216 protein-coding genes, 1 tRNA gene, 4 pseudogenes and 1 riboswitch (2 of these 222 only partly in view) are annotated in these 222,788 nt (G+C 71.2%); of the genes and pseudogenes, 102 read left to right on the top strand and 119 right to left on the bottom strand.

All coding sequences use genetic code 11. From position 1 onward, the window contains the following. The 3 genes from RKD20_RS25100 to RKD20_RS25090 form a co-directional block, all read right to left on the bottom strand. Positions 1–499 carry the 5' portion of a hypothetical protein gene (locus RKD20_RS25100; protein ID WP_424879684.1) on the bottom strand. 62 nt of this gene lie to the left of the window's left edge, so the window shows 499 of its 561 coding nt (coding positions 1–499); its start codon is at positions 497–499; its stop codon lies off the left edge, out of view. Positions 500–590: 91 nt separating this feature from the next. After that, a complete protein-coding gene (locus RKD20_RS25095) occupies positions 591–3,203 on the bottom strand; it encodes a bifunctional FO biosynthesis protein CofGH (RefSeq protein ID WP_424879683.1) in 2,613 nt (870 codons plus the stop codon). Positions 3,204–3,261: 58 nt separating this feature from the next. Then, positions 3,262–4,101, bottom strand: coding sequence for an LLM class F420-dependent oxidoreductase (locus tag RKD20_RS25090; RefSeq protein ID WP_424879682.1), 840 nt, complete (start codon positions 4,099–4,101; stop codon positions 3,262–3,264). 289 nt (positions 4,102–4,390) lie between these two features. Between RKD20_RS25090 and RKD20_RS25085 the strand changes: the two genes are divergently transcribed. Continuing rightward, on the top strand, positions 4,391–5,527 hold the full coding sequence (locus RKD20_RS25085; protein ID WP_424879681.1) for an FAD-dependent oxidoreductase: 1,137 nt from the start codon (positions 4,391–4,393) through the stop codon (positions 5,525–5,527). Positions 5,528–5,559: 32 nt separating this feature from the next. Here RKD20_RS25085 and RKD20_RS25080 read toward each other — a convergent pair whose 3' ends face one another. From RKD20_RS25080 to RKD20_RS25070, 3 genes are all read right to left on the bottom strand, one after another. Continuing rightward, positions 5,560–5,619: an excalibur calcium-binding domain-containing protein gene (locus RKD20_RS25080; protein WP_424883312.1), complete on the bottom strand. Its 60-nt coding sequence runs from the start codon at positions 5,617–5,619 to the stop codon at positions 5,560–5,562. Between the two features lie 34 nt (positions 5,620–5,653). Further along, positions 5,654–6,424: a DUF2637 domain-containing protein gene (locus RKD20_RS25075; protein ID WP_424879680.1), complete on the bottom strand. Its 771-nt coding sequence runs from the start codon at positions 6,422–6,424 to the stop codon at positions 5,654–5,656. 503 nt (positions 6,425–6,927) lie between these two features. After that, positions 6,928–7,365, bottom strand: a complete 438-nt coding sequence (locus tag RKD20_RS25070; protein WP_424879679.1) for an ATP-binding protein — start codon at positions 7,363–7,365, stop codon at positions 6,928–6,930. Between the two features lie 204 nt (positions 7,366–7,569). Here RKD20_RS25070 and RKD20_RS25065 point away from each other — a divergent pair, with 204 nt between their 5' ends. Then, the gene (locus RKD20_RS25065) at positions 7,570–8,421 is read left to right on the top strand and encodes a helix-turn-helix domain-containing protein (RefSeq protein ID WP_424879678.1); all 852 of its coding nucleotides are present in this window, start codon (positions 7,570–7,572) and stop codon (positions 8,419–8,421) included. A gap of 10 nt (positions 8,422–8,431) precedes the next feature. After that, the gene (locus tag RKD20_RS25060; RefSeq protein ID WP_424879677.1) at positions 8,432–8,596 is read left to right on the top strand and encodes a DUF397 domain-containing protein; all 165 of its coding nucleotides are present in this window, start codon (positions 8,432–8,434) and stop codon (positions 8,594–8,596) included. Here the strand turns inward: RKD20_RS25060 and RKD20_RS25055 are convergent. Then, positions 8,588–9,406 carry an endonuclease/exonuclease/phosphatase family protein gene (locus RKD20_RS25055; RefSeq protein WP_424879676.1) on the bottom strand — a complete coding sequence of 273 codons (819 nt, stop codon included), beginning with the start codon at positions 9,404–9,406 and terminating at the stop codon, positions 8,588–8,590. The two genes, RKD20_RS25060 and RKD20_RS25055, sit on opposite strands and share 9 nt — an antisense overlap. Positions 9,407–9,500: 94 nt before the next feature. On the opposite strand from RKD20_RS25055, the gene RKD20_RS25050 reads away from it, so the two are divergent. Next, a complete protein-coding gene (locus RKD20_RS25050; protein ID WP_424879675.1) occupies positions 9,501–9,893 on the top strand; it encodes a nitroreductase/quinone reductase family protein in 393 nt (130 codons plus the stop codon). A 74-nt stretch (positions 9,894–9,967) separates the two neighbouring features. Here the strand turns inward: RKD20_RS25050 and RKD20_RS25045 are convergent, their stop codons facing one another. Beyond that, positions 9,968–10,504 (bottom strand): DUF3455 domain-containing protein, encoded by a 537-nt coding sequence (locus RKD20_RS25045; protein WP_424879674.1) that lies wholly within the window; start codon positions 10,502–10,504, stop codon positions 9,968–9,970. 285 nt (positions 10,505–10,789) lie between these two features. Between RKD20_RS25045 and RKD20_RS25040 the strand changes: the two genes are divergently transcribed. Both RKD20_RS25040 and RKD20_RS25035 read left to right on the top strand, forming a co-directional pair. Then, a complete protein-coding gene (locus RKD20_RS25040; RefSeq protein WP_424879673.1) occupies positions 10,790–11,533 on the top strand; it encodes a DUF6313 family protein in 744 nt (247 codons plus the stop codon). Between the two features lie 27 nt (positions 11,534–11,560). After that, positions 11,561–11,863, top strand: coding sequence for a hypothetical protein (locus tag RKD20_RS25035; RefSeq protein WP_424879672.1), 303 nt, complete (start codon positions 11,561–11,563; stop codon positions 11,861–11,863). 22 nt (positions 11,864–11,885) lie between these two features. Here the strand turns inward: RKD20_RS25035 and RKD20_RS25030 are convergent, their stop codons facing one another. The 6 genes from RKD20_RS25030 to RKD20_RS25005 all read right to left on the bottom strand — a co-directional run bounded on the left by RKD20_RS25030 (position 11,886) and on the right by RKD20_RS25005 (position 19,444). Beyond that, positions 11,886–13,319, bottom strand: a complete 1,434-nt coding sequence (locus tag RKD20_RS25030) for an aldehyde dehydrogenase family protein (protein WP_424883311.1) — start codon at positions 13,317–13,319, stop codon at positions 11,886–11,888. A 194-nt stretch (positions 13,320–13,513) separates the two neighbouring features. Continuing rightward, on the bottom strand, positions 13,514–15,256 hold the full coding sequence (locus RKD20_RS25025) for an N-acyl-D-amino-acid deacylase family protein (protein ID WP_424879671.1): 1,743 nt from the start codon (positions 15,254–15,256) through the stop codon (positions 13,514–13,516). Between the two features lie 14 nt (positions 15,257–15,270). Next, positions 15,271–16,389, bottom strand: coding sequence for an LLM class flavin-dependent oxidoreductase (locus tag RKD20_RS25020; RefSeq protein WP_424879670.1), 1,119 nt, complete (start codon positions 16,387–16,389; stop codon positions 15,271–15,273). Positions 16,390–16,506: 117 nt separating this feature from the next. Then, positions 16,507–17,277, bottom strand: coding sequence for an SDR family NAD(P)-dependent oxidoreductase (locus RKD20_RS25015; protein ID WP_424879669.1), 771 nt, complete (start codon positions 17,275–17,277; stop codon positions 16,507–16,509). Between the two features lie 11 nt (positions 17,278–17,288). Continuing rightward, positions 17,289–18,203, bottom strand: coding sequence for an LLM class F420-dependent oxidoreductase (locus tag RKD20_RS25010; protein WP_424879668.1), 915 nt, complete (start codon positions 18,201–18,203; stop codon positions 17,289–17,291). Then, positions 18,203–19,444, bottom strand: a complete 1,242-nt coding sequence (locus RKD20_RS25005; RefSeq protein ID WP_424879667.1) for an amidohydrolase family protein — start codon at positions 19,442–19,444, stop codon at positions 18,203–18,205. Before RKD20_RS25005 ends, RKD20_RS25010 begins: the two co-directional genes overlap by 1 nt. A gap of 199 nt (positions 19,445–19,643) precedes the next feature. Here RKD20_RS25005 and RKD20_RS25000 point away from each other — a divergent pair, with 199 nt between their 5' ends. Next, a complete protein-coding gene (locus tag RKD20_RS25000) occupies positions 19,644–23,114 on the top strand; it encodes a BTAD domain-containing putative transcriptional regulator (RefSeq protein ID WP_424879666.1) in 3,471 nt (1,156 codons plus the stop codon). A gap of 199 nt (positions 23,115–23,313) precedes the next feature. Next, positions 23,314–23,502 (top strand): hypothetical protein, encoded by a 189-nt coding sequence (locus RKD20_RS24995; protein WP_007382754.1) that lies wholly within the window; start codon positions 23,314–23,316, stop codon positions 23,500–23,502. A gap of 339 nt (positions 23,503–23,841) precedes the next feature. Here RKD20_RS24995 and RKD20_RS24990 read toward each other — a convergent pair whose 3' ends face one another. Then, positions 23,842–25,392, bottom strand: coding sequence for a FadD3 family acyl-CoA ligase (locus tag RKD20_RS24990; protein WP_424879665.1), 1,551 nt, complete (start codon positions 25,390–25,392; stop codon positions 23,842–23,844). Positions 25,393–25,497: 105 nt separating this feature from the next. Here RKD20_RS24990 and RKD20_RS24985 point away from each other — a divergent pair, with 105 nt between their 5' ends. The 4 genes from RKD20_RS24985 to RKD20_RS24970 are packed head-to-tail and all read left to right on the top strand — an operon-like array spanning position 25,498 to position 28,833. Then, positions 25,498–26,649: a lipid-transfer protein gene (locus tag RKD20_RS24985; RefSeq protein ID WP_424879664.1), complete on the top strand. Its 1,152-nt coding sequence runs from the start codon at positions 25,498–25,500 to the stop codon at positions 26,647–26,649. A 1-nt stretch (position 26,650) separates the two neighbouring features. After that, positions 26,651–27,058: a Zn-ribbon domain-containing OB-fold protein gene (locus RKD20_RS24980; RefSeq protein WP_424879663.1), complete on the top strand. Its 408-nt coding sequence runs from the start codon at positions 26,651–26,653 to the stop codon at positions 27,056–27,058. Further along, positions 27,043–27,828: an enoyl-CoA hydratase/isomerase family protein gene (locus tag RKD20_RS24975; RefSeq protein WP_424879662.1), complete on the top strand. Its 786-nt coding sequence runs from the start codon at positions 27,043–27,045 to the stop codon at positions 27,826–27,828. The genes RKD20_RS24980 and RKD20_RS24975 overlap by 16 nt, the downstream gene beginning before the upstream one ends. 36 nt (positions 27,829–27,864) lie before the next feature. Beyond that, a complete protein-coding gene (locus tag RKD20_RS24970) occupies positions 27,865–28,833 on the top strand; it encodes an alpha/beta fold hydrolase (RefSeq protein WP_424879661.1) in 969 nt (322 codons plus the stop codon). Between the two features lie 3 nt (positions 28,834–28,836). On the opposite strand, the gene RKD20_RS24965 is transcribed toward RKD20_RS24970, so the two are convergent. From RKD20_RS24965 to RKD20_RS24955, 3 genes are all read right to left on the bottom strand, one after another. Next, a complete protein-coding gene (locus tag RKD20_RS24965; RefSeq protein WP_424879660.1) occupies positions 28,837–29,331 on the bottom strand; it encodes a hypothetical protein in 495 nt (164 codons plus the stop codon). 23 nt (positions 29,332–29,354) lie between these two features. After that, positions 29,355–31,694: a PQQ-binding-like beta-propeller repeat protein gene (locus tag RKD20_RS24960; protein WP_424879659.1), complete on the bottom strand. Its 2,340-nt coding sequence runs from the start codon at positions 31,692–31,694 to the stop codon at positions 29,355–29,357. A gap of 168 nt (positions 31,695–31,862) precedes the next feature. Continuing rightward, complete coding sequence (locus RKD20_RS24955) at positions 31,863–32,615, bottom strand: VOC family protein (protein WP_424879658.1); 753 nt, start codon at positions 32,613–32,615, stop codon at positions 31,863–31,865. Positions 32,616–32,738: 123 nt separating this feature from the next. Here RKD20_RS24955 and RKD20_RS24950 point away from each other — a divergent pair, with 123 nt between their 5' ends. Next, positions 32,739–33,386, top strand: coding sequence for a TetR family transcriptional regulator (locus tag RKD20_RS24950; protein WP_424879657.1), 648 nt, complete (start codon positions 32,739–32,741; stop codon positions 33,384–33,386). 73 nt (positions 33,387–33,459) lie between these two features. Here RKD20_RS24950 and RKD20_RS24945 read toward each other — a convergent pair whose 3' ends face one another. Both RKD20_RS24945 and RKD20_RS24940 read right to left on the bottom strand, forming a co-directional pair. Next, positions 33,460–33,930 (bottom strand): nitroreductase/quinone reductase family protein, encoded by a 471-nt coding sequence (locus tag RKD20_RS24945; RefSeq protein WP_424879656.1) that lies wholly within the window; start codon positions 33,928–33,930, stop codon positions 33,460–33,462. After that, positions 33,927–35,108: an acyl-CoA dehydrogenase family protein gene (locus tag RKD20_RS24940; RefSeq protein WP_424879655.1), complete on the bottom strand. Its 1,182-nt coding sequence runs from the start codon at positions 35,106–35,108 to the stop codon at positions 33,927–33,929. The genes RKD20_RS24945 and RKD20_RS24940 overlap by 4 nt, the downstream gene beginning before the upstream one ends. 81 nt (positions 35,109–35,189) lie before the next feature. Here RKD20_RS24940 and RKD20_RS24935 point away from each other — a divergent pair, with 81 nt between their 5' ends. Genes RKD20_RS24935 through RKD20_RS24925 form a run of 3 tightly spaced genes read left to right on the top strand, consistent with a single transcriptional unit; the run spans position 35,190 to position 37,497 of the window. Then, the gene (locus RKD20_RS24935) at positions 35,190–36,359 is read left to right on the top strand and encodes a thiolase C-terminal domain-containing protein (protein ID WP_424879654.1); all 1,170 of its coding nucleotides are present in this window, start codon (positions 35,190–35,192) and stop codon (positions 36,357–36,359) included. A 43-nt stretch (positions 36,360–36,402) separates the two neighbouring features. Continuing rightward, the gene (locus tag RKD20_RS24930; RefSeq protein ID WP_424879653.1) at positions 36,403–36,828 is read left to right on the top strand and encodes a pyridoxamine 5'-phosphate oxidase family protein; all 426 of its coding nucleotides are present in this window, start codon (positions 36,403–36,405) and stop codon (positions 36,826–36,828) included. Positions 36,829–36,831: 3 nt separating this feature from the next. Next, a complete protein-coding gene (locus RKD20_RS24925) occupies positions 36,832–37,497 on the top strand; it encodes a pyridoxine/pyridoxamine 5'-phosphate oxidase (protein ID WP_424879652.1) in 666 nt (221 codons plus the stop codon). On the opposite strand, the gene RKD20_RS24920 is transcribed toward RKD20_RS24925, so the two are convergent. The 4 genes from RKD20_RS24920 to RKD20_RS24905 all read right to left on the bottom strand — a co-directional run bounded on the left by RKD20_RS24920 (position 37,449) and on the right by RKD20_RS24905 (position 39,964). Further along, positions 37,449–38,372, bottom strand: coding sequence for a GNAT family N-acetyltransferase (locus RKD20_RS24920; protein ID WP_424879651.1), 924 nt, complete (start codon positions 38,370–38,372; stop codon positions 37,449–37,451). The genes RKD20_RS24925 and RKD20_RS24920 overlap by 49 nt on opposite strands. Positions 38,373–38,411: 39 nt before the next feature. Continuing rightward, the gene (locus RKD20_RS24915) at positions 38,412–39,002 is read right to left on the bottom strand and encodes a GNAT family N-acetyltransferase (RefSeq protein ID WP_424879650.1); all 591 of its coding nucleotides are present in this window, start codon (positions 39,000–39,002) and stop codon (positions 38,412–38,414) included. A 123-nt stretch (positions 39,003–39,125) separates the two neighbouring features. Continuing rightward, positions 39,126–39,518: a Zn-ribbon domain-containing OB-fold protein gene (locus tag RKD20_RS24910; protein ID WP_424879649.1), complete on the bottom strand. Its 393-nt coding sequence runs from the start codon at positions 39,516–39,518 to the stop codon at positions 39,126–39,128. Next, the gene (locus RKD20_RS24905) at positions 39,518–39,964 is read right to left on the bottom strand and encodes a DoxX family membrane protein (RefSeq protein WP_424879648.1); all 447 of its coding nucleotides are present in this window, start codon (positions 39,962–39,964) and stop codon (positions 39,518–39,520) included. Before RKD20_RS24905 ends, RKD20_RS24910 begins: the two co-directional genes overlap by 1 nt. Before the next feature lie 192 nt (positions 39,965–40,156). Between RKD20_RS24905 and RKD20_RS24900 the strand changes: the two genes are divergently transcribed. From RKD20_RS24900 to RKD20_RS24875, 6 genes are all read left to right on the top strand, one after another. After that, positions 40,157–41,749 carry a subtype B tannase gene (locus RKD20_RS24900; protein WP_424883310.1) on the top strand — a complete coding sequence of 531 codons (1,593 nt, stop codon included), beginning with the start codon at positions 40,157–40,159 and terminating at the stop codon, positions 41,747–41,749. Between the two features lie 239 nt (positions 41,750–41,988). Continuing rightward, positions 41,989–43,194, top strand: a complete 1,206-nt coding sequence (locus RKD20_RS24895; RefSeq protein WP_424879647.1) for a flavin-containing monooxygenase — start codon at positions 41,989–41,991, stop codon at positions 43,192–43,194. 148 nt (positions 43,195–43,342) lie between these two features. Then, positions 43,343–44,857 (top strand): flavin monoamine oxidase family protein, encoded by a 1,515-nt coding sequence (locus RKD20_RS24890; RefSeq protein WP_424879646.1) that lies wholly within the window; start codon positions 43,343–43,345, stop codon positions 44,855–44,857. 105 nt (positions 44,858–44,962) lie between these two features. After that, positions 44,963–47,188 carry an acetate--CoA ligase family protein gene (locus tag RKD20_RS24885; RefSeq protein ID WP_424879645.1) on the top strand — a complete coding sequence of 742 codons (2,226 nt, stop codon included), beginning with the start codon at positions 44,963–44,965 and terminating at the stop codon, positions 47,186–47,188. Beyond that, positions 47,179–47,964, top strand: coding sequence for an enoyl-CoA hydratase/isomerase family protein (locus RKD20_RS24880; RefSeq protein ID WP_424879644.1), 786 nt, complete (start codon positions 47,179–47,181; stop codon positions 47,962–47,964). The genes RKD20_RS24885 and RKD20_RS24880 overlap by 10 nt, the downstream gene beginning before the upstream one ends. 264 nt (positions 47,965–48,228) lie before the next feature. Next, positions 48,229–48,816 (top strand): flavin reductase family protein, encoded by a 588-nt coding sequence (locus RKD20_RS24875; RefSeq protein WP_424879643.1) that lies wholly within the window; start codon positions 48,229–48,231, stop codon positions 48,814–48,816. Positions 48,817–48,861: 45 nt separating this feature from the next. Here RKD20_RS24875 and RKD20_RS24870 read toward each other — a convergent pair whose 3' ends face one another. Then, a complete protein-coding gene (locus tag RKD20_RS24870; protein WP_424879642.1) occupies positions 48,862–50,166 on the bottom strand; it encodes an MFS transporter in 1,305 nt (434 codons plus the stop codon). 71 nt (positions 50,167–50,237) lie between these two features. Between RKD20_RS24870 and RKD20_RS24865 the strand changes: the two genes are divergently transcribed. Next, positions 50,238–51,230, top strand: coding sequence for a GlxA family transcriptional regulator (locus RKD20_RS24865; protein WP_424879641.1), 993 nt, complete (start codon positions 50,238–50,240; stop codon positions 51,228–51,230). On the opposite strand, the gene RKD20_RS24860 is transcribed toward RKD20_RS24865, so the two are convergent. From RKD20_RS24860 to RKD20_RS24850, 3 genes are all read right to left on the bottom strand, one after another. After that, positions 51,227–52,276 carry a Zn-dependent alcohol dehydrogenase gene (locus tag RKD20_RS24860; protein WP_424879640.1) on the bottom strand — a complete coding sequence of 350 codons (1,050 nt, stop codon included), beginning with the start codon at positions 52,274–52,276 and terminating at the stop codon, positions 51,227–51,229. The two genes, RKD20_RS24865 and RKD20_RS24860, sit on opposite strands and share 4 nt — an antisense overlap. Further along, positions 52,276–53,427 carry an acyl-CoA dehydrogenase family protein gene (locus RKD20_RS24855; RefSeq protein ID WP_424879639.1) on the bottom strand — a complete coding sequence of 384 codons (1,152 nt, stop codon included), beginning with the start codon at positions 53,425–53,427 and terminating at the stop codon, positions 52,276–52,278. The genes RKD20_RS24860 and RKD20_RS24855 overlap by 1 nt, the downstream gene beginning before the upstream one ends. Before the next feature lie 135 nt (positions 53,428–53,562). Beyond that, on the bottom strand, positions 53,563–54,429 hold the full coding sequence (locus tag RKD20_RS24850; RefSeq protein WP_424879638.1) for an SDR family oxidoreductase: 867 nt from the start codon (positions 54,427–54,429) through the stop codon (positions 53,563–53,565). Between the two features lie 85 nt (positions 54,430–54,514). Between RKD20_RS24850 and RKD20_RS24845 the strand changes: the two genes are divergently transcribed. Beyond that, positions 54,515–55,441 carry a cyclase family protein gene (locus RKD20_RS24845; RefSeq protein ID WP_424879637.1) on the top strand — a complete coding sequence of 309 codons (927 nt, stop codon included), beginning with the start codon at positions 54,515–54,517 and terminating at the stop codon, positions 55,439–55,441. 318 nt (positions 55,442–55,759) lie between these two features. Here the strand turns inward: RKD20_RS24845 and RKD20_RS24840 are convergent, their stop codons facing one another. The 3 genes from RKD20_RS24840 to RKD20_RS24830 form a co-directional block, all read right to left on the bottom strand. Next, positions 55,760–56,221 (bottom strand): ATP-binding protein, encoded by a 462-nt coding sequence (locus RKD20_RS24840; RefSeq protein WP_424883309.1) that lies wholly within the window; start codon positions 56,219–56,221, stop codon positions 55,760–55,762. A 509-nt stretch (positions 56,222–56,730) separates the two neighbouring features. Further along, positions 56,731–57,603: an acyl-CoA dehydrogenase family protein gene (locus RKD20_RS24835; protein WP_424879636.1), complete on the bottom strand. Its 873-nt coding sequence runs from the start codon at positions 57,601–57,603 to the stop codon at positions 56,731–56,733. Between the two features lie 135 nt (positions 57,604–57,738). Then, positions 57,739–58,872, bottom strand: coding sequence for an acyl-CoA dehydrogenase family protein (locus RKD20_RS24830; protein WP_424879635.1), 1,134 nt, complete (start codon positions 58,870–58,872; stop codon positions 57,739–57,741). A 149-nt stretch (positions 58,873–59,021) separates the two neighbouring features. On the opposite strand from RKD20_RS24830, the gene RKD20_RS24825 reads away from it, so the two are divergent. Then, positions 59,022–60,530, top strand: coding sequence for a class I adenylate-forming enzyme family protein (locus RKD20_RS24825; RefSeq protein ID WP_424879634.1), 1,509 nt, complete (start codon positions 59,022–59,024; stop codon positions 60,528–60,530). Here the strand turns inward: RKD20_RS24825 and RKD20_RS24820 are convergent. Both RKD20_RS24820 and RKD20_RS24815 read right to left on the bottom strand, forming a co-directional pair. Then, entirely contained in the window at positions 60,509–61,021 is a 513-nt protein-coding gene (locus tag RKD20_RS24820; protein WP_424879633.1) for an EF-hand domain-containing protein, read from the bottom strand. The genes RKD20_RS24825 and RKD20_RS24820 overlap by 22 nt on opposite strands. Before the next feature lie 138 nt (positions 61,022–61,159). Further along, positions 61,160–61,540 (bottom strand): STAS domain-containing protein, encoded by a 381-nt coding sequence (locus tag RKD20_RS24815; RefSeq protein ID WP_424883308.1) that lies wholly within the window; start codon positions 61,538–61,540, stop codon positions 61,160–61,162. A gap of 315 nt (positions 61,541–61,855) precedes the next feature. Between RKD20_RS24815 and RKD20_RS24810 the strand changes: the two genes are divergently transcribed. Then, a complete protein-coding gene (locus tag RKD20_RS24810) occupies positions 61,856–62,437 on the top strand; it encodes a sigma-70 family RNA polymerase sigma factor (RefSeq protein ID WP_020121755.1) in 582 nt (193 codons plus the stop codon). Next, positions 62,434–63,780, top strand: coding sequence for a zf-HC2 domain-containing protein (locus RKD20_RS24805; protein WP_424879632.1), 1,347 nt, complete (start codon positions 62,434–62,436; stop codon positions 63,778–63,780). The genes RKD20_RS24810 and RKD20_RS24805 overlap by 4 nt, the downstream gene beginning before the upstream one ends. 169 nt (positions 63,781–63,949) lie before the next feature. On the opposite strand, the gene purU is transcribed toward RKD20_RS24805, so the two are convergent. Both purU and RKD20_RS24795 read right to left on the bottom strand, forming a co-directional pair. Next, complete coding sequence (gene purU / locus RKD20_RS24800; RefSeq protein ID WP_424879631.1) at positions 63,950–64,819, bottom strand: formyltetrahydrofolate deformylase; 870 nt, start codon at positions 64,817–64,819, stop codon at positions 63,950–63,952. 46 nt (positions 64,820–64,865) lie between these two features. Further along, positions 64,866–65,366 (bottom strand): SCO4402 family protein, encoded by a 501-nt coding sequence (locus RKD20_RS24795; protein WP_007382799.1) that lies wholly within the window; start codon positions 65,364–65,366, stop codon positions 64,866–64,868. A 118-nt stretch (positions 65,367–65,484) separates the two neighbouring features. On the opposite strand from RKD20_RS24795, the gene RKD20_RS24790 reads away from it, so the two are divergent. Further along, a complete protein-coding gene (locus tag RKD20_RS24790) occupies positions 65,485–66,822 on the top strand; it encodes an ABC transporter substrate-binding protein (RefSeq protein ID WP_424879630.1) in 1,338 nt (445 codons plus the stop codon). 53 nt (positions 66,823–66,875) lie between these two features. Here the strand turns inward: RKD20_RS24790 and RKD20_RS24785 are convergent, their stop codons facing one another. Both RKD20_RS24785 and RKD20_RS24780 read right to left on the bottom strand, forming a co-directional pair. Beyond that, entirely contained in the window at positions 66,876–68,669 is a 1,794-nt protein-coding gene (locus RKD20_RS24785) for a hypothetical protein (RefSeq protein ID WP_424879629.1), read from the bottom strand. A gap of 170 nt (positions 68,670–68,839) precedes the next feature. Further along, complete coding sequence (locus RKD20_RS24780; protein ID WP_424879628.1) at positions 68,840–70,225, bottom strand: transcriptional regulator; 1,386 nt, start codon at positions 70,223–70,225, stop codon at positions 68,840–68,842. A gap of 293 nt (positions 70,226–70,518) precedes the next feature. On the opposite strand from RKD20_RS24780, the gene RKD20_RS24775 reads away from it, so the two are divergent. The 3 genes from RKD20_RS24775 to RKD20_RS24765 are packed head-to-tail and all read left to right on the top strand — an operon-like array spanning position 70,519 to position 73,574. Then, positions 70,519–71,181 (top strand): bifunctional DNA primase/polymerase, encoded by a 663-nt coding sequence (locus tag RKD20_RS24775; RefSeq protein ID WP_424879627.1) that lies wholly within the window; start codon positions 70,519–70,521, stop codon positions 71,179–71,181. Between the two features lie 36 nt (positions 71,182–71,217). Further along, on the top strand, positions 71,218–71,988 hold the full coding sequence (locus RKD20_RS24770) for an ABC transporter ATP-binding protein (RefSeq protein WP_028808354.1): 771 nt from the start codon (positions 71,218–71,220) through the stop codon (positions 71,986–71,988). Further along, positions 71,985–73,574 (top strand): transporter, encoded by a 1,590-nt coding sequence (locus RKD20_RS24765; RefSeq protein WP_424879626.1) that lies wholly within the window; start codon positions 71,985–71,987, stop codon positions 73,572–73,574. The genes RKD20_RS24770 and RKD20_RS24765 overlap by 4 nt, the downstream gene beginning before the upstream one ends. A gap of 17 nt (positions 73,575–73,591) precedes the next feature. Here RKD20_RS24765 and RKD20_RS24760 read toward each other — a convergent pair whose 3' ends face one another. Together RKD20_RS24760 and RKD20_RS24755 are read right to left on the bottom strand one after the other, a co-directional pair. Continuing rightward, complete coding sequence (locus RKD20_RS24760) at positions 73,592–74,512, bottom strand: alpha/beta fold hydrolase (RefSeq protein ID WP_424879625.1); 921 nt, start codon at positions 74,510–74,512, stop codon at positions 73,592–73,594. A gap of 513 nt (positions 74,513–75,025) precedes the next feature. After that, the gene (locus tag RKD20_RS24755; protein ID WP_007382808.1) at positions 75,026–75,718 is read right to left on the bottom strand and encodes a metal-dependent transcriptional regulator; all 693 of its coding nucleotides are present in this window, start codon (positions 75,716–75,718) and stop codon (positions 75,026–75,028) included. Positions 75,719–75,924: 206 nt separating this feature from the next. Between RKD20_RS24755 and RKD20_RS24750 the strand changes: the two genes are divergently transcribed. The 3 genes from RKD20_RS24750 to RKD20_RS24740 all read left to right on the top strand — a co-directional run bounded on the left by RKD20_RS24750 (position 75,925) and on the right by RKD20_RS24740 (position 79,077). Then, entirely contained in the window at positions 75,925–76,701 is a 777-nt protein-coding gene (locus RKD20_RS24750; RefSeq protein ID WP_424879624.1) for an SIS domain-containing protein, read from the top strand. Between the two features lie 313 nt (positions 76,702–77,014). After that, a complete protein-coding gene (locus tag RKD20_RS24745; protein WP_424879623.1) occupies positions 77,015–77,518 on the top strand; it encodes a GNAT family N-acetyltransferase in 504 nt (167 codons plus the stop codon). Between the two features lie 146 nt (positions 77,519–77,664). Further along, positions 77,665–79,077, top strand: a complete 1,413-nt coding sequence (locus RKD20_RS24740; RefSeq protein WP_424883307.1) for a PAS domain-containing protein — start codon at positions 77,665–77,667, stop codon at positions 79,075–79,077. Positions 79,078–79,129: 52 nt separating this feature from the next. On the opposite strand, the gene pdxH is transcribed toward RKD20_RS24740, so the two are convergent. Continuing rightward, positions 79,130–79,759 carry a pyridoxamine 5'-phosphate oxidase gene (gene pdxH / locus RKD20_RS24735; protein ID WP_424883306.1) on the bottom strand — a complete coding sequence of 210 codons (630 nt, stop codon included), beginning with the start codon at positions 79,757–79,759 and terminating at the stop codon, positions 79,130–79,132. A 169-nt stretch (positions 79,760–79,928) separates the two neighbouring features. Here pdxH and RKD20_RS24730 point away from each other — a divergent pair, with 169 nt between their 5' ends. Next, positions 79,929–81,053: a citrate synthase 2 gene (locus RKD20_RS24730; protein ID WP_424879622.1), complete on the top strand. Its 1,125-nt coding sequence runs from the start codon at positions 79,929–79,931 to the stop codon at positions 81,051–81,053. Between the two features lie 74 nt (positions 81,054–81,127). On the opposite strand, the gene RKD20_RS24725 is transcribed toward RKD20_RS24730, so the two are convergent. The 8 genes from RKD20_RS24725 to RKD20_RS24690 all read right to left on the bottom strand — a co-directional run bounded on the left by RKD20_RS24725 (position 81,128) and on the right by RKD20_RS24690 (position 91,231). Then, complete coding sequence (locus RKD20_RS24725; protein WP_424879621.1) at positions 81,128–81,742, bottom strand: TetR/AcrR family transcriptional regulator; 615 nt, start codon at positions 81,740–81,742, stop codon at positions 81,128–81,130. Continuing rightward, on the bottom strand, positions 81,730–82,464 hold the full coding sequence (locus tag RKD20_RS24720; RefSeq protein ID WP_424879620.1) for an enoyl-CoA hydratase family protein: 735 nt from the start codon (positions 82,462–82,464) through the stop codon (positions 81,730–81,732). Before RKD20_RS24720 ends, RKD20_RS24725 begins: the two co-directional genes overlap by 13 nt. Then, entirely contained in the window at positions 82,461–84,029 is a 1,569-nt protein-coding gene (locus RKD20_RS24715; protein WP_424879619.1) for a 4-coumarate--CoA ligase family protein, read from the bottom strand. The genes RKD20_RS24720 and RKD20_RS24715 overlap by 4 nt, the downstream gene beginning before the upstream one ends. Before the next feature lie 33 nt (positions 84,030–84,062). Then, positions 84,063–85,193: an acyl-CoA dehydrogenase family protein gene (locus RKD20_RS24710; protein WP_424879618.1), complete on the bottom strand. Its 1,131-nt coding sequence runs from the start codon at positions 85,191–85,193 to the stop codon at positions 84,063–84,065. 68 nt (positions 85,194–85,261) lie between these two features. Further along, positions 85,262–87,103, bottom strand: a complete 1,842-nt coding sequence (locus tag RKD20_RS24705) for a biotin carboxylase N-terminal domain-containing protein (protein WP_424879617.1) — start codon at positions 87,101–87,103, stop codon at positions 85,262–85,264. Between the two features lie 11 nt (positions 87,104–87,114). Next, positions 87,115–88,755 (bottom strand): acyl-CoA carboxylase subunit beta, encoded by a 1,641-nt coding sequence (locus RKD20_RS24700; protein WP_424879616.1) that lies wholly within the window; start codon positions 88,753–88,755, stop codon positions 87,115–87,117. Next, positions 88,710–90,440, bottom strand: a complete 1,731-nt coding sequence (locus RKD20_RS24695) for an acyclic terpene utilization AtuA family protein (protein WP_424879615.1) — start codon at positions 90,438–90,440, stop codon at positions 88,710–88,712. The genes RKD20_RS24700 and RKD20_RS24695 overlap by 46 nt, the downstream gene beginning before the upstream one ends. After that, a complete protein-coding gene (locus RKD20_RS24690) occupies positions 90,437–91,231 on the bottom strand; it encodes a TIGR03084 family metal-binding protein (protein WP_424879614.1) in 795 nt (264 codons plus the stop codon). The genes RKD20_RS24695 and RKD20_RS24690 overlap by 4 nt, the downstream gene beginning before the upstream one ends. A gap of 138 nt (positions 91,232–91,369) precedes the next feature. On the opposite strand from RKD20_RS24690, the gene RKD20_RS24685 reads away from it, so the two are divergent. Next, the gene (locus tag RKD20_RS24685; RefSeq protein ID WP_424879613.1) at positions 91,370–92,113 is read left to right on the top strand and encodes a class I SAM-dependent DNA methyltransferase; all 744 of its coding nucleotides are present in this window, start codon (positions 91,370–91,372) and stop codon (positions 92,111–92,113) included. A 455-nt stretch (positions 92,114–92,568) separates the two neighbouring features. Here RKD20_RS24685 and RKD20_RS24680 read toward each other — a convergent pair whose 3' ends face one another. The 3 genes from RKD20_RS24680 to RKD20_RS24670 all read right to left on the bottom strand — a co-directional run bounded on the left by RKD20_RS24680 (position 92,569) and on the right by RKD20_RS24670 (position 97,029). Next, a complete protein-coding gene (locus RKD20_RS24680; RefSeq protein ID WP_424879612.1) occupies positions 92,569–93,498 on the bottom strand; it encodes an EamA family transporter in 930 nt (309 codons plus the stop codon). 103 nt (positions 93,499–93,601) lie between these two features. Continuing rightward, a complete protein-coding gene (locus RKD20_RS24675) occupies positions 93,602–94,060 on the bottom strand; it encodes an N-acetyltransferase family protein (protein WP_424879611.1) in 459 nt (152 codons plus the stop codon). Between the two features lie 86 nt (positions 94,061–94,146). Further along, positions 94,147–97,029, bottom strand: coding sequence for an FAD-binding and (Fe-S)-binding domain-containing protein (locus RKD20_RS24670; protein ID WP_424879610.1), 2,883 nt, complete (start codon positions 97,027–97,029; stop codon positions 94,147–94,149). A 90-nt stretch (positions 97,030–97,119) separates the two neighbouring features. Between RKD20_RS24670 and serC the strand changes: the two genes are divergently transcribed. Then, complete coding sequence (serC, locus tag RKD20_RS24665; protein WP_424879609.1) at positions 97,120–98,238, top strand: phosphoserine transaminase; 1,119 nt, start codon at positions 97,120–97,122, stop codon at positions 98,236–98,238. Positions 98,239–98,367: 129 nt separating this feature from the next. Here serC and RKD20_RS24660 read toward each other — a convergent pair whose 3' ends face one another. The 3 genes from RKD20_RS24660 to RKD20_RS24650 all read right to left on the bottom strand — a co-directional run bounded on the left by RKD20_RS24660 (position 98,368) and on the right by RKD20_RS24650 (position 102,856). After that, positions 98,368–99,984 carry an alpha/beta hydrolase gene (locus RKD20_RS24660; protein ID WP_424879608.1) on the bottom strand — a complete coding sequence of 539 codons (1,617 nt, stop codon included), beginning with the start codon at positions 99,982–99,984 and terminating at the stop codon, positions 98,368–98,370. A gap of 199 nt (positions 99,985–100,183) precedes the next feature. Continuing rightward, positions 100,184–101,698 (bottom strand): cellulase family glycosylhydrolase, encoded by a 1,515-nt coding sequence (locus RKD20_RS24655; protein ID WP_424879607.1) that lies wholly within the window; start codon positions 101,696–101,698, stop codon positions 100,184–100,186. A 165-nt stretch (positions 101,699–101,863) separates the two neighbouring features. Next, complete coding sequence (locus tag RKD20_RS24650) at positions 101,864–102,856, bottom strand: WD40 repeat domain-containing protein (protein ID WP_424879606.1); 993 nt, start codon at positions 102,854–102,856, stop codon at positions 101,864–101,866. A 132-nt stretch (positions 102,857–102,988) separates the two neighbouring features. On the opposite strand from RKD20_RS24650, the gene RKD20_RS24645 reads away from it, so the two are divergent. Further along, the gene (locus RKD20_RS24645) at positions 102,989–103,666 is read left to right on the top strand and encodes an SGNH/GDSL hydrolase family protein (RefSeq protein ID WP_424879605.1); all 678 of its coding nucleotides are present in this window, start codon (positions 102,989–102,991) and stop codon (positions 103,664–103,666) included. 57 nt (positions 103,667–103,723) lie between these two features. Here RKD20_RS24645 and RKD20_RS24640 read toward each other — a convergent pair whose 3' ends face one another. Genes RKD20_RS24640 through RKD20_RS24630 form a run of 3 tightly spaced genes read right to left on the bottom strand, consistent with a single transcriptional unit; the run spans position 103,724 to position 106,163 of the window. After that, positions 103,724–104,509, bottom strand: a complete 786-nt coding sequence (locus tag RKD20_RS24640) for an ABC transporter permease (RefSeq protein ID WP_424879604.1) — start codon at positions 104,507–104,509, stop codon at positions 103,724–103,726. Further along, positions 104,506–105,465, bottom strand: a complete 960-nt coding sequence (locus RKD20_RS24635; protein WP_424879603.1) for an ATP-binding cassette domain-containing protein — start codon at positions 105,463–105,465, stop codon at positions 104,506–104,508. Before RKD20_RS24635 ends, RKD20_RS24640 begins: the two co-directional genes overlap by 4 nt. Positions 105,466–105,494: 29 nt before the next feature. Continuing rightward, positions 105,495–106,163: a DUF4097 family beta strand repeat-containing protein gene (locus RKD20_RS24630; protein ID WP_424879602.1), complete on the bottom strand. Its 669-nt coding sequence runs from the start codon at positions 106,161–106,163 to the stop codon at positions 105,495–105,497. 222 nt (positions 106,164–106,385) lie between these two features. Between RKD20_RS24630 and RKD20_RS24625 the strand changes: the two are divergent. After that, positions 106,386–107,121 (top strand): annotated as a pseudogene (locus RKD20_RS24625) (helix-turn-helix domain-containing protein). On the opposite strand, the gene RKD20_RS24620 reads toward RKD20_RS24625, so the two are convergent. Further along, on the bottom strand, positions 107,114–107,872 hold the full coding sequence (locus tag RKD20_RS24620) for an aminoglycoside adenylyltransferase family protein (protein ID WP_424879601.1): 759 nt from the start codon (positions 107,870–107,872) through the stop codon (positions 107,114–107,116). The pseudogene RKD20_RS24625 and the gene RKD20_RS24620 overlap by 8 nt on opposite strands. A gap of 89 nt (positions 107,873–107,961) precedes the next feature. Here RKD20_RS24620 and RKD20_RS24615 point away from each other — a divergent pair, with 89 nt between their 5' ends. Together RKD20_RS24615 and RKD20_RS24610 are read left to right on the top strand one after the other, a co-directional pair. Next, positions 107,962–108,549: a Uma2 family endonuclease gene (locus tag RKD20_RS24615; RefSeq protein WP_424879600.1), complete on the top strand. Its 588-nt coding sequence runs from the start codon at positions 107,962–107,964 to the stop codon at positions 108,547–108,549. A gap of 17 nt (positions 108,550–108,566) precedes the next feature. Then, positions 108,567–109,214 carry a maltokinase N-terminal cap-like domain-containing protein gene (locus tag RKD20_RS24610; protein ID WP_424879599.1) on the top strand — a complete coding sequence of 216 codons (648 nt, stop codon included), beginning with the start codon at positions 108,567–108,569 and terminating at the stop codon, positions 109,212–109,214. A gap of 123 nt (positions 109,215–109,337) precedes the next feature. Here RKD20_RS24610 and RKD20_RS24605 read toward each other — a convergent pair whose 3' ends face one another. Then, on the bottom strand, positions 109,338–109,532 hold the full coding sequence (locus tag RKD20_RS24605; protein ID WP_424879598.1) for a hypothetical protein: 195 nt from the start codon (positions 109,530–109,532) through the stop codon (positions 109,338–109,340). Between the two features lie 124 nt (positions 109,533–109,656). On the opposite strand from RKD20_RS24605, the gene RKD20_RS24600 reads away from it, so the two are divergent. Next, positions 109,657–110,649, top strand: a complete 993-nt coding sequence (locus RKD20_RS24600) for an aldo/keto reductase (protein ID WP_424883305.1) — start codon at positions 109,657–109,659, stop codon at positions 110,647–110,649. A 205-nt stretch (positions 110,650–110,854) separates the two neighbouring features. On the opposite strand, the gene thpR is transcribed toward RKD20_RS24600, so the two are convergent. Further along, positions 110,855–111,427 (bottom strand): RNA 2',3'-cyclic phosphodiesterase, encoded by a 573-nt coding sequence (gene thpR / locus RKD20_RS24595; RefSeq protein ID WP_424879597.1) that lies wholly within the window; start codon positions 111,425–111,427, stop codon positions 110,855–110,857. A 26-nt stretch (positions 111,428–111,453) separates the two neighbouring features. Here thpR and RKD20_RS24590 point away from each other — a divergent pair, with 26 nt between their 5' ends. Beyond that, positions 111,454–111,984 carry a GNAT family N-acetyltransferase gene (locus tag RKD20_RS24590; RefSeq protein WP_424879596.1) on the top strand — a complete coding sequence of 177 codons (531 nt, stop codon included), beginning with the start codon at positions 111,454–111,456 and terminating at the stop codon, positions 111,982–111,984. 3 nt (positions 111,985–111,987) lie between these two features. Here RKD20_RS24590 and RKD20_RS24585 read toward each other — a convergent pair whose 3' ends face one another. After that, positions 111,988–113,262, bottom strand: coding sequence for an MFS transporter (locus RKD20_RS24585; RefSeq protein ID WP_424883304.1), 1,275 nt, complete (start codon positions 113,260–113,262; stop codon positions 111,988–111,990). A gap of 91 nt (positions 113,263–113,353) precedes the next feature. Beyond that, positions 113,354–113,791: a MarR family winged helix-turn-helix transcriptional regulator gene (locus RKD20_RS24580; RefSeq protein ID WP_007382847.1), complete on the bottom strand. Its 438-nt coding sequence runs from the start codon at positions 113,789–113,791 to the stop codon at positions 113,354–113,356. Between the two features lie 145 nt (positions 113,792–113,936). On the opposite strand from RKD20_RS24580, the gene RKD20_RS24575 reads away from it, so the two are divergent. Next, positions 113,937–114,125, top strand: coding sequence for a hypothetical protein (locus RKD20_RS24575; protein WP_028808515.1), 189 nt, complete (start codon positions 113,937–113,939; stop codon positions 114,123–114,125). Positions 114,126–114,147: 22 nt separating this feature from the next. Here the strand turns inward: RKD20_RS24575 and RKD20_RS24570 are convergent, their stop codons facing one another. Beyond that, positions 114,148–115,542, bottom strand: a complete 1,395-nt coding sequence (locus RKD20_RS24570) for an NCS2 family permease (protein ID WP_424879595.1) — start codon at positions 115,540–115,542, stop codon at positions 114,148–114,150. Between the two features lie 111 nt (positions 115,543–115,653). On the opposite strand from RKD20_RS24570, the gene RKD20_RS24565 reads away from it, so the two are divergent. Next, positions 115,654–115,938, top strand: a complete 285-nt coding sequence (locus RKD20_RS24565; RefSeq protein ID WP_391185642.1) for a DUF2530 domain-containing protein — start codon at positions 115,654–115,656, stop codon at positions 115,936–115,938. Between the two features lie 112 nt (positions 115,939–116,050). After that, a complete protein-coding gene (locus RKD20_RS24560) occupies positions 116,051–118,447 on the top strand; it encodes a cation-translocating P-type ATPase (protein WP_424879594.1) in 2,397 nt (798 codons plus the stop codon). A gap of 9 nt (positions 118,448–118,456) precedes the next feature. Here the strand turns inward: RKD20_RS24560 and RKD20_RS24555 are convergent, their stop codons facing one another. Both RKD20_RS24555 and RKD20_RS24550 read right to left on the bottom strand, forming a co-directional pair. Continuing rightward, positions 118,457–119,257, bottom strand: a complete 801-nt coding sequence (locus RKD20_RS24555; RefSeq protein ID WP_424879593.1) for a hypothetical protein — start codon at positions 119,255–119,257, stop codon at positions 118,457–118,459. Positions 119,258–119,389: 132 nt separating this feature from the next. Continuing rightward, positions 119,390–120,241, bottom strand: coding sequence for a calcium-binding protein (locus RKD20_RS24550; protein WP_424879592.1), 852 nt, complete (start codon positions 120,239–120,241; stop codon positions 119,390–119,392). 93 nt (positions 120,242–120,334) lie between these two features. Here RKD20_RS24550 and RKD20_RS24545 point away from each other — a divergent pair, with 93 nt between their 5' ends. Continuing rightward, complete coding sequence (locus tag RKD20_RS24545; protein ID WP_424879591.1) at positions 120,335–120,571, top strand: DUF7683 domain-containing protein; 237 nt, start codon at positions 120,335–120,337, stop codon at positions 120,569–120,571. Positions 120,572–120,613: 42 nt separating this feature from the next. Here RKD20_RS24545 and RKD20_RS24540 read toward each other — a convergent pair whose 3' ends face one another. Further along, the gene (locus tag RKD20_RS24540) at positions 120,614–123,754 is read right to left on the bottom strand and encodes a sacsin N-terminal ATP-binding-like domain-containing protein (protein ID WP_424879590.1); all 3,141 of its coding nucleotides are present in this window, start codon (positions 123,752–123,754) and stop codon (positions 120,614–120,616) included. 169 nt (positions 123,755–123,923) lie between these two features. Here RKD20_RS24540 and RKD20_RS24535 point away from each other — a divergent pair, with 169 nt between their 5' ends. Together RKD20_RS24535 and RKD20_RS24530 are read left to right on the top strand one after the other, a co-directional pair. Further along, complete coding sequence (locus tag RKD20_RS24535; RefSeq protein ID WP_007382855.1) at positions 123,924–124,541, top strand: RNA polymerase sigma factor; 618 nt, start codon at positions 123,924–123,926, stop codon at positions 124,539–124,541. Beyond that, positions 124,534–125,490 (top strand): CU044_5270 family protein, encoded by a 957-nt coding sequence (locus tag RKD20_RS24530; protein ID WP_424879589.1) that lies wholly within the window; start codon positions 124,534–124,536, stop codon positions 125,488–125,490. Before RKD20_RS24535 ends, RKD20_RS24530 begins: the two co-directional genes overlap by 8 nt. 30 nt (positions 125,491–125,520) lie before the next feature. On the opposite strand, the gene RKD20_RS24525 is transcribed toward RKD20_RS24530, so the two are convergent. Beyond that, positions 125,521–126,447, bottom strand: a complete 927-nt coding sequence (locus RKD20_RS24525; RefSeq protein ID WP_424879588.1) for a DUF3027 domain-containing protein — start codon at positions 126,445–126,447, stop codon at positions 125,521–125,523. A 324-nt stretch (positions 126,448–126,771) separates the two neighbouring features. Between RKD20_RS24525 and RKD20_RS24520 the strand changes: the two genes are divergently transcribed. The 4 genes from RKD20_RS24520 (at position 126,772) to RKD20_RS24505 (ending at position 130,264) form a co-directional block, all read left to right on the top strand. After that, the gene (locus tag RKD20_RS24520) at positions 126,772–128,181 is read left to right on the top strand and encodes an MFS transporter (RefSeq protein ID WP_424879587.1); all 1,410 of its coding nucleotides are present in this window, start codon (positions 126,772–126,774) and stop codon (positions 128,179–128,181) included. 62 nt (positions 128,182–128,243) lie between these two features. Continuing rightward, positions 128,244–128,747 (top strand): hypothetical protein, encoded by a 504-nt coding sequence (locus tag RKD20_RS24515; RefSeq protein WP_424879586.1) that lies wholly within the window; start codon positions 128,244–128,246, stop codon positions 128,745–128,747. Positions 128,748–128,760: 13 nt separating this feature from the next. Further along, positions 128,761–129,426 carry a futalosine hydrolase gene (locus RKD20_RS24510; RefSeq protein WP_424879585.1) on the top strand — a complete coding sequence of 222 codons (666 nt, stop codon included), beginning with the start codon at positions 128,761–128,763 and terminating at the stop codon, positions 129,424–129,426. Continuing rightward, the gene (locus tag RKD20_RS24505) at positions 129,416–130,264 is read left to right on the top strand and encodes a 1,4-dihydroxy-6-naphthoate synthase (protein WP_351988662.1); all 849 of its coding nucleotides are present in this window, start codon (positions 129,416–129,418) and stop codon (positions 130,262–130,264) included. The genes RKD20_RS24510 and RKD20_RS24505 overlap by 11 nt, the downstream gene beginning before the upstream one ends. On the opposite strand, the gene RKD20_RS24500 is transcribed toward RKD20_RS24505, so the two are convergent. Both RKD20_RS24500 and RKD20_RS24495 read right to left on the bottom strand, forming a co-directional pair. After that, complete coding sequence (locus RKD20_RS24500; protein ID WP_424879584.1) at positions 130,257–130,715, bottom strand: hypothetical protein; 459 nt, start codon at positions 130,713–130,715, stop codon at positions 130,257–130,259. The two genes, RKD20_RS24505 and RKD20_RS24500, sit on opposite strands and share 8 nt — an antisense overlap. After that, positions 130,715–131,098: a cold-shock protein gene (locus RKD20_RS24495; protein WP_020122829.1), complete on the bottom strand. Its 384-nt coding sequence runs from the start codon at positions 131,096–131,098 to the stop codon at positions 130,715–130,717. The genes RKD20_RS24500 and RKD20_RS24495 overlap by 1 nt, the downstream gene beginning before the upstream one ends. 164 nt (positions 131,099–131,262) lie before the next feature. Here RKD20_RS24495 and RKD20_RS24490 point away from each other — a divergent pair, with 164 nt between their 5' ends. Then, the gene (locus tag RKD20_RS24490; RefSeq protein WP_007382864.1) at positions 131,263–131,523 is read left to right on the top strand and encodes a hypothetical protein; all 261 of its coding nucleotides are present in this window, start codon (positions 131,263–131,265) and stop codon (positions 131,521–131,523) included. Here RKD20_RS24490 and RKD20_RS24485 read toward each other — a convergent pair. Together RKD20_RS24485 and RKD20_RS24480 are read right to left on the bottom strand one after the other, a co-directional pair. Next, on the bottom strand, positions 131,490–132,140 hold the full coding sequence (locus RKD20_RS24485; protein WP_424879583.1) for an HAD family hydrolase: 651 nt from the start codon (positions 132,138–132,140) through the stop codon (positions 131,490–131,492). The two genes, RKD20_RS24490 and RKD20_RS24485, sit on opposite strands and share 34 nt — an antisense overlap. A gap of 80 nt (positions 132,141–132,220) precedes the next feature. Beyond that, positions 132,221–133,261 carry a hypothetical protein gene (locus RKD20_RS24480; RefSeq protein WP_424879582.1) on the bottom strand — a complete coding sequence of 347 codons (1,041 nt, stop codon included), beginning with the start codon at positions 133,259–133,261 and terminating at the stop codon, positions 132,221–132,223. Positions 133,262–133,417: 156 nt separating this feature from the next. On the opposite strand from RKD20_RS24480, the gene RKD20_RS24475 reads away from it, so the two are divergent. Continuing rightward, on the top strand, positions 133,418–135,937 hold the full coding sequence (locus RKD20_RS24475) for a helicase-associated domain-containing protein (protein ID WP_424879581.1): 2,520 nt from the start codon (positions 133,418–133,420) through the stop codon (positions 135,935–135,937). 7 nt (positions 135,938–135,944) lie between these two features. Here the strand turns inward: RKD20_RS24475 and RKD20_RS24470 are convergent, their stop codons facing one another. Beyond that, positions 135,945–136,484, bottom strand: a complete 540-nt coding sequence (locus RKD20_RS24470; protein ID WP_424879580.1) for a hypothetical protein — start codon at positions 136,482–136,484, stop codon at positions 135,945–135,947. Between the two features lie 146 nt (positions 136,485–136,630). Here RKD20_RS24470 and RKD20_RS24465 point away from each other — a divergent pair, with 146 nt between their 5' ends. After that, the gene (locus tag RKD20_RS24465) at positions 136,631–138,274 is read left to right on the top strand and encodes a DNA repair helicase XPB (RefSeq protein WP_424879579.1); all 1,644 of its coding nucleotides are present in this window, start codon (positions 136,631–136,633) and stop codon (positions 138,272–138,274) included. A gap of 7 nt (positions 138,275–138,281) precedes the next feature. Here RKD20_RS24465 and RKD20_RS24460 read toward each other — a convergent pair whose 3' ends face one another. After that, complete coding sequence (locus RKD20_RS24460; RefSeq protein WP_424879578.1) at positions 138,282–138,464, bottom strand: hypothetical protein; 183 nt, start codon at positions 138,462–138,464, stop codon at positions 138,282–138,284. A gap of 320 nt (positions 138,465–138,784) precedes the next feature. Between RKD20_RS24460 and RKD20_RS24455 the strand changes: the two genes are divergently transcribed. After that, positions 138,785–140,869: a HelD family protein gene (locus tag RKD20_RS24455; protein WP_424879577.1), complete on the top strand. Its 2,085-nt coding sequence runs from the start codon at positions 138,785–138,787 to the stop codon at positions 140,867–140,869. 63 nt (positions 140,870–140,932) lie between these two features. On the opposite strand, the gene RKD20_RS24450 is transcribed toward RKD20_RS24455, so the two are convergent. Both RKD20_RS24450 and RKD20_RS24445 read right to left on the bottom strand, forming a co-directional pair. Then, positions 140,933–141,625: a copper homeostasis protein CutC gene (locus tag RKD20_RS24450; protein WP_424879576.1), complete on the bottom strand. Its 693-nt coding sequence runs from the start codon at positions 141,623–141,625 to the stop codon at positions 140,933–140,935. Positions 141,626–141,713: 88 nt separating this feature from the next. Then, positions 141,714–142,385: a maleylpyruvate isomerase family mycothiol-dependent enzyme gene (locus tag RKD20_RS24445; protein WP_424879575.1), complete on the bottom strand. Its 672-nt coding sequence runs from the start codon at positions 142,383–142,385 to the stop codon at positions 141,714–141,716. A 42-nt stretch (positions 142,386–142,427) separates the two neighbouring features. Between RKD20_RS24445 and RKD20_RS24440 the strand changes: the two genes are divergently transcribed. Together RKD20_RS24440 and RKD20_RS24435 are read left to right on the top strand one after the other, a co-directional pair. Next, the gene (locus RKD20_RS24440; RefSeq protein ID WP_424879574.1) at positions 142,428–143,069 is read left to right on the top strand and encodes a hypothetical protein; all 642 of its coding nucleotides are present in this window, start codon (positions 142,428–142,430) and stop codon (positions 143,067–143,069) included. Positions 143,070–143,104: 35 nt separating this feature from the next. Next, positions 143,105–144,211: a GNAT family N-acetyltransferase gene (locus RKD20_RS24435; protein ID WP_424883303.1), complete on the top strand. Its 1,107-nt coding sequence runs from the start codon at positions 143,105–143,107 to the stop codon at positions 144,209–144,211. Here the strand turns inward: RKD20_RS24435 and RKD20_RS24430 are convergent. Together RKD20_RS24430 and RKD20_RS24425 are read right to left on the bottom strand one after the other, a co-directional pair. After that, positions 144,208–144,468 carry a DUF4031 domain-containing protein gene (locus tag RKD20_RS24430; protein WP_424879573.1) on the bottom strand — a complete coding sequence of 87 codons (261 nt, stop codon included), beginning with the start codon at positions 144,466–144,468 and terminating at the stop codon, positions 144,208–144,210. The genes RKD20_RS24435 and RKD20_RS24430 overlap by 4 nt on opposite strands. After that, positions 144,465–144,848, bottom strand: a complete 384-nt coding sequence (locus tag RKD20_RS24425) for a hypothetical protein (RefSeq protein ID WP_424879572.1) — start codon at positions 144,846–144,848, stop codon at positions 144,465–144,467. Before RKD20_RS24425 ends, RKD20_RS24430 begins: the two co-directional genes overlap by 4 nt. Positions 144,849–144,903: 55 nt before the next feature. Between RKD20_RS24425 and RKD20_RS24420 the strand changes: the two genes are divergently transcribed. Then, on the top strand, positions 144,904–145,791 hold the full coding sequence (locus RKD20_RS24420; RefSeq protein WP_424879571.1) for a MurR/RpiR family transcriptional regulator: 888 nt from the start codon (positions 144,904–144,906) through the stop codon (positions 145,789–145,791). A 49-nt stretch (positions 145,792–145,840) separates the two neighbouring features. Continuing rightward, entirely contained in the window at positions 145,841–146,776 is a 936-nt protein-coding gene (gene murQ / locus RKD20_RS24415) for an N-acetylmuramic acid 6-phosphate etherase (protein ID WP_424879570.1), read from the top strand. 9 nt (positions 146,777–146,785) lie between these two features. Here the strand turns inward: murQ and RKD20_RS24410 are convergent, their stop codons facing one another. Genes RKD20_RS24410 through RKD20_RS24400 form a run of 3 tightly spaced genes read right to left on the bottom strand, consistent with a single transcriptional unit; the run spans position 146,786 to position 148,542 of the window. Continuing rightward, positions 146,786–147,424, bottom strand: coding sequence for a dihydrofolate reductase family protein (locus RKD20_RS24410; RefSeq protein ID WP_424879569.1), 639 nt, complete (start codon positions 147,422–147,424; stop codon positions 146,786–146,788). 30 nt (positions 147,425–147,454) lie between these two features. After that, a complete protein-coding gene (locus tag RKD20_RS24405; protein ID WP_424879568.1) occupies positions 147,455–148,141 on the bottom strand; it encodes a class I SAM-dependent methyltransferase in 687 nt (228 codons plus the stop codon). An 8-nt stretch (positions 148,142–148,149) separates the two neighbouring features. Beyond that, positions 148,150–148,542, bottom strand: coding sequence for a hypothetical protein (locus RKD20_RS24400; RefSeq protein WP_424879567.1), 393 nt, complete (start codon positions 148,540–148,542; stop codon positions 148,150–148,152). Between the two features lie 115 nt (positions 148,543–148,657). Here RKD20_RS24400 and RKD20_RS24395 point away from each other — a divergent pair, with 115 nt between their 5' ends. From RKD20_RS24395 to RKD20_RS24370, 6 genes are all read left to right on the top strand, one after another. Beyond that, positions 148,658–149,497: a helix-turn-helix domain-containing protein gene (locus tag RKD20_RS24395; protein WP_424879566.1), complete on the top strand. Its 840-nt coding sequence runs from the start codon at positions 148,658–148,660 to the stop codon at positions 149,495–149,497. Beyond that, entirely contained in the window at positions 149,481–149,681 is a 201-nt protein-coding gene (locus RKD20_RS24390; protein ID WP_424879565.1) for a DUF397 domain-containing protein, read from the top strand. Before RKD20_RS24395 ends, RKD20_RS24390 begins: the two co-directional genes overlap by 17 nt. Positions 149,682–149,989: 308 nt before the next feature. Beyond that, entirely contained in the window at positions 149,990–150,526 is a 537-nt protein-coding gene (locus tag RKD20_RS24385) for a DinB family protein (RefSeq protein WP_424879564.1), read from the top strand. 258 nt (positions 150,527–150,784) lie between these two features. Then, complete coding sequence (locus RKD20_RS24380) at positions 150,785–151,600, top strand: hypothetical protein (RefSeq protein ID WP_424879563.1); 816 nt, start codon at positions 150,785–150,787, stop codon at positions 151,598–151,600. 59 nt (positions 151,601–151,659) lie between these two features. Further along, entirely contained in the window at positions 151,660–152,337 is a 678-nt protein-coding gene (locus RKD20_RS24375; protein ID WP_424879562.1) for a Uma2 family endonuclease, read from the top strand. Between the two features lie 200 nt (positions 152,338–152,537). Continuing rightward, positions 152,538–153,107 carry a hypothetical protein gene (locus RKD20_RS24370; protein WP_424879561.1) on the top strand — a complete coding sequence of 190 codons (570 nt, stop codon included), beginning with the start codon at positions 152,538–152,540 and terminating at the stop codon, positions 153,105–153,107. Between the two features lie 25 nt (positions 153,108–153,132). On the opposite strand, the gene RKD20_RS24365 is transcribed toward RKD20_RS24370, so the two are convergent. The 7 genes from RKD20_RS24365 to thrC all read right to left on the bottom strand — a co-directional run bounded on the left by RKD20_RS24365 (position 153,133) and on the right by thrC (position 161,481). After that, positions 153,133–154,656 (bottom strand): carboxylesterase/lipase family protein, encoded by a 1,524-nt coding sequence (locus tag RKD20_RS24365; RefSeq protein WP_424879560.1) that lies wholly within the window; start codon positions 154,654–154,656, stop codon positions 153,133–153,135. Positions 154,657–154,731: 75 nt separating this feature from the next. After that, on the bottom strand, positions 154,732–155,607 hold the full coding sequence (locus RKD20_RS24360; RefSeq protein ID WP_424879559.1) for a metallophosphoesterase family protein: 876 nt from the start codon (positions 155,605–155,607) through the stop codon (positions 154,732–154,734). A gap of 28 nt (positions 155,608–155,635) precedes the next feature. After that, complete coding sequence (locus RKD20_RS24355) at positions 155,636–156,769, bottom strand: NADH:flavin oxidoreductase (protein WP_424879558.1); 1,134 nt, start codon at positions 156,767–156,769, stop codon at positions 155,636–155,638. A 364-nt stretch (positions 156,770–157,133) separates the two neighbouring features. After that, on the bottom strand, positions 157,134–158,756 hold the full coding sequence (gene groL / locus RKD20_RS24350; protein ID WP_424879557.1) for a chaperonin GroEL: 1,623 nt from the start codon (positions 158,754–158,756) through the stop codon (positions 157,134–157,136). 522 nt (positions 158,757–159,278) lie between these two features. After that, complete coding sequence (locus tag RKD20_RS24345) at positions 159,279–159,485, bottom strand: cold-shock protein (protein ID WP_007382895.1); 207 nt, start codon at positions 159,483–159,485, stop codon at positions 159,279–159,281. Between the two features lie 443 nt (positions 159,486–159,928). After that, positions 159,929–160,204 (bottom strand): MoaD/ThiS family protein, encoded by a 276-nt coding sequence (locus RKD20_RS24340; protein ID WP_020122860.1) that lies wholly within the window; start codon positions 160,202–160,204, stop codon positions 159,929–159,931. After that, positions 160,201–161,481 carry a threonine synthase gene (gene thrC / locus RKD20_RS24335; RefSeq protein WP_424879556.1) on the bottom strand — a complete coding sequence of 427 codons (1,281 nt, stop codon included), beginning with the start codon at positions 161,479–161,481 and terminating at the stop codon, positions 160,201–160,203. The genes RKD20_RS24340 and thrC overlap by 4 nt, the downstream gene beginning before the upstream one ends. A gap of 17 nt (positions 161,482–161,498) precedes the next feature. Next, a riboswitch (SAM riboswitch) is annotated at positions 161,499–161,657 on the bottom strand. Positions 161,658–161,805: 148 nt separating this feature from the next. Between thrC and RKD20_RS24330 the strand changes: the two genes are divergently transcribed. The 3 genes from RKD20_RS24330 (at position 161,806) to otsB (ending at position 165,088) form a co-directional block, all read left to right on the top strand. Next, positions 161,806–162,750 carry a glucosyl-3-phosphoglycerate synthase gene (locus RKD20_RS24330; RefSeq protein ID WP_424879555.1) on the top strand — a complete coding sequence of 315 codons (945 nt, stop codon included), beginning with the start codon at positions 161,806–161,808 and terminating at the stop codon, positions 162,748–162,750. A gap of 107 nt (positions 162,751–162,857) precedes the next feature. Beyond that, positions 162,858–164,264, top strand: a complete 1,407-nt coding sequence (locus RKD20_RS24325; RefSeq protein WP_424879554.1) for an alpha,alpha-trehalose-phosphate synthase (UDP-forming) — start codon at positions 162,858–162,860, stop codon at positions 164,262–164,264. A 2-nt stretch (positions 164,265–164,266) separates the two neighbouring features. Continuing rightward, the gene (gene otsB / locus RKD20_RS24320; RefSeq protein ID WP_424879553.1) at positions 164,267–165,088 is read left to right on the top strand and encodes a trehalose-phosphatase; all 822 of its coding nucleotides are present in this window, start codon (positions 164,267–164,269) and stop codon (positions 165,086–165,088) included. 3 nt (positions 165,089–165,091) lie between these two features. Here otsB and RKD20_RS24315 read toward each other — a convergent pair whose 3' ends face one another. Both RKD20_RS24315 and RKD20_RS24310 read right to left on the bottom strand, forming a co-directional pair. Next, complete coding sequence (locus RKD20_RS24315; protein WP_037900567.1) at positions 165,092–165,325, bottom strand: DUF3263 domain-containing protein; 234 nt, start codon at positions 165,323–165,325, stop codon at positions 165,092–165,094. 33 nt (positions 165,326–165,358) lie between these two features. After that, entirely contained in the window at positions 165,359–166,567 is a 1,209-nt protein-coding gene (locus tag RKD20_RS24310; RefSeq protein ID WP_424883302.1) for an ABC transporter substrate-binding protein, read from the bottom strand. Between the two features lie 169 nt (positions 166,568–166,736). On the opposite strand from RKD20_RS24310, the gene RKD20_RS24305 reads away from it, so the two are divergent. The 3 genes and pseudogenes from RKD20_RS24305 to RKD20_RS24295 all read left to right on the top strand — a co-directional run bounded on the left by RKD20_RS24305 (position 166,737) and on the right by RKD20_RS24295 (position 169,934). After that, the gene (locus RKD20_RS24305; protein ID WP_424879552.1) at positions 166,737–167,681 is read left to right on the top strand and encodes an ROK family protein; all 945 of its coding nucleotides are present in this window, start codon (positions 166,737–166,739) and stop codon (positions 167,679–167,681) included. Between the two features lie 107 nt (positions 167,682–167,788). Next, complete coding sequence (gene nagA / locus RKD20_RS24300; protein ID WP_424879551.1) at positions 167,789–168,919, top strand: N-acetylglucosamine-6-phosphate deacetylase; 1,131 nt, start codon at positions 167,789–167,791, stop codon at positions 168,917–168,919. A gap of 84 nt (positions 168,920–169,003) precedes the next feature. Then, positions 169,004–169,934, top strand: a pseudogene (locus RKD20_RS24295) (1-phosphofructokinase family hexose kinase). A 3-nt stretch (positions 169,935–169,937) separates the two neighbouring features. Here the strand turns inward: RKD20_RS24295 and RKD20_RS24290 are convergent. Together RKD20_RS24290 and cdgB are read right to left on the bottom strand one after the other, a co-directional pair. Then, complete coding sequence (locus tag RKD20_RS24290) at positions 169,938–170,885, bottom strand: CBM35 domain-containing protein (protein WP_424879550.1); 948 nt, start codon at positions 170,883–170,885, stop codon at positions 169,938–169,940. 123 nt (positions 170,886–171,008) lie between these two features. Next, a complete protein-coding gene (gene cdgB / locus RKD20_RS24285; protein ID WP_424879549.1) occupies positions 171,009–172,664 on the bottom strand; it encodes a diguanylate cyclase CdgB in 1,656 nt (551 codons plus the stop codon). A gap of 323 nt (positions 172,665–172,987) precedes the next feature. On the opposite strand from cdgB, the gene RKD20_RS24280 reads away from it, so the two are divergent. After that, on the top strand, positions 172,988–173,533 hold the full coding sequence (locus RKD20_RS24280) for a flavin reductase family protein (RefSeq protein ID WP_106968494.1): 546 nt from the start codon (positions 172,988–172,990) through the stop codon (positions 173,531–173,533). Between the two features lie 42 nt (positions 173,534–173,575). After that, a complete protein-coding gene (locus tag RKD20_RS24275) occupies positions 173,576–174,058 on the top strand; it encodes a GNAT family N-acetyltransferase (protein ID WP_424879548.1) in 483 nt (160 codons plus the stop codon). Here the strand turns inward: RKD20_RS24275 and RKD20_RS24270 are convergent. Both RKD20_RS24270 and arfB read right to left on the bottom strand, forming a co-directional pair. Continuing rightward, complete coding sequence (locus RKD20_RS24270; protein ID WP_424879547.1) at positions 174,055–174,906, bottom strand: sigma-70 family RNA polymerase sigma factor; 852 nt, start codon at positions 174,904–174,906, stop codon at positions 174,055–174,057. The two genes, RKD20_RS24275 and RKD20_RS24270, sit on opposite strands and share 4 nt — an antisense overlap. 134 nt (positions 174,907–175,040) lie before the next feature. After that, complete coding sequence (gene arfB, locus RKD20_RS24265; RefSeq protein ID WP_037903421.1) at positions 175,041–175,469, bottom strand: alternative ribosome rescue aminoacyl-tRNA hydrolase ArfB; 429 nt, start codon at positions 175,467–175,469, stop codon at positions 175,041–175,043. A gap of 177 nt (positions 175,470–175,646) precedes the next feature. On the opposite strand from arfB, the gene RKD20_RS24260 reads away from it, so the two are divergent. After that, positions 175,647–176,222 (top strand): TerD family protein, encoded by a 576-nt coding sequence (locus RKD20_RS24260; RefSeq protein ID WP_007382914.1) that lies wholly within the window; start codon positions 175,647–175,649, stop codon positions 176,220–176,222. A 64-nt stretch (positions 176,223–176,286) separates the two neighbouring features. Here the strand turns inward: RKD20_RS24260 and RKD20_RS24255 are convergent, their stop codons facing one another. Both RKD20_RS24255 and RKD20_RS24250 read right to left on the bottom strand, forming a co-directional pair. Then, positions 176,287–176,490, bottom strand: a complete 204-nt coding sequence (locus RKD20_RS24255; RefSeq protein ID WP_424879546.1) for a DUF397 domain-containing protein — start codon at positions 176,488–176,490, stop codon at positions 176,287–176,289. After that, positions 176,487–177,311: a helix-turn-helix domain-containing protein gene (locus RKD20_RS24250; RefSeq protein ID WP_424879545.1), complete on the bottom strand. Its 825-nt coding sequence runs from the start codon at positions 177,309–177,311 to the stop codon at positions 176,487–176,489. Before RKD20_RS24250 ends, RKD20_RS24255 begins: the two co-directional genes overlap by 4 nt. 155 nt (positions 177,312–177,466) lie before the next feature. Here RKD20_RS24250 and RKD20_RS24245 point away from each other — a divergent pair, with 155 nt between their 5' ends. The 3 genes and pseudogenes from RKD20_RS24245 to RKD20_RS24235 all read left to right on the top strand — a co-directional run bounded on the left by RKD20_RS24245 (position 177,467) and on the right by RKD20_RS24235 (position 179,103). Further along, a complete protein-coding gene (locus RKD20_RS24245; RefSeq protein WP_424879544.1) occupies positions 177,467–177,928 on the top strand; it encodes an ATP-binding protein in 462 nt (153 codons plus the stop codon). Between the two features lie 256 nt (positions 177,929–178,184). Further along, positions 178,185–178,469 (top strand): annotated as a pseudogene (locus tag RKD20_RS24240) (helix-turn-helix domain-containing protein); the annotation flags it as partial. 103 nt (positions 178,470–178,572) lie between these two features. Beyond that, entirely contained in the window at positions 178,573–179,103 is a 531-nt protein-coding gene (locus RKD20_RS24235) for a GNAT family N-acetyltransferase (RefSeq protein ID WP_424879543.1), read from the top strand. 9 nt (positions 179,104–179,112) lie between these two features. On the opposite strand, the gene RKD20_RS24230 is transcribed toward RKD20_RS24235, so the two are convergent. Then, the gene (locus RKD20_RS24230; RefSeq protein WP_424879542.1) at positions 179,113–180,528 is read right to left on the bottom strand and encodes a M1 family metallopeptidase; all 1,416 of its coding nucleotides are present in this window, start codon (positions 180,526–180,528) and stop codon (positions 179,113–179,115) included. 40 nt (positions 180,529–180,568) lie between these two features. On the opposite strand from RKD20_RS24230, the gene RKD20_RS24225 reads away from it, so the two are divergent. Beyond that, positions 180,569–181,069: a hypothetical protein gene (locus RKD20_RS24225; protein WP_020122878.1), complete on the top strand. Its 501-nt coding sequence runs from the start codon at positions 180,569–180,571 to the stop codon at positions 181,067–181,069. Between the two features lie 20 nt (positions 181,070–181,089). Here the strand turns inward: RKD20_RS24225 and RKD20_RS24220 are convergent, their stop codons facing one another. Continuing rightward, positions 181,090–181,776: a pentapeptide repeat-containing protein gene (locus tag RKD20_RS24220; RefSeq protein ID WP_424879541.1), complete on the bottom strand. Its 687-nt coding sequence runs from the start codon at positions 181,774–181,776 to the stop codon at positions 181,090–181,092. A 129-nt stretch (positions 181,777–181,905) separates the two neighbouring features. Here RKD20_RS24220 and RKD20_RS24215 point away from each other — a divergent pair, with 129 nt between their 5' ends. Both RKD20_RS24215 and RKD20_RS24210 read left to right on the top strand, forming a co-directional pair. After that, complete coding sequence (locus RKD20_RS24215; RefSeq protein WP_424879540.1) at positions 181,906–183,066, top strand: NAD(P)-binding protein; 1,161 nt, start codon at positions 181,906–181,908, stop codon at positions 183,064–183,066. A gap of 65 nt (positions 183,067–183,131) precedes the next feature. Continuing rightward, a complete protein-coding gene (locus tag RKD20_RS24210; protein ID WP_424879539.1) occupies positions 183,132–184,112 on the top strand; it encodes a zinc-binding dehydrogenase in 981 nt (326 codons plus the stop codon). A 14-nt stretch (positions 184,113–184,126) separates the two neighbouring features. Here the strand turns inward: RKD20_RS24210 and RKD20_RS24205 are convergent, their stop codons facing one another. Both RKD20_RS24205 and RKD20_RS24200 read right to left on the bottom strand, forming a co-directional pair. Further along, entirely contained in the window at positions 184,127–185,524 is a 1,398-nt protein-coding gene (locus RKD20_RS24205) for an NAD(P)/FAD-dependent oxidoreductase (RefSeq protein ID WP_424879538.1), read from the bottom strand. A gap of 11 nt (positions 185,525–185,535) precedes the next feature. Then, a complete protein-coding gene (locus RKD20_RS24200; protein WP_424879537.1) occupies positions 185,536–186,189 on the bottom strand; it encodes a rhomboid-like protein in 654 nt (217 codons plus the stop codon). On the opposite strand from RKD20_RS24200, the gene RKD20_RS24195 reads away from it, so the two are divergent. The 4 genes from RKD20_RS24195 (at position 186,188) to RKD20_RS24180 (ending at position 189,849) form a co-directional block, all read left to right on the top strand. Next, positions 186,188–187,138 (top strand): aminoglycoside phosphotransferase family protein, encoded by a 951-nt coding sequence (locus tag RKD20_RS24195; RefSeq protein WP_424879536.1) that lies wholly within the window; start codon positions 186,188–186,190, stop codon positions 187,136–187,138. The genes RKD20_RS24200 and RKD20_RS24195 overlap by 2 nt on opposite strands. Positions 187,139–187,337: 199 nt before the next feature. Continuing rightward, the gene (locus tag RKD20_RS24190) at positions 187,338–187,796 is read left to right on the top strand and encodes a DUF4037 domain-containing protein (RefSeq protein ID WP_424879535.1); all 459 of its coding nucleotides are present in this window, start codon (positions 187,338–187,340) and stop codon (positions 187,794–187,796) included. A 252-nt stretch (positions 187,797–188,048) separates the two neighbouring features. Then, a complete protein-coding gene (locus RKD20_RS24185) occupies positions 188,049–188,744 on the top strand; it encodes a response regulator transcription factor (protein WP_424879534.1) in 696 nt (231 codons plus the stop codon). Further along, positions 188,737–189,849, top strand: a complete 1,113-nt coding sequence (locus RKD20_RS24180) for a sensor histidine kinase (RefSeq protein WP_424879533.1) — start codon at positions 188,737–188,739, stop codon at positions 189,847–189,849. Before RKD20_RS24185 ends, RKD20_RS24180 begins: the two co-directional genes overlap by 8 nt. A 20-nt stretch (positions 189,850–189,869) precedes the next feature. On the opposite strand, the gene RKD20_RS24175 is transcribed toward RKD20_RS24180, so the two are convergent. Then, a tRNA-Thr gene (locus RKD20_RS24175) sits at positions 189,870–189,943 on the bottom strand. A gap of 175 nt (positions 189,944–190,118) precedes the next feature. On the opposite strand from RKD20_RS24175, the gene RKD20_RS24170 reads away from it, so the two are divergent. From RKD20_RS24170 to RKD20_RS24155, 4 genes are all read left to right on the top strand, one after another. Then, positions 190,119–191,408, top strand: a complete 1,290-nt coding sequence (locus RKD20_RS24170) for an RNA-guided endonuclease InsQ/TnpB family protein (RefSeq protein WP_424879532.1) — start codon at positions 190,119–190,121, stop codon at positions 191,406–191,408. A gap of 320 nt (positions 191,409–191,728) precedes the next feature. Beyond that, positions 191,729–192,865 carry an ABC transporter ATP-binding protein gene (locus RKD20_RS24165; RefSeq protein ID WP_424879531.1) on the top strand — a complete coding sequence of 379 codons (1,137 nt, stop codon included), beginning with the start codon at positions 191,729–191,731 and terminating at the stop codon, positions 192,863–192,865. A 216-nt stretch (positions 192,866–193,081) separates the two neighbouring features. Further along, positions 193,082–193,543 (top strand): hypothetical protein, encoded by a 462-nt coding sequence (locus RKD20_RS24160; RefSeq protein ID WP_424879530.1) that lies wholly within the window; start codon positions 193,082–193,084, stop codon positions 193,541–193,543. A gap of 60 nt (positions 193,544–193,603) precedes the next feature. After that, the gene (locus RKD20_RS24155) at positions 193,604–194,335 is read left to right on the top strand and encodes a nucleotidyltransferase family protein (protein ID WP_424879529.1); all 732 of its coding nucleotides are present in this window, start codon (positions 193,604–193,606) and stop codon (positions 194,333–194,335) included. 139 nt (positions 194,336–194,474) lie between these two features. Here the strand turns inward: RKD20_RS24155 and RKD20_RS24150 are convergent, their stop codons facing one another. From RKD20_RS24150 to RKD20_RS24125, 6 genes are all read right to left on the bottom strand, one after another. Then, positions 194,475–196,091: a DoxX family membrane protein gene (locus tag RKD20_RS24150; RefSeq protein ID WP_424879528.1), complete on the bottom strand. Its 1,617-nt coding sequence runs from the start codon at positions 196,089–196,091 to the stop codon at positions 194,475–194,477. A gap of 118 nt (positions 196,092–196,209) precedes the next feature. Continuing rightward, positions 196,210–197,151 carry a 23S rRNA (guanosine(2251)-2'-O)-methyltransferase RlmB gene (gene rlmB, locus RKD20_RS24145; protein WP_424879527.1) on the bottom strand — a complete coding sequence of 314 codons (942 nt, stop codon included), beginning with the start codon at positions 197,149–197,151 and terminating at the stop codon, positions 196,210–196,212. A gap of 102 nt (positions 197,152–197,253) precedes the next feature. Continuing rightward, positions 197,254–198,654, bottom strand: a complete 1,401-nt coding sequence (gene cysS / locus RKD20_RS24140; protein WP_424879526.1) for a cysteine--tRNA ligase — start codon at positions 198,652–198,654, stop codon at positions 197,254–197,256. Positions 198,655–198,707: 53 nt separating this feature from the next. Further along, on the bottom strand, positions 198,708–199,202 hold the full coding sequence (gene ispF / locus RKD20_RS24135; RefSeq protein ID WP_424879525.1) for a 2-C-methyl-D-erythritol 2,4-cyclodiphosphate synthase: 495 nt from the start codon (positions 199,200–199,202) through the stop codon (positions 198,708–198,710). Continuing rightward, complete coding sequence (gene ispD / locus RKD20_RS24130; RefSeq protein ID WP_028808525.1) at positions 199,192–199,956, bottom strand: 2-C-methyl-D-erythritol 4-phosphate cytidylyltransferase; 765 nt, start codon at positions 199,954–199,956, stop codon at positions 199,192–199,194. Before ispD ends, ispF begins: the two co-directional genes overlap by 11 nt. Positions 199,957–200,305: 349 nt before the next feature. Further along, positions 200,306–200,788: a CarD family transcriptional regulator gene (locus RKD20_RS24125; RefSeq protein ID WP_003953493.1), complete on the bottom strand. Its 483-nt coding sequence runs from the start codon at positions 200,786–200,788 to the stop codon at positions 200,306–200,308. A 589-nt stretch (positions 200,789–201,377) separates the two neighbouring features. Here RKD20_RS24125 and RKD20_RS24120 point away from each other — a divergent pair. Then, complete coding sequence (locus RKD20_RS24120; protein WP_424879524.1) at positions 201,378–202,034, top strand: copper chaperone PCu(A)C; 657 nt, start codon at positions 201,378–201,380, stop codon at positions 202,032–202,034. 120 nt (positions 202,035–202,154) lie between these two features. Here the strand turns inward: RKD20_RS24120 and RKD20_RS24115 are convergent, their stop codons facing one another. Together RKD20_RS24115 and RKD20_RS24110 are read right to left on the bottom strand one after the other, a co-directional pair. Then, complete coding sequence (locus RKD20_RS24115) at positions 202,155–202,835, bottom strand: response regulator transcription factor (protein WP_015659563.1); 681 nt, start codon at positions 202,833–202,835, stop codon at positions 202,155–202,157. Continuing rightward, positions 202,832–204,088 carry a sensor histidine kinase gene (locus RKD20_RS24110; protein WP_020122898.1) on the bottom strand — a complete coding sequence of 419 codons (1,257 nt, stop codon included), beginning with the start codon at positions 204,086–204,088 and terminating at the stop codon, positions 202,832–202,834. Before RKD20_RS24110 ends, RKD20_RS24115 begins: the two co-directional genes overlap by 4 nt. 224 nt (positions 204,089–204,312) lie before the next feature. Between RKD20_RS24110 and phoU the strand changes: the two genes are divergently transcribed. From phoU to RKD20_RS24095, 3 genes are all read left to right on the top strand, one after another. Further along, positions 204,313–205,002, top strand: coding sequence for a phosphate signaling complex protein PhoU (phoU, locus tag RKD20_RS24105; protein WP_351988735.1), 690 nt, complete (start codon positions 204,313–204,315; stop codon positions 205,000–205,002). A gap of 257 nt (positions 205,003–205,259) precedes the next feature. Next, the gene (locus RKD20_RS24100; RefSeq protein ID WP_424883506.1) at positions 205,260–205,463 is read left to right on the top strand and encodes a hypothetical protein; all 204 of its coding nucleotides are present in this window, start codon (positions 205,260–205,262) and stop codon (positions 205,461–205,463) included. A 101-nt stretch (positions 205,464–205,564) separates the two neighbouring features. Further along, entirely contained in the window at positions 205,565–206,287 is a 723-nt protein-coding gene (locus tag RKD20_RS24095; RefSeq protein ID WP_424879523.1) for a hypothetical protein, read from the top strand. Positions 206,288–206,551: 264 nt separating this feature from the next. Here the strand turns inward: RKD20_RS24095 and RKD20_RS24090 are convergent, their stop codons facing one another. From RKD20_RS24090 to RKD20_RS24080, 3 genes are all read right to left on the bottom strand, one after another. Further along, a complete protein-coding gene (locus tag RKD20_RS24090) occupies positions 206,552–207,955 on the bottom strand; it encodes a VanZ family protein (protein WP_424879522.1) in 1,404 nt (467 codons plus the stop codon). A 91-nt stretch (positions 207,956–208,046) separates the two neighbouring features. After that, positions 208,047–208,463: a hypothetical protein gene (locus RKD20_RS24085; protein ID WP_424879521.1), complete on the bottom strand. Its 417-nt coding sequence runs from the start codon at positions 208,461–208,463 to the stop codon at positions 208,047–208,049. Between the two features lie 164 nt (positions 208,464–208,627). Then, positions 208,628–208,867 carry a hypothetical protein gene (locus RKD20_RS24080; protein WP_424879520.1) on the bottom strand — a complete coding sequence of 80 codons (240 nt, stop codon included), beginning with the start codon at positions 208,865–208,867 and terminating at the stop codon, positions 208,628–208,630. A gap of 114 nt (positions 208,868–208,981) precedes the next feature. Here RKD20_RS24080 and RKD20_RS24075 point away from each other — a divergent pair. After that, positions 208,982–209,419, top strand: a pseudogene (locus RKD20_RS24075) (hypothetical protein); the annotation flags it as partial. 386 nt (positions 209,420–209,805) lie between these two features. On the opposite strand, the gene RKD20_RS24070 reads toward RKD20_RS24075, so the two are convergent. Beyond that, positions 209,806–210,567, bottom strand: a complete 762-nt coding sequence (locus RKD20_RS24070) for a phosphoglyceromutase (RefSeq protein ID WP_424879519.1) — start codon at positions 210,565–210,567, stop codon at positions 209,806–209,808. Positions 210,568–210,731: 164 nt separating this feature from the next. On the opposite strand from RKD20_RS24070, the gene RKD20_RS24065 reads away from it, so the two are divergent. Then, on the top strand, positions 210,732–211,991 hold the full coding sequence (locus RKD20_RS24065) for an MDR family MFS transporter (RefSeq protein WP_424879518.1): 1,260 nt from the start codon (positions 210,732–210,734) through the stop codon (positions 211,989–211,991). Between the two features lie 110 nt (positions 211,992–212,101). On the opposite strand, the gene RKD20_RS24060 is transcribed toward RKD20_RS24065, so the two are convergent. Beyond that, on the bottom strand, positions 212,102–212,527 hold the full coding sequence (locus RKD20_RS24060) for a DUF2000 domain-containing protein (protein WP_359430764.1): 426 nt from the start codon (positions 212,525–212,527) through the stop codon (positions 212,102–212,104). Between the two features lie 49 nt (positions 212,528–212,576). Here RKD20_RS24060 and RKD20_RS24055 point away from each other — a divergent pair, with 49 nt between their 5' ends. Together RKD20_RS24055 and RKD20_RS24050 are read left to right on the top strand one after the other, a co-directional pair. After that, positions 212,577–213,425 (top strand): AraC family transcriptional regulator, encoded by an 849-nt coding sequence (locus tag RKD20_RS24055; protein ID WP_424879517.1) that lies wholly within the window; start codon positions 212,577–212,579, stop codon positions 213,423–213,425. Between the two features lie 9 nt (positions 213,426–213,434). Next, on the top strand, positions 213,435–213,956 hold the full coding sequence (locus RKD20_RS24050; RefSeq protein WP_424879516.1) for a hypothetical protein: 522 nt from the start codon (positions 213,435–213,437) through the stop codon (positions 213,954–213,956). 22 nt (positions 213,957–213,978) lie between these two features. Here the strand turns inward: RKD20_RS24050 and RKD20_RS24045 are convergent, their stop codons facing one another. Continuing rightward, positions 213,979–214,479 (bottom strand): YbjN domain-containing protein, encoded by a 501-nt coding sequence (locus RKD20_RS24045; protein ID WP_390106245.1) that lies wholly within the window; start codon positions 214,477–214,479, stop codon positions 213,979–213,981. Continuing rightward, positions 214,472–215,809, bottom strand: coding sequence for a D-inositol-3-phosphate glycosyltransferase (gene mshA / locus RKD20_RS24040; protein ID WP_424879515.1), 1,338 nt, complete (start codon positions 215,807–215,809; stop codon positions 214,472–214,474). The genes RKD20_RS24045 and mshA overlap by 8 nt, the downstream gene beginning before the upstream one ends. A 225-nt stretch (positions 215,810–216,034) precedes the next feature. On the opposite strand from mshA, the gene RKD20_RS24035 reads away from it, so the two are divergent. The 3 genes from RKD20_RS24035 to RKD20_RS24025 all read left to right on the top strand — a co-directional run bounded on the left by RKD20_RS24035 (position 216,035) and on the right by RKD20_RS24025 (position 219,901). After that, entirely contained in the window at positions 216,035–216,862 is an 828-nt protein-coding gene (locus RKD20_RS24035; protein ID WP_424879514.1) for a class I SAM-dependent methyltransferase, read from the top strand. 388 nt (positions 216,863–217,250) lie between these two features. Beyond that, the gene (locus tag RKD20_RS24030; RefSeq protein ID WP_424879513.1) at positions 217,251–218,324 is read left to right on the top strand and encodes an NlpC/P60 family protein; all 1,074 of its coding nucleotides are present in this window, start codon (positions 217,251–217,253) and stop codon (positions 218,322–218,324) included. Between the two features lie 275 nt (positions 218,325–218,599). After that, complete coding sequence (locus RKD20_RS24025; RefSeq protein WP_424879512.1) at positions 218,600–219,901, top strand: PP2C family protein-serine/threonine phosphatase; 1,302 nt, start codon at positions 218,600–218,602, stop codon at positions 219,899–219,901. Between the two features lie 87 nt (positions 219,902–219,988). Here RKD20_RS24025 and RKD20_RS24020 read toward each other — a convergent pair whose 3' ends face one another. The 3 genes from RKD20_RS24020 to RKD20_RS24010 all read right to left on the bottom strand — a co-directional run bounded on the left by RKD20_RS24020 (position 219,989) and on the right by RKD20_RS24010 (position 221,828). Continuing rightward, a complete protein-coding gene (locus RKD20_RS24020) occupies positions 219,989–220,327 on the bottom strand; it encodes a DUF2516 family protein (protein ID WP_424879511.1) in 339 nt (112 codons plus the stop codon). 149 nt (positions 220,328–220,476) lie between these two features. After that, on the bottom strand, positions 220,477–221,151 hold the full coding sequence (locus tag RKD20_RS24015) for a hypothetical protein (RefSeq protein ID WP_424879510.1): 675 nt from the start codon (positions 221,149–221,151) through the stop codon (positions 220,477–220,479). An 89-nt stretch (positions 221,152–221,240) separates the two neighbouring features. Then, positions 221,241–221,828, bottom strand: a complete 588-nt coding sequence (locus RKD20_RS24010; RefSeq protein ID WP_424879509.1) for a helix-turn-helix domain-containing protein — start codon at positions 221,826–221,828, stop codon at positions 221,241–221,243. A gap of 93 nt (positions 221,829–221,921) precedes the next feature. Here RKD20_RS24010 and RKD20_RS24005 point away from each other — a divergent pair, with 93 nt between their 5' ends. Next, positions 221,922–222,425, top strand: coding sequence for an NUDIX domain-containing protein (locus RKD20_RS24005; protein ID WP_424879508.1), 504 nt, complete (start codon positions 221,922–221,924; stop codon positions 222,423–222,425). 118 nt (positions 222,426–222,543) lie between these two features. On the opposite strand, the gene RKD20_RS24000 is transcribed toward RKD20_RS24005, so the two are convergent. Then, positions 222,544–222,788, bottom strand: partial view of a PIN domain-containing protein gene (locus tag RKD20_RS24000; RefSeq protein WP_424879507.1) — the 3' portion only. Its footprint extends 175 nt past the window's final position; only the last 245 of its 420 coding nucleotides appear in the window; its start codon lies off the right edge, out of view; it ends in the stop codon at positions 222,544–222,546.

Below are 222,788 nucleotides of genomic sequence, written 5' to 3'. Positions count from 1 at the left end.
CGGTCTTCATGCGGATGCCGCCGGTCCGGGTGCCGTTCGCGGGCGGGGGCGAGGAGCCGTCCACCGCGTTGGAGAAGGCGACGTTCACGCCGTCCACGGCGGTGAAGTACACGATGTGCTCGATCCGCACGCCGTCGGACCCGGTCGTCGGGTCTCCCCGGCGCAGCGAGACGGAGTAGGTGCCGGGGGCGGGGTCGACCGCCCCCGGCCAGACGGCGAAGGTCCGCCGGGCCGCCTCGCTCGCGTCGATGAGCCACACCCGCTTCTCGCCGAGCGAGTAGACGATCCGGCGGCCGGTGCCTGAGCTGTCCGGGACCGCGGTCGCGGACGGCTCGGGCCGCGCGGAGGCGCTCGGGGAGGCCGACACGCTGGGCCGGGCGGTGGCGGCCGCGGTCGGCTTGGTTCCCTTGTCGGCCTGTACGGCCAGGGCGACGACGGCGGCGATCGCCCCCACGGTCAGACCCGTCACCCAGACCTTCGGGGCTGGCACGGCACGCATCTCCTCGGCTAAGGATCCCCGTCGAACGGGGGTCGGATCATCGTACCGGCCCCCGTCTCGACACCTGTCCTCCCAGCCGTCGGCCCGGCTCTCAGTCCAGCACCGGCAGCAGCTCCGGCAGATGCCCGTCGGAGACCCGCGCCGCCTTCTGCCGCTCCTGCGGCACCTCTCCGTACAGCGTGGTGCGCGGGCGGGCGGGACGGCCCGCCGCCTCCGCGACCGCGATCAGGTCCTTCACCGACTTGTAGGAGCCGTACGACGACCCCGCCATCCGCGAGATCGTCTCCTCCATGAGGGTGCCGCCGAGGTCGTTCGCGCCGGAGCGGAGCATCTCGGCCGCGCCCTCGGTGCCGAGCTTCACCCAGCTGGTCTGGATGTTCGGTATCCAGGGGTGGAGGAGCAGCCTGGCCATCGCCGTGACCGCCCGGTTGTCCCGCATGGACGGGCCCGGGCGGGCGATACCGGCCAGGTACACCGGGGCGTTGGTGTGGATGAAGGGGAGCGTCACGAACTCCGTGAAGCCGCCGGTGCGTTGCTGGATGCCCGCCAGGGTGCGCAGGTGGCCCAGCCAGTGGCGGGGCTGGTCGACATGGCCGTACATCATCGTCGAGGAGGACCGGAGGCCGACCTCGTGCGCCGTCTCGATCACCTCGATCCAGGTCGCCGTCGGCAGCTTGCCCTTGGTCAGCACCCAGCGGACCTCGTCGTCGAGGATCTCGGCGGCCGTGCCGGGGATGGAGTCGAGGCCCGCCTCCTTGGCCGTCGTCAGCCACTCGCGGATGGACATGCCGGTGCGGGTGGCGCCGTTGACGACCTCCATCGGCGAGAAGGCGTGCACATGCATGCCGGGCACCCGCTCCTTCACCGCCTTCGCGATGTCGAAGTACGCCGTGCCGGGCAGGTCCGGGTGGATCCCGCCCTGCATGCAGACCTCCACCGCGCCGACCTCCCAGGCCTGTTGGGCGCGGTCGGCCACCTGGTCCAGGGAGAGCGTGTAGGCGTCGGCGTCGGTGCGCCGCTGGGCGAAGGCGCAGAAACGGCAGCCCGTGTAACAGACGTTGGTGAAGTTGATGTTCCGGGTGACGATGTACGTGACGTCGTCACCGGTCACCGACCTGCGGACGTCGTCGGCGATCCGGGTGAGCGCGTCCAGGGCCGGCCCGTCGGCGTGCAGCAGCGCGAGGGCCTCGTCGTCGGTCAGCTTCGTGGGGTCGTCGGCGGCCGTGCGCAGCGCCTCGCGCACGTCCGTGTCGATGCGCTCGGGCACCATGCCGGGGGCGGCCGCCTCGCGCAGGGCGCCCCAGTCGCCGTAGACCTCGTCGAAGTCGTCGCGGCGGTCGGAGGTACGGCCCTCGGTGTCGATGGAGGCGTGCAGATCCGTACGCCCCGAGGCCACGAACACCTCCTCCGGCTCCTGCCACGGCAGCCCCTCCGGGAGGGCGCCGGGGCGCGCGAGGCCCGTCTCCGGGTCGGCCAGCGCCGCCACATGCGGGCGCAGCCTCGGGTCCAGCCAGGGCTCGCCGCGCTGCACGAACTCGGGGTACACGCACAGCCGTTCCCGCAGCTCGAAGCCGGCCGCGGCGGACCGCTCGGTGAGCTCCTCGATCTGGGGCCAGGGGCGCTCGGGGTTGACGTGGTCGACGGTGAGCGGGCTGACCCCGCCCCAGTCGTCGATGCCCGCCCCGATCAGGCGCTCGTACTCGCTGTCGACGAGGTTCGGCGGGGCCTGGATGTTGGCGGCCGGGCCCATGATGAGCCGGGCGACGGCCACCGCGGCGACCAGTTCGTCCAGTTCCGCGTCCGGCATGCCGCGCATCGCGGTGTCCGGCTTGGCGCGGAAGTTCTGGATGATCAGCTCCTGGACGCTGTGGTACGCCCGTGCCGTGCGCCGGAGCGCGAAGAGGGACTCGGCGCGCTCCTCGTAGGTCTCCCCGATCCCGATGAGGATGCCGGAGGTGAAGGGGACGGAGGAACGGCCGGCGTCCTCCAGCACCCGCAGCCGCACGGCGGGCTCCTTGTCCGGGGAGCCGTGGTGCGGCCCGCCGGGCTCGGACCACAGGCGGGTCGCGGTCGTCTCCAGCATCATGCCCATGGACGGCGCGACCGGCTTCAGCCGCTGGAAGTCGGTCCAGGACAGCACGCCCGGGTTGAGGTGCGGGAGGAGTCCCGTCTCCTCCAGGATCCGGATGGAGATGGCCCGGACGTAGGCGATGGTGTCGTCGTAACCATGCGCGTCCAGCCACTCCCTGGCCTCCGGCCAGCGGTCCTCGGGCTTGTCGCCGAGGGTGATCAGGGCTTCCTTGCAGCCCAGCGCGGCACCCTTGCGGGCCACGTCCAGGACCTCGTCGGGGGACATGAACATGCCGTGCCCGGCGCGGCGGAGCTTGCCGGGGACGGTCACGAAGGTGCAGTAGTGGCACTTGTCCCGGCACAGCCGGGTCAGCGGGATGAAGACGCTCTTCGAGTACGTGATGACACCGGGGCGGCCCGCCTGTTCGAGTCCCGCGTCCCTGACCCGGGCGGCGGACGCGGTGAGGTCGTCCAGGGCCGGGCCGCGGGCCTGGAGCAGCACCGCGGCCTCGGAGACGTCGAGCGCGACGCCGTCCCGGGCACGTTTGAGAGCGCGACGCAGGGAGTTCTCGGTGGGGCCGGTACCGCCGGGGCGGTCGGTGGGGCCGGTTCCGGAGGTCGCGGAGGTCGTCATCCTTCGAGCATACGAGCGGTGTGATCAGGGCAGAGGAGCTGCCTGGAGGTGGGTGACATCACACCTCACCGCCGCCCCCGACATAACGGGCATATTCGTCCAGCGCCTTCAGCACCTCGTCCTCCCCCGCCGGAGGCAGCTGCACCACGACCTCCTCGATGCCGAGGTCGGCGTAGTGCGCGAGCTTGCCGGGGTTCGGGAAGACGGCGTACGGCACCACCTGCAGCGCCGCCGGGTCGCGGCCCGCGTCGGCCCAGGCGGTGCGCAGCACGGGCAGGGACTCGCTCAGGCCGCGTCCGCCGATGGGCAGCCAGCCGTCGGCGTACTCGCAGATGTGGGAGAACAGCTTGGGCCCGGCGGCGCCGCCCACCAGGGTCCGCTTCTGGACGGGCTTGGGGAAGGCGTGGCTGGCCCTGACGCTCCCGAACTCCCCTTCGTAGGCGGTCGGTTCGTCCGCCCAGAGGGCCTGCATGAGCGCCATCCGGTCCCGGACGAGCTCGCGCCGGGTCCGCCACTCGACGCCGTGGTCGGCGGCTTCCTCTACGTTCCACCCGAAGCCGAGCCCTAGCGTGAAGCGGCCGCCGGAGAGGTGGTCGAGGGTGGCGATCTGCTTGGCCAGATCGATCGGGTCGTGCTGGGCGACGAGCGTGATGCCGGTGCCGAGACCGAGCCGCTCGGTGACGGCGGCGGCCTGGCCGAGCGCGACGAAGGGGTCGAGGGTACGGCCGTACTCGCGCGGCAGGTCGCCACCCGCGGGGTACGGGGTGACCCGTTCGACGGGGATGTGGGTGTGCTCGGGCAGATACAGCCCGGCGAAGCCCCGCGCCTCCAGCTCACGGGCGAGCCGGGTCGGGGTGATGGTCTCGTCGGTGAGGAAGATCGTCACGGAGATGCGCATGACTGCATCTGTACCTGGCGGGGGCGGGGATGTCCATACCGACTGGTCGGCATTGACGGGGACCGGCGGCGAGTGCGGTGCGCGCCGTCGGTCGTCTGCTGGGGCTGTCGGTCGTCTGTCGGGGCTGTCGGTGCGATGTCGGCTGCTTGTCGGGCGGGACCCGGAGTCTTTCCTCAGACGCCACCGGGGCTCACCCGGCGGCCCCGCGCCCCTCAAGGAGCCACAACTGACAAGCCACCATCAGCCACATCCGGCCCTCCCGGGCCGCCTAACAACTTACGGAGTCACCATGACCACCACCCACGTCACGATCATCGGCGCCGGACTCGGCGGCCTCACGCTCGCCCGCGTCCTGCACGTCCACGGCATCCCTTCCACCGTCTACGAGGCGGAGTCCTCCCCGACGGCCCGTGCGCAGGGCGGGATGCTCGACATCCACGACTACAACGGGCAGTTGGCCCTCCAGGCGGCCGGCCTGATGGAGGAGTTCCCCGGCCTGGTCCTGGAGGGCCGCGAGGCGGCACGGCTCGTCGACCGGGACGGCACGGTCCTCTTCGACCAGCCCGACGACGGCACCGGCGGCCGGCCCGAGGTGCAGCGCGGCGAACTGCGGCAGCTCCTGCTCGACTCACTCCCGGTCGGCACGGTCCGCTGGGGCCACAAGGTCAGCGGCACCCGTGCGCTCGGCGGGGGCCGCCACGAGGTGACCTTCGCCGACGGCACCTCGGTCGTCACCGATCTGCTGGTCGGCGCCGACGGCGCCTGGTCCCGCGTCCGGCCGCTGCTCTCCACCGCGACGCCCGAGTACACCGGCATGTCCTGCGTCGAGGTCTACCTGCACGACGCCGACACCCGGCACCCGGCCAGCGCGAAAGTGGTCGGAGGCGGGGCGCTGTACGTGCTCGCGCCGGGCAAGGGTTTCGTGACGCACCGGGAGAAGGGCAGCAACCTGCACACCTACGTGATGCTCGCCCGGCCTCAGGAGTGGTTCACGGACATCGACTTCACCGACTCCGCGGCGGCCGTCGCACGGATCGCGAAGGAGTTCGACGGCTGGGCACGGGAACTCACCGCACTGATCACCGACGCCGACACCGCCCCGGTACTGCGTCCCCTCGCCGCCCTGCCCGCCGAGCACCGGTGGGAGCGGGTGCCGGGAGTGACCCTGATCGGCGACGCCGCCCACGTCGCCGCCCCGAACGGCGAGGGCGCCAACCTCGCCATGCTCGACGGCGCGGAACTCGCGCAGGCCCTCGCGGCCCACCCCGACGACGTGGAGACGGCACTAGCCGCGTACGAACAGGCCATGTTCCCCCGCAGCGCCGAAACGGCCTCCGAGGGCACGGAGCTCTACGCCCTCATGTTCGGCGACGACACACCCCACGGGCTGATCAGCATGTTCACGGGGGAGGAGGGGACTGACTGAGCGTCTGCGGTGCAACCCGCTCACTGTCGCCGTCAAGGCCCCGCGTATGGCTCGCAGGCCACGCCGTCACCGTCCCTGTCGAGATGCGCCATATCCGGGGTCGTCGCGGGCGGGAGGACCCTGCTGCTACCGGCGGTGGCGCCGCGTGCCCTGTCGCGGTGGCAGAGTCAGCGTGATCTGCCGGACGAGTTGCTGGAAGCAGGCGAGGGAGGCGAGGGCCGGCAGGCATGCTCCGGCGACACCGGTGACGGTTCTGTCCGCCTGAGCCACGCACAGCATTATCGCGACGGAGGAGAAGAGCAGGACGATGAACCACGAGTGCACGGCTCGGCGCTGGTGCAGGGCGGTCCGGAGGATGGAGAGAGAGGCCACCATCCAGGGGCCATACACGAGAAGAGGCCACGACGGGACCATGGCGCCTCCCGTCCCGGAAGTGATGTTCTGCAGAGGCCTGTAAGCCACCATGCCGCCGAAGGCGCTCACCATCGCCACGATGACGGCAACGAGCGCGACGATGAAGAAGCTGCCAGTCTGCAACCACTTGAGCCGGGCCCTGCGGACGTGGAGCTTCCGGTGCCGGGTGGAGGAGCGTCGGATGGGCGGCAGTTGAGCGGTGATCTGCGCCAGGTTCGCCATCGGGTCGGTGAAAACGTCGCCGGTTGAGGGCTCGCTGCGAGGTTGCGGGATCCTGGCCGTCTGCTCCGCCGGAACAGACTCCTGCAGGAGATAGGCAAGTTCCTCGACCGGGTCCCAGCCTCCGTCAGGTGCGGTCAGGGGAACTCCTGAGCGGACGCTGTCGGCATGTCCGCCGTTCCAGCCGGTTCCCGGTCCGTACGAGGACGCGTCGTAGTAGTACTCACCCTGCGCAAGGGCAGGATCGGCATAGTCATGATTCACGAAAATGCGACCCGTCACGCTGTACGCGGCGGCCGGAGTTGTCCTGGCCGTTCCATCGTGAATTGAGTTCCTGTTGGATTCCCTCCAGCAGGACGAGGAACTCTCGAAGCAGTGGCTGGGTGACCTGGTCCGCACCCGGCTGGAAAGCATACTTGCCCACTGTCAGATCGCGAACCGCAGAAATATTATCCGTCCTTGGGTTGCGCCGAGGCAGGTCGTGGGTCCTTGCTGTCGTCATAGCTTGATAACGCGAACACCTTCCTTCAGGGCGTGTGGCAAAAGAGTGAGCTCACGCAGGCAGAAAACCCGAGAGAAGAACTCTTAATCAATTACGCTACACATTTAACCCTGCGCCCTATTGGTCGATAAATTCTTCTTCTCGAATCCACTTTAAGAGCAAGTAGGATTCCCCGTTGGTGTTACTGGATGAATGATCGCGAAGCGGCTGTGCGCGCCGCGCAGGTCGTCCACGGTCCGGATCGGCGACAGCGGCATCACCTCGCTCACCATGCCGTCTGCCCGGTCCCGCACTCCGCCCACAGCAGCTTCCCGCCCTTCGACGCGCCCAGTTCGCGCAGCACGGACACGCCCGTCGCGTCCGCGCAGGCTCGCACCAGGTGCAGGCCTCGGCCGTTCTCGGCGTCCGGTGGTGCGGGGGCCTTGTCGGTCGTGAAGCCGGGTGGGACTCGTGGGTCCGTGTCCCAGACGGCCACCCGGACCCGGCCCGGGGACGGCGAGAGCAGGCGGAAGGCATACGGGCCCTTCGTGTGGCAGTGCGCGTTCGCCAGCAGTTCCGCCGCGAGCAGCTCCGCGGTGGGGGTGAGGTCGGGGAGGTCGTGGGCGGCCAGGATCAGCCGAAGAGCGCCCCGCGCGATACCCGGTGCGCGTGGATCGCGCGGAAGATGCAGGGTGTAGTTCCAGGACGGGGATACGGTGGCCATCGGAAGTCTCCGGTCACTGAGGGGAGTTGGACGAGTGCCTGGTGTCTCCGCCGCGGCGTCCCACGGTGCGCTTCCAGACGGGGCGCCTGAAGACGAAGATAGAGGCTCAGCAAATGTCATTTGCTTGCTTCGGAGATACTTCGGCCCAATTCCCCTCGCGTGGGTGACCCACCTTTGGAACATGCGTCCGGGAGGAGTTCACGCATGCCCGCCAGACCCCCGCTGACGGCCCGCCGCCTCCGGATCGCCGTGGAGCTGCGCAAGATGCGGGAGCGCTCGGGCATGACGGCGACTGAGGCCGCGCGCACGCTCGGTACGAGCCAGGGGCAGCTCAGCAACGTGGAGTCTGGCCGGTTCGGGGTGAGCCCCGAGCGCATCCGGGCGCTGGCCGGCATCTACTCCTGCCCGGACCCGACCTTCGTCGAGGCCCTGGTCGAGATGGCCACCGACAGGACCTTCGGCTGGTGGGAGTCGTACCGCGAGGTCCTGCCGTCCGGACTCCTCGACCTCGCCGAGCTGGAGCATCACGCCACCGCCGTACGCACCGCCTACACCTCCCACATGCCGGGACTGCTCCAGACCGCCGACCACGCGCGCGAGATCTTCCGGCACGTCATCCCCGAGCCCAGCCCGCCCGAGATCGAGCACCGGGTCTCGCACCGGATCAAACGGCAGGGCCTCCTCTACGGCTCGGACCCGACGCCGTATCGGACGACCGTCCACGAAGCCGCCCTGCGCATGCGGGTCGGCGGCCGGGACGTGGCCCGGGCCCAGTTGCGGCATCTGCTCGGCATGAGCGAGCAGCAGCACATCACGATCCGTGTGCTGCCCTTCGACGTCGGCGCCTTCCCCGGCTCGGGACAGTCCATCAACTACCTGTACGGGCCCGTGCCGCAGCTCGACACCGCGCAGCTCGACCAGTTCCACGGGCCGGTCCTCCTGGACGCCGAGGCCCTTCTGACGAAGTACCGGAACCTGCTCGACGTCGTGGAAGCCACCGCCCTCAGTCCCGCCAAGTCCCGGGATCTGATCCAATCCATCGCCCAGAACCTGTGAGGGAGCCAACATGATCACGGACCGTTGGCAGAAGTCGTCCTACTGCCAAGAAGGCGACGCCTGTGTCCACATATCCACCGACCTCGACAAAGTTCACATCACGGACTCCGGCGCCGCCCAAACCATCGTCACCGTCAGCCACGCAGCCTTCGCCGCCCTGCTGAAGTCACTCTGACCCGTCCGCCAGGTCCGCCACCACCGCCAGGTGGTCCGACGGCCACACCCCGTCCACCGGGCCGTCGCCCGCGCGCCGGACGCCCAGGACGTGGCCAAGGCCCGAAGCCTCCGGCGGACCCACGTGGATGTAGTCGATGCGGGCCGGTGGGGACCCGTGGACGTAGGGGTTGGCGGGGTCCCAGGTCGCGGAAGGGGCCGTCGGGTCCGCGTACTCCCAGGCGTCCAGGAAGAGTTGGCCCGGGGCGGCCGGGGCCGTCCTGCAGCCGCCGAAGAGGCGGATCTCGTCGGAGTCGGGCCAGGCGTTGAAGTCGCCGGTGATCACCGGGGGGAAGTCGGTGCCGGAGCGGTGGGCGGCCACGAACTCCGCGAGTGCCGTGACCTGCTGGCAGCGGAGAGCCGAGGCGGTGGGGGCGGAGGTGAGGTGGGTCGTGAAGAAAGGGATCTCGTACGACGGTCCCGCGAGCCGGGCGTGGAAGGCGAGGCGGCCGTCGTCCAGTTCGTCCGGGGCGGGGAGCCGGAGGACCGCCTGGTCGCTCACCGGCCAGCGGCTCAGTACCGCGTTGCCGACCTCCACCCCCGGGTCGCCGATCCGCCGCTGCCAGCGTTCCGAGGCGGGTGAGGGGGCCCACGCCCAGTGCAGGCCCAGTTCACCGGCCAGCCACTCGGCCAGGTTCTCGGAGCCCGCCGACCACACCTCCTGCAGGCCGACCACGTCCGGCCGCAGCTCCCGCAGCACCGCGAGGATCGCCTTCTGCCGTTGCTCCCACGGGCCGAAGCGCCACCACAGATTCCAGGTCACCACGCGCATCGCCGACACCCCTTCGTCCGTCCGGCCCGCACCCTGAGATCATCGAGGCCGCCGATCAGGTTACGGAAGACAAGAGACAGGAGTCTCACCACCCATGTCCCGCGACGTCGAGCGCAAGTACCGTGCCGCCAGAGCCGTTCAGCGCCTCCTCAACCCGGTCATGCGGCGGCTGCCCCTCCAGACCGTCCTGGAGACCACCGGTCGCGTCTCCGGCCTGCCCCGCCTGACCCCGGTGGGCGGCAAGCGGGTCGGCGGCTCCTTCTGGCTGGTCTCGGAGTTCGGCGAACGGTCGCAGTACGTCCGCAACATCAAGGCCGACCCCCGGGTACGGGTGCGCATCCGGGGGCGGTGGCACACCGGGACCGCCCACCTGCTCCCGGACGACGACACCGCCGTACGGCTGCGCTCGCTGCCCGTGCTGAACAGCGTGTCCGTACGGGCCATCGGGGCCGGGCAGTTGACCGTGCGGGTGGATCTGGACCGCTGAGGGGCGGTGCGGCGGTGACCCCGGCCGCCGAGCGGAACAGGGCCACCGCTGCGGCGCTCAGAGACGCAACCGCGTCACTTCGCCGGCTTGTAGAAGGCGTACGTAGCCGTGTACGCCACGCTCACCTGGTCCGTGCCGGTGCAGGCGGTGGTGGGGGCCACCCCGCCGGTGGTGTTGAGGCGCTGTATGTAGGAGACGCCCCCGAAGACGCCCTGGCCCCGGGTCGCGGTGGCCTGGAGCAGGAGTTCGGGGATGGTGCCGGTCTTGGGGGAGTTGGCGATCGCCGTGGCGTTCACCGCGCTGCCGTCCACCGTGGAGACCCAGACAGGGCCGCGGGAGTGCAGGGCGACGGTGCGGCCCCTCTTGTCGGCGAGGGTGGCGGCGGGCTCCAGGAGCTTCCAGGCTCCGTCGGTGCAGGTGTAGGTCTGCACGCCCCGGGCGGGATACACGCCGGTCAGCTTGTTGCCGTCGGGCACCTTGAGTGCGGCGGGGGCCTTCACGGGCCTCGGCGCGGCGTCCGCGGGGGCCGCGTTGCCGGTGGTCGTGCCCAGGAAGGCGGTCGCGGCGGCGAGGGCCGCGGTGGTCAGGGCGAGTCGCTTGGTGAGCTTCAAGTCTGTTCTCCGGAAAGGATTTTGACTGTCGGTCAGGGCGGTGATATCGATGTCGCCGCCCTCCGGTCCGGGACTCTACGGGCCCGCCCGCGGGTTACCGGCCAGTTGGCCGAAGCCTGTCCTGAGAGGCCGACCCAATCCGGCCTGCACCTCGTCCCGTCCCTCATGCCCAGGGCGCAGGCTCCCCCCGCCGGACGATCGACTGCACCTTGCTACAGGCGTGCAGCGCGTACGCGGGACCGCACATCTCATGCCGCGAGATGTACGAGAACACACGATCCACGCATGCCAGGGAAGAGAAGTGGTGATATTCACGGTACGCAGATCACCACGGGGGGTCCGTTGCCGTTCAGCTTCCTTGAGCCGCCGACCGGTCTGGTCCCGCCGCCCGGCGGCAGCGTATGGCGGCTCATACGTCGGGTCTGGCGGTCCAGGAAGGCACTGTCCGGCATCACGCAGTGGTTCATCGACTGGGGCGTGCCCGTCGCCGCACTGCTCGCCCTCGTATGGGTCCTGGCCGCGCGGGCCGAGACACCGCTTGACGTCTACCAGGCGGTGACCCTCATCGAATCACCCGAGCAGCACTGGCTCTGGCTTCTATCACTCGTCGGGTGGCTCCTCGTTCCGGCGATCATCGGTGGTGTGGCCGGTGAGGTGATCGCGACCCGGATCAAGAACGTGAAGTCGCTGCCTACTGCCCAGTTGTACCGACGGCGCACGCTCGGCCGGCGAATTCGCCTCCCGTATGTGATCGCCGACATCACCCGGTACGCGCGCGCGGACCTGACCACCTCCGAAGGGGCGGCTCAGCGGCTCTTCGTCCACGCCTTCGTGTACGTCGCGCACAACAACGACTGGCGACTGGCACTGGACCACTGGGAGATAGCGGTGCGGGACGCCATGTGCACCGAGGAGTACGCGCAGCTGGACCGCCACGAGTGCCTGTTGGCGGCGCAGAGTTTCGCACGTATCCATCTTGGGGTCCCCGCGGTGATGCGGGCCCAGTGCCGCGTGTGCAACGCTCGATGACAACCAGGACACGAGAAGGTGTGAGCCATGCCCGCCGAGAGTGCCGTTGAGCTCGCCCGCGCGTCGCTCGTGCTCGCCTTTCCCGACGCGAGCGACGAGCAACTGACCCGGGCGGCCGAACTGGTCGTGCGATGGGGATCGGAGGGCGTAGGCGAGCGGCTCGACCCCGCTCATGCTGAGCGTCTGCTCATGGACTTGATCACCGTGTTCGGGGAAGTACCGGTGGGCAGGCGCGCCTACAGCCCGCGGGTCAACGCCTCCCCGACCCGTTTCTGGACCCGCCCGGACAGCGCCCCCATCCTGCACCCCGACGAACCCGACGCCGACTGAGCACACACCGGAGACGGGATCCTCACCCCGGCCAGACGATCGACTGCACCTCGCTGTAGGCGTGCAGTGCGTACGACCCGCAGTCCCGGCCGACCCCGCTCCTGCGGAAGCCTCCGAACGGCGCCTCCATGTTGCGGCCGACCGTGTTGACCCCGACTCCCCCGGCCCGCAGCCGCCGTGCCACGCGGAAGGCGCGGGCGACGTCCGCCGACCAGACGTAGTCGATGAGGCCGTAGTCGCTGTCGTTGGCGAGAGCGATGCCCTCCTCCTCGTCGTCGAAGGGCGTCACGGTCACGACCGGGCCGAAGATCTCCTCCCGGGTCACCCGGAAATCGGGCCGGCAGTCGGCGAGGAGGACGGGCGAGACGTAGAACCCCCGCTCCAGAGAGGGCCGTTCACCACCCACGACCACGGACGCGCCCTCCTTGCGGCCGAGTTCGACGTACGACTCCACCCGTTCCCGGTGCGCGGCCGAGATCACCGGGCCGACGACCGTCCCGGACTCCCGGGGGTCGCCGACCCGCAACCGGGACGCGTAGGCCGCCAGTTGTTCCACGAGTCGGTCGTAGATCGCTCGCTGCGCCAGCACCCGTGTCGGTGCCGTACAGATCTGGCCGCTGTAGAAGGAGAAGGTGGTCCCGATGCCGGCCACGGCCGATCCGAGGTCCGCGTCCTCGAAGACGACCGCCGCACCCTTTCCGCCGAGCTCCATCAACTGCCGTTTCATGGACCGCCCGCACACCTCGCCGATACGCTGTCCGACCGCCGTGGAGCCGGTGAAGCTGACCATGTCGACGTCGGGCGAGTCCACGGCGGCCTCGCCGACCTCCACCGCGCGCCCGCTGACCACGTTCACGACCCCGCGCGGCACCCCTGCGGCCTCCAGCGCCTCCGCCATGCGGTACACGGAGAGGGGGTCCTGCGGGGCGGGCTTCACCACGACCGTGTTGCCCATGGCGAGCGCCGGGGCGATCTTCCCGGCGGGGTTGGCCCACGGGTTGTTGTACGAGGTGATGCAGGTGACGACCCCGACGGGCTGCCGGACGGCCAGCGCGCCCATCACCGCGGCCCTCCCCATCGGGCCGGCCTCGTTGACCTGCGGCGGGATCGCCCACTCGGCGGGCTCGACCTGCGCGTACCGCCGGAAGCGGGCGGCGGCGACACCGACCTGCATCGCGCGGGCCGTGGCGGTGGTCGCCCCGGTCTCGGCCTGGGCGAGGTCGGCGTACGGCAGGAGGCGGGAGCGGATGAGGTCGCCGGCGCGGGCGAGGATCGCCGCCCGCTCCCCCGCCGGCGTACGCGACCACGCCCCGAAGGCCTCGCGGGCCGCGGCGCAGGCCGCGTGCACCTGATCCCGCGAGGCCTCCGGAGCCCAGCCGACGGTCTCCTCGGTGGCCGGATCGACCACCGCGTAGTGCCCGCCGTCGGGCGCCACCCACTCGCCCCCGACGAACAGCCGCTGCGCGTCGGGGGACCCGGCTGAGGGGCTGTCGTAGGGGGCGGCCGAGGGTCCCGTCGAGGACCCGGCCTGCGGGCCATCCGGGGACCCGGCCGGCGGACCACCCGTCGACCCGCCCGAGGACCCGCCCCGCACCCCGCCCAACGCCCCCACCCCGGAGCCCACCGCGCCCTTCTCCCCACCCGCCCCGCTCACCTCGTGCCCACCGTCCGTGTGTCCCGCCCCGACCGCAGTACCCGGCCGGGCACCGCTCCGCTCACCGTGTCGTCCCGGATCGCCTCGACGCCGTTGACCCACACGGCCCGTATCCCGATGGCCTTGGAGTCCAGCCGTGGGCTGTCGCCCGGCAGGTCGTGCACCAGGGTGGCCGTGCCCGCGGCGATCCGCTCCGGGTCGAAGAGCACAAGGTCCGCATGGAAGCCCTCCTCGATCCTTCCGCGCTCCCGCAGCCCGAACAACTGGGCCGGGTCGTCGGTGAGCATCTTCACGGCCTGTTCCAGCGACGTGAGCTTCCGGCCGCGCAGACAGTCCCCGAGGAAGCGGGTCGTGTACGGCGCCCCGCACATCCGGTCCAGGTGGGCGCCCGCGTCGGACCCGCCGAGCAGCACGTCCTCGTGCTGCCAGGCCTCGGCGCGCATCGCCCAGGACGCCGGGTCGTTGTCGGTGGGCATGGGCCACAGGACCGTACGCAAGGAGTCGGCCGCGCAGATCTCGACGAGCGCGGCGAACGGCTCCTGCCCGCGCTCGGCCGCGATGTCCTCCACGACCCGCCCGCCGAGCCCGCGGTTGGCGTCGCTGTAGGTGTCCCCGATGACGTACCGCCCGAAGTTGGTCAGCCGCCGGAAGACCCCGGCCTCCTTGGCCTGGGACTGCCGCAGCAGTTCCTTCTGTACGTCCGGGTCGCGCAGTTTCTCGATCCGCTCGGGGACGGGCAGCGCGAGCACCGGCCCCCAGCCGGGGATCAGGTTCAGCGCGCAGAAGGTGCCCAGGGACATGTTCATCGGGGTGAGGATCGGCATGGTCAGGGCGACGACCCGGCCTCCCGCCTTCCTCGCCTGCTCACTCGCGAACAGCTGCCTCGGCACCCGTTCCGGCACGGCCGAGTCTATGGTCAGCACGTTCCAGTTCAGCGGCCGCCCGGCCGCGGCGCTCATCTCCACGAGCAGATCGATCTCGGCGTCGCTGAACTGGTCGAGGCATCCGGCGACGATCGCCTCGATCTGCGTTCCCTCGTGTTCCCCCACGGCCCGTGAGAGCGCGAGGAGTTCGGCGGGCAGCGCGTGCCGGGACGCCACGGGTTTGCCGTCCCCGTCGGAGTGCGTGGACGACTGGGTGGTGGAGAACCCCCAGGCGCCGGCGTCCATGGCCTCGTGGAGCAGCCGAAGCATTGCCGCGAGTTGGTCCTCGGTGGGCTGTCCGCCGACCGCGTCCGGTCCCATCACGTGCCGTCGCAGCGCGCAATGCCCCACCATGAAACCGGCGTTGACCGCGATACGGCCTTCGAGTGCGTCCAGGTACTCCCCGAAGGAACTCCAGTTCCAGGGGGCTCCCTCCTCCAGGGCGACCAGGGACATCCCCTCGACCTTGGACATCATGCGGCGGGTGTAGTCGGCGTCGGCCGGGCGGGCCGGATTCAGGGGCGCCAGCGTGAAGCCGCAGTTGCCGGCGGCGACCGTGGTGACCCCGTGGTTGAGGGAGGGGGTCGCGTAAGGGTCCCAGAACAGCTGGGCGTCGTAGTGGGTGTGGGGGTCGACGAACCCGGGGGCGAGGACAAGCCCGGTGGCGTCCTCGCTGGTCAGGGCCTCCTCGGCGGCACCGCGGGCCCCGCGGCCGATCACGGCGATACGGCCGTCCCGGATGCCGACGTCGGCGGTGAAGGCGGGCGCACCGGTCCCGTCGACGACGGTCGCACCTTTGATGACGTGGTCGAGCATGGAACCGAACCCCCTCAAACGGATTCGCGGAACCGGGTCGTCCGATGCACCGGATCCGTGTCGATCTTCGGAATCACGTGCTCCCCAATGAGCCGGATCGTCTGGAGGGTCTCCTCCTTCGGCACCCCCACCGGCAGCCCGAAGCTCAGCTGGTCCGCCCCGGCCTGCTCCCAGCGCTTGCACTGCCGGGCCACCTCGTCCGGGTCGCCGCAGATCAGCAGCTCCTCCTCGATGAGGAGTTCGACGAACTCGGCGGTGTACTCGGGCAGCGTCTCCGGCCACACGGGGAATCCCTCGGGCCGCGGGAAGGTGTCGTGGTAGCGGAAGACCAGGGACGGCAGATAGTGCAGTTCCCCGCGCACGGCGATCTCGATCGCCTCGGCGTGCGTCGGCGCGCAGATCGCCGTGGTCGTCACCATCACGTTGTCGTTGACGAAGTCCCCGATCGGCTCGGCGTTCACGACGGCCGTCTTGTACTGCTCCAGCACCCACTCCATGTCGGAGACCTTCTGCACGCTGAAGCCGAGCACCCCGAGCCCCTTCTTCGCCGCCATGGCGTACGACGGCGGCGACCCGGCGGCGTACCACATCGCGGGGTGCGACTTCCCGTACGGCTTCGGCAGGATCTTCCGGGGCGGCAGCTGCCAGTGCTTGCCCTGGAAGCCCGCGTACTCGTCCTGGAGCCACATCTTCGGGAACTCCGCGATGGTCTCTTCCCAGATCTCCTTGGTGTAGTTCATGTCGGTCACCCCGGGTATGAACCCGAGGATCTCGTGCGATCCGGCCCCGCGCCCGCTGCCGAACTCGAAGCGGTTCTCGGTGAGATGGTCGAGCATGGCGACCTTCTCGGCGACCTTCACGGGGTGGTTGACCTGGGCGAGCGGGTTGAAGATCCCGGAGCCGAGGTGGATGCGGTCGGTGGCGTGCGCGAGGTAGCCGAGGAAGACGTCGTTGGCGGAGAGGTGCGAGTACTCCTCCAGGAAGTGGTGCTCGGACGCCCAGGCGTACTTGAAGCCGGACCGGTCCGCCTGGATGACGTACTCGGTCTCCTCCATCAGCGCCTTGTGCTCGGCCAGCGGGTCGGTCTCGGCACGCTTGCCCACGTATCCCTGTACAAAGAGCCCGAATTCCAAGGAGGTTCACCGTCCCCAGTCTGTCTCTGACACTCCTGTTTCTGACACTCCGTCAGATTCCTGATCTGCCGCCGACTGTGGCACCGGGCGCACACAGGGTCAATAGCTGATGAGCAGTCAGATGACGGAGACCCCGGCGAGCCAGCCGCCGTCGATCACGAACGGCTGGCCGGTGATGTACGAGGAGTCGGCGGAGGTCAGGAACAGCGCGAGCGCCGCCACCTCCTGAGGCCGTCCGATCCGGCCGAGCGGTACGAGCTTGCGGTAGAACCGGTCGAGCCCCCGGGAGGCCTCCGACGCGTCCGCCGAGGGGTCCAGGACCGCCGGGTTGGACATCGCGGTGTCGACGGCCCCGGGACACATGGCGTTGACCCGGATCCCGCGCGGCGCGAGCTCCAGTGCGGCGACCCGGGTGAGCCCGAGGATCGCGTGCTTGGAGGCCGCGTAGGCGCCCACGCCCGCCATCCCGGTCACCCCGGTGTAGGAGGCGGTGTTCACGATCGTGCCCCCGTCGGTCAGCACCGGCCCGACGGCCTTGATGCCGAGGAAGCAGCCGACCTGGTTGACCTGCAACACCTGCATGAACTCCGTGAGAGGCGTGTCCAGGAGGCTGTTGAAGCGCAGGATGCCGGCGTTGTTGACGAGCCCGTCGACCCGCCCGTACTCCTCGACTACGGCCTCCACCGCCCGCCGCCAGTCCGCCTCCTGACTCACGTCCAGGTGCACGTACAGCGCCCCGATCTCCTCGGCGAGCGCCTCGCCCTGCTCGTCGAGCACATCCCCTACGACGACCTCGGCGCCCTCCGCCCGGAACAGCCGGGCCTCCTGCTCCCCCTGCCCGCGCGCCGCGCCGGTGACGAGGACGACACGTCCGTCCAGCTTGCCCATGCGGTGACTCCTCAGAGGTGGGGGGCGATGTCGGCGCCGAACGCCGAGACCTGGTCGACGAGTTCGGCACGGTCGCGGCTGCGGAACCGCACCTGGATCTGGTCCACGCCCATCGCGCGGTAGGCACGCAGGGACTCGGCGAGTTCGTCGGGCGCGCCGCTGAGCGTCCGGCGGCCGACGTCCCACGTGGGTGTGCCGAGGTGCAGCGGCTCGGCGATGGCCCCGACGGTGAACGGCCCTTCGCGGCCCGCCTCCGCCCGCAGCCGCCGTATCCGCTCGATCTGTGCGGGCAGCCGGTCCCGGGGATCGCCCTGGGGCAGCCAACCGTCGCCCCTGAGGGCGGCCCGGCGCACGGCGGCCGGGGAGGAGCCCCCGACCCACACCGGGACGTGGGACTGGTCGGGCCGTGGGCGCTGGCCGAGGTCCGCGAAGTCGTAGAGCTTGCCGTGGTGTTCGGGGAACTCGTCGGGGCCGAGGGCCTTGCGCAGGGCGTCGATCGACTCGTCGAGGACGGCCCCGCGCCCGGCGAAGTCGACCCCGAGCGCCTCGAACTCCTCCTGGACGTGTCCCGCGCCGACCCCGAGGATCAGCCGACCGCCGCTGAGATGGTCGAGGGTGGCGTACTGCTTGGCGGTGAGCAGGGGGTGCCGCAGTCCGACCACCGCCACGTGGCTGAGCAGCCGCACCCGTTCGGTCACGGCCGCCAGATGGGCGAGGGTGGCGACCGGGTCGTACCAGACCGTGCTCATCGCGGAGGCGAGGCGGCGCGGGATCGCCACGTGGTCGCAGGCGGCGATGTACGCGAACCCGGCGCGGTCGGCGGCCCGGGCCACCTCGACGAGGTCCTCGGGGCCGGCGCCGGCCTCCCAGGGTTCGGCGTAGATCGTGCTCTGGGACTGGATCGGGAGCTGGATGCCGTACTCCATCACCGCGGTCCGCCCCAGAGGCCGTCCGGGGTGAGGCCGAGCAGGTCGATGGCGTTGCCGCGGACGATCCGCTCCACGACGTCGGCGTCCAGGTGTCCCATCTGGGCCTCACCGACCTCCCTCGACTTGGGCCAGGTCGAGTCGGAGTGGGGGTAGTCGGTCTCGTACAGGACGTTGCCGACGCCGATGGAGTCCAGGTTCTTCAGGCCGAAGGCGTCGTCGAAGAAGCAGCCGTAGACGTGCTCGGTGAAGAGTTCGGACGGCGGGCGGTGGACCTTGTCGGCGACGCCGCCCCAGCCGCGGTTCTCCTCCCAGACGACGTCGGCGCGCTCCAGGATGTAGGGGATCCAGCCGATCTGGCCCTCGGCATACATCACCTTGAGGTTCGGGAAGCGCTCGAACTTGCCGCTCATCAGCCAGTCGACCATCGAGAAGCAGCAGTTGGCGAAGGTGATCGTGGAGCCGACGGCGGGCGGGGCGTCGGCGGAGGTGGAGGGCATCCGGCTGCTGGAGCCGATGTGCATCGCGATCACCGTGCCGGTCTCGTCGCAGGCGGCGAGGAAGGGGTCCCAGTCGTCGGAGTGGACGGAGGGCAGGCCCAGGTGCGGGGGTATCTCGGAGAAGGCGACGGCCCGCACCCCGCGGGCGGCGTTGCGGCGGACCTCCGCGGCGGCCAACTCGGCGTCCCAGAGCGGGATCAGGGTGAGCGGTATGAGACGGCCCTGCGCCTGGGGCCCGCACCACTCCTCCACCATCCAGTCGTTGTAGGCCCGGACGCACAGCAGACCCAGCTCGTGGTCCTTGGCCTCGGTGAAGGTCTGGCCGCAGAAGCGCGGGAAGGTCGGGAAGCAGACGGCCGACTGGACGTGGTTGACGTCCATGTCGGCGAGGCGCTGCGGGACGTCGTAGGAGCCGGGGCGCATCTGTTCGTAGGTGATGACCTCCAGCTTGATCTCGTCCCTGCTGTAGCCGACCGCGGTGTCGAGGCGGGTGAGGGGGCGCTGGAGTCCCTCGTAGAGCCACCAGTCGCCGAGGGGCCCGTCGTCGCCCGGGGCGCCCATCACGGGCTTGAAGCGGCCGCCGAGGAAGCTGATCTCCTTGAGCGGGGCGCGGACCGTGCGGGGGCCGGTGTCGAGGTACTTCTTCGGGAGCCGGTTCTGCCAGACGTCGGGAGGCTCCACCGTGTGGTCGTCGACGGAGATGATCTTCGGAAGTGCCGTCGTGGTCTCCATGGCGCTCACGGTAGCGCCGATCTGACGACCCGTCAGCTCCGTGGACGGTGGCCGATGGCGACGGTTCGTGTGCGGACGTGTGCGAAGAGGGAGTGAGGGCCTTGTGATATCCCGCGCGTCCATCTGTGATCAGGCCCTCCACAGCTGACGCATCCGCCATGGACAAGGCAAACTGACGGGGTTGCAGACAGGCCCTAGGGGGACGGCGATGGACGGTGCACCGCGGGTGCCGGAGCAGAGGCGTCCCGGCTCCTCGGCGGGGGCCGGGCAGGACGTGGACTCCGCGACGGGAGCGGGGGCGGGACAGGACGTCGGCGCTGCGACGGGAGCGGGGCAGCACGCGAGCCCCACGGAGGGAGTTGGGCGGCACGCGAGCCCCACGGCCGGAGCAGGGCAGCACCCGAACTCCACGGCCGGATCCGAGCAGCACGCGAGCCCCGCCACCGGAGCCGTGCAGGACACAGGCTCTACGGCGGGAGTTGGACAGCACCTGAGCCCCGCGACGGGGACCGGACAACACACGAACCCCACCGTCGGAACAGGGCAGGACACGCGCACTACGGCGGGAGCCGGGCAACACACGAGCCCCGCATCGGGAGTTGGGCAGCACCCGAGCCCCGCGGCGGGAGTTGGGCAGCACCCGGTCCCGGTGACCGGCGCCGGGCAAGACACAAGTCCCAGAACGGGAGCCGGGCAACACGCGAACCCCACGACCGGGGCGGAGCAGCACGCGAACCCCAGGACCGGGGCCGAGCAGCACACCAACCCCCCGCCCGCACCCCCACCGCTGCGCTTCTCTGTGCTCGGGCCGGTGCGTGCATGGCGTGGTGAGGAGTTGCTGAACACCGGGTCCCCCCAGCAACGCGCCCTGCTCGCCGCCCTGTTGCTGCGTGAGGGCCGTACCGCGACCGCCGCCGAGCTGATCTCCGCCCTGTGGGGCGAGGAGCCCCCGGAGCAGGCCCTGGCCGCGGTGCGCACGTATGCCTCCCGGCTCCGCAAGATCCTCGACCCCGGCATCCTCGTGAGCGAGTCCGGCGGCTACGCGATCCGCGGGCTCGGCGAGGACGCGCTGGACCTCGCCGCCGCACAGGAACTCGCCACCGGGGCGGAGAAGGCCAGGAGCGCCGGGGACCTGTGCCACGCGCGGGACGCCCTGACCCGGGCGCTGGGCCTGTGGGACGGCGAGGTGCTCGCGGGCGTGCCGGGGCCGTACGCCGAGGCACAGCGCGTGCGGCTGGAGGAATGGCGGCTGCAACTCCTCGAATCCCGCCTCGACATGGACCTGGAGCAGGGCTGCCACGCGGAGGCGGTCTCCGAGCTCACCGCCCTCACCGCCGAGCACCCGCTGCGCGAGCGGCTCAGGGAACTCCTCATGCTCGCCCTCTACCGCAGCGGCCGGCAGGCGGAGGCCCTCGCGGTCTACGCCGACACCCGCCGCCTGCTCGCCGACGAACTCGGTGTCGACCCCCGCCCCGGCCTGCGCGAGCTCCAGCAGCGCATCCTCCGGGCCGACCCCGGCCTCGCGGAACCCTCCTCCCCGCAGCCCGAACCGGTCGCCGCCCCCGTGCGTCCCGCCCAGCTCCCGGCCACGGTCCCGGACTTCACCGGCCGCGCCTCCTTCGTCACCGAACTGAGCGGGGTGCTCGCCTCCGGCTCCGAGGGCCGGGTGATGGCGGTCTCCGCACTCGCCGGCATCGGCGGCGTCGGCAAGACCACCCTGGCCGTGCACGTGGCCCACCAGGCCCGCCCCGCCTTCCCCGACGGGCAGCTCTACGTCGACCTCCAGGGCGCCGGCGCCCGGGCCGCCGACCCGGAGACGGTCCTCGGCTCCTTCCTCAGAGCCCTCGGCACCGCCGACTCCGCGATCCCCGACTCCCTGGAGGAACGGGCCGCCCTGTACCGCTCGGTCCTGGACGGCCGCCGGGTCCTCCTCCTGCTCGACAACGCGCGCGACGCGGCCCAGATACGGCCCCTGCTGCCGGGCACGGCGGGCTGCGCTGCCCTCGTGACCTCCCGGGTCCGGATGGTCGACCTCGCCGGCGCCCACCTGGTCGACCTGGACGTCATGTCCCCCGACGAGGCACTCCAGCTGTTCACCCGGATCGTCGGCGAGGAGCGGGTCGCCGCCGAGCGCAAGGCCGCCCTCGACGTGGTCGCCGCCTGCGGCTTCCTCCCGCTCGCCATCCGTATCGCCGCCTCCCGCCTGGCGGCCCGCCGCACCTGGACGGTGTCCGTCCTCGCGGCGAAGCTCGCCGACGAACGCCGTCGCCTCGACGAACTCCAGGCCGGCGACCTCGCCGTGAAGGCCACCTTCGAACTCGGCTACGGCCAGCTGGAGCCCGCCCAGGCCCGCGCCTTCCGGCTGCTGGGCCTCGCCGACGGCCCGGACATCTCGCTGGCCGCCGCCGCGGCCGTACTCGATCTGCCCGTCGAGGACACCGAGGACCTCCTGGAGGCCCTGGTCGACACCTCGCTGCTGGAGTCGGCGGCGCCCGGCCGCTACCGGTTCCACGATCTCGTACGGCTCTACGCGCGTGCGTGCGCCGAACGCGACGAGTGGCCGCCGAGCGAGCGAGAGGCGGCGCTGTCGCGGCTGCTGGACTTCTATCTCGCGACCGCGGCGGCCGTGTACGCCATCGAGCGGCCCGGGGACCGGCTGGTGGAGCACCTGGAGGAGATCCGCTACCCCGGGCTGACCTTCCAGGACCGCCACACCGCCCAGGACTGGCTGTACGCGGAGGCCAACGCGCTGCTCGCCTTCGTCCAGCAGTGCGCCAAGGGGGCCCTGCTGCGGCGCGCGGTGGACCTGCTGTGGGTGGCGAAGGACCTGGCCGAGTCGGGGGCCAACTCCAAGCAGTACGAGGTCGCCGCCGTCGCGCTGCGGGACGCGGCCGACGCGGCGGACGACCCGCGCAGCCGCGCGCGTGCGCTCACCACCCTGACCAACGTCCATCTCGTCGCCGGCCGCTTCGAGCAGGCGGACACGGAGGCCCGCCTTGCCATGGAGCTCGCCCGCGCGGCGGACGACCTGGCTCCCAGCTGCTGGGCCGCCAACGACCGGGGCATCATCGCGCTCTACCAGGGGCGCCACCCGGAGGGCGAGGCGTACCTGAAGGAGGCCATCGAGAGCTTCCGGCGCGACCGGAACCTCGCGGGCGAGGCCAGCGCGCTGTGCAACCTCTCCCGTATCCACCTGGCCATGGGGCGGAGCACCAGCGCGGTGGAGCTCGCCCATCAGGGCATCGTCATCTACGACCGGCTGGGGCACACGCTGCGCGGCGCGAACGGCCGCTACGCGCTGGGCCTGGCGCTCACAGGGCAGGGGCGGCTGGACGCCGCCGTGGACCGGCTGACGGAGGCGCTGGAGGTCTTCCGCGACAGCCGGCAGCGGCTGTGGGAGGGCATGACGCTCTTCCGGCTCGCCGAGGCACACCTCGCCGGCCACCGGCCCGCGCAGACCGCGGCCCTCACCGAGCAGGCCCTCGCCGTGCTGCGGGGCATCGGCGGCGAGTGGCGGCGCGGCAACGTCCTGACGGTCCTCGGCCGCGCCCTCAGCGGGCTCGGGCAGCCCGGCCGGGCTCAGGCGTGCTGGCAGGAGGCGCTCGGTATCTTCGAGCAGCTGGGCTCGCCGGAGGCCGCCGACGTTCGGCTCCTGCTCGCGCCGTCGGCCACCGTGTAGGACGTGCGGCGGAGCGACGTTCATCGTTCGTTTATCGCCGCCCGGCAGACTCGTCCCCGTCGATCCGTCGCGTCGGGGGGCAGACGGGTCAGCGGTGGTCTCCATCGCTAGGGTTACCGACCCTGACACGCCCGCCCGGCGACCCTCGGGGGAGTCGCCGGGCGGCCTGGCCCATCATCGAACGGGAGAGTCACCACCCATGAGTGAAACCGAGAAGCAGGACGGCACCGTCAAGCCGCTCGACAACCACGCCACGGGGACCGAGGACACGGTCAAGCCGCTCGACAACCACGCCACGGGCGCCGAGAAGGTCGTCACCCTGGCCGCCGGCACGACGGACGGCACGGTCAAGCCGCTCGACAACCACGCCACGGACGAGAAGGCCTGACAAGGACTTCTCCTCGCACGGGGATCGGCCGCGGCGGCGCGGAGGGGGAGCCGTCGCGGCCGAGGCGCGTCCGGAGCCGCGCGCCTCGACCAGCGCACCTCGCACCAGATCGCCCAGGCCCCCGCCCGCCGCTCGACACCCCACCGCAGCGCCACCGCGTCCAGGAGGGCGAGCCCGCGGTCGGTCTCGTCGTCACCGGCCGCCCGCACCACGCGGGGTGCATCGAGTCCGGTGAGTCCTTTGCCCCCCCCGGCCCGAGCGGGCACCGGCCGCGCTCCGCATCGCCTTGGCGCAGGTCGCCCCGCATCGGCTCCCACGGCACAGCACGAGCGATCGAGCTCAGAGCCGGCGCAGCTCTCCCTTGACCACCTTCCCGCTCGCGTTCCGGGGCAGCCGCGTCACGAACTCCACCGTCCTCGGCACCTTGTAGTTCGCCATCTCCCGGCGGGCCCAGGCGATCAGGTCGTCGGCGGTCAGGACCGCGTCCGGGCGGCGGACCACGTAGGCCCTGCCGACCTCGCCGAGCCGTGCGTCGGGCACGCCGACGACCGCCACGTCGGCCACCGCCGGGTGCAGGCCGATCAGTTGCTCGATCTCCGCCGGGTACGCGTTGAAGCCGCCGACGATGAACATGTCCTTGAGCCGGTCGGTGATCCGCAGGTTGCCCGCCGCGTCCAGGACACCGATGTCGCCGGTGCGCAGCCAGCCGTCCTCGGTCACGGCCTCCTCGGTGGCCGCCGCGTCCTCGTAGTAGCCGCGCATCACGTTGAAGCCGCGGACCAGGATCTCGCCGGGCTCCCCGGGCGGCGCCTCCACCCGCACCTCCGTCCCGGGGATGGCCCGTCCTGACGTCGACGCGATCACCGGCAGCGGGTCGCCCCGCCTGCACATCGTCACGATGCCGCTCGCCTCCGAGAGGCCGTACGCGGTCAGGACGGTCTCCACGCCGAGTTCGCCGTGCAGTTGCTCGACCAGACGCAACGGCACCACCGCCGCGCCGGTGACCACCAGGCGCAGCGCGGACAGGTCGTGGGCGTCCCGTGCCGGATGGTCGAGGAGCGACTGGTGGAGGGTCGGCGGGCCGGGCAGCACCGAGACCCGTTCCGCCGCGATGTTCGCCAGCACGGTGTCCACGTCGAACACCGGCTGCGGGATCATCGTCGCGCCCCGCATCAGGCAGGCGATCACCCCGGCCTTGTAACCGAAGGTGTGGAAGAAGGGGTTGACGATCAGATACCGGTCGCCGTGCCGCAACCCGGCCAGGTCGCACCAGACTTCGTACGCGCGCAGCGTCTGCTCGTGGGTGATCACCGCGCCCTTGGGGCGGCCCGTGGTCCCGGAGGTGAACACGATGTCCGAGGGCCGGTCCGGGGTCACGGAGTCCGCGCGGGCCCGTACCTCCGCCGCCCCCACCCCGTCCCCGCTCGCCAGGAAGTCCTTCCAGGTGCGGTAGTCGGCGGGGGCGTCGTCCGACAGCACCACCACCTGTTCCAGGTCCGGCAGCCCGGGGCCCTCCGCGACCGCCCTGCGCAGGGACGCCACGTACGAGGTGCCGAGGAAGGTCCCGGTGACGAACAGCAGCCGGGTCCCGCTCCTGCGCAGCACGTCGGCGGCCTCGGTGCCCTTGAAGCGGGTGTTGAGGGGCACCAGGACCGCGCCCACGGACACCGCGCCCAGCGCCGAGACCATCCAGTCGAGGGAGTTGGGGGCCCAGACGGCCACCCGGTCGCCCGGCCGCACGTCGTTCGCGAGGCACGCCGCCGCCGCCCGCTCCACGCGGGCGCCCAACTCGGCGTACATGACCCGGTTGCGGCCGTCCACGACCGCCTCCGTGGCGGCGTACCGCTCCGCCGCCCAGCCGACCAGCTCCGGGATGCTGCGCCACTCCACATCGGCCTCCCCGAAAGCGGAAACACGTTAGCTGACTACCCGTCAGATTAGCTGTAGCCTGACGGGCTGTCAGCAGGCCTCACAGTGTGCGGAGGTGCGTGCAGCGTGACCCTCAAGAACGCCACGGCGATCGTCGGTATCGGACGGACCGCCTTCGCCAGGAACCTCGCCGAGGACGAGAGAACCCTGGCCTGCCGGGCCGTGCTCGCCGCCCTCGACGACGCCGGGATCGCCCCGGGCGAGGTCGACGCCCTGGCCTCGTACACCATGGAGGAGACGGACGAGGTCGAACTGGCGAAGGCCGTCGGCCTCGGCGACCTCACCTTCTTCAGCAAGGTCGGTTACGGCGGCGGCGGTTCGTGCGCGACGGTCGCCCACCTGGCGGCGGCCGTCGCGAGCGGCCAGGCCACGGTCGGGGTCGCCTGGCGCTCCCGCAAACGCGGCTCGGGCCCCCGCCCCTGGACCAACACCACCGTCCAGCTCCCCACCCCCGCCCAGTGGACGAGACCCTTCGGCCTGCTCCGCCCCGCCGACGAGATCGCCATGCTCACCCGCCGCTACATGCACGAGTACGGCGCCACCCGCGACCACCTCTTCAACGTCGCCCTCGCCTGCCGCAACCGCGCCAACCAGAACCCCGCCGCGATCATGTACGACCGCCCCCTGACCCGCGAGATGTACATGACCTCCCGCTGGATCAGCGAGCCCCTGTGCCTCTTCGACAACTGCCTGGAGACCGACGGGGCGTTGGCCTGTGTGCTGGTCAGCAGGGAGCGCGCCCGGGACTGCCCGACCACCCCCGTCTACGTCCACTCCGCCGCCCAGGGCCTGCCCGCTCAGCACCACGGCATGGTCAACTACTGGAACGACGACCCGCTCACCGGACCCGCCTGGACCGCCGCCCGACACCTGTGGAAACACGCCGACTTCACCCCGCAGGACGTCGACGTGGCCCAGATCTACGACGCGTTCACCTCCCTCGTTCCGCTCTCCCTTGAGGGCTACGGCTTCTGCGGCCGCGGAGAGGGCGGCGCCTTCACGGAGGGCGGCGCCCTGGAGATCGGCGGGCGGCTGCCGATCAACACCGGCGGCGGAGGCCTGTCGGAGGCCTACGTGCACGGCTTCAACCTCATCGACGAGGGCGTACGGCAACTGCGCGGGACCAGCACCGCCCAGGTGCCGGACGCCGCGACCTGCCTCGTCACCGCCGGCGAGGGCGTTCCCACCTCCGCCCTGCTGCTGACCAACAGGAGCTGACATGCTCGAACCGGTGAAGGACGCCACGGGCGCCCCTTTCTGGCAGTACGCCGCCCGGGGCGAACTGCGCGTCCAGGCCTGCGCCGACTGCGGCGAACTCCGCTTCCCGCCCCGCCCCTGCTGCCCGCACTGCCAGTCCTTCGAGGACGAGTGGCGTCCGGTCTCCGGGCGCGGCCGCATCTGGTCCTACGTCGTCCCCCACCCGCCCCTGCTCCCCGAATACGCGGCACAGGCGCCGTACAACGTGATCGTGGTCGAACTGGAGGAGGCTCCCCGGATACGCCTGGTCGGCAATCTGGTCGCCGCGGCCGGGGCGGCGCTCAACTCCCTTGATCCGGGCCGGATCCGCATCGGCGCCCGGGTCCACGTGGTGTTCTCCGACGGGCTTCCGCAGTGGGTGCCGGCGTGAGCGGCCTGCGGGTCGCCGCCGACAAGGACACCGGTGTCGCCGTCGTCACCCTCGACCGGCCGCACCGGCTGAACGCCGTCGATCTGGAGATGCGGGACGAACTCGTCGCCGCCTGGCGGGATTTGCGCTTCGACGACTCCGTCCGGGCCGTGGTCCTGACCGGTGCGGGCGAGCGGGCCTTCTGCACCGGCCTCGACCGGGACGCCGAGATTCCGCAGCCCGGCTCCCCCTACATGGCGGACGACCCGCTGCTCCAGGTCGGACCCAAGTCCAACGACCTCTGGAAGCCGGTCCTCGCGGCGGTGAACGGGATGGCCTGCGGGGGCGCCTTCTACCTCCTCGGCGAGTGCGACTTCCTGGTCGCCGACCCCGCCGCCACCTTCTTCGACCCGCACACCACCTACGGCATGGTCAGCGCCTACGAGGCGGTGCTCATGGCGCAGCTCATGCCGCACGGGGAGGCCGCGCGCACGGCACTGATGGGGACGGCGGAACGGCTCTCCGCCGAGCGCGCCCACGCCATCGGGCTCGTCACCGAACTCACCGGCCCTGGCGGGGCGTTGGCGGCCGCGACCGCCGCCGCCGGGATCATCGCCGGGTATCCGACAGAAGGGGTGCAGGGCACGGTCCGCGCGCTCTGGGCCGCCAAGGAGGCCGCCGTGCAGCGGGGGTTCGCGCAGGCGCCGCACCTCGTCGCGCTCGGGAACCTGCAGCCGGACCGGCAGGCCGAACTGTTCCGTTCCCGGCAGCCCGGATTCAGATTGCGTTAGCAATGTAGTTTCCCTATACAGGCGTATGCTCACCCCATGGTGGAACATCGCACGGTCGACGTGAACGGGATACGGCTGCACATCGCGGAGGAGGGCGAGGGGCCGCTCGTCGTGCTGCTGCACGGCTTTCCGGAGTCCTGGCACTCCTGGCGCCACCAGTTCGGCCCGCTGGCCGCCGCCGGGTTCCGGGTGGTCGCGCCCGACCAGCGCGGATACGGCGCCAGCGACCATCCCGAGGACGTGTCGGCGTACAGCATCCTCCACCTGGTCGGCGATGTCGTCGGGCTCGTCCACGCGCTGGGCGAGGAGCGGGCGTTCGTCGTCGGACACGACTGGGGAGCGCCGGTCGCATGGCACACCGCGCTGCTGCGGCCCGACGTGGTGCGCGGGGTGGCGGGGCTCAGCGTGCCGCCGCCGTTCCGGGGTGAACGGCCGCCGCTCCAGACCATGCAGGAGCGGTTCGGCGGCCACTTCTACTGGAACTACTTCAACCTGCCCGGGGTCGCCGACGCCGAGTTCGGCGCGGACCCACGTTCCGCGCTGCGCAGGCTGCTGGTCGGCGCGTCCGGCGACGGCGAGGGCGGCGGACGCTACGAGCAGGCGCTGGTGACCGACCCGGAGCGCGGCTGGCTCGCGGACATGCCCGAGCCGGAGGAGCTTCCCGGCTGGCTCACCGAGCAGGACCTCGACGAGCTCACCGAGAGCTACGCCAAGGGCTTCACCGGCGCCCTCAACTGGTACCGCAACCTGGACCGCAACTGGGAGCTGACCGCGCCCTGGCACGGCGCGAGGGTCACCCCGCCCGCGCTCTACCTGTACGGCGACCGGGACCTGGTCCCCGCGTTCCCGGGCACCCCGGAACTGATCGAGCGCCTGCCGGAGTTGATGCCGAACCTGGTCCGCGACCCGGTCCTGCTGCCGGGCTGCGGCCACTGGACCCAGCAGGAGCGGCCCGACGAGGTGAACGCGGCCCTCGTCGACTTCCTGACCGGGCTGCGGGACTGACGGTCAGCGCACCAGGTCGGCTTCCGGCTCGACCCGGCAGTGGTCGAGCTTCGCGATGACGGCCCGACCCGCCTTCACCTGGACGTTCGAGCTGCCCCTCGCGGGCACCGAGACCTGCTTGACCGCGGAGTCCAGCGCCCGGCCGGTCGCGTCCTGGAAGGCGAACTCGACCTCGAAGGTGGCCCGGCGGCTGTTCGGGTTGGTGACCTCGACCGTCGCGTAGGGGGTCGCCTCGGTCGCGCAGCCCACCACCAGCGCGGTGCCGTCCTGGAGCGCGGAGCCGCCGGTGGAGCTGCTGCGATTGCTGGTGGTGCGGGGCGTGTAACTGTCGTGGTTCTGGCGGGAGCTGCTGCACCCGCCGCCACTGTCGCCGCTGCTCCTGCTCTTGCTCTTGTACCGACCGCCGCTGTGACCGTGGCCGGTGGAGAATCCCGTCAGCGACAGGACCACCAGCACCGACACAGCCGTGAACTTGAGAACGCGCCCCCGTGTATGCATGTGATCACTCTAACGGCGGAACGCTAGGTGGTCCGGGCCGTCCCCGTCCCCTTCTCCGCGTCCAGCGCGTACACGCACCGGTCCTTGCTGCACGCGTACACGACCCCGTCCTTGACCACCGGCGAGCCGGTGATCTCCCCGCCGGTCGCGAGCTTCCAGCGCAGCCGGCCGTCGTCGGCCTTCAGGGTGTAGAGCAGATGGTCCGTGGACCCGAAGTGGATACGGCCCTCGGCGACCGCGGGCGCGCCCACGATGTCCCCGCCGGACTGGAACCGCCACTTCGGCGTGCCCGTGACGGCGTCCAGCGTGTACAGGCCCTTGCCGCTGCCCACATGGACATGGCCGCCGGCCACCAGCACCGGCTCGACCGATGCCCGGGCCTCGGTGGCGATGCGCCAGCGGTCGCGGCCGTCGGTCGCGTCGAGGGCGTACACCGTGCCGAGGTAGTCGGCGAGGTACACCCCGCCGCCCGTCACCGCGGGCCCGGGCACGAAGGTCGGCGGGCACAGGAAGACCGCCGGGGCCTCGAAGTGCCAGCGCACCCGCCCGCTCGCCACGTCCAGGGCCATGACCCGCGTCCCGGCCGAGATGTACACGAACCCGTCGTGGGCCTGGGTCACCCGGACCGGCACCCCGCCGCAGGAGGCCGCGTCACCGATGGGGAACGCCCAGCGCTCCTTGCCGCTGCGGGCGTCCAGGGCCCGCAGACGGCCCTCCTGCCAGACGTAGACCGTGCCCTCGTGGAGCGCGGGTCCGGCCTCGGGGGACTCGAAGTCGGTCTGGCAGCCGGCGACCTCCCACAGCTTCTGCCCGCCCGAGGCGTCCCACGCCTGGACGCCACCGCCGCGCGTGCCGGTGATGACGGTGCCGCGCTCGGCCTTGAGGGAGTACACCCAGGCGTCCGTGCTGATCCGCCACTGGTCGGCGCCCTCACGGGCGTCGAGGGCGAAGAGGGTGGGACCGTCGGAGGCGTGGATACGGCCGTCCGCGACCGCCATCGACCAGGCCACGTCCCGCGTCTTGAAGCGGCGGCGGCCGGTGCCGACGTCCAGGGCGTGCACCTCGAAGGAGGTGACGTAGACGAGGTCCCCGGCGACGGCCGGGGTGCCCCACACGTCGTTGGACATGCGGAACCGCCAGGGCCGCCAGCCGGCCGCGTTCTCCGGCGGCGCGGGCGGGGGTGCCGATACGGCCGGACCCACGGCGGCGTCGGTGCCGTTGACGCCGGGGCGCGGCCGGGACCAGGAGGCGACCAGGCCGGCCTCCGGCGGGGGCGCCTTCACGGCGGCGGCCCGGGCGTCGGCGACACGCGGTCCGGGCCCGATGGGCACCTGGGCGCCGGCGAGGCGGACGGGGCCGGTGTCGGGGGCGCCCACCGGCACGGGGGCGGGCGGTGCCGGGTCGTAGGAGGGCGGCGGCGGTACGGCGGCGGGGCGGCCACCACCGCCGGGCTGCGTGGGCGCCGGGCGTCCGCCGCGCCGCGACTCGATCAGCGCGACGGCCTTCTCGGGCAGCCACGCCGACGCCGTACCGCTGTCGTCGGAGCCGGAGCCGAAGAGGTGGGGGGCCAGCTGGGCCTGGAGGTCGGCGGGGTTGGGACGCCCGGTGGCCTCCATCTGCATACAGGACTCGATGAGCGGACGCAGCTCGTCCGGGAGGCCTTCGAGGTCGGGGCCCTCGCGCAGCAGCATGAAGACCGTCTCGACCGGGTTGGCGCCGTGGAAGGGCGGGTGGCCGGTGGCGGCGAAGACCAGCATGGAGCCGAGCGAGAAGACGTCGCTGGCGCCGGTGACGCTGCGGGAGTCCTTGGCCTGCTCGGGCGACATGTAGGCGGGGGTGCCGACGGCCACGTTCGTCATCGTCAAACGGGTGTTCGAGACACCGGACGCGATACCGAAGTCGATCACCCGGGGACCGTCCTCGACCACCAGGACGTTGGAGGGCTTGAGGTCACGGTGGACAAGGCCGGCGCCGTGGATGGACTGGAGGGCCTCGGCGACGCCCGCCGCGAGCCAGCGCACCGCCTGGGCCGGGAGCGGCCCGCACTCGTTCACTATCTCTTCGAGCGAGGGCGCGGGGACGTACGCGGTGGCCAGCCACGGCACGGCGGCGCGCGGGTCGGCGTCGACCACGGCCGCCGTGTAGAACCCGGAGACCGCCCGGGCCGCCTCCACCTCGCGGGTGAAGCGCACACGGAAGAGCTGGTCCTCGGCGAGCTCCGTCCGGACCGTCTTGATCGCCACGCGCCGGCCCGACGCCGAACGCGCGAGATAGACCAGCCCCATGCCGCCGGCTCCGAGCCGTCCCAGCACCTCGAACGGCCCGATCCTGCGCGGATCGTGCTGCGTCAGCTGATCCACCACTCTGCCTGCCACCTCCCCGTACAAGCCGCGCCACCACATATGTACGCGACCCCGTGCAGCGTCTCACCACCGCACCGCCATGGCGGCACGCGACCCTGATTCTTCCTGGCCGGAGGCCTGGTGGCGAACCCGGGGTCAAATGGGATGTCTCACATCAAAGCGGAACTTCTATCGCTCCGATGGTTCCAGGATGGCGAACGACGCCCCCTGATTGTCGGTGACGACGGCCACTTTTCCGTACGACGTCTCGAATGGCGGCGCCTGGACCCGTCCGCCGAGCCGGGCGACCGTCCCGAGCACGCTCTCGCAGTCCTCGACAGCGAAGTGCACGAGGAAGTGCGGCGGCATCTCCGCGGGGAAGACGTCGAAGACGGCGGCGCGGCCGAAGTCGGGGTGGGCCCCGGCACCGAAGAGGGCGTCATGGAAGAGCCCGCCGTAGAAGGTGTTGGCGGCCTCGATGTCGCGCGCGTACAGCTCGGCCCAGGCGAAGGTGCCGGGCTCGTGCCGGGCGCCGAAGCCGGGGTGGCTGCCCGGCTCCCAGAGGCCGAAGACGGCCCCCTCCGCATCGGTGACCAGGGCGGACGTGCCCAGCTCTCCCACCGGCACCGGCGCGGTGACGACCTGTCCGCCGGCCGCCCAGATCCGGTCGGCGAGGCCCTCGATGTCCGGGGTGGCGAAATAGACCGTCCACACGGTGGGCATGCGGCCGTCCGCCTTGCGGGCGAGGGCGGCGACGGCGCGGCCCTTGTGGTGGGCCCACACCGAACCGTCCTGGGCGTCCGGCCGGTCCTCGAAGGTCCACCCGAAGAGCTCACCGTAGAACCGCTTCCCCGCGGCCACGTCGGGCAGCTGTGCGTCCACCCAGCAGGGGACGCCCTCGCCGTAACCCGTTCCGTCTGCGGATGCCCTGTTTTCGGCCATACCGTCAAAGTAACGGCGACGCACGCACCCCGCAGGACCAGGCACGCCCGTCTCCCGCACCTCGTGCACCCCATTTGCAGTCGGCCGAATCGCGCTCCGATCACCCCTCGGTAAGCTGACGGCATGACAGGACAAGTGCGTACCGTCGACGGCCGCGTGGCCGGCCGGCGTGGGCAGGCGACCCGGCAGAAGCTGCTCGACTGCCTCAGCGAGATGCTCAGCTCCTCCCCTTACCGGGACGTCAAAGTCATCGATGTCGCCCGGAAGGCGGGCACTTCACCCGCGACCTTCTACCAGTACTTCCCGGACGTCGAAGGCGCCGTCCTGGAGGTCGCCGAGCAAATGGCCACGGAAGGCGGCCAGTTGACGCAGTTGCTCGACGGCCGGTCGTGGGTCGGCAAGGCGGGCTGGCAGACCGCGCAGGAACTCGTGGACGGTTTCCTGGAGTTCTGGCGCAAGAACGACGCGATCCTGCGCGTGGTCGACCTCGGGGCCGCCGAGGGCGACAAGCGCTTCTACAAGATCCGTATGAAGATCCTCAACTCGGTGAACAACTCCCTCGCGGACGCGGTCACCGAGCTCCAGTCCAAGGGCAGGGTCGACAAGGACGTCAACCCTGCGGCGATCGCCGGCTCGCTCGTCGCGATGCTCGCGGCGGTCGCCTCGCACCAGAAGGGCTTTCAGAGCTGGGGCGTCAAGCAGGCCGAACTCAAGCCGAATCTGGCGCTGTTGGTGCACCTGGGCGTGACGGGCAAGAAGCCGACGAAGTAGCGTCCCTGTTTCGAGTCCTGTCTGGCGGGCGGCTGTTCACACGGGTGGACGGCCGCCCGTCGTGCGTCCGGGATCATCTGCGGACGATCCTGAAGAGCCGTATCTCCCGCTCGATCCGCGCCTGGTAGGTGGCGTACGGCGGCCAGAACGCCAGCGCGGTCTTCCATACGGCCGCCCGCTCCTGCCCCGTCAGCAAGGTCGCCGTGACCGGGATGTCCGCGCCCTTCCAGCTGACCTCGGCGTCGGGGTGGGCGAGGAGGTTGGCGGTCCAGGCGGGGTGGCCCTCGCGGCCGAAGTTGGAGCCGACGAGGATCCAGGTACGGCCGGGCTCCTCGGGCATGCAGGCGAGCGGGGTCCGCCGGGGCAGCCCACTCCGCGCCCCCGTCGAGGTGAGGACGACCCCGGGCAGCATCTGCGCGCTGAGCAGGACCCTCCCCCGGGTGATCCGGTGCACGGCCCGGTCCAGAGCCGGGATCACATGCGGCGCGACCTTGGCGAAGCCGCGCGTGGACGACACCTTCTGCACCACCCTCGCCCCGATCACACCGACACCTCCGCCCGGTCGAAGAGCCGTGCCGCGTCGGCGGCGTGCGCCCGCAGCCGGTGCGCCGGCCCGAAGAGCAGCTCGTCGGCGGCGGCCCGCTTGAAGTACCGCTGCGGCTCGTGCTCCCAGGTGAACCCGATGCCCCCGTGCAGCTGGATCCCCTCGGCGGCGGCGGTCCGCAGGGCTTCGAGAGCCTGGGCGAGGGCCAGCCCGCCGACCCGCTGCTCGTCGTCAACGGCGGCCCAGGCGGCGAAGTAGGCCGCGGAACGGGCCGCTTGGAGCTGGACGTACGCATCGGCGAGCCGGTGCTTGACCGCCTGGAACGACCCGATCGCCCGCCCGAACTGCTCCCGCTGCCCGACGTACTCGACGGTCGTCTCCAGCACCCGGTCGGCAGCCCCGACGGCCTCGCAGGCGAGGACGGCCGCAGCGGTGTCCCCGGTGCGGGCCAGCGCCCCCAGCACATCGGCCCCGTCCTCGGCACCGAGCAGTTCGGCCTCGACGTCACGGAGTTGGACACGGCCCTGGGGCCGAGTGGCGTCGAGAGCGGTCAGCCGGGTCCGGACGAGCCCCGGAGCGTCACCGGCCACGAGGAAGAGGAGGGTACGGGACCGGGCGAACCCCCCGGCATGGGCGGCCACCAGCAGAAGATCAGCACTGTGCCCGTCGAGAACCTGATCGACCTGCCCGTAGAGCCGCCAGCGACCACCGGCGGGGCGGGCCTGGACCCCGCCCGCTCGTCCGCCGCCGGCCCAGTCGCCGCGGTTGTCGTCGGTCAGGGCGAGGGCCGCGCCGGGTGGTACGGCCAGGGTTGCCGTCACAGTGCCTGACGCGATGCGGGGCAGCAGGTCCGCGCGTTGGGCGTCCGTGCCCAGGGCCAGCACCAGGGGGGCCACGAGGACCGACGTGCCCAGCAGGGGGGTGGCCGCCAGTACCCGGCCCGTCTCCTCGCAGGCCAGCGCCAGTTCGGTGGCCGAGCACCCCACCCCGCCGTACCGCTCGGGAAGCGCCAGCCCGGGCAGTCCCAGCCGCTGCGCGAGGGCCGTCCACAGCTCGGGGTCGTAGCCGGCCGGAGTGTCGGCCGCGCTCCTCGACTCCCCGGGCCCGCACCGCCTCCGCAGCAGTTCCCGCAACGCGAGCCGGATCCCGTCCTGTTCGGCGGTGAAGCGAGCGTCCATGGCTCTTCCTCTTCCCTCCCGATCTGACGGTCCGTCATATTAGGAGCGCCCGCACCAGATGCCCAGAGGCAGGAGGCCCTCATGCCCCCCGGGAGCCGGAAAGTCGCGATCACCGGAGTGGCCCTGGCCGACTGCGGCCGCGTGGACGGCACGACCCCCTACGCCCTGCACGCCCAGGCGGCCCGCCGCGCCCTCGCCGACGCGGGCCTGGACCGCGCACTGGTCGACGGCCTGGCCTCCGCCGGCACCGGCACCCTCGCCCCCGCCGAGATCGCCGAGTACCTGGGCCTGCGCCCCACCTGGGTCGACTCGACCTCGGTCGGCGGCTCCACCTGGGAGGTCATGGCGGCCCACGCGGCCGACGCGATCGCCGCAGGACACGCGAACGCCGTCCTGCTCGTCTACGGCTCCACGGCCCGCGCCGACATCAAGGAGGGCCGCCGCACCGGCACCCTCTCCTTCGGCGCCCGCGGCCCGCTCCAGTTCGAGGTGCCGTACGGGCACACCCTGATCGCCAAGTACGCGATGGCGGCCCGCCGCCACATGATCGAACACGGTACGACCATCGAGCAGTTGGCGCAGGTCGCGGTCCAGGCCCGGGCGAACGCCGCCCTCAACCCGGAGGCGATGTTCCGCGACCCGATCACCGTCGACGACGTCCTGTCGGGACCGATGATCGCGGACCCCTTCACCAAGCTGCACTGCTGCATCCGCTCCGACGGCGGCGCGGCGGTGCTGCTGGTGGCCGAGGAGTACGTACGGGACTGCCGTACCGCGCCCGTCTGGGTGCTCGGCACCGGCGAGTTCGTCTCGCACGTCAGCATGTCCGAGTGGCCCGACTTCACGGTGTCCCCGGCCGCGGTGAGCGGACGGCTGGCCTTCGAGCGGGCGGGCGTACGACCCGAGGAGATCGAACTCGCCGAGATCTACGACGCGTTCACCTACATGACGCTGGTGACGCTGGAGGACCTCGGGTTCTGCGGGAAGGGCGAGGGGGGGTCCTTCGTGGAGAAGGGGCGGCTGACCGTCGAGGGCGGCGACCTGCCGGTGAACACGGACGGCGGCGGCCTGTCCGCCCAGCACCCGGGCATGCGGGGGCTGTTCCTGCTGGTGGAGGCCGTACGGCAGCTGCGCGGTGAGGCGGGCGCACGGCAGGTCGTGCGCCGGGACGGGTCGGCGCCGGGGCTGGCGGTGGCGTCCGGGACGGGGGGCTGGTTCTGCTCGTCGGGGACGGTGGTGCTGGGGCGTTAGGGCTACCGCCCCTCCCGCAGGAGTGCGACGTACCCTGCACCGTATGGCCCTGACTCGTGAGCAACGTGAACAGTTCCTGGCCGAGCCCCATGTCGCCGCGCTGGCGGTCGACGCGGGAGAGGGGCGCGCACCGCTCGTTCTGCCGATCTGGTACCAGTACACGCCCGGGGGTGACCTCTGGGTCATGACCGGGCGGGATTCCCGCAAGCACGAGCTGATCCGGAAGGCCGGCCGCTTCTCCCTGCTGGTCGAGCGCGTCGAGCCCACCATCCGGTACGTGTCCGTGGAGGGGCCGGTCGTCGAGACCCGGCCGGGCACGGTCGAAGACCTCCGGGAGATCTCCGCCCGCTACCTGCCGGCCGAGAAGGTGGACGGGTACGTGGAGTTCGCCTCGAAGAACCACGGCGAGCAGGTGATCCTGCGGATGCGGCCCGAGCGGTGGGTGACGTCCGACCTCGGTACCGTCTGAGGCATGGCAACGGATCTTCACGAGCTGCTCAGATCGCTGCGGGTGTGGGACCCGGAGGTCACCTCGCTGCCCTCCTTCGACCCCTCCGCCGCGCCCTCGACCCCGCTGGAACTGTTCACCGCCTGGTTCGCCCAGGCGGTGGCGGCCGGGCAGGCCGAGCCGCACACCATGTCCCTCGCGACGGCGGACGCGGAGGGCCGGCCGGACGTGCGGACCGTGATGCTGCACGGCGCGGACGAGGACGGCTGGGCCTTCGCGAGCCACGCCCACAGCCGCAAGGGCGCACACCTGGCGCGACGGCCGTACGCCGCCCTCGGCTTCTACTGGCCGGCCCTCGGCCGGCAGGTGCGGGTGAGAGGGCCGGTGAGCGCGGCGCCCTCCGAGGAGGCGGCGGCGGATCTGCATGCCCGCTCCACCGGCGCGCTGGCCGCCGCGCTCACCGGCCGGCAGAGCGAAGTCCTGGGCTCGCTCGACGAGTTGGCTCGGGCGTCCGAGGAGGCGTGGGAGCGGGCGCAGCGGGAGCCCGCGGCACCCGTCCCGTCCTGGACGCTGTACCGGCTCGTGCCCGAGGAGGTGGAGTTCTTCCAGGGCGACGAGCGCAGACGCCACGTGCGTCTCACCTACCGTCGCGCGGACGGCCGCTGGGCCCGGGAACTGCTCTGGCCCTGAAAGTCGTACACCGCGAAGTCCGCCACCGGCCGGTAACCGACGCGCTGGTAGAGGCCGTTGCTGGTCGGGTTGGCCAGGTCGGTGAAGAGCAGCACCTCGTCGGCGCCCCGCTCCCGGGCGAGCCTGCTCACCTCGACCGTGGCGGCACCGGCGTAACCGCGGCCGCGCAGCGGGGCCGGCGTGTAGACGGGCGCCACCCGGATCTGGCCGGCGACCTGCGGGGTGAGGCCGGCCAGGGAGACAGGTGTGCCGTCGGGGCTCTCCCAGAGGACGGCCCCGCCGTGGGCGAGGCGGGCGTCGGCCCAGGACTCGGCGCGCATGCCCTCGCTCTCACCGACGTCCCTGCTGAACTCGGCGAACCAGCGTGCCAGCAGCTCCCGGTCGCCCTCCTGGGCGATCCTCGCCCGCCCCTCGGGCACGGGCCGCGGGACGGTGAGCGTGCCGAGCCGGTACAGCCGCTGCCGCCGGTGCGGCACGGGCGTGGTCCCGGTGCGCCGCCGCCAGGCCTCGGCGAAGGCGGCGGCGGTCCCGGCCTCCGCGCCGACCCCGGGGACGGCCCGGCCCACGGCCTCCAGGTGGGCGGCGAGGGAGTCCGCCCGGGTCACGGTCAGCGGTGTGACACACAGCCGGTGCGGCGGAGTCCGGAAGTACGCCCCCCGGACGCTCCCGCCCTCCTCCAGCAGCCCGAAGACGGGCGCCTCGTCGCCGTAGGCGTCGAGTCCACGGGTGCGCAGGCTCTCGGTCACGGTGAGCAGGACGGTGTGCAGGTCCGGCCGCGAGCGCAGGAAGTCCCCGGCGCGGGAGAGGAACGCGTCGAGGTCGTCGGTGGTGTGCCAGCCGTGGGTGCCGGCCGGGGGCAGGGTGTCGGGACGCATGCTCGATGATCCTGCGCGGGCTCGGCCGACGCACCCGAATTACTCCGGATCCGTCGCCAGCCGCGCGTGCAGGTGCATGTCCCGGAACACGTCCTGCCGGCCCGCCTCGAACATCGCGCCCCGCAGCGTCCCCTCGTAGCGGAAGCCGCACCGCTCGGCCACCCGGCAGGAGGCCTCGTGGCCGAGGGCGTGACCCAGTTCCAGGCGGTGCAGGCCGAGGTCGGTGAAGGCCCAGCGGGCGCCGAGGCGAAGGGCCCGGCCGGCGACGCCGTGGCCGCGGGCCTCGGGGAGCACCCAGTAGCCGACGCGGGCGGTGCGGAAGACGTGGTCGATCATGTTGATGCCGAGGTGCCCGAGGGTCGTACCGCTCGACTCGTCCGTGATCCGGTACGACGCGCTCGTGCCCTGCGCCGCCTGTTCGGCCCTGCGCCGGATGGCGGCACGGGCGCCGTCGAGGTCGTGGATCGGGGTGAGCGGGGTGTTCCAGCGCCCGAACTCGGGGTCCAGCGTGGCCCGCAGCCAGTCCTCGACCTGGTCGTCGGAGTCCGCGTCCCAGGCACACAGGCGCAGACCGTGGCCGTGCAGCGGGTCGAAGGGGAGGATGAGGTGCTGATCGTCGACGTCGGTCATGCCTCCATTCAAACGGCCGCGGCCGTGGCGTGCGGCCTGAATTCCGGTACGCCGCCGGGAAGACGGCCTACGGGCCGAGTCCGGGGCGCAGGGCCTCGTGCACGCAGTCGACGATCTCGGTGATCACCCCACAGGCCTGAACTTCGGCACCCCGTCCGGAAACACCGCCTCCAGACCCATCCCGGCCCGCAGCTCCCCATGCCCGCAGTCGACGATCTCCGACATCATCCGGGGTCCCTCGGCGAGGTCGACGACGGCGGCGACGTACGGGGTGCGGTCCTTGAAGGGCGGCAGGTCGTTGCGGTGGACCACGGACCAGGTGTACAGCGTGGCGCGGCCGCTCGCGGGCTCCCAGGCGACCTCCTCGCTCCAGCAGTGCGGGCAGAACTCGCGCGGGTAGTGGTGGATCCGGGCGCAGGACGCGCAGCGCCTCAGCAGGAGGCGGCCGGCGGCTGCCGCGTCCCAGTAGGTGCGGGTGAAGGCGTCCGTCTCGGGCCGGTCGTACCCCGCGCCCATCAGAACCAGCCCAGCGCGGCGTCCAGCGACCACGTCTGCCAGGACATCGCGAACAGGGCCACGACCGAGATGAGGGCCATCATCGAGTTCTGCCCCTGCTCGGCCCAGTCGTGGATCATCAGGGTGAAGTAGAGGACGTTCAGGAGCAGGCCCCCGATGAGCGCGAGGGGGGTCAGGAAACCGAGGATCAGGCCCGCGCCGAGGGCGAGTTCGGCGTACGCGACGACGTACGCCATGGTCCTGGGGCGGGGCGCGACCATCACGTCGAAGCCGCTGCGGACCGGGGTCCAGCGGTGCTTGGCGGCGATGTCCGCGGCCCAGGTGATGCCGCCGCCCTCGAACCACGTCTTCTTGTCCTTGTGCCGCCAGCTCTCCAGCCACCACAACCCGAGGCCTATGCGCAGGACGGCCAGCCATTGCGCGCCGGTCAGCCAGATCGTGTCCATGGAATCTGACGGTACGTCAGATCGCCGGTTCCGGGAAGCCTGTGCGTCAGCCGTGAAGCTGTGCATCCCCGATGAATGACCCTCGATTGTTGGCAATATTGTCCGCACTCTGGCTAGGTTCGCAGACGTCAGCAGAAACCGCCGAGGGAGCGAACCGTGAAGCACAGGGCAGTCAAGCGCAGGAGTGTCGTCATGGGAATCGGCGCGACGGCGGGTGCCGCGGCGGTCGGAGGCATCGCCCTCACCGCCAACGCGTCCACCGGCAGCACCTCGTCGTCCGCGGACGACGGCCTCGTCTTCGACCCCGACGCCTGCACGAAGCTCACGACCACCGTCACCGACACCGAGGGCACCGAGCACGCGGTCACCTACCACTTCTGGAAGGCGCTCACCTACGTCTCCAAGCCGGTCGACGCCACCTACCAGTCGCTGATCGTCAGCGCTCCCGTCGAGATCGACGGCACCGCGGTCGACGCGAGCAACGCCCCGATCCTGCTCGCCAACTCCGTCGGCGGGTACATGCCCTCCTCCGTGGCGGACGCCACCGGCGTCGGTGCCGGGGGCATGGGCGGGGGCGGCGGCGCCCCCGGCGGTGTCCCCACCGGCAGTGCCGCACCGAGCGCCCCGGCCGCCTCCAACGCCAACGAGAACACCAACGCGACCGGTGCCGCGACCTCCAGCAACCAGCTCCTCGCGCTGGCCGCCGGGTACGTCGTGATCGAGCCCGGCGCCCGTGGCCGTACGCTCAAGAACTCCTCCGGTGAGTACTACGGCACCGCTCCCGCCGCGATCGTCGACCTCAAGGCGGCCGTGCGGTACATCAAGTCCAACAAGGGCCGCATCCCCGGCAACGTCGAGCGGATCGTCTCCGCCGGCACCAGCGCGGGCGGCGCCCTGTCCTCGCTGCTCGGAGCGTCCGGCGACAGCCCGATCTACGACAAGCTCCTCAAGGAGATCGGCGCGGCCGACGCCTCCGACGCGGTCTTCGCGGTCGGCGCCTGGTGCCCGATCACCGACCTGGAGCACGCCGACGGCGCCTACGAGTGGAACTGGGGAACCAACGCCCTCGGCACCGGCAAGCAGGTCGACCAGGCCGTGTCCAAGGAGCTTCGGTCGCAGTTCGCCGAGTACCAGGCGTCCCTGAAGCTGCGCGGCCTGAACGGCTTCGGCGCCCTGACCGCCCGCAACTACGACGCGTACCTGGTCAAGCAGTACCTGGAGCCCTCGGCGACCGCCTACCTGGCCGCCCTGCCGGACTCCGCCCGGGCGGCCTACCTCGCCGAGAACACCTTCATCACCTGGAAGAACGGCAAGGCCGCCTTCACCTGGGACGGCTTCCTCACCCACGTCGGCGCCCGCAAGAAGACCGCCCCGGCCTTCGACGCCTTCGATCTCTCCGCCGGCGAGAACAACCTGTTCGGCGCGGGCACCACCGAGACCCGCCACTTCACGGCGTACAGCGCGAAGAACGACAGCACCGGCCTGTCCACCAAGCGCGTGGCGAGCGACATACCCGCCGGGCTCGACCGGATGAACCCCATGTACCACCTGGTGGAGAAGGTCAACGGGAAACGCTCCAAGCACTGGTGGATCCGTCTCGGCACCAACGACACCGACACCTCGCACGTCATCTCCGCGAACCTCGCCGCCGCCGCGGCGAAGCTCGGCGACGACGTCAACCACCTCTACTACTGGGACCAGGGCCACGGCGCCAACACCGACCCCGGCGACTTCATCACCTGGATCGCCGAGGTCACCGGCCACAAGAAGGCCGGAAAGAAGTAACCGGGGCCACCAAGCCCCCCGTACCGCGGCCCCGGTTTCCCGTCAGTCTCCGGCCGCCGCACGCCACGGCGCCGAGCTCCGCAGCAGCGGATCCGGCGCCGTGGCCTTTTCCGTACCCGCACAACCAGGTGACCTACGCCACAGGCCCCACCCACACCTCCTACAGGCGTGATCGATCCGCAACCAATTCCCCTCTTGACCGAGACCCATCAACGCGCTGTCTGATTACGCTCGCGCTCATGGCCGACTCCGCACCCGATTCCACCCCCGCCGACCGCCCCGACCAGCCCGATCGCCCCGTGTACGTCATCGGGGGCGGTCCGGCCGGGCTCTCCGTCGCGTACGCGCTTCGGGCCCGGGGCGTCCGCTCGGTCGTCCTGGAGAAGTCCGAGCAGGTCGGCGCGTCCTGGCGGCGCCACTACGACCGGCTGCACCTGCACACCACCCGCCGCCTGTCGGCCCTGCCCGGCCTGCCGATGCCCCGCCGCTTCGGCCGCTGGGTCTCCCGCGACGACGTGGTGCGCTATCTGGAGAAGTACGCCGAGTTCCACGAGCTGGAGACCGTCACCGGCGTCGAGGTCTCGCGCGTCGAGCGCACCGGCGACGGCACCGGCTGGCTGCTGCACGCCACTGGCGGCCGCGAGCTGACCGGCGCCGCGGTGGTCGTGGCCACCGGCTACAACCACACCCCGCTGCTGCCCGACTGGCCGGGCCGCGAGGAGTACAAGGGCGAGCTCCTGCACGCCGGCGAGTACCGCAACCCGGCGCCCTACGCCGGCCGTGACGTCCTCGTCGTCGGCGCCGGCAACACCGGCGCCGAGATCGCCGTGGACCTGGTCGAGGGCGGCGCCTCACGGGTACGCCTGTCCGTGCGCACCGCCCCGCACATCGTCCGCCGCTCCACGGCCGGCTGGGCCGCCCAGTACACGGGCGTTCTCGTACGACGTCTCCCGGTCGGCCTCGTGGACCGGCTGGCCCGGCCCATGGCCAGGGTCAGCATCCCCGACCTGTCCGCGCACGGCCTGCCCCGCCCCGACACCGGCCTCTACAGCCGGGCCGAGGAGGGCGCCATCCCGGTCCAGGACGTCGGCCTCATCGACGCGATCCGCACGGGCAAGGTCGAGGTGGTGGCCGCCGTCGAGGGCTTCGAGGACGGCGAGGTCCTGCTCGCCGACGGCACCCGCATCGCCCCGGACGCGGTGATCGCGGCCACGGGGTACGCCCGCTCGCTGGAGGACCTGGTCGGCCACCTCGACGTCCTGGACGCACGCGGCGGCCCGGTCGTCAACGGCGCCCGCTGCCCCGAGAACGCCCCGGGCCTCTTCTTCAGCGGTTATGTCACTCCCATCAGCGGCACCTTCCGCGAGGTCGCGATCGACGCGGAGAAGATCGCGAAGGCCGTGGTGAAGGACGGTGCGGGCAGGCTCTCGCGGCTCCCCGTCTGACGCGGAACTCCCCAACTCGCTTCACCAGCGCTCCTGTTACATCTGCGAGAGATGTGACGGGAGCGTTGTCGTGTGCCCTCGTACGGGGCCAGAATGTGAACAACTCTCATGTTCTAGCTCCACACTCTCTCCACTACGGAGGACGCACGTGGCACGCGAAAGACAGCTCCCCCCGCTTCCCCCTCTCCCCCGGCTCAGTCGGCGCTCCCTGATCGGCGGTGCCGCCGCCGCGGCCGGGGCCGTCACCCTCACCGGCACCGCCGCCTCGCCCGCCTCCGCCGCCACCCGTGACGTGGACGTCGCGATCGTCGGCGGCGGTCTCGCCGGGCTCACCGCGGCCCGCGACCTGGTCGCGGGCGGGAAGACGGTCGCCGTCCTGGAGGCCCGCGACCGTGTCGGGGGCCGGGTCCTCAACCTGAAGCTGGCGAACGGCGGGGTCACCGAGGGCGGCGGCGAGTTCATCGGCCCCACCCAGGACCGCATCAAGGCCCTCGCGGACTCGCTCGGGGTGCAGACCTTCGCCACCTACAACACCGGCAACAACCTGCTCTACAAGGACGGCAAGAAGACCGCCTACGCCACCGACGGCATCCTCGGTTCGGTCCCGCCGATCGACGCGGCCGGCCTCGCGAACGCGGCCATCGTCCAGGCCTCCCTCGACGACATGGCCAAGACGATCCCGCTCGACGCGCCCTGGACCGCCGCCAAGGCCGAGGAGTGGGACCGACAGACCTTCGAGACCTGGCTGCGCGCCAACGCCGTGATCCCGTCGGCCAAGTTCCTCCTGGACGTGGCCTGCACGTCGATCTTCTCGGCCGAACCCCGCGAACTGTCCCTGCTGTTCGTCCTCTTCTACATCGCCGCCGCCGGCAACGAGTCCACCCCCGGCACCCTGGAACGCCTCACCGAGACCGCGGGCGGCGCTCAGGAACTGCGCTTCGTCGGCGGCTCCCAGCTGGTGCCGATCAAGCTCGCCGCCACGCTGGGCGACCGGGTGGTCCTGAACGCCCCGGTGCGCACGATCGCGAAGTCCGGCGCGAAGTACGTCGTCACGGCCGACGGCGTCACCGTCACCGCCAAGCGGGTCGTGGTCGCCGTACCCCCGCCGCTCGCGGCCCGCATCACCTACGACCCGCTGCTGCCCGCCGCCCGCGACCAGCTCACCCAGCGCCTGCCGATGGCCTCGGTCGGCAAGGCGATCGCGATCTACGACACCCCGTTCTGGCGGGCCGACGGCCTCAACGGCCAGGTCGTCAGCGACACCGGCGTGATCAGCTCGACCTTCGACAACTCCCCGCCGGACGCCTCCTACGGCGCTCTGATGGGCTTCATCGAGGCCGACGAGGCCCGCAGGTACGACGCGGCGAGCGAGGCGGAGGTCAAGGCGGCCGTCCTCAAGGACTACGTGACGTACTTCGGCTCGAAAGCGGCCTCCCCCACCTCCTTCGTCCTGCAACGCTGGAACAACGAGGCCTACACCCGCGGCGGCCCCGTCTCCGTCGGTGCGCCCGGGGTGCTCACCCAGTACGGCCCCGCCCTGCGGGCCCCCGTGGGCGGTATCCACTGGGCCGGGACGGAGACGTCGATCCACTGGAACGGCTTCATGGACGGAGCCGTCCGCTCCGGTGAGCGGGTGGCCAAGGAAGTGCTCGCGATGCTGTAGTCCGCACGTCAACTTTGCGTGCACGCCCGTTCCTGACACAGCGTCAGTTCTGTAATCTGACAGAGCGTCAGTTATTCACGCTGTCACACAGGAGCGGGCGGACCGATGCTTGGATCAACCCACGGCACCCTCACCACCGACTCCCGCCGGGCCCGGGTCATCGCGTGCGGCGAGCAACCCGGGCCCGCCGTCCACGGCCGGCCCGCCGAGGCCGACGATCTCGATGTCGGCGGCCGGCCGTTGTATGCAGACGTCCCCGATCTGGACCGCTTCTTCCGGCCGGAGTCGGTCGCGGTGATCGGCGCCTCGGACACCGAGGGCCGCCCGAACACCGGCGTCACCCGGCAGTTGATCGACTGGGCGGACCGGGTCGGGGCCCGGCTGCACCCGGTGCACCCGACCCGCCCTGCCGTCTTCGGCGTCCCCTGCGTGGCGTCCGTGGCCGAGCTGCCCGAGCAGGTCGACCTCGCCGTCCTGCTGGTCGCCGACCCGCTCCCGCTGATCGGGCAACTGGCCGAGGCCAAGGTGAAGTTCGCGGTCGTCTTCGCCTCCGGGTTCGCGGAGACCGGCGAGGAGGGAGCGGCGGCGCAGCAGCGTCTCGCGGCCGCCGTGGCCGAGTCCGGGATGCGGCTGCTGGGGCCCAACACCAACCTGAACGCCTTCTCGTCGTTCCGCGACGACCTCGACGGGCCCGGGATCGCCCTGATCACCCAGTCCGGCCACCAGGGCCGCCCGGTCTTCGCCCTCCAGGAACTCGGCATCCGCCTGACCCACTGGGCCCCCACCGGCAACGAGGCCGATCTGGAGACCGCGGACTTCCTCTCCTGGTTCGCCGAGCGCCCCGAGGTCGGCGCCATCGCCTGCTACCTGGAGGGCCTGAAGGACGGCCGCTCCTTCCTGCTGGCCGCCGACCGGGCCGCCCGCCGCAAGGTGCCGGTCGTCGCGGTCAAGGTCGGCCGCACCGAGACCGGCGCCCGCACGGCCGCCTCCCACACCGGCAAGCTCACCGGCGCGGACACGGTGGTGGACGCGGCGATGCGGCAGTACGGCGTGATCCGCGTCGACGGGCTCGACGAACTCCAGGACACCGCCGCCCTGTTGGCCCGCGCGAGGCCGCCGCGCGCCGAAGGGGTCGTCGTCTACTCGATCTCGGGCGGGACCGGCGCGCACTTCGCCGACCTGGCGACGGAGGCGGGACTGAGTCTGCCCGCCCTCTCGGAGGCCAAGCAGGCCGAACTGCACCAGTGGATACCGGAGTTCCTGAGTGTGGCCAACCCCGTCGACAACGGCGGGCACCCGGTCGGCGACTGGCGCGGCCGGAAGATCATCGACGCGATCCTCGCGGACCCCTCGGTCGGGGTGCTGATCTGCCCGGTCACCGGCCCGTTCCCGCCGCTGAGCGACCGGCTGGTGCGGGACCTGGTGGACGCGGCCGAGCAGAGCGACAAGCTGGTGTGCGTGGTGTGGGGCTCACCGGTCGGCACCGAGCCGGCCTACCGCGAGGTACTGCTGGGCTCCTCGCGGGTGGCGACCTTCCGCACGGTCGGCAACTGCATCACCGCCGTGCGCGCCTACCTCGGCCACCACCGCTTCGTCACCGGCTACCGCTCCCCCTTCGACGAGGCCCCGCGCACCCCCTCGCCCTCCTTCCGCAAGGCCCAGGCACTGATGCGCCCAGGACAGCAGCTGAGCGAGCACGCGGCGAAGCAGCTGCTGCGGGCGTACGGGATCCGGGTGCCGCGCGAGCAGCTGGTGACCAGCGCGGCGGCGGCCGTCCGCGCGGCGGGCCTGGTCGGCTACCCGGTCGTGATGAAGGCGTCCGGCGCGAGGATCGCCCACAAGACCGAGCTGGGCCTGGTGAAGATCGGCCTGACCTCCGCCAGCCAGGTGCGGGACGCCTACCGCGAGCTGACCGACATCGCCCGCTACGAGGACGTCTCGCTGGACGGCGTCCTGGTCTGCCAGATGGTGGAGCGGGGCGTGGAGATGGTCGTGGGGGCCGCGCACGACGAGCTGTTCGGGCCGACGGTGACGGTCGGGCTCGGCGGGGTCCTGGTCGAGGTGCTGCGCGACACGGCCGTCCGCGTGCCGCCCTTCGGGGAGGAGCAGGCCCGGGACATGCTCGGCGACCTGCGCGGGCGGGCCCTGCTGGACGGGGTCAGGGGGCGGCCCCCGGCGGATCTCGACGCGCTCGTGGAAGTGGTCCTGCGGGTGCAGCGCATGGCGATGGAACTCGGGGACGACCTCGCGGAGCTGGACATCAACCCGCTGATGGTGCTGCCCCGGGGGCAGGGGGCGGTGGCGCTGGACGCGTTGGTGGTGTGCCGGTGAGCGAGGTGACGCACACCGTCGACGGCCAGGTCTCGTACCTCACCCTCAACCGACCCGAGGTCCTCAACGCCCTCGCTCCCGGCCAACGGGACCTGCTCATCGAGCTGTTGGACCGGGCGTCCGCCGATCCCGGGGTGCGGGCGGTGGTCCTCACCGGCACCGGCCGCGGCTTCTGCGCGGGCGCGGACCTGCGGGGCGCACCGGGGGCCGCGGCCCCGGGTGACGTCGCTCGTACGATCCGCCTCGGCGCCCAGCGGCTCATCGCCGCCGTCCTCGACTGCGAGAAGCCGGTGATCGCGGCGGTGAACGGCACCGCGGCCGGTCTCGGCGCGCATCTCGCCTTCGCCTGCGACCTGGTCCTGGCCGCGGAGTCGGCGCGGTTCATCGAGGTGTTCGTACGCCGGGGCCTGGTCCCGGACGGTGGCGGCGCGTATCTCCTGCCCCGGCTCATCGGCCCGCAGCGGGCGAAGGAGCTGATGTTCTTCGGCGACGCGCTCGGCGCCGCCGACGCCGAGCGCCTGGGGCTGGTCAACCGGGTCGTCCCGGACGAGGAGTTGGAGAAGACCGCCCGCGAGTGGGCCGCCCGTCTCGCCACGGGTCCGACCCGCGCCCTCGCCCTGACGAAACAGCTCGTGAACGCTTCCCTGGACAGCGACCGTGCCACCGCCTTCGCCGCGGAGGCCGCCGCACAGGAGATCAACATGACGACGGCGGACGCGCGGGAGGGTGTGGCGAGCTTCGTGGAGCGCAGGAGCCCCGAGTACCGGGGCCGTTGAGGGCTCAGTCCCGGGTCAGGACGCGCACCTCGGGCGCGTCCGGGTCCCCGAACGGCACGAACAGCTCGGGCTCGGACTCCGTGCCGCCGATCCTCCAGTACGTCTCCTGCCCGCAGCCACCGGCGGGCCGTACGACGACACCGGGGCGCCCCTCGGAGCCGTCGCCGTAGGGGTCGTGGGCACCCTTGCCGTCGAGCAGCGGCCGTCGTCACCTGCCCGGACCCCTTCCCATCTGACACACCGTCAGCTTCAATGGAGAACGTGATGGGACAAGCGGGGACGGCGGAAGCGGCCGTCCGCTACCTCAGGTCCGGGAAGGCGCTCGCCGTGGAGGCGTTGCCCCGCCCGGAGCTGCGATGTGTGCGCGAGGACGAGCGGGCACCGGTCGACCCGGCCGGGTTCCGGCGCGTGCTCGGGAACTTCGCGACCGGCGTCACCGTGGTGACGGCCCCCGGGGCACCCGGCGAGGAACCGGCCGGCTTCGCCTGCCAGTCCTTCTCCTCCCTCTCCCTCGACCCACCGCTCGTCGCCTTCATGGTGGGCCGTACGTCGACGACCTGGCCGCGCATCGCCCGGGCGGGCGTCTTCTGCGTGAACGTCCTGAGCGCGGCCCAGGGCGAGCTGTGCAGGGCGTTCGCGGTGAGCGGCGCTGACAAGTTCGCGGGCGTCCCCCACGACCCGGCCCCGGCCTCCGGCTCCCCGCGCCTCGCGGGCACGCTCGCGTGGATCGACTGCACGATCCACGCGGTGCACACCGGCGGCGACCACCTGATCGTGGTGGGACGGGTGGACGCGCTGGGGACGGGCGAGGGCGAGGCTCCGCTGCTGTTCCACAGGGGACGGTTCCTCTGAGCCGTCCCGGCCGAGGGCTCTGCCGGGCCACCGGCCGGTGAACCGTCAGGCCGCCGCGAGCACGGAGTTCTCCGGCCTGCGCCGGATCACCAGTGCCATCAGCGCCGCCGCCGCGCACAGCGCGCCCGACGCGTACCAGATCATGTCGTACGTGCCGAACACGTCCCGTGCCACACCGCCGAGGAAGGCGATCAGCGCGGCGCCGACCTGGTGGGAGGCGAGGACCCAGCCGAAGACGATCGCGCTGTCCTCGCCGTACTGCTCACGGCACAGGGCGACGGTGGGCGGGACGGTGGCGACCCAGTCGAGGCCGTAGAAGACGATGAAGAAGAGCATCGGCGGGTGCACCGACGGGGCCAGGAGCATGGGCAGGAACAGCAGCGAGACGCCACGCAGGGCGTAGTAGACGGCGAGCAGGCGGCGGGGTTCGAAGCGGTCGGTGAACCAGCCGGAGGCCACCGTGCCGACGACGTCGAACACTCCGATGACGGCGAGCAGCGAGGCGGCGGCCGTGACGGGCATGCCGTGGTCGTGGGCGGCGGGCACGAAGTGGGTCTGGATCAGGCCGTTGGTGGAGGCGCCGCAGATCGCGAAGGTGCCGGCGAGCAGCCAGAAGGGGCCGGTGCGGGCGGCCTTGAACAGGACCGTCACCGCCCGGCGCGCGGCGCCCTGGACCGGCTCCGGCTTCGGCACGAACTCCGTGGCGCCGTACGGCTTCAGGCCCACGTCGGCCGGGTGGTCGCGCAGCAGCAGCCAGACGAAGGGGACCACCGCGAGGGCGGCGAGGGCGACCGTGACGGCCGCCGGGCGCCAGTCGTGCCTCTCCACCATCCAGGACAGCACCGGCAGGAAGATCAGCTGCCCTGAGGCGGAGGCGGCGGTCAGGATGCCGGTGACCAGGCCGCGCCGCTCGGTGAACCAGCGGTTGGTGACGGTCGCGGCGAAGGCCAGCGCCATCGAGCCGCTGCCGAGGCCGACGAGCAGGCCCCAGTAGAGCATCAGCTGCCAGGCGGCCGTCATCCACACGGTCAGGCCGGAGCCGACCGCGATCACGGTCAGCGCGACCGCGACCACCCGCCGGATGCCGAAGCGGTCCATCAGCGCCGCCGCGAAGGGCGCGGTCAGGCCGTACAGCGCGAGGTTGACGGAGACGGCCGCGCCGATGGTGCCGCGCGACCAGCCGAAGTCCTCGTGCAGGGGGTCGATGAGCAGGCCCGGCAGGGAGCGGAAGGCGGCCGCGCCGATGATCGTCACGAAGGTGACGGCGGCGACGAACCACGCGCGGTGGATGCGGAATCCTCCGGGGGACCGGGTTTCCTCGACGGCTGCGGCTTCGGTTGTCTGGGGCACGACATAGAGCGTGCGGCCCGCGGCCCGGCGAATCCATTGGCCCGAAGGACAGTATTCGTTAGGATCGGGCCATGAAGCCGCACCGCGTCGTCGTCCTCGCCATGGACGGCGTCCTGCCGTTCGAGCTGGGCATCCCGCACCGGATCTTCGGCCGCCCCAAGGACGCCCGGGGTCGCCACCTGTACGAGGTCGTCACCGGCTCGATCCGCCCGCCGGGCCCGGTGCGGACCGACGCCGACTTCGACGTCCAGGTCGAGCACGGCCCTCAGGTCCTGGCCACCGCCGACACCGTGATCGTCCCGGCGTCGTACGAACTGGGCCCGGTCTTCGAGCAGGGGGTGCTGACCGACGAACTGGCCGCCGCCCTCGCCCACATCCGCCCCGGCACCCGGCTCGCCTCCATCTGCACCGGCGTCTACGTCCTGGCCGCCGCCGGTTACCTCGACGGGCGCCCCGCCACCACGCACTGGGCCGACTCCGACCGTCTCCAGCGGCTCTTCCCGCAGATCAGGGTCGACCCGGACGTCCTGTTCATCGACGACGGGGACGTCCTGACCTCCGCGGGCGTCGCCGCCGGCATCGACCTGTGCCTGCACATGGTGCGCCGCGACCACGGCACGGCGGTCGCCACCGAGGTGGCCCGCCGCACCGTCGTACCGCCGCACCGCGACGGCGGTCAGGCGCAGTACATCCACCGGCCGGTGCCCGACCCCCAGCAGTCGACCACGACCTCGGCCCGCGCCTGGGCGCTCGGCCGCCTGCACGAGCCGATCCAGCTGCGGGACATGGCCGAGCAGGAGGCCATGTCGGTGCGCACCTTCACCCGCCGCTTCCGCGAGGAGGTCGGCGTCAGCCCCGGCCAGTGGCTCACCCAGGAACGCGTGGAGCGCGCCCGCCACCTCCTGGAGTCCACCGGCCTCTCCGTCGACCAGGTCGCCCACGACGCGGGCTTCGGCACGGCCCAGTCGATGCGCCAGCACCTGCAGTCGGCCCTCGGCGTCACCCCGACCGCCTATCGCCGCACGTTCCGGGCGGGGGTTCCCGACCACCAGGGCCTGTCCTAGAAGGTCAGCACCCCTCGGGCCACCCGCCCCGCCTCCGCGTCCGCCACCGCCTTCTCGAAGTCCTCCACGGGATAGGTCTCCGTGACGAGTTCGTCGAGGAGAAGCCGGCCCTGGCGGTAGAACTCCGCGTAGAGCGGGATGTCCCGCTGGGGACGGGAGGAGCCGTAGCGGCAGCCCAGGATCGACTTGTCCAGGTAGAGGGCGGAGACGAGGAAGGAGGCCTCCGCGCCCGCCGGGGGTACCCCGAGCAGCACCGCCTGACCGTGCCGGTCGAGCAGATCGATCGCCTGGCGGATCAGCTCCACGCGGCCCACGCACTCGAAGGCGTGGTCGGCCCCTGTGGGCAGCACCTCCCGTACCCCCTCCGCCGAGGTCAGGAAGTCCGTCGCCCCGAACTGCCGGGCCGCCGCCTCCTTCGCCGGGTTGGCGTCCACCGCCACGATCCGCGACGCTCCCGCGATCCGGGCACCCTGGATCACGTTGAGCCCGATCCCCCCGGTCCCGATCACCAGCACGCTCTCCCCCTGGTCCACCCGGGCCCGGTTGAGCACGGCTCCCACCCCGGTCAGCACCCCGCACCCGATGAGCGCGGCGGACGTCAGCGGAATGTCCTTCGGGATCCGGACCGCCTGCACGGCCTTCACCACGGTCCGTTCCGCGAAGGCGGAGTTGCAGGCGAACTGGAACACCCGTTCCCCGCCCCGCGAGAAGGGCTTCCGGGGCCGCCCGATGGCCTTGCGGCACATCGTCGGGCGCCCCCGGTCGCAGTCGGCGCAGGCACCGCAGTTGGCGAGCGTCGACAGCGCCACGTGGTCACCGGGCCCGACATGCGTGACCCCCTCCCCCACCGCCTCGACCACGCCGGCGCCCTCGTGCCCCAGCACCACCGGAACCGGGAACGGAATGGTCCCGTCCACGACGGACAGGTCGCTGTGGCACAGCCCGGCCGCCGCGATCGCGACCCGCACCTCGCCCGGCCCCGGGTCCCGCACCTCCAGATCGTCGACGACCTGGACCTGCCTCCCGTCGAACAGCACGCCGCGCATCAGACGACCCCCTTGGGCTCTCTGGGCAGACCGAGCACCCGCTCGGCGATGATGGTCCGCTGGATCTGGTCCGAGCCGCCGTAGATGGTGTCGGCCCGCGAGAACAGGAACAGGTGCTGCAGCGCGTCGAGTTCGTACGGCGAGGAAGCGTGCCACTCCCGGGGCCCGACGGTGGCCTCCGCCCCGCGCACGAGCATCGCCAGCTCCCCGAGCCGCTGATGCCAGCCCGCCCACAGCAGCTTGGCCACACTGGGGGCCCCGCCGTCCCCCGAACCGCCCAGTGTCCGAAGCGCGTTCCACCGCATGGTCCGCAACTCGGCCCACTGCCGCACGAGCAGATCCCGTACGACCGGATCGGCGACCGCGCCCGTACGTACGGCGGCTTGCACCACCTCGGTCAACTCCTGGGCGAATCCCACCTGTTGGGCCAGCGTGGACACCCCGCGCTCGAAGCCCAGCAGGCTCATCGCCACCTGCCAGCCCTGCCCCGCGCCGCCGACGACATGCTCGGCGCGCGCGTGGGCCCCGTCGAAGAAGACCTCGTTGAACTCACTGGTCCCGGTGAGCTGCCGGATGGGCCGCACCTCGACGCGCCCCGGCTGGTCCATGGGAACCAGGAGGAACGTGAGCCCGTGATGCCGGCGCGACTCCGGGTCGGTCCGGGCGAGGACGAAGCACCAGTCCGCCTCGTGAGCGAGGGACGTCCAGATCTTCTGCCCGCTGATCCGGTACGACCCGTCCTCGACCCGCGTGGCCCTCGTCCGCACACCGGCGAGGTCGGACCCCGCCCCGGGCTCGCTGTACCCCTGGCACCACAGCTCCTCCCCGGCGGCGACGGGAGGCAGAAAACGCGCCTTCTGCTCCTCGCTGCCGTGCGCGAGAAGGGTCGGCGCCAGCAGCTTCTCCCCGATGTGCCCGGACCGCGCGGGCGCCCCGGACCGCGCGTACTCCTCGGCCCAGACGACCTGCTGGGTGAGGGTGGCGGTGCGGTTGCCGTAACCGGCCTCGGACCAACCAAGCCCGATCCAACCGGACTTACCGAGGGTTCGTTCCCAGGTACGGCGGTCCTGGTTCCCATCCGCATGGGCGGCAAGCCATTCCCGCACTTCCCCCCGGAACGCCTCATCCTCAGCGCCAAACCCGAAGTCCACAGGGCTCTCCTCTCAACACCGACCGGGTTGAACTCCCCCAGGGGCGCGGGCTGTATCAATCTGCGGCTACCGCCGCGCGGGCGCGACCAGCCACAGACAACCCGCAGCCGCCGGACACCAACCGCCCCCGACCCACTAGGCACCCGGCCCCGAAAGCAACGGCATCGGATCCACCCCCACACTCCCCGGCAAGAACTCCGCGATCGACTCCGGCGTCCACCCGCCGGAGGCATACGCGGCGCGCAACTCCCGAGGCTGAGCCCACACCGCGATCTTCGGCCCCGCCACGGTGTACACCTGCCCGGTGATCTCCCGGGCCGGCTCCGACAGCAGATAGACCACCATGGCGGCCACATCCTCCGGCTCCCCGATCTCCGTCAGGTCGAAGGGAACGTTCGCCGACATCCGCGTACGGGCGACCGGCGCCACCGCGTTCGCGGTCACCCCGTACTTGTGCATCCCGAGCGCCGCACTGCGCACCAGCGAGATGATCCCGCCCTTCGCCGCGCTGTAATTGGCCTGCGAGAAGGACCCCTGGTGATTCCCGCTGGTGAACCCGATCAACGTCCCCGACCGCTGCTGACGCATCACCGCGGAGGCCGCCCGAAAGACCGTGAAGGTCCCCTTCAGATGGGTCGCGAGGACCGGGTCCCACTCCTCCTCGGACATGTTGAACAGCATCCGCTCCCGCAGAATCCCGGCCACGCAGACGACACCGTCAAGGCGCCCGTAAGCGGACAGCGCGGCATCGACGACCCGCTGCCCTCCCGCCATGGTCGAGATGTCGTCGGCCACGGCAACCGCCTCGCCGCCGGCCGCCTCGATCTCCTTCACCACGCCCGAGGCGATCTCGCTCGCGGGAGAGGCTCCGTCCACGGAGACGCCGTAGTCGTTGACGACGACCCGCGCGCCCTCGGCCGCCGCGCCCAGCGCGACCGCCCGCCCGATCCCCCGTCCCGCGCCCGTCACGGCGACGACCCTGCCTGCCAAGAAGTTCCCCACGCCCGGCCCCTTCCCGCGGTTTCTGACGGACCGTTAGATTTTATGACCCGTCAGATGTGCGGACACAAGCCCTGGGGAGGGCCCGATGTCACTTCCGGCCGCGTTCCACGACATCGCCAAGCGCGTGAACAACTGGGGGCGCTGGGGATCCGACGACGAGATCGGCACCCTGAACCTGATCACCGACGAGGTCGTCCGCGGGGCCGTCGCGACCGTCCGCACCGGCCGCCGCGTCCCCCTCGCCCTCCCGCTCAGGCAGGACGGCGTGCAGACCGGGATGATGCCGGGCCGGGTCAACCCGCTGCACGCGATGGTGCAGATCAACCAGGAGATCTTCGGCCCGGGCACGGTCGCGTGCAGCGACGACGCGGTGACCATGGGCCTTCAGGCGGGCACCCACTGGGACGCGCTCACCCACGTCTCGCACTCCGGCCTGCTCTACAACGGCCGCCCGGCCGGCACCATCACCCCGCACGGCGGAGCCGAGTTCAGCGGAATCGACAAGGCGCGGTACGTCCTCTCGCGCGGGGTGCTGCTGGACGTGGCCCGCGCACGGGGCGTGGAGCGGCTCGACGGAGCGCACGCCGTGACGCCCGAGGACCTGGAGGCCGCCGAGGAACTCGCGGGCACGCGGGTGCGTGCCGGGGACATCGTGCTCGTACGGACCGGGCAGATCCAGGTGTATCTCGCCGGAGACAAGGAGGCGTACGCCTATCCGTCGCCGGGCCTGTCGGTCCGCACCCCGGAGTGGTTCCACGCGCGCGATGTGGCCGCGGTCGCCAACGACACGCTCACCTTCGAGATCTTCCCGCCCGAGATCGAGGACCTGTGGCTGCCGGTGCACGCGCTGGACCTGGTGGAGATGGGGATGCTCCAGGGCCAGAACTGGAACCTCGAAGAGTTGTCCACAGCCTGTGGAGAACTTGGCCGGTACGCGTTTCTGCTGTCCGCGATGCCCGAGCCGTTCGTCGGCGGCACCGGAACACCCGTGGCCCCGGTGGCCGTTCTGTGAGGAGGTCGGTCGGCGGCGCGCGCAGGCCCGCCCCGAGCACGGCATCGCGCGCCGCCGTCATCGATTTCCCTCCGCCCCGCGGAAATCGACACCGCGTCACGATCCGCACTCGTCGGGGGTTCCCGTCGCCGGAACCCTCGGCGTCCCCTCGCGGCGAATCGCTGACCACCAGCGTCATCAATCGAACACGGTGCGTCAACACCCGTACGGGGATTTGTTGCTTACGACCCTTTTGTCACGACCGCGCACGGATGCACGTCCCGGCGCACCGCCTCGCGGCGAGGGAGGGGCGAGGGCGGCCCCTGCCACCGTGCGCCGTCACACCGCCTCGAACGCCAGCCCCTCGTAGGCCGAGGCCTCGACGCCGCAGGTCTCCACGACCTGCCGCGGCCGCTCGCAGCGGTCGAGTTCGCACCAGATGCTCTTGCCCGCACCCTCCGGGCTCCAGCCCCAGCGGTCCGCGAGGCCGTCGACGAGGGCCAGGCCGCGGCCGCCGGTCGCGTCACCGTCCACGCAGCGCGGCACCGGGGCCCGGCCGCTGCGGTCGGCGACCTCCAGGCGGACGGTGGCCGACTCCACCTCGGCGCCCGGCAGGGACAACCGCAGGACGGCCGGACGGCCGGTGTGCACCACGGCGTTGGTGACCAGCTCGGACACGAGCAGGATCAGGGTCTCGGCGAGCGATTCGTCGATCCCTGTCCCGGACCCGGCGAGCCGCGAGCGGGCCCACCTCCGGGCTCGCCCCACCTCTGCGGGGTCGGGCCTGATCTCCAGCTGCACTTGAAGCACCTGCACCGCTCACACCATCCGAACCGGCGGGCACATGGCCTCGCGCCTCACGAGGGCCACGATCGTAGCCATTTTTTGCATGACCAGAACAATGACCAAAGCCGGGGTCACAGAACGTGAATCCCTTACGAGACAGCATGGTTGACGTACAGTCACGCCAACAAGCGCTTCGGGCATATTCCAGCGCGAAGGAGTACCCGTGCGGGATACTGTGCGACGCTCCCCACGGGGAGTCGAACAGGCGGTGGACGCAGGTCCTACCGCCCTGCGAGCAGCGGCGCGCATCGCCCAGTCCGGGGCCGCCTCATCGGCAACACCGGCATGGCTCATGCTCGGAACCACTCGCATCTCACACAAGGTACCGGAGCAGGGCGCCGACTCCAGGACGTGACGAGTCACACCTAGGACACAACCCGATATCAACGCTCCGTGATTCCGGTATGCCACAATCCGCGACATCCGCTGGGGACGCACCGGAAAGCGGGCCGGCCACGACCGCCTCAGGCCAGCAGATCGACGGCGAGCGACTCCTCGCTCTGCGCACCGCCGCCGCCCCGCCGGGCCCGCACCCAGGCCCGCTTCAGGTGCAGCTGCACCTCGCACTCCCAGGTGAAGCCCATCCCGCCGTGCACCTGGACACAGTCCCGGGCGCCCCGTCCGGCCGCCTCGTCGGCCAGCAGCCGGGCCGCGGCGATGTCCACCGGGTCCGCGGTCACGGCGGCCGCGTACACCGCGGCCCGGGCCGTCTCCGCCCGCACCAGCATCCGCGCGCACAGATGCTTGACCGCCTGGAAGGCCCCGATCGGCTGCCCGAACTGCTTCCGCGTCCGCGCGTGTTGCACCGCCAGCTCACACACGCGCGTGGCGGTGCCCAGTTGCTCGGCGGCGGTGAGGAGCACGGCGACGGGATCGGCGGCGCGCGCGTGTGCTCCGGGAACCCGGTGCAGCGGCGTCAGCGGATCCACCGACTTAAGGGCTACGGCCCCGGTGGCGTCCCCTCGCACGACGTCCGCCTCCGCCAGCCACTCCACGAGTCCGCCCGGGTCGACGTCGGCCACGACGACCTCCCCCTCGGAGGCCCCGTCCACGACACCCGCCGCGAGGTGGGTCGCCACCAGGGGCCCGGTCAGCAGCGCCCGCCCGGCCTCCTCGAAGACCAACACGGCCTCCGGCAGCCCGAGTCCGACCCCACCGTCAGCCTCCGGCACCCGAAGCGAGAAGAACCCGGCGGCCCCGAGCTCCCGCCAGAGCGCACGGTCCAGCCCGGGCGAGACCACGGCAGCGCGCAGTGCCTCACCGTCGAACCGCCGCGCGAGCAACCCACGCACACCGTCCCGCAACGCCAGCTGATCACCGGTCAGTTGAAACCGCACGACACGTCCCCCCTTTTGACGAGGGTTGCGGTCACCCACCCAGGGGCGCGGGGCTGTGTTCGATGTGCGGCTACCGCCGCGCGGGCGCGACCAGCCCCCACCGGCTCGCACCCACCAAACCACCGCAAGCCGCACTCACCGTCCCTTCGGCAGCCCAAGAACCCGCTCCGCCACGATGTTCCGCTGAATCTGCGAAGTCCCCGCAGCGATCGTGTACGACAACGAGGACAACCGCTCCAGCACCCAGGACTGTTCGAGATCCAGCGACTCCGCACCCAGAACCTCCGCCGCCGCGTCGTACAACTCCTGCCGCGCATGCGAGTACCGGAGTTTGAAGACGGACCCTCCCACCCCCGGCACCCCGCCACTCGCCTCCGCCGCGCTCACGTTCCACTGCGTGAGCCGCCACAGCGCCCGGAACTCCGCGTTCAGCCGCCCCAGTCGTCGCCTGAGCACGGGATCGTCCCAGCGCCCGTTCTCCACTGCCGCGCGGGCGAGTTCACCCAGGACCCGCCGACAGGCGACCACCTCGCCCACGAACGCCGTCCCGCGCTCGAAGGACAGCGTCACCATGGTCACGCGCCAGCCGTCGTTCTCCTCGCCGACCCGGTTCGCCACCGGCACCCGTACCTCGTCGAGGAACACCTCGGCGAACTCGGCGGACCCCGCTAGGGTCCGCAAGGGCCGCACCACGACACCGGGCGAGGACATGGGCATCGCCAGCCAGCTGATCCCGCGATGCTTCGGAGCCGCCGGATCGGTCCGCACCAACAGCTCGCACCAGTCGGCGACTTCGGCGTGCGAGGTCCAGATCTTGGAGCCGGTCACCACATAGTCGTCGCCGTCCCTGCGCGCCCGCGTGCGCAGCGCCGCGAGGTCGCTCCCGGCGTCCGGTTCGCTGAACCCCTGGCACCAGACCTCCTCGCCCCGCAGGATCGGCGGCAGCCAGCGTTCCCGCTGTTCAGGCGTGCCCTCGGCGGCGATCGTGGGCCCCGCGTGAAGCAGTCCGACGAATCCGGCCCCGACATAGGGCGCGCCCGCGGTCTCCGTCTCCTCCAGGAAGATCAGCCGCGTGGTGGGCGACGCGTCCCAGTGCACGTGCGCGTACCCGGCGTCGTACAGCATGTGCTGCCAGCCGAGGTCGTACGCCCTGCGTCCGGGCCAGTCCTGCGGGGACGGCTTCGGCGGCAGCGTGGGGAGCGCCTTGGCGAGCCATTCGCGCAGCCGCGCCCGGAACTCCTCCTCTTCCGGCGTGTACGCGAGATCCATGGCGGCACTCCATATCTGATAGGCCGTCAGATAAAGCTCATGCACGAAGGCTAGGTCGCACACCCCTGGACCGACAAGGCGTCGAGCCCTACGCTCTGCCCACGATCTGACGATCCGTCAGTTCCGTTGCTCCACAAAAGGGGGCCGCCGTGACCGACACCGCCCACGCGCTCAGCGCGTCCCGCACCCTCTGGGAGCTGGCCGCCCGCCGCGCCGACCTGAGCCCCGACCGCCCGGTCCTCCTCCAGGACGACCGCACGCTCACCTTCGGCGAGTTGCGCACGCGCGGCGAGCGGGTGGCGGCCGGCCTGTACGACATGGGCGTACGTCCGGGCACGGTCGTCGCCTGGCAGCTGCCCACCCGTATCGAGACGGCCCTGCTCTCCTTCGCCCTGGCCCGCCTCGGTGCCGTGCAGTCGCCCGTCATCCCCTTCTACCGGGACCGCGAGGTCGGCTTCGCCCTGAGGGAGTCGAAGGCGGAGTTCTTCGCGGTACCGGGCCTCTGGCGCGGCTTCGACCACACGGAGATGGCCCGGCGGCTCGGCGCCAAGGGCGTGTTCGAGGCGTACAACAACCTCCCGGACGGGGACCCGGCCGTCCTCCCCGCCCCGCCCGCCGACGGCACCTCCGTGCGGTGGATCTACTGGACCTCGGGAACCACCTCCGATCCCAAGGGCGTGCTGCACACCGACCGTTCGCTGATCGCGGGCGGCTCCTGCCTCGCGCACGCACTGCGCCTCACGGCGGACGACGTGGGCTCGATGGCCTTCCCGTACGCCCACATCGCGGGCCCGGACTACACCGTGATGCTGCTGCTGTACGGCTTCCCGGCGGTGATGTTCGAGCAGTTCGCGCTGCCGGACGCGCTGGAGGGCTACCGCAGGCACGGGGTGACGGTGGCGGGCGGTTCGACGGCGTTCTACTCGATGTTCCTCACCGAGCAGCGCAGACGGCCCGGCGAGAAGATCATCCCGACCCTGCGGCTGCTCGCCGGCGGCGGGGCGCCCAAGCCGCCGGAGGTCTACCACGCCGTCGTACGCGAGCTGGGGGTGCAGCTGACGCACGGGTACGGCATGACCGAGGTGCCGATGATCACCATGGGGGCTCCGGACGACACGGTGGAGAACCTGGCGACGACCGAGGGACGGCCGCCGGAGGGGATGTCCGTGCGGATCGTGGACGGGGAGGTGCGGCTGAAGGGGGAGGCGGTGTGCCAGGGGTATCTCGACCCGTCCCAGACGGCGGAGGCCTTCGACGAGGCCGGCTATCTGCGCACCGGTGACCTGGGGCGTCTCACCGCGACCGGCCATCTGGTGCTCACCGGGCGGCTCAAGGACGTGATCATCCGCAAGGGCGAGAACATCTCGGCGAAGGAGATCGAGGACCTGCTGGCCGCGCATCCGGCCGTCGGGGACGTGGCGGTGATCGGACTGCCGGACGCCGAGCGCGGGGAGCGCGTGTGTGCCGTGGTGGAACAGCCCGAAGGGGCCGCGGAGCTGACCCTGGACGCGGTAACGGACTATCTGCGCGCGGAAGGGCTGTCGCCGCACAAGCTGCCGGAGCGGCTGGAGGTGGTGGACGCCCTTCCCCGTAACGAGACCCTGCGCAAGGTCCTGAAGTACAAGCTCAGGGAGCGTTATTCGGGGACGGTGAAGTAACGCGCGAAAGCGGGCACGATCTCGGCCTCGCCGACCTTGCCGTCGCCGTCGGTGTCCAGGGTGGCGGCCGCCGCCTGCGCGATGTCCTCGCCCACGCCCAGGATGCGCAGCACGCGCGCGGTGTCCTCGACGGTGGCGCGTCCGTCGCCGTCCTGGTCGGCGACCGCGATCGCCGCGTGCAGGAAGGGGCGCGCGATCTCGGCGAACCGGTCCGGGTTGTCGCGCAGCCGCTTGAGCGCGCCGTTCACGAACTCGTCGCGGGTGATCCGCTGGTCGCCGTCCCGGTCGGCGATCCCGGCCATGCCCTGCCAGAACGCCTCCGCGCCGACGTACAGCGCCTGTCCCTTGTCGGAGCGTGCCGCCGTACCGAACTCCGCGAGCAGCGCCTTGGCCGCCACGTTGAAGTCCTCGCGGTCGATGTAGCCGTTGCCGTCCTGGTCGAAGGTGGCGAACCGGCCGGCGATCCTGCGCTCGTACTCGCTGCTGACCATGTCTCTTCGGACCGCCTCACATCACGTCGGGTGCATCTCGCACGGAGCGTACGGCGCGAGCGGCGCCCCAGGGGCCGGAAGGCGGCGCTTGTGCCAGGACCGGGGGAATTTCGGGACAAGGGCGTGGCACAGGCGGACCTATGCGGACAGTGGTCCCGCCTCCTCGCCGGTCGCCGAGTCCAGGTCCGGGTGGACGTCGAACAGGCGGCGGACGCCCAGCGCGCCGAGGACGCGGTTGACGTGGGAGCCGTCGGCGGCGCCCTGGGCCGGGAGGATCAGGCGCAGGTCGCCCCGGCAGGAGCGGATCAGACGGCGGGAGGCGATGAGGACGCCGACACCGCTGGAATCACAGAAGTAGACCTCGGAGAGGTCGAGGACGAGACTGTGGCGGCCCTCGGCCACCGCGTCGTGCACCCGCGCGCGGAGCACCGGCGAGGTCACCAGGTCCAGCTCGCCCGACACACTGAGCACGGTCCACTCACCCTGCTCGTCACCGGTCACATTGAACGCCACCACCATGCCCTTCATTCGCCGGAAAGCAAACGGAAGCCTTTCCTACGCTTCCTTGCAGCGTGGCTGCCCAGCGGCCGTTCCCTGAAACACAGAGCAAGAAACGGAAACCCTTCTGAAGAGGCTTGTTTTAGTCGGCTTCGATCCTGTTCGATCGGGTCTGATCAATGAGCGAACGGGTAGGGGAAGGTCCACTACCACCTGAGGCCCCTCGGGGGGCGCGCATTGCAACAAAGGGGCGTGCGCTGTCGGAGGTGCCGACTACATTCGAGGAGACGGTCGGGCGCAGGCTTGACCGGACACTTCCGGGGGTGAGGGGGCCGCATGACGAAGAAGGACGCACCGCCCCGCTGGGACCGCAAGATGCAACAGCGGCTCGCACGCGGTGAGGCGGCCGCCCTCGGCGAGCTCTACGACCGTTTCGCTTCACTCGTGCACGGCCTCGCCCACCGCGTGCTCGGAGACGAGCGCGCCGCCGACGGCATCACCCGGGACGTCTTCGCCCACGTCTGGGAGCACCCCGAGTCCTACGACCCCAAACAGGGCCCGCTGCGCTCCTGGGTCGCGGGCCTGACCCACCGCCTGGCCGTGCAGCGGCTGAGGGCCACCGAGACCGCCGCGCTCACCCGGGCCGGCGAGGGCTCCGCCGAGGAACTTGAGCGCAAGGTGCGCCACGCCTCGGTCGCCGCCCGGGCCGACTACATCGTCCAGTCCATGCCCACCCCGCTGCGGGCCGCCCTGGAGCTGGCCTACTTCCAGCGCCGCGACTACCGCCAGGCGGCCGCCGACCTCAGCATCACCGAGGACGAGGCCCGCCGCCGCCTCCGCCTGGGCCTCCAGCTCCTGTCCACGGCACTCGACACCGGAGCGCCCGGCGCTCCGCCGGGATACGGGGGCGCGGCATGAGCGGATCAGGCGGTTTCGAGGCGTACGACGACCAGGACGGCCCCGACGATCACGGGACGGGTCCCGACGGCGGTGGCGGCGGCATGCGCGGCGATGGCACCGGCGGACCGAGCGACCCGGGTGACGCGGGCGACGCGGCCCACCCGCCCCGCATACCCCTCCCCCGCGCCTCCGTCGAGGACACCGGCCGGCCGCTGCCCGCGCTGGACGAACCCGTCCCGCCCCCTGTCCCGGTACTGGAGCACCGCGTGCTGAAGTCGCTGCTCGGGGCGTGGGCGCTCGCCGCGTGTTCCGCGGAGGAGACGGCCGCCGTGGAGGACCACCTCGGCGACTGCGGCTCCTGCGCCGACGAGGCGCTGCGGCTGCGCGGCGCGGTGGGCCTGCTCCAGCGGCCGGAGAGCCTCGATCTGGACCCCGGCCTGCGCACCCGCGTCCTCGACGGCTGCCTCGACCGGCGTCCGCCGCGCATCCCGATTCCCGTCTGGGCGAGGCCGTACGACGCCGAGACCGCCCGCCTCGACGCGCTGCTGCAGGACTTCGGCGACTCCGAGTGGCACGCCCCGGTCAGGCTGCGCTGGTTCGACGCCGACGAGGCCACGAGCCGCCGTACGACGGTCGCCGGGGTCATGGCCCACCTGATGTCGGTCGACGGCCTCGTCGCGATCGCCCTGGGCCTGGACGACCCGCTGGGCGAGACCCGCGCGGACGCGCCCACGCCGTCGGGCCGTACCGAGGCGTACTGGCGGGGCTCGCACTTCCCGCCGACCCGCTCCGTGCGGGCCCCCTGGCGCGAGCAGAGCCACGACCTCGTCCGCACGGTGTCCTTCACCGGCGGCACCGCCGGCAAGCTCGAGGTGGCCTACGGCGACTTCACGCTCCCCCTCCACGACGCGATGCTGGACCGCGCCTTCGAGTGCTGGGTCCACGCGGAGGACATCGCGGAGGCGGTCGACTACCCCTACGACCCCCCGTCCCCCCGCCACCTCAACCGCATGATCGACCTGGCGGCGCGGATGCTGCCCGCGGTACTGGCGCAACGACGGCAGAAGGGGCTGACGTCACCGGCCCACGGACGGCATCTCGTGAGCGCCGGGGGCCCCGGCCGCACCCTGCGACTGGAGATCGAGGGGCTGGGCGGCGGCGAGTGGCTGATCCCGCTCGACTCCCCGGCGGCGGTGGGTTCGGCGGAGCACGAGGTGGCGCATGTGGCGCTGGACGGCGTGGAGTTCTGCCGACTGGCGGCGGGCCACGTGCCTCCGGCGGATGCCGCGGCGGGGCAGGTGGGTGACCGTGACGCGATCAGAGACGTGCTGTTCGCCGCGGCGAGCTTGAGCCGCATGTAGGCGGGGGCTGGTCGAGGGTTCGTCGGCGGCAGTCGGCGAGTGGGGCTTCTCGCGCAGTTCCCCGCGCCCCTAAGAGCACCTGCAGCTGAGCTTGTTCAGGGGCGCGGGGAACTGCGCGAGCAACCACGAACCACCCGCAGCCGCCCCCCAAACAGAAGCCCCCGAGCTCCTAGGCGAACACCACCGTCCGCCGCCCGTTCAGCAGAATCCGCCGCTCCGCATGCCACTTCACGGCCCGCGCCAGCGCCTGGCACTCCACGTCCCGCCCGATCGCGACGAGCTGGTCCGGAGTGACGTCGTGCCCCACCCGCTCGACCTCCTGCTCGATGATCGGCCCCTCGTCGAGGTCCGCGGTCACGTAGTGCGCCGTCGCCCCGATCAGCTTGACCCCGCGCGCATGAGCCTGGTGATACGGCTTCGCGCCCTTGAAGCTCGGCAGGAACGAGTGGTGGATGTTGATGATCTTGCCGCTGAGCTGCTTGCACAGGTCGTCGGAGAGCACCTGCATGTACCGGGCGAGCACGACGAGTTCGACGTCCTGCTCCCGCACCAGCTCGAGCAGCCGCGCCTCCGCCTCGGCCTTGTTCTCCCGCGTCACCGGAATGTGGTGGAAGGGAATGTCGTACGACCCCACGAGCTCGGCGAAGTCGGTGTGGTTGGACACCACGGCGGCGATCTCGACCGGCAGCGCACCGATGCTCGCGCGGAAGAGCAGGTCGTTCAGGCAGTGCCCGAACTTGCTGACCATCAGCACGACCCGCATCCGGTCCTCGGCCCGGTGGATCTGCCAGTCCATGTGGAAGGAGTCACCGATCGCCGCGAACGAGGCCCGCAGCTTGTCCACCGTGACCGGGGCCTCGGCCGAGAAGTGGACGCGCATGAAGAACAGACCCGTGTCGTGGTCGCCGAACTGCTGGCTGTCCTCGATGTTGCAGCCGGTCATGAAGAGGTAGCTCGACACGGCGTGCACGATGCCCTTTTTATCGGGGCAGGACAGGATCAGGACGTACTGGTCGGCGGGGGCGGACTGCTCGTTCATGCAGGACAGGGTCGCATATCGACCGGTGCGGGAGACACCGCGTCCGTCACGCGGACCGGGTCATGATCTGGAGCACCTGGAGTGTGCGCGGCGGCGCGTCGGGGTCCTCCCCGTCGGCCGTCGCCATCCGCACGTGCGCGTCCCGCGCCGCCCGCACCGCGTCCGGCCACCCGGGGTTCTCCATGTACACGGAGACGGGGGCGTCCGGTCCGACCTGGTGCATGATCCGCAGCACCCGCAGCACGGCGGTGTCGACGAGGGCCGCCTCCTGGGAGTCCCGGAAGATCGTGCCGACGTATTTCTCGGCGGACCAGTTGTCCAGCCAGGTGTCCTCGACGAGGCGGTACACGGCGTCGGTGACGTCCCCGTACCCCTCGACACCGGCCAGCCAGACGTTCTGCTGGAACCCTGGGTCGGAGAGCATGTGCAGCGCGGAACGCACATTGCTGCGCCAGCGCCACCACGGCATGTCGTTCTGTGGCATGCCGCCCATGGTGGGGGAGCGACGGCCGCGACGGGAAGAGTTCTCCGAACCTTGCACGGTCACCGATCGTACGTTCTTCCCCCATACGTGCCGCACAGACCCTCGCTGTTCACCCTTACGTCACCGTTCGTCGACCGAGAGTCACTCCCGAGTTGGGGATGTGGCGGAAGCGTGTGTGCCCATGACCGGCAGGCGACGCATCCGCAGCCCTTTGCTCCCCCGGCACCACCGGCCCGTCAGAGCCACCGCCCTCGCGGCGGGAGCCCTGGCGGCGTGTGCCTCCCTCGTCGCCGGTTGCGGGGTCGTCCCCGGTACCGCGGGGGGTTCCGGGGGCGGCCCGATCAAGGTGATGACGTGGGCCCCCGAGGACACCAAGGCGACCAACAAGCCCGGCATGCCGGCCTTCGCCCGGGCCTACGCCCGCTGGATCAACTCCAGGGGCGGTATCAACGGCCGTAAGCTCACCGTCCTGACCTGCAACGACCACAACGACGGCGTGTCCGCGGCGAAGTGCGCCCGGCGCGCGGTCAAGGAGCACGTCGTCGCGGTCGTCGGCTCCTACAGCCAGTACGGCGACTCCTTCTTCCCGCCGCTGGAGGGCGCGGGCATCCCCTACATCGGCGGCTACGGCGTCACCAACGACGAGTTCACCAGCCCGCTGTCCTACCCCGTCAACGGCGGCCAGCCCACGCTCCTGGCAGGCCTCGGCAAGGAGCTCGCCGCGGCCTGCGGCAACGTGACCCTCGTACGGCCCGACACCATCGCGGGCGACGAGCTGCCCGTCCTGCTGGACTCCGGGCTGACCACCGGCCGGCACCGGGCCGCGAGCGACGTGCGGGCGGCGGACGACGCCACCGAGTACTCGGCGCAGTCGACGAAGGCGCTCGACAGCTCGACGTCCGGCTCGCGGGCCGCCGGCTCGAAGGAGGGGTGTGTGGTGCCCGCGCTCGGCGACCGCACCAGCACCTTCATGGACTCCTTCCGGCGCGCCCGCGAGGACTACCCGGCCGTGCGCACCGCGATGGCGATGGGCAGCGTCGACCAGACGGTGATCGACGCGTCCGGCGGGGCCTCGGGGCCCTACGAGGGCTCGTACATCACCGGCTGGTACCCGGTGGAGAGCGACGCCCGCTGGGACGCGATGAAGAAGGTCATCAACACGGAGGCCTTCGGCGACAACCGCATCGACTCGGCGGACGCAGGGGTGCAGACCACCTGGATCGCCTACACGGTGTTCGAGAAGGCCGTCGAGTCGCTGGGCGGCGGCGAGGTGTCCGCCGACAGCGTGCGCGGCGCCCTCAACGACGGCCTCAAGATCTCGACCGGCGGTCTGACGCCGACCCTCCAGTGGGCCACCCGGGACACCTGGAGCTCCGCCGACGACCTCGCCTCGGTCGGCTTCCCGCGCATGGTCAACGCCCATGTGACGCTCCAACTGGTGCGCCGGGGCCAGCTCGTGGCGGCGCGCACGGGCTTCACCGACGTGACGAAGACGCTCCAGAACGCGGACGTCAACTGAACCGCGACGTCAGCTGAACCGCGGGGGGCGCCTGGACGCCCCCCGCGGACCGTTCACAGCTGGGTGGCGGTGCGCTCGGTCAGGCTGTACTTCTTGGCGATCGCGTTCCACAGCCGGGCCGCCCTGGCCTTCTCGGTGCTGGCGGTGCCGCTGTCCCGGTTGCCGGCCTGGGTCTGACCCGTGGTGCGGGCCTGGCCCTTCTTGCAGCCCTTCCTGCCGGCCGCCTGGTCGGCCCAGGCCGCGTAGTGGTTGTCGGCGGACGCGGACGCCTGCCAGGCCCTGGTGAGGGCGGCGGTCAGCTCGGCGTGGCCCGCCAGTCGGTCGACCGAGAGCGTCTTGAGCCGGGTCACCAGGCCGGTGCGCTGGGCCGCCGCGTCCCGCAGGTCCTGGGCCGCCTGGCCGAGGTTCTTGCAGGACTTCACGTTCGCCACCGCGCTGATCACCGAGGAACGGCTGTTGCCGCTGTCGGCGAGCAGCTTGTCCAGCTCGCCGGCCTGCGCCTTCGCCGGGTCGGCGGCCGGCGAGGAGGAGCCGCCGGTCGCGGGAGCCGTCGCCGACACGGTCTGGTTCTTGTCGCCCCCGTCGCCGCCCCCGCCCCCGGCGAGCAGCGCGCCCGCGCCGACGCCGAGCACGACGATGCCGATGCCCACGGCGGCGATGACCGGCACCCGAGACCGCTTGCGGCCGCCTCGGTCGCCGTCGTCGTAGAGCTCGGCGCCCGGCGGGCCGTACGGCGGCTGGGCCCCGTACGCGGGCTGCTGGGCTCCGTACGGCGGCTGGGTGCCGTACGGCGGCTGCTGGGCCCCGTACGCGGGCGGTACGGCCTCGGGCTGGGCGAAGCGCGGCATCTGCTGCGTGGACGCGGCGCCCTCACCGCCCGGGCCGCTGCGGAAGAGGTTGTCGAAGTCGGAGGGCGGCTGCCGCTCCCCGCCGTAGGGCGCGCCGGGGGCCTGTCCGGGCACGGGCGCGATGAACTGCGTGGCCTCGGCGTCGGGGCCCGGGTTGTGCGAGGGCTGCGCGCCGTACGGGGCGTGCGGGTGCTGTCCGGGGTACCGCGCCGCCTCGGCGGACACCTCGGGCGGCAGCTCGCCGGGGCGGACGGGCGGGAGGAACTGCGTGGCGCCCTCATGGGCGGCGGGACCTGCCGCGACCGGCGGGAGGAACTGGGTGGCGCCCTCGTCGGCCGGCGGCAGGGGCGCGGAGGCGGGGGTACCGGGGGCCGACGGGAGGGGCCGGCCCACGGGCGGCAGGTAATAGGAGGTCGGCTCGTTCGAGTCGTACCCCGGCGCGGCCTGCTGCTGCGGCGCACCGCTCCCGGGAGCCTCGTAGGGCGCGACCTGGCCCTGCTGCGGGGGCAGCGGCTGGGACTGGGGGGCGGGCCCGCCCACGGGCGGCAGGTAGTAGGACGTCGGCTCGTCGGTGTCGTACCCCGGCGCGGGCAGCGGCTGGGACTGAGCCTGGGCCTGGGACTGCGGCGGTATGCCGCCGGGCTGCTGGGGCGCGCCCCAGGTCTGGGCGGACGGCTGCGACCAGTCCTGGTGCTGCGGCTGGGCCTGATCCTGCTGGTGCTGCTGGGCCTGGTCCTGCTGCTGGCCGGGACCCCACGGGGTGCCCCAGGCCTGGCCGCCGGGCGGCTGACCGTAGGCCGCGTCGGCGGCCGGTCCGGGCTGGCCCGCCTGCGGAGGGCTGCCGTAGCCACCCTGCTGCGGGGGGCCGTAACCGGGCTGCGGACCGCCGTGTCCACCCGTCTGTCCCGGCAGCAGGGGTTCCCCGCCGTCGGAGGGCAGCACGATGCCTTCGCGCGCTTCGCGCGCCGAGGGCTGCTCGCCCTGTCCACTCTGCGTCACCGGGACTCCTACTTATGGGGGAACTTCGGAATCGTCGGCTCACGCTACCGGGTCCTCCGAGCCCGGTGCCACGTAGCACAGGACGTGACCTGCGCCCCTGTGACCGCAGTAACAGGTCCCGGGAGATCACGTGACGATTCCGGGCTCCTATCCGCTGTACATGTCCTCCTTCACGCGGCCGCCTGAAGATCCAGCCGGGCCCCGAACTCCCTCACGACGGGCTCGTCCCGGAACGGCTCCAGGCGCTGCTGGAAGTCGTCGAGGTACTCCGCGCCCCGGTTGGAGCGCAGCGTCTCCAGCAACTCGACCGCTTTCAGGCCGGTGTTGCAGGCCTGCTCGACCTCGCGCTGCTGCACCTGCGCGGAGGCGAGAAGGACCAGGCCGATGGCCCGGCGGCGCGCCTTGTTCTCGGGAAGACCGTCCAGGGACTCCTGGGCGCACCGCGCCGCCGCCTCGGCCTGACCGAGGTCACGGTGGCAGTGGGCCAACTCGTCGGCCAGATAGGCCTCGTCGAAGTGCGCGATCCATGCCGGGTCGTCACCGGAGGAGGGGTCCGCCGCCTCCAGGGCGTGCACGGCCCGTCCGGACGCCGCCTGGGTGGCCCGCACGTCGCCCAGGAGCGCGTGCCCGCGGGCCTCGGCCGCGTGGAACATCGCCTCCGCGCGCGGTGTCACCCGCCCCCGCGCCCCTTCCTGCGCCGCCCGCGCCAACTGGGCGATCTCCCGCGGGTTCCCGAGCTGCGCGGCGAGGTGGCTCATGGACGCGGCGAGCACATAGCCGCCGTACCCGCGGTCGCCGGCCGCCTGCGCGAGCCGCAGCGCCTGGATGTAGTACCGCTGGGCCAGGCCCGGTTGACCGGTGTCGATCGCCATGTACCCGGCGAGTTCGGTCAACCGCGCTACGGCCGCGAACAGTTCCCGCCCGGTCGCCTCCCGGTACGACCCCGCGAGCAGCCCGGAGACCACGCTGTTGAGGTAGTGCACGACGACCGGGCGCACATGCCCGCTGCCGTACTGGTGGTCGAGGTCGACGAGCGCCTGGGTCATCGCGCGCACGGCCGCCACGTCGGACTGCCCCACGCGCGGGCCCGCCTGGCGCGCCACCTGCGAGTCGGGCGAGGAGATCAGCCAGTCGCGGCTCGGCTCGACCAGCGCGGACGCGGCGACCGAGGAGCCGGACAGGAAGTCCCGGCGGCCCACGTCACTGCGCCACAGCTCACACACCTGCTCGATGGCGCCCAGGACCGTCGGCGAGAACTGGAGCCCGACGCCGGAGGCGAGGTTCTTGCCGTTGGCCATGCCGATCTCGTCGATCGTGACCGTACGGCCGAGTTTGCGCCCGAGGGCCTCCGCGATGATCGCGGGCGCCCGGCCCCGCGGCTGCTGTCCGCGCAGCCAACGGGCCACGGACGTCTTGTCGTAGCGCAGGTCGAGGCCGTGCTCGGCGCCGCACATGTTGACCCGGCGGGCCAGCCCGGCGTTCGAGCACCCCGCCTCCTGGATGAGCGCCTGCAGCCGTTCGTTCGGCTGCCGCGCGACGAGAGGCCTTGCGGCCATGGCGTACCCCCTGTGGCTGCGGTGCCTGCCCACGCACCGAGTTGACGTGTCTTCCACCGAAAAGTTCCGGCCGAGAAGATCAATGCCCCGCCAACGTGTCGAAAATGCGAGGCATGCGAGGATTGCCGGGGTAAAGACTCGTGCCGACCCCACACGTGGTTACCCAGCTCACGCCGAGGTTCCTCCTCTGCGCCCCCGCACATGCATCCATGCGCCCCGGATGCGGAATCGATGCGCTGCCCCCGCGCGCGCAGGTCCTGGCCCGGCCGTAACCCGAGGTGGGTGCGGGAGTTGTGTTCAGCGTGGAAGAGACGATCGCGGGTACCGAAGCCGCTCAGATTCCGAAGCAGCGCGGGGAATCGCTGCTGGAGACAGCCGTACGATACGCCGAGGAGCGTCACTGGGACGTCTTCCCCGGCACCTGGCTGGAAGCCGTCGACGGGGTGCAGCGGTGCTCCTGCGGTGACCCCGCGTGCGCCGTGCCCGGGGCGCATCCCTCTCGGGAGGACTGGGCGACGCAGGCCACGGGCAGTGCGACGGTCGCGCGCCGGATGTGGCAGAAGCAGCCGACCGCTTCGATTCTGCTGCCGACCGGGCGGACCTTCGACGCGATCTCCGTGGCCGACACGGCCGGGTTCCTCGCGCTCGCGCGCATGGAGCGCATGGAGTTGACACTGGGGCCCGTGACGCTGACGCCGGATCGTCGGATGCAGTTCTTCGTGCTGCCCGGGGCGTCGGTGAAGCTGCCGGACCTGGTGCGGAAGCTGGGCTGGACGCCGTCGTCGCTCGATCTGGTGGCGCTGGGTGAGGGCGCCTACGTGGCGGCTCCCCCTACGCGCTACGGATCGTCCGGCGCCGTTCAGTGGGCCTGTCGTCCGACCCCCGCGAACCGTTGGCTGCCGGACGCCGAGGAGCTGATCTCGCCGCTTGCCTATGCGTGCGGCCGGGACAGGTGACCTGCGCGCCGCGCCGCGCCCCTACAGTTGGCGTTCATGACGTCGGCTGTGAGTGTGCGTGGTCTCTGGAAGCGGTTTGGGCAGCAAGTAGCCGTTGCCGGGATCGATCTGGAGCTCCCCGCGGGGAAGTTCATCGGTCTTGTGGGCCCGAACGGCGCCGGGAAGACCACCACTCTCTCCATGGTGACCGGGCTGCTCCGCCCCGATCAGGGGTCCGTCTCGGTCGTCGGCCACGACGTGTGGCAGGACCCGGTGGCCGTGAAGGCACGGATCGGCGTCCTGCCCGAGGGACTGCGGCTGTTCGAGCGGCTCTCCGGGCGTGAACTGCTCGGGTACTCCGGGCGGTTGCGGGGGCTGCCCGGGGGCGAGGTCGACCGGCGGGCCGCTCAGCTGCTCGACGTGCTCGATCTGGCGGGGGCCCAGCACAAGCTGGTCGTCGACTACTCGACCGGGATGCGGAAGAAGATCGGGCTCGCGGCCGCCCTGCTCCACAACCCGGAAGTGCTGTTTCTCGACGAGCCCTTCGAGGGCGTCGACCCCGTCTCCGCGCAGACCATCCGGGGCGTCCTTGAGCGGTACACCGCCTCCGGCGCCACCGTCGTCTTCTCCTCGCACGTGATGGAGCTCGTGGAGTCCCTGTGCGACTGGGTGGCCGTAATGGCCGCCGGCCGCATCCGTGCCCACGGGCCGCTCGACGAGGTACGCGGCGCCGCGCCCTCGCTGCAGCGCGCCTTCCTGGAACTCGTGGGCGCACAGGGGCAGGACGCCGGGGCGAACCTGGACTGGCTGGGCGGCGGGGCCCGATGACCGCCGACATCACCCCGGTCGTCGTACGGCTGAAGCTGTCGCTGCTGCGCAACGGGCTGCGCCAGTCCGGCGGGCGGCGGGCCGCCTACATCGCCTCGGCCGTCGCCGTACTGCTCTTCTCCGTCCTGCAGCTGCTCGGCCTCATCGCCCTGCGCGGCGACGAGCACGCCGGCTCCGTCGTCGTCCCGCTGGTGGCCGTGCTGGCGGTCGGCTGGGCCGTGATGCCGCTGTTCTTCCCCGGCGGCGACGAGACCCTCGACCCCACCCGCCTGGTGATGCTGCCGCTGCGGCCCCGGCCCCTGGTGCGGGCGCTCCTGGTGGCCTCACTGCTCGGCATAGGGCCGGTGTTCACGCTGTGCGTGCTCGTCGGGTCCGTCGTCTCGGTCGCGCACGGCGCGACGGCGTACGTCTTCTCCGTGCTCGGTGCCGTGCTCGCGCTGCTGGTCTGCGTGGCACTCGCGCGGGCCGTCGCGGTCGCCAACATCCGGCTGCTGACCAGCCGCAAGGGCCGCGATCTGGCGGTGCTGAGCGGACTCGTCATCGCCGTCGGCGCGCAGGTCGTGAACTTCGGGGCGCAGCGCCTCGGTTCGGGCGGCCTGGGGCAGCTGGACGGTCCCGCGGAGGTGTTGAAGTGGGTGCCGCCCGCGTCGGCGATCGGGGCGGTCGACTCGGCGAGTGAGGGGGCGTACGGGACCGCCGTCCTGCAACTCGCGCTGTCCGCCGCCGCACTGGCGGGACTGCTTGCGCTCTGGAGCCGTCATCTGACCCGGCTGATGACCTCCCCGGACGGCTCCACGCTCCCCTCCGCCGAGGGGGCCGCCCGGGAGCGGAAGTCGACGGGACTCGCCCGGCTGCTGCCGGCCGGCCGCACCGGCACCGTCATGGAACGCAGCCTGCGCTATGTCTGGCGCGACCCCAAGACCAAGGCCGCGTGGGTGACATCGCTGGCCATCGGGCTGATCGTGCCGGTGTTCAATGCGGTGCAGGGCACGGGGTCCATCTACTTCGCGTGCTTCGCCGCGGGCATGCTCGGCGTGCAGATGTACAACCAGTTCGGGCAGGACACCTCGGCGTTCTGGATGGTCGCGATGACGATCTCCTCGACGCGGGACGCCTACGTCGAACTACGCGCGCGTGCGCTGGCCTTGCTGGTGATCACCTTGCCGTACGCCACTGTCGTCACGGTCGTCACGACCGCGCTGATCGACGACTGGCCGAAGCTGCCCGAGGTGCTCGGTGTGTCCTTCGCGCTGCTCGGGGCGATGCTGGCGACCGGGGCGTGGACGTCGGCGCGCTTCCCTTACTCGATCCCGCAGGAGGGCTACAAGAACGTGGCCCCGGGGCAGTCCGGTCTCGCCGCGGCCGCCGTCGTCGGCGGAATGGTCTCGGCGGCCCTGCTGTGCGCCCCCGTGATCGCCCTGACGATCTGGGCCAACCTCAGCGCGGACGGCGACGACTGGAGCTGGGTGCTGCTGCCGGTCGGCGCGGTGTACGGGGCCGCCATCACCTGGACCGGCCTGCGACTGGCGGCCCCGCGCACGGCCCGCCGGCTGCCGGAGATCCTGATGGCGGTCAGCAAGGGCTGAGTGCGCTCACACAGAGCTCACACAAGACCGTCCAGGCCGTCCAGGAAGGGCTCTATGGCGGCCCGCCAGGCCTCCGGCTGGTCGTAGTGGACGAGGTGGCCGGCGTCGGCGACCTCGGCGTACTCACCGCGGGGCAGGACGCGGACCATCTCCTGGGCCTCGGCACGGCCCAGTTCGCCGTCGAGACCGCGGACGACCAGGGCGGGGCACCTGACCTGGGTGAGTTCCTCCCAGTGGGCGTCGTAGACCCAGGTCTCGCGGGACGACAGCATCTGCTCGGGCTCGAAGACGGGGCGCCAGCCGTCGGGGGACTCGGCCATCACCTCGGCGTAGAACTCGCCGCGCGCCGGGTTGGGCCGCTCCACCCAGGGGTCGTCCTCGCCGAACCACTTGCGTACGTCGGCCAGCGTGGCGAAGGGGACCGGCCAGGCCTTGAACCACTCGCCCCACTCCCGCTGCGAGGCGGCGCCGAGGGCGGAGGCCCTCATGTCGCAGATGATCACTCCGCGGACCAGGTCGGGCCGGCGGGCGGCGAGCTGCCAGGCGGTCAGGGCGCCCATGGCATGGCCGATGAGGACGGTCGGGGCGAGGCCGAGCTGTTCGAGGGCGGCCTCGGCGTCCTCGACGTACGCGTCACGGGTGAAGGCGGCCCGAGGGGGCTTGTCGCTCTGGCCGTGCCCGCGCTGGTCGAGCGCGACGGCCCGGTAGCGCTCGGAGAGCCAGCGGGCGGTGGACGCCCAGTGCGAGGCACGGCCCATCAGGCCGTGGAGTAACAGCACCCCGGGTGATCGTTTCTCCGGAGCCTGCGGGGTCTCCCCTGCCGGGTCCGCCCGGTCGGGCGGGTCGGTCTTGAGCGGGTCGGTCTTGGGAGGGTCACCGAACTCCCAGGCCGCAAGACGTACGCCGCCCGCCCCGGTCACGTCGATCCGCCGCGCCATTGGCACCCCCCTAGCTCCCCTGGCCGCTGTGCCTGCCCTGCCTGCCGATTCCTTGTCGTACACCCCTGTAGCGCACGTCCCCCGCGCCCCGTCACCCACAGACCATCGAATCTATCGAATGCGCATTCGGAAATCGGGTCTCGCGCGGTAACACCCCTCGTTCGAGTGACCCCCCTCAAGGAATGATCGCCGCAGCCGAGGGGAGATCTTCAACGGGAGGCGGACCGCTCGGGGACATCGGTCCGAGGGGAATGACCCTGGGAGCTCGGGGCTCCGGGTCAGCACAGGGGAGGACCGGCCCCGGCACCGAAAGGTGCCGGGGCCATCCCCACGTCCACGGCACATCCGCCCGCCCCCCTCAGGTCATATGCCCCACGCGACAGCCTCGCACGGGAAGCGTCGGAGCGCTGCGATTCCGCACGGTGAATCTCGGATTCGCCGAGACCCGCAAACACCCCAACCGCCTCACCGGTTCCGGGAACCGAGAACCAGTGCCGCCCCCCGCGCGGCCGCTCAGCGCTTGGCGACGAACACGTGCGAGGCGACATCCGACTCCAGCTCGGCGGCCTCGCCGCCGCTGCCCACCAGCACCCCGCCGGGCGACTCGGTCACGCTCACCACCGAACCGGGCTGCACACCCGCCCGACGCAGCGTGTACATCAGCTGCGCGTCCGTCTGGATCGGCTCGCCGATACGGCGCACGACCACCGTCTTGCCGTCGAGACCCGGGTCCAGCTCGGCCAGCGAGACCATGCCCTCGTCCAGGAAGGGGTGCGGGCCGTCCTTCTCGCCCAGCTCCTCAAGACCCGGGATCGGGTTGCCGTACGGCGACTCGGTGGGGTGGCGCAGCAGCTCCAGCACCCGGCGCTCCACCGCCTCGCTCATCACGTGCTCCCAGCGACACGCCTCCGCGTGGACCTGCTCCCACTCCAGGCCGATCACATCGACGAGCAGGCACTCCGCGAGCCGGTGCTTTCGCATCACACGGGTGGCCAGGCGCCGGCCCTCGTCCGTCAGCTCCAGGTGCCGGTCACTGGCGACGGACACCAGTCCGTCGCGCTCCATCCGCGCCACGGTCTGGCTGACGGTGGGCCCGCTCTGGTCGAGCCGCTCGGCGATCCGGGCGCGCATGGGGACCACACCTTCCTCCTCCAGCTCAAGGATGGTGCGGAGATACATCTCCGTGGTGTCGATCAGTCCGGACATACGTGCCCCTTGATGAGATCTGCCGGAAGCACGACAGCTTCCCGGTTCGTGCGCTGGCCCTGCCGTCAATTCTGCCGGATGCCACTGACAAGCGTGCCGCGCCGTTGGAACCACGCGGTTACGAGCAGGCGCGCGTCCGTATTGACATCCCACTGGTCCAGACCGCACGGTGATCCGCGACACGGCGACGAAGGGTGGGACGACGCATGGGCGACACGGGCTCCGCGAGCGCTGACGGCAGGCTGTCCGGACAGTTCCTCGACGCCGCGATCGGGCTGCTGCAGCGGCTCCGCGACGAGGAGGCCGAGTCGATCGCGGCGGCCGGTGAGCTCCTGGCCGACACCGTCGCCTCCGGCGGCCGCCTCTTCGCCTTCGGCGCCGGACACTCCTCGCTCGCCGCGCAGGACCTCGTCTACCGGGCCGGCGGACTCGCCCTGATGAACCTGCTGACCGTGCCGGGAGTCGTGGGCGTCGACGTCATGCCGGCGACCCTGGGCTCGGCCCTGGAGCGGGTGGACGGTCTCGCGAGCGCGGTCCTGACCTGCTCGCCCCTCCGCGCGGGCGACACCCTGGTGATCATCTCCCTCTCCGGCCGCAACGCGCTCCCCGTGGAGATGGCCCTCGGTGCCCGCGCCCTCGGTGTGCGGGTCATCGGCGTGACCTCGGTCGCCTACACGACGTCGACGAAGCCCCGCCACAGTTCGGGCACCTTCCTGAAGGACCACTGCGACGTCGTGCTCGACTCCAAGATCGCCCCGGGCGACGCGGAACTCTCCCTGGACACGGTCCCGGCCCCCTTCGCCCCGGCCTCCACGGTCGTGACCTCGGCGCTGCTCCAGTCCGTGATGGCCACGGCGGCGGGCGCGCTGGCGGAGCGCGGGATCGAGCCGCCGCTGCTGCGGTCGGGGAACGTGGACGGCGGCCTGGAGTGGAACGAGCGGGTCTTCGAGGAGTACGGGGACCGGATCTTCTACCGGCAGTAGGGCCCTGCGGGACAACGCAGACGACCCGCGAGCTCGGGTCCCTCCACCTTGCGGCGGGGGAGCCGGCCGGACGTTACCGGCGAGCTCGCGGGTCGGGTGACTGCGTTGAATTGGCCGGCTGCGTGCACCTCGTACACGCTGGTCCGGCACCGCACTGAATGTGGTGGCAGGCCGCTAGCCCGCAGCCACCTCGCGCGTCCGGGTTTCACTCATGTACCCGATCACCTCCCTTCGGCGTGACCCACACATTAGGAAGCGTCCCGGCGCGGATCAACCGGTTTTCCAGAAACATGTGCGGTCTCGCCGACCCAGAATGAAGACCGGGACAGAGGTGGACGCGCGGAAGGGATTGGTGACCGTGGCTGAGCTGCGGATCGTGCCCGTGGTCGGGGACGGCATGGCCGAGGAGTGGCGGCACGTGCACAACGTGATCGTGCCGCCGGCCGCCATGAGCGCCGAGGAGGTGGGCGAGCGCGTGCGGCGGTACCGGCTGGAGAACGCGTATCTCGGGGACACGCTCGTGGGCTGCTCGACCGTCCGGCCGCCGGACGGGGAGGACGCCGTGGCGACCGTCATCGCGCGTGTGCTGCCCGATTACCGGGGACGGGGTTTCGGGACGGCTCTCTACGAGAAGGGTCTTGATCATGCGCGTGTGCTCGGCGCCCGGGTGATCGAGACATGCGTGCTGGCCGTCAACGGGGACGGCGTGCGGTTCGCGCGGGCGCGCGGGTTCGTCGAGGTCGACCGGTATGTGCTGGACGGCGAGAGCGACGAGTGGATCGACCTGCGGCTGGAGCCGGACCGGAGAACTGTTTGAGGTGATTCGGAGCGTTTCCGACGTACAACGATTCCTTCAATCTTGCGGGAACCCGGTGTGTGCTGGGTCACGTTCGAGTTGAATGATTGTTGGTGAGCGAACCGACGTGCGGTACGTACGGACGCGGCAGCTGGCAGGGGGTCCAGGTGAGTGCTTCCCGGCGTAGTGGGACCACCGACGAGCTGGGGCCGGACGGGCCCGAGCCGGACGGGCCTGAGGGCTCGGGCGGCTCGGATCTGCTCGCCGCCCTGCTGGACGGCATGGACGCGGCACTGTGTGCCTTCGACGCGGACGGTGTCGTCACCCACTGGAATCGTGAGGCCGAGCGCATCCTCGGCTGGACCGCGGCCGAGGCCGTGGGGCGGCACGGCTTCGCCGGCTGGGCCGTACGGCGGGCCGACGCCGAGGAGGTCGAGGGGCGGCTGATGTCCGCCATGCAGGCGCCCGGCCGGCAGGTGCACGAGTTCGCGCTGCTGACCAAGGACGGCGGCCGGGTCCTGGTCCGCACCCAGTCCGCGGCCGTGCGCGGGCCCGACGGGAAGCCGGCCGGGGTGTACTGCGCCTTCAGCGAGGTGCACACGCAGATCGACCTGGAGCGGTCGATCGCGCTCAGCGAGGCGCTGTTCGAGGACGCCTCGTGGGGTGTCGTGCTGGTCGACGCCGATCTGCGGCCCGCCGTGGTCAACGCGCACGCGGCCCGGTCGCTGGGCGTCGGGCGTACGTCCGTGCTGGGGCGGCCGCTCGGGGAGTTGCTGGCGCAGGGCGTGGAGGAGCTGGAGAGCGCGCTGACCCATGTGCTGGCGGAGGGCGCGCCGCCGGCACCGGCCGAGATCTGGGTGACGGTGCGCACGCCGGACGGCGAGAAGCGGCGCTGCTGGCGCTGCGGCTTCGTACGGCTGTCCTCGCCGCTCGCGGAGGAGCCGGTGCCGTTGGGCGTCGCCTGGCTGTTCCAGGACGTCACCGAGGCCAAGCAGAGCGAGCAGGAGGCCTCGCTGCTGCGGTTCCGGACGAACCAGCTGCACCGGGCGGCCCGGGCGGCGGCGGAGTGCGAGGACCCGGCCGAGGCCGCCGTCGTCCATCTGGACTTCGCCCTCGCCGGGTTCGCCGACCACGCGCTGATCGACCGGGTGGCCGGGGGCGCGGTGGCCGACGGTGAGGAGACCGGTCCGGTCCGTCTCGTACGGGTCGCCGCGACGCCCTCCGGGGCACCGGGGCCGAGTCTGCAGGCGTCGGGCGCGGCCGGGCTGCCCGTGCGGTACGGGGAGGGGCATCCGGCCCTGCAGTGCGCGGACCGGGCGGGGTCGGTGCGGGCCAGTGTGGGGGCGGTGTCGGGCGACCGGGCCCGCGAGTGGGCGGAGGCCCGTCAGTGGCCGCCGGACGTGGTGCACGCGTTGTGCGCGGTGCTGCGCAGCCGGGGTCGCACCCTTGGGGTCGTGACGTTCCTGCGGGGCTCCGGGAGGGGCCAGTTCGAGCGGGGCGACGCGGTGTACGCGGAGGACGTGGCGGTACGGATCGCGGCCGCGCTGGATCTCGGTGGCGTGGTGGGCCGGGCGCAGTAGGGGGCAGGGTGCCGCGGCCGCCTGGCTCCCCCGGACTTACGGCCTTACGGTCTCACGGGTTCAGCCGCTCCACCCGCCAGCTCCCGTCCGCCTCGGCCACGTACCGCAGCCGGTCGTGCAGCCGGTTCTCGCGCCCCTGCCAGAACTCGACCTGCTGCGGCGCCACCCGGAAGCCGCCCCAGTGCGGCGGCACCGGGACCTGTTCGCCCTCGGGGTAGCGCGCGGCCAGTTCGGCGTACGCGGCGTCGACCTGCTCACGGGTCTCGACCACCGAGGACTGCTCGCTGGCCCAGGCGCCGAGCTGGGAGCCGTGCGGGCGGGTGCGGAAGTAGGCGGCGGTCTCGTCGCGGCCGGTGCGGCGGGCGAGGCCGGTGACGATGACCTGGCGGGCCATGGGGTGCCAGGGGAAGAGCAGGGAGACGTACGGGTTCTGTGCGAGGTCCTGCGCCTTGCGGGAGCCGTAGTTCGTGTAGAAGACGAAGCCCTCCTCGTCGAACTGTTTGAGCAGGACCGTGCGGGCGCTGGGACGGCCCTCGGCGTCCGCGGTGGACACGACCATGGCGTTCGGCTCGAAGAGGTGCGCCTCGGTGGCCGCCTGCTTGAACCAGCGGGCGAACTGTTCGACGGGCGTGGCGGCCAGCTCGCTCTCGGCGAGACCTTCCGCGCGGTACTGCTGGCGCATGGAGGCGGGGTCCGGGAAGACGGCGTGTGCTGCGTCGGTCACGTCGTCATCTTGCCGTACGGATCGCGTCCCCACGGGTGGTGGCACTGAGTGCCGCTTGCCCTCCCCAAAGGTGGCACTCGGGGATATCGTGGCGTCATCCGTCGTACGCATCATGAGGAGCCGCCTGATGTCCGACCACGACCCCGGCTTTGACCCCGGTTTCGTACCCGGCCTCGAAGGAGTCGTCGCGTTCGAGACGGAGATCGCCGAACCGGACAAGGAGGGCGGCGCGCTGCGGTACCGGGGCGTCGACATCGAGGATCTGGTCGGCCACGTCTCGTTCGGCAACGTGTGGGGGCTGCTGGTCGACGGCGCCTTCAATCCCGGTCTGCCGCCCGCCGAGCCGTTCCCGATCCCGGTGCACTCCGGGGACATCCGCGTGGACGTCCAGTCGGCGCTGGCCATGCTCGCCCCGGTGTGGGGGCTGAAGCCGCTGCTCGACATCGATGCCGAAAGGGCGCGTGCCGACCTCGCGCGGGCCGCCGTGATGGCCCTCTCCTACGTCGCCCAGTCCGCGCGCGGGCAGGGGCTGCCGATGGTGCCGCAGCGGGAGATCGACAAGGCGCAGTCCGTGGTCGAGCGGTTCATGATCCGGTGGCGCGGGGAGCCGGACCCGAAGCACGTGGCCGCCGTGGACGCCTACTGGACGTCGGCCGCGGAGCACGGGATGAACGCGTCGACGTTCACCGCGCGCGTGATCGCCTCCACCGGAGCCGATGTGGCCGCGGCGCTCTCCGGGGCCGTGGGGGCGATGTCGGGACCGCTGCACGGCGGGGCGCCGTCCCGGGTGCTCGGGATGATCGAGGAGATCGAGCGGACCGGGGACGCCGAGGCGTACGTCAAGCAGGCGCTGGACCGCGGTGAGCGGCTGATGGGGTTCGGGCACCGGGTGTACCGGGCCGAGGACCCCCGCGCGCGCGTGCTGCGGCGGACCGCGCGGGAGCTGGGGGCGCCGCGGTTCGAGATCGCGGAGGCGCTGGAGAAGGCGGCGCTGGCGGAGCTGCACGCGCGGCGGCCGGACCGGGTGCTCGCCACCAACGTGGAGTTCTGGGCGGCGATCGTCCTCGACTTCGCGGAGGTGCCGGCGCACATGTTCACGTCGATGTTCACGTGCGCGCGTACGGCGGGCTGGTCGGCGCACATTCTTGAGCAGAAGCGGACGGGACGGTTGGTGCGGCCGTCCGCGCGGTATGTGGGGCCCGGCTCGAGGAATCCTCGGGACATCGAGGGTTACGAGAGCATCGCCCACTGAGGGGATTGCCGAGGAGCGTGGGCGACTGCGAGTCCGTGGGGGCTGGTCGCGCAGTTCCCCGCGCCCCTGAGGAGCTACAGCAGCGCCTCGTTCAGTAGTGCTGTCCACTGCGTGACCACTCTGTCCCGCCTGGCCTTGTCGTCCGTCAGCAGGTTTGCCAGGCCCAGACCCCTCGCCATGTCCAGGAGGCCCTGGACGGTCTCGCGGACGCCGGGGCGGGACTCGTCCGCTCCCAGCAGCTCCACGGCGATGCGGTGCGTCTCCCGGCCGACACGCGCCTCCAACTCGGTCACCTGCGGGCGCAGTTGCTCCTCGTTGGAGGCGGCGACCCACAGGTGGAGGGCGGCGCGGAACAGCGGGCCGGTGTAGAGGTCGACGAGGGCGGAGATCACCGCGCGCCGGTCGTCCGCCGCGCCCTGCGGGAACAGGGCGCACAGGGCCGTGGAGCGTTCTTCGGCGACGTATTCGACGGCCGCGGTGAACAGGGCCTCGCGGGTCGGGAAGTGGTGCTGGGCGGCGCCTCGGGAGACGCCGGCGCGTTCGGCGACGACGGTGACGGTGGAGCCGGCCCAGCCGTGTTCGGCGAGGCAGGCCACGGCCGCTTCGAGGAGGCGCTGCCGGGTGGCCCGGCTGCGGTCCTGCTTGGGTACGCGGTCGGCGCGGTCGCCGATCGTGGTCACACCGCCCATGAGGGATCCCGTCGTTCCAGGAAGGCTGTCATGCCCTCGCGCGCGTGCGGTGAGGCGAACAGCCGGGCCGAGAGCGCGGTCAGGTCGGCCGCGTCCCGGTCGAAGGTCTCCAGCACCTTAGCCGTGAGCAGCCGTTTCGTCTCGGCCAGGGCTTCGGGGGCGGCCCGGCGCAGACCGTCGAGGATCGGTTCGAGTACGGCGTCCACGTCGTCGCCGGCCGTAGTCACCAGGCCGGTGCGGGCCGCCTCGGCCGCGTCGAAGCGCTCGCCGGTGAGGTAGTGGCGGGCGAGGGCGCGGGGGTCGGTGCGGGGCAGCAGGGTCAGCGAGATGACCGCGGGGGCGACCCCGATGCGTACCTCGGTGAAGGCGAAGGTCGACTCGGTGGACGCGGCGGCGATGTCGCAGGCGGCGAGGAGGCCGAGGCCGCCCGCGCGGACGTGCCCGGTGACGCGTGCGACGACCGGTTTGTCCAGCTCCACGATCTGCCGCAGGAGCCCGACCAGGGTCTCCGGGTCCGGGGGGTCCTTCAGGTCGGCGCCCGCGGAGAAGGTGGTGCCGGTGTGGGTGAGGACGATCGCGCGGACCTCGCCGTCCTTGGCGCAGTCGGCCAGAGCGGAGGCGAGCTCCCCCACCAGCGCCGCCGACAGGGCGTTGCGGTTGTGCGGGGAGTCGAGGGCGAGGGTCTCGACTCCCCGCGCGCGGGTACGGGTGATCAGTGTCATGTGCGCTCCCTGAGCTGCCGTCGGAGGATCTTGCCGGAGGCGGCCCGGGGCACCGCGTCGATGAAGGTGACCTGGCGGACGCGCTTGTAGGGGGCGACGCGCTCGGCGACGTGCATCATGACCTCGCTCTCGGAGAGGTCGGGCGCGGCCGGCTGGCGGACGACGAAGGCGTGCGGGACCTCGTTGCCCTGGTCGTTGTAGGTGCCGATGACGGCCGCGTCGGCGATGGCGGGGTGGGTGAGCAGGACGGCCTCCAGTTCGGCGGGGGCCACCTGGAAGCCCTTGTACTTGATGAGCTCCTTGACCCGGTCGACGACGAACAGCCAGCCGTCGGCGTCGACATGGCCGACGTCCCCGGTGTGCAGCCAGCCGTCGGGGTCGATCATCGCGGCGGTGTCGTCGGGGCGGCCGAGGTAGCCCTTCATGATCTGCGGGCCGCGGATGAGGATCTCGCCGGGCTCGCCGGTGTCGAGGTCCTTGTCGGGGTCGTCGAGGGACACGATCCGCATCTCGGTGCCGGCGATGAGCTTGCCGACGGTTCCGGGCGGCGCCTCGCGCATGGCGGACAGGGGGACGACGTGGGTGCCGGGCGAGAGTTCCGTCATGCCGTACGCCTGGCCGACGGGCGGCAGGCCCAGCCGGGCCGAGCAGGCGGCGGCGAGTTCGGCGTCCAGCGGGGCGGCGGCGCTGACGATGTAGCGCAGGGACGAGAGGTCGTACTGCTCGATCAGCGGGTGCTTGGCGAGGGCGAGGACGATCGGCGGGGCCACGTACAGGCCGGTGATGCGGTGGTTCTGGATGGCCGCGAGGAAGGTCTCCAGGTCGAAGCGGGGCAGGACGACGACGGAGGCGCCCTGGCGCAGGGGCGCGTTCATGAGGGCCGTGAGGCCGTAGATGTGGAAGAAGGGCAGGACCGCGAGGACGCGGTCCTCGGGGCCCGCCGACATCAGCGGTTCGAGCTGGGCGAGGTTGGTGGCGATCTGGCGGTGCGTGAGCATCACGCCCTTGGGGGTGCCGGTGGTGCCCGAGGAGTACGGCAGGGCCGCCACGTCCGTCACGGGGTCGATGGCCATGTCCGGCTCAGGGGCCGTCGAGGCCAGCAGGTCGATCAGGGAGCGGTGACCGGTGGCGCTGTCGCAGACGAAGATCTCCCGTACCCCGCCCGCGAGTTCGGCCGCCCGGCGAGCGGTCTCCAGGAGCGGGGAGACGGTGACGATCCAGCGGGCCGCGGAGTCGTTGAGCTGCTTGGCGAACTCCTCCGGCGTGCAGAGCGGGTGCACGGTCGTGACGGAGGCGCCCGCGCGCGTGGCCGCGTAGAACGCGGTCGGGAAGGCGATCGTGTTGGGGCTGTGCAGCGCGAGCACGTCCCCCTTGGTGACGCCCGCCTCCGCGAGTCCCGCGGCGACCCGGCGGTGGAACCGGTCGAGCTGTCCGTACGTGAGGGTGGTGCCGTCGGTGCCGTCGATCAGGGCGGGCGCGTCACCGAACTCGGCGGCCCGGGCCAACACCGCCTCGTGGATGGGTAGTTCCAGGGGCTGGACGTCTGCGTACTCGCTGCGGAACACGGTTCCTCCAAGACGGCCTGACACCGGGTCGGCCTAGTACGACTTGGGCAGGCCCAGGGTCTGGTGGGAGACGTAGTTGAGAATCATCTCCCTGCTGACCGGTGCGATACGAGCCACGCGCGCGGCCGTTATCAGCGAGGCGATCCCGAACTCCCGGGTGAGGCCGTTGCCGCCGAGGGTGTGGACGGCCTGGTCCACGGCCTTCACGCAGGCCTCCCCCGCGGCGTACTTGGCCATGTTGGCGGCCTCTCCCGCGGCCACGTCCTCGCCCTCGTCGTAGAGGCAGGCGGCCTTCTGCATCATCAGGCGGGCCAGTTCGAGGTCGATGTGGGCCTGGGCGAGGGGGTGGGCGATCGCCTGGTGGGCGCCGATGGGGGTGTTCCACACCGTGCGGTCCTTGGCGTAGGTGATCGCCTGGGAGAGCGCGTAGCGGCCCATGCCGATCGCGAAGGCGGCCGTCATGATGCGTTCGGGGTTGAGGCCGGCGAAGAGCTGGAGGAGGCCCGCGTCCTCGTCCCCCACGAGGGCTTCGGCGGGGAGGCGTACGTCGTCGAGGGTGAGCTCGAACTGCTTCTCCTGGGCGTTCAGTTCCATCTCGATGTGGCGCCTGCCGAATCCCGGGGCATCACGCGGGACGATGAACAGGCAGGGCTTGAGGCGGCCGGTGCGGGAGTCCTCCGTACGGCCGACGATGAGGGTGGCGTCGGCTATGTCGACGCCGGAGACGAAGACCTTGCGGCCGGTCAGCAGCCAGTCGGCGCCGTCGCGGCGGGCCGTGGTGCTGATGCGGTGGCTGTTGGAGCCGGCGTCGGGTTCCGTGATGCCGAACGCCATCGTGCGGGTGCCGTCGGCGAGTGCGGGCAGCCAGTCGCGCTTCTGGGACTCCGTGCCGAACCGCGCGATCACGGTGCCGCAGATGGCCGGGGACACGATCATCATCAGGAGGGGGGCGCCGGCTGCGCCGAGCTCCTCCAGGACGATGGAGAGTTCGGCGATTCCGCCGCCTCCACCGCCGTATGCCTCCGGCAGGTTGACGCCGAGGTAGCCGAGCTTGGCTGCCTCGGACCAGAGTTGCTCTCTGTCGTAGTCGCGGCCGTGGCGTTTGCCCAGGGCGGAGACGGCTTGCCTCAGAGACTTGTGTTCTTCGGTTTCGATCGTGGGCATGTGGCTCCTTCGTCGGGGCTGGTCGCGCTCGCGCGGCGGTAGCCGCACATCGATACGGCCCCGCGCCCCTAGGTGGGTACTACAACCGCCAGTAGAGAACCGACCGTTACTTGTTGGCCAGGCACTGCGTTCAGGACGGTCAGCGTGCCCGTCACCGGCGCCGTGATCCTGTGTTCCATCTTCATCGCCTCCAGCCACAGCAGCGGCTGGCCGGCCTCCACGGCGGATCCCTCCGTCAGGCCGTCCGCGACCCGGACGACCGTCCCCGGCATGGGGGCCAGCAAGGAGCCCGGGGCGAGCTGGGCGGTCGGGTCCGGGAAGCGGGGCAGCGCCGTCAGGGCCGTGCCCCCCACGTGGACCTGGTCGCCGTACCGGGCCACCTCGAACGTCCGCCGCACGCCGTCCACTTCGAGTACGACCTCGCTCGCGCCCGCGTGGATCACCCGGACCCCGTCCGCCTCCAGGCCGTCGCGCGTATGCCGGTAGCGGACCTCGTGCTCCTCCCCCGCCATCGCGTACCGCTTCGTCTGCGGGGCCGAGTGCAGGTTGCGCCAGCCGCCGAAGCGGGAGCGGCCGGCGGCGTCCGCGAGGGCCGCCGCCAGGGGGGCGTACGGCTCCCCGGTCCCGCCGACGAGTTCCGTGAGGTGGCGGTCGTAGAAGCCCGTGTCCATGCGGGCCGTCGTGAACTCCTTGTGGCGCAGGGAGTTCACCAGCAGGTCCCGGTTGGTGGTCGGGCCGTGGATCGTCGCCTTCTCCAGGGCGCCCGCGAGTCTGCGGACCGCCTCCGCGCGCGTGGGGGCGTGTGCGACGACCTTGGCGAGCATCGGGTCGTAGTGGACGCCGATGTCGTCGCCGTTCGCGTAGCCCGTGTCCAGGCGGACGGACGGGGGGACCGAGAAGCGGTGCAGGGTGCCGGTCTGGGGGGTCCAGTCCCGGGCGGGGTCCTCGGCGTAGAGGCGGGCCTCGACGGCGTGGCCGCGCGCGCGTGGTGGGTCGTCGGGGAGCGGGGCGCCTTCGGCGACACGGATCTGTTCCGCCACCAGGTCGATGCCGAACACGGCCTCCGTCACCGGGTGTTCGACCTGGAGGCGGGTGTTCATCTCCAGGAAGTGCGCCTCGGTGCCGGAGACCAGGAACTCGACCGTGCCCGCGCCCACGTAGTCCACCGCACGCGCCGCCCGTACCGCCAGCTCGTGCAGTTCCGCCCTGAGGTCGTCGGGGAGTCCGGGGGCCGGGGCCTCCTCGATCACCTTCTGGTGGCGGCGCTGGAGGGAGCAGTCGCGGGTGCCCAGGGCCCAGACCGTGCCGTGGGTGTCGGCGAGGATCTGGACCTCGACGTGACGGCCGTCCTCGACGTACGGCTCGACGAAGACCTCGCCGTCGCCGAAGGCGCCGGCGGCCTCGGCGCGTGCGCTCTCCAGGGCGGCCGTCAGGTCCTCCATGCGGCGCACGATCCGCATGCCGCGGCCTCCGCCGCCCGCGGCCGCCTTCACCAGCACCGGCAGATCGGCCGGCGTCACGTCCCCCAGGGGCGCGAGGCCCATCAGTTCCTTGGCGCGCGTCTTGGACGCCATCGCCTCGATCGCGGACGGCGGCGGCCCGATCCAGACCAGGCCCGCGTCCAGCACGGCCCGCGCGAAGTCGGCGTTCTCGGAGAGGAAGCCGTAGCCGGGGTGCACGGCGTCGGCGCCGGAGGCCAGCGCCGCCTTCACGATCAGGTCGGCGCGCAGGTAGGTGTCGGCGGGGGCCGCGCCCGGAAGCCGTACGGCCGTGTCCGCCACGCGCGTGTGGAGGGCGTTCGCGTCCGGGTCCGAGTGCACGGCGACCGTCCGGATCCCCAGCTCATGGCAGGTGCGGAAGATCCGGCAGGCGATCTCGCCCCGGTTGGCGACGAGCACAGAAGTGATCACTGAAGGGTTCCTCACATCCGGAAGACGCCGAAGCCGCCGCGGGCGCCCTCGTAGGGCGCGGTGTGGATCGCGGACAGGCACAGTCCCAGTACGGTCCGGGTGTCGCGGGGGTCGATGACGCCGTCGTCGTAGAGCCGCCCGGACAGGAACATGGGCAGCGACTCGGACTCGATCTGCTGCTCCACCAGGGCGCGCAGGGCGGCGTCGCCCTCTTCGTCGTACGGCAGTCCCTTCGCGGCGGCCGACTGGCGGGCGACGATGGAGAGCACGCCGGCGAGCTGCTGGGGGCCCATGACGGCCGACTTGGCGCTGGGCCAGGCGAAGAGGAAACGGGGGTCGTAGGCGCGCCCGCACATGCCGTAGTGGCCCGCGCCGTACGAGGCGCCCATCAGGACGGAGAGGTGCGGGACCTTCGAGTTGCTGACCGCGTTGATCATCATCGCGCCGTGTTTGATGATGCCGCCCTGCTCGTACTCCTGGCCGACCATGTAGCCGGTGGTGTTGTGCAGGAAGAGCAGCGGGATGTCGCGCTGGTTGGCCAGCTGGATGAACTGGGCCGCCTTCTGGGACTCCTCGGAGAACAGGACCCCCTGGGCGTTGGCCAGCACCCCGATCGGATAGCCGTGGAGCGCCGCCCACCCCGTCACCAGGCTCGTCCCGTACAGGGGCTTGAACTCGTCGAAGTCGGAGGCGTCGACGATCCGGGCGATCACCTCGCGCGGGTCGAAGGGGGTGCGGAGGTCGCCGGGGACGATTCCCAGCAGTTCGTCGGCCGGGTACTTGGGCGGTTCGGCGGGGCCCGGATCGCCGTACGCCTTGCGGTGGTTGAGACGGGACACGACCCGGCGGGCCTGTCTGAGGGCGTCCTGCTCGTCCACGGCGAAGTAGTCCGCGAGACCCGACACGCGCGCGTGCATCTCGGCGCCGCCGAGGGACTCGTCGTCGCTCTCCTCGCCGGTCGCCATCTTGACGAGGGGCGGGCCGCCGAGGAACACCTTGGCCCGCTCCTTGACCATGATCACGTGGTCGGACATGCCGGGGACGTAGGCGCCGCCGGCCGTCGAGTTGCCGAAGACGACGGCGACGGTCGGTATCCCGGCCGCCGACAGCCTCGTCAGGTCCCGGAAGATCGCTCCGCCCGGGATGAAGATCTCCTTCTGCGAGGGCAGGTCGGCGCCGCCGGACTCCACCAGGCTGATGCAGGGCAGCCGGTTGGCGAGGGCGATGTCGTTGGCCCGCAGGGCCTTCTTCAGCGACCACGGATTGCTCGCGCCGCCGCGCACGGTCGGGTCGTTGGCGGTGATCAGGCACTCCACACCCGCCACCACCCCGATCCCGGTGACGAGGGAGGCGCCGACCGTGTAGTCGCTGCCCCAGGCGGCCAGCGGGGACAGTTCGAGGAAGGGCGTGTCGGGGTCGAGGAGCAGTTCGATGCGCTCGCGGGCGAGCAGCTTGCCGCGCCCCCGGTGCCGCTCGACGTACTTCTCGCCGCCGCCCGCGAGCGCCTTGGCGTGCTCGGTGTCCAGCTCGGCGAGCTTGGCGAGCATGACTTCGCGATGGGACCGGTAGTCGGAACCCGCCGGGTCGAGACCGGAGTTGATGATCGTCAAAGCAGAGCCTCCGGGATCTCCAGGTGGCGGGAGCGCAGCCATTCGCCGAGTGCCTTGGCCTGCGGGTCGAAGCGGTGCTGGGCGGCGACGCCCTCGCCGAGGATGCCCTCGACGACGAAGTTCAGGGCTCGGAGGTTGGGGAGGTCGTGGCGGGTGACGGGCAACTCGGCCGTCTCCGGGAGGAGTTCACGCAGACGGTCGACGGTGAGGGTGTGGGCGAGCCACCGCCATGCCTCGTCCGTCCGGGCCCAGACCCCGATGTTGGCGTTGCCGCCCTTGTCGCCGCTGCGGGCGCCCGCGATCAGACCGAGGGGAGCCCGGCGGGTGGGGCCTTCCGGCAGCGGTTCGGGCAGGGGTGGTGTCGGGGGATCCTCAAGTACGGCGGCCTCCCGGACTGCCGGCGCCACTGGGAGCCGTCGCCCGTCGTGGAGGACGGCCACATGGCCCACCGCCCGATGGGGGACGTACACATCCTCGAAGACCCCGTAAGGCGAGCCCTTTCCCGGTGGGGCCAGCACATGGAACCCGGGGTAGCTCGCGAGGGCCAGCTCCACGGCGGCCCCGCTGAGCGCCCGTCCGACGAGGTCCTGGTCCGCGTCCCGGACGACCAGCCTCAGCAGGGCGCCGGCGGTTTCCTCCGTCTCTGCGTCCGGGCGGTCCGTGCGGACCAGGTCCCAGCGCACGTCGGAGACCTTGGCCAGGTGTGGCTCCAGCTGCTCCCGCACCAGTGCGGCCTTGGCCTCGATGTCGAGGCCGGTCAGGACGAAGGCGACCTCGTTGCGGAAGCCGCCGAGGCGGTTGAGGCCGACCTTGAGGGTGGGGGGCGGGGCCTCGCCGCGTACGCCGGAGATCCGGACGCGGTCGGGGCCGTCCTGGGTGAGCCGGACGGTGTCGAGGCGGGCGGTGACGTCGGGACCGGCGTACCGGGCGCCCTGCGTCTCGTACAGCAGCTGGGCCGTCACCGTGCCGACGTCCACGAAGCCGCCGGTGCCGGGGTGCTTGGTGATGACGGCGGTGCCGTCCTCGTGGAGTTCGGCGAGGGGGAAGCCGGGCCTTCGCAGATCGTGCCCGCCCTCGGCGAAGAACGCGTAGTTCCCGCCGGTCGCCTGGGTCCCGCACTCCAGGACGTGCCCGGCGACGACGGCTCCCGCGAGGCGGTCGTACTCCCCAGGACCCCAGCCGAAGTGGGCGGCGGCGGGCCCGGTGACCAGGGCCGCGTCCGTCACCCGGCCGGTGACGACCACGTCCGCGCCCTCGCGCAGACAGGCGGCGATGCCGAAGCCGCCGAGGTAGGCGTGGGCGGCGAGACTGCCGGGGTGCTCGGCGGTCAGGTCGTCGCCCTCGACATGGGCGACGTTCACGTCCAGGCCCAGCCGGTCGGCCAACTCCCGGATGCGGGCGGCGAGTCCGGCGGGATTGAGGCCACCCGCGTTGGTGACGATCCTGACCCCCCGCTCCCGCGCCGTCCCCAGGCACTCCTCCAACTGCCGCAGGAATGTACGGGCATACCCGGCCCCCGGGTCCTTCAGCCGGTCCCGGCCCAGGATGAGCATGGTCAGCTCGGCGAGATAGTCGCCGGTGAGGACGTCGAGTTCACCGCCGGTGAGCATCTCGCGCAGGGCGTCGAAGCGGTCGCCGTAGAAGCCGGAGGCGTTGCCTATGCGGAGGGTCGTCCCACGGCCCACTCGGTCGGACGGTGGCTCTTGCTTGCCGGTACGGAGGGTCATCCGGCCGTTCCCTTCGCCGGGCGTCCGGCGCCGGGCGGGCCCGCGAAGGCCTGGGCGATGTCGAGCCACCGGCCCGCGTCCTCGCCCTCCGCGCGCAGGGCGAGGTCGGCGTGATGTGCCCGTTGGGTGACCAGGAGGCAGAAGTCGAGGGCGGGGCCGGTGACGCGGTCGGTGGCATCCTCGGGGCCGTAGGTCCACAACTCGCCGGAGGGGGCGGTGAGTTCGACGCGGAACGGCTCGAAGGGCGGGGTCAGTCCGTGCACGCCGAAGGCGAAGTCGCGGGTGCGGATGCCGAGCCGGACGATGTGCCGGATTCGGTCGGTGGGCGCACGGGTCACCCCCAGAGCGTCCGCCACGTCCAGGCCGTGGGCCCAGGTCTCCATGAGGCGGGCGGTGGCCATGGAGGCGGTGGACATGGGCGGGCCGTACCAGGGGAAGCGGGCCCCCTCGGGTGCCGCGCGCAGGGCCTCCGCCAGGTCCTCCCGTCCCGCCCGCCAGTAGGCGAGCAGTCGCGCCGGAGGCTTGCGGGCACCCTCCTCCGCGCCTTCGTCCACGAAGTCCCCGGGCGCGGTCATCGCCTTCTCGACCTCGCGGGAGAAGGCCTTCTGGTCGGTGACGGCGAGCAGGGAGGAGTGGTCGGTCCAGGCGAGGTGGGCGATCTGGTGGGCGACGGTCCAGCCGGGGGCGGGGGTCGGCGACGACCACTGCTCCTGGCTCAACTCGGCTACCAGCAGGTCGAGTTCCTCGCTCTCCGCACACAGGTCGTCGATGACGGGCGTGGGGTCTGCCATGGGGTGAGGATGTCAGCGACGCCAGAAACAAGCAAGCGTGCTTGCATTAATTTGGCGGACCGATGGTCACCTCCCGCCGCTGGCCGAAGACCCGATATTCGGAGGCGCCCGCCTCCGCCCTCGCAGTAGGGTCCCCCGGTGATCGATGACGACGGGTACTTCGGAGAGTCCGTCGCGGCGACGTACGACGCGTCGTCGGCGGCGATGTTCGCACCCGGGGCGGTCGAACCGGCCGTGGCCTTGCTGGCGGAGCTCGCCGGCGAGGGGCGGGCCCTGGAGCTGGGTGTCGGAACCGGGCGGATCGCGTTGCCGCTGGCGCGGCTCGGGGTCGAGGTGCACGGCATCGAGCTGTCCCGGGCGATGGCGGACCGGCTGCGGGCCAAGCCCGGGGGTGAGGCGGTCGGGGTGACGATCGGGAACTTCGCGACGGCCCGAGCGCCCGGCACGTTCTCGGTCGCTTACCTGGTCTTCAACACGATCATGAACCTGACGACCCAGGACGCCCAGGTGGACTGCTTCCGCAATGTCGCGGCCCATCTGGAGCCGGGCGGGACCTTCGTGGTGGAGGTCATGGTCCCCCAGCTGCGCAAGCTGCCTCCCGGGCAGAACACGGTGCCGTTCCACGTCGGCACGGACCGCCTCGGGTTCGACACGTACGACCTCGCCACGCAGGCGATGTCCTCCCACCACGTCAGGGTCTCGGAGGACGGCCAGGGCTCCTTCCGGTCCATCCCCTTCCGCTACGTCTGGCCCGCGGAGCTGGACCTCATGGCACGGCTGGCCGGGATGCGGCTGCGGGAGCGGTGGGACAACTGGAGCCGGGAGCCTTTCACGAGCGAGAGCGAGTCATGCGTCTCGGTGTGGGAGAAGATCACGGACTGACCAGCGGGGCCGGTCCTTCCCGGCCGCCCTGAGCCATACGACTGGGCGCGGTGTGCGGGGCCTCGACGCCGACCGGGGCACCTGCCCCAGGCCGTCGGACAGCTGGCTGCGGGGTGGGGTGTCCGGGGCGTCGACGCCGATGGGGGGGCAGCCGCCCCGCACCGGCAGACACCTCAGCGCGGACGAGATGACCGAGACCTCGACACCGACCGAGGCAGGCCACCGCACCCGCCGGACAGCTGGGCGCAAACAAGGTCCCCGGCCCTCGACACCGACCGGAGCCAACCGCCCCACACCACCAGACACTGGGGCGCAGGCGCCCGTACCCCACCCCGGCAGCCCCGCAGCCTCCGCAGCCCGTCGCAAGCGGCCCCGGCGCCCCGCGCCGCCCCCGGGCACCCCTCACCCAAGCCCCGGACCACACCCCCGTACGGCACGCACCGCCCCCGTAAGGCTCACGGAGTGATCGCCTTGCCCCGTCCCACCTGCGTCCGCACCGCTCCCATGCTCGCCGCGATCACGAGGGCGACGGCGAGGGCCTGGAGCGGGGACAGGGACTGGTCGAGGATCAGGAAGCCCGCGAGGGCGGCCATGGCCGGCTCCAGGCTCATGAGGATCGCGAAGGTGGAGGCGGGCAGGCTGCGCAGGGCGAGGAGTTCGAGGGTGTAGGGCAGGACGGAGGACATCAGGGCCACCGCCGCGCCGAGGCCCACGGTCACTGGGTCGAGGAGCCTGGCGCCGGACTCCGCGATGCCGAGCGGCAGGAACGCCAGCGCGCCGATCGCCATCGCGAGGGCGAGGCCGTCGGCCTGCGGGAAGCGGCGGCCGGTGCGCGCGCTGAAGACGATGTACGACGCCCACATGGCGCCCGCGCCCAGTGCGAACAGGACACCCGCCGGGTCCAGGTCGCCGAAGTCCCCGCCGCCGAGGAGGAAGACCCCGGCGAGCGCGAGTCCGGCCCAGACGGTGTTGACCGCGCGGCGGGAGGCGAGCACCGAGAGGGCGAGCGGACCGAGGAACTCCAGGGTCACGGCGGCGCCGAGCGAGATGCGGTCCACGGCCTGGTAGAAGAGGCCGTTCATCGCGGCCAGGGTGAGGCCGAAGACGACGACCGTGCCCCAGTCGGTGCGGGTGTGCCCGCGCAGCCGGGGCCGGCAGATCACCAGCAGGACGACGGCGGCCACGAGCAGTCGCAGGGTCACCACCCCGAGGGCGCCCGCCCTGGGCATCAGGGTCACGGCCAGCGCCGCGCCGAACTGCACGGAGACGCCTCCGGCCAGCACCAGTCCGACGGGACCGAGGGAGCCGAAGCCGCCGGGCCCCGGCGGGGGTGGGGTGGCCGCCGAGGTCGGCGACGACGTCGGGGCGCTGCTGGAGGTGGTCACGGGACTTCCAGGGGTCGACTCGGGGTACGTCCATCATGCTGCACTACTCAGTTCACGATAGTGGACCCAGTCATGTGCGTAAACCCGTTATACGGCTGTCCCCCTACGACGGCTCCCGCACCATGAAGACGTCGACCGAATCCTCGGACTCCACGCTGAACCCGTGGCGCTCGTACAGCCGCCGGGCCGCGCTGCCCTGGAGGACGTTCAGGCGGACGAGTTCGCCGTCGGCGTCGGTCCGGGCAAGCAGACCGCGCAGGACGGCCGAGCCGAGGCCGAGGCCCTGGAGTTCCGGGGCGATGAAGAAGTGCTCCAGCCAGTGGCCGTCCTCGGCCGGGCGCAGGGCGACGCAGCCCGCGAAACGGTCCTCGGCCTCGATGATCGACAGGTGTCGCGCGATGAAGGCGTCCCGGAACCGCTGCCGTACCCGGTGCTCGTCGAACCGGCCCAGCCGCTCCAGGTCGGGGCGCATGACCACGGCCCGCAGTTCGGCTATGACCTCGACGTCGGCCGGTGTCGCGGGACGCAGAGTCCAGGCCGTGAGACGCGTGTTCGTTTCCACGGCCGGAGTATCCCAACGGCTCCCGCGAGCAGGGACCAGGAGGATCAGAACTCAAAACGCAGAACTCAGGACTCAGGGCTCAGGACTCAGGACTCAGGACTCGTTTCGAGTGCCTCCGCCAGCACCTCCGCCAGATGTCTCCCCCGTACACCCGCCAGCTGCTCCAGCTGCGTACGGCAGGAGAACCCGTCGGCCAGCACCACCGCGTCCCGCGGAGCCTGCCGTACCGACGGCAGCAGCTGTTCCTCCGCGCAGGCCCTGGACACTTCGAAGTGCCCTTTCTCGAAGCCGAAGTTGCCGGCGAGTCCGCAGCAGCCGCCGCTCAGGTCGCCGGCGAGTCCCGCGGCCTCGCGCAGCCGGCGGTCGGCGGTGTCGCCCAGGACCGCGTGCTGGTGGCAGTGGGTCTGGCCGACGACCGGGCGGTTCAGGGCCGGTGGCCGCCAGTCGGGGGCGAGCCGTTCCAGGGCCTCCGCGAAGGTCAGGACCCGGGAGGCGAGACGGGCGGCCCGCGGGTCGTCGTGCAGCAGTTCCGGCAGGTCGGTACGGAGGGCGGCGGCGCAGCTCGGTTCCAGGACGACGACCGGGGCCCGGGTCTCCAGCACCGGGGTCATCAGGTCGAGGGTGCGGCGCAACACCGTACGGGCGCGGTCGAGTTGTCCGGTCGACACGTACGTCAGGCCGCAGCAGACCCGGCCCCGGCCCCGCAGGAGGGACACCGGGTCGAGGGCGACCGTCCTGCCGTCGCCCACCGGCGGCTTCTCCAGGTGCACGGTGGGCGGCAGCGCCACCCGCAGCCCCGCCGCCTCCAGCACCCGTACGGCCGCCTGCCCCACGGACGGGGAGAGGTGCTCGGTGAAGGTGTCCGGCCACAAAATGACCAGGTCACCGGTGCCGCGCGCGTTCCGCCCGGGGGCGTTCCGCCCGTCCCACCACCGGCTGAACGTCTCCGTCGCCACCTTCGGGATCCGCCGCTCGGGCGTGATCCCGCCGAGCCGCTTGGCGAGGGCCGCCAACGGCCGTACCGAGGCAAGGGCGTTGACCACCGCGGCCGCCCGCACCCGGTCCACCCGGCGCAGCCACTCCGGCAGCCGGCCCATGCTGTGGTGGGACGCCGGGCGCCGCCGCCCCGCGTAGTGGTGGTGCAGGAACTCCGCCTTGTACGTGGCCATGTCGACGCCGACCGGGCAGTCGGAGCGGCAGCCCTTGCAGGACAGGCACAGGTCCAGCGCGTCGCGGACCTCCGTGGACCGCCAGCCGTCGGTGACCAGTTCACCGGCCAGCATCTCGTGCAGCAGCCGGGCACGCCCGCGCGTGGAGTGCGCCTCCTCGCCGGTGGCCCGGAAGGACGGGCACATGACGGCGGGCCCGGACGACCCTGCCGTACGGCATTTCGCGACCCCGACGCAGCGGCGTACGGCGGCGGAGAAGTCTCCGCCGTCGGCCGGGTAGCCGAAGGCGACGTCGACCGGCTCGCGGGGCAGGACGGAGAAGCGGAGGTTGGTGTCGAGGGGGGCCGGGCGGACCAGCATCCCCGGGTTGAGCAGGTCGTCCGGGTCCCACACCGCCTTCGCCCGCTCGAACAGGGCGACCATCTCGTCGCCGTACATCTTCGGCAGCAGTTCGGCCCGCGCCTGCCCGTCCCCGTGCTCGCCGGACAGGGACCCGCCGTGGGCCGCCACGAGCTCGGCGAGCTCCTCGGAGAAGCGGCGGAACCGCCCGATCCCCGCCCGCGTCAGCAGGTCGAAATCGATGCGGACGTGGATGCAGCCGTCGCCGAAGTGTCCGTACGGGGTGCCGCGCAGCCCATGTGCTCCCAGCAGCTCCCGGAAGTCGCGCAGATACGCGCCCAGCCGCGGCGGCGGCACCGCGCAGTCCTCCCAGCCGGGCCACGCCTCGGAACCGTCCGGCATCCGGGTCGCCGTACCGCTGGCGTCCTCGCGGATGCGCCACAGGGCCCGCTGTCCGGCCGGGTCGGTCACCACGTGCGCGTCGAGGACGTCGGCCGCGCGCACGATCTCCACCGCACGCGCGCGTGCCTCGCTTCCGGAAGAGCCGCCCGTCTCCACGAACAGCCACGCGCCGCCCCGCGGCAGCGCGGCCGCCGAGGGCACCAGGTCGGCCGCCATGCCCTCCACCGTCAGGGGGCGGTGCACCAGCAGCCCGGCGGCGGCCTCGGCGGCCGCGCCCTCGTCCGCGTACCCGAGGACCGCGAGGGCACGCGCGGGCGGCGCCTCCACCAGCCGGACCACGGCCTCGGTGAGCACGCCGAGGGTGCCCTCGCTGCCGCAGAAGGACCGGGCGACGTCGGCCCGGTGCTCCGGCAGGAGGGCGTCCAGGGCGTACCCGGAGATCCGCCGGGGCAGCTCGGGGAAGCCGGTCCGCAGGCGGGAGAGCTCGCCATCGACCAGCTCCCGCAGTCCCGCCGGCGCCCCGGCCCAGCCCTGCCCGAGCCGCAGCCGCTCACCGCGCGCGGTCACGACGTCGAGCTCGCTCACACTGCCCGCGGTGGTCCCCCATGCCACGGAGTGCGAGCCGCAGGAGTTGTTCCCGATCATCCCGCCGAGCGTGCACCGGCTGTGGGTGGAGGGATCGGGCCCGAACCGCAGCCCGTGCGGCGCGGCGGCGTCCTGGAGCCGGTCGAGCACGAGGCCGGGCTGGACGACGGCGGTACGGCTCTCGGGGTCCACGGACAGGAGCTTGTTCATGTACCGGGTGAAGTCCAGTACGACCCCGGTTCCGGTGGCCTGCCCGGCGATGGACGTACCGCCGCCGCGGGCGACGACGGGGACGCCATGGGTACGGCAGACCTCCAGCACGGCGGCCACGTCGTCGGCGTCCCGCGGGGCGACGACACCGAGGGGGACGCGCCGGTAGTTGGACGCGTCCATGGTGGTCAGGGCCCGGGAGGTGACGTCGAAACCTACCTCGCCCCGGACGGCCTTCCGCAGATCGGCCTCAAGATCCGTCATGACTCCAGCAAACCAGTCCGGTCAACACCGACGCGTCTCACCGGACGGACTACGTTTCGACCAGGTTTCCCCAGCGGCTACGCTCCCCTCGTGGCTGAGATCCAGATTCCCGCTGACATCAAGCCCGCCGACGGTCGATTCGGCGCGGGCCCCTCCAAGGTGCGGACGGAAGCGCTGGACGCGCTGGCCGCAACCGGTACCTCCCTGCTCGGCACCTCCCACCGCCAGGCGCCCGTCAAGAACCTGGTCGGACAGGTCCGCGCGGGCATCAGTGAGCTGTTCTCGCTCCCCGAGGGCTATGAGGTCGTCCTCGGCAACGGCGGCTCCACCGCGTTCTGGGACGTCGCGACGCACGGCCTGATCGAGAACAAGTCGCAGCACCTGACGTTCGGCGAGTTCAGCTCGAAGTTCGCCAAGGCCTCGAAGCTGGCCCCCTGGCTGGCCGAGCCCACGGTGATCTCCAGCGAGCCGGGCACCCACCCGGAGCCGCGGGCCGAGGCCGGCGTCGACGTGTACGCGTACACGCACAACGAGACGTCCACCGGTGTCGCCGCCCCGATCAAGCGTGTGACCGGTGCCGACGAGGGCGCCCTGGTCCTCGTGGACGCGACGAGCGGCGCCGGCGGTCTCCCGGTCGACATCGCCGAGACGGATGTCTACTACTTCGCCCCGCAGAAGTCCTTCGCCTCCGACGGCGGCCTGTGGATCGGCGTGTTCTCCCCGGCCGCGATCGAACGCGCCGAGCGGATCCACGCGTCCGGCCGGCACGTCCCGGAGTTCTTCTCGCTGCCGACGGCGATCGACAACTCCCGCAAGAACCAGACGTACAACACCCCGGCCCTCGCCACCCTCTTCCTGCTGAACCAGCAGCTGGAGTGGATCAACGGCCAGGGCGGCCTCGCCTGGTCGACGGCCCGCACGAAGGACTCCTCGACCCGCCTCTACACCTGGGCGGAGGAGTCCAAGCACGCCACCCCGTTCGTCACCGACCCGGCCAAGCGCTCCCAGGTCATCGGCACGATCGACTTCTCGGACGAGATCGACGCCGCGGCCGTCGCCAAGGTCCTGCGCGCCAACGGCGTCGTGGACACCGAGCCCTACCGCAAGCTCGGCCGCAACCAGCTGCGCGTGGCGATGTTCCCGGCGATCGACCCGGCGGACGTCGAGGCGCTGACGAAGTGCGTGGACTACGTCATCGAGAAGCTGTAACACCCGCTTCCGCTACGACGACGAGGGGCGCCCGGCAAACACCGGGCGCCCCTTCTCGCGCTTCCGCCTCCAGGTCGACGGTGAGGGCGCCCGGCGACGGTGCCGGGCGCCTTCTTCGGTTCGGGTCGGTCAGCCGCGGAAGCCGAGCAGCGCGTGCAGCTCGTCGCCGCCGGGTACCGCGGTGGCCGGCGCGGAGGTGCCGGTCAGGGCCGACGCCGTGGCCGGCTGGGCCGCCGCCGGCTTCGGGTCGGGGAGCTTGTTGCAGACCGCGTCGGCGGTGCCGTGGCCGCGGGGGACCGTGCCGTCGGTCAGGTACTTGGCGAGGTACTTGTCCAGGCAGGCGTTGCCGCTCAGCGAGATGCCGTGGTTGCCGCCGCCCTGCTCGACGACCAGGCTGGAGTGCTTGAGCAGGCGGTGGACGGTGACTCCGCCCTGGTACGGGGTGGCCGCGTCGTTCGTCGCCTGGAACAGGAGCACCGGCGGGAGCTTGGAATTGGCGACGTTCACCGGCTTCAGCGTCTTCGTGGGCCAGAACGCGCACGGCGCGTTGTACCAGGCGTTGCTCCAGGCCATGAAGGGGGCCTTCTTGTACACCGCCCAGTTGTCCTTCTGCCACTGCTTCCAGTCGCGCGGCCAGGAGGCGTCACGGCACTGCACCGAGGTGTAGACGCTGTAGCCGTTGTCACCGGAGGCGTCGATCGCGGCGAGGTTCTCGTACGCCTCGACCAGCGGGGCCGCGTTCTTGTCGTTGACGTACGCGGCGAACGCCTTGGCCAGGTCGGGCCAGTAGCCGTTGTAGTAGCCGCCCGGGATGAAGGTGTCCTCCAGCTCGGCCGCGCCCACCTTGCCACCGGCCGGCGTCTTCGCCAACTGGGCCTGCATCGCGTACCACTTGGCCTCGATCTTGGCCGGGTTCGTGCCGAGCTTGTACGTGGAGTCGTACTTGGCGATCCACGCCATCAGCGCCTTCTGGCGGCCGTCGAAGGCGTAGTCCTGCGAGATGTTGGCGTCGTACCAGACCCCATCGGGGTCGACGATCGAGTCCAGCACCAGTCGGCGCACGTGGCCCGGGAACAGCTTGGCGTAGACCTGGCCCAGGTAGGTGCCGTACGAGTAGCCGAAGTAGTTGATCTTCTTCGCGCCGAGGGACTTGCGGATCGAGTCCATGTCCTTCACGGCGTTGATCGTGTTGATGTACGGCAGCACGTCCGCGTACTTGCGACCGCAGGCGGCGGCGAAGGACCTGGCGCGCTCCAGGTTGGCCTTCTCGATCACGGACGTGCTCGGGACGCTCGCGGGGCGGACCGGGTTGAAGTAGCCCGGCTTGCAGTCGAGGGCGGGCGTGCTCTTGCCGACGCCACGCGGGTCGAAGCCGATGACGTCGTACTGGGCCGCGACCGCCTTGGGCAGGCTCGAGGCGACGAACCCGGCGAGGGTCAGCCCGCTGCCGCCGGGGCCGCCCGGGTTGACCAGGAGCGGGCCCTGGTACTTCTTCGCGGTGTGCGGCACCCGGGACAGGGCCAGGGTTATCTGGCGCCCCTTCGGGTGGGCGTAGTCCAGCGGCACCTTCACCGACCCGCACTGCAGCGTCGGGTAGTTCTCGGTGCCGCACTTCTTCCAGCTGACCTTCGCCGCCGCCAGGGCGGGGGCCGCGGTGAGGGACGTACCGGCCTCGGCCGGGACAGCCGTGACGGCCCCCGCCAGGACAACGGTCGCACCGCACAGCACAACAGCGCTTCTTCTCATAAGAGCGCATCCTGTCGAAGGAACTGTCGCATGAGAAACATCTGAGCGAAAGATTTGAATCTCCTTTGATCCAGGGCCGCTTGGCGCACTCCCTCCCCGAGGCCCCGAACCTGACACGCCGGCTGCCCGGTGCCAGGCATTCCCGGCTTCGCCTGCGACGAGGGCGCCCGGTACCCGCCGAGCGCCCCCTCCCGCACCCTCACGCAGCCGTACAGCTCACCGCCGGCACACCCCCGCCCCCAGGTGCTCCCCCGAACCCGAAGCTCGCCGAACCGCCCACCGGGACCGACCCGTTGTGGGAGGCGTTCGTCGCGGTCACGGTGGAGCCGGTCTGGGTGTACGAGGCGTTCCACATGGAGGTGACCTTCTGCGAGCCCGGCCAGGTCCAGGTGACCTTCCAGGAGGAGAGGGCCGTGGACCCCGAATTGGTCACCTTCACCTCGGCGTTGAAGCCGCCGCCCCAGTCGCTGCTGACGGTGTAGGCGGCGGTGCAGGCAGCCGTGGTGCCGCCGGGGTCACCCGGGCCCCCGGGGTCGCCGCTCGACGGGAAGCCCGGCGCCTTGACGCTCGCGAGGTACCCGTCCTTCACGGTGTCCACGCTCTGCCAGTCGTCCTTCAGGATCCCGCCCGTGTCACCGGAGTTGGGGTTCCAGGACCAGAAGGTCCAGTGGAAGGAGTCGGCGCCGTACGTCGAGGTGGGGCGCAGATACGAGACCAGCGCCGCCAGCCACTTCTGGTCCACGGCCGCCTGGAGCGTGGTGCCGAACTCGCCCACCCACACCGGCGCGATGTTCTGCTTGAAGATGTAGCCCCAGTACTTGTCCCAGATCCCCGGCATGTTGGCCGGGAACGACGGGTCGCTGAACCAGCTCTGCTGGGCCACGCTGGTCGCGTAGTCGTGGGCGGAGTACACGACCCGGTTCGCGACGTTCAGCTGCACCGGGTACTGGGCGACGCCCATCAGGTTGCCGCCCCACCAGCCGGAGACCCCGTTGAAGGTCTGCACGCCCTCCACGAAGATCAGCAGCTCGGGGTTGACGGACAGCACCGCGTTCCCGGCCCGCTGGGCGGCCAGCCGCCAGTCCGTGGCGGTGTCCCCGCAGCCCCAACAGGCGGGATCGTGGGGTTCGTTGTGCAGATCGATGCCTACGACGGTGTCCTGGCCCTTGTAACGCGTCGCCAGCGCCTTGAGGTTGGCGATCCACGTCGACTCCGGGACCGCCGCCGTGTACCAGAGCGCCGACTGGCCGCCGGAGTCCGGGCGGTGCCGGTCGAGGATGACCTTGAGGCCGTCCTGACCGGCGTACGACACGAGCCGGTCCAGGACGCCGAGGGAGTCCTTCCCCTGGAGGTCGGCGTTCTTGCCGCTGGAGAAGTCGATGCTGTTGGGGACCGTCCCCGCCTTGAAGATGTCGTCGCTGAACGGGATGCGGATCGTGTTGTAGCCCAGTGACTTCATCTGGTCGATCATGGATTTGTAGTCGCGGGACCAGAGGCCGTGGACGACGTGGTTGCTGGTCTCGAAGCCGAACCAGTTGATCCCGGCGATCCGGACCGGCTGCCCGGAGGCGTCCAGGATCTGGCGGCCGCTGGTGTGCCAGTAGCCGGCGCCGGCCGCCTCGGCGGCGTCGGCCGTCTGAAGACCAGCGGTCCCCAGCGGCAACAGGAGAGCCGCCGCCACCGCACACAGCGCTCTTCTCAAGCTGCGGAACATGTTCGCTGCTTCCTCTCGGGAGGTGCGGGCCCGGAACGGAGTGGGAGCGCTCCCACCGCCCTGCACCTCCCATGGAAGACAGGTCACATGAACACGTCAAGACGCTGGACGTCACCTTGTGCGTGTCAGGTCACGGGCGCAGCTTCCGGAACCTTTGTCGGGGGCTCAGGAGCGCCGGAACAGCCGCCGGAGTCCGAAGAGGGCGGCGACGGCTCCCAGGGCCAGGGCGCCGATCTTGACGGTGCCGCTGGAGGTCCCACCGCCGTCGCTACCGGAGGCCGAGGAACTTCCGCTCCCCGAGGGCGACTTGGACCCGCCGTCACCGGGCGCGTCCTGCGCCTCCACCTCGCTGTCGGCGCCCTCCATGCCCAGCAGGATCTTGGTCCCGTCCGGGGAGTAGGAGACGGACTCCCCCTGGCCGAGGGGCACGCTGATCCTCCCCCGCTTCTTGATGGCGCCGCCGTTCCAGTCGTACCAGATACCGCCGAAGTACCCGCGTACGACGAGCTGCCGGCCGTCCGGCGAGAAGGCGGCGTCGGTGGCCCACAGGTCGACGGCCTTGACGGGCTTGAAGACGTTCGTCCCTGAGGGGGAGAGGGTGGTGGGCCCCTCGTAGAGATGCCCGCCGTCCTCCTGCTTGTCGATGATGTAGACACGCCCGGTCCTGGGATGGACGACCATCGACTCGGCGTCGCGCGAGCCGTCGGTGTACTTCACGACGTACTGGGTGGCCTTGACGGACTGGTCCTTCAGGACCTTCGGCTCGGGCAGCTTGTAGATCCACACATAGGGCCAGGTGACCCCGTCGTTGTCGCCGATGTCGCCGACCCAGATCTGGTTGTCGGGCCCGATCGCGATGGCCTCGACATCCCTCGGGGTGCCCACGCCGGTCATGGTGATCCTGGCGACGGTCTTGCCGGTCGCGCTGTCGACGGCGTACAGGTACGCGCCGGTGTCCTGGTCGTTGTGGGTCCAGTAGATGCCCGGGTGCCGCCGCGAGGCGGCGAGTCCGCTGGACTCCGTGATCCGGGGGTCGCTGATGGTGAAGCCCTGGTCCCCCTTCCCGTCCCCGTCGGCAGCGGAGGCGGGCACGGCGGCGGGCAGCGCGAAGGCACCCACGAGCAGGATCCCGGCGAGCAGGGCGAAGGGTCGACGCATGCCCCAAGCGTGCCATCCGGCCCCGCCGGGCGGGCCGAGCGGGCACAGACGGTCCCGGCGCGTGGCCATCTTCACAGCACCGAGTTGCCCAAGATCTGTTACCCGCCGGTAAGAATCACCGATGATGAGCGCATGCTGCGATTCATGCCGGTCGGCGACTCGATGACGATCGGGAGCGCGGGCGAGCACACCTGGCGGTACCGGATGTGGCAGCACCTGCGCGACACCTGCGGCGGGCCCTTCGACCTCGTGGGCCCGCGCGAGACTCTGTACGACAAGGCGGCGGACGCCCCGACGTCGTACGCGTACGCCGATCCCGACTTCCCCAGAGCCCACCTGGCCGGCTGGGGCGAGGGCTGGCTGCACATGGCCCCGCTGATCGGTGAGGCGGTGCGCGGGCACCGGGCGGACGTGCTCCTGGTGTCGCTGGGCCTGATCGACCTGGGTTTCTACACGAACGCCGAACAGACCGCGGAGAACGTCCGCGCCTTCGTCGCCGAGGCCCGCCGGGCGAACCCCCGCGTCCGGATGGCCGTCCTTCCCGTGATCCCCAACGTCCGGGCGGAGTCGGACGCGCCCTTCGCGAGGGAGGTCACCCGCTTCAACGAGCTTCTGGCCAAGGCGATCGCGGACCTGGACGAACCGCGTTCCCCCCTGCTGCCGGCGTCCCCTCCGTCGTCGTACGACATCCACCACGACACCTACGACGGCACCCATCCGAACGCGAGCGGCGAGCACAGGATCGCGGCGGCCTTCGCGGAGGCGATGCACCAGGCGTGGGGCCTCGGCGGGCCCTACAAGGCCGGCTGAAAGGAGCGGGGCACGGGGGTCGGCCCGCGCCCCGCCCCAACCCCGCCCCCACGGCGGTCACTTCGGGTCGGCGTTGAACTTCGCGGTCGACCAGCGGTAGCCGAGCGCCGCGAGGCCGAGGCACCAGGCGACCGCGATCCAGCCGTTGTTGCCGATCTCGGTGCCGAGGAGCAGTCCGCGCAGGGTCTCGATGGCCGGGGTGAAGGGCTGGTACTCGGCGATCGGCTGGAACCAGCCCGGCATCGCGTCGACCGGCACGAAGGTGCTGGAGATCAGCGGCAGGAAGATCAGCGGCATGGCGTTGTTGCTTGCGGCCTCGGCGTTGGGGCTGATCAGGCCCATGCCGACCGCGATCCAGGTGAGCGCCGTGGCGAAGAGCACGAGCAGTCCGAAGGCCGCGAGCCACTCCAGGGCGGTGGCGTCGGTGGAGCGGAAGCCGATGGCCACGCCGACGGCGCCGACCAGGACCACACTGACGACCGACTGCAGCACGCTGCCGACGACGTGCCCGACGAGCACCGAGCCGCGATGGATCGCCATGGTCCGGAAGCGGGCGATGATGCCCTCGGTCATGTCGTTGGAGACGGAGACCGCGGTGCCGATCGTGGTGGAGCCGATGGTCATCAGCAGCAGGCCCGGGACGAGGTACGCGATGTAGTCGGAACGGTCGCCGCCGCCGATGCCCGCGCTCATGGTGTCGCCGAAGATGTAGACGAAGAGCAGCAACAGCATGATCGGCGTGAGCAGCAGGTTCAGGGTGAGCGAGGGGTAGCGCCGGGCGTGCAGGAGGTTGCGGCGCAGCATCGTGGACGAGTCGCGCACGGCGAGGGAGAGGGTGCTCATCGGACGGTCTCCTTGGTCTGGTCGGTGACGTCGGCGCTGCCGCCGGTCAGGGCGAAGAACACGTCGTCGAGGTCGGGGGTGTGCACGGTCAGCTCGTCGGCCTCGATGCCGGCCGCGTCGAGCTGGTCGAGGAGGGCGCGCAGCTCGGACTGGCTGCCGCCGTTGGGGAGTTGCAGGGTGAGCGACTCGTCGTCCCGGCTGCCCTCGCGCAGGGCGCGGGCGGCACCGCGGTAGGCGTCCGGGTCGGTGAAGCGGAGCCGGACGTGTCCGCCGGGGACCAGGCGCTTGAGCTGTTCGGCGCTGCCCTCGGCGGCGATCGTGCCGTTGTGCAGGACGGCTATGCGGTCGGCGAGTTCGTCGGCCTCCTCCAGGTACTGCGTGGTGAGGAAGACGGTGACGCCGTCGGCGACCAGTTCCCTGATGATCTGCCACATGGTGTGCCGGGAGCGGGGGTCGAGGCCGGTGGTGGGTTCGTCGAGGAAGATGATCCGGGGTTCGCCGACCAGGGTCATGGCGATGTCGAGGCGCCGCTTCATGCCGCCGGAGTAGGTGGAGGCGGGCTTCTTCGCGGCCTCGGTGAGGTCGAAGCGCTCCAGCAGTTCGGCGGTGACCCGCCGCCCCTCGCTCCTGGAGAGGTGGTGCAGGTCAGCCATGAGGAGCATGTTCTCCTCACCGGTGATCAGCCCGTCGACGGCGGAGAACTGGCCGGTGACGCCGATCGAGGCCCGTACCGCCTGGGCCTCGGCGGTGAGGTCGTGGCCACCGACCTGTGCCTGTCCGCCGTCGGCGGTGACGAGCGTGGAGAGGATCTTGACGGCCGTGGTCTTGCCGGCGCCGTTCGGCCCCAGGAGGGCGAAGATCGTGCCGGCCGGCACCTGGAGGTCGATGCCGTCGAGGACGGTCTTGTCCCCGTAGGACTTGCGCAGTCCGTTCGCCGCGATGGCCAGGACGGTCATGGTCGGTGCTCCTTGTGAAGGGGTGCGGGTCAGAGGCTGCGGGCGGTGATGTCGCCGTGGGTGGTGGTGGCGTGGATGGTCAGGGCGGCGTCGGAACCCTCGGTGTTCTTGAGGGAGTTGTGGACGCGGCCGTGGGAGGTGCCGGCGTCCAGGGCGGCGGAGGCGGCGGTGGCGAGGGTGATGTCGCCCTTCTGTGTGCTCAGCACGAGCGAGCCGGTGGCGGCTTCGTCGATGGTGATGTCGCCGCGCTGGGTGCTGATCTCGGCGGGTCCGGTGAGACGTCCGACGGTGATGTCGCTGTCGGCGGCGGTGAGGCGGATGCTCGCCGCCTCGTCGATCTTGACGGGGCCGTGGGCGCCTTCGAGGACGAGGTCCCCGAGGCGTCCGACGGCCCGGAACTCGGCGGCGGCCGCTGTGGCTTCGACGCGTGAGCCGGTGGGGAGCTGGACGGTGATCTCGACGGATCCGGAGGGCCCGAAGTACTGGTTATTGGCGGCCGGGGCGGTGATCCGCAGGACGCCGTCGTCGCCGTGGGTGACCTCGATCCGCTCGGCGGCCTTGGTGTCGCGGTTCCTGGCGGGGTCGGCGGGCCGGATCTCGACGGTGGTGTCGGCGCGGTCGGCGGCGATGACCTGGACGCGGCCGGCGGGGAGGTCGATGACGGTGGTGACGGGGGCGGGGGTGTCGAACTTCTGCATCAGGTGCTCCTGCGTTCGTCGCTGTTTCCGATGAACGAAAAGCTACGTTGCATTCACGATTCCAGCAACAGACTCGTTGCGCAATATGCTCATCACTGCAGCTAGAACCTGCAATTTCATTGCAACGAATCAGAAAGCAACGCAACGTCAGTTGCTCGTTCGTTGCAATAGGTGAGAAGTGAACGCTATGCTGCGGACACCAGGACCACGAAGGAGACCGCGATGCCGGGAGGCAGGCTCACCCAGCAGGAACGTCAGCAGATCGCCCTGGGAGTGGCCGACGGCCTCGCCTACGCGGAGATCGCCCGCCGCCTCGAACGCCCCACCTCGACCGTCACCCGCGAGGTCATGCGCAACGGCGGCCCCACCGCCTACCGCGCCGACCTGGCCCACCGGGCCGCCGAACGCCGGGCCCACCGCCGCCGACAGGCCGCACCGCGCGGCACGCAGACTCCGCAGGCGGCCCACGGGCGCGATCCCGAGGCGGTGCGCGAGTACGAGGAGACGTTCACCACCCGTCCTCATGCAGACGGGCGCGCCCAAGATGATGGCCAGGGTGCTGACCTGCCTCTACACGAGCGACACCGGCAGCCTCACCGCCGCCGAACTCGTCCAGCGCCTCGCGGTCAGTCCGGCGTCCGTCTCCAAGGCGATCAGCTATCTCGAGAACCAGGGCCTGGTCCGCCGCGAACGCGACGACCGGCGCCGCGAGCGCTACATCGCCGACGACGACGTGTGGTACCAGTCCATGATCGCCAGCGCCCGCGGCACCATACAGCTCGCCGAGACCGCACGACAGGGCGTGGGCGTCCTCGGCCGGGACACCCCGGCCGCCGTCCGCCTCGAGAACATCGCCCGCTTCCTCGACTTCGTCTCCGAGAGCCTCACCCGCGCCGCGGACCAGGCCCGCGAGATCCTGCACACGAAAGCGGAGACCCCGCCGGACAGCGCTACCTGAGCGACTGACGCCCGATGGCGTCGACGAGGAAGTCGGCGCAGGGCCTTACACCCGCCCGCAGCCCGCCGCTCCACCGCTCCTCCTCTTCCCCGAGGTAGATCGCGCGGGCATGGGACAGGACGGCCCGGTGTTCGGTCGGCAGCCGCCCGACGGCCCAGTCGGCCGCCGCGTCCTTGGAGCGGATGGTGTCCGTGGTGAGGGTGAGCCAGATGCGGGCCAGGGTGAGCAGGACGTTACGGGTGTCGTGGTCCAGGTTGTCCAGGAGCTGCGGGACCCCGGCCACGATCGCGCGCCTGAGGTCCGCGAGCGGTACGGGGGCGAGGAGTTGGGCGGGCGGGGGCCCGTACAGGGCCGTCTCCCCGGCCAGGGTCATGGTGAGCAGGGGCGCGAGATCAGGACTGGGCTCCGGCTCGGGCAGCACACCTCGCTCGTACTCCTCGCGCAGCCACTCCCCGTAGAGGAAGTCGCAGACGGGCGGGTACCGCCACGGCCGTACCTCGTCCTGCACGACGACGACCAGCTCGACGGGCCGAGCGCCCGGCACGCCGGACACCTTCGTCAACTCCCCCACCAGGGCACGGCGTTCGTCGCGGGTCAGCGACCTCCGTACGACGACCAGCACATCGATGTCGCTGTGCGGACGGAGACCGGCGAGGACGGCGGAGCCGTGGAGGTAGATGCCGAGGGGGGTGTCGGAGAGGGTGCGGTGGAGGACGGGGAGGAGGTGAGCGGCACCGTGGTCCTCCGGCATGGTGTGTCCTCCCGTGTCTCGGTCACCGTGCGTATCGTTGTACCGCGCGGCGGCACTTGTCCACGGGGCAGCCGGGGAGGAGCGCCACGATGACCGTCCTCGAAGACAGGATCGCGATGGCCGAGAGCGACAACACGAGCACGCTCGACGAGATGTTCGAGCGGCTCGAGACGATGCCCGTCCCCGAGGGATACAAGGTCGAGATCGTCGAGGGGACCGTCTACATGTCGCCGCAGCGGGACACCCACTGGGAGATCATCCTGGACATCGTCGAGCAGTTGCGGACCAAGTATCCGCGGAAGCGCGTGAAGTCCGACGTGCGCATCGACTACCCGGGGCACCTCAACGGATTCGCGACCGATGTGACGGTGATGGCCGAAGGCGCCGCCAAGGCGGAGGGCGGCCACTGGTCCTACGAGGACGTCGAGTTCGTCGCCGAGGTGATCTCCAAGGGCACCGCGGCCAACGACTACGGCCCGAAGAAGGCCGCCTACGCCACGGCGGAAGTCCCCGTCTACGTCATCGCGGATCCGTATCAAGGGCGGTGCCACATCTACACCGACCCCAAGGGCAGCGACTACGAGGTCGAGACCAGGGTGCCCTTCGGCAAGGACGTGGACCTCACCGGCACCGTCGTCGGCCTCACCCTGAAAACCGATGAGTTCCCCCGCGACTGACTGACAGAATCCGCCGCATGGCGATCATCCACAACACCACCCTCAAGCCCACCAAGCTGGAACTGCTCACCACCTGGCTGCCCACCCGCCCGTGGTACGCCGGCACCGGCACACCCGAGTTGACCAAGGCCGGCGGCTTCCGGCTGGACGACCCGGAGGGCGAGGTCGGGATCGAGTTCATGGTGGCCGTCGACTCCTCCGGCCCCGAACCCGTCGCCTATCTGGCCCCGCTCACCTACCGCGCCGACCCCCTCCCCGGCGCCGACCACGCCCTCGTCGGCACCATGGAACACGGCGTCCTGGGCGCCCGCTGGGCCTACGACGGCATCCACGACCCGGTCCTGCGCACCGAGCTCCTCGCCCTGTTCGAGGGCCGCGCCCAGGCCATGGCCCAGAGCATCAGCGACACCCCCGACCACGAGGTGACCCACTCCTACGCGGGCAGCGGGCTCCCCTCCCCCGCGGGCCCCGTCGAGGTCACCGACGACCGGGACGGCACCGAGCTCCCCCTCCCGGACGGCACGGTCCTCCGCCTGCACCGGCGTCCGCCGGCCACCGCCCCCGAGGGCGCGGCCGGCCAGGTCACCGGCGCCTGGGACGCACCGGACGGCACCCGCGCGCGAGCCGTGTTCGCGACCCTGCACACGTCCCGCTCCGCCGGCTGACCGCAGCTCAGAACCCCACATCGGCCTCCCGGTACGCCGGCACCCGCCGAACCCGGCTCGCCCGCTCGTACGCGTACGCGAGCCGCAGCAGCACCGGCTCGCTCCACGCCGTCCCCATGAACGTCACCCCAGCCGCTCCGCGTCGAGCCGTCCCTCGGCCATCAGCGCGCGCAGCTCGGTGATGCCCAGCTCGTCGAGCTCCCCGCCCGCGGTGTCGGCCCGGGCCGGGGCGGCGCCCAGCCAGGGCGTGGCCGCCGCGGCGGTGCCGAGCGCCAGCACGTTCCGCCGCGTGGCGCGGGTTCCCTCCATACGTGTCATGTGCTGCACGCTAGAGACGAAACCGCCCCAACTCCCTCCGGCTGTCCCCCGATTCCACAGGGGAGCAATCCCCCCGAAGTTCACGCTTGCCTGGAGTCCACTCCAAGGCGTTGGCTTGACCACCATGAAGTACACGCAGCTCGGACGCACCGGACTCAAGGTCAGCCGACTCGTCCTCGGCACCATGAACTTCGGCCCGCAGACCGACGAAGCCGACTCCCACGCGATCATGGACTCGGCTCTCGACGCGGGAATCAACTACTTCGACACCGCCAACGTCTACGGCTGGGGCGAGAACAAGGGCCGTACCGAGGAGATCATCGGCAACTGGTTCGCGAAGAGCGGCGCCAACCGCGACAAGGTCGTCCTCGCCACCAAGGTCTACGGCAACATGGGCGCGGACGGCGAGGCCTGGCCGAACCACGACAAGCTGTCGGCGCTGAACATCCGCCGTGCCGTGGACGCCTCGCTCAAGCGGCTCCGGACCGACTACATCGACATCTACCAGTTCCACCACGTCGACCGCGCCACCCCCTTCGAGGAGATCTGGCAGGCGATCGACACCCTCGTCCTGCAGGGCAAGATCCTGTACGCCGGGTCCTCCAACTTCCCCGGCTACAAGATCGCCCAGGCCAACGAGATCGCCGCCCGGCGGAGCGGCACCATCGGGCTGGTCAGCGAGCAGTGCCTGTACAACCTCTACGAGCGCCGCGCCGAGATGGAGGTCATCCCGGCCGCGCAGGACTACGGCCTCGGTGTCATCCCCTGGTCGCCCCTGCACGGCGGTCTGCTCGGCGGGGTCATCAAGAAGGAGGCCGAGGGCGGCCGCCGCGCCTCCGGCCGCGCCGCCGACACCCTCGCCGACCCGGCCGCCCGCGCGCGCCTGCAGTCGTACGAGGACCTGCTGGAGAAGCACGGCCTGGAGCCCGGCGAGGTGGCCCTGGCCTGGCTGCTCACCCGTCCCGGCGTGACCGGCCCGATCGTCGGCCCGCGCACGGCGGAGCAGCTCGCATCAGCGATCAGGGCGGTGGAGCTGGAGCTGAGCGAGGACGTCCTGACCGGCCTGGACGAGATCTTCCCGGGCCCGGGGCCGTCCCCGGAGGCCTTCGCCTGGTAGGGGCGCCCCACAGGGGCGCGGGGCGGAGTCGATCTGGGGCTCCGCCCCGCGGGCGCGACCAGCCACGACGGCGCAGCGGCCGAAGGACTGGCCGCAGTTCCCCTGCCTACCTACCGAGCGCCGCAGCCAAGGCAACAACGACGAACATCATCACAAGCACACCGGCCATGATCCGGTTCCGTGTCTTCGGGTCCACGTATCGAGCCTAACCGGCCCCACCCAGCGCCCAACGGCCGACCACCTCATAGCGAGGCTGCTCCCCCGGCACTCCCGACGTCGGCAGGTTGCTCCGGACCAACGCGAGCTCGTCGACGGTCCAGCTCCGGCTCGCGAGCCCGTCCAGCACCTCCAGGTACGGCTGTACGTCGAAGACCTCGCGGCTCCTCGCCACGGTCAGGTGGGCCTTGTACCGCCGGTGCTCCCCCATCTCCACCCCCGCCTTCCGCGCCGCCGCCTCCGCCCGCTCCGCCAGCAGCCGCAGCACCGGCAGATCACCGAAGGCCCCTGCCCACAACGCGCGCCCGTGCCCGAACTGCCCGCCACCGCGCAGGGCCAGCGGGAAACACGGGGTCCGCCGAGCCGCCCGCTCCAGCCGAGCCGACAGTTCGGGTACGAGGGCCTCGTCGACCTCGCCGTAGAAGGCAAGGGTGAAGTGCCATCCGGGAACGCCGGTCCAGCGCAGCTCGGACGCTCCGGGCAGTCGCCTCAACTCGGCCACTTTCAGCGCGAGTTCGTCGGACACGTCCTGCGGGGGCAGCACCGCGGCGAAGAGTCTCATGGGAGTCAGCCTGTCACCATGAGGGCATGGAGATCAGCATCAGGGACGGCGGGCCCGACGACATACCGGTGATCCTCGGCATGCTCGACAGCTGTGTGGAGTGGCTGGTCGCGCAGGGGCGTCCGGGCCAGTGGGGGACCGAGCCGCTGTCCCGGAGCCCCAGGACGGTGGAGTCCGTCGCCCGGTACATCGACGAGGGCAGCGTGTTCATCGCCGAGGCCGACGGCGTACCGGCCGCGACCCTCACCATCACCGACGCGCCCGGCGCCTATCTCGCCCATCTCCCGCCGCCGGGCGAGCCCGAGCGGTACATCCACTGGCTCGCCTCCGACCGCCGCTTCAAGGGCCACGGCCTCGGCAGCGCACTGCTCGCGCACGCCGCCGAGGCGACCCGGCGCGCGGGCGTCGCCCTGCTGCGGGTGGACTGCTACGCGGGCGACGACCGCAAGCTGGTCGCCTACTACGAGGCCAACGGCTTCGCCCCGACGCACACGTACACCGCCGGGGCGAACAACGACTGGCCGGGCCAGGTGCTGGCCCGGCGGGTAGGGCCGTAGGGCTCAGGCCGCCGCGGCCAGCTGCTCCTGTGCCTCGCGGGGCACGAAGCGGACGTGCGGGTGGCCGCGGTTCCAGCCGACCGACAGGCGCAGATTGCCGACGCGGGCCAGGACCAGGCCGATCGTCACGGCCGCCAGCGCGGCGATCGCGCCGCCCACCGCGAGGCCGGCGCGGACGCCGTACGCGTCGGTGACCCAGCCGGCGATCGGCGCGCCGATCGGGGAGCCGCCCATGAACACCATCATGTACAGCGCCATCACCCGGCCCCGCATGGCCGGGTCGGTGCCCATCTGCACGCTGGTGTTCGCGGTGACGTTGACCGTCATCCCGAACATGCCGATCGGGGCCATGAGCAGGGCGAACAGCCACAGCGAGGGAGCGAGGGCGGCCACGATCTCCAGCGTGCCGAAGGCCACCGCGCCCACGACCAGCACCCGCATCTTGGCGGTGCCGCGCCGGGCCGCGAGCAGGGCGCCGGCCAGGGAGCCGACCGCCATCACCGTGTTGAAGAGGCTGTAGGAGCCCGCGCCCGCGTGGAAGACGTCGTCGGCGAAGGCCGAGAGGTAGACGGGGAAGTTGAAGCCGAAGGTGGACACGAACCCGACCAGGACGATGGTCCAGATCAGCTCCGGTCGCCCGGCCACGTACCGCAGGCCCTCCCGCAGCTGTCCCTTGCCGCGCGGGGCGCGCTCGACGACGTACAGCTCACGCGCCCGCATCATCAGCAGACCGACCAGCGGGGCGACGAAGGACAGGCCGTTGGCGAGGAACGCCCAGCCGGTACCCACGCCGGTGATCATGACGCCGGCGACGGCCGGACCGATCAGACGGGCCGACTGGAAGTTGGCGGAGTTCAGGCTGACCGCGTTCTGGAGCTGGTCGGGGCCGACCATCTCGGAGACGAACGACTGGCGGGCCGGGTTGTCGACGACCGTCGCGAGGCCCGCGGCGAAGGCGGCGAGGTAGACGTGCCAGACCTGGACGTGGCCGGACAGGGTGAGGACGGCGAGCGCGATACCGGTGGCGCCCATCGCGGACTGTGTGAACAGCAGCGCGCGGCGCTTGGACAGCCGGTCGACGAGGACACCGCCGTAGAGGCCGAAGAGCAGCATCGGCAGGAACTGCAGAGCCGTCGTGACGCCGACGGCGGTGGCGGAGCCGGTGAGGCTGAGCACCAGCCAGTCCTGGGCGATGCGCTGCATCCAGGTGCCGATGTTGGAGACGACCTGGCCGAGGAAGAACAGGCGGTAGTTCCTGACCCTCAGCGAGCTGAACATCGAGGACTTGCGGGGGTAGTGGGCGGTCGGTGCGGGGACGGAAGGTGCTCCGGGTCCCGTACTCAAAGTGCGTTCGCCTCCTCTTCGCGGCTTACAGGTGTGCGAGTTTCTCCAGCACGGGGGCGGCTTCGCGCAGTTTCGCCCACTCGTCCTCGTCGAGGCCGTCGACCAGGGTGGCCAGGAAGGCGTTCCGCTTGGCGCGGCTCTCCGCGAGCATGGCCTCGGCCTGCTCGGTCTTGGTGACGACCTTCTGGCGCCGGTCCTCGGGGTGCGGCTCCAGCCGGACGAGTCCCTTGGCCTCCAGCAGCGCCACGATGCGGGTCATCGACGGCGGCTGGACGTGCTCCTTGCGGGCGAGCTCGCCCGGGGTGGCCTTGCCGCAGATGGAGAGGGTGCCCAGCACCGACATCTCGGTGGGGCTCAGTGACTCGTCGACCCGCTGGTGCTTGAGCCGACGGGACAGTCGCATCACGGCTGATCGCAGGGAGTTCACGGCGGCAACGTCGTCGCCATGGGTAAGGTCCGGCATCTCTTTAGCGTAACTCATTACTCTCGCTAAACAAGCTGGCGCGCACGGGGATTCCCGTGACTCCGGCCACTGAAACCCGATCTTCACCCGTACGAGTGAGTCGGTGGCGGAACGTGAACGCCGCTCCCCGGCGGCGGCGACCCTCGTGTTCATGGGGACCAGCGTGCTCAGCCTGCGGATAGACGGGGAGCTGCTCGACCGGCTCCGGGACCATGCGGCCAAAAGGGGGATGAGCGTCCAGGACTATGTGATCCGAACGCTCATCCGAGACGACTTCGACGAGCGGTTCCAGAGCGCCGTCGACGAGACCGAGAAGTTCTACGGCGTCACGTGAGAGCGGCTCACGTGAGGGCGGGTCACGTCAGGCCCAGCGCCGGCATCAGGTAGTAGAAGCCGAAGACCGCCGCGACGACGTACATCGGAACCGGCACCTCCCGGCCCCGTCCGGCCGCCAGGCGCAGCACCACGAAGGTGATGAAGCCCATGCCGATGCCGTTGGTGATCGAGTAGGTGAACGGCATCATCACCATGGTGATGAAGGCCGGGATCGCGATGGTCCAGTCGGCCCAGTCGATGTCCGTGACCGAGTTCGCCAGGATCATGAAGCCCACCGCGAGCAGTGCGGGGGTCGCGGCCTGGGACGGGACCATGGTGGCGACGGGCGTCAGGAAGAGGGCCACGGTGAAGAGCCCGCCGGTGACCAGGTTCGCGAAGCCGGTGCGGGCACCCTCGCCGACGCCGGCCGTGGACTCCACGAAGGCCGTGGTGGCCGAGGACGAGCTCGCGCCGCCCGCGGCGACCGCGAGGCCGTCGACGAAGAGCACCTTGTTGATGCCGGGCATCTGACCCTGGGCGTCGGTGAGCTTGGCCTCGTCGGAGACGCCCATGATCGTGCCCATCGCGTCGAAGAAGCACGACAGCAGGACCGTGAAGACGAAGAGGATGCCGGTCAGTACGCCGACCTTGTCGAAGCCGCCGAAGAGGCTGACCTTGCCGATCAGGCCGAAGTCGGGGGTGGCGACCGGGTTGCCGGGCCACTTCGGGGTCGTGAGTCCCCAGGACGGCACCGTGGCGACGGCCTCGATGATCATCGCGAGGACCGTCATCGTGACGATCGAGATCAGGATCGCGCCGGAGACCTTGCGGACGATGAGCGCGAGGGTCAGCAGGGCGCCCAGGATGAAGACCAGGACCGGCCAGCCGTTGAGGTGACCGTCGGCGCCGAGCTGGAGCGGGACGGTGGTGTGGGCGACGTCCGGGATGCGGGAGACGAAGCCGGAGTCCACGAGCCCGATCAGCATGATGAACAGGCCGATACCGATGGAGATCGCCTTGCGCAGCCCGAAGGGCACCGCGTTCATCACGCGCTCGCGCAGACCGGTGGCGACCAGCAGCATCACGATGAAGCCCGCCAGGACGACCATGCCCATCGCGTCCGGCCAGGACATCCGGGGCGCGAGCTGGAGCGCGACGACGGAGTTCACGCCGAGTCCCGCGGCCAGTGCGATCGGGACGTTGCCGACCACGCCCATGAGGAACGTGGTGAAGGCCGCGGTCACGGCGGTCGCGGTGACCAGCTGGCCGTTGTCCAGCTGATGGCCGTACATGTCCTTGGCGCTGCCGAGGATGATCGGGTTCAGCACGATGATGTAGGCCATCGCGAAGAACGTGGCGAAGCCGCCCCGGATCTCGCGCGGGAGGCTGCTGCCCCGCTCGGAGATCTTGAAGTAGCGGTCGAGGGCGGTCGGCATTGGATGTTCCTACGAGCAGAAGTGGACAGACACAAACCGTTTCAGTATGAACCTATAACGTCAACGGGACCATCTCCGCGCGTAGATGTGATCACCTCGTAAGCTGTCCCCATGGACGTGTTCTCTTCGGGATCCTTCAAGCACGAGGCGCCGGAGCCCCTGGAGGGTCCCGTGGTCGCCACGGTCACCGGCGGCACGATCCTGTGGTTCGTCCTCTTCCTCGTCCAGCTCCCCTTCTACGGCTGGTTCGCGGACCACGACCACACCTGGTGGCTGTGGACCTGCCTGGCCGGCGGCGTGCTCGGGCTGTACGGCACCTGGTACGTGCGCAAGCGGGACGCCGCGATCAAGAAGGCGGACGGCACGGATTCCGCCGCCGACCCTGCTGCCGAGTGACGAGCAGCCCGTAGTCCCACGGCATCACGCACCCGTTCCCGTCTCCTCCCCAGGTCGGAACTTCCGGCCACTCGGCGGGTGAAGCCGCAAAACCGCACGTACCGTCGAATGCATGACGCACATCGACGCGGGCGCCGAACTCGACCCTGTGCACCCCGTGGCACTCCCGGCGCCGGCGGCGGGCGGACTCACCGCGGCCGAGGTCGCCGAGCGGGTCAGCCGGGGACAGGTCAACGACGTCCCGGTGCGCAGCAGCCGGACCCTGGCGGAGATCGTCCGGGCGAACGTCTTCACCCGGTTCAACGCGATCATCGGTGTGCTCTGGCTGGTCATGCTGTTCGTCGCGCCGTTCCAGGACAGCCTCTTCGGGTACGTCATCCTCGCCAACACCGGGATCGGCATCGTCCAGGAGTGGCGGGCGAAGAAGACCCTCGACTCGCTCGCGGTGATCGGCGAGGCGCGGCCGACCGTACGGCGGGACGGGACCGCGACCGCGGTCAGCACCTCGGAGATCGTCCTCCACGACATCATCGAGATCGGGCCAGGGGACAAGGCCGTGGTCGACGGGGTGGTCGCGGAGGCCGACGGCCTGGAGATCGACGAGTCACTGCTGACCGGCGAGGCCGACCCGGTGGTGAAGCGGCCCGGCGACCAGGTGATGTCCGGCAGCTTCGTGGTCGCCGGCGGCGGCGCCTTCCGGGCGACCAAGGTGGGCCGCGAGGCCTACGCCGCCCAGCTCGCCGAGGAGGCCTCCCGGTTCACCCTGGTCCACTCGGAACTGCGCTCCGGCATCTCCACGATCCTCAAGTACGTGACGTGGATGATGGTCCCGACCGCGATCGGCCTGGTCGTCAGCCAGCTGTTCGTGAAGAACAACGACCTCAAGGACTCCATCGCCCGCACGGTCGGCGGCATCGTGCCGATGGTCCCGGAGGGGCTCGTCCTGCTGACCTCCGTCGCCTTCGCCATCGGCGTCGTCCGGCTTGGCCGGAAACAGGCCCTCGTCCAGGAACTCCCGGCCATCGAGGGCCTCGCCCGCGTCGACACGGTCTGCCTCGACAAGACCGGCACCCTCACCGAGGGCGGCATGGACGTCACCGAGCTCAGGCCCCTTCAGGGCGCCGACGAGTCGTACGTACGGAAAGTCCTGGGCGCGCTCGGTGAGTCGGATCCGCGGCCGAACGCCTCCCTCCAGGCGATCATCGACGCCTACCCGGACGCCGAGGAGTGGCGCTGCACCGAGTCGCTGCCCTTCTCCTCCGCCCGCAAGTACAGCGGGGCCACCTTCAGTGAGGGCGGCGGCGAGTCCAGTGCGTGGCTGCTGGGGGCGCCGGACGTGCTCCTGTCCCCCGACGACCCCGCCCTCGCCGAGACCGGGCGGCTCAACGAGCAGGGACTGCGCGTGCTGCTGCTGGCCCGGGCCTCCCGGGACCTCGGCCATCCCGAGGTCGCCCGGGGAGCACGGCCGACCGCCCTGGTCGTCCTGGAACAGCGGTTGCGGCCCGACGCGGCCGACACCCTGCGGTACTTCGCCGAACAGGACGTCCGCGCCAAGGTCATCTCCGGGGACAACGCGGTGTCGGTGGGGGCGGTGGCGGCCAAGCTGGGGCTGAACGGCAGCGTGGTCGACGCGCGGGAACTGCCCGCCGACCCGGACGGGATGGCGAAGGCGCTCGACGAGGGCACGGTGTTCGGGCGGGTCACCCCGCAGCAGAAGCGGGACATGGTGGGGGCGCTCCAGTCGCGCGGGCACACCGTCGCGATGACCGGTGACGGGGTCAACGACGTGCTCGCCCTGAAAGACGCCGACATCGGGGTGGCGATGGGCTCCGGGTCGGAGGCCACCCGGGCGGTCGCGCAGATCGTGCTGCTCGACAACAGCTTCGCGACGCTGCCTGACGTGGTCGCGGAGGGGCGGCGGGTCATCGGCAACATCACCCGGGTCGCGACCCTGTTCCTGGTGAAGACCGTCTACTCGGTGCTGCTGGCCGTTCTCGTGGTGTGCTGGCAGGTCGAGTACCCCTTCCTGCCCCGGCACCTGACCCTGCTGTCGACGCTGACGATCGGCGTCCCGGCCTTCTTCCTGGCCCTCGCGCCCAACAAGGAACGCGCGCAACCGCACTTCGTGCGGCGGGTGATGCGGTACTCGATCCCCGGTGGGGTGGTGGCGGCGGTCGCGACCTTCGTCACGTATCTGATCGCACGTCACCACTACACGGGCGAGGGCTCGTTGGACGCGGAGACCAGCGCCGCCACCCTGACCCTGTTCCTGATCTCGATGTGGGTCCTGGCGATCATCGCCCGCCCGTACACCTGGTGGCGGATCGTCCTGGTCGCGGCGATGGGCCTCGCCTTCGTCCTGGTCCTGGCCGTGCCCCGGCTCCAGCACTTCTTCGCACTGAAGCTGGTCGGCGTGACGATGCCGTGGATCGCGGTCGGCATCTCGGTGGTGGCGGCGGCCGCCCTCGAACTCCTGTGGAGGTGGGTCGACCGCCGCGGTCCCGCTTAGCGCCGGGTTCTACTGGACGTCGACGAAGTCGCCCGCCGCGCTCACGGACGACGTGGTCGTCGTGCCCGCGAAGCTGTAGCGGTAGTAGCCGTCGACCGTCGCCGTGGTCGTCGTCTTCAGCGTGCCCGTGGACGACGTCTTGATGGTCTTGAGGGTCGTGTAGGTGCTGCTGCCCTTCTTGCGGAACTGCAGCTTCACCGGCTGGGTCGAGTAACCCGCGTACTTGTTGGTGTCCCAGTTGGCGCGGGCCAGCTTGCCCGTCACGGTGATGGTCTTGCCCTTCTTCACCGGCTCCGGGGAGGCGTCGGTGGTGAGGGTGGCCCGGCGCTGGACGTGGGTGCTGCCGAGGCCGCCCTGCCAGGTGATGCCGTCGTCGGCGTTGACCGCGAGGGCGCCCAGCTTCCAGGTGCCCGCCTGGCTGCTGATCAGGTCGCCGTCCTCGTCGGTGCCCTTCGGGCGGAACTGGATCTTCGCCGAGCACTTCAGGACCGTCGAGGAGGACGCCGTGCAGGTGCCGGGGTCGTCACTGATGATGAGGTCGTCGGAGTCCATGCCGAGCGTGGCGCCGCGGTACAGGGCGGGCCCCGTCTGGAAGGAACTCGCGCTCAGGTTCGCGGGCTTGGTCACGGTGTAGGTCGCCGAGACCGTGACCGCCGACGTCGTGCCGACCACGATGTCCTTGCCGCTGTTGACCTTCAGGTTGGAGAAGGTGACGGCGGGCCCGGCCGTGGCGGCCTGGGCGGCCGGCACGGCAAGGGTGGAGAGTGCCACGGCGCCGGAGGCGGCGAGGACGAGGGCGCGTATGCGCATGTGCGTTCCCCATGAGGAGAGAAGGATTCGGAGTCTCATGACTCACTTCCTAGATCCCTGACGCATGGGACTGGTTGTACGCGTGGGACGTGATTTGGCCCGCACATGCGCAACGCTTTACTTCGGCCCGACCTACTGGACGTCGATGAAGTCACCCGCGGCGTTGACCGCCGGGGTGGTGGAGGTGCCCGCGAAGCTCCAGCGGAAGAACCCGTCGACCGTGGCCTTCACCGTGGTCTTCAGATCGCCCTTGTTGTTGGTCTTGACGGTCTTCACGGTGGTGTAGGTGTCGGAGTCCTTCTTCCGGAACTGCAGCTGCACCGGCTGGGTCGAGTAGCCCGCGTACTTGCGGGTCTCCCAGTTGGCCCGGGCCAGCTTCCCGGTGACGGTGATGGTCTTGCCCTTCTTCACCGGCTCCGGGGCGGCGTTGGCGGTGAGCGTCGACAGGCGCTGGACCCGGTGGGTGCCGTAGACGTCGTTCCAGTAGACGCTGCCGGCCTCGTCGGCGGCGATCGCGCCGGCCGTCACGTGCCAGGTGCCGGCCAGCGAGTTCATGTACAGGTACCGGCCGGCGTCGACCGTGATGGTCAGCTTGCAGGTCGAGGTGGTGGTGCTGACCGCGGTGCAGGTGGCGGCCTGCTCGTTCGGCCCGAACACACCGTCGACGTGGGCGCGGTCCCTGCCGTGCCACAGGTCGACGTAGGCGTCCTCGATATTGCCGGAGTGGCTGGCCGTCAGCGACACCGTGTAGGTCTTGCTGCCGGTGTAACCGGCCACGATGGCCTTGCCGCCGTTGACCTTCACGTCGGAGACGACGGGCAGTTCGTCGTCGGCGGCGGCGCTCATCGCGGCTCTGGAAACGCCGAAACGCTCCGCGGCCGTGGGTTTGTGCACTCCCCCGCCGTCGGCCTGAGCGACGGGGACGGCTAGGGCGGCAAGGACTAGACCGCCGGAGACGGCGGCCACGGTGGTGCGGATGCGCATGCGTTCCCCCAGGGACTGGTCGTGGAGCCTGGCTGCTCTTGGGGTCAGATGCTCGGCTGGGCCGACGCGTTGCATGCGTGGTAAGAAATTTGTGTGAGCATCGTTTACAGCGTCAGCCGTTATCCGAAGGACGACGAGCGTCCGGACTCGTCCACCGACGTCACCGCGGTCGGCGGGACGGCCTGGGCCGAACTCCTCGGGATCCCGCTGGAGCAGTTGGTCGATGTACATCCGCTCACGCGGGAGCACGCCGAGCGCGTGCGGCAGCTCACCGGCATCACGCTCGACCTGGGGAAGTACGACTACTTCCTGGAGCCCAGCGCGGACTGAGGGAACATGCGGGGACCGTCCGCCCAGGACGGCCCCCCTTGCTCAGTCGAACCAGCGGTCCCGAGCCAGTTCCTCCGTGCGGGTCGGGTCCTCCAGCAGGGCCGCCACCTCGAAGCGCCGTGGCCACTGCCCCGCCGCCCAGGCCAGACCCGCGGCCACGCCCTCCAGGGTCGAGGCGTGCAGGACACCGTCGTTCGTCAGGCGCCAGTCGATCTCCACGCCGTCGACGACGAGTTCGTCGTGCTCGACGTAGGTCGACGGGGTACGGGCACCCAGCAGCACCCCGACCGGCTCCGGGACGTCGTGCTCGGTGCCCTCGGAGTCGACGGAACCGGTGACGGACTCGCTCAGGCGGCGGACCTGGAAGAGTTCGGCCAGTTCGGCGGCCCTGGACGGGCGGACCGGCAGCAGGGGGACGCCCTGCGTGAAGGGGAGCAGGTCCGGGGAGTCGACGACCACCGCGTCGGCGGCGTCCACGACTCCCACCCGGCCGTCGGTCACGGCCCGCAGCTCGTCGGGCAGGGTGACCTGCTCGGGGTCCAGGTCGGCCAACGCGCTGTAGAGGGCGTGCAGTTGGGCCGCCGTCACCGGGCGGTCGGGGTCGGCGAGGCGGTCCAGGAGTTCCGCCGCCCCGCCCGGCTCCGCCAGCAGCGCGGCCACCGAGGTCCGTACGCCCAGTGCCCGCAGCACCTGCTCGTCGTCGAAGCCGGTCGCGTCCGCCTCGTCGTACAGCCCGCGCAGCAGGGGGTCTCCGCCGGCCGCCAGCAGACCGGCCGGGCGGCGGCCGTCGAGCACCGGGTTCCCGCGCAGCCACCACGCGGTGTACGGCCGTACGACCTCGTGCGTGCCGTCCGGCAGGAGGACGCGGACCTGCTGGGTGAGCGCGTCCCTCAGGGGCGGCCGGGCCAGCAGGGCCAGGGCCTCGGGCCACTTGTCCTCGTCGACCAGGTCGAGATCGCGTACGGCGACCAGTTCGGTGGCGACCGGCGGTACCGGGGTGTCCGGGAAGCGGTCGAGGATGTCCTCGCACCACACGTCCACGGCGTCCAGGAGGCCGGCGTCGTCCGGTTCGGCGAAGTCGCCCTCGCGGGGATCCAGTTCATCGGGGTCCAGCACCACGTCCGTGGCGCGGACCAGGGCGAAGTTGGCGAGCACCCCGCAGGCGGCGAGGGGCTGTTCGCCCCACTTCCGGGCCAGCTCGGCGTCCACGAAGGCGAGTTCGTCCTCGCGCATGACCCGCGCGAACGGGCTGCCGGGCAGCACGAGTTCACCGGCGGGGACCAGCTCCCCCTCCTCGTCGGGCAGCGCGAGCGCGCCCAGCCACGGCTCCTCGCCGGGCTCCAGGCCCGCGTCCCGGACGAGCGCGAGGACGGTGTCCGCCAGCTCTTCGGCGTCCGGGGTGTCCTGCTCCCAGCTCATGCCCCCGTCGTCGTCCAGGGAGGCGGCCACGGCGGCCCGCACCTGAGGGGTGGTGAGCACCGCGCGCGCAGTCGCGGGCAGCGCGCCCAGCTTCTCCAGGAGCGGGTGGGCGGCGGCCGGGTGGGCGACCTTGAGGCCGAGCCTGGCGAGGATCTCGGCGTCGATCAGGGGCCCGTCCGACGTGGGCAGCAGCACCTGCCGGGGCCCGATCGTCGTACGCCCGTCGGCGAGCGGCACGGGAAGGCCGGAGAGCCGGTCGAGGTCGACGCCCGCGAGGCTGTCGTAGAGCCGCTGCCACCACTCCGGTTCCTTCTCCAGGCCCGCCAGCCGGTCGATCGCGTCGGTCAGCGGGACCCGGGCGACGCCCAACGTGCGCAGTTCCACCCGGCGTTCGAGACCGGCGGGCAGCAGGGTGGGCAGCACCTCGGCGAGCACCCGTACGGTGTCGGCGCCCGCGCCCTCGACGACCTCGGCCTCGCGCGGGCGCAGCGCCTCGGGCAGTTCCGAGTCGTCGCCCGGGTCGAGCGCGGGTGGGAGGAACGCTGGGGGGGCGGGTGGGAGAAACGCAGTGCGCGGGAGGCGGTCGAGGATCGCCCCCCGCAGCGCCCCGTCCAGCTCGCCCTTGCCCAGCGGGCCGGGCACCAGCGCGATGATTCCCTCGCTCACCGGCCGCCAGCCGGCGAGGAGTTCGGCGTACACGTCCGCCGCGCGCTGCACGAGGAAGTCGGTGAGGGGCCCGGGGGCCGCGTGCCGGCGGGTGGTGTCCAGCGGGAAGGACCCGATGAGCAGCGCGGGGACGCCGAGCGGTTCGTCGCTGGGCGTCGGGGCGTGCACGACGGGGCTGGTGCGGGGGTGGGCCGGGGTGCCGTCGGGGTCGGCGGGCACGGCCCAGGTCAGCGACCAGTGCGGCCGCAGCCGCTCCTCGACGGGCCGCCCGGCGAGCAGTTCGGGGGTGAGCGGGCCGTGCGCCGCCGCGGTGCGCCACCGGGTCGTACCGTCGCGCGAGTCCTCCACGACGGTGAGCTCGCCCTCGGTGCGGCGGCTGATCGTGCGGGTCGTGTCGGTCTCGATCACGACCTCCTCCAGCCCTGGCAGGGCGAGGAGCAGGGCGTCGTCGACGGCGTTCAGCAGGCGCTCGGCGAGGTCGGCGGCGGCGGTGTCGCGCAGCGGGAGGATGACGACGGTGTCGTAGGGGTCGGGCGCGGTGCCCTCGGCGGCGAACGGGAGCCGCAGCAGCGGGACATGGCCGTCGCGGCGGCGGATCTCGTCACCGAGGCCGGGGCTGTGGCGGGCGGTCTCGGCGGCGTGGTCGCGGGCCTCGGCGAGGGACCAGCGGACCCCGCCGTGGCGGCCTACGACGGCGGGCTCGTCGGTGACGGCGAGCACGGCGGCGAAGCCGACGCCGAAGCGGCCGACGGAGCCGTCCGTGTGGTCGCGCTTGGCGGAGGCCCGGAGCGTGGAGAGGGACTCGACGCCGGTCGCGTCCAGCGGGGCACCGGTGTTGGCCGCGAACAGGACGCCCTCGCGAAGGGTGAGCCGGAGCCGTCCCGGCACGCCCGCCCTGGCCGCCGCGTCGGCGGCGTTCTGCGCGAGCTCGACGACGAGTCGGTCCCGGTACCCGCCGAGGACGAGATCCTCCTCGGCGTTGGCGTCCTCCCGGAACCGGGCGGGGCTGGTGGCCCAGGCGTCCAGCACCCCTCGCCGGAGCCGGGCGGTCCCGAACGGGTCGGCACCCTCGGCAGCGGGCCGCACGAACTTGCTCACGTTGACTCTCCTCATCGGCGTGACGATGAAGGTACCGCGACGAGCAAGGACGGAAACGCCGCCCCAGCGGCCCTCACACCTCGTCCCCGAGGGAACCGGATTCCCGCGAGCGGCGAAGTACCGGTACAAGCCCGAGCTTCACAGCGCCACAGCGACGAAAGGAGCCCCGATGACCGTCGAACCAGGCGTCAGGGTGGGGCAGGACAGCGACGCCTCGGTGATCGAACGGTCGTGGGACGAGCCCGAGACCTTCGCCCTGCTCTTCGACCGCCACGCCGACTCGGTGCACCGTTACGCGGCGCGCCGGCTGGGTGCGGAGGCGGCCGAGGACGTGATGGCGGAGACCTTCACCACCGCGTTCCAGCAGCGCTTCCGGTACCGCACGGAGGCGTCCGACGCCCGTCCCTGGCTGTTCGGTATCGCCACCAACCTCATCGGCCGGCACCGCAGGGCCGAGGCCCGGCGGCTGAAGACGCTGGGCCGGCTGCCTCCGGCGGCCCCCGGCGGTGCGGCCGAGGAGACGGTCGCGGACCGGGTGGCGGCCCGGGTCAGCGCCCAGGCGGTCAGCGGCGAACTCGCCGGTGCCCTCGCCCGGTTGCCCGCCCGGCACCGGGACGTGCTGCTGCTGGTCGCCTGGGCCGACCTCGGCTACGAGGAGGTCGCGGCCGCCCTCGGCGTGCCGGTGGGGACGGTCCGGTCACGACTGCACCGGGCTCGCAGAAAACTTCGTGAGGCATTGGGCGGATCCGATCCGACCGCTCTCCGAGAGGAATCCGACGATGAATGAGATCGAGCTTCTGAGGGAGTGGGACGCGGACGCGCCCCCTCTCACGGACACCGCCCGCGCCCGCGCCCGCTTCCGCCTGTACCAGGCGATGCAGGCCCCGGCCACGACACCCGCCACCGGCCGCGCCGTCGGCCGCCGTCCGCTGCTGCGGATCGCCGTGGCCTGCGCCGCGGCGGCCGCGGTCACCGCGACCGTGGTGGTCGCCCAGAACACCGGGGAGAACGCGCCCCGCACCCAGACCGTCAGCGCGACCACCGTGCTGCGGGGGGCGGCGGCCGAGGCACTGCGGACCGAGAAGCCGCTCGCCCCGCGCGACGACCAGTTCATCTACACGAAGGAGGTCATCGAGCTCAAGCCGGTCTCGGGCGGTCCCGTGAAGAGGTACGTCGACGAGAGCTGGAGCTCGGTCGACGGGTCCAAGAAGTCCTACGTCAGCGAGCTGGGCAACAAGCAGTGGGTGCCGCCGTTCAAGAAGGGTGAGTCCACCTGGCCGCCGCGCGAGTGGTCGAAGCTGGAGAAGCTGCCCCTCGACCCGGCCAGGCTGACGATCGTCCTGCGCGACGGAGGCCTGAAGCCCGACTTCGGCCGGAAGACCCGGGCGGACGAGTGGCCGCAGGTCCAGTTCTTCCTCTCCGGACTGCTCCGCGACTCCGTCCTGCCCAAGGGACTGCGCTCCGCGGCGTTCGAGGCGCTCGCCGCCGTCCCCGGGGTCGAGGTGCTGCCGGACCGGACCGAGTTCAACGGGCACACGGCCATCGGTGTCCGGTACGTCGGCCCTCGCGGCACCCCCTGGCAGGACGGCGGGCGGGTACTGCTCTTCGACGCGAAGACCTACCGCTACCTGGGCCTGCGTGAGCGGACCGAGGCGAAACTGACGACCAAGGTCTACGACCAGTCGCAGTACATCGTCGCCGACGGTGTGGTGGACCGGGTGTTCCAGCGCCCCTGAGCCCGCGCCCTTCCTGCGAGTGACCCAGTCCTACGAGTGACCCAGCTCCGCCGTGTCCTCGTCCGCCAGCGCCGGCACCGACCCCGAGTCGGATGCCGGTCGCAGCGGGAACGGGTCCACCCGGGTCTCGTCGATCACCGGAAGGGCAGGCTGCGGGGGCTTCGGCATGACGGCCGCTTCCGAGTGGCCCCCGCAGCCGTAGGACAGCGAGACCACGCGGCCGTCCGCGGGGGAGAACTCGTTCGCGCACAGGCCGAAGGCCTGGCCGAGCGAGCCGCCCAGCGGGACCAGGAAGCCGCAGCTGGCGCAGGTCGCCGGGGCCGCCTGGGCCATGGGCGTCTTCCCGCCGAAGGACTCCTCCCAGCGGTCGGCGGCGATGTGCAGGCCGTAGCGGGACAGGACCCGGGCGCGGCGCATGCCCAGTTCCTCGGCGACCGCGGCGATCGAGCCGCGGGTCGGAGCCACCGGGAGGTTCGAGACGGTGCCCGCGGTGAGCTCCGCGTCCTCCGCCTCGACCAGCTCGGCCATCTCCTCGGAGACCGGCGCGCTCGGCAGCGGCTCGTCCTCGCCCGTGTAGCCGGGCTCCAGGCGCAGGTCCTCGGCGTCGGTGGGGAGCAGATCGCCTGGGCCCATGTCGCCGGGGCGCAGGCGTTCGCTCCAGGGCACCCACTCCGGGGCCAGCAGCGCGTCCGGGCCGGGGAGCAGGACGACCTCGTCCAGCGTCACGAGCTTCGCGCGGGAGGCGCGCGCGACCGTCACGGCCCAGCGCCAGCCCCGGTACCCGAGCTCCTTGCACTCGAAGAAGTGCGTGACGACACGGTCTCCCTCGGAGACCAGGCCCGAGTGCTCGCCCACCACACCGGGCGCGGCGGCCTCCTCGGCGGCGGTGCGGGCGAGGTCGACGGCCTCGGCGCACAGGCGGTCGGGGGTGCGGCTTCGCGTTGTCGCTGCGCTCACAGGTATCGCTTCTCTCCTACGCCGTCACTCGGGTGCGCCGGCCTGAAGGCGGTGGGTGCGGACGGAGCGGACCGGAGGACCGCGTCGACGTCCGCGCCCGGTCGCGCTCGGGCGCACCTGCTCCATCCATTCTGCGGGATGCCGGAGAGGCGCGCGGCCGAGAACGTTCGCCACGGCGCGCTACGCACGCTACCTGTTCGCCGCCGCTCGGCCTACACCGACGTGATGGTTCGTTGCCTCCAGTGGGTCTGCGGTGGCACTTCATATGCGTTCATACGCGCGGTAACCGCACTACTCACAGCTTTCTCGGGGCACTATGACGGGGTGGCAGCCGCGAGGACACCCCAGGGAGCCACCGGGATCGGTGGCGGTTCGGGCCGGATTACCCAGATGACTGGGCCCGTGCGCGCCGTCGGCCGTGCCCTGCACTTCCCGTTCACCGGTACGGCCCGCGGCATCCGCAAGGCGACCCACGCGCACGGGGCGGGCGAGTCCGGCCTCGGCAAGCTGATCGAACTGCACGCCGTCAACGGCGCGGGGGACGTGATGATCACCGTCGCCCTGGCCTCGACGGTGTTCTTCTCGGTGCCGACCGACGAGGCCCGGGGGCGCGTCGCCCTGTACCTCGCGATCACCATGGCGCCCTTCACGGTCCTCGCGCCCGTGATCGGTCCCCTCCTCGACCGCCTTCCGCACGGCCGCCGCGCCGCCATGGCGGGCTCCATGCTCGCCCGGGCGATGCTGGCGCTGATCATCGCCGGGGCGGTCGCCACGGGCAGCCTGGAGCTGTATCCGGCGGCCCTCGGCGTACTGGTGGCCTCCAAGGCGTACGGCGTCGTCAGAAGCGCGGTCGTGCCCCGTCTGCTCCCGCCCCGCTTCTCCCTCGTCAAGGCGAACTCCCGCGTCACCCTCGGCGGACTGCTGGCCACCGGGATCGCGGCCCCCGTCGGCGCGGGGCTCCAGGCCATCGGACCGCGCTGGCCGCTCTACGGCGCCTTCGTGATCTTCATCGCCGGTATGTTCCTGTCCTTCTCGCTGCCGCCGAAGGTCGACTCGGCCAAGGGCGAGGACGTGGCCCTGCTCGCCGCCGACGAAAAGCATCTGCACGGCCCGCACCTCCAGCCGGTCAAGCGGCCCGGGCTGCGTACGGTCGGCACCGCCGTCACCCATGCCCTCGGCGCGAACGCGGCCCTGCGCTGGCTGTCCGGCTTCCTCACCTTCTTCCTCGCCTTCCTGCTGCGCGAGCATCCGCTGACCGGCCAGAGCGCGGCGGTCTCGCTGGGCCTGGTGGCCGTGTCGGCGGGCGCGGGCAACGCGCTCGGCACGGCGGTCGGCGCCTGGCTCAGGTCACGGGCGCCGGAGATCATCATCTTCACGGTGGTGGCCATCGTGGTGGGCGCGGCGATCACGGCGGCGATCTTCTTCGGGGCGTTCCTGGTGGCGTGTCTGGCCGCCGTCGCCGGGTTCTCGCAGGCCCTGTCCAAGCTGTCCCTGGACGCGCTGATCCAGCGGGACGTGCCCGAACTGGTCCGCACCTCGGCGTTCGCCCGCTCCGAGACGCTGCTCCAGGTGTCCTGGGTGTTCGGGGGCGCGGTCGGCATCGTGATGCCGCTCAACGGCTATCTCGGCCTCTCGGTTGCCGCGGCGGTCGTCGCCGCGGGCTGGCTGGCCACCGCGAGGGGACTGCTCAGCTCGGCCCGGCACGGCACCTCCTCCACGGCGCGAGTGGCGTAACGAACAGGGCTCGCCGCACCCCGCATAAAGGGACTGCTGTACCCGCCCGATAGCCTTCCGCCATGACCACGCTGCAATCCGATGTGCGACGCCGCCGCGCCGTCGCCGCCGCCGGCCTCGTTTCCGCCGGACTGCTCGTCCTGTCGGCCTGCGACAAGCCGACGCCGCGCGTCACCGTCACGGTCGGTTCGACCTCGGTGAGCTCCGAGGCCGTCTGCTACGACGACGGCAACGACCTCGGCAAGGCGAAGGCCGCCAAGTGCGCCCTGGAGAAGTCGGACGTCAAGACGATCAAGGTCAAGCAGAGCGAGACCCTGCGCGTCGGCGTCGACGAGAAGATCGCGGACACCGGCTGGGCGCTGTGGATCAACGGCCAGCAGATGACGTACGCGTACAAGAAGTCGTACTACGCCTTCGACGGCGTCGACCTCTTCGCCCAGCAGCAGGGCCAGGCCCCGCAGAAGACGCTGTACATCAGCATCGTCGAGCAGGACAAGCAGTCCTCCGGCGAGAGCAAGGCGTACAAGGGCGTGTGGAACTTCAAGCTGGAGAACTCCGACTACTGATCCGCCGAATCCGATGCGCATCCTCGTGGCCACCGCCGTCCCGGTCGAACGGGACGCGGTGGCCCGTGCGTTCGCGGGGCCGGTGCCGGACGTCGACGTCCTCGCCGTGGGGGTCGGGCCCGCTCTCGCCGCCGCCCGCACCGCCACCGCGCTCACCCGGGCCGCCCTGACGGATGCTCCCTACGGCCTGGTGGTCTCCGCCGGGATCGGCGGCGGCTTCCTGCCGCACGCGCCGGTCGGCTCCCTCGTCGTCGCCGACGAGATCACCGCGGCCGATCTCGGGGCGGAGACCGCCGACGGGTTCGTGCCGGTGACCGAGCTGGGGTTCGGGGCCGTCACCCACCGCCCGCCCGCGGCACTCGTACGGGCCGCGGCGGCCGCGACCGGGGCGCGGGCCGGAGCCGTGCTCACCGTCTCCACGGTGACCGGTACGGCCGCCCGCGCGAGCGCCCTGCGCGAGCGCCATCCCACCGCCCTCGCCGAGGCCATGGAGGGCTTCGGGGTCGCCGAGGCGGCCGGGGCGCACGGGGTGCCCGTGCTGGAGATCCGTGCCGTGTCCAACCCGGTCGGTCCGCGCGACCGGTCCGCCTGGCGCATCGGCGACGCGCTCGCGGCCCTGACGGAGGGGTTCGGAAAGCTGACGCCCGTACTGGAGAGTTGGGAACACCATGACGACTGAGCCGCTGCAGATCGCGTACTCCCCGTGCCCGAACGACACGTTCGTCTTCGACGCCCTCGCCCATGGCCGGGTGCCCGGCGCGCCCGCGCTGGACGTGACCTTCGCCGACATCGACGTCACCAACGGGATGGCGGAGCGCGGTGAGTTCGATGTGCTGAAGGTGTCGTACGCCGTGCTGCCGTACGTCCTCGACGAGTACGCGCTGCTGCCGTGCGGGGGCGCCCTGGGGCGCGGGTGCGGGCCGCTGGTGCTGACCCGGGAGGCCGGAGTGGACCTCACGGGCCGTACCGTCGCCGTGCCGTCCGAGCGGTCGACGGCGTATCTGCTGTTCCGGCTGTGGGCGGCGGACGTGGTCCCGGGCGGGGTCGGGGAGATCGTCGTGCTGCCGTTCCACGAGATCATGCCGGCCGTGCGGGACGGGAAGGTCGACGCGGGGCTCGTGATCCACGAGGCCCGCTTCACGTTCCAGAACTACGGACTGCACAAGCTCGCCGACATGGGCGAGCACTGGGAGTCGACGACCGGGCTGCCGATTCCGCTGGGGGCGATCATCGCGAAGCGGTCGCTGGGGGCGGAGCGGCTGTCGCTGCTCGCCGAGTCCATCCGGATGTCGGTGCGGGCCGCTTGGGACGAGCCCGAGGTTTCCCGGCCTTATGTCATGGAGCATGCGCAGGAGATGGATCCCGCGGTCGCCGATCAGCACATCGGTCTGTACGTCAACGAGTTCACCGCGGAGCTCGGCGAGGACGGATATGCGGCGATTCGAGGGCTGTTGACCCGCGCGGCCGCGGAAGGCCTTGTGCCTGCTTTGCGGCCGGACGCGTTGTCGTTTATCTGAGGCGCCCCTTTGGGACGTTCGGCCATTGGGCCAGTTTCAACATTTCCAGGACCCGGTGGATCAGGAAGCACGCCAGCGGGAGTTCCACACCCACCGCCAATGCCACCGACCACCACACGTCGGGGGTGCCCAGGGCCAGCGACACGTCGAACCACGCGTCGCAGAGCAGCAGGGCACCCGTCGACACGGCCGCCACCACGACCCCCCGGTGGCGGCGCCAGCCGAGCAGGGCCGTGGCGGCCATCGCGAGAAGAAGCAGGACGTCGAAGCCGACCCAGGTGGTACGCCACTGGCGGACCGTGTACCCGCTGGGCAGCGTGAAGGCCAGCAGCACCGTCCAGGGGACGAGTCCGATGGCGCAGACGGTCAGCAGTTCCAGGGTGTGGCGCCGCTGCCGTCGGATCTGCTCCAGCAGTTGGGGGGACGGTGCCTCGGTCCGTATCTCGCTCACTACACGTCGAGTTGGTCGGCGACCGCTCGAAGGAGACCCGCGATCTTCCCGCCGGCGGCCTTGTCGGGGTAGCGGCCGCGCTCCAGCATCGGCGTGATGTTCTCCAGGAGGGTCGTCAGATCCTGGACGATGGAGGCCAGTTCGTCCGGCTTCTTACGGGTCGCCGCCGCGACCGAGGGGGTCGGGTCCAGGACGGCCACCGAAAGAGCCTGATCACCGCGCTGCCCCGCGACCACTCCGAACTCCACCCGCTGCCCGGGCTTCAGCGTCTCGACTCCGGCGGGGAGGACCGAGGAATGGACGAAGACGTCGCCGCCGTCGTCGCGGGAGAGAAAGCCGAAGCCCTTCTCACTGTTGAACCACTTGACCTTGCCGGTAGGCACGTCTGTCCTCGTCCTCGTACTCGTCGGAAAACTGCTTCTGAAAGGGCTCTTGATAGCACTGGGGCGGGTCGTCGGGACCCGCCCGGTACCAAGGCTAATGGTCTTCAGGCCGGTGACAAGACGTCGCCCGGTTGTTCCTTCGCGCAGGGAACTACCCTGGTCCGGTGCGTGACAAAACCCAAACGAATTCCGCCGCTCCCGGTGACCGACTGATCCGTGCCGGAGCCATCGTGTTCTTCATCGGCGCGGTGGCCACTCTGGTCACCGTGGCCCCGTTCCTGCTCGGAACGACGCCTTTTCCGACATACATGTTCGGATTGAGCATGCTCATGGCCGTCGGCTTCGTGGTGGCCGGTGCGGGAGTGCTGCAATCGGTCGCGGCCGGAAGGCGTCAGGCGCGGGCCGGAACGCCGTCCGGACGGTAGTCCGAAAACCACCCCGGAAACTCGGTGAGATCGCCGAGGACGACATCGGCTCCGGCCTCGGTCAGTTCCTCGGCGGTGCACGGGCCGGTGGGCACCGCGACCGACAGCGCCTCGGCGATCCGCGCCCCGCGCACATCGCCCGTGTGGTCCCCGACGTACACGCTCGCGCCGTGCTCGCGCAGGGCCTCGCCCTTCTGCTCGGCCCACAGGTTGCCGATCACCGCGTCGGGCTCCAGGCCCAGGTGCGTCATGTGCAGCTTGGCGTTGGGCTCCCACTTGGCCGTCACGACGATCGCCCGCCCGCCGGCCGCCTGTACGGCGCCGATGGCCTCGCGGGCGCCGGGCATCGCCAGGGTGCCGGTGATGGCGAAGGCCGGGTAGAGCTCGCGGTAGAGGTCCGCCATGGCCGGGACCCGGTCCGCCGGGAACCAGTACGCCATCTCCTCCTGCAGCGGCGGCCCGAGCCGCGTCACCACCAGGTCGGCGTCGACGTACGTCCCGGTCCGCTCGGACAGTTCCACCCAGCAGGCGTGGATGCCGGGGCGGGAGTCTATGAGCGTCATGTCGAGATCGAAGCCGACGGTGGGACCGGGGGCGGTGATGCTTGCAGAGGCCATATGAGCCATTGTGCCCAAGCCGTACGGCCGTCGGACAACGATTTCCGGCGGCCTGATTCCGCCGGCGCGACTCCCCTGCCCTACCGCCGCCGCTGCGAGCGCCACACCAGGAACAGCGCCGACGCCACGGCCGCCCCCCGCACGACCCACGGCCAGGTCTCGGCGACCGCGTCGTTCATGTGGCCCTGGGCGATCGGCTCGCCCCAGCGGCCCTCGTTGCGTCCCCACAGCCAGACGATCCCCGCGGTGAGCGAGAGGCTCGGCAGGAACACGACGGCCCATTTGGTCTCGGCGTCGGTCAGCCGGCGCGAGGCCCACGCGATGAGCCAGCCGACGACGAGGACGAGCAGGTTGCCCAGCACGGCACCGGCGACGAGCAGGGCGGCGGCGAGCAGCAGCAGGGGGTTGCTCCAGCCGCCGGGACCGGAGAACCGGCGGCGGGCCGGGGCGGCCTCGACGACCGGCTCCACGGCCTTGGCCTTGGCGACCGTCTTCGGCTTCCACCAGGCCTTGCGGGTCTTCACCACCGGCGCGGGCGCCGCCTGCTCCACGGCGGGCGCGGGCTCCGGTTTCCTCTCCTCCTTGGGAGGCGGAGGCTTCAGCAGCTCCGGGATCTCCACCCCGCCCACGAACCCCGGCACGCTGTCCCCGACGCCGAAGGGGCTGCTGTCCACCCGCCACCAGTCGGGCTGCGCGGCGCTGTCGCCGAGTTCGTCCAGACCGGCCACGTGGGGCCCGTGGGAGGTGTCGCGGGCGGGAGCGGGCTGCGGCGGGGTGTCGGGGCGCGGCCGGGGCACGACCTTGCGCAGGCCCCTGGGCCGCTCGGTCTCCTCCGTGTCCCGGTCCCGCTGCACGGGCATGGCGACGACCGGCGCCTGCGGGGCGCTGCCCGCCGTGCCGCCGGCGGCGGTGACGACCTCGTCGGGGCTGCCCAGCTTGGCGATGATCCGGCGGACGGCGGCGGGCGAGTCGACGGTGACCTTGGCGCGCCGCCGGTCGATCTCGTTGCGCAGTTCCGAGACGAGCCGCATCCGGGTGGACGACGGCAGCTGCCGCTGCTGCGCGACATCACCGACGCGGCTCAGATACTCGTAGACGACCTGGTCGCTCTCGATACCCACGAAGTCCCCTCCGGGGCGGGTGCGTTGGATACCCCGTGGGACGACGTTAGCGCAGGCAGCCGCCGATCGGACGGGCCCCGGCGTCGAGCGGGACGGTTGCGCGGACGCGGGGTACGTCACCCCTGCCCCGTCCCGCCACCCGCTACCGTTGGTCGGATGAGCAACCCGGCCGTTCCGCCGCGCTCCCTCGCGGAAGCGCTCCGGGCCAGGGACGACGTTTCCCTGGCCGCGCTTCTGCGTGCCCGCCCCGACCTCATCACCCCCGTGCCGACCGACCTCACCCAGCTCGCCACCCGGGCCGGGACACGGGCGTCGGTGGTACGGGCCCTGGAGCGGCTTGACCGTTTCGCGCTCCAGACGGCGGAGGCGCTGGCGGTGGCGGCGGACCCGGCGCCCTACGGCGAACTGCTCGCTCTGCTGACCGGCGACGACGGCGACCCGGCCGTCTCGGCGGCGCTCCCGCGCGCCCTCGGCACCCTGCGGGAGCAGGCCCTGGTGTGGGGCGACGACGACCGGCTGCGGCTGGTGCGCACGGCCCGTGAGCTGCTCGCGCCCTCGCCGCAGCACCCCTCGCCGACCGGGCTCGGGCCGACCGTCCAGGAGGCCACGGCGGGGATGTCGCCGGGCCGCATCCAGGACATCGTCACGGCGGCCGGGCTCGGCTCGACCCATGACGCGGTCTCCGCGGTGGCGTCGCTGACGGCCCTGTTCGCCGACCGGGGGCGGATGTCGGCGCTGCTCGCCGGGCTCCCGGAGGAGTCGCGGGAGGTGCTCTCGCGGCTGGTGTGGGGGCCGCCGTACGGCCAGGTCACCGCCGAGCCGGCGGTGCATCTGCGCCGCCTGCTGGATCTGGGGCTGCTGGTGCCGACGGCGCCCGGGACGGTCGTACTCCCCCGGGAGGTGGCCCTGCATCTGCGCGGCGGCCGGGCGCACCGGGAGGTGGCGCCGCTGCCGCCGGCCGTGGAGCCCGCGGCGACCCACCGTCCACAGGTGGTGGACGCGACGGCGGCCGGGCAGGCGTACACCGCGCTCGCGACCGTCGAGGAGCTGCTGAAGGACTGGGACGAGGGCGGGCCCGCGGTGCTGCGGGCGGGCGGCCTGAGCGTCCGCGACCTCAAGCGCACGGCCGTCGCGCTGGACGTGGCGGAACCGGTCGCCGCGTTCTGGGTGGAACTGGCGTACGCGGCGGGCCTGCTGGCCTCCGACGGCGAGGCCGACGAGCGGTACGCGGCGACCCCGGCCCACGACGAGTGGCTGGAGCAGCCGCCGGCACAGCGCTGGACCCGCCTGGCGGAGGCGTGGCTGACGGCGACCCGGGTGTCCGGGCTGGTGGGCGGCCGGGACGCGAAGGACCGCACCCTGTCGACGCTGGGCCCGGGACTCGACCGCAGCGCCGCGCCGAAGGTACGGCACCGGGTGCTGACGCTGCTCGCGGGGCTGCCCGAGGGGGCGTCGCCGTCGAGGGAGTCGGTACTGGCCCGGCTGGGCTGGGAGCGTCCGCCGCGGGGGCCGCAGCGCGGGGACGACCTGCGGTCACGGCTCGCCGAGTGGACGTTGACGGAGGCGGAGCTGCTGGGCGTGACGGGGCGGGGGGCGCTGTCGGGGCACGGGCGGGCGTTGCTGGGCGCGAGCGCGCCGAAGACGCCGGGCAGGGTGCCGGAGGGGCCCGGTGACAAGCTTCCCGTGCACCACCGGCCCACCGTCGCCGAGCCCCTCTCCCGCGCCGAGCAGGCCACCGCGTCCGCCGCGGCCGCCCGGCTGCTCGCGCCGCTGCTGCCCGAGCCGCTCGACCATGTCCTGCTCCAGGCCGACCTGACGGCGGTGGCCCCGGGGCCCTTGCAGCGGTCGCTGGCCGAGGTGCTGGACGTCCTGGCCGACGTGGAGTCGAAGGGCGGGGCGACCGTCTACCGCTTCACCCCCGGCTCGGTACGCCGTGCCCTGGACGCCGGCCAGGCCGCTTCCGACCTGCACGCCTTCCTCGCCGCGCACTCACGGACGCCGGTGCCGCAGCCGCTGACGTATCTGATCGACGACGTGGCGCGCAGACACGGCCACCTCAGGGTCGGCGCGGCCTCCGCGTACGTCCGCTGCGACGACGACGCCCTGCTCAACGAGATCCTCGCCGACAAGCGCGCCGCGGGCCTGCGCCTGCGCCGCCTGGCCCCGACCGTGCTGGCCGCGCAGACCGACCCGGCGTCGCTGCTGGACGGCCTGCGCGCGATGGGCTTCGCCCCGGCCGCCGAGTCCGCGGAGGGCGACGTCCTGATCACCCGCGCGCACGCCCACCGCACCCCGCCGCGCACCGCCCCCGAACCCGTCCCGGACGGCCCCCCGGTCCCCGACGCGACGCTCCTGTCGGCCGCGATCCGGGCCGTCCGCGCCGGCGACCTGGCCGCGACGACCCCCCACAGACAGACCGACCGGCCGCAGCCCGCCACCGGCGAACTCCCGCGCACCAGCTCCGCCGAGACCCTCGCCACCATGCAGGCCGCCGTCCTGACCGGCGAGGCCCTGTGGATCGGCTACGTCAACGCCGAGGGCTCCGCCAGCCAGCGCGTCATCGCTCCCATCCGCGTCGAGGGCGGCTTCGTGACGGCCTACGACCACACGGCGGACGAGGTACGCACGTATCCGCTGCACCGGGTGACCGGGGTGGCGGAGCTGGCCGAGGAGTAGGGCCCCCTCAGCACTGGGTGACCGGGGAGTTCGCGGGCAGGCCGAAGTGGGACCGGGCCGCGGATTCCAGCGGGGTGGCGGGCACGCCGGTGTCGAGCGCGGCGGTGGTGGCGTGGCCGAAGTGGCTCGACATCCACTCCGCGTTGCCCGCGCCGTCCGGCGGCCCGTCCTGCGACACGACCACGTAGTCGCCGTCGGCCTCCCGCCGCAGCCGCAGCACCTGTGGCACCTCGGCCCCGCCGCACTCCACCAGGCGCCCCGCCCGCACCCCGTACTCCAGGCACAGCGTGCTGACAGCGGCCCGCACCAGTCCGTCGCGCTCGTCGAGGTCCACCGCCTCCGCCCGGCAGAACCACCGGGCCCGGAGCCCGGGCTCGCTCTCCCCGTACCCAGCGCCGCGCGACTGCTCCACGAGCCGCGCCTCGATGGCCGGCCGCACCCGGTTCCACAGCTGGGGGTCGGTGTCCGAGGGCCAGCGGGCCCACGCCCCCGTCGCCACCAGCACCACGACCGCGCCCCCGCCGACCGCCCATCTGCCCGCAGACATCCCCATGCGTCCTCCCGGCCCGCTCCCGTCAGTCAAGACAGCCGAACGGGGGCCGGGGTTGCCCCAGGAGACCGTCTTCGACCTCCCTTGATCGTCCCTGCTTGAGGCACACTGGACGTTTGGCCCGTGCGGAAGGATGCATGTACGTGAACGGTCCTCTCATCGTCCAGTCCGACAAGACCCTGCTGCTCGAGGTAGACCACGAGCAGGCCGACGAGTGCCGTCGGGCCATCGCGCCGTTCGCCGAGCTGGAGCGGGCGCCCGAGCACATCCACACCTACCGGGTGACCCCGCTGGGGCTGTGGAACGCGCGCGCCGCGGGGCACGACGCCGAGCAGGTGGTCGACGCGCTGGTGCAGTACAGCCGGTATCCGGTGCCGCACGCCCTGCTCGTCGACGTCGCCGAGACGATGGACCGGTACGGGCGGCTCACCCTCAGCAAGCACCCCGCCCACGGACTCGTGCTCACCACCACCGACCGGCCGGTGCTTGAGGAGATCCTGCGCTCGAAGCGGATCATCCCGCTGGTCGGGGCGCGGCTCGACCCGGACACCGTGGCCGTGCACCCCTCCGAGCGCGGGCAGATCAAGCAGACGCTGCTGAAGCTGGGCTGGCCCGCCGAGGACCTCGCGGGGTACGTCGACGGCGAGGCGCACCCGATCGAGCTGGACGAGGACGGGTGGGCGCTCAGGCCCTACCAGAAGCAGGCCGTGGAGAACTTCTGGCACGGCGGCAGCGGGGTCGTGGTACTCCCCTGCGGCGCGGGGAAGACCCTGGTCGGCGCCGGGGCCATGGCACAGGCCAAGTCGACCACGCTCATCCTCGTCACCAACACCGTCTCGGCCCGGCAGTGGAAGCACGAGCTGGTGAAGCGGACCTCTCTGACGGAGGAGGAGATCGGCGAGTACAGCGGGACCCGCAAGGAGATCCGGCCCGTCACCATCGCCACGTACCAGGTGCTGACGACCCGGCGGAAGGGCGTCTACCCGCACCTGGAGCTCTTCGACTCCCGGGACTGGGGGCTCATCCTCTACGACGAGGTGCACCTGCTGCCCGCGCCCGTCTTCAAGTTCACCGCCGATCTCCAGGCCCGCCGCAGACTCGGACTGACCGCGACCCTCGTGCGCGAGGACGGGCGGGAGTCGGACGTCTTCTCGTTGATCGGGCCCAAGCGGTTCGACGCGCCGTGGAAGGAGATCGAGGCGCAGGGGTACATCGCGCCGGCCGACTGTGTCGAGGTGCGGGTGAACCTGACCGACTCGGAGCGGCTCGCCTACGCCACCGCCGAGCAGGAGGAGAAGTACCGCTTCTGCGCCACGACCGCGACGAAGCGGAAGGTCACGGAGGCGCTCGTCAAGCGCTTCGCGGGGCAGCAGATCCTGGTGATCGGCCAGTACATCGACCAGCTCGACGAACTCGGCGAGCATCTGGACGCCCCCGTCATCAAGGGCGAGACCTCCAACGCCCAGCGCGAGAAGCTCTTCGACGCCTTCCGGCAGGGCGAGATCAGCGTGCTGGTGGTGTCGAAGGTGGCGAACTTCTCCATCGACCTGCCGGAGGCGACGGTCGCCATCCAGGTCTCGGGCACCTTCGGCTCCCGCCAGGAGGAGGCGCAACGGCTCGGTCGGGTGCTGCGTCCGAAGGCGGACGGCCACCAGGCCCACTTCTACTCCGTGGTCGCCCGGGACACCATCGACCAGGACTTCGCCGCGCACCGCCAGCGCTTCCTGGCGGAACAGGGGTACGCCTACCGGATCATGGACGCGGACGAGCTGCTGGCCGAGAGCTGACCGGCGGCTACCTGCGGCGGACGCCGACTTCCTCGCCGTACTCGCCGAGTATGACGACGTCGAAGGCGGCGACCGCGAAGACACGGATGGCGCGCAGGGCGTCGCCGAGGCGGTGGGCCTTGTGGCCGCCTGAGACGGGGGTCGCGCCGGACGGGCGACCGGGGGCTGGGGTGAAGGTCGCTGTACTCATGTCTCCATGGTGGCCGAGCAGGCATAAAGAGGGCATCGGTCCCAGGTAGCCCCTTTCTGTGCTACCTGAGTACCGCCCGCAGGTGGAGCCACCCCTAGAGGAGGAGGGGCGATCCCTTAGGGGCAGGAGAATTCGCCGGGGCCGGAGAAATTCGCCGAGGGGCGGGAGAAATTCGTTGGCCCCCTCCCACCCCGTCCCTCTAGAATCTCCGCTCTTGCCCGCCTCCCTCCCGGAGTGCCGCCGCCCGGACGGAAACCGGTCGGCACCTCGCTGCCGTCCACCCGGCAGCCACCACCCCGCAGCACCTTCGGAGGCACCCCTTGTCCAGGCCGTCCACTCCCGCGCCCGCAGCCGACGACCCCCTCGCCCGCGAACGCTCCCACCTCGCCGGTTCCCGCGCCGCACTGCGCGCCATGCGCGAGGACGTCGAGTCGCTGGACATCAAGGACGTCACCGCGAACTGGGTCAACGCCGAGGTCCTGGCCCGCCAGATCAACGACCGGATCAAGGCGCTGGCGGACCTCAGCGACACCCCGCTGTTCTTCGGCCGCCTCGACTACCTGCACTCCCCGGGCGCGGACCGGGCCGAGGGCGCGGAGGGAGAGCGCTTCTACATCGGGCGGCGGCACGTCCACGACCACGACGGCGACCCGATGGTGATCGACTGGCGGGCGCCGGTCTCGCAGCCGTTCTACCGGGCGTCCAAGAAGGACCCGATGGACGTCGGGCTGCGCCGCCGCTTCGGGTACACCCGGGGGGACATCACGGCGTACGAGGACGAGCACCTGTCCGACCCGGCGGAGGCCGCCGCCACCAGCAAGCTGCTCCAGCAGGAGATCGAGCGGCCGCGCGTCGGCCCGATGCGGGACATCGTGGCGACCATCCAGCCCGAGCAGGACGAGATCGTACGGTCCGGGCTCGGCGGCACGGTCTGCGTGCAGGGAGGTCCCGGCACCGGGAAGACCGCCGTGGGCCTGCACCGGGTGGCCTATCTCCTGTACGCCCACCGCGAGCGGCTCGCCCGCACCGGCACCCTCGTGATCGGACCGAACAAGTCCTTCCTGCACTACATCGAGCAGGTGCTGCCCGCGCTGGGCGAGATGACCGTCCGGCAGGCCACGGTCGACGACCTCGTGGCGCACGTCGAGGTGCGCGGCACCGACGATTCGCCCGCCGCCGTCCTCAAGGGCGACGCGCGGATGGCGCAGGTGCTCAGGCGGGCCGTGTACTCCCACGTGACCATGCCCGCCGAGCCGGTGATGGTGGTGCGCGGGTCGCGCAGGTGGCGGGTTCCGGCGTACGAGATCGAGGAGATCGTCCGGGAGCTGCTCGACCGGGGCATCCGGTACGGCGCCGCCCGCGAGGCCCTTCCGCAGCGCATCGCGCACGCCGTGCTGGTGCAGATGGAGCGGTCCGGGGAGGCGCCGGACGACCGTGTGCAGGACGCGGTGGCCCGCAACCCGGCGGTGAAGGCGGCGGTGAAGGCGGTCTGGCCGCCGGTGGATCCGGCGAAGCTGGTGCTGCGGCTGCTGACGGACGCGGACTTCCTCGCCGCGCACGCGGACGGGATCCTCGACGAGGACGAGCAGAAGACGATCCTGTGGGCGAAGCCGGTGCGGTCGGTGAAGTCGGCCAAGTGGTCGTCCGCGGACGCGGTGCTGATCGACGAGGCGACGGACCTCGTGGAGCGCACGCACTCGCTCGGGCATGTGGTGCTCGACGAGGCGCAGGACCTCTCCCCCATGCAGTACCGGGCGGTCGGCCGCCGCTGCTCGACCGGTTCGGCGACCGTCCTGGGCGACCTCGCGCAGGGCACCACGCCGTGGGCGACGCGGAGTTGGGACGAGGCGCTGGCCCACCTGGGCAAGTCGGACGGTGTGGTCGAGGAGTTGACGGCCGGTTTCCGCGTGCCGACGGACGTCATCACCTACGCCTCCCGGCTCCTGCCGCACATCGCGCCGGGCCTGACACCGGTCGCGTCGGTGCGTGAGAACCCGGGCTTCTTCGACCTGCGCGAGACCTCGGGTGGGACCTCCGGCGAGCCCTCCGGTACGGCCGAAGTGGTGGCCGCGTGCGAGGAGTTGCTGCGCCACGAGGGGTCGACCGGTCTGATCGCGGCCGACGCCCGCGTCCCGGCCCTCGCCCGGGCGCTGACGGAGGCGGGGATCCCGTATCTCGCCCCGGGTGAGGAGACGACGGCCGAGACCCGGCTGACCCTGGTCCCGGCGTCCCTCGCCAAGGGCCTTGAGTACGACTACGTCGTCCTGGACGAGCCGCAGGCGGTGGTGGACGGCGAACCGGACGAACGCACGGGCCTGCGGCGGCTGTACGTGGCACTGACCCGAGCGGTGTCGGGCCTGATCGTGACGCACACGGCGCCGCTGCCGGCGCAGCTTGCCGGGTAGGTCCTGCCGGGTGCGGGCGCGTGGGGCTGCTCGCGCAGTCCCCACGCCCCTGGGGAGTTCCGCTCACCCCAGGTCCAGAGCCCGCCGCCACTCCCCCACCGCGTCCGCCGAGACCGGCGCCTCCCACCCGCCCGGCCGCGCCGCGCCGCCGATGTGGAACGCGTCGATCCCGGCCGCCCGCAGGCCCGGGACGTGGTCCAGCCGCAGCCCGCCACCCACCAGCAACTGCTGTTCGTACCCCGGCTCCCCCGCCCGCGCCGCCTCGGCGAGCAGCACGGGGAGCCCATCCTCGACGCCCGCCGCCGCGCCCGCGGTGAGGTAGGTGTCCAGGCCCGGCAGGTCGGCCAACTGCTTGCGCAGCGCGTTCCGGTCGGCGGCGTGGTCGATCGCCCGGTGGAAGGTCCAGCGGGAGCCGCCCAGCGCCTCGACCACGCGCTCCACGGATCCCAGATCCACCTCACCGTCCGCGTCCAGGAACCCGAGCACGAACTCCTCGGCACCGGCGTCCCGCAGCTCGTGTGCCGCCCGGACGACCCGGAGGACGTCCCCGGCGCCGAACCCGTCCGACAGTCGCAGCATCACCCGCAGCGAGATGTCCACGGCACCCCGGATCGCGGCGACCGTGGCGACCGCCGGCGTCAGACCGTCCGCCGCCATGTCGGTCACCAGTTCCAGCCGGTCCGCGCCTCCGGCCTGGGCGGCGATCGCGTCCTCGGCGTCGAGGGCGATCACCTCCAGGACTGCACGCTTGCTCATGGGACCCCATTCGTCGACGGTCTCGGGCGGCTACAGGTCTAGTCCAATTCCAGAATAGCCGCCCCGGGGTCCCTCTCACCGGTGCGTCTCAGCCGAAGATGTTCAGCTCCTTCGCCTCCACGCCCGCGAGCTCGTACGCCCGCCCCTCCACCGGACGCCCCGAGTACAGCCGTACGAGGGTCGCCGCGTCCCCGATGTAACGCGCGGGCGTGCGGTCACCGGCCGTGTCGCCCAGGCGGAGCGGTTCGTCCAGGTCGTCGAGGTCGGCGTGCAGGGGCAGGTGGCCGCGCTCCCGGGTGGTGCGGGCGAGCAGGGCGAGGGCGTCCGGAAGGCCGGCGCCCTCGTACGCGCCGGGCTCCCCGAAGACGTCCCGTACGTCCCCCGCGTGCACCCACTCCCCCAGCGCGACGAGGTCCAGCACTCCGCCCGCCGCGGCGATCGCCGGGCCCGCCTCCGTCATCCCGCGCTCCAGCTCGTCCACGACCCGCTGGTTCGTCCAGTCCGCGCGCTCGGCGATGTCCCGGTCGTTGGCCTCGGGCGAGAAGACCCCCTTCTCGAACCGGCCCTCCACCACCCGCATCAGCGCGGACGAACAGTGCGCCAGCACATCGCGCACGCTCCACCCCGGACACGCCCGCGTCGGCAGCGCGAAGTCGCCGTCCGGGCGGGAGCGCAGGAGGGGGATCAGGGCGTCGCGTTCGGTGGTCAGGAGGCGGCCGGGGAGTTCGGGGTCACGGTCATGAGTGGTGTCAGCAGTCATGGGGCCAACCTGCCAGGGGGTGACGCGCGGGACAATGAGGCCATGGCCGATCTCGACGACCTCCGCGACCGTTTCGCCCGTGCCCTGGTCAGCGCCCGGGGCGGCGACGGCCCCGACCCGACACCGTACGCCGACAACCTCCTGGCCCGCTGGCAGGAGCCGCAGCGGCACTACCACACGCTCTCCCACCTGACGGCGGTCCTCGACCGCGTCGACGTGCTGGAGGAGTACGCGGACCGCCCGGACCTGGTGCGGCTCGCGGCCTGGTTCCACGACGCCGTCTACCTCCCGGACCGCTCAGAGAACGAGGAGCGCTCCGCCCGCCTCGCCGAGCGCGCCCTCCCCGAAGCCGGACTCCCCGCCGACGGCACGGCCGAGGTCTCCCGCCTCGTCCGTCTCACCACCGCCCACGATCCCGCCGACGACGACCGCGACGGCCAGGTCCTGTGCGACGCGGACCTCGCGATCCTCGCCGCCCCGCCCTCCGCGTACGCCGCCTACACGGCCGCCGTCCGCGAGGAGTACGGCTTCGTCCCGAGCGACGCCTTCCGCGAGGGCCGGTCCGCGATCCTGCGGCAACTGCTCGATCTGCCCCGGCTGTTCAGGACGCCGTACGGGGAACGGGAATGGGAGGCCACAGCCCGTTACAACCTCACCTCGGAGCTGGAAATGCTGTCGCTCTGAGGCGTCCGGCGCCTTAGCCTGCCCGCATGGCAGACATGGGCGGGGACTTGGGCGCGCAGCGGGTGACGGAGGCCGTCGCGGACGCGGTGGCGGTGCTGCGGACGGCGGTGGACCGGGACTGGACGGCCGTGACGCCGGCCGGGATGGAGTGGACCGTCCACGAGACGGCCTTCCACATCTGCGGCTGCCTGATCTCGTACGCCGGGAACCTGGCCGGAGGCGCCCAGGACGACTACGTCCTCTTCGACATCACGCTCGACGAGGGCACCGACAACATGGGCCTGCTGCATGTCCTGGAGACATGCGGCGCCCTGCTCGCCGCGGCGGTCCGCACCGCGCCCCGCGAGGCCCGCGCCTTCCACCCGTACCCCTTCCGCAGCGCGAACCGTGTGGGGTTCGCCGCGATGGGCGTCACCGAGGTGCTGCTGCACACGTACGACATCGCCGAGGGCCTGGGCCTGGAGTACGAGCCCCCCGCCCACCTCCCCGAGTACGTCCTCACCCGGATCTTCCCCGAGGTCCAGCCGGGCCCCGACCCCTGGCGCACCCTCCTGTGGGCCACCGGCCGCGGCGACCTGCCCGGCCGCGCCCCCCGCACTCAGTGGCGCTGGAGCAACAACCTCGTCCTGCCCACCGAGCGCCTGACCCTGCAGGGCGTCACGCCCGCGTCCGCCGCCGAGCTGGCCGCGGGTGGCGACGGCGACTTCGAGTGGGTCGAGGACGGCCCCTTCGAGGGCACCCGCGAGGCCGCCGGCATGACCATCAAGGCGTACGAGGCGGGCGTGCACCGCCCGGAGTTCGGCCTCTTCGTCCTCGTACGGCGCGACGACGGCCGCGCGATCGGCGGCATGGGCTTCCACGGCGCCCCCGACGAGGACGGCCGCGCGGAGGTCGGCTACGACCTCGCCGAGAGCGCCCGCGGCCGGGGCTACGCCACGGAGGCCCTGCGCGCCCTGAGCGACTGGGCCCTGGCCCGCGACGACGTACGCAGCCTCTGCGCCACCATCGAGCCCGACAACGCGGCCTCGCAGCGGGTCGTCGCCCGGGCCGGATTCGCCCGCGCGACCGTGGAGGAGGAGCAGGCGTACGGGGAGCTGGAGACGGGGCTGCGGCTGTACGTCCTTCCCGGCGGGGCCGGTTAGCGGCCCTTGCGCCGGCGCAGGCCTGCCCCCGTGAGCAGCCGCACCACCTCCCGGCTGCTCACCTCCGTAGCGCCCGCCGCGACCACGTCGGCGTACCGGTGTGACGGGATGTCGTAGTGGTCGCGTTCGAAGGCCCGTGAGGGCACTCCCAGCTCCTCGGCGAATGTGTGCAGTTCGTCGAAGGAGACGTCGCTGATCAGGTGGGACCACAGGCGGCCGTGGCCCGGCCAGGTGGGTGGGTCGATGTAGACGGTCACGAGGGGGAGACCCCGCCCGCCGCGCTCCCGAGCGAGCCGACCGCCGCGACCTTCACGCCCGCCTTGTGGCACACCCAGTACGGGTCGGGGCCCAGCTCCGGCTCGACCTCCAGGGCGTGCGGGTCGCCGGAGCCGCACACCGGGCACAGCGGCCAGCGGCCGTAGGTCTCCAGCAGCGCGTCCTGGACGTCCTGGGCGACCAGGCCCGCGACGAACTCCGCGCCCTCCGGCCACTGCTCCACCCACCAGCGGCGCTGTACGACGGAGTCCTCGACCATCGACACCACGTCGGCGGCGGCGACCTCGCCCGCGGCCAGGTCGGCGAGCACGCGGGCGCGTGCCGCGTGCAGGGACTGCTCCAGTGGACCGATGGACTCCATGGAGCCATTGTGCGGGCTCTTGACCACGACTCGGCGCCGAAAATATCTTTCATGTGTGACCCAGGAAGTGAAGGAAATTTTCGGCAGCGCTCTCGCCGCGAAGGTGCGCACGCTGGGTCCGTCCATGACCCGCTCCATGCACCGGGTCGCCGAGGCCGTGGCGAACGACCCGGCGGGATGCGCCGCGCTCACCGTCACGGGCCTCGCGGAACGGACCGGGACGAGCGAGGCGACCGTCGTGCGGACGGCGCGGCTCCTGGGCTATCCCGGTTATCGCGACCTGCGGCTCGCCCTCGCCGGGCTGGCCGCGCAGCAGCAGTCCGGGCGGGCACCGGCCATCACCACGGACATCGCGGTGGACGATCCGCTCGCGGACGTGGTCGCCAAGCTCGCCTACGACGAGCAGCAGACCCTCGCGGACACGGCGGCCGGGCTGGACACCACGCAGTTGGGCGCGGCGGTCGCCGCGACGGCCTCGGCGCGGCGGATCGACGTCTACGGGGTGGGGGCCTCCGGCCTCGTCGCGCAGGACCTCACGCAGAAGCTGCTGCGCATAGGGCTGATAGCGCAGGCCCACAGCGATCCGCACCTGGCCGTGACGAACGCGGTGCAGCTGCGGTCGGGGGACGTGGCGATCGCGATCACCCACTCGGGGGCGACCGGGGACGTCATCGAGCCGTTGCGGGTCGCGTTCGAGCACGGGGCCACTACGGTGGCCATCACCGGGCGGCCGAACGGGGCGGTGGCGCAGTACGCCGACCATGTGCTGACGACGTCCACGGCCCGGGAGAGCGAACTGCGGCCCGCGGCGATGTCGTCGCGGACGAGTCAGCTGCTGGTGGTGGACTGTCTGTTCGTGGGGGTGGCGCAGCGGACGTACGAGACGGCGGCGCCCGCGCTGGCCGCGTCCTACGAGGCGCTGGCGCACCGGCATCGCCGGTAGACACGAGTTGCCCGGTAGTCGTCGGTCACGAAGAAAGAGCCGCTGCGCCATGACCTCCACCTCCGACCCCCGTGATCTGCAAGCCCAGTTGGAGACGCTCACCACCGAGGCCTTCCGGCCCGAGCTCGCCGACATCGACCAGTTGCCGACCCTGGACATCGCCCGGCTGATGAACGGCGAGGACGCCTCCGTGCCCGCCGCGGTCTCCCGGCAGTTGCCGGTGATCGCCGCCGCCATCGACGCGATCGCCGAGCGCATGGCCCGCGGCGGCCGGCTGATCTACGCCGGGGCCGGCACCGCCGGACGCCTCGGTGTCCTGGACGCCTCCGAGTGCCCGCCGACCTTCAACACCGACCCGGCGCGGGTCGTGGGCCTGATCGCCGGTGGCCCGGAAGCGCTGGTCACGTCCGTCGAGGGGGCCGAGGACTCCGCGGAGCTGGCGCGGGCCGACCTGGACGGGCTCGCGGTGACGGCCGTGGACACGGTGGTCGGGGTGTCCGCGTCCGGTCGTACCCCTTACGCCGTGGGCGCGGTGGAACACGCCCGCGCGAAAGGGGCCTTGACGGTCGGCCTGTCCTGCAACGCGGACAGCGCCCTGGCGGCCGCGGCCGACCACGGCGTCGAGGTGGTCGTCGGCCCCGAACTGCTCACCGGCTCCACCCGCCTCAAGGCCGGCACCGCCCAGAAGCTCGTCCTCAACATGCTGTCGACGATCACGATGATCCGTCTCGGCAAGACCTACGGAAACCTGATGGTCGACGTCCGCGCCTCCAACGAGAAGCTGCGGGCCCGCTCCCGCCGCATCGTCGCCCTCGCCACCGGCGCCGACGACGAGGAGATCGAGCGTGCCCTGGCCGCCACGGACGGCGAGGTGAAGAACGCGATCCTGACGATCCTGGCCGACGTGGACGGCCCCACGGCGGCCCGGCTGCTGGAGGAGTCGGGGGGCCATCTGCGCGCTGCCCTGGCGGCGACGACCCGCTGAAAGGACGTCTCAGCCGCGGACTAGCACCGCGTGGGTGACGTTCGGCGAGCTGACCAGCTCGGACACCCGGTACCCGGCGATCCCGTCGCCCAGGTCGTCGAGCAGCCGCTCCCCGCGTCCGATGAGGAGCGGCGCGATCGCCAGGTGGAGCTCGTCGATCAGCCCGGCGCGCAGATACTGCCGGATGACCGCCGCCCCGCCGCCGATCCGCACGTCCTTGCCGTCCGCGGCGTCGAAGGCGCGCTGGAGGACCGCCTCCGGCGGCTCGTCGGTGAAGTGGAAGGTGGTCCCGCCGGCCATCTCCAGTGACGGTCGCAGGTGATGGGTGTGCACGAAGACGTCGTGGTGGTACGGCGGGTTCTCACCCCACCAGCCCTGCCAGGACTCGTCCTCCCAGGGCCCGCGCTGCGGCCCGAACATGTTCCGCCCCATGATCGTGGCGCCGATGTTCCGATCACCGCGGACGAAGTACTCGACATCGGTCCCGCCCTTCCCGGCGGCCAGGTCCTCCGACGCGGAGATGAACCAGCGGTGCAGGTCGTCGCCCCAGCCGACGCCGTCGCCGAAGGGGGCGTCCAGTCGCTGGTTCGGACCGGCCATGAAGCCGTCGAGGGAGATCGTCACGTTGTGCACCCGGACCTTGGGCATGGCCTTCACCTCTCGTGTGGTGTCGTGCTCTCACCCCTGCGTCGATCCGAGCCTGCCTGGATCGACATCCCCGCGCACCTTTTTCCACACGAGGGTGTGGCGCCAGAAGAGCCGCCTCCTCAGCCGGACGCCGGGGAGGACGCGGCGGGCCTCGCGGACGAACTCGGTGTAGGGGACGCCGGCCGGGCGGGTCGGGGCGGTCATCGCGACGGGCCGCCGGGGTGCCGTACGCCCCCTGTTCTTGATCCAACCGATGATCAGGTTGAGCGGGACGGACGCGAGGCCGAGGAGGGCCTGGACACGGGTGTCCTCCCGCGTCAGCCCGACGATCACCAGGGTGCCACCGGGGGCCAGTTGCTCTCTGAAGCGGACGAGGCTCTCGGCCAGGGGGAGGTGGTGGAGTACGGCGACACAGGTGATGACGTCGTAGGGAGCGCCTTGGTCGTACGACCGCCCGTCCGCGACGGCGAAGGTGACGGGGAGCCCGGGGTCGGTGGACTCCCTCGCCTTGCCGATGATCCGTTCGTCGCTGTCGACGCCGTGGACCTGGTTCGCCCGGGTCGCCAGCAGCCGGGCGAGGTCACCGGAACCGCACCCGACGTCCAGGGCACGGTCGAAGTGGCTGGGCAACTGACGCAGGATCCACGGGTGGAAGTGGGCGTTGTGGCTCCAGGGGTGGGCGTCGTTGAGGCGGGCGAGGGCGTCCAGGAGAGGCATGGTTCATTTCAACAGGGCATCCGCCCCTCCCTGTTGACCTTCCGCACCCTGGCCCGCAGCACGTCGGCCTGCGGCGCGGGCCCGGTGGACTCCGGCGGACAGTCCCACTCCCGGCCGCCGCCGAGGGGCCTGAGCTGCACCCTGCCACCCAGGTGTCCCATCACCTCTCCCACGCGCCCGTCCCGCCCGTCGACGACGTACGACCCCGTCGGCGGCCGTTCCCCGCGCAGCACCGACGCCAGGCGCTCGGCCGTGCGTACGTTGCACCGCCCCAGGTCGACCAGCGGGAACGGCTCGTCACCGGCGCCGGTGAGGGGGTCGACGGCGAGGGACGGCAACACGACACCGACCCCGGTGAGCGCCTCCCGCAGGGACTCCAGGACTTCTTGGGTGGACCGCACGCTTCCTCCATCGGCACGGTGGGTTGTCAGTTCACAACACAGCGTGTCCGGTACGCCTCTAACCTGGCCATACGAGCCGGCCCAACAACTGTGTGTGTTCAACAGGGAGTCGCCCATGCCGGGACCGAAGGACCTCGACCCGTCGTCGTCACCGAGGGCCCTGCTGGGCGCGGAGTTGCGGCACGCGCGGGAGAAGACGGGACTGAGCCAGGAGGAGCTGGGGCAACGGCTGTTCGTGAGCGGGTCGTTCGTGGGGCAGTTGGAGGCGGGGACCAGGAGGATGCAACGGGATGTCGCGCGACAGCTGGACGAGGTGCTCGGGACGGAAAACTTCTTCCAGCGGAACTGTGGGGCGGCGGCGAAGTCGAAGTATCCCGAGCACTTCGCGGAGGCGGCGGAGGCGGAGGCACGGGCCGCGGCGATCAGCCAGTACGCGCCGCTGCTGATCCCGGGGTTGCTCCAGACGCCCGCGTACGCACGGGCGGTGTGCCGGGCTTATCAGCCGACGGCTCCGGAGGAGGAGATCGAGAAGCTGGTGACCGCCCGGAGGGAGCGGGCTCGGCTCCTCGACGATCCAACAGAGCCCATGTTGTGGGCGGTGATTGACGAGGCCGCTCTGCGGCGAGTGACGGGCGGCCGCACGGTGATGGCGGAGGCGCTGCAACACATCGCCGAACTGGCGCGTCGGAGCCGGGTGATCGTGCAGGTACTGCCGTTCGATGCGGGAGCGCACGCGGCCATGGAGGGCTCCACCAAACTCATGGAGTTCGAGGATGCCCCTCCGCTGGTCTACTTCGAGGGCGTCGGCACCGGACGACTGGAGGACGATCCAGCCATCGTCAGACACCAGCGCTTCACCTACAGGCTCCTGATGGCCTCCGCCCTCTCTCCTCAGAAGTCCCTGGCCCTGATCGAGGCGATGGCGCAGGATTACGCCCATGAGGAACACCCCTGAGTCCTGGCGTAAGTCGAGCTACAGCGGCGGCAGCGGCGGCGACTGCCTGGAGGTAGCCGACGGCCACCCCACCGCCATCCCCGTCCGCGACTCCAAGAACCCCCAAGGCCCGAAGCTCGTGTTCCGTCCGGAGGCGTGGTCGGCGTTCGTGGAGGCCACCGCCCGCGACCACCGGACCGAGTAGTGGCCCGCGCTGTGACCCGGCGATGACGGCGGACCTCGGGGCCCCTGCCCAGCGGGGAAGGAGCCCTTCCCTGAGATCGGCGGGATGGCCCTGCCCGAATTCCAGAGCCGCGGCCTCCTGGACAGCCCCGGGACGAGAATCGCAGGGAAGTCGTTCACACCCTCCGAACCGCATCTGCCACTCACCCGGCCTCCAACTCCTCGGTGAGTTGGACGCCCCCCCTCCCCCCCCAAGAGGTCAGGATCTGACCTACATGCCCCCTAGCGTGTGACCTGTCGACGGAACAGCAATCCACGGAGGGCCACACCATGACCACTGCCACGAAGACCACCCTGCCCACCGGCGAGCGCGCCGACCTGCTGGAGGCGCTGGCCAAGCAGCGGCACTTCCTGCGCTTCACCACGCGTGACCTCACCGACGAGCAGGCCGGACAGCGGACCACCGTCAGCGAGCTGTGTCTCGGCGGCCTGATCAAGCACGTCACGTCGGTGGAACGGAACTGGGTGCGCTTCATTCAGGAGGGCCCGTCGTCGATGGGCGACTTCACCGCCATGACCGAGGACGACTGGGCCCGGCGCGCCGACGAGTTCCGAATGCTGCCCGGCGAGACGCTGGCCGGGGTGCTGGCCGACTACGCGGAGACGGCCGACCGGACGGACGAGCTGGTCGCCGCCCTGCCCGACCTGGACGCCGCCCATCCGCTGCCCAAGGCCCCGTGGTTCGAGGCCGAGGCCCAGTGGTCGGCCCGCAGGGTGCTGCTGCACATCGTCGCCGAGACGGCCCAGCACGCGGGCCACGCAGACATCGTCCGGGAGGCCCTGGACGGCGCCAAGAGCATGGGCTGACCGGTCCCGAAGCTCAAGCGTCCAGCTCCGAGCCCTCTTTTCAAGGAATGGCTGGAGGGCCCCAACCCGCCCTCCCACCCCGAGAGTTGACAGGAAGCGACCGGCTTGCCACACACAGTCACGATCGTCTAGCGTGCCCGCATAACGAGCAGCCCCCGCCAGGTGCTAGCAACACCTGCGGGGGCTTGACCTACGAGATCTCAAGGGGATCCCGTGGCTGACGCCAAGCTTAGTGCTACCCCCCTCCCCGCGCATCCCATGGCGAACCCGGGATACGGCAAGCGCAGCGCCCCCGACCAACGCCCCCGCACCGCGCACGACTTCGCCCACCTCCCACCCCGCGAAGCCGCCATCGCCGCGTACGTCGACCGCTTGCCCGACGGCGCCGACATCTCCGTAAAGACACTGGCCAAGACGCTGCCGTACGGGCAATGTGCGCTCCGTACCGCCCTCAACCGGCTCCAACAGGCAGGCCACTTGCGCCGGGGGCGCGAACGCCTGGACTCCGCTTCCGGAGGGCACCACTGGATCACCCGATCGTGGTTCACCCGTACCGTACGAAATGACGACTGGTGGGCCGCCTTCACGAGAGGTGACGTACCGAAGGACAGCGAAGCCCGCCCGCCGACCCGTACCCGCGCCCACATCCTCCTCGCCGCGCTGGGCCGCGAAACCCCGTCCCTGTCGCTCTCCGCCGCCGACTGCGCTTCCCTCGCCCCGCTGGTCGCGGAGTGGTTCGCCCGAGGAGTCGGCGAGGACGCCGTGCGCCATGCCCTCACCAGCGGTCTGCCGATCCAGGTCCACCACCCGGCCGCCCTCCTCCGCCGGCGCCTGACCGACAAGATCCCCCCGGAACCGCCCGCCCCGCAGCCGCCCCGCCGGATCCTGGAGTGCGCGGAGTGCGGGGTGGTCGGACGCCCGGAGGCCCTGCCGGGCGGCGTGTGCAAGGGCTGCCGGGGCGAACCCGCCCCCACCCGCCCCACCACACTGCCGACCGCCCCCGAGATCCACGCCCGCGCGAACGAGATCCGGGCCGCGATGTCCCTGAAGCGAGAAGAAGGGGCGCCCGTATGACCGCTCCTACGGTCCGCCGTCATCGCCCCGGGGCACCATGGAGGGGAGGAGGCGACGCCATGACCCCCAGCACTGCTGAGCGTCCACAGATGTCCGTCGAGGACTTCGAGGAGCTTGCCCGAAAGGCCCCGCAGAACGTGGAGCTCGAACTCGTCCACGGGCGGCTGTACGTCAAAGGCGATCGCATCTCGGTCGAGGACTTCGAGGAGCTTGCCCGCAGGGCCCCCAAGGGTGTCCATCTTGAACTCATCGATGGAAAGCTAGAGGTCAAGCCGGTGCCCGACCAGCGCCACCGGGCCATCGTCGTGTGGCTCACCCGGCTGTTCATGCAGGAGCGCCCCGATCTGGCCCTGTACCCCGAGCAGGGACTCAGGGTGGGTGCGTACCGCAAGGGGCACGCCTGCGCGGACGGTGCGCTGGCGCCGTTCGACCACTTCATCGCGCAGGAGGGGGACTGGGCCGATCCGGAGGGTGTCCTCATGGTTGTCGAGGTCACCTCCCACGACCGTGACACCGACCGCCGTGACCGGGTCGACAAGGTTCGTGGGTACGCGGAAGCGGATATCCCCGTCTACCTGCTCGTCGACCGGGACATCGACGCCCTTACCGTGTACAGCGACCCCCGCAACGGGACGTATCAGCAAAGCCCGGCCTACCCGTACGGATCCGTGGTCGACCTCCCGGCACCCGTCGGCGTCACCCTGGACACCGAGAAGCTCAAGGACTACGCGGACTGACCCGCCCCAGGTAAGGACCCCCGTGTGTGTACAGTCGTGAGCGAGCCGGAAGAGCCCCAGCGCTCGCGTGACGAAGCCGACATCGCCGCAGCGCAAGCCCGTACGGCGGCTCCGGCCGGACCGGCTTTGTCCCACGACGATTTCATGGCGCTGCTGGAGACCGAGGACCGAGACCGCCCCGAGATTCCCGGAGCCATCCCATGAACCACGCCCAGCTCACCGCCCTGGGCCGCGCCCTCCGTGTGCTCGGCGAGCACGGTGACGCCCTCACCGGTGACATCCCGGACGCCAAGCTGCATGAGATGAAGGGCGACCTCAAGCGGGCCCTGGACCTCCTGGAGGACAGCGTCAGCGCCGCCGCCCCCACCACCCGCTGCGCCGAGCACCCGAACGGCCCGGTCGACGAGAACGCCCCCGACCTGTGCCTGCTGTGCGAGACCCGGCGCCGGGCCGCCCGCCGCGCCGAGATCAACGGACCGTCCGCGCGCCCCCGCTCCACCGAACCCACCCCCTCCCGGTACGGGGTGCGGGAGGACCGGCCCCAGCCCCAACAGCGCTGGCTCCCCGAGCAGTGGACCGGCCAGGAGTGGCAGCTGTGCGGGACGCCGAGGCGGGACCGGCACGAGGCCGAGCTCTACCTCAACGCCCAGCGCCGCGGCCCGCGCGCCGCGATGGCGTACCGGCTCGTCCACGAGTTCACCGACTACGAGGTGCTGCGGGTGTGGGGCACCCCGGTGAAGGTGGACATCGAGCCGCTCGGCAACCTCTAGACCCCGAGGCCGAGAGGCACGAGGCCTATTTCAGCAGCGGCAGCGCGCGGAAGTCGTACCCCTCCCACAGCCGCCGCGCCACCTCCTCCGGGTACGGCCGCACCTCGGGCGTCACGTCCAGGACCCGAGTGGCGCGCCCCTCGCCGTCGTACGCCGGCCACCCCGGGTCCCCGGTCCGCGCGAACCCCGTCCACGCCGACTGGAAGAGCGAGGTCAGTGCCCTCGCCTCGGCCGGCACCCCGGCCCCCGCGAACAGCAGAATCCCGAGGTCGGCGTCGTACGTGCCGAACAGCAGCGGAATGTCCAGGCCGTGGCACGCGCCGAGCGCACCGCCGAACGCCGGTGCGGACCACGTCAGTTCGTACAAGTGGGCCCGTCCGCCGCCCGCGACCTGCGCCTCCGCGAGGCGAAGGGACGGGAGGCTGAACAGCCAGTCCGTCTGGACGCGTTCGCACAGTTCGGTCGGTGTGGCGTCCGGGAAGGCCTCGCGGTAGGCGCGCTCCCCGTCCGGGCCCGGCGCGAACATCCGCAGGGCCGCGGCCGCCTGCTCCTCCGTGATCTTGCCGAGCTGCTCGCCGAGGGCGAGGAAGAGCCGGTACTCGTCCCGGTTGTGCCCGACCAGCAGCTCCACGTCCCGCGCCGCGCCCGCCGCCAGCGCCTCCCAGGGGGTGCATGGCAGCACCTCCCCGTCGACGACCGGTGCGAAGGGCGTCGCGGTCGGCGCGACCTGGCCCCACCGGTCGTCGTACTCGCGCATCCGCGCGCTCAACCGCTCGCCGACCGCCGGGAGTTCGCGCGGATCCACGGCCGAAAGCGCGGCGGCCGCGGGAGCGAGCCCCGCCTCCTTGCCGATCTCCATCGCCATGTCCTGTGCGAGTTCGGCGGAGAAGTAGGTGCCGGGCACGCTCTGCGCGATGGCCCGCCCGAACAGGCCCCGCGCGCTCGGCATCGCCAGCAGCGAGGCCACGGAGCCCGCGCCCGCCGACTCCCCGAACACGGTGACCCGCCCGGGGTCCCCGCCGAACGCCGTGATGTTGTCCCGCACCCACTCCAGTGCCGCGACCTGGTCCAGCAGCCCCCGGTTCGCGGGCGCCCCCTCCAGTAGGGCGAACCCCTCTATGCCGACGCGGTAGTTGAGGGTCACGACGACCACGTCACCGGCGCGCGCCAGATGCTGGGCGTCGTAGCCGGGGCTGCCCGAGTGACCCAGCTTGTAGGCGCCGCCGTAGATCCACACCATGACTGGGCGGCGGGCCGAAGGGTCCGTCGCGGGGGTCCAGACATTGACCGTCAGCCAGTCGTCGCCGGTGGGCGTCGGCAGCACGCCGGCCCGGCCCCGGAAGCCGGACTCCTGCGGGGGCGGGGGCCCGAAGGCGTACGCCTCCCGGGTCCCCTTCCAGCCCCTGACGGGCCGCGGCGCCTGGAACCGCGCATCACCCACCGGCGGTTCGGCGAACGGGATCCCCCGGAAGACCACCAGTCCGTCCTCGGCGCGCCCGCGCACGGCACCGGCCGCGGTACGCACTTCGAGACCCTCGGCTGACGTCATCGGTCGAACTCCTCACAGGTCGGGGCTGCTTCGCCTCACTCCAGCCCACGTCCCTTGCCTGAGTCAACCAAGTCGTCAGCCGAGCGCGGTGGGACCGTGCTTCTCCAGCACCTTCCGTGTCTGTTCCTCGTCCAGCTGGTACACCGTCTCGTGCGCCCGCGGGTCCCGTGCGTGGAAGGTGTGGAACATCGGGCTCGCCGGTCCGCCCAGTTCCACCAGCGAGGCCGAGGCCCCGCGCACCGCCCGCTCCGTGCCGTACGGCGTCGTCAGGTCGATTCGGTTGACCACGCCCGGCGTGACCCACACCGGCACCGACCCCAGCATCCCGAAGAGCTGGCAATGGAAGTGCCCGGTCAGCAGGACCCGCACGTCACTGCCCTGGATCGCGGACGCCAGTTCCTCGGGGTTGAGCAGCCCGAAGACCGGCTGGCTGACGGACAGGCCGAGGCTGAGGGGCGGATGATGGAAGGCGAGGACGGTTCCCCGCTCGGCCGGGGTGCTCAACACGCCCCGCAGCCAGTCCAGTTGGGCAGCACCTATACGGCCGTAGACCTTCCCCGGCACCAGCGAGTCCAGCGTGACGAACCGGTACCCGTCGACCGTGCTCACCGCGGCCCGCTCGGACGCCTCGGTCTGCAGCACGGCCTCGGGCCGGTCGTGCCCGCTGCCCAGCACCTTGCCGAAGGCTTCGCGCTCGTCGTGGTTGCCGGTGGTGAAGAAGACGGGAGCGCCCAGCGGCCGGGCAAACTCCCCGACGAGCTGCCGTACCGCCGCATACGCCTCCACCGCGCCGTCGTCGGCGATGTCCCCGGTGACGACGACCGCGTCGACGTCCCGCAGATGCCGCAGTTCGGCGAGCATCAGCCGCAGCGAGTCGGTGGCGTTGACGCCGCTCTTGCCGGGGGCGTCGGTGCGCTCTATGTGGGTGTCCGAGAGATGGAGGATCCTCATCTCCCGGACAGTACCCCTGGGTTGACGCTCAGCTGAGGGTCTTCAGCGCGGACGCGTCGTACGGCTGCAGTTCGTCGAAGCGGCCCGCCAGAACCTTCGCGGCCCACTCGGGGTCCTGGAGCAGCGCCCGTCCGACGGCGACCATGTCGTACTCCTCGCGCTCCAGGGCGTCGAGCAGGTCGTCGATGCCCTTGACCGGGGAGCCCTCGCCCATGAAGCCGCGGATGAAGTCGCCGTCGAGGCCGACCGAGCCGACGGTGATGGTGGTCCTGCCGGTGAGCTTCTTGGTCCAGCCGGCGAGGTTGAGGTCGGAGCCGTCGAACTCGGGGAGCCAGTAGCGGCGGGTGGAGGCGTGGAAGGCGTCGACACCGGCCGCGGCGAGCGGGGCGAGGATCGCCTCCAGCTCCTCCGGCGTCTCGGCGAGCCGCGCCTTGTAGGCCTCCTGCTTCCACTGCGAGTACCGGAAGATGACCGGGAACTCGGGCGAGACCGTCTCGCGTACGGCCGCCACGATCTCCGCCGCGAACTTCGTACGGGCGATCTGGTCACCGCCGTAGGCGTCGGTGCGGCGGTTGGTGCCCGCCCACAGGAACTGGTCGAGGAGGTAGCCGTGGGCGCCGTGCAGCTCCACGCCGTCGAAGCCGATGCGCTCGGCGGCGGCCGCGGCCTCGGCGAACGCACCGATGACGTCGTCCAGGTCGCGCTGGGTCATGGCCTTGCCGGTGGGCTCGTCGGCGCCGGGCCGCACGCCGGAAGGGCCGACGGCGGGGGCGTCGGCGTAGGGCGCCTGGCCCTGCTCGCGCACCATGCCGATGTGCCACAGCTGCGGGACGATGGTGCCGCCCGCCGCGTGCACCTGCTCCGCGACCTTCGCCCAGCCCGCCAGCTGCTCCTCGCCGTGGAACCGCGGGACGCTGTCGCTGTTCCCTGCCGACTCGTGGCCGACGTAGGTGCCCTCGGTGACGATCAGACCGACCCCGGCGGCCGCGCGGCGGGAGTAGTACGACGCCACGTTCTCGCCGGGGACACCGCCCGGGGAGAACATCCGGGTCATGGGCGCCATCGCGATGCGGTTCGGGACGGTCAGGCCGTTGATGTGGACCGGACGGGAGAGGATCTCGGCGGCGCGGGAGGGGGCCGGAGGGGTGGCGGGGGAGGTCACGTGGGGGTACTCCTCGGTATGTGCATACGCATGGACGTTCTCCCAGGTGTCAACCACCTCGTCGGCTCCATGATTTCCCACTGCCGCTGTGACTCCGGCCACGCATGGAAGAAGCCCGCCCCACGAGTGTGGGACGGGCTTCGATCGAGCGCCGGGCAGGCCTTGCACCTGCATCTCCCCGCAGGAAGCGGGGCGTCTTTCCTTGGACCACCAACGCGTAGTCGACCGACGGGAGTTCACGTCGAGCGGCTCGTGATCAAGCATAGCGCAAGAAAAGACCGGGGGCGGCCACCCCCTGTTCCCAGGAAGGGCCGCCCCCGGCAAGGACGTTGATCAACCGTCAGGCCTCGCGGCCCGGGGGTGATCAGAAGTCCATGTCACCGCCCGGCATACCGCCACCGGCGGGCGCGGCGGCCTTCTCCGGCTTGTCGGCGATGACGGCCTCGGTGGTGAGGAAGAGCGCGGCGATGGAGGCGGCGTTCTGCAGGGCAGAGCGGGTCACCTTCGCCGGGTCGATGATGCCTTCGGCGATCATGTCGACGTACTCACCGGTCGCGGCGTTCAGGCCGTGGCCGACGGGCAGGTTGCGCACCTTCTCGACGATGACGCCACCCTCGAGACCACCGTTGACGGCGATCTGCTTGAGCGGGGCCTCCAGGGCCAGCTTCACGGCGTTGGCGCCGGTCAGCTCGTCACCCTCCAGGTCCAGCTTCTCGAAGACCGAGGAGGCCTGGATGAGGGCCACGCCACCACCGGCGACGATGCCCTCCTCGACGGCCGCCTTCGCGTTGCGAACGGCGTCCTCGATGCGGTGCTTGCGCTCCTTGAGCTCGACCTCGGTGGCGGCACCGGCCTTGATGACGGCGACGCCACCGGCGAGCTTCGCCAGGCGCTCCTGGAGCTTCTCGCGGTCGTAGTCCGAGTCGCTGTTCTCGATCTCGGCGCGGATCTGGTTCACCCGGCCGTTGACCTGGTCCGAGGAACCGGCACCGTCGACGATGGTGGTCTCGTCCTTGGTGATGACGACCTTGCGGGCGCGGCCCAGGAGGTCCAGGGTCGCGTTCTCCAGCTTGAGGCCGACCTCCTCGGAGATGACCTCGCCGCCCGTGAGGATGGCGATGTCGCCGAGCATGGCCTTGCGGCGGTCACCGAAGCCCGGGGCCTTGACGGCGACGGACTTGAAGGTGCCGCGGATCTTGTTGACGACCAGGGTCGACAGGGCCTCGCCCTCGACGTCCTCGGCGATGATCAGCAGCGGCTTGCCCGACTGCATGACCTTCTCCAGGAGCGGGAGCAGGTCCTTGACGGAGCCGATCTTGGAGTTGGCGATGAGGATGTACGGGTCGTCGAGCGACGCCTCCATCCGCTCCATGTCGGTGGCGAAGTACGCCGAGATGTAGCCCTTGTCGAAGCGCATACCCTCGGTGAGCTCCAGCTCCAGACCGAAGGTCTGGGACTCCTCGACGGTGATGACGCCTTCCTTGCCGACCTTGTCCATCGCCTCGGCGATGAGCTCGCCGATCTGGGTGTCGGCGGCGGAGATGGAGGCCGTGGAGGCGATCTGCTCCTTGGTCTCGACATCCTTGGCCTGCTCGAGCAGGGCACCGGAGACGGCCTCGACGGCCTTCTCGATACCGCGCTTGAGGGCCATGGGGTTGGCGCCGGCGGCTACGTTGCGCAGGCCTTCCTTGACCAGGGCCTGGGCGAGAACGGTCGCGGTGGTCGTACCGTCACCGGCGACGTCGTCCGTCTTCTTGGCGACTTCCTTGACCAGCTCGGCGCCGATCTTCTCGTACGGGTCCTCGAGCTCGATCTCCTTGGCGATGGAGACACCATCGTTGGTGATCGTGGGGGCGCCCCACTTCTTCTCGAGGACGACGTTGCGGCCCTTGGGGCCGAGCGTCACCTTGACGGCGTCCGCGAGCTGGTTCATGCCGCGCTCGAGGCCGCGCCGTGCCTCCTCGTCGAACGCGATGATCTTGGCCATGTGAAGTGGTCCCTCCAGGACTGGGGGTGATTCCTTCGGACCGCGCCCGCGCCCGCGACGGACGGCTCGCCTGCCTGCGGATCCTTGCCCCACTAGGCCTGCGGGCCTCACCGACCCGGTCCATCTTTGTCACTCTCACCTTCAGAGTGCTAACGCCAATGATTAGCACTCGGCATGGTCGAGTGCAAGCGCCTACCGAAGACCGGGGTGCGTTCGACCGTCGGACGGCTGCCTGCCGGTGGGGGCTGAGCGCGCAGTTCCCCGCGCCCCTGGGTGGGTTGCAGTGGCCCGGCGCCACGGACGATCAGGGGCCGCCGCAGGCATCCAGGGGCGCGGGGAACTGCGCAGAAACGCCCGCCCCCACCGAACCCGCACCCGAAACCCCACCCGCGCCCGCACAAGACCCCGCCCAGCCGCCGGAGGCACATGCACATGCCGAAGGGCCCGTACCCATGACTCCCCATGGGTACGGGCCCTTCGGAGAAGAACGAAGAACGACGCTGTTGTTACCCGGCGCGTGCTTCAGCCAGTCGCGAGACGGACCATGTCCGCCTGCGGCCCCTTCTGACCTTGCGAGATCTCGAACTCGACCCGCTGGCCCTCTTCAAGGGTGCGGTAGCCGTCCATCTGAATCGCGCTGTAGTGGACGAATACATCCGCACCACCGTCGACCGCGATGAAGCCGTACCCCTTCTCCGCGTTGAACCACTTGACGGTGCCCTGAGCCATGCCTAACTCCCCTATTACTGGCCCTTGCACGGATCCACACTTCATGGATCCGGGTCAGACCTCACCCCCCACATGGTTGGGGGCGTGCGCCGGAACGCGTCGACCGCGGCTGAATGTATCTGTCCAACTGCCGTCTGCAACAGGTCAATCGGACGAGAATTCTGGACGGAAGGGGTCCGGAATGTAGTGAGAATTCGCCCGAATTCGGGGCAAGTCGGGCCCCATAAAAGGAGCATAAGGCGCAAAGAACCCACACACTTTGGCTACTTCTCGTCGCATCCGAAGTCGGAACTCATATGCGTCCGGCATGAAGGAAGCAGCGGGTTCCCCAACTGTACCGTGCTCAACCATAGAGAATTGCCCCCTCCGCTTCTCTCGCGGAGAGGGCAATCGGATGAACACTCGGTAATTACTGTTACCGAAGGTAATGACCAGTCATAAGGTCACCCGCCGGCAACCGCCGGGATGATGGAGACTCCGGCCCCGTCGGGCGTCGCCGTCTCAAGCCCCTGCTCGAACCGCACATCGTCGTCGTTCACGTACACGTTCACGAACCGCCGCAGCTTGCCCTGGTCGTCGAGAACACGCGCGGCGATACCGGTGTGGTTCTTCTCCAGATCGGCGATGACCTCGGCGAGGGTCCCACCCTCGGCCTGCACCTCGGCCTGGCCGCCGGTGTAGGTGCGCAGGATGGTGGGGATGCGGACGTTGACGCTCATGCGAGGCCAGCCTCTCGGAAAGAGTCCAGGTTCGGACGAATCGTGGCGGTGAGCCCGGTACCGGCCACCGCGTCCAGGGTCTTGAGACCGTCGCCGGTGTTCAGCACCACCGTGGTCTTCGTCGGGTCGAGGACGCCGTTCTCGATCAGCTTTCGCGTCACACCCACGGTCACGCCACCCGCGGTCTCCGCGAAGATGCCCTCGGTCCGCGCCAGCAGCTTGATCGCGTCCACGATCTGCTCGTCGTTCACGTCCTCCACCGCACCGCCGGTTCGGCGGGCGATGTCCAGCACGTACGGGCCGTCCGCCGGGTTGCCGATGGCGAGCGACTTGGCGATGGTGTCCGGCTTCTGGGGGCGGACCACGTCGTGCCCGGCCTTGTACGCCACCGACACCGGCGAGCACCCCTCGGCCTGCGCGCCGAAGATCTTGTACGGCTTGTCCTCGACGAGCCCCAGCTTGATCAGCTCCTGCAGACCCTTGTCGATCTTCGTGAGCTGCGATCCGGAGGCGATCGGCACGACCAACTGGTCGGGGAGCTTCCAGCCGAGCTGCTCGCAGATCTCGTACGCCAGGGTCTTGGACCCCTCCGCGTAGTACGGCCGCAGGTTGACGTTGACGAAGCCCCAGCCCTCGCCGGCCGGGTCGCCGATCAGCTCGGAGCAGAAGCGGTTCACGTCGTCGTAGTTGCCCTCGATGCCGACGAGCTCGCCGCCGTAGATCGCGGCCATGACGACCTTGCCCTGCTCCAGGTCGTGCGGGATGAACACGCAGGAGCGGAAGCCGGCGCGGGCGGCCGCGGCACCCACCGCACCGGCGAGGTTGCCGGTGGAGGAGCAGGAGAGGGTGGTGAAGCCGAAGGCGCGCGCGGCCTCGATGGCCTGCGCGACGACACGGTCCTTGAAGGAGTGCGTCGGGTTGCCGGAGTCGTCCTTGATGTACAGGCCGCCGGTCACGCCGAGCTCGCGGGCGAGGTTGTCGGCCTTGACGAGCTGGGTCCAGCCGGGGTTGATGTTGGGCTTGTCCGCCACGTCCGCGGGGACGGGCAGCAGCGGGGCGTAGCGCCAGATGTTCGCGGGTCCCGCCTCGATCTGCTTGCGGAGCTCCTCGGTGTCGTAGGCCGAGAAGTCGTAGGCGATCTCGAGCGGGCCGAAACACTCCTCGCAGGCGAAGACCGGGCCGAGGGGGACGCGGTGACCGCATTCGCGGCAGCTCAGCGCCGCGGCGGGACCCAGGTCGACGGAGTTCGTGGTGCTTGCAACTGTCTGCGCAGCCATGGAGGCGAGGCCCTTTCTCCTCATCTTCCTCACGACGCATCTCGCCGTGAGACGGATTTGGCACCTTCCCGAGTCGGGAGCCTCGCGGAGACGATCGTCAGCGATCGCTACGAGAACCGACTGGAGGGTTGCCGGGGCTTCATCGGGCCGTATCCCTCTGCCCCTCTGGATGAGCGGTATGAAGTTGTGAACGGCGGGCCACCCAGGACATGCGATGGTCACCCGCGTTGTTCAAGACTGTAACCGAAGGCCAGGACAGTTGAGATAGTCGTCCGAACGGCGAGATGGATCACACGCAGATCACACGCAGAGGAGCCGCGCACTGTGCTGAACGAAGTCGAGCGCTGGCTGGCCGCCCGGTCCTGGTCCGCGAGCGATCGCCCACTCCACCGGATCATGGCCGCGAAGCGGAGCACGGGTCGGACCGTCAGTGTCGTCCTGCCCGCGCTCAACGAGGAGGAGACGGTCGGTGACATCGTCGCCGTGATCCGTCATGACCTCATGCAGCAGGTCCCGCTCGTCGACGAGATCGTCGTCGTCGACTCGGGATCGACCGACCGCACCTCGGAGGTCGCCGCCGCGGCCGGGGCGCGGGTCGTCCACCGCGACGACATCCTCCCGCGCATACCGACCGTGCCCGGCAAGGGCGAGGTCCTGTGGCGCTCCCTGCTCGTCACCAGCGGGGACATCGTCTGCTTCATCGACGCCGACCTGAAGGAGTTCTCCTCGGACTTCGTCTCCGGCATCGTCGGCCCGCTGCTCACCGACCCCGAGGTCGACCTGGTCAAGGGCATGTACGACCGTCCCCTGGGCGGTGCCGCCGGGCAGGGCGGCCGGGTCACCGAGCTCATGGCGCGCCCGCTGCTGAACATGCACTGGCCGCAGCTGGCCGGTTTCGTGCAGCCGCTGGGCGGCGAGTACGCGGCCCGGCGCTCGCTGCTGGAGCAGCTTCCGTTCCCCGTCGGCTACGGCGTCGAGCTGGGCATGCTGGTCGACGCCCTGCACCTGGTCGGCCTGAACGCCCTCGCCCAGGTGGACGTCGGGGTGCGCAAGCACCGCCACCAGGACGGACAGGCCCTGGGCCGGATGTCCGCCGCGATCTACCGCACCGCCCAGCTCCGGCTGGCCCGCGGTCACATGATCCGGCCCGCCCTCACCCAGTTCGAGCGGGGCCGGGACGGCTTCGAGCCGCGCACGTACTCCGTGGACACGGAGGAGCGGCCGCCGATGGTGGAGATCGCGGAGTACGCGGAGCGGAAGGTCGCGTGACGGCCCGGGTGGCAGAACGGGTGACAGAACGGGGCGTTCCGTATACGTCCGCGCACTGAGCGCAACCGTACGTTTGAGCGTTTCCGGGCCGGGCTAGGTTGAGGCGTATGGCTTCCACGTCTTCCGTGCAGGGTGCTGCCCAGGTATTGGTCGCGTCCAACCGCGGCCCGGTCTCGTACGAGGTCCAGGAGGACGGTTCGCTGCGCCCCAGACGGGGTGGCGGCGGACTGGTCTCGGGACTTTCGGCGATCGGTCCGGAGGCGGGCGCGCTGTGGGTGTGCTCGGCGCTGTCCGACGGCGACCGCGAGGCGGTGCGGCAGGGGGTCGGCGAGGACGGCGTCCGCATGCTCGCCATCCCGGCCGACGTGCACGCGGACGCGTACAACGGCATCGCGAACTCGGTCCTCTGGTTCGTCCACCACCTCCTCTACCAGACCCCGCTGGAGCCGTCCTTCGACGCGGAGTTCCGGCGGCAGTGGGCGTCGTACGAGACGTACAACCGCGCCTTCGCCGAAGCGCTCGCGCAGGAGGCGGCCGAGGGGGCGGCGGTCCTGGTGCAGGACTACCACCTGTGCCTGGTGCCGGGGATGCTCCGCGAACTCCGCCCCGACCTGCGCATCGCCCACTTCTCGCACACGCCGTGGGCGCCGGTGGACTACTTCCGGATGCTGCCGGACGACATCGCGGCCCAGGTCCTGCGGGGCATGCTGGGCGCCGACCGGCTCGGCTTCCTCACCCAGCGCTGGGCGGACGCCTTCACGGCCTGCTGCACGGAGTTCGCGGACGGGCTCGGGGAGACCCGGATCGGGGTGCACGGCCTCGGCGCGGACGCGGACTTCCTGCGCGCCCGCTCGCACGAGGCCGACGTCGAGGAGCGGATCGTCTCCCTGCGCGAGGAGATCGGCGCGGGCCGCAGGACGATCGTGCGGGTGGACCGGACCGAGCTGTCCAAGAACATCGTGCGCGGGCTGCACGCCTTCCGGCGGCTGCTGGAGTCGCGGCCGGAGTGGCGGGAGCGGGTCGTGCACGTGGCGTTCGCGTATCCGTCGCGGCAGGACCTCGCGGTCTACCGGGACTACACGGCCGAGGTGCAGCGGGTGGCCGAGGAGATCAACGACGCGTTCGGCACGCCGGGCTGGACCCCGGTCCTGCTGAATCTGAAGGACGACTTCGCGCGCTCCCTGGCCGCGTACCGGCTGGCCGACGTGGCGCTGGTCAACCCCATCCGGGACGGCATGAACCTGGTCGCGAAGGAGGTGCCGGTGGTGTCCGACGAGGGCTGCGCGCTGGTGCTGTCGCGGGAGGCCGGCGCGTTCGCGGAGCTGGGTGACGACGCGATCGTGGTGAACCCGTACGACGTGGAGCAGACGGCGGCGGCCCTGCACGAGGCCCTGACGATGCCGGTCCACGAACGCGCCGAACGCGCGAAGCGGCTCGCCGCGGCGGCGACGGCACTCCCGCCCGCCCAGTGGTTCCTGGACCAGCTGAACGCACTGAAGGCGCTGAACGGGTGAGCATGAACCTTCCTACGCCCACCACCTCCGCCGGCCAGGAGGGCCTGCGGGCACTCCTCGCGGAGCCGCGCCGCGCGGTGATCGGCCTCGACTTCGACGGGACGCTGGCGCCGATCGTGGCCGATCCGGAGCAGGCGCGGGCGCACCCCGAGGCGGTGGCCGTCCTCGCCGCCCTGGCACCGAAGGTGGCCTCCGTGGCGGTGATCACCGGCCGCCCGGCCGAGATCGCGGTCCGCTACGGCGGCTTCGCGGGCGTCCCCGGCCTGGAGCACCTGACGGTCCTGGGCCACTACGGCGCCGAACGCTGGGACGCGGCGACCGGTGAGGTCACGGCGCCCGAGCCGCACCCGGGCGTGGCCGCGGTCCGTGCCGAGCTGCCGGCGCTCCTCGACGGGACCGGCGCCCGGATCGAGGAGAAGGGCGGCCGGGCGGTGGCGGTCCACACCCGCCGGGCCCCGGACCCCCAGGCCGTCTTCGACGCCCTGCGCGTCCCGCTCACCGACCTGGCCACCTACCACGGCCTGATCGTCGAACCGGGCCGGCTGGTCCTGGAACTGCGCCCGCCGGGCATGGACAAGGGCGTGGCCCTGCTGAGCCATGTCCGCGAGCTGTCCGCCGCCTCCGTCCTCTACGGCGGCGACGACCTGGGCGACCTGCCCGCCTTCTCCGCGGTCGACGACCTGCGCGCCGCCGGCACCCCCGGCCTCCTGGTGTGCAGCGGCAGCGACGAGGTGACGGAGCTCCGGAAGCGGGCCGACCTGGTGGTGGACGGCCCGGCCGGTGTGGTGGGCCTGCTGCGGGCCCTGGCGGAGCGGCTCACCTGATCCTCAGCGCTCCGCCCGCCGCGTCTCCCGCACTCTGCGCAGCCGGTTCACCGTCACCGGGTCGAAGGCCAGCGCGCGCTCGTCGTCCAGCAGGGCGTTGAGCAGCTGGTAGTAGCGGACCGGCGCGAGGCCCAGTTCCTCGCGGATCGCCCGCTCCTTCGCGCCGGGGCCCGCGAAGGAGCGGCGCTCCAGCGCGAGGATGTCCCGCTCCCGGCGGTCGAGTTCCGCATGCTCCATGCCCGGAACCGTAACGCCTGCCACTGACAGCGACTACTCCGCGTTCCGCGCGGTCAGCTGCAACGCGCGCAGCACCTGCGTGGGGTTCCCGTCGGAGCTCACCGCGGAGCCGATCCGCTGCTTCACGGCCGCGCTGACCGAGGCCCAGGACGTCTTGCTCACGGGAGGCAGCTCCGCGGAGGGCAGCGCGTCGAGGAAGGGCTTGAGGCCGGCGTCCCGGGAGGCCCGGCTCATGACCTCGGACGCCGAGTTGGTCACCGGCAGCAGGTCGTACTCCCGGGAGAACGCGAGGACGTTCTTCTCGCTGTAGACGAAGTCGAGGAAGTCGCCCACCTGTTCGGCGTGCCCGTGCTGCCGGAAGGCCATCATCCAGTCGGCGACGCCCATGGAGTTCCTGGTCCGCCCGTCGACGCCCGGCATGGGCACCATCCCGAACTTCACGCCCTTGTCGGCGGCGATCTTCATCAGCGAGGGGTGCCCGTTGAGCATCCCGACGTCCCCGGCGGCGAACGCCGAGAACGCGGCGGCCCGGTTCAGGTTCTCGGGCGCGACCGGTCCGGTCAGTCCCTTGCTGACGAGGTCGTCCTTGAGCCAGGTCAGCGTGGCGACGTTCTCCTCGGAGTCGATGCCGTACGTGCCGACGTCGTCGACGTACCCGCCGTGCCCGCTCAGCAGCCACTGCATGGTCTCGGCCTGCGCCTCCTCGGGGCCGAGCGGCAGCGCGTACGGGTACTTCACCCCGTCCGCCTTGAGCGCCTCGGCGTCGGCGGCCAGCTGCTTCCATGTCTTCGGCGGGGTGAGCCCGGCGTCGGCGAAGAGGGTCTTGTTGTAGAAGAGCAGCCGGGTCGACGCGGCGAACGGCATCCCGTACTGCATCCCGTTGATCCGCCCCGCGGAGCCGAGCTGGGAGACGAAGTCGGCCTGTTCCCGGATCCCGATCAGCTCGTCGGCCGTGTACAGCAGCCCCTTGTCCGCGTAGTCGGCGTAGGCGCCGATCTGCGCCATGTCGGGCGCCTCCCCCGCGTCGACCAGCTCCTTGACCTTGCGGTCGACATCGGTCCAGGAGTACACGCTGACGTCTATCTTCACGCCGGGGTGCTTCGCCTCGTACTCCTTGACGAGCTTGTCCCAGTACTTCTGGGAGCTGTTGGCCGAGCTGTCGCCGTAGTCGGCGGCGACCAGCTTCAGCGTCACCTCGTCCGATCCCGCGCCCAGCCCGCAGCCGCCGAGGACCGCCGTCATACCCAGTGCGGACACCGCCGCGATCGTTCCCGTCCTACGCCGCCGCACTGACAACCGCCCCACACTCACGTTCGAAAGCATTCGAAAAGTCATACATATCTTGGACCTAAGGTCTACACCACGTGAGTGGACTAGACCTCTTGCGGGTCAACGGGTCACACTGTTCCCCGTGAGACATGTCATCGCCCTCGACGTGGGCGGCACCGGGATGAAGGCGGCCTTGGTCGGCGCGGGCGGCGAACTCCTGCACCGGGCCCGCCGGGCCACCGGCCGCGAGCGCGGACCGGACGCGGTCGTCGACGGCATCCTCGACTTCGCCGCCGAACTGCGCGCGTACGGCACCGAGCACCTCGGCGCCCCCGCGGCCGCGGCCGGCGTCGCCGTTCCCGGCATCGTCGACGAGGACCGGGGCATCGCCGCCTACGCCGCCAACCTGGGCTGGCGGGACGTCCCCCTGCGTGACCTGCTCACCGACCGCCTCGGCGGCGTCCCGGTCGCCCTCGGCCACGACGTCCGCACCGGCGGCCTCGCCGAGGGCCGCATCGGAGCCGGCCGGGGCACCGACCGCTTCCTCTTCGTGGCCCTGGGCACCGGCATCGCGGGCGCCATCGGCATCGCGGGCCGGGTGGAGGCGGGCGCCCACGGATTCGCGGGCGAGATCGGCCACATCGCCGTACGCCCGGGCGGCACGCCCTGTCCGTGCGGCCAGCGGGGCTGCCTGGAGCGGTACGCCTCCGCGGCTGCCGTCAGCGAGGCCTGGGCCTCGGTCACCGGGAACCCGGAGGCGGACGCGGCCGACTGCGCGAAGGCGGTGGAGGCCGAGGACCCGAGGGCCCGCGAGATCTGGCAGCACGCCGTGGACGCTCTGGCCGCCGGCCTGGTCACCGCCCTCACCCTCCTGGACCCCCGCGCCCTGATCATCGGTGGCGGCCTGGCAGAGGCGGGGGAAACCTTGTTCACACCGCTGAGGGAGGCGGTCCGAAGCCGGACCACCTTCCAGAAGCTCCCGACGATCGTCCCCGCGGCCCTGGGCGACACGGCGGGCTGCCTCGGTGCCGGCCTCCTGGCCTGGGATCTCCTCGACACGACCGACAGTTCGGAGGCAACTCGCTGATGGCAACCCCCCTAGGGGCGCGGGACAGCGCTGAATTTGCGGCTACCGCCGCGCGAGCGCGACCAGCCACGACGCACCCGCGCCCCGCACCGGCCGGAACCCCCCTGGTGCTCTCCGGCGCCAACGTGGTCCTGCCCACGGGAACGGTCAAGAACGGCCAAGTCGTCATCGAGGGCACGCGCATCACCGCTACCGCCCCCGAAAACGCCCAGGCCATCGACGTGACCAACCACTGGCTGGTCCCAGGATTCATCGACCTTCACAACCACGGCGGCGGCGGAGCCTCCTTCACCTCGGGCACCGTCGACGACGTACTCAAGGGCATCCACACCCACCGGATCCACGGCACCACCACCCTCGTCGCCTCCACCGTCACCGGCGACATGGACTTCCTCGCCCAGCGAGCCGGTCTGCTGAGCGAGCTCGCCGAGCAGGGAGACATCGCCGGCATCCACTTCGAGGGCCCGTTCATCTCCCCCTGCCGCAAGGGCGCGCACTCGGAGGAGCTGCTGCGCCACCCCGACCCGGCGGAGGTCCGCAAGCTGATCGACGCGGCCCGCGGGCAGGCGAAGATGCTCACCCTCGCCACCGAACTCCCCGGCGGCATCGACTCCGTACGGCTCCTCGTCGAACACGGGGTCATCGCGGCGGTCGGCCACACGGACGCGAGCTACGAGCAGACCGTCGAGGCGATCGACGCGGGCGCGACCGTGGCCACCCACCTCTTCAACGCGATGCCGCCCCTCGGCCACCGCACCCCCGGCCCCATCGCCGCCCTCCTGGAGGACGAGCGGATCACGGTGGAGCTCATCGACGACGGCACGCACCTCCACCCGGCCGCGCTGCAACTGGGGTTCCACCACGCGGGGGCAGCCCGGGTCGCCCTCATCACGGACGCCATGGACGCGGCCGGCTTCGGCGACGGGCGTTATCTGCTGGGCCCCCTGGAGGTGGAGGTCAGCGAGGGAGTCGCCCGGCTCGTGGAGGGCGGCTCGATCGCCGGCTCGACGCTCACCCTGGACCGCGCCTTCAAGCGGGCGGTGACCTTCGACCGGCTGCCGGTGGAGGACGTGGTCGCGGCGATCTCCGCCAACCCTGCCCGTCTGCTGGGGATGGACGACCGCATCGGCTCCCTGGAGCCCGGCAAGGACGCCGACCTGGTCCTCCTCGACCATCAATTCGACCTCAAGGGCGTCATGCGCCGGGGGGAATGGGTGGTCGATCCCCAACTGGGGTGATGTGTCCCGCTGTTGGGGCCGGGACGGTCCTGGGAGACTGGACGGGCACATTCTGTCGTCGGGGGACACGTGGGAGGTCGGCAGGTGATCCTCACGGTCACGCTGAACACCGCTCTCGACATCACCTATCGCGTACGGTCGCTGCGGCCGCACACCAGCCACCGGGTCACCGAGGTCGTCGAACGCCCCGGCGGCAAGGGCCTGAACGTGGCCCGGGTGCTGGCCGCGCTCGGCCACGAGGTGACGGTCACCGGCTTCACGGGGCGGCGCCACGGGCCGCATCGTCCAGGACCGGCTCACCGCCGTACCGGGCCTGGTGGACGCGCTCGTCCCGGTGACCGGTTCGACCCGGCGCACGATCGCCGTCGTGGACGAACGCTCCGGCGACACCACCCAGCTCAACGAACCGGGTCCGACGGTGACGCCCGCGGAGTGGTCGGCCTTACAGGAGGCGTACGAGGATCTCGTCCCGTCCGTCGCGGCGGTGGCCCTGTGCGGGAGCCTGCCGCCGGGGGTGCCGGTGGGGGCGTACGCGGGTCTGATCCGCACGGCGAAGGCGGCCGGGGTCCCGGTCCTCCTCGACACCAGCGGTGAGGCACTGCGCCGCGGGGTCGCCGCCCGCCCCGACGTCCTCAAGCCGAACGCCGCCGAACTGGCGGAACTGACCGGCTCCCACGAACCGCTGCGCGCGACGCAGGACGCACGGCGGCGGGGTGCGCGGGCGGTGGTCGCGTCTTTGGGCAAGGAGGGCCTTCTCGCCGCGACCGCGGAGGGCCGCTGGCGCGCCACCCCGCCCGCCCCGGTACCCGGCAACCCGACGGGCGCCGGCGACTCGGTGGCGGCGGGCCTGCTGTCGGGCCTGGTGGAACGACTCCCGTGGCCGGACCGCCTGACCCACGCGGTCGCCCTGTCGGCGGCGACCGTCCTGTCCCCGGTGGCGGGCGAGTTCGACCGCGCCGCCTACGAGGACCTGCTGGACCGGGTCACGGTCACGGGGGAGGTCAGTGCGGCGTGAGCCCTACTGGTCGACGTTCTCCGTGACGGTGAACTGGTCGAGCAGGGCGTTGCACTGGTTGCCCTGCTGGCACGAGAGCTGGATCGTGTTGGTGCCCTTGGTCAGGGAGACCTGGGCCCAGGTCTCCTGCCATTCGTTGGCGGGAAGCCCGCCGAAGTTCTTCATGTTCAGCGGCCGGGAGGCGGCCTTGCCGTTGACCGTCATCGTCCCGTTGGCATCCTCGGCGGGGAGGCTGTAGCGGACGTAGACCCGATAGGTGCCGGCCTTCTTGATGCCGTTGACCGTCCAGGTGACCGAGGCGCCGACCTGGTTGAAGCCCTGGACGTAGACGCCGCCGTCGGACTTGGCGCCCTTCACGTCGGACGCGACGCTGGTGCCGCCCTCCAGCCGCATCGTCTTCGCGTCGGCCTTCGGAAGCTCGGCCTCCGCCGCCGCCGAGCTGGACGCGCTCGGCTCGGAGCTCTGCGAAGTGGACGGCGTCGCCGACGCCCCGCTGTCGCCCGCCTTGTCGTTGCCGTCGCCGCCCGCCATCGCGATGCCGATGCCGATGACCACCGCGGCGACCACCGCGATCGCGCCGATCAGCAGACCCTTGGTGTTGGGGCCGCCGCTCCGGCCGCCACCGCTGTGGCCCGGCATGGGCTGCTGGGTGGTGGGGGCCCCGCCAGGGAAGGTCTCGGGAGCCTGGTAGTGGGCGCTGGGCTGGCCGTAGCCGCCCTGGGCCTGCTGCTGCGGGACCTGGCCGTACGGGGCGGTCGGCGCGGCCTGCGCCTGCTGCTGGCCGTACTGGCGCTGACCGACCGAGCGCGACCGGTTGACGGAGTTCGGATAGCCGTAGCCGTAGCCGCCGCCTGAGGGCGGCTGGGCCCCGTTGGCCTGGCCGTCGGCGTAGAGGTAGCCGAACGGGTCTTCGTCCTCGGGCGTGCTCGCGCCGTTGTTGCCGGACGTCATCCCTTGGTACTCCTCAACAGGTCTGCGGATCGGATGCGATACGTGGAGTCAGAATGGCGAGCCTACCCGCTCCTGATGGCCCAAACGGGTGACTCGGATCGCATCAGCTCGCTGACCTGGGACTCAGCCGGCGCGTCTGTGTTGTTTGGGACGAGATCGTTTCTCGACGTACATCCGCTCGTCGGCGGACTTCAACACTTCGTCCGCGGTCATGCCGCAGTGCGCCCAGCCGATGCCGAAGCTGGCACCGACCCGGACGGCCCGGCCCTCGGCCCGGATGGGCTGGATGATCTCGTTGCGCAGGCGTACCGCGAGGTCCGCCGCGTCGGCCTTGCCGAGCCCGTCGGCGAGGATCACGAACTCGTCGCCGCCGAGCCGGGCCACGGTGTCGCCGTCGCGGACGCACTGGGACAGCCGCCGGGCGACCTCGATGAGCACCGCGTCGCCCGCGTTGTGCCCGAACCGGTCGTTGATGGACTTGAAGCCGTCGAGGTCGCAGAAGAGCACCGCGAGCCCCTTGGTGCCGTCGTCGCGCTCCCCCTCCGGGGCGACGGTGTGCACATGGTGGTCGAAGGCGGCGAACGCCTCGGTGCCGCCCTGCCGGAAGTCGAAACCGTGGCCGTTGGCGTCGAAGGCCGGGTGGCCGAACGCCGCGTCGACCGGCTCCAGGGCGCCGGTGTGGGTGGGGCGCTGACACAGCCGGGAGGACAGCCGCGAGCGCAGCTCGGCGGAGTTCGGCAGGCCGGTCAGGGAGTCGTGGGAGGCCCGGTGGGCGAGCTGGAGCTCGCGGCGCTTGCGCTCCTCGATGTCCTCGACGTGGGTGAGCAGGAAGCGCGGGCCGTCGGCGGCGTCGGCGACCACCGAGTTGCGCAGCGACACCCAGACGTAGGTGCCGTCCCGGCGCCCGAGGCGGAGCTCGGCCCGGCCGCCCTCCGCCGAGGTGCGCAGCAGGGTGCCTATGTCCTCGGGGTGGACCAGGTCGGAGAAGGCGTAGCGGCGCATCGCGGACGCGGGGCGGCCGAGGAGGCGGCACAGGGCGTCGTTGGTGCGCAGGATGCGGCCGTGCTGGTCGCCGCCCATCTCGGCGATGGCCATGCCGGAGGGGGCGTACTCGAAGGCCTGCCGAAAGCTCTCTTCACTGGCCCGCAGGGCCTGCTGTTCCCTTTCGAGCCTGACCAGCGCGCGCTGCATGTTCGCGCGCAGACGCGCGTTGCTGATCGCGATGGCGGCCTGGAACGTGTACATCTGGAGCGCTTCGCGGCCCCACGCGCCCGGCCTGCGGCCGTTGCGCGGCCGGTCCACGGAGAGCACACCGATCAGCTCTCCGCACTGGCCGCCCTGCACGCCCGGCGTGTACATCGGCGCGAACAGCCGGTCGGAGGGGTGCCACTCATCCTCGAAGCGGGGTGCGGGGCCGTCGGTGTACCACTGCGGGACGTCGTCGTCGTCGAGGATCCAGCCCTCGGTGTGCGGGATGAAGACCAGGTCGCCCCAGGTCTCCCCCATGCTCAGCCGGCGCTCCCAGGACTCGCGGGAGCCCACCCGGCCGGTGATCAGCGCCTCGGCGGCCTGGTTCCCGGCGAAGGCGGCGACCACGAGGTCCCCGTCGGGGCGCACGAGATTGACGCACGCCAGCTCGTAGCCGAGCGCGGTGACCACGCCGTTCGCGACGGTCTGCAGTGTGTCGGCCAGGCTGCGGGCCGTGTTCATGTCGGCCATGACCTCGTGCAGCTGTCGCAGGGACGCAAGACGGACGTACGGCTCCGACTCACTCTCCATTTGCTCGCCCTCCCCCCGAGACCTCGCAGCGAATCAAGGGTCATCTGTCCAGCCACTGAATCACAGCGCGCTGCCCGCCCGGTACACAGGGTCAACAATTGGCATCTCTTGTGACTCAAGTCACAGCGAAAGGTGAGCAATTGAGCGGGGTTTCTGCGTTTTTCCTGTGTGCTTACTGAGCACAAACTTTGACTGTTTGTCGCCGCCGCCCGCATCTCCGCCGGTGGACCTAGGTCCGGACTCGGACAAAGGCCCGATGCAGAGCCCTCGCAGCGGACATTAGCGTTTCGCGCGTGCCGAACACTCGCCCCGCCACCGTGCCGATGATCCCTCCGCCCGCTTCCGGGCATGCTGTGGGGGTGAGCAACGACGAGTTCCGCGCCGCCATGTCCCGGCTGGCCGCGGGCGTGGTCCTGGTGACCGCGTTCGAGCCGCCGCTCGACGCCGAGGGGCCGAAGGGCGAGGACGTCGGCATGACGGCGACGGCGTTCCTGTCCGTCTCCCTGGACCCGCCTCTGGTGCTGGTCAGCCTGCGTACGGGCTCCCGGATGGACGACCTGCTCGACGAGCAGCCGCTGTGGGCGGTGTCCGTCCTGTCCGAGAGCCAGCGCCACATCGCCGGCCGTTTCGCCATGAAGGGCCGCATCAGCGACCGCCTGCTGTTCGAGGACATCCCCTACGTCCGCGGCAAGGCCACCGGCGCCGTTCTGGTGGGCGGCGCCCTCGCCACCCTGGAGTGCCGCACCGAGCAGCGCGTGGAGGCCGGCGACCACACCCTGGTGATCGGCCGCGTCCTGACGGCCGACGTGCCGAGCGCGGACGGCGGCCCGCTCATGTATTTCCGCGGCAGGTACCGGCAGTTGGGATGAATTCCGTGGCGGCGCGCCGTCGGCCCGCCCTAAGGTCGCCCGATGACATTCGCACCACGCCTCGAAGAGGTCACACCCGGGAATTTCGAAACGGCGACCGGCATACGCGTCCGGCCCGAGCAGGAATTCGCGGTCTCCCCCGTGACGCAGTCCCTTGCCGAGGCTTACGTCCATCCCGCGGGCGTCGCCTGGCCCCGCCTGATCGTCGACGGTGACCGCACGGTCGGCTTCCTGATGGCCTTCCTCGACATCGACTGGCGCACCGACGGCGGCACCGTGCAACGCTCCGGCCTGTGGCGGCTGAACATCGCGGCCGACGCCCAGGGCAGGGGCTACGGCCGCTTCGCCGTCGAGTCCGTCGCCGCGGAGCTGCGCCGCCGGGGCACGAAGGAGTTGTACGTCACCTGGCACGAGGGCCCCGACGGCCCGGCGGAGTTCTACCTGAAGCTCGGCTTCCGACGCACCGGAGAGCTGAGCGAGGACGAGACGGTGGGAGTCCTGGACCTCCTCCGGAGGAGGGTCTAGAGGAGGATGACGTCCGTCCGCGCCGCCCGCGCCGGGTCCGTGGTGATGTCGATCACGGCGATCCGGTCGTGTACGAACGTGAACGCGAGCGTCCGCGCCACCCGGCCGTCCGCCAGAAGCGCGATGCCGGTCGCCCCCTCGACGAGAGCGGGCACGGGGACACCGACCATGTGCCGCGAGTAGGTGGCCGCGCCCTTGGCCACCGCCAGGGCCCCCGTCGTCACCCCGGCCTCCGTGCGCACCACTACATCCGGGTCGAGGACCTCCAGCAGCCCCTCGAAGTCCCCTTCCCTCGCGGCGGCGAGGAAGGCGTCGACCAGTTCGCGCCGGCGGGCGGGGGCGACGGGATCGGGGTCCGCGTCCTGCGCGCCCCGCACCCGGCGCCGCGCCCTGCTGGCGAGTTGGCGGGTGGCCGCCGGGGACTTGCCGATGACGCCGGCGATCTCCTCGTACGGCACGGCGAACAGGTCGTGAAGGACGAAGGCGAGCCGTTCGGCGGGGGTGAGGGTGTCGAGGACGACGAGGAGGGCGCCGCCGACCGAGTCGGCGAGGAGGGCGTCCTGCTCGGGACCGGGGACGGTGGCCGGAACCGGCGCCTCGGGGTCCAGGGGCTGTTCGGCGCGGGACCTGCGGGAGCGGAGCATGTCGAGGCAGATCCGGCCCACGACCGTCGTCAGCCAGCCCCCGAGGTTGTCGACGTGGCTGGTGTCCGACCGGCTCGTCCGCACCCAGGCCTCCTGCACGGCGTCCTCGGCCTCGGCGACCGACCCGAGCATCCGCTGCGCCACCGCCCGCAGGTGCCCCCGGTGCGCCTCGAACCGCTCGGCCAGGAAGTCCTCGTCGCGCATGGGAGTCACCGCTCTCTCGTCGTCACCTGTCGGAGAGTTGACGGTGAGACGGGGGGAGATGTGACACACGCCGTTTTCAGGGGCGCGGGGAACTGCGCGACCAGCCACAACGGACCGGCACCCGAACGACCTGCTTACCCCCAGTCCCGCCCCGACCGCCCCCGCTTCGTGTCCGACCGCTGCTTTTTCTCCCGCAGCCGCCGCTCATTGATCCCACGAGGAATCCGGGTCGCCCGCCGCGGCTTCGGCGGCGGCGCGGTGGCCTCGGCGAGCAGCGCCGCGAGGCGTACGGCCGCGGTCTCCCGGTTGCGCCACTGCGAGCGGTGCTCGGAGGAGCGGACGGTGACGACCCCGTCGACGAGCCGTCCGGCCAGCTTGGCCAGCGCCCGCTGCTTCCACACGTCGGGCAGGGACTCGGTGCGGGCCAGGTCGAACCGCAGCTCCACCTGGGAGTCACTGGTGTTGACGTGCTGGCCGCCGGGGCCTGAGGAGCGCGAGAAACGCCACATGAGCTCGGCCTCGGGAAGGGAGACGGAGCCGCGGATGACGTGGGGACCGGACATGGGGTCCATGTTCCCGCCCCTGACCGGTCCACGTCACCCCAATATCGCCCGCCGTCCCCCGCCCCCGCTTCGGTAAAGAAGGCAAAGAAGCGGGGAACCTTCGACACCTCTCGCGGCGTTCATAGAGGTAGCTGTAGCTTCGTGCCCGTTACATAACGAGGGAAGGGACTCCCAACAATGGCTGTAAGCCTGTCCAAGGGTGGCAACGTCTCGCTCACCAAGGAGGCTCCGGGCCTGACCGCCGTCACCGTGGGCCTCGGCTGGGACGTCCGCACGACCACCGGCACGGACTTCGACCTCGACGCCTCCGCAATCGCGGTCAACACGCAGGGCAAGGTCTACTCCGACGCCCACTTCGTCTTCTTCAACAACAAGCAGACCCCGGACCAGACCATCGTCCACACCGGTGACAACCGCACCGGCGAGGGCGCGGGCGACGACGAGGCGATCAACGTCAACCTGGCCGGCCTCCCGGCCGACATCGACAAGATCGTCTTCCCGGTCTCGATCTACGACGCGGAGAACCGCTCGCAGAACTTCGGCCAGGTCCGCAACGCCTACATCCGCATCGTGAACCAGGCCGGCGGCGCCGAGATCGCCCGCTACGACCTCTCCGAGGACGCGGCCACGGAGACGGCGATGGTCTTCGGCGAGCTGTACCGCAACGGCGCGGAGTGGAAGTTCCGCGCGGTCGGCCAGGGCTACGCGTCCGGCCTGGTCGGCATCGCCACGGACTTCGGCGTCAACGTCTGACGTACCGCCGCGATTCGCTGCGCTGAGCGGGAGCCCCTGGTCGTACCGGCCGGGGGCTCCGGCGTCAGCTCTGTGACACGAACGCGGTCCAGCTGGCCGGGGTGAAGGCCAGGCGGGGGCCGCTGGTGTCGTTCTTGGAGTCACGGACGTGGATCGTGCGGGGCGCTACCGCGATCTCGACGCAGGAGTTGCCGTCGTTGCCGCCGCTGTAGCTGCTCTTGAACCACGCCAGGTCGGAGACGTCCCCGGCAGCGGACTTGCGGATCATGTTGCTCCCAGCAGTTGTTCGATGAGGACCAGCGACTCCCCTGGTGGGAGAGCCTGCGCGCGGATCGTGCCATACCGCAGTTCCAGGATGCGCAGCTGTTTCGGATCCGAGGTCGGACGGCCGTCGGAACGCCCAACCGCCGTTCCGTCGGGGAACTTCAGCACTTCGATCCTCCCGTCCAGACCGGAGTGGATCTCGGAGTCCATCGGCATCACCTGAAGCACGACGTTGTGCAGCCGCCCCACCTGCAGCAGGTGTTCGAGCTGGCGTCGCCACACCATTGTGCCTCCGATGGGACGACGCAGGGCTGCCTCCTCCAGCACGAAATGGATGGAAGGCGCCGGATCCCGCTCGAAGACGGACTGCCGCGCCAGCCGAGCGTTCACCATGCGCTCCACGTCGTCCGGCGAATACGGCGGCTGCGCGGCGGAGATCACGGCTCGTGCGTGCTCGGGCGTCTGCAACAACCCGGCGACGATGTTGCACTCGTAGACGCCGATCTCCACCGCCTGCCCCTCCAGCTTGGCCAACTCCCGCACCTTCTTGGGATACCGGACCTTCTTGACGTCCTCCCAAGCCGCTGCGATGAGCCCACCCGCCCCCAACACCTCGTCCGCCCTGTCCAGATACTCCTGTCGGGGAATCCGCTTGCCGCCCTCGATCTTGTAGACGAGGTCCTCGCCGTACCCGACCGCCTCCCCGAACTCCCCGGCCCGCATCCCCACGGCCTCCCGCCGCAGCTTCAGTTGCCGCCCGACCGTCGTGATGACCGCGACACCCCACTCGTCGTCCGGGTCGACCGTCTCGCCGTCCACACTCATCCCGCACCCCTCCGCCGTACACCCGTACCCGCGTCGCCCCTACCCCTGCGACCGCCCCGGACAGCCCGGACACGGCCGGACAAGCTCCGGACAGTCACCGTACGCATCGGCGCCGTCACTGTTCACGGTGAGCAAGCACCACCACGCTGAGTGACGTGAATCAAGAAACGGCCGTCATCAGGAACTTCAGCGTCCTGCTCTCCCCCACACCCCGCGGAGCCCGCCTGGCCCGGCTGCTGGCCACCGAACAACTCCGCGAGTGGGGCCTCCCGTTGCACCCGGCGGAGCACATCGTGGCGGAGCTGGCCGTGAACGCGGCCACGCACGGACGGGTGCCGGGACGGGACTTCCGCGTGACGTTGTACGTCGTCGGGGACACCCTGCGCATCGAGGTCACGGACACCCGGGGTGACCGTCTGCCGTGTGTCCAACCCCCGGCGCCCGGGGCCGAGTCGGGCCGGGGACTGGCACTCGTGGACGCGTTCGCCGACCGCTGGGGTGTCGCGCCGGGACCCCGTCCCCGCAAGACGGTGTGGGCGGAAATCGACCTCTCACCGCATCCCGAGAACCCGTACTTCGGGGGCGCAGGCGGCCTTTCCCAAAGAACTCCGGGCTGAAAGAACCCCCACCAAGCCCCACCCCTCCTCCCGCCGCGAAGTCGCAGCTCACTCGCCTCACTCGCCCGAGTGAACATCGCCAACTCAGCTGGATTTCGGCCCGGTTGCTTGCTCTACGCTCAGCGCAACACAACCGCAGACCTGCTGCGGACATACAACGGCCCTCGCGGGGACTGGCATCCCGATGCGAGGGCCTGACCACCAAGGAAGAGACACCTTCCCGGTGGCGCCCACCAAGGAAGAAAGAAGCTTCCCGATGGACACCCAAAACCCTAGCGCGCCGACGCGCGCCCAGTCCCGTACCGCGGGCAAAAACCACCCCCACGCGGGTGGCGTCGTTCACGAGAACGCCCGTCACACCGAACGCTTCACGGTGATCGGCAACCACCTCGCCCAGCACCCGGAGCTCTCGCTCGTCGCGAGAGGGCTGGCCCTGTACATCCAGTCCCTCCCCGCCGGCGCCCCCGTGGACATCAAGACGCTCGCGGCCCGCTTCCCCGAGGGCAGGGACCGTATCGCCGCCGCCCTGCGGGACCTGGAGGACGTCACCATCGGCGACTGGACCATCTCCACGGACGACCTGCCGAGGTACAAGGACTAGCGGCGACCCCGTGGGCGGGCAGACAGCAACTACTCTGCCCGCCATGCTCCTCACCCCCCTCGACCTCACCCCCGACCACGACATCCCCGCCCCCCTCCTCACCGAACTCACCGCCCTCTACGCCGCCAACCACGAGTTCTTCTCACTCAGCGGCGACTTCCCGGACCCGGACGACATCCGGCCGCAGCAGGTGGCGGCCGCGCTGGCCGAGGAGCTCGCGCATCCGGACGCGGAGGTGCTGCTGGCGCGCAGCGAGGGCCGGTTGGTCGGCATCGTGATCACCCTCGCGCACCACCCCGACCCGGCCGACCCGGACCCGTGGATCGGGCTGCTGATGATCGACGCGGGCGTGCACCGGCAGGGCCTGGGGCAGCGCCTCGCGCGGCTCGTCGAGGACCGCTTCCGCACCGAGGGCCGCGCCGCCGTACGCCTCGCCGTCCTCGACGGCAACGACCGCGCCCTCGCCTTCTGGACCGCCCTCGGCTACGAGGTCATCGACCACCGCCCGGACCGCGAACACGCCCGCCCCTGCGCGGTGTTGCGCAAGCCGCTGGACGAGCGGGGGCGGTCCTGACCGCCCCCCTCAGGCCCGGTCCGGCTTCCCCTCCCCGTACAGCCACTCCTCCCAGACCGGGCCGAAGTCCTCGTCGGGGGCGAGGTCTTCGACGTACGTCGTGAAGTCCTCGGTGTCCACGGTGCCGTGGCGGTGGGTGGTGGGCCAGTCGCGGAGGAGGGCCCTGAAGGCGGTGTCGCCGAGCCGCCGGCGGATCTTGTGGAGGACCATCGCGCCGCGCTGGTAGACGGGGGTGTCGGAGAGGTGCGCGGCGGTGGACGGCTTTCCGGGCGGGAAGGACCAGAGGTCGTCGTAGTCGTCCTCGCCGTGCGCGTACAGCTCGTCGAAGGTCTTCTGGGCGCTGTCGCCGCCGTGGTCCTCCGCCCACAGCCACTCGGCGTAGGTCGCGAAGCCCTCGTTGAGCCACATGTCCTGCCAGGTCCTCGGCGTGACCGAGTCGCCGTACCACTGGTGGGCGAGCTCGTGGACGAGGGTCTCGGTGTCGGGGGCGCCGGGGAAGAAGGGGCGGTTCTGCGTCTCCAGGGCGTACTCGGCGTCCCCCTCGCGGTCGACGATCGCGCCGGTGGAGGAGAAGGGGTACGGGCCGAGGGTGTCCTGCTCCCACGTCATCACGGAGGGGAGCTGCGCCAGGACCTTCCGGCTCGCGGCCGCCTCCCTCGGGTCGACCGCGACGTACACGGGCAGGCCGCCGGGGAGGGTGGAGGTGTGGATGTCATAGTCGCCGATCGCGAGGGTGGCGAGGTAGCTCGCCATCGGTTCGGCGGTGTGCCAGTGGGACGTCGTACGGCCGCCGGCGGTCCTGCTCGCCGTCAACTCGCCGTTGGAGACGGCCTGGAGGCCCTCGGGCACGGTGATCGTGAGGTCGTAGGACGCCTTGTCGGAGGGGTGGTGGTTGCCGGGGAACCAGGCCATCGAGCCGGTCGGTTCACCGAGGGCGACCGCGCCGTCCTCGGTGGGCAGCCAGCCCTCCTTGGAGCCGTCCGGGTCGGTGATCGTCTTCGGGGTGCCGGAGTAGGCGACGGTCACACGGAAGGCGCGGCCCTCGTCGAGGTCGTCGTGCGGGCGTACGGTCAGCTCCTGGCCGGTGCGGTTCCAGCGGGCCGGGTCGCCGCCGACGGTGACCTTCTCGACGTCCAGGCCGTCGAGGTCCAGGTCGAAGGCGGTCAGGTCCTGGGTGGCGCGGGCGGTGAGGGTCGCCCTGCCGGAGAGCCGCGAGGTGTCCGGGTCGTAGGCGAGGTCGAGGGCGTAGTGGGTGACGTCGTAGCCGCCGTTGCCGGACTTCGGGAAGTACGGGTCGCGCAGGCCGGAGCCGCCGGGGGTGCCGTGCACTCCGCCGTCGCACGCGGTGAGGGCGAGGGTTCCCGCGAGGAGCAGGGCGGCGGGGACGCGCAGGGCGACGGGGACGAGCGGAGCGGATCGGGACACGCCAGTGATCCTATGAGGGCCGCGTGACACCATCGCCTACGTGCTCGACATCGGCTACGCCCTCTCCAACCGTTTCCCGGACCCCCCGCAGACCGACTACCGCCGCGCGGACGTCCACGCGCTGCGGCACGACCTGTTCTGCGGAGACGTGTATCTCGCGGACACCAAAGAGGACCGGGAACTGTCCACAGCCTGGGGATGGGTGCCGGTGCTCGACTTCGCGTGGGCGCTGTGCGACATCGTGGAACTCCTGGACCGCGACCCGGCCGGCTCCCGCGCCTCCCGCCCCCAGTACGCCGAACTCGACTTCACCGAGTCCACCGACCGCATGCTCTTCGAGCGCCGCTTCGGCTGGGTGGACATCGAGGCCGACTGGATGCGGGTGGAGGAACCCCCTCTCACCTTCTCCCACGCGGACCTGCGCCGCGAGGCCCGCGACTTCCTGCACGACCTGATCGCCGATCTGGTCGACCTGCACGAGGACCTGGGCGAGAACCCGGCGATCTGGACGCTCCAGGCACGCTTCCCCAGAGTGAAGTGATCACGGAGGGCCGGCCCCTGTCAGCCCTCCACCCGAATCCCCACCTCCGCCGCCAGCACCGGTGCCAGATCCAGCAGCTGGGACGGGCTGATCACCGCCCCGGCGAGGCGGTCGACGCCCCGGGCGATCTCCAGTGACGCGGCGCCGCGCAGATCGACGTCCTTGAGGGTGGCCGCCGTGAGGTCCACGCCCTTCAGGGCGCAGTCCACGAACTCCACGCGCTCCAGGCGGGCGCCGCCGAAGTCCGGTTCCACCAGGACGCAGCTCTCGAAGACGACGTCCTTCAGGACGGCCGTGCGCAGGTTCAGGTAGTCGATCTTGCCGCCCCGGATCACGACCCGCTCCAGCGCCGCCCCGTGCAACTGCACTCCACCTAGGCGGGCGTCGATCAGCTCGACGTCCCGCAGGGCCGACTCCGCGAGGTCGGTGCCCACGCCCCGTATGCCGGTGAGGACCGAGTCGAGGAAACGGGCGTGGTGGAGCCGGGTCTCGTCCAGCGCACAGCTTCTCAGCGCGCAGTCCATGAAGCGGGCCCCCGCCCCGTCCTGCCCCACGAAGTCCGCCTCCAGGAACTCCAGCCCGTCATAGTCCCCGTCCGGCTCCAGTTCCCCTCCCCCATGCGGCTCCAGCGGCGGCAGCCGCACCTCGGGCCGCCGCGCCCCCTTCACCCTGCCCGCACCGCTCGCACCCGTCGCTCGCCTCACCATGCCCCCATCCTGCACCCCACCGCTGACAATCCCCCTGACCTGCACAAACAGCCCCCATGTCACATTCCGGTGCCCCCGACCAGTCATACCGACGAAGACACGACCCCGAGCAGAGGGAGATCCCCAGCCATGCACCGCATCACCGTCATCGGCGGCGGCCTCGCCGGGCTGACCGCGGCGATCACCGCCGCCGAGGCGGGCGCCAAGGTCACCGTGTACGAGGCCCATCACACGCTCGGCGGCCGGGCCAGGACCACCGAGGGGCCGTACCGCACGAACGACGGCCCGCACGCCCTCTACAACGGCGGCCCGCACTGGTCCTGGCTCCAGCAGCGCGACCTCATCGGACCGCTCGCCCCGCTCCCGCCCCTGGAGGCGGCCCGGCTGCGGCTGCGGCACAAGGGCGCACTGCGCCGCACCCCGCCCTTCGCGATGCTCAAGCTGCTGCGCCACAGCGCCCAACAGGCCCCCGTCGACGTCGACTTCATGTCCTGGGCCACCGGGCAGGCCGGCGAGGAGGGCGCCCGCGCCGCCGCCCACTACTCGGCCGTCGCCCTCTTCCACCACGACCCGGGCGCGCTGTCCGCCGCGTTCGTGCAGGAACGGCTCCGGCGTGCCACCAAGCTGCCGCCCGAGGCGCACTACCCGCGCGGCGGCTGGGCCGGCGTCGTCGACCGGATGGCCGCCCGCGCCTGGAACCTGGGCGTCCGGATGGAGACCCTGTCCCGCGTCGACGCCCTGCCCACCGACACCCCCGTCGTCGTCGCCACCTCCCTCCACGCGGCCCGCCGGCTCCTCCACGACGACTCGCTGACCTGGCCGAGCGGCCGTACGACACTGATCGACCTCGCCCTGCGCACCCGGCGCGGCGACGCCTTCGCCGTCTCCGACCTCGACTCCCCCGGCTGGATCGAACGGTTCACCGCCCAGGACCGCACCCTGGCCCCCGCGGGCGAGCAGCTCCTCCAGGGGCAGATCCCGATCGCCCCGCACGAGGCCAGGGCCGACGTGGTCGCGCGCGCGGAACAGCTCCTCGACCTCGCGTTCGACGGCTGGCGCGAGCGCGTCACCTGGCGGCGCGAGTCCGTCGCGAACGGCCGTACGGGAGCCGTCGACCTGCCCGGCACCAGCTGGCGCGACCGGCCCGGCATCGACCGTGGCGACGGCGTCTATCTCGCGGGCGACCAGGTCGCGGCGCCCGGGGTGCTCTCGGAGGTCTCCTTCAACAGCGCGCTCACCGCCGTGTCGCTGGCACTGGGCCGGAACGCCCTTGACCTCAAGCATGCTTGAGGTCGGAGGGTGGCTGCACACCCGGGTCCACACCGGGTGCACACCTACCGAGGAGGCTTCCGCCCATGCACGCCATCCGCCTGCACACCTTCGGCCCCGCCGAGAACCTCACCTACGAGCAGACGGAGGATCCGATACCAGGCCCCGGCCAGGTCCGTATCGCCGTACAGGCGGCCGGGGTCCACCTCCTGGACACCGCCCTGCGCGAGGGGCATCAGGGGCCCGCGCCCCGGCCGACCGCGCTTCCCACCATCCCCGGCCGTGAGGTCGCCGGCACGGTCGAGTCCCTCGGCGAGGGCGTCGCCGGCCTGTGGCTCGGCAAGCACGTGGTCGCCCACCTCGGCTTCGCGCCCGGAGGCTACGCCGAACTCGCCGTCACCGACGTCGACCGCGTCCACGAGATCCCCGGGAACCTCGACTTCGCCCAGGCCGTCGCCATGATCGGCACGGGCCGTACGACCATGGGGATCGTCCAGTTCGCCGAGCTCGGCCCGGACTCCGTGGCCGTGATCCCGGCGGCGGCCGGAGGCATCGGCACGCTGCTCGTGCAGTACGCGAAGAACGCCGGCGCGACCGTCGTCGGCCTCGCGGGCGGCCCCTCGAAGACGGCGCGGGTGCAGGCGAACGGCGCCGACCTCGCCGTCGACTACAAGGACTCCGCGTGGCCCGGGAAGGTCCGCGCCTTCCTCGGCGGCCGGCCCGCCACCGTCGTCTTCGACGGGGTCGGCGGAGACATCGCGCGCGCATCCGTGGCCCTGCTCGGTGACCGAGGCCGACACATCGTCTTCGGCTGGTCCGGCGAGGGGATACGCGACGGCCGGCCCTACCTCGTTGAGGGCGTCTCCGAGCAGGTCCTCGGGCCCGTGATGGCCCAGCGGGCGGGCGGCCCGAACCCCCTCCGCACCCTCGAACTCCGCGCCCTCACCGAAGCCGCCGCGGGCCGCCTCACCCCCGCCGTACAGCGCTTCCCGCTCGCCGAGGCGGCCACCGCGCACCGGGCGCTGGAGACGCGCGGCACGACCGGGAAAGTGGTCCTGGAGCCCTGACCCGCCCGAGAAGGTCAGTGCCGCCCGGCGATCCGATCGGCCCACCGCGCCAGCCGGGACGACTCCGCGCTGTGACTGGTGAGCTCCCGCCGGTCCGCCGTGCGGTAAGTGGCGTACATGCCCTGCACGCCGAGCCAGCGCAGCGGCTCCGGCTCCCACCTGCGCACCTTGTGCCCGACCCAGGGCAGTTCGGTGAGCTCGGTCCGGCCGCCCTGGCCGGAGTCCTGCTGGACCAGGTCCCGCAGGGTGCGGGCTGCCAGGTTGGCGGTGGCGACGCCCGAGCCGACATAACCGCCCGCCCAGCCGATGCCCGTCGAACGGTCCAGGGTCACCGTCGCGCACCAGTCGCGCGGCACCCCGAGCACCCCCGACCAGGCGTGCGCGATCCGCGTCCCGGCCAGCATCGGGAAGAACCCCACGAGGATCTCCCGCAGCGCCTCGACCGTCGCCGCCTGCGTCCGCCCGTCGTTGTCGGTGCGCGAGCCGAAGCGGTACGGCACCCCGCGCCCGCCGAGCGCGACCCGCCCGTCGGCGGTGCGCTGCGCGTACATGTACGTGTGCGCCATGTCCCCCAGCGTCTGGCGCCCCTCCCAGCCGATCGCCGCCCACTGCTCGTCGGTCAGCGGCTCGGTGGCGATCATCGAGGAGTTCATGGGCAGCCAGGTCCGCTTCTGGCCCTTCAGCGCGGCGGTGAAGCCCTCGGTGCAGCGCAGCACATAGGGCGCGCGGACCGTGCCGTACGGCGTCACCGCGTGCTTGGGCCGGATCTCCGTCACCGGCGTCTGCTCGTGGATCGTGACACCCAGCGCCTCGACGGCCGCCGCGAGCCCCTTCACCAGCTTCACCGGATGCACCCGCGCCCCGTGCGGGGTCCACGAGGACCCGACCGCGTCCGCGACCCGGATCCGCTCGGCCGTCTCCCGGGCGCCGTACAGCTCACGGTCCTTCTCGCCGTACGCCAGCTCGTGCTCGTGGAAGGCCCTCAGCCGCGCCAACTGCGCGGGCGTACGCGCGACTTCGAGGACGCCACCCTTGTGCAGCCCGGCGTCGAAGCCCTCTTCCCCGACCACCCGGACGACCTCGTCGACGGTGTCGTTCATGGCCTTCTGGAGGCGTACGGCGGCCTCGTGGCCGTGCAGCCGCGCGTACCGGTCACGGCCCGCGATGCCGTTGTAGAGCCAGCCGCCGTTGCGCCCGGAGGCGCCGTAGCCGCAGAACTTCTGCTCCAGGACGGTGATCCGCAGGAAGGGCACGGCCTTCTTCAGGTAGTACGCCGTCCACAGTCCGGTGTACCCGCCGCCGACGATCACGACATCCGCCGACGCGTCACCGCCGAGCGGCTCCCGCGCCTCGGGATAGCCGTCGTCCGCGTACCAGAAGGAGATGCCGCCGTTCACGACCCTGCTGCTCATGGCCAGGGACGTTAACCCGCCGACGCACCCGCTGTCTCCTTCGGAATCCGTACTCTTTCCCGCCCCCTGACCAGCGGGTAGCACCCGAACCCGATCAGCGCCGACGTGAAGTGACCGAGATCCGTGAAGGTCCGCCCGGTCACCAGGGGCACCGTGTACACGACGAGGACCACGAACCCGTAGACGTACCGCCAGGGCGCCGGAATCCGGTACACGAGCACGGCGACCACCCCCGCCAGCGCGTAACTCACCCCGATGTCCAGCGTGTTGACCGCCGACGCGGGCGCCATCCCGTGCCGGATGCCCCACAGCAGCGCCCCCTCGCTGATCAGCGTGGCCAGCACGTGCGCCGCCGCGCACACCCCCAGCCAGCGCGCCGTGCCCAGCCAGCGCTCGGCCGGCGCATGGAAGAGGGAGTACAGGACGACGTACGGCAACCAGTGCCCGCTGTCAATCCACATCGCGCTGGAGACCAGCACCCGCAGCGGATTGCTCGACAACTCATGGATGTTGGTCGAGCGCTGCCGCAGAAACTGCACCTCGAACTCCGGCGACATGTGGTGCAACGCCACCGTCGTCACGAAGAGGACCGCCAGCCACACATAGGTGCCGGGGGCGCTGCGGACGTACGCCCACACCCTGTGGACACCCCGGTTAATTCGCATGAGTCGATTCACGCACGCCGGTAGGGTCCGGCACGTGATCGACATCCCGGAGGAACTGGCCGCGGCACAGGAGCTGTACAACGGCGACCGGGGACGGGAGTTCATCACCGGACTCCCGGCACTGATCGAGGACTTCCTGGAGCGCTGGGACCTGAGACCGGACGGCTCCCCCCTGCACGGCGTCACCGCCCTGGTCCTGCCCGTCGTCCGCCGCGCCGACGACACCCCGGCCGTCCTCAAACTCCAGCTCCTCGACGAGGAGAGCGCCGGCGAACCCGTCGCCCTGCGCCTGTGGAACGGCGACGGGGCCGTACACCTCCTGGACCACGACCCGGTCACCCACACCATGCTCCTGGAACGCCTCGACCCCACCCGCATGCTGTCCACCCTGCCCGGCACCCGTGACGCGGTCCTGATCATCGCCGGCCTGCTGGCCCACCTGACCGCGGAACCCGCCCCCGCCGGGATGCGCCGGCTCGGCGACATCGCGCACGCCATGCTCGACGAGACCCCCGAGGCCCTGAAACGCATCCCCGACACGGCTGTCCGCCGTACCGTCGCCGACTGCGCGGCCGCCGTACGCGAGGTCGTCGACGAACCCGGCGACCGCCTCCTGCACTGGGACCTGCACGACGAGAACGTCCTCGCCTGCGACCGCGCGCCCTGGCTCGCCATCGACCCCAAACCCCTCGCCGGCGACCCCGGGTTCGAACTCTGGCCCGCCCTGGACAACCGCTTCGACGCCGACGAGATCACCTGGCGCTTCGACGCCATGACCGACGTCCTCGGCCTGGACCGCGCACGCGCGCGTGCCTGGACCATGGGACGCCTCCTCCAGAACGCCCTCTGGGACATCAAGGACGGCCGCCCCGTAGAACCCCGCCAACTCCACATCGCCCACCGACTGCGCACCCACCGTCAGCGCACCCACCGGAGCCGACAGCCGTGATCCGCCCCGCCACCCCCACCGACCTCCCCGCGATCCACGCCCCCAGGACGCCTCCCGCCACGCGGACCACATCGGACACGTCCTCGCCGAGCGCCTCCCGAAGACCTTCCACGGCTACCCCACCCTCCCCCACTCTCGGCTTCGCTCGACCGGGGGGACCCCCACCGCGCCCACCGGCGAGGCCCGCGACATCCGCGTCATGCACGCCACCGACGGCCCGGTCCACCACCGCGTCGAGATCACCGACCTCTCCTCCTGGTTGACCGACCCGCTCGGCTACGACCCGACCCTCACCATCACCCCCGCCGACTGGATAGGCACCCCCACCCAACGCCTCGCCGAGGTCACCGCCGGCGCCGTCTTCCACGACGGCCTGCACACCCTCACCCCCGCCCGCGCCGCCCTGCGCTGGTACCCGCACGACCTGTGGCACTACGTCCTGGCCTCCCAGTGGCAGCGCATCGCCCACGAGGAGGCCTTCGCCGGCCGCTGCGGAGAAGTCGGCGACGAACTCGGCTCGGCCGTCGTCGCCGCCCGCCTGACCCGCCACCTGATGCGCCTGTGCCTCCTCATGGACCGCCGCTACCCCCCGTACGGCAAATGGCTCGGCAGCGCCTTCACCCGCACAACGGCAGGCACCCGCCTCACCCGGTCCTGACGGCAGCCCTCACGGCCACCGACTGGCACGAACGCGAGCGCCACCTCACCACCGCCTACGAAACGGCCGCCGGCATCCACAACCGGCTAGGTGTATTGATCACGAGCGTTGTTGACAACCGCAGGGCTTGATCATGGCGAAGACCTCCGGACACGGAACCGGAGCACAAGGGGCACCCGTAGAGAGACGTCGCCGGCCCACGTGCCGATTTCAATACGCCGACGATATGCACCCCCTCGTAGCATCGAAGACATGCGTGTCTTGATCGTCGAGGACGAGCTCTACATGGCAGAAGCCATCCGCGATGGTCTCCGCCTGGAAGCGATCGCGGCCGACATCGCAGGCGACGGCGACACCGCACTGGAACTGCTGAGCATCAACACCTACGACATCGCCGTCCTCGACCGGGACATCCCCGGACCCTCCGGCGACGAGATCGCCAAACGCATCATCGACTCCGGCAGCGGCATGCCGATCCTCATGCTCACCGCGGCCGACCGCCTCGACGACAAGGCCTCCGGCTTCGAACTCGGCGCCGACGACTACCTCACCAAACCCTTCGAACTCCAGGAACTCGCGCTCCGGCTCCGCGCACTCGACCGCCGCCGCGCCCACCACCGCCCTCCCGTGCGGGAGATCGCCGGCCTGCGCCTGGACCCCTTCCGCCGAGAGGTCTACCGGGACGACCGCTACATCGCCCTCACCCGGAAACAGTTCGCCGTACTCGAAGTCCTCGTCGGCGCCGAAGGCGGTGTCGTCAGCGCCGAAGCCCTCCTGGAACGCGCGTGGGACGAAAACGCCGACCCCTTCACCAACGCCGTACGCATCACCGTCTCGGCCCTGCGCAAGCGCCTGGGCGAACCCTGGATCATCGCCACGGTCCCGGGCGTCGGCTACCGCATCGACACACAGCCCGGGACCGGACCCGAGGGAGACGACCGTGGATAGAGCGCCCGGTCTCAGCCTTCGCCTCAAACTCACCCTCAGCTACGCCGGGTTCCTCATGCTCGCCGGTGTCCTGCTGATCGCCACCGTGTGGCTCTACCTGCTGCGAAAAGGAGAGCTGGCATACAACGAAGCCGGGGCCGTACAGGCGACCCCGGGCACCATGTTCCTGAAGGCCTTCGCCCCGACCGCAGCCGCGGCAATGACCTTCCTGCTGGTGTTCGGCCTCCTCGGCGGGTGGATCCTCGCCGGCCGCATGCTCGCCCCCCTGAACCGCATCACCGACGCCACCCGCATGGCCACCACCGGCTCCCTCTCCCACCGCATCCGGCTACCGGGCCGCAAGGACGAATTCCGCGAACTCGCCGACACCTTCGACACGATGCTCGCCCGACTCGAGGCACACGTCGCCGAACAGCGCAGATTCGCCGCCAACGCCTCCCACGAGCTGCGCACCCCGCTGGCGGTCTCCAAGTCGCTCCTCGACGTGGCCCGCGCCGACCCCCACCGCGACACCGGCGAACTCATCAACCGCCTCCACGCCGTCAACACCCGCGCGATCGACCTCACCGAGGCGCTGCTCCTGGTCAGCCGGGCCGAACGGCGCTCCTTCACCCGAGAGCACGTCGACCTGTCCCTCATGGCGGAAGAAGCCACCGAAACCCTCCTCCCCCTCGCCGAGAAGCACGGCGTCACCCTCGAGACCCACGGCGACATCACCCCGACGACCGGCTCCCAGGCCCTCCTGCTCCAGCTCACCACCAACCTCGTGCACAACGCGATCATCCACAACCTGCCCGACCAGGGCACCGTGTGGGTCACCACCGGCATCCGCCCCGGAACAGCGGTCCTCACCGTCGAGAACACCGGCGAGCAACTCGCCCCGGAACTGGTCCCCACCCTCACCGAGCCCTTCCAGCGCGGCACCGAACGCATCCACACCGACCACGCGGGAGTCGGCCTCGGCCTGGCCATCGTCAAGACCATCACCCACGCCCACGACGGCACCCTGACCCTCACCCCACGCCCCGGGGGCGGCCTGCGCGTCAGCGTGGAACTACCGGCGACGGATCCGCCCACGCACAGCGAAAGCCCAGGTCAGATGTGATCTGACCTGGGCTTTGACGGAGCCCCCTGTCGGATTCGAACCGACGACCTGATCATTACAAGTGATCTGCTCTGGCCATCTGAGCTAAGGAGGCATCGCGCACCGCACCGGCGTGCGGGAAGGCTGGACCACTGTACACAGACCCCGATTCCCCAAGCCACGCAGTTCCGCACTCCACACGCTCCCAAAACCGCGCGTAACCATCCGCGCACCCGTTCGTTGATCGAGCTGACGTGCTGTTCCGAAGATCGGATCGTCAGGGAGGGGTCATGGGGGAGACGGAGACCGCGCACATCAAGCGCGAGATTCTCGGCATCGGCGACCGCAAAAAGCACCACACACGCAAGGCGACTCCGCTGAAGTCCCACGCCAAGGCGCCCGACACGCACCACCGGCTGTACCGGTTCCGCTTCTATCCGACCGAGGAGCAGGCTCGGCAACTGGAGCGGACGTTCGGCGCCTGTCGGTGGGTCTACAACGAGGGGCTGGCGCTGCGTTCGGAGGCCTGGGAGCGGCATCGGGTGAATGTGGGGTTCGCGGAGACGTGCCGGGCGTTGACGGGCTGGAAGCGGAAGGAGGAGACGGCGTGGTTGAGGGACGTGTCGTCGACGGTGCTTCAGCAGTCTCTGCGTCATCTGGATCAGGGGTACGGCCGTTTCTTCAAGGGCGAGGCCAGGTATCCGAGGCGGAAGAAGAAGGGGCGGTCGCGGGATACGGCGACGTATGTGCGTACGGGGTTCAGGTGGGTGGAGGATCCCCGGCGGCCGAGGACCGGACTGATCACGTTGGCGAAGCAGTCGGTGCCGTTGGACATCCGTTGGTCTCGATCGCTGCCCGCCGGGGAGGTTCCGGTGCGGTTGTCGGTGACGCGGGATCGGGCGGGCCGGTACTTCGTGTCGGTGTTGGTGGAGGAGTGCATAGCGCCGCTGCCCGCCGTGTTCGTGCCGGGGACGCGGGAGCCGAAGGCGGTGGGGGTGGATGTCGGGCTGGCGTCGCTGGTGATCCTCGATGACGGGACGAAGTTCGATCATCCGCGGCTGTTGAAGCGGTATGCCGAGAAGTTGGCGCGGTTGCAGCGGGAGCTGCACCGGAAGGTGCGGGGGTCGAGGAATCGGCAGAAGGTGCGGGAGAAGATCGCGCGGCTCTATGCCCTGATCAGTGACGTACGCAGGGACATGTTGAACCGGCTCACCACCCGCCTCGTGCGCGAGAACCAAGTGCTCGTGGTGGAGGATCTGTCGGTCGGGACCTTGATGCGTGCGGCGCGCGGCAAGGGGCGTGGGCGCAAGGCGAAGCTGAATCAGGCGATCGTCGACGCCTCGTGGGGTGAATTGCTTAGGCAGCTGCGCTACAAGTGCGAGTGGTACGGCCGGACGCTGGTGGTCGTGGATCGTTTCTTTCCCTCGACACGGCGTTGCTCCGGCTGTCATGTCATGGGGCCAAGGCTGGACGTCTCGGTTCGGCAGTGGACGTGTGCCCAGTGTGGGGCTCTGCACGACCGTGACGTGAATGCCGCCGTGAACCTGAGGGACGAGGGTTTGCGTTTGCTGGCTGCGTAGGGCGCAGCTGGTGAAGTACGGACCGACGGGCCGTCGGCCGGAATGCCTGTGGAGTCCGTGTAAGACCGGTCGGACGCAGCTCACCGTGGCTGTGTGTGGCTGGCAGTGGATGTTGAAGCAGGAAGCCTCTAGGCAAGGTCAAAAGGGAGTTGCTCTGCCCCGTTCGAAAATTTCCGCGAAGTTCACAGTCCGCCAGGTACTGACATACGCGTGAACGCCGGGTACCGTCCTGAGCCAGTCCATCTGTGTGGACTACACCACCACCTTCCTACAACGGATCGTCCGGCACGTTCCTGCCGGTAGAAGGGGGCCTCTGAGCCATGGCCACTGTTTCGTTCGACAAGGCGACCCGGATTTACCCGGGTTCCACGAAGCCCGCCGTCGACGGTCTCGACATCCACATCGAGGACGGCGAGTTCCTCGTCCTGGTCGGCCCGTCCGGCTGTGGCAAGTCCACCTCGCTCCGCATGCTCGCGGGGCTCGAGGACGTCAACGGCGGTGCCATCCGCATCGGTGACCGTGACGTCACGCACCTGCCGCCGAAGGACCGGGACATCGCCATGGTGTTCCAGAACTACGCGCTCTACCCGCACATGACGGTCGCCGACAACATGGGCTTCGCGCTCAAGATCGCCGGCATCAACAAGGCGGAGATCCGGCAGAAGGTGGAGGAGGCCGCGAAGATCCTCGACCTCACGGAGTACCTGGACCGCAAGCCGAAGGCCCTCTCCGGCGGTCAGCGCCAGCGTGTCGCGATGGGCCGTGCCATCGTGCGTGAGCCCCAGGTCTTCCTGATGGACGAGCCGCTGTCCAACCTGGACGCCAAGCTCCGTGTGTCGACGCGTACGCAGATCGCCTCGCTCCAGCGCCGTCTGGGCATCACCACCGTCTACGTCACCCACGACCAGGTCGAGGCCATGACGATGGGCGACCGCGTGGCCGTGCTCAAGGACGGTCTGCTCCAGCAGGTGGACTCGCCCCGGAACATGTACGACCGCCCGGCGAACCTCTTCGTCGCCGGCTTCATCGGCTCCCCGGCGATGAACCTCGTCGAGGTCCCGATCACCGACGGCGGTGTGAAGTTCGGCAACAGCGTGGTGCCCGTCAACCGCGAGGCCCTCAAGGCCGCCTCCGACAAGGGTGACACCACCGTGACCGTCGGTGTCCGCCCCGAGCACTTCGACATCGTGGAGCACAACGGCGCCGCCGCCGCCGCCCTCTCCAAGGACACCGAGGACGCCCCGGCCGGTCTCGCGGTCTCCGTGAACGTGGTCGAGGAGCTCGGCGCCGACGGCTACGTCTACGGCTCCGCCAAGGTCGACGGCGAGCTGAAGGACCTGGTCGTCCGTGTCAGCGGCCGCGCGGTCCCGGAGAAGGGCGCCACGCTGCACGTGGTGCCGCGTCCGGGCGAGACTCACGTGTTCTCGACCTCCACGGGCGAGCGCCTCACCGACTGAGGACGAACCGCACCAATTCACCCAGGTTGACGAGAAGGGCCCCGCAGGCAGTCTGCGGGGCCCTTTCCGCGCTTCGAGGGCGGCGTCAAATACCCCGGCACACCGGTCATTTCGAGCAGTGTGCGTCAACGCCGTACCCAGAAATCGGCACCACCCCGTCCCCCGAACCGGTGACTAAATGTCGCCAAATCATTACCGCACGCTACCCTCACACGCGTGAAGCACTCCATTTACCAAGAGACGCGACGCGGCCGGGGCCCCGCCCGCCGTATCGGCCGCTCCCTCGCCCTTGTCCTGCCCGTCGTCCTGGTGCTCTCCGGGACCCTCGCGGTCACCCGAGTCAACTGGTCGGGGGACCCGTCGAGCTCCTCGGTGCTCACCGCGTCGGACGCGACGGTCTCCGACAGCAAGCCGGGCGGCGCGCCCCTCGCCCCGCAGGACCTCCTGCGCGAGCAGCTGCTGACCGAGCTCCAGGAGAAGAACCCGGGCATCGCCCTCACGCACCTCCAGGAGGCCGTGAACGAGCGTCCGTCGCTCGCCAGGCACTGCGCCTCCATCGCGCGGGCCCTGGGCCGTGCCACGGTCCGTGTGTACGGCCCCACGCGCGCGCAGTCGTACGCCCGTCCCGTGTGCGACACGTCCTTCGCGACGGGTGTGGCCGCGGCACACAGCGGCTGACCCCCGCGAGAGGGGATGCCGACCGAGGTGGGGAGAGGGGCGCGTCGTACAGTTCCGGTCATGACCGATCCGAACGCCGCGTCCCGTCCCACTCAGGCCGTGATCCTGGCCGGCGGCCAGGGCTCCCGGCTGCGTCCGTACACCGACGACCGGCCCAAGCCGATGGTCGAGATCCCCGGTACCGGGACTCCGATCATCGGCCATCAGCTTGTCTGGCTCGCCGAGGAGGGCGTGACGGACGTCGTGGTCAGCTGTGGGCATCTCGCCGAGGTGCTGCAGGACTGGCTGAGGACGGCCGACCTCCCGGTGCGCGTCCAGACCGTCATCGAGACGGAGCCGCTCGGGCGCGGTGGCGGTCTGAAGTACGCGGCGGCACATCTGCCGCACCCGGACCGGGCGTGGTACGCGACGAACGGTGACATCTGGACCCGTTTCTCGCTGCGGGACATGGCGGACTTCCACGCCGGGCGCGACGCGGTCGCGACGGTCGCGCTGGCACGCCCCCGGATCCCGTGGGGGGCGGTGCAGACCGACGGGTTCGGGCACATCACGGACTTCATCGAGGCCCCGCCGTCGACGTTCGAGATCAACGCGGGGGTGTACGTCTTCTCGCCCGCGTTCGCCGGGCTGCTGCCGGAGCGCGGGGACCATGAGCGGACCACGTTTCCGACGCTCGCGCGTGAGCTGCGGCTGGCCGGGTTCCCGATCCCGCAGGGAGCCTACTGGCGGGCCATCGACACGGCGAAGGACCTGACGGAGGCGGCGCGGGAACTGGCGGCGCTGGGTCGATAGACGGGTAGGCGTCGACAGCGGCGAACGCGTTGACAGCGGCGAACGCGAGAAGGTCCCGCACCTCCACGGTGCGGGACCTCTTCGTGGGCCCGTCTCGCTCAGCCGGTGGGGTTGCCCAGTACGTCGCCCACCGGCCCGCCTACCCCAACAGGCCGCCCACCAGGCCCGGTTGTCCGGTGGAGGAACCCCCGGTGCCGGAGCCGCCTGTCGAGCCGCCGGAGGTGCTGGTACCGCCGCCGGTCGGGCCTGCGGTGGTGCTGGGTGCCTGCTGGACCGGGGAGGACTGCTGGGGTGAGGTCTGTCCCGTGGTGCCCTGGGTCTGGCTGGGCGAGCCGCCGGTGGTGACGCCGGTGTCGCGGGTGGCGCCGGGGGTCGCCGAGGTGGCGGCGGACGGGCCGCTGGTGGCGCCGTGGCTGGGCCGGGTGGAGGCCGACGGGCTCTTCTTGTGGGCCTTGGCGGAGTCCTGCGGCAGCGGGGAGCCGGGCAGTTCGTTGCGCGGGGCCTCGCCGGGGCCGGGGACGATGACCCGGTCGGCGTCCCGGACGGCACCGCCGAGGACGGAGCCGATCAGGAGGGTGAGGCCGGTGGCGATGGCCGTGATGAGGGCGCCGCGGCGCAGGACGTAGCGGCGCAGCTCCCAGATGTCGGAGTGGGGTCCGAGGCGGCGCCAGGCGCTGCCCGCGAGGCGGCCGTCGACGGAGTAGACGGGGGCGCCGGCGATGATCAGCGGGGACCAGGCGGCGAGGTAGATGATGTCGGGGGTGTCATAGACGGGGACGCTCTTCCAGCTGACGGTGACGAGGAGCGCGGCGGAGAGGCCGGCGCCGATGACCGCGGCGACCCGCTGCCAGCAGCCCAGGATCGTGAGGACGCCCACGATGACCTGGAGGAAGGCGATGACGAGGCCGGCGCCGACGGGGTGCTGGAGGGCGAACTGGCGCAGGGGTTCGGCCACTTCCCACGGGTGCAGGGTGTTGAGCCACTTGACCATGGAGCCGCGCTTGCCGCCGTCGAAGTAGACGGGGTCGCACAGCTTGCCCATGCCGGCGTAGATGGAGATGAAGCCGAGGAAGATCCGGAGCGGGAGGAGGACGACGCCGAGGTTCATCCGGCGGCCCGGGTAGTACGCGTGCCGGGCGGCTTCGTCGCCCTGCCGCCTGGTGGCGCGGTCGGCGCGGGCCTCGTCGAAGCCCTCGTCGAACTCCTCGCCCCCGTGGGCGGGTTCGTCGTACGCGCTGCCGACCGTGCGCATGTGGGGCAGGAGTCGGGTGCCGTCGCTGTCGGGCGTGCGCTGGGCGCCGACGACCGGGGTCGCCATGGTCTGGGCCAACTCGTCGTCGTAGTCGGCCTGGTAGCCGTGGTCGACGTCGATGCGGGGGATGACCTGGGTGGCTCCGGCGTCGGCGGCGGGCGGCTCGGCATGGCCGACGCTGCCGCCCCGCACGGCCTGCAGCAGGCGGTGGGCGCCGGTGTCGTCGGGGGCGGACCTGCCGCTCCACACGACGGGTCGGCGGCGTCCCGCGGCGCCGGCGGCCGGCATCCGGGTGGTGTCCTCGGCGGCGGTCAAGTTCCGTGCGATCCGCGGGGATTGGGCGCGTCTCGTCGACGCGCCCAACTGCACGCGGAAGCTCGCATGATTGACGATGATCTGCGCCGGATCGCTCGGCACCTTCACCATGCTCAGCGCGGGAGCGTCGTCGAATCCCGACGGGCCGTCCCCCGTGGGTGTGCGGGGTGTTCTGGTGTCCACACTCATCTAACCGAGTGACGTGTGGTTAGGACACTGCTTTGACTCGCCGGATGTGTCCGGACCCCGTCAAGCTTGCCCGGTACGCCGGGAACACCCCGCGTGGGGGACTGTGCCGAACAGTCGTTCAGGCCCGGCGGCGAGCCGCCTCGTAGAGCACGATCCCCGCCGCCACACCGGCGTTGAGCGACTCGGCGCCGCCCGGCATGGGGATCCGCACCCGGTAGTCGCAGGTCTCGCCGACCAGGCGGGACAGGCCCTTGCCCTCGCTGCCGACGACCATGACGACGGGACCGCCGAGGGCCTCCAGGTCACCGATCTCGTGCTCGCCGTCGGCGGCGAGGCCGACGACCGCGATGCCCTGCTTCTTGTACGCCTCCAGGGCGCGCGTCAGGTTGGTGCAGCGGGCGACGGGTGTCCGGGCGGCCGTGCCGGCGGACGACTTCCACGCACCGGCGGTCATGCCGGCCGCGCGGCGCTCGGGCACGAGGACGCCGTGGCCGCCGAAGGCCGAGACGGAGCGGACCGCGGCACCGAGGTTGCGCGGGTCGGTCACGCCGTCGAGGGCGACGATCAGCGGGTCCTGGCCCTCGTCGTAGGCGGCGGCCGCGAGGTCCTCGGGGTGGGCGTACTCGTACGGCGGGACCTGGAGGACCAGGCCCTGGTGGTTGAGCCCGTTGGTCATCCGGTCGAGCTCGGGGCGGGGGGCCTCCATGAGGTGGACGCCGCCGCGGTCGGCGACGAGCTGGAGCGCCTCGCGCACCCGCTCGTCGTTGTCGATGAACTGCTGGACGTAGAGCGTCACCGCGGGCACGCCCTCGCGCAGCGCCTCGACGACGGGGTTGCGTCCGACGACCATCTCCGAGGTGCCCTTGCCGCCCCGGCCGCGCGCCACGGGTCGGCGTACCGCCTGCTTCGCCTTGGCGTTGGCGACACGGTTCTTCTTGTGGCCCTTGCGCATCTCGGCGGGCGGGGTCGGCCCCTTGCCCTCCAGGCCCCTGCGTCGCTGGCCGCCACTGCCGACCTGCGCGCCCTTCTTGCCGGACATGCGGCGGTTGTTGGCTGCCATGACCTACCTGTTCTGCGTGAGTGTCTGCGTCGGTGAAATGTTCGTACGTCTATGCAGTGTGCCGCCCGGAGGGCCGGGCGGCACAATCGATCATGAAAAGGGCTAGCGGGGACCCAGCGTCCAGCGCGGGCCCTGCGGGCCGTCCTCGATGGTCAGTCCCGACTGGCCCAGCTGGTCCCGGATGGCGTCCGCGGTGGCCCAGTCCTTGCGGGCGCGGGCCGCCTCGCGCTGGTCGAGGACCAGGCGTACGAGGCTGTCGACCACGCCGTGCAGATCGTCGCCGCGGTCCGTCTCACCGGCCCAGTGCTCGTCGAGCGGGTCGAGGCCGAGGACGCCGAGCATGGCGCGCACCTCGGCGAGGCGGGCCACCGCGGCCTCCTTGTCGTCGGCCGCGAGGGCGCTGTTGCCCTGCCGGACGGTGGTGTGCACGACGGCGAGCGCCTGCGGGACACCCAGGTCGTCGTCCATGGCCTCGGCGAAGGCGGGCGGCACCTCGGCGGAGGGTTCGACGGCCTTCCCTGTCAATTCGGTGACGCGCTGCACGAAGCCCTCGATCCGCGCGAACGCCGACTCGGCCTCGCGCAGGGCGTCCTCGCTGTACTCGATCATCGAGCGGTAGTGCGGGGTGCCGAGGTAGTAGCGCAGCACGATGGGCCGCCACTGCTTGACCATCTCGGAGACGAGCACCGAGTTGCCCAGCGACTTGGACATCTTGTCGCCGGCCATGGTGACCCAGGCGTTGTGCACCCAGTACTGCGCGAAGTCGTCGCCGAAGGCCTTGGCCTGGGCGATCTCGTTCTCGTGGTGCGGGAAGATCAGGTCGAGGCCGCCGCCGTGGATGTCGAAGGCGGTGCCCAGGTACTTGTGGGCCATCGCCGAGCACTCCAGGTGCCAGCCGGGACGGCCGGGACCCCACGGCGTCGACCAGGTCGGCTCGCCCGGCTTGGCGGACTTCCACATGGCGAAGTCACGCGGGTCCCGCTTGCCGGTCTCGCCGTCGCCGGACGGCTGGAGCAGGTTGTCCAGCTCCTGCCGCGACAGCTCCAGGTAGCCCGGGAAGGAGCGCACGTCGAAGTAGACGTTGCCGTCGGACTCGTAGGCGTGGCCGCGCTCGATGAGGCCCTGCATCATCTCGACCATCTCGGTCACGTGCCCGGTGGCACGCGGCTCGTAGGTGGGCGGGAGGCAGCCGAGGGCGGTGTAGCCGTCGTTGAAGGCGCGCTCGTTCTCGTACCCGATCGCCCACCAGGGGCGCTTCTGCTCGGCCGCCTTGGCGATGATCTTGTCGTCGATGTCGGTGACGTTGCGGATGAACATGACGTCGTAGCCGCGGTACTCGAACCAGCGGCGCATGATGTCGAAGTTCAGGCCGGAGCGGATGTGGCCGATGTGCGGGGCGGCCTGCACGGTGGCGCCACAGAGGTAGATCGAGACACAGCCCGCTGTGAGCGGGACGAAGTCACGGATCTGCCGGGCGCTGGTGTCGTACAGGCGAATGGTCACGGGTCCAGGGTAGTGGGCGATGTGTGGTGCCTTCGACGGGTTGTGGATAACAGTCAGTTCGCGGTTCTGACCACCAGCGCGGTCGCCACCGCCATCAGACCCTCGTCCCGGCCGGGAAACCCGAGTCCGTCCGTCGTCGCGCCCGACACCGACACCGGTGCCCCGGCCGCCTCGGAGAGGATCTTCTGTGCCTCGTCCCGCCGCTTGCCGATCTTCGGACGCGGTCCTACGACCTGTACGGCGATGTTCCCGATGCGGAACCCCGCCGCGCGCACGATCCGGGCCGCCTCCGTCAACAGGGCGACGCCGGATGCACCCGACCATTCGGGGCGGCCGGTGCCGAAGTGCTGGCCGAGGTCGCCGAGGCCCGCGGCTGAGAACAGCGCGTTGCACGCGGCGTGCGCGACCACGTCCGCGTCGGAGTGCCCGGCAAGACCGGTGCCCTCCCACTTCAGGCCCGCGCACCACAGCTCGCGGCCCTTCTCGAAGGCGTGGATGTCGGTGCCGATGCCGACCTGGGGCAGTGCGTACGGCAGCTCAGAAGCCATCGTTGAGCCTCCGACGGGCCAGGACCGCCTCCGCGAGGACCAGGTCCAGCGGGCGGGTCACCTTGAACGCCTCCTCGTGGCCGGGCACGACCACGACGGTGAGCCCCAGCTGCTCGACCATGCTCGCGTCGTCGGTGACGTCCCCGGTGACCGTCTCGTGGGCGCGGATCAGGGTCGCCCGGTCGAAGCCCTGCGGGGTCTGCACGGCACGCAGGCGCGCGCGGACCGGGGTGGCCACCACGGGTTCCGGCTCGCCGGGAGCGGTGGCCGGCTCGACCTCCTTCACGGTGTCCGCGAGGGGCAGCGCCGGGACGACGGCGGGCGCGCCCTCCCGTACGGCCTCGATGACCGCGTCGACCGTGTCGACGGGGACGAGCGGGCGGGCCGCGTCGTGGACCAGCACGATGTCGAAGTCGGCGGGCAGGGCGTCCAGGCCCAGCCGGACCGAGTCCTGGCGGGAGTCGCCGCCCGGGACGACGAGGAAGTCGGTCCGCTCGGGCAGCGCGTGCGCGTCGAGGAGGGACTTGACCTCGCCGGCGCCGTCGGGCGGGGCCACGACGACGACCAGGGAGACGGCACGGGACGCGGCCATCGCGCGGACCGCGTGAATCAGCATGGGGGTGCCGTTCAGCGCTCGGAGCGCTTTGGGGGCGCCCGGACCGAGGCGTACGCCCCTTCCGGCGGCCGGAATCACCACTGCGGTGCGGGCCTCCGCACGTGCTTCGGCGGGCGAAGGGCGCGAAACGTCAGACATCGGTTCCTGTCAGGTTTGTGTGCTCGGCCAACGTGGGTACGGAGACAGCGTGCCGGGCGCGACGCCTTGACCGGACCCTTCCGTGACACCGGTCAAGCCAGCTGCCCGGGCCCGGCACGCCAAGTATCGGGGGATCTTTCTCCGAGAGGAACACGCGCACGGCACTCCGGGGCGTCTTTGCAAAGGTGCCGCGTCATGGTCGAGGCACCATGGATCCGCCATCCGGAGACAGACATGCCGCAGCGCCCGGCGACAGCTGTTGCGTCATCGGGCACCGCGGCATTTCAGTGCGGCAATTCAGATTCAGTGTGTGCTGAGCTGAGCGGGCAAGGTGCCTGCACAGAGACGCTCAGGACGCGAGAACCTCGTCGAGCAGCGCCTCGGCCTTGTCCTCGTTCGTGTTCTCCGCGAGCGCGAGTTCACTCACCAGGATCTGCCGAGCCTTGGCGAGCATGCGCTTCTCACCTGCGGAGAGTCCGCGCTCGCGCTCACGACGCCACAGGTCACGCACGACTTCCGCGACCTTGATGACATCGCCGGAGGCGAGCTTCTCCAGGTTTGCCTTGTAACGACGGGACCAGTTAGTGGGCTCCTCGGCGTACGGTGCGCGCAGCACCTCGAAGACCCGGTCCAGCCCGTCCTGACCGACCACATCCCGCACGCCGACGAACTCCGCATTGTCCGCTGGCACACGTACCGTCAGGTCACCCTGGGCGACCTTCAGCACCAAGTAGGTCTTGTCCACGCCTTTGATCTGGCGAGTTTCGATAGCCTCGATCAGCGCGGCCCCGTGATGGGGATAGACCACGGTGTCGCCAACCTTGAACGTCATGTGACAGGTACCCCTTCCGTGGCTATCCAGGGTAACACGGAAACTGCGGGTTCTGAATGGCGTTTTCGCAGGTCAGGGCATATCTCGGGGCTTGACAACAGCAACAGGAACGTGCTGCGAAGGCCGAGCGGAACAAGGAATTCGCAGGTCGGAGCGGCTCTCCGGCCGAGGTGAAACGCGTACGTTACACACATCCGGAGGCGCCTCCGAGTGGGCTAACGTCCCCAAATGTCCGCTTCCATGTGTGCGACTTCCGCTACTCCGTTCGGTGTCCGGAGTCACGTCCCCGCCGAATCCGGAATTGATCACGCACGGCCGGCGGATCAGGCCGTGATCAATTCCGGGGGTGGTCGCGCATTCCTTCACGGAAGTTTTGCTACTGGATGCCGAAGACTCTTATGTGAATGCCGGACGAGCGCCGGAGTGCGGGGCACAAGTGACTCAGGGGTCACTTGTGAACCGAGTGACACGCCCCTTGGGGAGGGTCGGGTGCGGCGCTGCGGGAACGGCTCGGTAACCTAAGGCCGCTGACAGACACTTAGCGCGGCTTTACGGGCCGCCCCGCTCAAGTCAAGGAGTTGCCGCCGCCGTGAGCAGCAGCCTTCGACGCGGCGCCCTCGCCGCCTCCGCCATCGCGTTCTCGATCGCCGCGCTCTCCGCGTGTGCGGCCGGCAGCGACGCCCAGACCCTGGAGGTCAAGCCGGACAACGCGGAGACCCGCGTGGGCGCCATCAGCCTCCAGAACGTCGTGGTCATCACCCAGGCGACCCCCGAGGCCTCCGGTGAGACCAAGGGACCGGCCGCCGTCTCCGCCACCGTCTTCAACTCCGGCGACAAGGCCCAGACGCTGGACTCCGTGCGCGTCGACGGCGCCGGCAGCGCCGAGATCACGCCCGCCAAGGGCAAGGGCAAGGTGACCGTCCCGGCCCACGGCTCCGTCATCCTCGGCGGCAAGGGCAACGCCTCCGCCACGGTGAGCGAACTCGGACCGAGCGTCAAGAACGGCAACGCGCAGAAGGTCACCTTCACCTTCAGCACGACCGGTGACGTGAGCCTGCGCGCCTTCGTGGTCCCGGCCGACAGCTACTACAGCAAGTGGGGTCCGAGCGCGGTCCCGTCGGCGCCCGCGAAGCCGGCCAAGCCGTCCGTCACCCCGACCGGCTCCAGCACCCCGACCGGCTCCGCCACGCCGACCGGCGCGGCCTCCGCGAACGCGACGGCGACCGAGTCTGCCGCGACCCACTGAGCAGCCGTACGAGGCGGTCGTGACCGTCGTACGACACGAAGGGCGGGACCTTTGACGAGGTCCCGCCCTTCGGCGTACAGCAGCCGTTTCTTACGGCTCTTTACAGCTCTTTACGGCTCTTTACGGCTCGAATTTGTAGCCGAGGCCGCGGACCGTCACCAGGTACCGCGGCGCGCCCGGGTCGGGCTCGATCTTGGCGCGCAGGCGCTTGACGTGGACGTCGAGGGTCTTGGTGTCGCCGACGTAGTCGGCGCCCCAGACGCGGTCGATGAGCTGCATGCGGGTCAGGACGCGGCCCGCGTTGCGCAGCAGCATCTCCAGCAGGTCGAACTCCTTGAGGGGCAGGTCGACCTTGGAGCCGGAGACCGTGACCACGTGGCGGTCCACGTCCATGCGGACCGGACCGGCCTCCAGGGCGGCCGGGGTGACCTCCTCGGGCTCGCCGCGGCGGCGCAGGACGGCGCGGATACGGGCGACCAGCTCGCGCGAGGAGAACGGCTTGGTGACATAGTCATCGGCTCCTATTTCCAGGCCGACGACCTTGTCGATCTCGCTGTCCTTGGCGGTCACCATGATGACGGGGACGTTGGAGCGGCCGCGCAGCTGGCGGCAGACCTCGGTGCCGGGCAGGCCCGGCAGCATCAGGTCGAGGAGGACGAGGTCGGCGCCGTTGCGCTCGAACTCGTCGAGTCCGTCGGGGCCCGTGGTCGCGACCGCGACCTCGAAGCCCTCCTTGCGAAGCATGTACGACAGGGCGTCGGAGAAGGACTCCTCGTCCTCGACGACGAGCACTCGGGTCACGGAAGGACCTCCGGGGCGGGAAGCGGGTCGTAAGAAGCCGACTCGGATGTGGATGGCCCGTCCTCGTCGTCGAGGTCGGGGTGCTGGAGCGCGCGGTCGCGGGCCGCGCCCGCCTCCGGCAGCCTGAGGGTGAACGTGGAGCCCTGTCCCTCCGAGCTCCACACCGTGACCTCCCCGCCGTGCGAGGCGGCCACGTGCTTGACGATCGCGAGACCGAGGCCCGTACCGCCGGTCTGGCGGGAGCGGGCCGGGTCGACGCGGTAGAAGCGCTCGAAGATGCGCTCCTTGTCCTTGTCTGAGATGCCGATGCCCTGGTCCGTGACGGCGACCTCGATCAGGTCGCCGCCCGGTACGGACACCCGGCGGGCGGCTATGCCGACGCGGGTGCGGGCGGGCGAGTAGTTGACGGCGTTCTCGACGAGGTTGCCGAGAGCGGCGGCGAGCTGGCCGCGGTTGCCCCAGACCCGCAGCTCGGCCGCGCCGGCGGCGGCCATGGTGATCTGCTTGGTGCCCGCCTGGTGCCGGCAGCGGTCGATGGCCTCGGCGACGAGTTCGTCGACGCGTACGGGTTCGGCGTCCTCCAGGGGGTCGTCGTTCTGTACCCGTGACAGGTCGATGAGCTCCTGGACCAGGCTGGTGAGCCGGGTCGCCTCGATCTGCATACGGCCGGCGAAGCGCTCCACGGCCTCCGGGTCCTCCGAGGCGTCCATGACGGCCTCGGACAGGAGGGAGAGCGCGCCGACGGGGGTCTTGAGTTCATGGCTGACGTTCGCGACGAAGTCGCGTCGTACGGCTTCGATCCGCCGGGCCTCGGTGAGGTCCTCCACGAGCAGCAGCACCAGCCGGGACCCGAGGGGCGCGACCCGCGCGGAGACCGCGAGCGCCTCCCCTCGTCCGGTTCCCCGCCTGGGCAGGTCCAGCTCGACCTGGCGTATCTCCCCGTCCCTCCGGGTGTCCCGGGCCATCTGGAGCATGGGCTCCACTGAGAGCTTGCCGCCGCGGACCAGCCCGAGGGCGTACGCGGCGGAGCTGGCCTTGACGACGGCGTCGGCCTCGTCGAGGACGACGGCCGAGGAGCGGAGCACGGAGAGGACGGTGTCCACGCCCGGCGGAAGCACCGGGTCGGTGTGCAGGGAGGTGCGGGTGGGGCGTTTCTGCTCCCGCTCGCTCCAGCGGAACGCCAGCATGGCGATGACACCGGTGAGCACACCGGCGATCGCTGCCGCTGCGGCGACCGCCGCGTTCACGTCCATGCCTCCAGGTTAGGCATGGGATCGGTCCTGGCCACAGCCGTCCGAGTGCGAGCTCGAACACTCGTCGCCCAGAGTTCACCTTGGAGCCAGTACTGGTTCATTTGGGAGGGCGGAAACGGACGCGTAGGGGGTCGAACGTGGGAGCGTGGGGTACGCAGCACCGGTTTCGCGGCCGGTTTTGGCCCCTGGAACCCACAGGAATGACGTACGAGAGGGAACCGAAGATGCGGGACGCGTACCACGAGGAACTTGATTCGATCGGCGACGGTCTGGTGGAGATGGCCCGGCTGGTCGGCTCGGCGATCGGACGCGCCACGACGGCCATCCTCGACTCCGACCTGAAGCTGGCCGAGAGCGTGATCGAGGCCGACCAGAAGGTGGACGACCTCCAGCACGACCTGGAGGCCCGGGCGATAGCGCTGCTCGCCCGGCAGCAGCCGGTGGCGACGGATCTGCGGATCGTCGTCACCTCCCTGCGCATGTCGGCCGACCTGGAGCGCTCCGGCGACCTGGCCCAGCACGTGGCGAAGCTGGCCCGGCTACGCTTCCCCGAGAAGGCCATTCCGCACGACCTGCACGCGACCATCCTGGAGATGGGCCAGCTCGCCCAGCGTCTGATGGCGAAGGCCGCCGAGGTGATCGTCACGAAGGACGTCGACCTGGCGCTCCAGCTGGAGCAGGACGACGACGAGATGGACCTGCTGCACCGCACGCTCTTCCAGCATCTGCTGGACGACAAGTGGAAGCACGGCATCGAGACGGCGGTCGACGTGACGCTGCTCGGCCGCTACTACGAGCGGTTCGCCGACCACGCGGTGTCGGTGGCCAAACGCGTGGTGTACCTGGTGACGGGTGAGCACGCGGACGAGCTCCAGCAGGAGATCCAGCCGGTGACGGGGGTCGAGGGGGCCTGAACGGGCGCTTCGGATCGGCGCTTCCGGTCTGTCCGAGGCGTGCGCGAGCCTCTGTGCGCCGTTGATGCGCCCAGCGGGGCGGGCATGCAATGGGCACAGGGCCCGATCCGACAGTCGGTCCGGCAGTCGGCACGTTCTGGCTCTCGCCTCGAGGAGGGACCCATGGCCGAATCCCCCAGCACTCCCCAGCCCGACCCCACGCAGGAACGCCCGACCGAGCAGCCCGCCGCGATCAGGACCCTGACGGTCATCGGCGCGTGCGGCTGCGGCTCGGGGTGCGGGTGCGGGTGCCAGTCGGGCAGTCCGTGCCAGTGCGGCTGATCTCGTACGACGGTGAGGGGCCCCGGGTGATCCCGGGGCCCCTCGTCGTCTGGGCCCCGTCGCCGGAAGCGGTTCAGCGCGTCCAGGAACGGGCGGGCCGCAAGGCGGGCGAGGTCCACGCGGTGCCGCTGTCGATCTGACCCGACCGCACGGCGCCACGGTGGGCATCGCACGCAGTCCTGCCGCACCGGCCGCCTTTTTTCGATCGTATCGGCGGCTCGGTCCATGCATGATCGGTCGCATGACGAAGAGGACGGTCCCGGGAGTCGACGACGCCCGCGCGTGGAACGAGCGCCTGGCCTGGGCGTATCACCTGATCGCAGCGGATCCCGCCGAACGGGCCGTCGCCCTGGACCGTCTGGACCGTGCCCGCGCGAAGACCCAGGCGGCGATAGACCACTACAACCAAATCTGGAGTGCGGCCAACCGGTTCGGCCCCCACCCCAGGAAACGAACGGCGGCGAAACAGGCTTTCGAGGAGGCCGCGAGCCGCTCTCTGCCAGAGGCCCTGTGGACCGGACGCGGCCACGCCGACCTCCGCAGATGGCCGGGCCTGCCGTACGCGGTGCTCTACCTGGAGTGGGAGGCCCGCTATCCGCAGCAGTGGACACGGCACGCGAAGATGTGGGGCGTAAAACAGGCTCTGATACGGCAGTTGGCCACCGCCGGCCACGACGCCGGGACGAGGGCGAAGCTGGTCGACCTCGTCGATCTGGTCGTGCGGCGGGCATACCGCTGCAAGGACCGCGAGTACGTACGCCTGGCCCGTGCCGTGGACGGCCCCGACCTGCGCGCCAGACTCACCGCGGCCCGCCACTCCCCGGACCCGTGGGCCCGGCTCCACGCGGCCTACGTGCTGTGGCTTCTCGACCACCCCGAGAAGCCGAACACCCGGCACGTCTGGAAGACCTGGCTGAACGAGAACGCCCCCGCTCCGCACCTTCGGCACGGGTCGGGGGCGTGATCGTGGAGGCTGCTTCTTCTTGCCCCGGGTCTGGCGGGCCCGCTTGTCGCCACCGGCCAGAGAGGTGCCCGCCCCGCTTACCTGCGGCGGAGTGGTCGTCGATGGCCACTCCCCCCATGACCATGTGTCACTCGTAGGCCGTCAGCATCTGACGCGGGTCCGAGGGGCACTCCTCGCAATAGCCGGGCCGGCAGCCGCACGCGAACACCGCGAGCCCCCGACCTATCAGGGCGGGGGCTCTGCCGCATCGCTCGGTATCCACGGTCAGTTGGTTTTGAGAAGGTGCCCGGCGCTGTCGTATACCTGGCCGGTGACGGCGTTCACGCGGTACATGTCAGCCGCTGCCACCTCTTGCGAAGCATCGTTCTTTCCTTTGGCAGGCCACGTCACATTCACAAGCCAATTCGGCTGCCAATTACCGTCCCGCTCGACTGCTTTTACGGTGAATGCTTTGATGTGGAATTCTGCGCCTGTATTTCCATTGGCTCGAAGTTGTGCCACTACCGCCTTGTCTACTGCCCTTTCAGCCTGCCCGGCGTCAAGTTTTGCTTTGGGAAGGTTTGCCCGGGTCGGGCCAAGGGTGACGTCAATCTGAGATACACGCCCGACCCTGTCCACCTGGACATCCAACATCCTGGGCATCAGAACGTTGTTGTGAGTCCATCTCCAGGCTGTGATCCAGCCAAGTTCGGCCTTCTCGCCCACGGGGACCGTTTCCGTCATGGTCGCGCCCATCGCCCACGGATACTTTCGCTGGGCGTACGACTTCGTGATGCGAGAGGCTGCCGCGTCGCTGGACGGGGCTTTCACGCCTTCCACCGGGTATCCCATGACGGTAGGCCGGTCACTGTTCTCCAGCTGTACGTTCAGGTGCTTCCTGTCCGGCCAGGAAAGGCTGCCGGTGCCGAAGTCTTCGGTGTATCCCTCTTCACGACTGTGCAGGTTAAAAATGATGTTGGTGCATGAGGAGTCCTCACACGGCTGCTCGTACAGCTGCCCGACCTTGTAACGGTCGCCGAATGCCTCTTTCACGGCGGCCCCAACTGCCTGCTTCTGCTCGGAGTCCGCGTCGGCGAGGCCGGTGCCGTCAACGTTCGTGAGGTCGAGCATCGGGCGCGCTAGTCCCGATCCCAGGAGGAGCAGTGCCGCGAAGGCAATCAACGTCCCCTTTACGCCCGCCTGCCAGGCGAGCGAGTGGCGGGTCGTGAGGATGATCGCAACGATGGCGAGCCCTATCAAACCACCGATAATGTTCATCTCGGCGTCTGAGCTATCGCATACGCGCCCTAGGCCATTGACGGTGGCCTGAGTGAACTCGATGGCCAGGGGTAGCGCGATGACGCCAAACAGGACAGGTAGCGGGCGACGGATGGCCAGGAGGGCGAATGCGCCAACGGGGACCGTCATGGCAAGGTTCCACAACCCTTGCGTGGTGTGAAAGGGTTCGGCGAACTCATGGTTAAGGACGCATGCCCCGCTGGCCGAGCCGGCGCCCATAAACGTGACGCCGAGGACGCCGGTGAGAGTAAAGGCGAGTCCGGACCACCATGCGCCGTGAGGGTTCCTCCGTTTATGGGCGAGCGTCCACGCTGCGCCGCCGCAAATGAGGCCGATCAATGTGCACACGGCCAGATAGCCGATGTGGTGTTGAAAGATCGCGGAAAACACGGCGCGGTTCCTTGCGTGGTCAGGTCAAGGCGACGAGCGGGACTGGGGGCAGGGGCCCCGCCCTTGCGGGCGGGGCCTATGGGGATCTGGTTCAGCAGTGCGAGGCAGGCGTCTGGTACGTGCTGCCCGCGCTCATCAAGCCGATTGTGCTCGTGCAGTAGGAACTCTCCGACAGCGCCCAGTTGTGGCTCTTGTTCTGGCCCGAACTGATGGAGACGGCACTGGCGTAGTGGCTGGTCCCCCCGCGCGAGTAACCAAGCTTTGCGGATATGGCAGATCCGCCTGTCTTGTCGTACCCAGTGGTGACGTTGCCGTTGGAAGCCTGGTGAACGTACAGAACGCCGTTGTCCAGCGTGGTGCACCGCGACATGGGCTCGCTGGTGGCGGTGTAGCCGGCACTGTCGCAGTAAACGGAGGCCGCCGTGGCCGACGCGGCCGGCGTGCTGAACAAGACAGATCCTGCTGCGATAGCAAGGGCGATGAGAGTGGCATTGGTTTTGCTGCGCATGGAATCTCCTGGCTGTAATGCCCATGCCAACCTTTCCGGCGCGCGGAGAGGTTGGGCTAGGTGGAAGGTGTTGTGATCACATGATCACGCTTGCTTGGCCAGTGGAGATCCCTTGACTGTTTCATGGTAATTCTCTGAGCTTCCTCTGAGGTTCGATCCACTAGCTACGCAGCCGCCACTTTTCCCAGCCAGCGCATCTCTGCCTCGGTGCAGGCGACGACGACCACGGTGCGCAGGGCGGTGACGCCGGTGATGGTCTCCAACTGTTTGGCGGTGGAGTCGGAGAACGCAATGCGGGCACGGCGAGGGCGTGCTGAGGAGCCATCAGGCAGCAGCCGGACGTTGGCCGGCGAGCGGGCGAGGCGGCCCCGGCGCAGCTCCTCCCAGGGGGTGCGGTTGTCCACTGGATCAAGACCACCACTGACGCCAACGGCAAGACCGTCCGCGTCAAGACCGACCGTTACGGCACGGGCATGCGCTGCCAAGCCCGCGCGGATGCGAGCGAACGGCCCGTCGGCGACGGCCCGTCGGCGACCCGGCGGCTCATATTCACGGGCCGAACGGTGGGCACGTCTGGCGTACGTCACTAAACGAGGACCATTGGAGGCCCGCGCTCGCCAAGGCCGATGTCATCCTCAAGGCCAAGAGCCGCGAGCACACCGCCGCCCGCGAGCACGGCAAGCACGCGCTCCCGCACTTCTATGCATCCGTCCTCCTGGACGCCGGCGAAAGCATAAAGTCCCTCGCGGAATATCTCGGACACTGGTCGAAATCGCACTCGCAAGGCTCTTGGTCGGGCCCTGCGTCCGCCGCTAAGAAATCGCACACGGAAGGGCTGCCATCCCGACTGTTTCAGGCTGATCGATCACCCTCTGACGGGGATGGGTCGTACATCAGGCGTCGCGAGTTCGACTGAAAAGGCAGGAAACTCGGCATTCGCCTCGCGCCGCATCTGACGTCGCCAATGCATCAAGGCAGCCGTGTCCTGCGCTCGCACCTGGGTGCCGATCGTCCCTGCCATCGCACCCAAGACAGCTGCGACTCCCCCATCCACGGCCACCCCCCGGTTCACCAGTCGCTGGACCGCGTTCGTCGCAGCGAAGGCCATGGTGTGGGCGGGTGGCAGCTGGCCGCCATACGCATACCGCACGGGATCCTCGCACCGCAGCATGAAGGAAGCGCCACAGTCAGTCGCTCGCCCCCACCAGTGATGTGCGGGCTCGCGGTTCAGGCCAGGGACACCAGCACGCCACACTACGCCCGAAGTTCTACAGGGGTTCCAGAGCATGAAAATGCCTCCCACCCGCGCCGTATGCGCAGGTGGGAGGCATGATCACGAAACCTACTTCTTCTTGCCCTGGTTCTTGACCGCCTCGATGGCCGCCGCAGCCGCCTCCGGGTCCAGGTACTTGCCCCCGGGGGTCACCGGCTTGAAGGACGCGTCGAGTTCGTAGTACAGCGGGATGCCCGTCGGGATGTTCAGGCCCGCGATGTCGGCGTCGGAGATGCCGTCCAGGTGCTTGACCAGGGCGCGGAGGCTGTTGCCGTGGGCCGCGACCAGGACCGTGCGGCCGGCGAGGAGGTCCGGGACGATGCCGTCGTACCAGTAGGGGAGCATGCGGACCACGACGTCCTTCAGGCACTCCGTGCGGGGGCGGAGCTCCGGGGGGATCGTGGCGTAGCGGGGGTCCGACGCCTGGGAGAACTCGGAGTCGTCGGACAGCGGGGGCGGCGGGGTGTCGTAGGAGCGGCGCCACAGCATGAACTGCGCCTCGCCGAACTCCGCGAGGGTCTGTGCCTTGTCCTTGCCCTGGAGGGCGCCGTAGTGGCGTTCGTTCAGGCGCCAGGAGCGGTGGACCGGGATCCAGTGGCGGTCCGCGGACTCCAGCGCGAGCTGGGCGGTGCGGATCGCGCGCTTCTGGAGGGACGTGTGGACCACGTCGGGCAGGAGGTCGGCGTCCTTCAGGAGTTCGCCGCCGCGGACTGCCTCCTTCTCGCCCTTCTCGTTGAGGTTGACGTCCACCCAGCCGGTGAACAGGTTCTTCGCGTTCCATTCGCTCTCGCCGTGGCGGAGGAGGATCAGCTTGTACGGTGCGTCGGCCATGCGTATGAGCGTAATCCACGCCCTCGATCGGGGTGGTGCCCGCTCGACAGACGGACGGTTGACGGGATCTGTTAATTGAGTGGCCCCCGGTCACCCCGGCTTCGTAAGTTGTGCTCGCCGCCCGAGCCGCTTACATCCGTACCGCCACACCTGGGGGATCCGCCATGCCACTCGCCACCCTGAGACGCGCCACCCGCGAGACCGTCTCCGGGCTCCCCCGCGCGTTCTGGTGGCTGTGGATCAGCACCCTCGTCAACCGCCTGGGTGCCTTCGTCGCCACCTTCATGGCCCTCTATCTCACCCTCGACCGCGGCTACTCCGCCTCCTACGCCGGCCTCGTCGCCTCGCTGCACGGGCTCGGCGGTGTCGTCTCGTCGATCGGGGCCGGGGTGATGACCGACCGGCTCGGGCGGCGGCCCACCCTCCTCGTCGCGCAGTCCGCCACCGCCGCCTCCGTCGCGCTGCTCGGCTTCGTGCACCACCCCGTCGCCATCGCCGCCGTCGCTTTCCTCGTCGGCATGACCTCCAACGCCTCCCGGCCCGCCGTGCAGGCGATGATGGCCGACATCGTGCGGCCCGAGGACCGGGTCCGGGCCTTCTCGCTCAACTACTGGGCCATCAACCTCGGTTTCGCCGTCTCCTCCATGGCCGCCGGTTTCATCGCCGAGTACAGCTATCTCGCGGGCTTCCTGATCGAGGCCGGGATGACCGCCGTCTGCGCGGTCGTCGTCTTTCTCAAGCTGCCCGAGTCCCGGCCCGTCGCACAGCACGCCGAGAAGGTCCCCGACGACGTCCGCCTCGGCACCGTCCTGCGCGACGGGCGGTTCATGAGTGTCGTGGGGCTGTCCTTCCTGGTCGCCGTGATCTTCCAGCAGGGTTCGATCGGGCTGCCCGTCGCGATGGGCGAGGCCGGGTTCACGCCCGCCGACTACGGCCTGGCCATCGCCCTCAACGGCGTCCTGATCGTCGCGCTGCAGATCCCGGTGACCCGTTTCATCCAGGACCGGGATCCCCAGCGGCTCCTCGTCGTCTCGTCCCTGCTCGCGGGATACGGCTTCGGTCTCACCGCCTTCGCCGGGTCCGTCGGCCTCTTCGCTCTCACCGTGTGCGTGTGGACCCTGGGCGAGATGATCAACGCCCCCACCCAGACCGGGCTCGTCGTGCGCCTCTCCCCCGCCCACGGCCGCGGCCGCTACCAGGGCATGTACACCCTGTCCTGGTCCGTCGCCGCCCTCGTGGCGCCCCTGATGTCCGGTTTCGTCATCGACCGGTTCGGGGCGGAGTGGCTGTGGGGGCTGTGCGCGGTCGTCGGGACGGTGGCGGCGGTGGGGTACGCGGCGCTGATGCGGCGCCTGTCCGGGGAGACGGCCACCGAGGTCGCCGTACCCGAGAAGTCCGCCGCCACCGAGGCCAGCCCGGCCTGATCCGACGCCGAGGCCGGCGCGGCCTGATCCGACGCCGAGGCCGGCGCGGCCTGATCCGTCACGGATCCATCCGCACTGCCTCCGTCATGGATGCATCCGCGCGGCCTCCGTCAGGGATGCATCCGCGCGCCCTTGAGCACCTTGTCCACGGCGTTGCGCGGCCCGTACACCGCGAGCCCCACCAGGTCCAGCTCGGCCGTGGCGACCGCCCGTACCGCCGCGCGGTTGTCCCGGTCGTTGCCCGTCGAGAACAGGTCGCTCGTGAAGAGGGCGCGCGGGAGCGAGCGGGACAGCACACGCGCGTGGGCCGCCGTCAGCGTCTCCTTCGTGCCCTCGAAGACCAGCACGGGCTGCCGGAACATCGGCAGATAGGGCACACCGTCGGCGTCCTCGTACGGTTCGCCGACCACCTCGGGGGCCTGGCTGCCCAGGCCGCTGACGAGGAACGCGGTGACGTTCAGGCGCTGCCAGGTCTCCAGGTCCTCGCGCAGCAGGACGGCGATCTTGGTGTCGAAGCGGATGGGTTCAGTACTCATGGGTCGAGACTGGCGGGCACCGTACGACCTCGTCTTGTACGTTCTTTGCATGGCGGCCACCACCCTGCCCGCGCAGCACGTCACCGCGTGGCGCCCGGCCGTCCCGGGCGTCACCGAGGTCTTCCACGCCCACTTCACGGAGTACGCGTACCCGATGCACGTGCACGAGGCGTGGACGCTGCTCATCGTGGACGACGGGGCCGTACGGTACGACCTCGACCGGCACGAGCACGGCACGCCCGACGACACCGTGTCGCTGCTGCCGCCGCACGTCCCGCACAACGGCTCGCCGGCCACTCCCGACGGCTTCCGCAAGCGGGTTCTCTACCTCGACCGGACCCACCTCGGCGACGAGCTCATCGGGCCCGCCGTCGACGGCCCCGACCTGCGGGACCCCGTACTGCGGCAGCGGGTGGGGCAGTTGCACACGGCGCTGCGCGGGCCTGGCGAGGAGTTCGAGGCCGAGAGCAGGCTGACGCTCATCGGCGACCGGCTTCGGACTCTGCTGCGGCCGCGGTCGTACGGCGAGCCCGCGCGCCGCGACCCGGCCCTGGCCCGCCGGCTGCGCGAACTCCTCGACGAGCGGGTCGTGGCGGGGCTGTCCCTGGAGGCGGCCGCGTTGGTCCTGGGGGCTCATCCGGCGCATCTCGTAAGGGCGTTCAGCAGCGCCTACGGCATCGCACCGCACCAGTACCTGACCTCGCGCCGGGTCGACCGGGCCCGGGGTCTGCTGCTCGCGGGGGATGGTCCCGCGGAGGTCGCCGCGCTCACCGGGTTCCACGACCAGGCCCATCTCACCCGGCATTTCAAGCGGTTGGTGGGGGTGACGCCCGGGCGGTACCGGGTGAGTGCGAGGAGATCGACGGAAGGCGCCCGTCCGGTGATCGACGGCGGTTAGCGTCGCCGCATGGATGACAGACAGAACATGGATGACGGTCGCTCGTTACCGTTCAGACGTCTTTCCGTCGCCGTCGCGGGCGCGACCGCCCTCGTGGCCCTCAGTGTCGGCGGCGCCATCGCGGCGAACTCCGCCGACGAGCCCACCGTCGAGCCGAGCGCGTCGGCCACCTATCCGGGGGACGGGGGTTCCGGCGGCAGCGTCGGCCTGAGCGAGGGCTCGGACGGCGGCTCGGACCCCGGCACCTCCGGCGGCACCGACCCCAGCCCGAGCCCCACGTCCCCCGACGACCCCCCGGTCACGGACGACCCCACGGACGAGCCCTCCACGCCGAGCGAGCTGGAGCAGCTGAACCGCCGTATCACCGAACTCGACCGGAAGATCGACGAGTTGCCCACCAAGAGGGAACTCGCCGACGCGCTACGGGCGTTCGCGGACGAGCTGGACAAGCAGTCACCGCCCGAGAGCCCGGGCGAGACACACGAACCGACCAACGAGCCCCAGCCGACCGACTCGCTGCCGCCCCACTAGGCCTCGCTCGGCGAGAACGGGGTCAGTCCTGCGAGCGCTGGGTCAGATGCGCGAACGCGTCCAGGTTGCGCGTCGACTCGCCCCGCGCCACCCGCCACTCGTACTCCTTGCGGATCGCGGCGGCGAAACCCAGCTCCAGCAGGGTGTTGAAGCTGCCGTCGGCCGCCTCCAGGACCTGGCCCAGGAGGCGGTCGACCTCGTCGGCGGTGACCGCGGCGAGGGGGAGCTTGCCGGTGACGTAGATGTCGCCGAGCCGGTCGACGGCGTAACTCACGCCGTAGAGCTTGAGATTGCGCTCCAGGAGCCAGCGGTGCACGCCGGGTTCGTTCTCGTCGGGGTGGCGGATGACGAAGGCGTTCAGGGACAGGGAGTGGCGGCCGACTAGGAGCGAGACGGTCGTCTTCAGCTTGCGGGTGCCGGGGAGCTGCACGACGTAGTTGCCGGGCGCGGGGCTCTCCCACTCGACCTCGGTGTCCTTGAGGACGCCCTCGATGACCTGCGCCGCCTTCTCTGCCTCAGCCATGGTGGGAGCGTACGTGACGCCGGTACGACTGCGCCGCGGCCACATACACGTCCGCCGTCGCCGCGGCCGCGGTGTCCCAGCCGAAGGACTGGGCGTGCCGGGCGGCCGCCGCGCCCATGCGGGGCGTGAGCGCCGGGTTGTCGGCGAAGTCGCGCAGCACGCGCGCGTAGGCGGCCGGATCGTGCCCGCGTACGAGGAATCCGGTCTGTTCGTCGGCCACGGCCACCGGCAGCCCGCCGACCGCCGCCGCGAGCACCGGGGTGCCGGCCGCCTGGGCCTCTATGGCGACCAGGCCGAAGGACTCGCTGTAGGAGGGCATGACGAGCACGGACGCGGCCCGGAACCAGTCGGCGAGCTGCTCCTGGCCGACGGGCGGGTGGAACCGTACGACATCGGCGATGCCGAGCCGGGAGGCCAGTTTCTGCAGGCCCTCGGGTTTGGCGAGGCCGCTGCCGCTGAGGCCGCCGACGACCGGGACGAGGATGCGGGAGCGCAGGTCGGGGCGCTGATCGAGCAGGACCGCCACGGCTCGCAGGAGGATGTCCGGGGCCTTCAGGGGCTGGATGCGGCCCGCGAAGAGGGGGATGAGGGCGTCCTGCGGGAGGCCTAGGCGGGCGCGGGCGGCGGCGCGGCCGTCGGCGGGGCGGAAGCGGTCGAGGTTCACGCCGGGGTGGACGACGGCGACCTTGGCGGGGTCGGCGGCGTAGTGCTGGACGAGTTCCTCGCGCTCCTCGGCGGTGTTCGCGATGAGGCGGTCGGCGGCGGCGACGATCTGGGTCTCGCCGATGACGCGGGCGGCGGGCTCGGGGGTGTCGCCGTCGGCGAGGTTGGCGTTCTTGACCTTGGCCATGGTGTGCATGGCGTGCACGAGCGGGGTGCCCCAGCGCTGGGCGGCGAGCCAGCCGACGTGGCCGGAGAGCCAGTAGTGCGAGTGGACGAGGTCGTAGTAGCCGGGGCGGTGGCCCGCCCACGCCTGCATCACACCGTGTGTGAAGGCGCACAGCTGGGCGGGGAGGTCCTCCTTGTTGAGGCCCTCGTAGGGGCCCGCGTCGATGTGGCGGACCAGGACGCCTGGGGCCATCTCGACGGTCGGCGGGAGGCCGCCGGTCGTCGCGCGCGTGAAGATCTCGACCTCGATGTTGATCGCGGCGAGGCGCTGGGCGAGCTCGACGATGTAGACGTTCATGCCGCCCGCGTCGCCGGTGCCGGGCTGGTGGAGCGGGGAGGTGTGCACGGAGAGCATCGCGACGCGGCGGGGGCGGCGGTGCAGGCGCAACCGGTGGGGTGCGGCCTGGGAGCGACGCTGGAGCCTGCTGACGTACTGGCTCACGTGGCGTTCCTCCTTGCAGCGGGCATGCCGGACGGAGGGCGTGGGGACCCTCCGACGGAGGCAACACCGGAGGGCGGCATTCCCATTCCGGGCGGGGTGGTTTTTGCCGAGGTATTACCGAGGGTCGCTCAACCGTTCGACGAGTGGCCGCGTCGGCCGTGCGGTGCGATGGGGGGAACGCCTCGCCCGCGGTGACCCGGGTCCCCGGCGCATACCCTCTTGGGCATGACATCCCGCGCCGCCTCCCGCCCTGTGGGCACGGTCACGCGCGGGACGACCAACCCCAACCGGCTGCGCCGCATGGACCGCTGGATCGCGGACACGCACGGCGCCGAGCTGCGCCGCGCCACCGACCCGGTCGCCGTCGACCTCGGGTACGGCGCCGCGCCCTGGACCGCCGTGGAACTGCTGGCCCGGCTCCGCGAGAACGCTCCACGCACGCGCGTGGTCGGCGTCGAGATCGAACCGGCCCGGGTGGCGGCCGCGAAGCCGTACGAACGCGAGGGGCTCGTCTTCCGGCACGGCGGGTTCGAGATCCCGCTCCCTCGAAGGCCGCTGCTCATCCGGGCGGCCAATGTGCTGCGCCAGTACGACGAGGCAGAGGTGGCCGCCGTCTGGGAGCGGCTGTGCGCTCGGCTGGCTCCGGCCGATCCGGCGCGAGGGTCGCGCGGCGGGCTGCTCGTCGAGGGGACCTGCGACGAGATCGGACGCCGGCACGTGTGGGTCGCGCTCGGCCCCGAGGGACCGCGGACGGTCACCTTCGCGACCCGGCTGGGCTCGCTGGAGCGCCCCTCCGACCTCGCCGAGCGGCTGCCGAAGGCCCTGATCCACCGCAACGTGCCGGGCGAGCCGGTGCACTCCTTCCTCCGCGACTTCGACCGCGCGTGGGCAGCCGCCGCGCCCTACGCGTCCTACGGCGCCCGCCAACGGTGGATGCGCACGGCACGGGACCTGACGACCGACTGGCCGGTGACGGACGGGCCTTCACGGTGGCGGCAGGGGGAAGTGACGGTGGCGTGGGGGGCGTTGGCGCCGGGTGGGGCGGCGGGGTGAGCTCGGGGGTGGCGGGGGCGGTTGGGGGCGGTGTGCTGGGCGCTGGAAGTCGCTCGCGTGCGCGTGCCGGGGTGCTGCTCGCCTGAACTCCGGCGTCCCGTAGCCGCCTCCCCATGAACTCCGGCTCTCCCCCACCCGAACTCCGGGACACCGCCCGGGAAATCCCTCCAGAAGCCCTGACCTGCCGGGGAACGATCTCGGTGAGTCGTTCGTCACAAAGGCGGGGAGATCGTCTTCGGGGGGCGGGGAGAGGGGGAGGCACCGAGCAGCGCCGGGACGTGCGGGGGTACGCCGGGAAGGCCTGCCTCTGTCACTTTCGGCCGTGACGTGGCACGATCCCCCGAGCGCCGTAAGTTACTGACGGTAAATCAGCTTTGGGGGCAACGGTATGGGGACGGGCAAGCGCGGTCTGATCGCTACGGCCGTGACCGTGATCGGCGCGGTGGCCCTGCTGGCGGCACCCGGCACCGCCTTCGCCGCCCCGAGTCCGACACCCTCTCCCACCGCCTCACCGACGGCCGTCACCAACAAGGACATCGAAGCCGTCCGCAAACAGCTCGACGCTCTCTACCACGACGCGGCCGTCGCCACCGACGCCTACAACGCCGCCGAGGAGAAGGCCGAGCAGCAGTCCGCGCAGATCGTCGCCCTGGCCCGGAAGATCGTCAAGGGCCAGGAGAAGCTGGCGAAGCTGAAGGCCCGCGCGGGCGCCGCGGCCGCCGCCCAGTACCGCTCCTACGGCCTGTCGGACGAGGCCCAGCTGATGCTGAGCGACGATCCGCAGGAGTTCCTGGACAGCACCGGCCGCGTTCTCCAGGGCCAGCGCGCCACCAAGGCGCTCATCGCGGAACTGACCCGGACCCAGCAGGACTTGAAGCAGTACGCCGCCGACGCCTCCGCCCAGTGGACCAGGCTGGAGGCGAACCGCAAGGCCAAGGCGACGGCCAAGAAGAAGGTCGAGCAGCAGATCGCGGCAGCCGAGAAGCTCGAGTCCCAGCTGGAGGAGAAGGAGAAGAAGCGCCTCGCCGAACTGGAGGAACAGGCCGCCCACCAGGCGCAGACCGCCTGGCTGGACTCCGGCGTCCTCAAGGAGATCAGCGGCAAGGCGAGCGAGGCCGGGAAGGCGGCCGTCGACTACGCGACGACCCAGATCGGCAAACCGTACGAATGGGGCGCCGAGGGCCCGGACTCGTACGACTGCTCCGGACTGACCTCACAGGCCTGGGCCAGCGCCGGCAAGCCCATTCCGCGCACCTCGCAGGAGCAGTGGAAGCAGCTCAAGCACGTCGACGTCAAGGACATGCGGCCCGGTGACCTGATCATCTACTTCGACGACGCCAGCCATGTGGCGATGTACCTCGGCGACGGCGCGATCGTGCACGCCCCGCGGCCCGGGCGGACGGTGACGATCGCCGGCGCGGGATCGATGCCGATACTCGGCGTGGTGCGGCCGGACGCGTGAGCGCCCCCTGAACGACCGGGTGAGACCTGGGTCATGTGATGCGGGGCACCCCTGACGGCCTCACAAACCTTCCGTGAACGTGACGTTCGTCATCCCCGCGACACCCGCAACGTGTCCAACTGCGGTACATAACGCGGCATATGACAGTGGCCACCGGCCAAGCGGGGTGTCTCACGCCATTCCTTTCCCGGCCCGGCACCCGCTATGGTCCCCGTCGGTGGATCGAGGTCCCTCGCTCCACCATGCCCTCGGGGGGAGGGAAGGAAGCCAAGACGATGCCCGTACCCATACCGCGGCAGCGAGCGATCCCGGCCGTGGAGAGTGGTCAGGCGCCGGCCGCATCCCAGCACGAGCCCTCCAAGGAAGAAGCCCCGCGCAAGGAAGCCACGGTCGACAACAACGGTGCCACCCAGCTGAGCCTGCTGGTGATCGAGGACGATCCCCGCGGGTCCACGGTCGTCCCCGAGCTCCTGGACTCGGCCGGCAAGCCGATCCGCGTCCGTACCGCCCGCAACCTCACCGAGGCGGAGCGGCTGCTCACGGATGACGTGCACTGCATCCTGCTCGACCTCGCGCTGCCCACGCCCGGCCGCTCCCCCGACGACGACGAGCTCGCCGTACTCCGCCATGTCCTGGAGCTCGCGCCCCGGCACGCCGTCCTCGCGCTCACCGCGTCCGGCGACGCCGAGCGCGGCGCCGAGGCGGTCCGGGTGGGGGCGCAGGACTATCTCTTCCGGGACGAGCTGGACAGCCGGCTGCTGAGCCGGGCGATCCGGTACGCGGTCGAGCGGAAACGTTCCGACACGGCGGAGCGCAGGCTCGCCGAGGGACGGGTGCGGGCGCAGGAGAACCGGCGACTGGAGCGCGGGCTGCTGCCCACACCGCTGCTGGAGGGGTCGTCGCTGCGATTCGCCGCGCGATACCGGCCCGGACGCTCACGGGCACTGCTCGGCGGGGACTTTTACGACGTCGTACGCACTCCCGACGGGACCGTGCACGCGATGATCGGTGACGTCTGCGGGCACGGCCCCGACGAGGCGGCGCTCGGCGTGGAGCTGCGGATCGCCTGGCGTGCGCTGACCCTGGCGGGGCTGTGCGGGGACGAACTGCTCGGCACGCTGCAGGAGGTGCTGGAGCACGAGCGCTCGGACGACGAGATCTTCGCGACGCTGTGCACGGTGGACATCGCGCCGGACGGTCGGCGGGCGGGACTGTGTCTCGCCGGGCATCCGTCACCGCTGGTGGCCCGGCCCGGTCGGCCCGCGCGGCTGCTGCCGTCCGACAACAACGGCCCCGCGCTGGGCCTGCTGCCGGGGGCCCGCTGGCCACGGATGCAGGTGGAGCTGGGCGCCGAGTGGAGTCTGATGCTCTACACCGACGGCCTGATCGAGGGGCGCGTCGGAGAGGGCGGGGAACGGCTGGGCCAGGACGGGATGGTGTCCATGATCCGCCGCCAGCTCTCCGAGGGGCTGCGCGGGGAGGCGTTGCTGCGGGCCGCGGTGAACGAGGTGCGGGCGCTCAACGGCAGCGAGTTGGCGGACGACGTGGCGGTACTGCTGCTCGACCGGGAGGCGTGACGGGCGAGCGGGGCCCGGCGCGTTGCCGGGCCGGGGTGGAGCAGGCCGGTGTCCGGTTCAGTGCTCCGCGCCCTGACGGGCGCGTTTCTAGCGGCCCCCGTTGTACGGGCCGTAAGGGCCGTCACTGCTCGAACCCCTGCCCCGGCCGCTGCGGCCGCCGCCCGGGAGGGCGCGGATCGCCGGGCGCACGTCGACCATGTAGACGATCGTCGCGATGAGGCCGATGATCGGCAGGAACGACAGGATGTTGAAGATCAGGTTCACCACGAAGGCGAGCCCGAGGATGATCAGCCAGAAGGCCTTGGTCTTCTTGTCGGCCGCTCGGTAGGCGTCCTCACGGCGGATGGCCGCGTCGAACAGCGCGAAGCCGCTGAAAACGATCAGGGCCATGCTCAGCAGCCACATGAAGCCTGCGAACCCCTGCATCAGCACAACGTCCACCACCCGAATCGGCTCGTCATTTCGCGATTACGCGGTCACCGTACCCGTTCCCGTTCCCGCAAGGTCGCTACCCGCAGAACGGGCCGGGCACTCGGTAAGTGCCCGGCCCGGCGTCCTGCGTGTCCTGCGGTGCCTTACTTGGCGGGCGGGGTCTTCTTCGCCGGAGTGGTCTTGCGCGGCGCCGTCTTCTTCGCGGTGGGAGCCGTCTTCGTCGCCTGAGCCGGGGCGGCGGCCGTGGCGGGCGTGACCGGCTTCGCGACCGGAGTCACGGTCGCCGGCTCCTTGGCCTCGGCCGGCTCGGCGTTCGGCTCGACGGCGATCGCGAGTTCCTCGATCTCCTCGGCGGCCTCGCCGCGCCAGGTCTTGACGGTCTGCTCGCCGTGCTCGGCGACCTTCTCGTAGGCCTCGCGGGCCTTGACGGCGTACTCGGCGGCGACGCCGACACTGCGCAGGGCGAGGTCCTGGGCGGACTCGCCGAGCTTCTTCAGATCCGCGTCGAGCGTGCTGCCGAGCTTCTTCAGGTCACCGTCGAGGGTGCCCAGGAACTCGTTGACCTTGGTCTGCAGGGTCTCCTGCGTCTCCTTGACCTTGGCGCCGGCCTCCTTGGCACGGGCCTGGGCCTTCTCCTGGACCGCCTTCGGGTCGGTGCCGCGCACGGCCTCGATACGGGCCGGCGCCTCGGCGCGCAGCTGCTCCACCAGGCCGGGCACCTTCTTGGCCTCCTGGAGGGCCAGGTCACCGGCGCCGGCGAGGAAGTAGAGCGGGGTCGGGTCCTTGACGGCCTTGCGGATGTCGTCGGTGATGGCCATGGTGATGGTCCTCCCGGATCGCTTTCTGATGAGGGTTTTGGGTCCCGCGGTGCCTGTCGGCGTGCTCGGGCCGTCGGACCGTGTCGGTCTCAACTGGCCGTCTGCTGCGGGTCGGCGTCGCTGCCGTCGGTCTTGGGGGTCTTGGTGGTGCGGGGCTTGCGGGTGCCGCGGGGCCGGCGGGCCTGCCGTATCGCGGTGGTCCCTTCGGGGTCCCCGTCGGCCGGGACGTCGTCGTCCCGAAGGTCCGCCCGGGTGTCCGCCGTACTGTCGTCCGACAGGTCGCTCTGCCCCTCGCCCGGCGCGGGAGCCGCGTCCGGCGGGGCGATCTCGAAGCCGTTCTCCTTGCGGAAGGACTCGTAGATCTGGAGCAGCACCTGCTTCTGCCGCTCGTTGAGCGTGGGATCGGCGAGGATGACCGCACGTGTCTCCACGTCGTCCCGGTCGCGCTCGGCGTCGAGGATGCCGGCCCGCACGTACAGCGTCTCGGCGGAGATCCGCAGGGCCTTGGCGACCTGCTGCAACACCTCCGCGCTCGGCTTGCGCAGCCCGCGCTCGATCTGGCTCAGATACGGATTGGACACCCCGGCGGCATCGGCGAGCTGCCTGAGCGACAGCTGCGCAGTGCGCCGCTGTTCACGCAGATAGTCACCGAGATTGCCGACGTTGAGCGATGCCATGCGTCCACTGTGCACCACTCGCGCTAACTATTGCAAGCAGCCGCTTGCAATAGTGTGTCACGCCACTCTGCCGGCTCTGCAAGAGTGTGAGTCGTGGACGAACTGGTGGAGCGTGTCGACGACCAGGACCGCGTGCTGGGGGTGGTGGTCAGCCGTCGGCAGGCCGTCCGGGAGAGCTGGCTGCACCGGGTCGCCGTGACGGTCTGCCGTGATGAGCGGGGGCGGATCCTCGTCCACCGGCGGTCGGAGCAGCTGTCGCGCTTCCCCGGGCTCCACGAGGTCGTGGTCGGTGGAGCCGTAGGTGTCGGCGAGTCCTATGAACAGGCAGCCGCGCGGGAACTGGCGGAAGAGCTGGGCGTTCGCGTGCTGCCGCGCCTGCTGTTCACGTTCCTCAACCGCCGCGGGTTGAGCCCTCACTGGCTCGGCGTGCACGAGGCCTCGATGCCGGCCGCGGTGGCCCCCGACCCCGATGAGGTCGCCTGGCATGGCTGGCTGACCGAGCCGGAGCTGCGGTCGGCCCTGTCGGAGTGGCACTTCACCCCCGACAGCCACGAGGCATTCAGCCGGTATCTCGCGTTCCGGACCGCGCGGTCCTGACCTTGGCCGCCTTTGCTCGCAACAAGCGCGGTGGACGCCTGGAACGGTGCGAATCCGACGACAAGTGCCGTGCTCAGCCCTTCAGAAACCCCCTGGTCGGGGTGCCGGGTGACGACACCTAGAGGCCCGGAGCGTTGCGCACGTTCCGCTCGCTGACGTCGGGCAGGAAGCGGGCCACAGTGACGAAATCAGCGTCGTCGTGCAGTACGACCAGTCCATGATGCACGGCCGTCGCGCAGATCATCAGGTCGAGCGGCCCGGCCGCACCGAGCGCCCCTTTCTCCGCGAGCGCGTACTGGGCTGTTTCAATCCAGTCCCACAACCTCTTCGGGAGAGGTACGTCGGGGTACAGATCCATGAACA

Origin of the sequence: Streptomyces sp. SLBN-8D4 (assembly GCF_049739545.1) — a bacterium.
Lineage (GTDB): Bacteria > Actinomycetota > Actinomycetes > Streptomycetales > Streptomycetaceae > Streptomyces > Streptomyces canus_C.
Note: the sequence above shows the minus strand (reverse complement) of the source record. Positions and strands in the feature narration are given on the sequence as shown.

Bases quoted from the DNA above. Each gene is read 5' to 3' on its own strand.
- RKD20_RS25095 (WP_424879683.1), bottom strand. From the start codon at position 3,203: ATGACGACCTCCGCGACCTCCGGAACCGGCCCCACCGACCGCCCCGGC.
- RKD20_RS25090 (WP_424879682.1), bottom strand. From the start codon at position 4,101: ATGCGCATCTCCGTGACGATCTTCCTCACCGACGAGACCATCACCCCG.
- RKD20_RS25085 (WP_424879681.1), top strand. From the start codon at position 4,391: ATGACCACCACCCACGTCACGATCATCGGCGCCGGACTCGGCGGCCTC.
- RKD20_RS25070 (WP_424879679.1), bottom strand. From the start codon at position 7,365: ATGGCCACCGTATCCCCGTCCTGGAACTACACCCTGCATCTTCCGCGC.
- RKD20_RS25065 (WP_424879678.1), top strand. From the start codon at position 7,570: ATGCCCGCCAGACCCCCGCTGACGGCCCGCCGCCTCCGGATCGCCGTG.
- RKD20_RS25060 (WP_424879677.1), top strand. From the start codon at position 8,432: ATGATCACGGACCGTTGGCAGAAGTCGTCCTACTGCCAAGAAGGCGAC.
- RKD20_RS25055 (WP_424879676.1), bottom strand. From the start codon at position 9,406: ATGCGCGTGGTGACCTGGAATCTGTGGTGGCGCTTCGGCCCGTGGGAG.
- RKD20_RS25050 (WP_424879675.1), top strand. From the start codon at position 9,501: ATGTCCCGCGACGTCGAGCGCAAGTACCGTGCCGCCAGAGCCGTTCAG.
- RKD20_RS25040 (WP_424879673.1), top strand. From the start codon at position 10,790: ATGCCAGGGAAGAGAAGTGGTGATATTCACGGTACGCAGATCACCACG.
- RKD20_RS25035 (WP_424879672.1), top strand. From the start codon at position 11,561: ATGCCCGCCGAGAGTGCCGTTGAGCTCGCCCGCGCGTCGCTCGTGCTC.
- RKD20_RS25025 (WP_424879671.1), bottom strand. From the start codon at position 15,256: ATGCTCGACCACGTCATCAAAGGTGCGACCGTCGTCGACGGGACCGGT.
- RKD20_RS25015 (WP_424879669.1), bottom strand. From the start codon at position 17,277: ATGGGCAAGCTGGACGGACGTGTCGTCCTCGTCACCGGCGCGGCGCGC.
- RKD20_RS25010 (WP_424879668.1), bottom strand. From the start codon at position 18,203: ATGGAGTACGGCATCCAGCTCCCGATCCAGTCCCAGAGCACGATCTAC.
- RKD20_RS25000 (WP_424879666.1), top strand. From the start codon at position 19,644: ATGGACGGTGCACCGCGGGTGCCGGAGCAGAGGCGTCCCGGCTCCTCG.
- RKD20_RS24995 (WP_007382754.1), top strand. From the start codon at position 23,314: ATGAGTGAAACCGAGAAGCAGGACGGCACCGTCAAGCCGCTCGACAAC.
- RKD20_RS24980 (WP_424879663.1), top strand. From the start codon at position 26,651: ATGCTCGAACCGGTGAAGGACGCCACGGGCGCCCCTTTCTGGCAGTAC.
- RKD20_RS24970 (WP_424879661.1), top strand. From the start codon at position 27,865: ATGGTGGAACATCGCACGGTCGACGTGAACGGGATACGGCTGCACATC.
- RKD20_RS24965 (WP_424879660.1), bottom strand. From the start codon at position 29,331: ATGCATACACGGGGGCGCGTTCTCAAGTTCACGGCTGTGTCGGTGCTG.
- RKD20_RS24955 (WP_424879658.1), bottom strand. From the start codon at position 32,615: ATGGCCGAAAACAGGGCATCCGCAGACGGAACGGGTTACGGCGAGGGC.
- RKD20_RS24950 (WP_424879657.1), top strand. From the start codon at position 32,739: ATGACAGGACAAGTGCGTACCGTCGACGGCCGCGTGGCCGGCCGGCGT.
- RKD20_RS24940 (WP_424879655.1), bottom strand. From the start codon at position 35,108: ATGGACGCTCGCTTCACCGCCGAACAGGACGGGATCCGGCTCGCGTTG.
- RKD20_RS24935 (WP_424879654.1), top strand. From the start codon at position 35,190: ATGCCCCCCGGGAGCCGGAAAGTCGCGATCACCGGAGTGGCCCTGGCC.
- RKD20_RS24930 (WP_424879653.1), top strand. From the start codon at position 36,403: ATGGCCCTGACTCGTGAGCAACGTGAACAGTTCCTGGCCGAGCCCCAT.
- RKD20_RS24925 (WP_424879652.1), top strand. From the start codon at position 36,832: ATGGCAACGGATCTTCACGAGCTGCTCAGATCGCTGCGGGTGTGGGAC.
- RKD20_RS24920 (WP_424879651.1), bottom strand. From the start codon at position 38,372: ATGCGTCCCGACACCCTGCCCCCGGCCGGCACCCACGGCTGGCACACC.
- RKD20_RS24915 (WP_424879650.1), bottom strand. From the start codon at position 39,002: ATGACCGACGTCGACGATCAGCACCTCATCCTCCCCTTCGACCCGCTG.
- RKD20_RS24910 (WP_424879649.1), bottom strand. From the start codon at position 39,518: ATGGGCGCGGGGTACGACCGGCCCGAGACGGACGCCTTCACCCGCACC.
- RKD20_RS24905 (WP_424879648.1), bottom strand. From the start codon at position 39,964: ATGGACACGATCTGGCTGACCGGCGCGCAATGGCTGGCCGTCCTGCGC.
- RKD20_RS24900 (WP_424883310.1), top strand. From the start codon at position 40,157: ATGGGAATCGGCGCGACGGCGGGTGCCGCGGCGGTCGGAGGCATCGCC.
- RKD20_RS24895 (WP_424879647.1), top strand. From the start codon at position 41,989: ATGGCCGACTCCGCACCCGATTCCACCCCCGCCGACCGCCCCGACCAG.
- RKD20_RS24885 (WP_424879645.1), top strand. From the start codon at position 44,963: ATGCTTGGATCAACCCACGGCACCCTCACCACCGACTCCCGCCGGGCC.
- RKD20_RS24875 (WP_424879643.1), top strand. From the start codon at position 48,229: ATGGGACAAGCGGGGACGGCGGAAGCGGCCGTCCGCTACCTCAGGTCC.
- RKD20_RS24865 (WP_424879641.1), top strand. From the start codon at position 50,238: ATGAAGCCGCACCGCGTCGTCGTCCTCGCCATGGACGGCGTCCTGCCG.
- RKD20_RS24860 (WP_424879640.1), bottom strand. From the start codon at position 52,276: ATGCGCGGCGTGCTGTTCGACGGGAGGCAGGTCCAGGTCGTCGACGAT.
- RKD20_RS24845 (WP_424879637.1), top strand. From the start codon at position 54,515: ATGTCACTTCCGGCCGCGTTCCACGACATCGCCAAGCGCGTGAACAAC.
- RKD20_RS24830 (WP_424879635.1), bottom strand. From the start codon at position 58,872: ATGGATCTCGCGTACACGCCGGAAGAGGAGGAGTTCCGGGCGCGGCTG.
- RKD20_RS24820 (WP_424879633.1), bottom strand. From the start codon at position 61,021: ATGGTCAGCAGCGAGTACGAGCGCAGGATCGCCGGCCGGTTCGCCACC.
- RKD20_RS24815 (WP_424883308.1), bottom strand. From the start codon at position 61,540: ATGGTGGTGGCGTTCAATGTGACCGGTGACGAGCAGGGTGAGTGGACC.
- RKD20_RS24810 (WP_020121755.1), top strand. From the start codon at position 61,856: ATGACGAAGAAGGACGCACCGCCCCGCTGGGACCGCAAGATGCAACAG.
- RKD20_RS24805 (WP_424879632.1), top strand. From the start codon at position 62,434: ATGAGCGGATCAGGCGGTTTCGAGGCGTACGACGACCAGGACGGCCCC.
- purU (WP_424879631.1), bottom strand. From the start codon at position 64,819: ATGAACGAGCAGTCCGCCCCCGCCGACCAGTACGTCCTGATCCTGTCC.
- RKD20_RS24790 (WP_424879630.1), top strand. From the start codon at position 65,485: ATGACCGGCAGGCGACGCATCCGCAGCCCTTTGCTCCCCCGGCACCAC.
- RKD20_RS24780 (WP_424879628.1), bottom strand. From the start codon at position 70,225: ATGGCCGCAAGGCCTCTCGTCGCGCGGCAGCCGAACGAACGGCTGCAG.
- RKD20_RS24770 (WP_028808354.1), top strand. From the start codon at position 71,218: ATGACGTCGGCTGTGAGTGTGCGTGGTCTCTGGAAGCGGTTTGGGCAG.
- RKD20_RS24765 (WP_424879626.1), top strand. From the start codon at position 71,985: ATGACCGCCGACATCACCCCGGTCGTCGTACGGCTGAAGCTGTCGCTG.
- RKD20_RS24760 (WP_424879625.1), bottom strand. From the start codon at position 74,512: ATGGCGCGGCGGATCGACGTGACCGGGGCGGGCGGCGTACGTCTTGCG.
- RKD20_RS24755 (WP_007382808.1), bottom strand. From the start codon at position 75,718: ATGTCCGGACTGATCGACACCACGGAGATGTATCTCCGCACCATCCTT.
- RKD20_RS24750 (WP_424879624.1), top strand. From the start codon at position 75,925: ATGGGCGACACGGGCTCCGCGAGCGCTGACGGCAGGCTGTCCGGACAG.
- RKD20_RS24745 (WP_424879623.1), top strand. From the start codon at position 77,015: ATGAAGACCGGGACAGAGGTGGACGCGCGGAAGGGATTGGTGACCGTG.
- pdxH (WP_424883306.1), bottom strand. From the start codon at position 79,759: ATGCGCCAGCAGTACCGCGCGGAAGGTCTCGCCGAGAGCGAGCTGGCC.
- RKD20_RS24730 (WP_424879622.1), top strand. From the start codon at position 79,929: ATGTCCGACCACGACCCCGGCTTTGACCCCGGTTTCGTACCCGGCCTC.
- RKD20_RS24725 (WP_424879621.1), bottom strand. From the start codon at position 81,742: ATGGGCGGTGTGACCACGATCGGCGACCGCGCCGACCGCGTACCCAAG.
- RKD20_RS24720 (WP_424879620.1), bottom strand. From the start codon at position 82,464: ATGACACTGATCACCCGTACCCGCGCGCGGGGAGTCGAGACCCTCGCC.
- RKD20_RS24710 (WP_424879618.1), bottom strand. From the start codon at position 85,193: ATGCCCACGATCGAAACCGAAGAACACAAGTCTCTGAGGCAAGCCGTC.
- RKD20_RS24700 (WP_424879616.1), bottom strand. From the start codon at position 88,755: ATGGCTGCGCTCCCGCCACCTGGAGATCCCGGAGGCTCTGCTTTGACG.
- RKD20_RS24695 (WP_424879615.1), bottom strand. From the start codon at position 90,440: ATGACCCTCCGTACCGGCAAGCAAGAGCCACCGTCCGACCGAGTGGGC.
- RKD20_RS24690 (WP_424879614.1), bottom strand. From the start codon at position 91,231: ATGGCAGACCCCACGCCCGTCATCGACGACCTGTGTGCGGAGAGCGAG.
- RKD20_RS24670 (WP_424879610.1), bottom strand. From the start codon at position 97,029: ATGACGGATCTTGAGGCCGATCTGCGGAAGGCCGTCCGGGGCGAGGTA.
- RKD20_RS24660 (WP_424879608.1), bottom strand. From the start codon at position 99,984: ATGAGAAGAAGCGCTGTTGTGCTGTGCGGTGCGACCGTTGTCCTGGCG.
- RKD20_RS24655 (WP_424879607.1), bottom strand. From the start codon at position 101,698: ATGTTCCGCAGCTTGAGAAGAGCGCTGTGTGCGGTGGCGGCGGCTCTC.
- RKD20_RS24650 (WP_424879606.1), bottom strand. From the start codon at position 102,856: ATGCGTCGACCCTTCGCCCTGCTCGCCGGGATCCTGCTCGTGGGTGCC.
- RKD20_RS24645 (WP_424879605.1), top strand. From the start codon at position 102,989: ATGCTGCGATTCATGCCGGTCGGCGACTCGATGACGATCGGGAGCGCG.
- RKD20_RS24640 (WP_424879604.1), bottom strand. From the start codon at position 104,509: ATGAGCACCCTCTCCCTCGCCGTGCGCGACTCGTCCACGATGCTGCGC.
- RKD20_RS24635 (WP_424879603.1), bottom strand. From the start codon at position 105,465: ATGACCGTCCTGGCCATCGCGGCGAACGGACTGCGCAAGTCCTACGGG.
- RKD20_RS24630 (WP_424879602.1), bottom strand. From the start codon at position 106,163: ATGCAGAAGTTCGACACCCCCGCCCCCGTCACCACCGTCATCGACCTC.
- RKD20_RS24620 (WP_424879601.1), bottom strand. From the start codon at position 107,872: ATGCCGGAGGACCACGGTGCCGCTCACCTCCTCCCCGTCCTCCACCGC.
- RKD20_RS24615 (WP_424879600.1), top strand. From the start codon at position 107,962: ATGACCGTCCTCGAAGACAGGATCGCGATGGCCGAGAGCGACAACACG.
- RKD20_RS24610 (WP_424879599.1), top strand. From the start codon at position 108,567: ATGGCGATCATCCACAACACCACCCTCAAGCCCACCAAGCTGGAACTG.
- RKD20_RS24605 (WP_424879598.1), bottom strand. From the start codon at position 109,532: ATGACACGTATGGAGGGAACCCGCGCCACGCGGCGGAACGTGCTGGCG.
- RKD20_RS24600 (WP_424883305.1), top strand. From the start codon at position 109,657: ATGAAGTACACGCAGCTCGGACGCACCGGACTCAAGGTCAGCCGACTC.
- thpR (WP_424879597.1), bottom strand. From the start codon at position 111,427: ATGAGACTCTTCGCCGCGGTGCTGCCCCCGCAGGACGTGTCCGACGAA.
- RKD20_RS24590 (WP_424879596.1), top strand. From the start codon at position 111,454: ATGGAGATCAGCATCAGGGACGGCGGGCCCGACGACATACCGGTGATC.
- RKD20_RS24585 (WP_424883304.1), bottom strand. From the start codon at position 113,262: ATGTTCAGCTCGCTGAGGGTCAGGAACTACCGCCTGTTCTTCCTCGGC.
- RKD20_RS24580 (WP_007382847.1), bottom strand. From the start codon at position 113,791: ATGCCGGACCTTACCCATGGCGACGACGTTGCCGCCGTGAACTCCCTG.
- RKD20_RS24570 (WP_424879595.1), bottom strand. From the start codon at position 115,542: ATGCCGACCGCCCTCGACCGCTACTTCAAGATCTCCGAGCGGGGCAGC.
- RKD20_RS24565 (WP_391185642.1), top strand. From the start codon at position 115,654: ATGGACGTGTTCTCTTCGGGATCCTTCAAGCACGAGGCGCCGGAGCCC.
- RKD20_RS24560 (WP_424879594.1), top strand. From the start codon at position 116,051: ATGACGCACATCGACGCGGGCGCCGAACTCGACCCTGTGCACCCCGTG.
- RKD20_RS24555 (WP_424879593.1), bottom strand. From the start codon at position 119,257: ATGCGCATACGCGCCCTCGTCCTCGCCGCCTCCGGCGCCGTGGCACTC.
- RKD20_RS24550 (WP_424879592.1), bottom strand. From the start codon at position 120,241: ATGCGCATCCGCACCACCGTGGCCGCCGTCTCCGGCGGTCTAGTCCTT.
- RKD20_RS24535 (WP_007382855.1), top strand. From the start codon at position 123,924: ATGACCGTCGAACCAGGCGTCAGGGTGGGGCAGGACAGCGACGCCTCG.
- RKD20_RS24530 (WP_424879589.1), top strand. From the start codon at position 124,534: ATGAATGAGATCGAGCTTCTGAGGGAGTGGGACGCGGACGCGCCCCCT.
- RKD20_RS24515 (WP_424879586.1), top strand. From the start codon at position 128,244: ATGACCACGCTGCAATCCGATGTGCGACGCCGCCGCGCCGTCGCCGCC.
- RKD20_RS24510 (WP_424879585.1), top strand. From the start codon at position 128,761: ATGCGCATCCTCGTGGCCACCGCCGTCCCGGTCGAACGGGACGCGGTG.
- RKD20_RS24505 (WP_351988662.1), top strand. From the start codon at position 129,416: ATGACGACTGAGCCGCTGCAGATCGCGTACTCCCCGTGCCCGAACGAC.
- RKD20_RS24485 (WP_424879583.1), bottom strand. From the start codon at position 132,140: ATGGCCTCTGCAAGCATCACCGCCCCCGGTCCCACCGTCGGCTTCGAT.
- RKD20_RS24475 (WP_424879581.1), top strand. From the start codon at position 133,418: ATGAGCAACCCGGCCGTTCCGCCGCGCTCCCTCGCGGAAGCGCTCCGG.
- RKD20_RS24470 (WP_424879580.1), bottom strand. From the start codon at position 136,484: ATGTCTGCGGGCAGATGGGCGGTCGGCGGGGGCGCGGTCGTGGTGCTG.
- RKD20_RS24460 (WP_424879578.1), bottom strand. From the start codon at position 138,464: ATGAGTACAGCGACCTTCACCCCAGCCCCCGGTCGCCCGTCCGGCGCG.
- RKD20_RS24450 (WP_424879576.1), bottom strand. From the start codon at position 141,625: ATGAGCAAGCGTGCAGTCCTGGAGGTGATCGCCCTCGACGCCGAGGAC.
- RKD20_RS24445 (WP_424879575.1), bottom strand. From the start codon at position 142,385: ATGACTGCTGACACCACTCATGACCGTGACCCCGAACTCCCCGGCCGC.
- RKD20_RS24440 (WP_424879574.1), top strand. From the start codon at position 142,428: ATGGCCGATCTCGACGACCTCCGCGACCGTTTCGCCCGTGCCCTGGTC.
- RKD20_RS24435 (WP_424883303.1), top strand. From the start codon at position 143,105: ATGGGCGGGGACTTGGGCGCGCAGCGGGTGACGGAGGCCGTCGCGGAC.
- RKD20_RS24425 (WP_424879572.1), bottom strand. From the start codon at position 144,848: ATGGAGTCCATCGGTCCACTGGAGCAGTCCCTGCACGCGGCACGCGCC.
- murQ (WP_424879570.1), top strand. From the start codon at position 145,841: ATGACCTCCACCTCCGACCCCCGTGATCTGCAAGCCCAGTTGGAGACG.
- RKD20_RS24410 (WP_424879569.1), bottom strand. From the start codon at position 147,424: ATGCCCAAGGTCCGGGTGCACAACGTGACGATCTCCCTCGACGGCTTC.
- RKD20_RS24405 (WP_424879568.1), bottom strand. From the start codon at position 148,141: ATGCCTCTCCTGGACGCCCTCGCCCGCCTCAACGACGCCCACCCCTGG.
- RKD20_RS24395 (WP_424879566.1), top strand. From the start codon at position 148,658: ATGCCGGGACCGAAGGACCTCGACCCGTCGTCGTCACCGAGGGCCCTG.
- RKD20_RS24390 (WP_424879565.1), top strand. From the start codon at position 149,481: ATGAGGAACACCCCTGAGTCCTGGCGTAAGTCGAGCTACAGCGGCGGC.
- RKD20_RS24385 (WP_424879564.1), top strand. From the start codon at position 149,990: ATGACCACTGCCACGAAGACCACCCTGCCCACCGGCGAGCGCGCCGAC.
- RKD20_RS24380 (WP_424879563.1), top strand. From the start codon at position 150,785: ATGGCGAACCCGGGATACGGCAAGCGCAGCGCCCCCGACCAACGCCCC.
- RKD20_RS24375 (WP_424879562.1), top strand. From the start codon at position 151,660: ATGACCCCCAGCACTGCTGAGCGTCCACAGATGTCCGTCGAGGACTTC.
- RKD20_RS24370 (WP_424879561.1), top strand. From the start codon at position 152,538: ATGAACCACGCCCAGCTCACCGCCCTGGGCCGCGCCCTCCGTGTGCTC.
- RKD20_RS24365 (WP_424879560.1), bottom strand. From the start codon at position 154,656: ATGACGTCAGCCGAGGGTCTCGAAGTGCGTACCGCGGCCGGTGCCGTG.
- RKD20_RS24360 (WP_424879559.1), bottom strand. From the start codon at position 155,607: ATGAGGATCCTCCATCTCTCGGACACCCACATAGAGCGCACCGACGCC.
- groL (WP_424879557.1), bottom strand. From the start codon at position 158,756: ATGGCCAAGATCATCGCGTTCGACGAGGAGGCACGGCGCGGCCTCGAG.
- RKD20_RS24345 (WP_007382895.1), bottom strand. From the start codon at position 159,485: ATGGCTCAGGGCACCGTCAAGTGGTTCAACGCGGAGAAGGGGTACGGC.
- RKD20_RS24340 (WP_020122860.1), bottom strand. From the start codon at position 160,204: ATGAGCGTCAACGTCCGCATCCCCACCATCCTGCGCACCTACACCGGC.
- thrC (WP_424879556.1), bottom strand. From the start codon at position 161,481: ATGGCTGCGCAGACAGTTGCAAGCACCACGAACTCCGTCGACCTGGGT.
- RKD20_RS24325 (WP_424879554.1), top strand. From the start codon at position 162,858: ATGGCTTCCACGTCTTCCGTGCAGGGTGCTGCCCAGGTATTGGTCGCG.
- otsB (WP_424879553.1), top strand. From the start codon at position 164,267: ATGAACCTTCCTACGCCCACCACCTCCGCCGGCCAGGAGGGCCTGCGG.
- RKD20_RS24315 (WP_037900567.1), bottom strand. From the start codon at position 165,325: ATGGAGCATGCGGAACTCGACCGCCGGGAGCGGGACATCCTCGCGCTG.
- RKD20_RS24310 (WP_424883302.1), bottom strand. From the start codon at position 166,567: ATGACGGCGGTCCTCGGCGGCTGCGGGCTGGGCGCGGGATCGGACGAG.
- RKD20_RS24290 (WP_424879550.1), bottom strand. From the start codon at position 170,885: ATGACGTCCGGCAACAACGGCGCGAGCACGCCCGAGGACGAAGACCCG.
- cdgB (WP_424879549.1), bottom strand. From the start codon at position 172,664: ATGGAGAGTGAGTCGGAGCCGTACGTCCGTCTTGCGTCCCTGCGACAG.
- RKD20_RS24280 (WP_106968494.1), top strand. From the start codon at position 172,988: ATGATCCCTCCGCCCGCTTCCGGGCATGCTGTGGGGGTGAGCAACGAC.
- RKD20_RS24275 (WP_424879548.1), top strand. From the start codon at position 173,576: ATGACATTCGCACCACGCCTCGAAGAGGTCACACCCGGGAATTTCGAA.
- RKD20_RS24270 (WP_424879547.1), bottom strand. From the start codon at position 174,906: ATGCGCGACGAGGACTTCCTGGCCGAGCGGTTCGAGGCGCACCGGGGG.
- arfB (WP_037903421.1), bottom strand. From the start codon at position 175,469: ATGTCCGGTCCCCACGTCATCCGCGGCTCCGTCTCCCTTCCCGAGGCC.
- RKD20_RS24260 (WP_007382914.1), top strand. From the start codon at position 175,647: ATGGCTGTAAGCCTGTCCAAGGGTGGCAACGTCTCGCTCACCAAGGAG.
- RKD20_RS24255 (WP_424879546.1), bottom strand. From the start codon at position 176,490: ATGATCCGCAAGTCCGCTGCCGGGGACGTCTCCGACCTGGCGTGGTTC.
- RKD20_RS24250 (WP_424879545.1), bottom strand. From the start codon at position 177,311: ATGAGTGTGGACGGCGAGACGGTCGACCCGGACGACGAGTGGGGTGTC.
- RKD20_RS24235 (WP_424879543.1), top strand. From the start codon at position 178,573: ATGCTCCTCACCCCCCTCGACCTCACCCCCGACCACGACATCCCCGCC.
- RKD20_RS24220 (WP_424879541.1), bottom strand. From the start codon at position 181,776: ATGGTGAGGCGAGCGACGGGTGCGAGCGGTGCGGGCAGGGTGAAGGGG.
- RKD20_RS24215 (WP_424879540.1), top strand. From the start codon at position 181,906: ATGCACCGCATCACCGTCATCGGCGGCGGCCTCGCCGGGCTGACCGCG.
- RKD20_RS24210 (WP_424879539.1), top strand. From the start codon at position 183,132: ATGCACGCCATCCGCCTGCACACCTTCGGCCCCGCCGAGAACCTCACC.
- RKD20_RS24205 (WP_424879538.1), bottom strand. From the start codon at position 185,524: ATGAGCAGCAGGGTCGTGAACGGCGGCATCTCCTTCTGGTACGCGGAC.
- RKD20_RS24195 (WP_424879536.1), top strand. From the start codon at position 186,188: ATGAGTCGATTCACGCACGCCGGTAGGGTCCGGCACGTGATCGACATC.
- RKD20_RS24200 (WP_424879537.1), bottom strand. From the start codon at position 186,189: ATGCGAATTAACCGGGGTGTCCACAGGGTGTGGGCGTACGTCCGCAGC.
- RKD20_RS24190 (WP_424879535.1), top strand. From the start codon at position 187,338: ATGCACGCCACCGACGGCCCGGTCCACCACCGCGTCGAGATCACCGAC.
- RKD20_RS24185 (WP_424879534.1), top strand. From the start codon at position 188,049: ATGCGTGTCTTGATCGTCGAGGACGAGCTCTACATGGCAGAAGCCATC.
- RKD20_RS24170 (WP_424879532.1), top strand. From the start codon at position 190,119: ATGGGGGAGACGGAGACCGCGCACATCAAGCGCGAGATTCTCGGCATC.
- RKD20_RS24165 (WP_424879531.1), top strand. From the start codon at position 191,729: ATGGCCACTGTTTCGTTCGACAAGGCGACCCGGATTTACCCGGGTTCC.
- RKD20_RS24155 (WP_424879529.1), top strand. From the start codon at position 193,604: ATGACCGATCCGAACGCCGCGTCCCGTCCCACTCAGGCCGTGATCCTG.
- RKD20_RS24150 (WP_424879528.1), bottom strand. From the start codon at position 196,091: ATGAGTGTGGACACCAGAACACCCCGCACACCCACGGGGGACGGCCCG.
- rlmB (WP_424879527.1), bottom strand. From the start codon at position 197,151: ATGGCAGCCAACAACCGCCGCATGTCCGGCAAGAAGGGCGCGCAGGTC.
- ispF (WP_424879525.1), bottom strand. From the start codon at position 199,202: ATGGCTTCTGAGCTGCCGTACGCACTGCCCCAGGTCGGCATCGGCACC.
- ispD (WP_028808525.1), bottom strand. From the start codon at position 199,956: ATGTCTGACGTTTCGCGCCCTTCGCCCGCCGAAGCACGTGCGGAGGCC.
- RKD20_RS24125 (WP_003953493.1), bottom strand. From the start codon at position 200,788: ATGACGTTCAAGGTTGGCGACACCGTGGTCTATCCCCATCACGGGGCC.
- RKD20_RS24110 (WP_020122898.1), bottom strand. From the start codon at position 204,088: ATGGACGTGAACGCGGCGGTCGCCGCAGCGGCAGCGATCGCCGGTGTG.
- phoU (WP_351988735.1), top strand. From the start codon at position 204,313: ATGCGGGACGCGTACCACGAGGAACTTGATTCGATCGGCGACGGTCTG.
- RKD20_RS24095 (WP_424879523.1), top strand. From the start codon at position 205,565: ATGACGAAGAGGACGGTCCCGGGAGTCGACGACGCCCGCGCGTGGAAC.
- RKD20_RS24085 (WP_424879521.1), bottom strand. From the start codon at position 208,463: ATGCGCAGCAAAACCAATGCCACTCTCATCGCCCTTGCTATCGCAGCA.
- RKD20_RS24070 (WP_424879519.1), bottom strand. From the start codon at position 210,567: ATGGCCGACGCACCGTACAAGCTGATCCTCCTCCGCCACGGCGAGAGC.
- RKD20_RS24065 (WP_424879518.1), top strand. From the start codon at position 210,732: ATGCCACTCGCCACCCTGAGACGCGCCACCCGCGAGACCGTCTCCGGG.
- RKD20_RS24060 (WP_359430764.1), bottom strand. From the start codon at position 212,527: ATGAGTACTGAACCCATCCGCTTCGACACCAAGATCGCCGTCCTGCTG.
- RKD20_RS24055 (WP_424879517.1), top strand. From the start codon at position 212,577: ATGGCGGCCACCACCCTGCCCGCGCAGCACGTCACCGCGTGGCGCCCG.
- RKD20_RS24050 (WP_424879516.1), top strand. From the start codon at position 213,435: ATGGATGACAGACAGAACATGGATGACGGTCGCTCGTTACCGTTCAGA.
- RKD20_RS24045 (WP_390106245.1), bottom strand. From the start codon at position 214,479: ATGGCTGAGGCAGAGAAGGCGGCGCAGGTCATCGAGGGCGTCCTCAAG.
- RKD20_RS24035 (WP_424879514.1), top strand. From the start codon at position 216,035: ATGACATCCCGCGCCGCCTCCCGCCCTGTGGGCACGGTCACGCGCGGG.
- RKD20_RS24030 (WP_424879513.1), top strand. From the start codon at position 217,251: ATGGGGACGGGCAAGCGCGGTCTGATCGCTACGGCCGTGACCGTGATC.
- RKD20_RS24025 (WP_424879512.1), top strand. From the start codon at position 218,600: ATGCCCGTACCCATACCGCGGCAGCGAGCGATCCCGGCCGTGGAGAGT.
- RKD20_RS24020 (WP_424879511.1), bottom strand. From the start codon at position 220,327: ATGCAGGGGTTCGCAGGCTTCATGTGGCTGCTGAGCATGGCCCTGATC.
- RKD20_RS24015 (WP_424879510.1), bottom strand. From the start codon at position 221,151: ATGGCCATCACCGACGACATCCGCAAGGCCGTCAAGGACCCGACCCCG.
- RKD20_RS24010 (WP_424879509.1), bottom strand. From the start codon at position 221,828: ATGGCATCGCTCAACGTCGGCAATCTCGGTGACTATCTGCGTGAACAG.